The 226,095-nt window shown below is 63.8% G+C and carries 207 protein-coding genes, 1 tRNA gene and 1 riboswitch (2 of these 209 running past the window's edge); of the genes, 84 read left to right on the top strand and 124 right to left on the bottom strand.

Annotated elements, in window-relative coordinates; all coding sequences use genetic code 11:
- The 8 genes from AC1Q6Z_RS07300 to AC1Q6Z_RS07265 form a co-directional block, all read right to left on the bottom strand.
- Positions 1-1,309 carry the 5' portion of a M20 family metallopeptidase gene (locus AC1Q6Z_RS07300; RefSeq protein ID WP_492647211.1) on the bottom strand. The gene continues 134 nt to the left of window position 1, outside the view, so 1,309 of the gene's 1,443 nt are visible here — the first part of the coding sequence; it begins with the start codon at positions 1,307-1,309; the stop codon falls past the left edge of the window.
- A gap of 132 nt (positions 1,310-1,441) precedes the next feature.
- Positions 1,442-2,986 carry an ABC transporter substrate-binding protein gene (locus AC1Q6Z_RS07295; protein WP_492647210.1) on the bottom strand — a complete coding sequence of 515 codons (1,545 nt, stop codon included), beginning with the start codon at positions 2,984-2,986 and terminating at the stop codon, positions 1,442-1,444.
- 26 nt (positions 2,987-3,012) lie between these two features.
- On the bottom strand, positions 3,013-3,867 hold the full coding sequence (locus tag AC1Q6Z_RS07290; protein WP_492647209.1) for a serine hydrolase: 855 nt from the start codon (positions 3,865-3,867) through the stop codon (positions 3,013-3,015).
- Between the two features lie 13 nt (positions 3,868-3,880).
- On the bottom strand, positions 3,881-5,509 hold the full coding sequence (locus AC1Q6Z_RS07285) for an ABC transporter ATP-binding protein (RefSeq protein WP_439616749.1): 1,629 nt from the start codon (positions 5,507-5,509) through the stop codon (positions 3,881-3,883).
- Positions 5,506-6,324 carry an ABC transporter permease gene (locus AC1Q6Z_RS07280; protein WP_256115943.1) on the bottom strand — a complete coding sequence of 273 codons (819 nt, stop codon included), beginning with the start codon at positions 6,322-6,324 and terminating at the stop codon, positions 5,506-5,508. Before AC1Q6Z_RS07280 ends, AC1Q6Z_RS07285 begins: the two co-directional genes overlap by 4 nt.
- Positions 6,321-7,265 carry an ABC transporter permease gene (locus AC1Q6Z_RS07275; RefSeq protein ID WP_439628405.1) on the bottom strand — a complete coding sequence of 315 codons (945 nt, stop codon included), beginning with the start codon at positions 7,263-7,265 and terminating at the stop codon, positions 6,321-6,323. The genes AC1Q6Z_RS07280 and AC1Q6Z_RS07275 overlap by 4 nt, the downstream gene beginning before the upstream one ends.
- A gap of 177 nt (positions 7,266-7,442) precedes the next feature.
- On the bottom strand, positions 7,443-8,348 hold the full coding sequence (locus AC1Q6Z_RS07270) for a LysR family transcriptional regulator (RefSeq protein WP_256115945.1): 906 nt from the start codon (positions 8,346-8,348) through the stop codon (positions 7,443-7,445).
- 28 nt (positions 8,349-8,376) lie between these two features.
- The gene (locus tag AC1Q6Z_RS07265; protein ID WP_492647208.1) at positions 8,377-9,285 is read right to left on the bottom strand and encodes a LysR family transcriptional regulator; all 909 of its coding nucleotides are present in this window, start codon (positions 9,283-9,285) and stop codon (positions 8,377-8,379) included.
- Positions 9,286-9,394: 109 nt separating this feature from the next.
- Between AC1Q6Z_RS07265 and AC1Q6Z_RS07260 the strand changes: the two genes are divergently transcribed.
- The 3 genes from AC1Q6Z_RS07260 (at position 9,395) to AC1Q6Z_RS07250 (ending at position 14,369) form a co-directional block, all read left to right on the top strand.
- The gene (locus AC1Q6Z_RS07260; protein WP_492647207.1) at positions 9,395-10,738 is read left to right on the top strand and encodes an MmgE/PrpD family protein; all 1,344 of its coding nucleotides are present in this window, start codon (positions 9,395-9,397) and stop codon (positions 10,736-10,738) included.
- An 87-nt stretch (positions 10,739-10,825) separates the two neighbouring features.
- Positions 10,826-12,286, top strand: a complete 1,461-nt coding sequence (locus AC1Q6Z_RS07255) for an ATPase domain-containing protein (RefSeq protein WP_492647206.1) — start codon at positions 10,826-10,828, stop codon at positions 12,284-12,286.
- 79 nt (positions 12,287-12,365) lie between these two features.
- Positions 12,366-14,369, top strand: coding sequence for an ATP-binding protein (locus AC1Q6Z_RS07250; protein WP_492647205.1), 2,004 nt, complete (start codon positions 12,366-12,368; stop codon positions 14,367-14,369).
- A gap of 85 nt (positions 14,370-14,454) precedes the next feature.
- Here the strand turns inward: AC1Q6Z_RS07250 and AC1Q6Z_RS07245 are convergent, their stop codons facing one another.
- Together AC1Q6Z_RS07245 and AC1Q6Z_RS07240 are read right to left on the bottom strand one after the other, a co-directional pair.
- Positions 14,455-15,999: a SulP family inorganic anion transporter gene (locus AC1Q6Z_RS07245; protein WP_492647204.1), complete on the bottom strand. Its 1,545-nt coding sequence runs from the start codon at positions 15,997-15,999 to the stop codon at positions 14,455-14,457.
- Positions 16,000-16,134: 135 nt separating this feature from the next.
- Positions 16,135-17,169, bottom strand: coding sequence for an ornithine cyclodeaminase family protein (locus AC1Q6Z_RS07240; RefSeq protein WP_492647203.1), 1,035 nt, complete (start codon positions 17,167-17,169; stop codon positions 16,135-16,137).
- Between the two features lie 382 nt (positions 17,170-17,551).
- On the opposite strand from AC1Q6Z_RS07240, the gene AC1Q6Z_RS07235 reads away from it, so the two are divergent.
- Positions 17,552-18,976 carry an amidohydrolase gene (locus tag AC1Q6Z_RS07235; RefSeq protein ID WP_492647202.1) on the top strand — a complete coding sequence of 475 codons (1,425 nt, stop codon included), beginning with the start codon at positions 17,552-17,554 and terminating at the stop codon, positions 18,974-18,976.
- A 44-nt stretch (positions 18,977-19,020) separates the two neighbouring features.
- Here the strand turns inward: AC1Q6Z_RS07235 and AC1Q6Z_RS07230 are convergent, their stop codons facing one another.
- From AC1Q6Z_RS07230 to AC1Q6Z_RS07210, 5 genes are all read right to left on the bottom strand, one after another.
- A complete protein-coding gene (locus tag AC1Q6Z_RS07230) occupies positions 19,021-19,899 on the bottom strand; it encodes a Rossmann-like domain-containing protein (RefSeq protein ID WP_492647201.1) in 879 nt (292 codons plus the stop codon).
- A 99-nt stretch (positions 19,900-19,998) separates the two neighbouring features.
- The gene (locus tag AC1Q6Z_RS07225) at positions 19,999-20,970 is read right to left on the bottom strand and encodes an ABC transporter permease (protein ID WP_439628444.1); all 972 of its coding nucleotides are present in this window, start codon (positions 20,968-20,970) and stop codon (positions 19,999-20,001) included.
- 11 nt (positions 20,971-20,981) lie between these two features.
- Complete coding sequence (locus tag AC1Q6Z_RS07220) at positions 20,982-21,962, bottom strand: ABC transporter permease (RefSeq protein WP_492647200.1); 981 nt, start codon at positions 21,960-21,962, stop codon at positions 20,982-20,984.
- On the bottom strand, positions 21,959-23,500 hold the full coding sequence (locus tag AC1Q6Z_RS07215) for a sugar ABC transporter ATP-binding protein (RefSeq protein WP_492647199.1): 1,542 nt from the start codon (positions 23,498-23,500) through the stop codon (positions 21,959-21,961). Before AC1Q6Z_RS07215 ends, AC1Q6Z_RS07220 begins: the two co-directional genes overlap by 4 nt.
- A 70-nt stretch (positions 23,501-23,570) precedes the next feature.
- Entirely contained in the window at positions 23,571-24,695 is a 1,125-nt protein-coding gene (locus AC1Q6Z_RS07210) for a sugar ABC transporter substrate-binding protein (protein ID WP_256115957.1), read from the bottom strand.
- Positions 24,696-25,013: 318 nt separating this feature from the next.
- Between AC1Q6Z_RS07210 and AC1Q6Z_RS07205 the strand changes: the two genes are divergently transcribed.
- From AC1Q6Z_RS07205 to gntR, 3 genes are all read left to right on the top strand, one after another.
- Positions 25,014-25,925, top strand: a complete 912-nt coding sequence (locus tag AC1Q6Z_RS07205) for an SMP-30/gluconolactonase/LRE family protein (protein WP_492647198.1) — start codon at positions 25,014-25,016, stop codon at positions 25,923-25,925.
- A 15-nt stretch (positions 25,926-25,940) separates the two neighbouring features.
- Positions 25,941-26,150, top strand: a complete 210-nt coding sequence (locus AC1Q6Z_RS07200) for a tautomerase family protein (RefSeq protein ID WP_439616735.1) — start codon at positions 25,941-25,943, stop codon at positions 26,148-26,150.
- Between the two features lie 104 nt (positions 26,151-26,254).
- Positions 26,255-27,310: an HTH-type transcriptional regulator GntR gene (gene gntR, locus AC1Q6Z_RS07195; protein ID WP_492647197.1), complete on the top strand. Its 1,056-nt coding sequence runs from the start codon at positions 26,255-26,257 to the stop codon at positions 27,308-27,310.
- Between the two features lie 16 nt (positions 27,311-27,326).
- On the opposite strand, the gene AC1Q6Z_RS07190 is transcribed toward gntR, so the two are convergent.
- Entirely contained in the window at positions 27,327-27,890 is a 564-nt protein-coding gene (locus AC1Q6Z_RS07190; protein WP_435267186.1) for a hypothetical protein, read from the bottom strand.
- Positions 27,891-28,009: 119 nt separating this feature from the next.
- The gene (locus AC1Q6Z_RS07185) at positions 28,010-29,032 is read right to left on the bottom strand and encodes a helix-turn-helix domain-containing protein (protein WP_492647196.1); all 1,023 of its coding nucleotides are present in this window, start codon (positions 29,030-29,032) and stop codon (positions 28,010-28,012) included.
- 140 nt (positions 29,033-29,172) lie between these two features.
- Between AC1Q6Z_RS07185 and AC1Q6Z_RS07180 the strand changes: the two genes are divergently transcribed.
- Both AC1Q6Z_RS07180 and AC1Q6Z_RS07175 read left to right on the top strand, forming a co-directional pair.
- Positions 29,173-31,959, top strand: a complete 2,787-nt coding sequence (locus AC1Q6Z_RS07180; protein ID WP_492647195.1) for a S8 family serine peptidase — start codon at positions 29,173-29,175, stop codon at positions 31,957-31,959.
- 243 nt (positions 31,960-32,202) lie between these two features.
- Positions 32,203-32,787, top strand: coding sequence for an NAD(P)H-dependent oxidoreductase (locus tag AC1Q6Z_RS07175; RefSeq protein WP_492647194.1), 585 nt, complete (start codon positions 32,203-32,205; stop codon positions 32,785-32,787).
- Between the two features lie 12 nt (positions 32,788-32,799).
- Here the strand turns inward: AC1Q6Z_RS07175 and AC1Q6Z_RS07170 are convergent, their stop codons facing one another.
- From AC1Q6Z_RS07170 to AC1Q6Z_RS07150, 5 genes are all read right to left on the bottom strand, one after another.
- A complete protein-coding gene (locus AC1Q6Z_RS07170) occupies positions 32,800-33,507 on the bottom strand; it encodes a DUF502 domain-containing protein (protein ID WP_256115965.1) in 708 nt (235 codons plus the stop codon).
- Positions 33,508-33,542: 35 nt separating this feature from the next.
- On the bottom strand, positions 33,543-34,037 hold the full coding sequence (locus AC1Q6Z_RS07165; RefSeq protein WP_492647193.1) for a GNAT family N-acetyltransferase: 495 nt from the start codon (positions 34,035-34,037) through the stop codon (positions 33,543-33,545).
- Positions 34,034-35,860 (bottom strand): glutamine--fructose-6-phosphate transaminase (isomerizing), encoded by a 1,827-nt coding sequence (gene glmS / locus AC1Q6Z_RS07160; RefSeq protein ID WP_492647192.1) that lies wholly within the window; start codon positions 35,858-35,860, stop codon positions 34,034-34,036. Before glmS ends, AC1Q6Z_RS07165 begins: the two co-directional genes overlap by 4 nt.
- Positions 35,861-35,974: 114 nt before the next feature.
- Complete coding sequence (glmU, locus tag AC1Q6Z_RS07155; RefSeq protein ID WP_492647191.1) at positions 35,975-37,354, bottom strand: bifunctional UDP-N-acetylglucosamine diphosphorylase/glucosamine-1-phosphate N-acetyltransferase GlmU; 1,380 nt, start codon at positions 37,352-37,354, stop codon at positions 35,975-35,977.
- Between the two features lie 182 nt (positions 37,355-37,536).
- A complete protein-coding gene (locus AC1Q6Z_RS07150) occupies positions 37,537-39,183 on the bottom strand; it encodes a Na/Pi cotransporter family protein (RefSeq protein WP_439616728.1) in 1,647 nt (548 codons plus the stop codon).
- 284 nt (positions 39,184-39,467) lie between these two features.
- Between AC1Q6Z_RS07150 and AC1Q6Z_RS07145 the strand changes: the two genes are divergently transcribed.
- The 6 genes from AC1Q6Z_RS07145 to lexA all read left to right on the top strand — a co-directional run bounded on the left by AC1Q6Z_RS07145 (position 39,468) and on the right by lexA (position 45,767).
- A complete protein-coding gene (locus AC1Q6Z_RS07145) occupies positions 39,468-41,357 on the top strand; it encodes a peptidylprolyl isomerase (RefSeq protein ID WP_492647190.1) in 1,890 nt (629 codons plus the stop codon).
- A gap of 17 nt (positions 41,358-41,374) precedes the next feature.
- The gene (trpD, locus tag AC1Q6Z_RS07140) at positions 41,375-42,397 is read left to right on the top strand and encodes an anthranilate phosphoribosyltransferase (protein ID WP_492647189.1); all 1,023 of its coding nucleotides are present in this window, start codon (positions 41,375-41,377) and stop codon (positions 42,395-42,397) included.
- An 8-nt stretch (positions 42,398-42,405) separates the two neighbouring features.
- Positions 42,406-43,221, top strand: coding sequence for an indole-3-glycerol phosphate synthase TrpC (gene trpC / locus AC1Q6Z_RS07135; RefSeq protein ID WP_492647188.1), 816 nt, complete (start codon positions 42,406-42,408; stop codon positions 43,219-43,221).
- The gene (gene moaC / locus AC1Q6Z_RS07130) at positions 43,221-43,715 is read left to right on the top strand and encodes a cyclic pyranopterin monophosphate synthase MoaC (protein WP_492647266.1); all 495 of its coding nucleotides are present in this window, start codon (positions 43,221-43,223) and stop codon (positions 43,713-43,715) included. Before trpC ends, moaC begins: the two co-directional genes overlap by 1 nt.
- Complete coding sequence (locus AC1Q6Z_RS07125) at positions 43,715-44,938, top strand: molybdopterin molybdotransferase MoeA (RefSeq protein ID WP_492647187.1); 1,224 nt, start codon at positions 43,715-43,717, stop codon at positions 44,936-44,938. The genes moaC and AC1Q6Z_RS07125 overlap by 1 nt, the downstream gene beginning before the upstream one ends.
- Before the next feature lie 109 nt (positions 44,939-45,047).
- Positions 45,048-45,767 carry a transcriptional repressor LexA gene (gene lexA / locus AC1Q6Z_RS07120; RefSeq protein ID WP_439616723.1) on the top strand — a complete coding sequence of 240 codons (720 nt, stop codon included), beginning with the start codon at positions 45,048-45,050 and terminating at the stop codon, positions 45,765-45,767.
- On the opposite strand, the gene AC1Q6Z_RS07115 is transcribed toward lexA, so the two are convergent.
- A complete protein-coding gene (locus AC1Q6Z_RS07115) occupies positions 45,748-48,216 on the bottom strand; it encodes a ComEC/Rec2 family competence protein (RefSeq protein ID WP_492647186.1) in 2,469 nt (822 codons plus the stop codon). The genes lexA and AC1Q6Z_RS07115 overlap by 20 nt on opposite strands.
- 308 nt (positions 48,217-48,524) lie before the next feature.
- On the opposite strand from AC1Q6Z_RS07115, the gene gltA reads away from it, so the two are divergent.
- A complete protein-coding gene (gene gltA, locus AC1Q6Z_RS07110) occupies positions 48,525-49,814 on the top strand; it encodes a citrate synthase (protein WP_256115978.1) in 1,290 nt (429 codons plus the stop codon).
- A gap of 31 nt (positions 49,815-49,845) precedes the next feature.
- Here gltA and lpxB read toward each other — a convergent pair whose 3' ends face one another.
- The 14 genes from lpxB to AC1Q6Z_RS07040 all read right to left on the bottom strand — a co-directional run bounded on the left by lpxB (position 49,846) and on the right by AC1Q6Z_RS07040 (position 64,133).
- Positions 49,846-51,018: a lipid-A-disaccharide synthase gene (lpxB, locus tag AC1Q6Z_RS07105; RefSeq protein WP_492647185.1), complete on the bottom strand. Its 1,173-nt coding sequence runs from the start codon at positions 51,016-51,018 to the stop codon at positions 49,846-49,848.
- Positions 51,015-51,893 carry an LpxI family protein gene (locus AC1Q6Z_RS07100; protein WP_492647184.1) on the bottom strand — a complete coding sequence of 293 codons (879 nt, stop codon included), beginning with the start codon at positions 51,891-51,893 and terminating at the stop codon, positions 51,015-51,017. Before AC1Q6Z_RS07100 ends, lpxB begins: the two co-directional genes overlap by 4 nt.
- 5 nt (positions 51,894-51,898) lie before the next feature.
- Positions 51,899-52,714: an acyl-ACP--UDP-N-acetylglucosamine O-acyltransferase gene (lpxA, locus tag AC1Q6Z_RS07095; RefSeq protein ID WP_492647265.1), complete on the bottom strand. Its 816-nt coding sequence runs from the start codon at positions 52,712-52,714 to the stop codon at positions 51,899-51,901.
- Positions 52,711-53,178: a 3-hydroxyacyl-ACP dehydratase FabZ gene (gene fabZ / locus AC1Q6Z_RS07090; protein ID WP_256115982.1), complete on the bottom strand. Its 468-nt coding sequence runs from the start codon at positions 53,176-53,178 to the stop codon at positions 52,711-52,713. Before fabZ ends, lpxA begins: the two co-directional genes overlap by 4 nt.
- Entirely contained in the window at positions 53,171-54,235 is a 1,065-nt protein-coding gene (gene lpxD, locus AC1Q6Z_RS07085; RefSeq protein ID WP_492647183.1) for a UDP-3-O-(3-hydroxymyristoyl)glucosamine N-acyltransferase, read from the bottom strand. The genes fabZ and lpxD overlap by 8 nt, the downstream gene beginning before the upstream one ends.
- Positions 54,236-54,284: 49 nt before the next feature.
- Complete coding sequence (bamA, locus tag AC1Q6Z_RS07080) at positions 54,285-56,615, bottom strand: outer membrane protein assembly factor BamA (RefSeq protein WP_435267169.1); 2,331 nt, start codon at positions 56,613-56,615, stop codon at positions 54,285-54,287.
- A 262-nt stretch (positions 56,616-56,877) separates the two neighbouring features.
- Complete coding sequence (gene rseP, locus AC1Q6Z_RS07075) at positions 56,878-58,011, bottom strand: RIP metalloprotease RseP (protein WP_492647182.1); 1,134 nt, start codon at positions 58,009-58,011, stop codon at positions 56,878-56,880.
- Positions 58,012-58,034: 23 nt separating this feature from the next.
- On the bottom strand, positions 58,035-58,868 hold the full coding sequence (locus tag AC1Q6Z_RS07070; RefSeq protein WP_256115986.1) for a phosphatidate cytidylyltransferase: 834 nt from the start codon (positions 58,866-58,868) through the stop codon (positions 58,035-58,037).
- The gene (locus AC1Q6Z_RS07065) at positions 58,868-59,614 is read right to left on the bottom strand and encodes an isoprenyl transferase (RefSeq protein WP_256115987.1); all 747 of its coding nucleotides are present in this window, start codon (positions 59,612-59,614) and stop codon (positions 58,868-58,870) included. The genes AC1Q6Z_RS07070 and AC1Q6Z_RS07065 overlap by 1 nt, the downstream gene beginning before the upstream one ends.
- Before the next feature lie 39 nt (positions 59,615-59,653).
- Positions 59,654-60,214 carry a ribosome recycling factor gene (gene frr, locus AC1Q6Z_RS07060; RefSeq protein WP_256115988.1) on the bottom strand — a complete coding sequence of 187 codons (561 nt, stop codon included), beginning with the start codon at positions 60,212-60,214 and terminating at the stop codon, positions 59,654-59,656.
- Between the two features lie 60 nt (positions 60,215-60,274).
- The gene (gene pyrH, locus AC1Q6Z_RS07055) at positions 60,275-60,997 is read right to left on the bottom strand and encodes a UMP kinase (protein WP_256115989.1); all 723 of its coding nucleotides are present in this window, start codon (positions 60,995-60,997) and stop codon (positions 60,275-60,277) included.
- A gap of 187 nt (positions 60,998-61,184) precedes the next feature.
- On the bottom strand, positions 61,185-62,111 hold the full coding sequence (gene tsf / locus AC1Q6Z_RS07050) for a translation elongation factor Ts (protein WP_256115990.1): 927 nt from the start codon (positions 62,109-62,111) through the stop codon (positions 61,185-61,187).
- A gap of 244 nt (positions 62,112-62,355) precedes the next feature.
- A complete protein-coding gene (gene rpsB, locus AC1Q6Z_RS07045) occupies positions 62,356-63,117 on the bottom strand; it encodes a 30S ribosomal protein S2 (protein ID WP_256115991.1) in 762 nt (253 codons plus the stop codon).
- Between the two features lie 188 nt (positions 63,118-63,305).
- On the bottom strand, positions 63,306-64,133 hold the full coding sequence (locus AC1Q6Z_RS07040) for a cell envelope integrity EipB family protein (RefSeq protein WP_256115992.1): 828 nt from the start codon (positions 64,131-64,133) through the stop codon (positions 63,306-63,308).
- 135 nt (positions 64,134-64,268) lie between these two features.
- Between AC1Q6Z_RS07040 and AC1Q6Z_RS07035 the strand changes: the two genes are divergently transcribed.
- The 4 genes from AC1Q6Z_RS07035 to AC1Q6Z_RS07020 all read left to right on the top strand — a co-directional run bounded on the left by AC1Q6Z_RS07035 (position 64,269) and on the right by AC1Q6Z_RS07020 (position 67,171).
- The gene (locus AC1Q6Z_RS07035) at positions 64,269-64,733 is read left to right on the top strand and encodes a RidA family protein (RefSeq protein ID WP_492647181.1); all 465 of its coding nucleotides are present in this window, start codon (positions 64,269-64,271) and stop codon (positions 64,731-64,733) included.
- Complete coding sequence (locus AC1Q6Z_RS07030; protein ID WP_492647180.1) at positions 64,733-65,458, top strand: glycerophosphodiester phosphodiesterase; 726 nt, start codon at positions 64,733-64,735, stop codon at positions 65,456-65,458. The genes AC1Q6Z_RS07035 and AC1Q6Z_RS07030 overlap by 1 nt, the downstream gene beginning before the upstream one ends.
- A 1-nt stretch (position 65,459) precedes the next feature.
- The gene (locus tag AC1Q6Z_RS07025) at positions 65,460-66,647 is read left to right on the top strand and encodes a GNAT family N-acetyltransferase (RefSeq protein ID WP_492647179.1); all 1,188 of its coding nucleotides are present in this window, start codon (positions 65,460-65,462) and stop codon (positions 66,645-66,647) included.
- Between the two features lie 95 nt (positions 66,648-66,742).
- Complete coding sequence (locus tag AC1Q6Z_RS07020; RefSeq protein ID WP_492647178.1) at positions 66,743-67,171, top strand: HIT family protein; 429 nt, start codon at positions 66,743-66,745, stop codon at positions 67,169-67,171.
- Here the strand turns inward: AC1Q6Z_RS07020 and AC1Q6Z_RS07015 are convergent, their stop codons facing one another.
- From AC1Q6Z_RS07015 to AC1Q6Z_RS06980, 8 genes are all read right to left on the bottom strand, one after another.
- Entirely contained in the window at positions 67,172-67,516 is a 345-nt protein-coding gene (locus AC1Q6Z_RS07015; RefSeq protein ID WP_256115998.1) for an AzlD domain-containing protein, read from the bottom strand.
- Complete coding sequence (locus AC1Q6Z_RS07010; protein ID WP_492647177.1) at positions 67,513-68,253, bottom strand: AzlC family ABC transporter permease; 741 nt, start codon at positions 68,251-68,253, stop codon at positions 67,513-67,515. Before AC1Q6Z_RS07010 ends, AC1Q6Z_RS07015 begins: the two co-directional genes overlap by 4 nt.
- A 70-nt stretch (positions 68,254-68,323) precedes the next feature.
- Entirely contained in the window at positions 68,324-70,840 is a 2,517-nt protein-coding gene (gene clpA / locus AC1Q6Z_RS07005) for an ATP-dependent Clp protease ATP-binding subunit ClpA (RefSeq protein ID WP_492647176.1), read from the bottom strand.
- Positions 70,841-70,849: 9 nt separating this feature from the next.
- Positions 70,850-71,179, bottom strand: a complete 330-nt coding sequence (clpS, locus tag AC1Q6Z_RS07000; RefSeq protein ID WP_492647175.1) for an ATP-dependent Clp protease adapter ClpS — start codon at positions 71,177-71,179, stop codon at positions 70,850-70,852.
- A 284-nt stretch (positions 71,180-71,463) separates the two neighbouring features.
- Positions 71,464-71,817, bottom strand: coding sequence for a phasin family protein (locus AC1Q6Z_RS06995; protein WP_435267161.1), 354 nt, complete (start codon positions 71,815-71,817; stop codon positions 71,464-71,466).
- Positions 71,818-72,034: 217 nt separating this feature from the next.
- The gene (locus AC1Q6Z_RS06990) at positions 72,035-72,238 is read right to left on the bottom strand and encodes a DUF3126 family protein (RefSeq protein ID WP_134649125.1); all 204 of its coding nucleotides are present in this window, start codon (positions 72,236-72,238) and stop codon (positions 72,035-72,037) included.
- A gap of 153 nt (positions 72,239-72,391) precedes the next feature.
- Positions 72,392-73,225, bottom strand: coding sequence for a serine O-acetyltransferase (gene cysE / locus AC1Q6Z_RS06985; protein WP_492647174.1), 834 nt, complete (start codon positions 73,223-73,225; stop codon positions 72,392-72,394).
- Positions 73,226-73,315: 90 nt separating this feature from the next.
- Entirely contained in the window at positions 73,316-74,101 is a 786-nt protein-coding gene (locus AC1Q6Z_RS06980) for an alpha/beta fold hydrolase (RefSeq protein ID WP_492647173.1), read from the bottom strand.
- Between the two features lie 167 nt (positions 74,102-74,268).
- Here AC1Q6Z_RS06980 and AC1Q6Z_RS06975 point away from each other — a divergent pair, with 167 nt between their 5' ends.
- Positions 74,269-74,517 carry a zinc-finger domain-containing protein gene (locus tag AC1Q6Z_RS06975; RefSeq protein ID WP_256116005.1) on the top strand — a complete coding sequence of 83 codons (249 nt, stop codon included), beginning with the start codon at positions 74,269-74,271 and terminating at the stop codon, positions 74,515-74,517.
- A 22-nt stretch (positions 74,518-74,539) separates the two neighbouring features.
- The gene (locus tag AC1Q6Z_RS06970; RefSeq protein ID WP_492647172.1) at positions 74,540-75,700 is read left to right on the top strand and encodes an FAD-dependent monooxygenase; all 1,161 of its coding nucleotides are present in this window, start codon (positions 74,540-74,542) and stop codon (positions 75,698-75,700) included.
- A 4-nt stretch (positions 75,701-75,704) separates the two neighbouring features.
- Here the strand turns inward: AC1Q6Z_RS06970 and AC1Q6Z_RS06965 are convergent, their stop codons facing one another.
- A complete protein-coding gene (locus tag AC1Q6Z_RS06965) occupies positions 75,705-76,895 on the bottom strand; it encodes a cystathionine beta-lyase (protein ID WP_492647171.1) in 1,191 nt (396 codons plus the stop codon).
- Between the two features lie 357 nt (positions 76,896-77,252).
- Between AC1Q6Z_RS06965 and AC1Q6Z_RS06960 the strand changes: the two genes are divergently transcribed.
- From AC1Q6Z_RS06960 to AC1Q6Z_RS06945, 4 genes are all read left to right on the top strand, one after another.
- A complete protein-coding gene (locus AC1Q6Z_RS06960) occupies positions 77,253-78,281 on the top strand; it encodes an amino acid ABC transporter substrate-binding protein (protein ID WP_492647170.1) in 1,029 nt (342 codons plus the stop codon).
- A 96-nt stretch (positions 78,282-78,377) separates the two neighbouring features.
- Complete coding sequence (locus tag AC1Q6Z_RS06955; RefSeq protein ID WP_492647169.1) at positions 78,378-79,586, top strand: amino acid ABC transporter permease; 1,209 nt, start codon at positions 78,378-78,380, stop codon at positions 79,584-79,586.
- Between the two features lies 1 nt (position 79,587).
- Positions 79,588-80,742 (top strand): amino acid ABC transporter permease, encoded by a 1,155-nt coding sequence (locus tag AC1Q6Z_RS06950; RefSeq protein ID WP_256116011.1) that lies wholly within the window; start codon positions 79,588-79,590, stop codon positions 80,740-80,742.
- A gap of 16 nt (positions 80,743-80,758) precedes the next feature.
- Positions 80,759-81,535, top strand: coding sequence for an amino acid ABC transporter ATP-binding protein (locus AC1Q6Z_RS06945; RefSeq protein ID WP_256116012.1), 777 nt, complete (start codon positions 80,759-80,761; stop codon positions 81,533-81,535).
- A 48-nt stretch (positions 81,536-81,583) separates the two neighbouring features.
- On the opposite strand, the gene AC1Q6Z_RS06940 is transcribed toward AC1Q6Z_RS06945, so the two are convergent.
- Positions 81,584-82,558: a GlxA family transcriptional regulator gene (locus tag AC1Q6Z_RS06940; RefSeq protein ID WP_492647168.1), complete on the bottom strand. Its 975-nt coding sequence runs from the start codon at positions 82,556-82,558 to the stop codon at positions 81,584-81,586.
- A gap of 275 nt (positions 82,559-82,833) precedes the next feature.
- Between AC1Q6Z_RS06940 and AC1Q6Z_RS06935 the strand changes: the two genes are divergently transcribed.
- On the top strand, positions 82,834-83,268 hold the full coding sequence (locus AC1Q6Z_RS06935) for a BA14K family protein (protein ID WP_492647264.1): 435 nt from the start codon (positions 82,834-82,836) through the stop codon (positions 83,266-83,268).
- 62 nt (positions 83,269-83,330) lie between these two features.
- On the opposite strand, the gene AC1Q6Z_RS06930 is transcribed toward AC1Q6Z_RS06935, so the two are convergent.
- The 7 genes from AC1Q6Z_RS06930 to AC1Q6Z_RS06900 form a co-directional block, all read right to left on the bottom strand.
- Positions 83,331-83,407: transfer RNA gene (locus tag AC1Q6Z_RS06930), tRNA-Arg, on the bottom strand.
- Between the two features lie 24 nt (positions 83,408-83,431).
- Positions 83,432-83,737 carry an ETC complex I subunit gene (locus AC1Q6Z_RS06925; protein ID WP_439618454.1) on the bottom strand — a complete coding sequence of 102 codons (306 nt, stop codon included), beginning with the start codon at positions 83,735-83,737 and terminating at the stop codon, positions 83,432-83,434.
- 285 nt (positions 83,738-84,022) lie between these two features.
- Positions 84,023-84,781, bottom strand: coding sequence for an amino acid ABC transporter ATP-binding protein (locus tag AC1Q6Z_RS06920; RefSeq protein ID WP_492647167.1), 759 nt, complete (start codon positions 84,779-84,781; stop codon positions 84,023-84,025).
- Between the two features lie 29 nt (positions 84,782-84,810).
- Positions 84,811-85,932 (bottom strand): amino acid ABC transporter permease, encoded by a 1,122-nt coding sequence (locus AC1Q6Z_RS06915; protein ID WP_492647166.1) that lies wholly within the window; start codon positions 85,930-85,932, stop codon positions 84,811-84,813.
- On the bottom strand, positions 85,929-87,140 hold the full coding sequence (locus tag AC1Q6Z_RS06910) for an ABC transporter permease subunit (RefSeq protein WP_492647165.1): 1,212 nt from the start codon (positions 87,138-87,140) through the stop codon (positions 85,929-85,931). Before AC1Q6Z_RS06910 ends, AC1Q6Z_RS06915 begins: the two co-directional genes overlap by 4 nt.
- A gap of 70 nt (positions 87,141-87,210) precedes the next feature.
- Entirely contained in the window at positions 87,211-88,242 is a 1,032-nt protein-coding gene (locus AC1Q6Z_RS06905) for a transporter substrate-binding domain-containing protein (RefSeq protein ID WP_492647164.1), read from the bottom strand.
- Between the two features lie 267 nt (positions 88,243-88,509).
- Positions 88,510-89,457, bottom strand: coding sequence for a LysR family transcriptional regulator (locus tag AC1Q6Z_RS06900; RefSeq protein WP_492647163.1), 948 nt, complete (start codon positions 89,455-89,457; stop codon positions 88,510-88,512).
- A 134-nt stretch (positions 89,458-89,591) separates the two neighbouring features.
- Between AC1Q6Z_RS06900 and AC1Q6Z_RS06895 the strand changes: the two genes are divergently transcribed.
- The 4 genes from AC1Q6Z_RS06895 to dsdA are packed head-to-tail and all read left to right on the top strand — an operon-like array spanning position 89,592 to position 94,054.
- On the top strand, positions 89,592-90,869 hold the full coding sequence (locus tag AC1Q6Z_RS06895) for a 2-methylserine hydroxymethyltransferase (RefSeq protein WP_492647162.1): 1,278 nt from the start codon (positions 89,592-89,594) through the stop codon (positions 90,867-90,869).
- 16 nt (positions 90,870-90,885) lie between these two features.
- Positions 90,886-91,779: a bifunctional methylenetetrahydrofolate dehydrogenase/methenyltetrahydrofolate cyclohydrolase FolD gene (gene folD / locus AC1Q6Z_RS06890; RefSeq protein WP_492647161.1), complete on the top strand. Its 894-nt coding sequence runs from the start codon at positions 90,886-90,888 to the stop codon at positions 91,777-91,779.
- A 26-nt stretch (positions 91,780-91,805) separates the two neighbouring features.
- Positions 91,806-92,696 (top strand): formyltetrahydrofolate deformylase, encoded by an 891-nt coding sequence (gene purU, locus AC1Q6Z_RS06885; protein WP_492647160.1) that lies wholly within the window; start codon positions 91,806-91,808, stop codon positions 92,694-92,696.
- A gap of 38 nt (positions 92,697-92,734) precedes the next feature.
- The gene (gene dsdA, locus AC1Q6Z_RS06880) at positions 92,735-94,054 is read left to right on the top strand and encodes a D-serine ammonia-lyase (protein WP_492647159.1); all 1,320 of its coding nucleotides are present in this window, start codon (positions 92,735-92,737) and stop codon (positions 94,052-94,054) included.
- On the opposite strand, the gene AC1Q6Z_RS06875 is transcribed toward dsdA, so the two are convergent.
- The 3 genes from AC1Q6Z_RS06875 to AC1Q6Z_RS06865 are packed head-to-tail and all read right to left on the bottom strand — an operon-like array spanning position 94,055 to position 97,667.
- On the bottom strand, positions 94,055-95,215 hold the full coding sequence (locus tag AC1Q6Z_RS06875) for a M20 aminoacylase family protein (RefSeq protein ID WP_492647158.1): 1,161 nt from the start codon (positions 95,213-95,215) through the stop codon (positions 94,055-94,057).
- A complete protein-coding gene (locus AC1Q6Z_RS06870; protein WP_492647157.1) occupies positions 95,212-96,459 on the bottom strand; it encodes a Zn-dependent hydrolase in 1,248 nt (415 codons plus the stop codon). The genes AC1Q6Z_RS06875 and AC1Q6Z_RS06870 overlap by 4 nt, the downstream gene beginning before the upstream one ends.
- Entirely contained in the window at positions 96,456-97,667 is a 1,212-nt protein-coding gene (locus AC1Q6Z_RS06865) for a diaminopropionate ammonia-lyase (protein WP_492647156.1), read from the bottom strand. Before AC1Q6Z_RS06865 ends, AC1Q6Z_RS06870 begins: the two co-directional genes overlap by 4 nt.
- Before the next feature lie 107 nt (positions 97,668-97,774).
- Here AC1Q6Z_RS06865 and AC1Q6Z_RS06860 point away from each other — a divergent pair, with 107 nt between their 5' ends.
- Positions 97,775-98,239, top strand: a complete 465-nt coding sequence (locus AC1Q6Z_RS06860) for an Lrp/AsnC family transcriptional regulator (protein ID WP_492647155.1) — start codon at positions 97,775-97,777, stop codon at positions 98,237-98,239.
- 50 nt (positions 98,240-98,289) lie between these two features.
- Here AC1Q6Z_RS06860 and AC1Q6Z_RS06855 read toward each other — a convergent pair whose 3' ends face one another.
- The gene (locus AC1Q6Z_RS06855; RefSeq protein ID WP_492647154.1) at positions 98,290-99,198 is read right to left on the bottom strand and encodes a LysR family transcriptional regulator; all 909 of its coding nucleotides are present in this window, start codon (positions 99,196-99,198) and stop codon (positions 98,290-98,292) included.
- A gap of 129 nt (positions 99,199-99,327) precedes the next feature.
- On the opposite strand from AC1Q6Z_RS06855, the gene AC1Q6Z_RS06850 reads away from it, so the two are divergent.
- From AC1Q6Z_RS06850 to AC1Q6Z_RS06835, 4 genes are all read left to right on the top strand, one after another.
- Complete coding sequence (locus AC1Q6Z_RS06850) at positions 99,328-99,807, top strand: carboxymuconolactone decarboxylase family protein (RefSeq protein ID WP_492647153.1); 480 nt, start codon at positions 99,328-99,330, stop codon at positions 99,805-99,807.
- A 65-nt stretch (positions 99,808-99,872) separates the two neighbouring features.
- The gene (locus AC1Q6Z_RS06845; RefSeq protein WP_492647152.1) at positions 99,873-100,625 is read left to right on the top strand and encodes an SDR family oxidoreductase; all 753 of its coding nucleotides are present in this window, start codon (positions 99,873-99,875) and stop codon (positions 100,623-100,625) included.
- Between the two features lie 55 nt (positions 100,626-100,680).
- Complete coding sequence (locus AC1Q6Z_RS06840; RefSeq protein WP_492647151.1) at positions 100,681-101,091, top strand: cupin domain-containing protein; 411 nt, start codon at positions 100,681-100,683, stop codon at positions 101,089-101,091.
- Positions 101,092-101,499: 408 nt separating this feature from the next.
- Positions 101,500-102,183, top strand: a complete 684-nt coding sequence (locus tag AC1Q6Z_RS06835) for a hypothetical protein (protein ID WP_492647150.1) — start codon at positions 101,500-101,502, stop codon at positions 102,181-102,183.
- 10 nt (positions 102,184-102,193) lie between these two features.
- On the opposite strand, the gene cckA is transcribed toward AC1Q6Z_RS06835, so the two are convergent.
- Positions 102,194-104,788 carry a cell cycle histidine kinase CckA gene (gene cckA, locus AC1Q6Z_RS06830; RefSeq protein WP_492647263.1) on the bottom strand — a complete coding sequence of 865 codons (2,595 nt, stop codon included), beginning with the start codon at positions 104,786-104,788 and terminating at the stop codon, positions 102,194-102,196.
- A 305-nt stretch (positions 104,789-105,093) separates the two neighbouring features.
- Between cckA and AC1Q6Z_RS06825 the strand changes: the two genes are divergently transcribed.
- On the top strand, positions 105,094-106,101 hold the full coding sequence (locus tag AC1Q6Z_RS06825; RefSeq protein ID WP_492647149.1) for a flagellar biosynthetic protein FliO: 1,008 nt from the start codon (positions 105,094-105,096) through the stop codon (positions 106,099-106,101).
- Positions 106,102-106,268: 167 nt separating this feature from the next.
- On the opposite strand, the gene dksA is transcribed toward AC1Q6Z_RS06825, so the two are convergent.
- Positions 106,269-106,688, bottom strand: coding sequence for an RNA polymerase-binding protein DksA (gene dksA, locus AC1Q6Z_RS06820; protein ID WP_256115660.1), 420 nt, complete (start codon positions 106,686-106,688; stop codon positions 106,269-106,271).
- Positions 106,689-107,051: 363 nt separating this feature from the next.
- On the opposite strand from dksA, the gene AC1Q6Z_RS06815 reads away from it, so the two are divergent.
- The 5 genes from AC1Q6Z_RS06815 (at position 107,052) to AC1Q6Z_RS06795 (ending at position 112,922) form a co-directional block, all read left to right on the top strand.
- A complete protein-coding gene (locus AC1Q6Z_RS06815) occupies positions 107,052-109,022 on the top strand; it encodes a putative bifunctional diguanylate cyclase/phosphodiesterase (RefSeq protein ID WP_492647148.1) in 1,971 nt (656 codons plus the stop codon).
- Positions 109,023-109,095: 73 nt separating this feature from the next.
- Positions 109,096-109,620 (top strand): SixA phosphatase family protein, encoded by a 525-nt coding sequence (locus AC1Q6Z_RS06810; protein ID WP_439627366.1) that lies wholly within the window; start codon positions 109,096-109,098, stop codon positions 109,618-109,620.
- Between the two features lie 67 nt (positions 109,621-109,687).
- On the top strand, positions 109,688-111,163 hold the full coding sequence (locus tag AC1Q6Z_RS06805) for a YcjX family GTP-binding protein (RefSeq protein WP_492647147.1): 1,476 nt from the start codon (positions 109,688-109,690) through the stop codon (positions 111,161-111,163).
- The gene (locus AC1Q6Z_RS06800; RefSeq protein WP_492647146.1) at positions 111,160-112,218 is read left to right on the top strand and encodes a YcjF family protein; all 1,059 of its coding nucleotides are present in this window, start codon (positions 111,160-111,162) and stop codon (positions 112,216-112,218) included. Before AC1Q6Z_RS06805 ends, AC1Q6Z_RS06800 begins: the two co-directional genes overlap by 4 nt.
- Before the next feature lie 155 nt (positions 112,219-112,373).
- On the top strand, positions 112,374-112,922 hold the full coding sequence (locus AC1Q6Z_RS06795; protein WP_492647145.1) for a hypothetical protein: 549 nt from the start codon (positions 112,374-112,376) through the stop codon (positions 112,920-112,922).
- Here the strand turns inward: AC1Q6Z_RS06795 and folK are convergent.
- Genes folK through folP form a run of 3 tightly spaced genes read right to left on the bottom strand, consistent with a single transcriptional unit; the run spans position 112,915 to position 114,687 of the window.
- Positions 112,915-113,433 carry a 2-amino-4-hydroxy-6-hydroxymethyldihydropteridine diphosphokinase gene (gene folK, locus AC1Q6Z_RS06790; protein WP_492647144.1) on the bottom strand — a complete coding sequence of 173 codons (519 nt, stop codon included), beginning with the start codon at positions 113,431-113,433 and terminating at the stop codon, positions 112,915-112,917. The two genes, AC1Q6Z_RS06795 and folK, sit on opposite strands and share 8 nt — an antisense overlap.
- Entirely contained in the window at positions 113,423-113,791 is a 369-nt protein-coding gene (gene folB / locus AC1Q6Z_RS06785; RefSeq protein WP_023512200.1) for a dihydroneopterin aldolase, read from the bottom strand. Before folB ends, folK begins: the two co-directional genes overlap by 11 nt.
- Positions 113,788-114,687 (bottom strand): dihydropteroate synthase, encoded by a 900-nt coding sequence (gene folP, locus AC1Q6Z_RS06780; protein WP_492647143.1) that lies wholly within the window; start codon positions 114,685-114,687, stop codon positions 113,788-113,790. Before folP ends, folB begins: the two co-directional genes overlap by 4 nt.
- Positions 114,688-114,833: 146 nt before the next feature.
- Between folP and AC1Q6Z_RS06775 the strand changes: the two genes are divergently transcribed.
- Positions 114,834-115,445: a DUF922 domain-containing Zn-dependent protease gene (locus tag AC1Q6Z_RS06775; RefSeq protein ID WP_492647142.1), complete on the top strand. Its 612-nt coding sequence runs from the start codon at positions 114,834-114,836 to the stop codon at positions 115,443-115,445.
- 440 nt (positions 115,446-115,885) lie between these two features.
- Here AC1Q6Z_RS06775 and AC1Q6Z_RS06770 read toward each other — a convergent pair whose 3' ends face one another.
- The gene (locus AC1Q6Z_RS06770) at positions 115,886-116,206 is read right to left on the bottom strand and encodes a (2Fe-2S)-binding protein (protein WP_256115651.1); all 321 of its coding nucleotides are present in this window, start codon (positions 116,204-116,206) and stop codon (positions 115,886-115,888) included.
- 204 nt (positions 116,207-116,410) lie between these two features.
- The gene (locus AC1Q6Z_RS06765; protein WP_492647141.1) at positions 116,411-116,779 is read right to left on the bottom strand and encodes an Hpt domain-containing protein; all 369 of its coding nucleotides are present in this window, start codon (positions 116,777-116,779) and stop codon (positions 116,411-116,413) included.
- A gap of 526 nt (positions 116,780-117,305) precedes the next feature.
- Here AC1Q6Z_RS06765 and AC1Q6Z_RS06760 point away from each other — a divergent pair.
- Both AC1Q6Z_RS06760 and AC1Q6Z_RS06755 read left to right on the top strand, forming a co-directional pair.
- Positions 117,306-123,833 carry an apolipoprotein A-IV repeat region-like domain-containing protein gene (locus tag AC1Q6Z_RS06760; RefSeq protein WP_492647140.1) on the top strand — a complete coding sequence of 2,176 codons (6,528 nt, stop codon included), beginning with the start codon at positions 117,306-117,308 and terminating at the stop codon, positions 123,831-123,833.
- A 183-nt stretch (positions 123,834-124,016) separates the two neighbouring features.
- The gene (locus AC1Q6Z_RS06755; RefSeq protein ID WP_492647139.1) at positions 124,017-125,006 is read left to right on the top strand and encodes a Tim44 domain-containing protein; all 990 of its coding nucleotides are present in this window, start codon (positions 124,017-124,019) and stop codon (positions 125,004-125,006) included.
- Positions 125,007-125,069: 63 nt separating this feature from the next.
- Here the strand turns inward: AC1Q6Z_RS06755 and AC1Q6Z_RS06750 are convergent, their stop codons facing one another.
- From AC1Q6Z_RS06750 to AC1Q6Z_RS06735, 4 genes are all read right to left on the bottom strand, one after another.
- The gene (locus tag AC1Q6Z_RS06750; protein WP_439618482.1) at positions 125,070-125,687 is read right to left on the bottom strand and encodes an ABC-type transport auxiliary lipoprotein family protein; all 618 of its coding nucleotides are present in this window, start codon (positions 125,685-125,687) and stop codon (positions 125,070-125,072) included.
- A 135-nt stretch (positions 125,688-125,822) separates the two neighbouring features.
- Complete coding sequence (locus tag AC1Q6Z_RS06745; RefSeq protein WP_492647138.1) at positions 125,823-127,193, bottom strand: MlaD family protein; 1,371 nt, start codon at positions 127,191-127,193, stop codon at positions 125,823-125,825.
- A 61-nt stretch (positions 127,194-127,254) separates the two neighbouring features.
- Positions 127,255-128,040, bottom strand: a complete 786-nt coding sequence (locus AC1Q6Z_RS06740; protein ID WP_256115646.1) for an ABC transporter ATP-binding protein — start codon at positions 128,038-128,040, stop codon at positions 127,255-127,257.
- 8 nt (positions 128,041-128,048) lie between these two features.
- Positions 128,049-129,203 carry an ABC transporter permease gene (locus tag AC1Q6Z_RS06735; protein ID WP_492647137.1) on the bottom strand — a complete coding sequence of 385 codons (1,155 nt, stop codon included), beginning with the start codon at positions 129,201-129,203 and terminating at the stop codon, positions 128,049-128,051.
- Between the two features lie 135 nt (positions 129,204-129,338).
- Between AC1Q6Z_RS06735 and dgcA the strand changes: the two genes are divergently transcribed.
- Positions 129,339-130,322, top strand: a complete 984-nt coding sequence (dgcA, locus tag AC1Q6Z_RS06730; RefSeq protein ID WP_492647136.1) for an N-acetyl-D-Glu racemase DgcA — start codon at positions 129,339-129,341, stop codon at positions 130,320-130,322.
- Here the strand turns inward: dgcA and AC1Q6Z_RS06725 are convergent.
- Positions 130,292-131,509: an MFS transporter gene (locus tag AC1Q6Z_RS06725; RefSeq protein ID WP_492647135.1), complete on the bottom strand. Its 1,218-nt coding sequence runs from the start codon at positions 131,507-131,509 to the stop codon at positions 130,292-130,294. The genes dgcA and AC1Q6Z_RS06725 overlap by 31 nt on opposite strands.
- A 121-nt stretch (positions 131,510-131,630) precedes the next feature.
- Positions 131,631-132,467 (bottom strand): UDP-2,3-diacylglucosamine diphosphatase, encoded by an 837-nt coding sequence (locus tag AC1Q6Z_RS06720; protein ID WP_492647134.1) that lies wholly within the window; start codon positions 132,465-132,467, stop codon positions 131,631-131,633.
- Positions 132,468-132,702: 235 nt separating this feature from the next.
- Here AC1Q6Z_RS06720 and AC1Q6Z_RS06715 point away from each other — a divergent pair, with 235 nt between their 5' ends.
- Positions 132,703-135,015 carry an NADP-dependent malic enzyme gene (locus tag AC1Q6Z_RS06715; protein ID WP_492647133.1) on the top strand — a complete coding sequence of 771 codons (2,313 nt, stop codon included), beginning with the start codon at positions 132,703-132,705 and terminating at the stop codon, positions 135,013-135,015.
- A 17-nt stretch (positions 135,016-135,032) separates the two neighbouring features.
- On the opposite strand, the gene AC1Q6Z_RS06710 is transcribed toward AC1Q6Z_RS06715, so the two are convergent.
- A complete protein-coding gene (locus tag AC1Q6Z_RS06710) occupies positions 135,033-135,395 on the bottom strand; it encodes a winged helix-turn-helix transcriptional regulator (RefSeq protein ID WP_256115641.1) in 363 nt (120 codons plus the stop codon).
- 110 nt (positions 135,396-135,505) lie between these two features.
- Between AC1Q6Z_RS06710 and AC1Q6Z_RS06705 the strand changes: the two genes are divergently transcribed.
- Positions 135,506-136,213 carry a glutathione S-transferase family protein gene (locus AC1Q6Z_RS06705; RefSeq protein ID WP_492647132.1) on the top strand — a complete coding sequence of 236 codons (708 nt, stop codon included), beginning with the start codon at positions 135,506-135,508 and terminating at the stop codon, positions 136,211-136,213.
- A 118-nt stretch (positions 136,214-136,331) separates the two neighbouring features.
- On the opposite strand, the gene AC1Q6Z_RS06700 is transcribed toward AC1Q6Z_RS06705, so the two are convergent.
- Both AC1Q6Z_RS06700 and AC1Q6Z_RS06695 read right to left on the bottom strand, forming a co-directional pair.
- Positions 136,332-137,942, bottom strand: coding sequence for an ABC-F family ATP-binding cassette domain-containing protein (locus AC1Q6Z_RS06700; protein WP_492647131.1), 1,611 nt, complete (start codon positions 137,940-137,942; stop codon positions 136,332-136,334).
- A gap of 154 nt (positions 137,943-138,096) precedes the next feature.
- Positions 138,097-139,137, bottom strand: coding sequence for a phytanoyl-CoA dioxygenase family protein (locus tag AC1Q6Z_RS06695; protein WP_492647130.1), 1,041 nt, complete (start codon positions 139,135-139,137; stop codon positions 138,097-138,099).
- Between the two features lie 295 nt (positions 139,138-139,432).
- Here AC1Q6Z_RS06695 and AC1Q6Z_RS06690 point away from each other — a divergent pair, with 295 nt between their 5' ends.
- Positions 139,433-140,536 (top strand): DUF2865 domain-containing protein, encoded by a 1,104-nt coding sequence (locus AC1Q6Z_RS06690; RefSeq protein WP_492647129.1) that lies wholly within the window; start codon positions 139,433-139,435, stop codon positions 140,534-140,536.
- Here the strand turns inward: AC1Q6Z_RS06690 and bluB are convergent.
- The 5 genes from bluB to AC1Q6Z_RS06665 form a co-directional block, all read right to left on the bottom strand.
- Positions 140,529-141,221 (bottom strand): 5,6-dimethylbenzimidazole synthase, encoded by a 693-nt coding sequence (gene bluB / locus AC1Q6Z_RS06685; protein WP_492647128.1) that lies wholly within the window; start codon positions 141,219-141,221, stop codon positions 140,529-140,531. The two genes, AC1Q6Z_RS06690 and bluB, sit on opposite strands and share 8 nt — an antisense overlap.
- Positions 141,222-141,266: 45 nt before the next feature.
- A riboswitch (cobalamin riboswitch) is annotated at positions 141,267-141,488 on the bottom strand.
- A gap of 61 nt (positions 141,489-141,549) precedes the next feature.
- Positions 141,550-143,061, bottom strand: a complete 1,512-nt coding sequence (locus tag AC1Q6Z_RS06680) for a diguanylate cyclase domain-containing protein (RefSeq protein WP_492647127.1) — start codon at positions 143,059-143,061, stop codon at positions 141,550-141,552.
- Positions 143,062-143,191: 130 nt separating this feature from the next.
- Positions 143,192-144,019, bottom strand: coding sequence for a TolB family protein (locus AC1Q6Z_RS06675; RefSeq protein ID WP_492647126.1), 828 nt, complete (start codon positions 144,017-144,019; stop codon positions 143,192-143,194).
- A 15-nt stretch (positions 144,020-144,034) separates the two neighbouring features.
- Positions 144,035-144,361 carry a hypothetical protein gene (locus AC1Q6Z_RS06670; protein ID WP_492647125.1) on the bottom strand — a complete coding sequence of 109 codons (327 nt, stop codon included), beginning with the start codon at positions 144,359-144,361 and terminating at the stop codon, positions 144,035-144,037.
- A 2-nt stretch (positions 144,362-144,363) separates the two neighbouring features.
- A complete protein-coding gene (locus AC1Q6Z_RS06665; RefSeq protein ID WP_256115630.1) occupies positions 144,364-146,043 on the bottom strand; it encodes an NAD+ synthase in 1,680 nt (559 codons plus the stop codon).
- A gap of 302 nt (positions 146,044-146,345) precedes the next feature.
- Here AC1Q6Z_RS06665 and AC1Q6Z_RS06660 point away from each other — a divergent pair, with 302 nt between their 5' ends.
- The 4 genes from AC1Q6Z_RS06660 to AC1Q6Z_RS06645 all read left to right on the top strand — a co-directional run bounded on the left by AC1Q6Z_RS06660 (position 146,346) and on the right by AC1Q6Z_RS06645 (position 151,141).
- The gene (locus tag AC1Q6Z_RS06660) at positions 146,346-148,280 is read left to right on the top strand and encodes an LTA synthase family protein (protein ID WP_492647124.1); all 1,935 of its coding nucleotides are present in this window, start codon (positions 146,346-146,348) and stop codon (positions 148,278-148,280) included.
- Positions 148,281-148,326: 46 nt separating this feature from the next.
- Positions 148,327-148,857 (top strand): DUF1003 domain-containing protein, encoded by a 531-nt coding sequence (locus tag AC1Q6Z_RS06655; protein ID WP_492647123.1) that lies wholly within the window; start codon positions 148,327-148,329, stop codon positions 148,855-148,857.
- A gap of 136 nt (positions 148,858-148,993) precedes the next feature.
- Positions 148,994-149,416 carry a TadE/TadG family type IV pilus assembly protein gene (locus AC1Q6Z_RS06650; protein ID WP_256115628.1) on the top strand — a complete coding sequence of 141 codons (423 nt, stop codon included), beginning with the start codon at positions 148,994-148,996 and terminating at the stop codon, positions 149,414-149,416.
- 3 nt (positions 149,417-149,419) lie between these two features.
- On the top strand, positions 149,420-151,141 hold the full coding sequence (locus AC1Q6Z_RS06645) for a pilus assembly protein TadG-related protein (RefSeq protein ID WP_492647122.1): 1,722 nt from the start codon (positions 149,420-149,422) through the stop codon (positions 151,139-151,141).
- A 3-nt stretch (positions 151,142-151,144) separates the two neighbouring features.
- Here AC1Q6Z_RS06645 and AC1Q6Z_RS06640 read toward each other — a convergent pair whose 3' ends face one another.
- From AC1Q6Z_RS06640 to rpiA, 5 genes are all read right to left on the bottom strand, one after another.
- Positions 151,145-151,540 carry a GFA family protein gene (locus AC1Q6Z_RS06640; protein ID WP_492647121.1) on the bottom strand — a complete coding sequence of 132 codons (396 nt, stop codon included), beginning with the start codon at positions 151,538-151,540 and terminating at the stop codon, positions 151,145-151,147.
- Between the two features lie 122 nt (positions 151,541-151,662).
- Positions 151,663-153,036, bottom strand: a complete 1,374-nt coding sequence (locus tag AC1Q6Z_RS06635) for a class II 3-deoxy-7-phosphoheptulonate synthase (RefSeq protein ID WP_256115624.1) — start codon at positions 153,034-153,036, stop codon at positions 151,663-151,665.
- A 147-nt stretch (positions 153,037-153,183) separates the two neighbouring features.
- Positions 153,184-154,572 (bottom strand): glutathione-disulfide reductase, encoded by a 1,389-nt coding sequence (gor, locus tag AC1Q6Z_RS06630; RefSeq protein WP_492647120.1) that lies wholly within the window; start codon positions 154,570-154,572, stop codon positions 153,184-153,186.
- A gap of 135 nt (positions 154,573-154,707) precedes the next feature.
- Complete coding sequence (locus tag AC1Q6Z_RS06625; protein ID WP_256115622.1) at positions 154,708-155,268, bottom strand: DUF2059 domain-containing protein; 561 nt, start codon at positions 155,266-155,268, stop codon at positions 154,708-154,710.
- A gap of 18 nt (positions 155,269-155,286) precedes the next feature.
- Positions 155,287-155,985 carry a ribose-5-phosphate isomerase RpiA gene (gene rpiA / locus AC1Q6Z_RS06620; RefSeq protein WP_435267103.1) on the bottom strand — a complete coding sequence of 233 codons (699 nt, stop codon included), beginning with the start codon at positions 155,983-155,985 and terminating at the stop codon, positions 155,287-155,289.
- A gap of 192 nt (positions 155,986-156,177) precedes the next feature.
- On the opposite strand from rpiA, the gene AC1Q6Z_RS06615 reads away from it, so the two are divergent.
- The gene (locus AC1Q6Z_RS06615; protein WP_435267102.1) at positions 156,178-156,852 is read left to right on the top strand and encodes an HAD family hydrolase; all 675 of its coding nucleotides are present in this window, start codon (positions 156,178-156,180) and stop codon (positions 156,850-156,852) included.
- Positions 156,853-156,860: 8 nt separating this feature from the next.
- Complete coding sequence (locus tag AC1Q6Z_RS06610) at positions 156,861-157,661, top strand: APH(3'') family aminoglycoside O-phosphotransferase (protein WP_492647119.1); 801 nt, start codon at positions 156,861-156,863, stop codon at positions 157,659-157,661.
- A gap of 4 nt (positions 157,662-157,665) precedes the next feature.
- Here the strand turns inward: AC1Q6Z_RS06610 and AC1Q6Z_RS06605 are convergent, their stop codons facing one another.
- Positions 157,666-159,540 carry a L,D-transpeptidase family protein gene (locus AC1Q6Z_RS06605; protein ID WP_492647118.1) on the bottom strand — a complete coding sequence of 625 codons (1,875 nt, stop codon included), beginning with the start codon at positions 159,538-159,540 and terminating at the stop codon, positions 157,666-157,668.
- A gap of 477 nt (positions 159,541-160,017) precedes the next feature.
- On the opposite strand from AC1Q6Z_RS06605, the gene fumC reads away from it, so the two are divergent.
- From fumC to AC1Q6Z_RS06590, 3 genes are all read left to right on the top strand, one after another.
- A complete protein-coding gene (gene fumC, locus AC1Q6Z_RS06600) occupies positions 160,018-161,466 on the top strand; it encodes a class II fumarate hydratase (RefSeq protein ID WP_439618503.1) in 1,449 nt (482 codons plus the stop codon).
- Between the two features lie 170 nt (positions 161,467-161,636).
- Entirely contained in the window at positions 161,637-162,707 is a 1,071-nt protein-coding gene (locus AC1Q6Z_RS06595) for a GGDEF domain-containing protein (protein WP_256115615.1), read from the top strand.
- Positions 162,708-163,048: 341 nt separating this feature from the next.
- Entirely contained in the window at positions 163,049-163,696 is a 648-nt protein-coding gene (locus AC1Q6Z_RS06590; protein WP_256115614.1) for a L,D-transpeptidase, read from the top strand.
- A 164-nt stretch (positions 163,697-163,860) separates the two neighbouring features.
- Here the strand turns inward: AC1Q6Z_RS06590 and AC1Q6Z_RS06585 are convergent, their stop codons facing one another.
- The 4 genes from AC1Q6Z_RS06585 to AC1Q6Z_RS06570 all read right to left on the bottom strand — a co-directional run bounded on the left by AC1Q6Z_RS06585 (position 163,861) and on the right by AC1Q6Z_RS06570 (position 166,700).
- Entirely contained in the window at positions 163,861-164,616 is a 756-nt protein-coding gene (locus AC1Q6Z_RS06585; RefSeq protein WP_492647117.1) for a M15 family metallopeptidase, read from the bottom strand.
- 28 nt (positions 164,617-164,644) lie between these two features.
- Entirely contained in the window at positions 164,645-165,031 is a 387-nt protein-coding gene (locus AC1Q6Z_RS06580) for a hypothetical protein (protein ID WP_256115612.1), read from the bottom strand.
- 78 nt (positions 165,032-165,109) lie between these two features.
- On the bottom strand, positions 165,110-165,718 hold the full coding sequence (locus AC1Q6Z_RS06575; protein WP_492647116.1) for a pyridoxamine 5'-phosphate oxidase family protein: 609 nt from the start codon (positions 165,716-165,718) through the stop codon (positions 165,110-165,112).
- A gap of 73 nt (positions 165,719-165,791) precedes the next feature.
- Entirely contained in the window at positions 165,792-166,700 is a 909-nt protein-coding gene (locus AC1Q6Z_RS06570) for an alpha/beta hydrolase (RefSeq protein ID WP_492647115.1), read from the bottom strand.
- A gap of 47 nt (positions 166,701-166,747) precedes the next feature.
- On the opposite strand from AC1Q6Z_RS06570, the gene AC1Q6Z_RS06565 reads away from it, so the two are divergent.
- A complete protein-coding gene (locus AC1Q6Z_RS06565) occupies positions 166,748-167,227 on the top strand; it encodes a MarR family winged helix-turn-helix transcriptional regulator (protein WP_492647114.1) in 480 nt (159 codons plus the stop codon).
- Positions 167,228-167,329: 102 nt separating this feature from the next.
- Here the strand turns inward: AC1Q6Z_RS06565 and AC1Q6Z_RS06560 are convergent, their stop codons facing one another.
- The 6 genes from AC1Q6Z_RS06560 to AC1Q6Z_RS06535 form a co-directional block, all read right to left on the bottom strand.
- Positions 167,330-167,644, bottom strand: coding sequence for an antibiotic biosynthesis monooxygenase family protein (locus tag AC1Q6Z_RS06560; protein ID WP_492647113.1), 315 nt, complete (start codon positions 167,642-167,644; stop codon positions 167,330-167,332).
- A 27-nt stretch (positions 167,645-167,671) separates the two neighbouring features.
- On the bottom strand, positions 167,672-168,661 hold the full coding sequence (locus AC1Q6Z_RS06555; RefSeq protein WP_492647112.1) for a zinc-dependent alcohol dehydrogenase family protein: 990 nt from the start codon (positions 168,659-168,661) through the stop codon (positions 167,672-167,674).
- Positions 168,662-168,722: 61 nt separating this feature from the next.
- Positions 168,723-169,025, bottom strand: a complete 303-nt coding sequence (locus tag AC1Q6Z_RS06550) for an ArsR/SmtB family transcription factor (RefSeq protein WP_066658179.1) — start codon at positions 169,023-169,025, stop codon at positions 168,723-168,725.
- A gap of 227 nt (positions 169,026-169,252) precedes the next feature.
- On the bottom strand, positions 169,253-170,464 hold the full coding sequence (locus AC1Q6Z_RS06545) for a low temperature requirement protein A (RefSeq protein ID WP_492647111.1): 1,212 nt from the start codon (positions 170,462-170,464) through the stop codon (positions 169,253-169,255).
- Positions 170,465-170,555: 91 nt separating this feature from the next.
- A complete protein-coding gene (locus AC1Q6Z_RS06540) occupies positions 170,556-172,388 on the bottom strand; it encodes a monovalent cation:proton antiporter-2 (CPA2) family protein (RefSeq protein WP_492647110.1) in 1,833 nt (610 codons plus the stop codon).
- Positions 172,389-172,445: 57 nt separating this feature from the next.
- Positions 172,446-172,820 carry a gamma-butyrobetaine hydroxylase family protein gene (locus AC1Q6Z_RS06535; protein WP_256115603.1) on the bottom strand — a complete coding sequence of 125 codons (375 nt, stop codon included), beginning with the start codon at positions 172,818-172,820 and terminating at the stop codon, positions 172,446-172,448.
- A gap of 202 nt (positions 172,821-173,022) precedes the next feature.
- Here AC1Q6Z_RS06535 and moaA point away from each other — a divergent pair, with 202 nt between their 5' ends.
- Positions 173,023-174,009, top strand: a complete 987-nt coding sequence (moaA, locus tag AC1Q6Z_RS06530) for a GTP 3',8-cyclase MoaA (protein ID WP_492647262.1) — start codon at positions 173,023-173,025, stop codon at positions 174,007-174,009.
- A 24-nt stretch (positions 174,010-174,033) separates the two neighbouring features.
- The gene (locus AC1Q6Z_RS06525; RefSeq protein ID WP_492647109.1) at positions 174,034-174,675 is read left to right on the top strand and encodes a DUF1176 domain-containing protein; all 642 of its coding nucleotides are present in this window, start codon (positions 174,034-174,036) and stop codon (positions 174,673-174,675) included.
- Between the two features lie 204 nt (positions 174,676-174,879).
- Here the strand turns inward: AC1Q6Z_RS06525 and AC1Q6Z_RS06520 are convergent, their stop codons facing one another.
- Positions 174,880-177,420: a methyl-accepting chemotaxis protein gene (locus AC1Q6Z_RS06520; protein ID WP_435267087.1), complete on the bottom strand. Its 2,541-nt coding sequence runs from the start codon at positions 177,418-177,420 to the stop codon at positions 174,880-174,882.
- Between the two features lie 387 nt (positions 177,421-177,807).
- Here AC1Q6Z_RS06520 and AC1Q6Z_RS06515 point away from each other — a divergent pair, with 387 nt between their 5' ends.
- The 3 genes from AC1Q6Z_RS06515 (at position 177,808) to mobB (ending at position 179,935) form a co-directional block, all read left to right on the top strand.
- The gene (locus AC1Q6Z_RS06515) at positions 177,808-178,713 is read left to right on the top strand and encodes a DMT family transporter (RefSeq protein WP_492647108.1); all 906 of its coding nucleotides are present in this window, start codon (positions 177,808-177,810) and stop codon (positions 178,711-178,713) included.
- Positions 178,714-178,778: 65 nt separating this feature from the next.
- Positions 178,779-179,414 (top strand): molybdenum cofactor guanylyltransferase MobA, encoded by a 636-nt coding sequence (gene mobA, locus AC1Q6Z_RS06510; RefSeq protein ID WP_492647107.1) that lies wholly within the window; start codon positions 178,779-178,781, stop codon positions 179,412-179,414.
- On the top strand, positions 179,411-179,935 hold the full coding sequence (mobB, locus tag AC1Q6Z_RS06505) for a molybdopterin-guanine dinucleotide biosynthesis protein B (RefSeq protein WP_492647106.1): 525 nt from the start codon (positions 179,411-179,413) through the stop codon (positions 179,933-179,935). The genes mobA and mobB overlap by 4 nt, the downstream gene beginning before the upstream one ends.
- A gap of 12 nt (positions 179,936-179,947) precedes the next feature.
- Here the strand turns inward: mobB and AC1Q6Z_RS06500 are convergent, their stop codons facing one another.
- The 3 genes from AC1Q6Z_RS06500 to AC1Q6Z_RS06490 all read right to left on the bottom strand — a co-directional run bounded on the left by AC1Q6Z_RS06500 (position 179,948) and on the right by AC1Q6Z_RS06490 (position 185,113).
- Positions 179,948-180,580, bottom strand: a complete 633-nt coding sequence (locus tag AC1Q6Z_RS06500) for a glutathione S-transferase family protein (protein WP_492647105.1) — start codon at positions 180,578-180,580, stop codon at positions 179,948-179,950.
- Positions 180,581-180,729: 149 nt separating this feature from the next.
- Positions 180,730-182,799 carry an OmpA family protein gene (locus tag AC1Q6Z_RS06495; RefSeq protein WP_492647104.1) on the bottom strand — a complete coding sequence of 690 codons (2,070 nt, stop codon included), beginning with the start codon at positions 182,797-182,799 and terminating at the stop codon, positions 180,730-180,732.
- Positions 182,800-182,980: 181 nt separating this feature from the next.
- A complete protein-coding gene (locus AC1Q6Z_RS06490) occupies positions 182,981-185,113 on the bottom strand; it encodes an OmpA family protein (protein WP_492647103.1) in 2,133 nt (710 codons plus the stop codon).
- Positions 185,114-185,456: 343 nt separating this feature from the next.
- On the opposite strand from AC1Q6Z_RS06490, the gene AC1Q6Z_RS06485 reads away from it, so the two are divergent.
- The 8 genes from AC1Q6Z_RS06485 to AC1Q6Z_RS06450 all read left to right on the top strand — a co-directional run bounded on the left by AC1Q6Z_RS06485 (position 185,457) and on the right by AC1Q6Z_RS06450 (position 191,459).
- A complete protein-coding gene (locus AC1Q6Z_RS06485) occupies positions 185,457-186,239 on the top strand; it encodes an ABC transporter substrate-binding protein (RefSeq protein WP_492647102.1) in 783 nt (260 codons plus the stop codon).
- A 172-nt stretch (positions 186,240-186,411) separates the two neighbouring features.
- Positions 186,412-187,215, top strand: coding sequence for an ABC transporter permease (locus AC1Q6Z_RS06480; RefSeq protein ID WP_256115591.1), 804 nt, complete (start codon positions 186,412-186,414; stop codon positions 187,213-187,215).
- Positions 187,212-188,042 (top strand): ABC transporter permease, encoded by an 831-nt coding sequence (locus AC1Q6Z_RS06475; RefSeq protein WP_256115590.1) that lies wholly within the window; start codon positions 187,212-187,214, stop codon positions 188,040-188,042. Before AC1Q6Z_RS06480 ends, AC1Q6Z_RS06475 begins: the two co-directional genes overlap by 4 nt.
- A 144-nt stretch (positions 188,043-188,186) precedes the next feature.
- Positions 188,187-188,453, top strand: coding sequence for an usg protein (locus tag AC1Q6Z_RS06470; protein WP_256115589.1), 267 nt, complete (start codon positions 188,187-188,189; stop codon positions 188,451-188,453).
- Between the two features lie 126 nt (positions 188,454-188,579).
- Positions 188,580-189,245, top strand: coding sequence for a TIGR02117 family protein (locus AC1Q6Z_RS06465; protein WP_492647101.1), 666 nt, complete (start codon positions 188,580-188,582; stop codon positions 189,243-189,245).
- A gap of 83 nt (positions 189,246-189,328) precedes the next feature.
- A complete protein-coding gene (locus tag AC1Q6Z_RS06460; RefSeq protein WP_492647100.1) occupies positions 189,329-190,144 on the top strand; it encodes a class I SAM-dependent methyltransferase in 816 nt (271 codons plus the stop codon).
- Between the two features lie 48 nt (positions 190,145-190,192).
- A complete protein-coding gene (locus AC1Q6Z_RS06455; protein ID WP_492647261.1) occupies positions 190,193-191,083 on the top strand; it encodes an NAD(P)-dependent oxidoreductase in 891 nt (296 codons plus the stop codon).
- Between the two features lies 1 nt (position 191,084).
- Positions 191,085-191,459 carry a UCP034077 family protein gene (locus AC1Q6Z_RS06450; protein WP_492647099.1) on the top strand — a complete coding sequence of 125 codons (375 nt, stop codon included), beginning with the start codon at positions 191,085-191,087 and terminating at the stop codon, positions 191,457-191,459.
- Between the two features lie 5 nt (positions 191,460-191,464).
- On the opposite strand, the gene AC1Q6Z_RS06445 is transcribed toward AC1Q6Z_RS06450, so the two are convergent.
- The 3 genes from AC1Q6Z_RS06445 to AC1Q6Z_RS06435 form a co-directional block, all read right to left on the bottom strand.
- On the bottom strand, positions 191,465-191,953 hold the full coding sequence (locus AC1Q6Z_RS06445; RefSeq protein ID WP_256115585.1) for an Lrp/AsnC family transcriptional regulator: 489 nt from the start codon (positions 191,951-191,953) through the stop codon (positions 191,465-191,467).
- Positions 191,954-192,020: 67 nt separating this feature from the next.
- Positions 192,021-192,650 carry a uracil-DNA glycosylase family protein gene (locus AC1Q6Z_RS06440; RefSeq protein WP_492647098.1) on the bottom strand — a complete coding sequence of 210 codons (630 nt, stop codon included), beginning with the start codon at positions 192,648-192,650 and terminating at the stop codon, positions 192,021-192,023.
- Positions 192,651-192,662: 12 nt separating this feature from the next.
- A complete protein-coding gene (locus AC1Q6Z_RS06435; protein ID WP_492647097.1) occupies positions 192,663-193,229 on the bottom strand; it encodes a thermonuclease family protein in 567 nt (188 codons plus the stop codon).
- Between the two features lie 169 nt (positions 193,230-193,398).
- On the opposite strand from AC1Q6Z_RS06435, the gene AC1Q6Z_RS06430 reads away from it, so the two are divergent.
- Positions 193,399-194,934, top strand: a complete 1,536-nt coding sequence (locus tag AC1Q6Z_RS06430; protein WP_256115582.1) for a sensor histidine kinase — start codon at positions 193,399-193,401, stop codon at positions 194,932-194,934.
- A 2-nt stretch (positions 194,935-194,936) separates the two neighbouring features.
- Here the strand turns inward: AC1Q6Z_RS06430 and AC1Q6Z_RS06425 are convergent, their stop codons facing one another.
- A complete protein-coding gene (locus tag AC1Q6Z_RS06425; protein ID WP_256115580.1) occupies positions 194,937-195,314 on the bottom strand; it encodes a diacylglycerol kinase in 378 nt (125 codons plus the stop codon).
- A gap of 99 nt (positions 195,315-195,413) precedes the next feature.
- The gene (gene cobT, locus AC1Q6Z_RS06420) at positions 195,414-196,430 is read right to left on the bottom strand and encodes a nicotinate-nucleotide--dimethylbenzimidazole phosphoribosyltransferase (RefSeq protein WP_435267073.1); all 1,017 of its coding nucleotides are present in this window, start codon (positions 196,428-196,430) and stop codon (positions 195,414-195,416) included.
- Between the two features lie 193 nt (positions 196,431-196,623).
- On the opposite strand from cobT, the gene AC1Q6Z_RS06415 reads away from it, so the two are divergent.
- Genes AC1Q6Z_RS06415 through AC1Q6Z_RS06400 form a run of 4 tightly spaced genes read left to right on the top strand, consistent with a single transcriptional unit; the run spans position 196,624 to position 198,861 of the window.
- Positions 196,624-197,406: an adenosylcobinamide-GDP ribazoletransferase gene (locus tag AC1Q6Z_RS06415; RefSeq protein ID WP_492647096.1), complete on the top strand. Its 783-nt coding sequence runs from the start codon at positions 196,624-196,626 to the stop codon at positions 197,404-197,406.
- 37 nt (positions 197,407-197,443) lie between these two features.
- The gene (locus AC1Q6Z_RS06410; RefSeq protein WP_256115577.1) at positions 197,444-197,665 is read left to right on the top strand and encodes a DUF1289 domain-containing protein; all 222 of its coding nucleotides are present in this window, start codon (positions 197,444-197,446) and stop codon (positions 197,663-197,665) included.
- Positions 197,662-198,360: a retropepsin-like aspartic protease family protein gene (locus tag AC1Q6Z_RS06405; protein ID WP_492647095.1), complete on the top strand. Its 699-nt coding sequence runs from the start codon at positions 197,662-197,664 to the stop codon at positions 198,358-198,360. Before AC1Q6Z_RS06410 ends, AC1Q6Z_RS06405 begins: the two co-directional genes overlap by 4 nt.
- 21 nt (positions 198,361-198,381) lie before the next feature.
- On the top strand, positions 198,382-198,861 hold the full coding sequence (locus AC1Q6Z_RS06400; RefSeq protein WP_492647094.1) for an SRPBCC family protein: 480 nt from the start codon (positions 198,382-198,384) through the stop codon (positions 198,859-198,861).
- 32 nt (positions 198,862-198,893) lie between these two features.
- On the opposite strand, the gene AC1Q6Z_RS06395 is transcribed toward AC1Q6Z_RS06400, so the two are convergent.
- From AC1Q6Z_RS06395 to AC1Q6Z_RS06385, 3 genes are read right to left on the bottom strand one after another with little or no spacing between them, the layout of a single operon-like run.
- A complete protein-coding gene (locus AC1Q6Z_RS06395; protein ID WP_492647093.1) occupies positions 198,894-199,277 on the bottom strand; it encodes an ACT domain-containing protein in 384 nt (127 codons plus the stop codon).
- 16 nt (positions 199,278-199,293) lie between these two features.
- Positions 199,294-200,055, bottom strand: coding sequence for an ABC transporter permease (locus tag AC1Q6Z_RS06390; RefSeq protein WP_492647092.1), 762 nt, complete (start codon positions 200,053-200,055; stop codon positions 199,294-199,296).
- Positions 200,052-200,978, bottom strand: coding sequence for an ABC transporter ATP-binding protein (locus tag AC1Q6Z_RS06385; protein ID WP_439618531.1), 927 nt, complete (start codon positions 200,976-200,978; stop codon positions 200,052-200,054). Before AC1Q6Z_RS06385 ends, AC1Q6Z_RS06390 begins: the two co-directional genes overlap by 4 nt.
- A 611-nt stretch (positions 200,979-201,589) precedes the next feature.
- Here AC1Q6Z_RS06385 and AC1Q6Z_RS06380 point away from each other — a divergent pair.
- Positions 201,590-201,979: a VOC family protein gene (locus AC1Q6Z_RS06380; protein ID WP_492647091.1), complete on the top strand. Its 390-nt coding sequence runs from the start codon at positions 201,590-201,592 to the stop codon at positions 201,977-201,979.
- Here the strand turns inward: AC1Q6Z_RS06380 and AC1Q6Z_RS06375 are convergent.
- Positions 201,938-203,167 carry an extensin-like domain-containing protein gene (locus AC1Q6Z_RS06375; protein WP_492647090.1) on the bottom strand — a complete coding sequence of 410 codons (1,230 nt, stop codon included), beginning with the start codon at positions 203,165-203,167 and terminating at the stop codon, positions 201,938-201,940. The genes AC1Q6Z_RS06380 and AC1Q6Z_RS06375 overlap by 42 nt on opposite strands.
- 271 nt (positions 203,168-203,438) lie before the next feature.
- Complete coding sequence (locus tag AC1Q6Z_RS06370; protein WP_492647089.1) at positions 203,439-205,259, bottom strand: methyl-accepting chemotaxis protein; 1,821 nt, start codon at positions 205,257-205,259, stop codon at positions 203,439-203,441.
- 204 nt (positions 205,260-205,463) lie between these two features.
- On the opposite strand from AC1Q6Z_RS06370, the gene AC1Q6Z_RS06365 reads away from it, so the two are divergent.
- Together AC1Q6Z_RS06365 and AC1Q6Z_RS06360 are read left to right on the top strand one after the other, a co-directional pair.
- Positions 205,464-205,844, top strand: a complete 381-nt coding sequence (locus tag AC1Q6Z_RS06365) for an acyl-CoA thioesterase (RefSeq protein ID WP_256115568.1) — start codon at positions 205,464-205,466, stop codon at positions 205,842-205,844.
- Positions 205,845-205,864: 20 nt separating this feature from the next.
- Positions 205,865-206,455 carry a hypothetical protein gene (locus AC1Q6Z_RS06360; protein WP_492647088.1) on the top strand — a complete coding sequence of 197 codons (591 nt, stop codon included), beginning with the start codon at positions 205,865-205,867 and terminating at the stop codon, positions 206,453-206,455.
- 1 nt (position 206,456) lies between these two features.
- On the opposite strand, the gene AC1Q6Z_RS06355 is transcribed toward AC1Q6Z_RS06360, so the two are convergent.
- From AC1Q6Z_RS06355 to AC1Q6Z_RS06345, 3 genes are all read right to left on the bottom strand, one after another.
- Positions 206,457-207,629, bottom strand: a complete 1,173-nt coding sequence (locus tag AC1Q6Z_RS06355) for a DUF1501 domain-containing protein (protein WP_492647087.1) — start codon at positions 207,627-207,629, stop codon at positions 206,457-206,459.
- Between the two features lie 10 nt (positions 207,630-207,639).
- On the bottom strand, positions 207,640-209,112 hold the full coding sequence (locus AC1Q6Z_RS06350) for a DUF1800 domain-containing protein (protein ID WP_492647086.1): 1,473 nt from the start codon (positions 209,110-209,112) through the stop codon (positions 207,640-207,642).
- Positions 209,113-209,177: 65 nt separating this feature from the next.
- A complete protein-coding gene (locus AC1Q6Z_RS06345; protein WP_256115563.1) occupies positions 209,178-209,531 on the bottom strand; it encodes a DMT family protein in 354 nt (117 codons plus the stop codon).
- Between the two features lie 274 nt (positions 209,532-209,805).
- Here AC1Q6Z_RS06345 and AC1Q6Z_RS06340 point away from each other — a divergent pair, with 274 nt between their 5' ends.
- Entirely contained in the window at positions 209,806-211,803 is a 1,998-nt protein-coding gene (locus AC1Q6Z_RS06340) for a putative bifunctional diguanylate cyclase/phosphodiesterase (protein ID WP_492647085.1), read from the top strand.
- 4 nt (positions 211,804-211,807) lie between these two features.
- On the opposite strand, the gene AC1Q6Z_RS06335 is transcribed toward AC1Q6Z_RS06340, so the two are convergent.
- Positions 211,808-212,221, bottom strand: a complete 414-nt coding sequence (locus tag AC1Q6Z_RS06335) for a DUF6220 domain-containing protein (RefSeq protein WP_492647084.1) — start codon at positions 212,219-212,221, stop codon at positions 211,808-211,810.
- Positions 212,222-212,224: 3 nt separating this feature from the next.
- The gene (locus AC1Q6Z_RS06330; protein WP_492647083.1) at positions 212,225-212,812 is read right to left on the bottom strand and encodes an NAD(P)H-dependent oxidoreductase; all 588 of its coding nucleotides are present in this window, start codon (positions 212,810-212,812) and stop codon (positions 212,225-212,227) included.
- A gap of 88 nt (positions 212,813-212,900) precedes the next feature.
- Here AC1Q6Z_RS06330 and AC1Q6Z_RS06325 point away from each other — a divergent pair, with 88 nt between their 5' ends.
- A complete protein-coding gene (locus AC1Q6Z_RS06325; protein ID WP_492647082.1) occupies positions 212,901-213,806 on the top strand; it encodes a LysR family transcriptional regulator in 906 nt (301 codons plus the stop codon).
- Between the two features lie 9 nt (positions 213,807-213,815).
- Here AC1Q6Z_RS06325 and AC1Q6Z_RS06320 read toward each other — a convergent pair whose 3' ends face one another.
- Positions 213,816-214,592 (bottom strand): LytR/AlgR family response regulator transcription factor, encoded by a 777-nt coding sequence (locus AC1Q6Z_RS06320; RefSeq protein WP_256115557.1) that lies wholly within the window; start codon positions 214,590-214,592, stop codon positions 213,816-213,818.
- Positions 214,589-215,680 carry a sensor histidine kinase gene (locus tag AC1Q6Z_RS06315; RefSeq protein WP_256115556.1) on the bottom strand — a complete coding sequence of 364 codons (1,092 nt, stop codon included), beginning with the start codon at positions 215,678-215,680 and terminating at the stop codon, positions 214,589-214,591. The genes AC1Q6Z_RS06320 and AC1Q6Z_RS06315 overlap by 4 nt, the downstream gene beginning before the upstream one ends.
- A gap of 204 nt (positions 215,681-215,884) precedes the next feature.
- Between AC1Q6Z_RS06315 and AC1Q6Z_RS06310 the strand changes: the two genes are divergently transcribed.
- On the top strand, positions 215,885-216,517 hold the full coding sequence (locus AC1Q6Z_RS06310; RefSeq protein ID WP_435267054.1) for a calcium-binding protein: 633 nt from the start codon (positions 215,885-215,887) through the stop codon (positions 216,515-216,517).
- 52 nt (positions 216,518-216,569) lie between these two features.
- Here AC1Q6Z_RS06310 and AC1Q6Z_RS06305 read toward each other — a convergent pair whose 3' ends face one another.
- Positions 216,570-217,514 (bottom strand): DUF3137 domain-containing protein, encoded by a 945-nt coding sequence (locus tag AC1Q6Z_RS06305; protein ID WP_492647081.1) that lies wholly within the window; start codon positions 217,512-217,514, stop codon positions 216,570-216,572.
- Positions 217,515-217,626: 112 nt separating this feature from the next.
- On the opposite strand from AC1Q6Z_RS06305, the gene uvrB reads away from it, so the two are divergent.
- Positions 217,627-220,614 (top strand): excinuclease ABC subunit UvrB, encoded by a 2,988-nt coding sequence (gene uvrB, locus AC1Q6Z_RS06300; protein ID WP_492647080.1) that lies wholly within the window; start codon positions 217,627-217,629, stop codon positions 220,612-220,614.
- A gap of 91 nt (positions 220,615-220,705) precedes the next feature.
- Here the strand turns inward: uvrB and AC1Q6Z_RS06295 are convergent, their stop codons facing one another.
- The 7 genes from AC1Q6Z_RS06295 to dusA form a co-directional block, all read right to left on the bottom strand.
- Positions 220,706-222,658: an ATP-binding protein gene (locus tag AC1Q6Z_RS06295; RefSeq protein WP_492647079.1), complete on the bottom strand. Its 1,953-nt coding sequence runs from the start codon at positions 222,656-222,658 to the stop codon at positions 220,706-220,708.
- 261 nt (positions 222,659-222,919) lie between these two features.
- Entirely contained in the window at positions 222,920-223,123 is a 204-nt protein-coding gene (locus tag AC1Q6Z_RS06290; RefSeq protein ID WP_256115549.1) for a hypothetical protein, read from the bottom strand.
- 37 nt (positions 223,124-223,160) lie between these two features.
- On the bottom strand, positions 223,161-223,415 hold the full coding sequence (rpsU, locus tag AC1Q6Z_RS06285) for a 30S ribosomal protein S21 (RefSeq protein WP_256115548.1): 255 nt from the start codon (positions 223,413-223,415) through the stop codon (positions 223,161-223,163).
- Between the two features lie 45 nt (positions 223,416-223,460).
- Complete coding sequence (locus AC1Q6Z_RS06280) at positions 223,461-223,748, bottom strand: cold-shock protein (protein WP_256115547.1); 288 nt, start codon at positions 223,746-223,748, stop codon at positions 223,461-223,463.
- A gap of 131 nt (positions 223,749-223,879) precedes the next feature.
- Positions 223,880-224,089 (bottom strand): cold-shock protein, encoded by a 210-nt coding sequence (locus AC1Q6Z_RS06275; RefSeq protein ID WP_256115546.1) that lies wholly within the window; start codon positions 224,087-224,089, stop codon positions 223,880-223,882.
- A gap of 293 nt (positions 224,090-224,382) precedes the next feature.
- Positions 224,383-224,958, bottom strand: coding sequence for a J domain-containing protein (locus tag AC1Q6Z_RS06270; RefSeq protein WP_439618559.1), 576 nt, complete (start codon positions 224,956-224,958; stop codon positions 224,383-224,385).
- Positions 224,959-225,113: 155 nt separating this feature from the next.
- On the bottom strand, positions 225,114-226,095 hold the 3' portion of the coding sequence (gene dusA, locus AC1Q6Z_RS06265; protein ID WP_492647078.1) for a tRNA dihydrouridine(20/20a) synthase DusA. It continues 110 nt past the right edge of the window; the window shows 982 of its 1,092 coding nt (coding positions 111-1,092); the start codon falls outside the window, past its right edge; it ends in the stop codon at positions 225,114-225,116.

The raw sequence follows: 226,095 nt of genomic DNA, 5'->3' as shown, positions 1-226,095 counted from the left end.
CGAGCACCTTGGCGGCATGCGCCATCGCCTTGTGCGCTGCCGGGCTCTTGCCCTGCGCCACCACCTGCCAGGTATGCGGGTTGGTGCCGATCGCCCAGGCCGGCGTCCAGCACTGGGCCGTCGGCGTCACCCAGCTGACATCGCCGACATCGGTCGAGCCGGCGCGGAAATGCGACTGGCCTTCGAATTCCCGCAAGCCGAGATGCAGCGGCGTCGAGCCGTCGATCTTGGCATTGGAAAAGACGTCGCCCTTGATCTGGTAGAGGCGGAGGCTGCTCCGGATCGCTTCGTCCGTGAAAGTCTGCTGGATCGAGCGCGCGAAGGAAAGGTCGGCTTCATCGAACGCGATCGGGCCGAGCGCCACCATGTTCTCGTGCATGGCGGTTTCCAGCGTGATGTTGGGCAGGAGATTGGTGGACGCCGTATCAAAGACAGTCTCCACCTCGGTCTCCGTCATCATGGCAGCACCCTGCGCCACCTTCCCGACACGCGCCGCAAGGTCGAGGGCCTGGCGCATTTCCGGCGCGCGGATGAGATACAGCACCTCGGCCTGTGCCTGCACGACATTCGCCGCCCGCCCGCCGGTGTCGGTGATGGCATAGTGCACGCGGCAATCCTGCGGCATGTGTTCGCGCAGGAAATTGACGCCGACATTCATCAGCTCGACGGCATCCAGCGCGGAGCGGCCGAGATGCGCGGCGTTCGCAGCATGGGCGGCGATGCCCTTGAAACGATAGTAATATTCGAGCACGGCGAGATTGTTGGTCGAGCGCACCCCGTTGAAGGGTGCGGGATGCCAGGTCAACGCCGCATCGACATCCGCAAACAGCCCTGCCCGCACCATGAAAGTCTTGCCCGAACCGCCCTCCTCGCCGGGGCAGCCATAGTAGCGCACCGTGCCCGGCAGGCCGCTGTCCTTCAGGTGCCGCGCGAGCGCGATGGCCGCCATCAGCGAACCGACGCCGAGCAGATTGTGGCCGCAGCCATGGCCGGTGCCGCCCGAGGCAAGCGGCCGCGGCTCGGCAAGGCCCGCGGCCTGGCTCATACCGGCCAGCGCATCGAACTCGCCGAGAAACGCGATGACGGGCTTGCCGCTGCCGAACTCCCCGATGAACGCCGTGTCCATGCCCGCCACGCCGCGCCGCACGGCAAAGCCGTTGTCTTCGAGTGCCTTCGCCAGCAGAGCCGAAGAGCGTCGCTCCTCGAACTTCAGCTCAGCATGATCCCAGATACTGTCGCTCAACGCCGCGAAATCCGGCCTCATGCTGTCGATTGCCGCTGCGATCTTCGTCAAGGCGTCGCTGTCCATGGCATGTCCTCGTTTTATGCTTGCAGGCCCTCGAAGGGCGCAGAAATCCTGCCGGCGTCGTGCCGCCGGGGTCGATGTTGATCGATGATGGAAAAGCCGCGCCGGGGTCCGCTGCCGGCGCGGCGTCGGGGCTCAGTCCTCGACGGACACTTCCCAGAGGCGCGTGTTCGACTGCCAGACGGGCTGGCCCTTCAGCTTCTTCGTGGCGCCCCAGACGTCGACCATGTCATAGAGAAAGATGCCGGGCATTTCCTTGAGCATCAGTTCATGAAACTCGTCGAAGATCTTCTGGCGCTTGGCAGAATCGGCTTCGATATAGGCGGCCTTCATCAGCTCGACGGCCTTGGGATCGTCCCACATCAGCGAAGCGTTCTTGTCCTTGTCGCCGACATAGAAGGCGTACATCAGCGCCGGGTCGAGGCGCGGCGCGACCGACTGCGAGATCACCTGGTAATTGCCGGAACGGCGGCGGTCGACCTGCGTCGCATAGTCGAGCACCTCGATCTCCACGTTGAGGCCGATCTGCTGCATCATCGCCTGCGCCATGACGGCGACCGGGAAGCTCGGCACGTTGCCGCGCTTGTTGGCGATGATCGAGATCGGCTCGCCATTATAGCCCGCATCCGCCAGTTCCTTCTTGGCGGCTTCGAGATCGTAGGGCAGACGCTTCTTCTGGATCTCGTCGAAATAGACGGAGTCCTGCGAGACCATCGAACCATTCGCCTCGCCGGTGCCATTCGAGGCGGCCGCGACGAGCTCGTCGAGATCGAGCGCCATCGCCATGGCGCGGCGCACGCCGGGCTTGCTCAGCACCTTGTCGCGGGTCTGGATGTAGAACAGGTTCTTGCCGTTGTTGCGCGAGACGATGAGCTGCGTATTGTCGCTGGACTTGAATTCCGGAATGAGGTCCGGCGAAATTTCAGCCGTGTCGAGCACGCCCGATTGAAGGCCCGCCTTCACCGTCGAGGCGTCCGGAATGACCATGAACTTGATGCCATCGGCGAGCGGCCGCTTGGAGCCGACCATGCCATCCGGCTTTCCATCATTTTCCGGCGACACGTAGTCGGCGAACTTGGCGAGGTGGATGTACTCGCCCTTCTTCCACTCGTCCCACTGGAACGGACCGGTGCCGATCGGCTTGTCGAAGCTGCCGTCGGCGGCAAGCGAGTCAGGCGAGATCATGCCCGTATAGCCGCATTCCGGGCGCGACATCAGGCCGAGGAAAACGGCCGAGGGTTTGGCAAGCGTGATCGCGACTGTGGACGCATCCACCGCCTTGACGCCGGTGACGGCAGCGGCACCGCCTTCGGCGAAATCAGACAGGCAGGTCCATTTCGTTTCCGGGTTGAGGTAGCGCGTCCAATTCCACACGACGTCTTCCGCCGTCAACGGCTTCCCGTTGTGGAACTTCACGTCGGTGCGCAGCTTGAACGTATAGGTGAGACCGTCGGCCGAGGTCTCGAAACTCTTGGCGAGCAGCGGCTTGACCTCGCCGCTGTTGTTGTAGCCGACGAGGCCTTCGACGATATGCAGGATCACGCCGTCGGTGTTGCCGTCGCGGTTGACGCCGGGATTGTTGCTGCGCAGGTCGGAGCTCTGCGCGACGGTGATGTCGCGCGCGGCGGCGGCATGGGCCAAGGCAAGCAGGGCGGTGCCTGCCAGAAGAAGCGTTTTCATTGTTCTACCCTCTTTTCTCTTGTTGATCATTGGGGCTGGAACTCGTCCCAGCAGGCGCGCGAGAGCCTGCCGATGGTTTCCAGCGATAGCGTGTAGCCCGGCGTGCCGTCGGGCATGGCCTGCGGCACTTCGTCGGTGAAGGCGCAGAGGATGTAGAAGGGGTTTGCGTCGCGGTAGACGATGCCGCAGTTCATGCGCCCACGCTTTCCCGTGCCGCCCTTGTGCGCCACGACTGCGCCGAACGGCAGCCTGGAGGGGATCGCGTAGCGCAGGATCTGGTTCTTCAGGGTTTGCAGCGCGTAGGCGCAGAGCGCCTGCGAACATCCCAACAGACGGGCAGTCTCCTGCGACGTCTGCGCATCGAGAATCGCCTGCAGCAGGAATGCCTGGTCGCGCGCCGTCGTGGTGGTGACGGAGGTCAGCGCGTGATCCGGCGAGAGCGCGAGCGGCGGAATGAGGAAGCGGTGATGCGTGCCGGCCATGCCGATCGCCTTGCAATAGCCATCAACCTCTTCCAGCGTCAGCCGCTCGAACACCATCTTGGTGCAGACATTGTCGCTCAGCACCATCATGCCGGTGATGGCGTCGCGCAGCGAAATGACGATGCCGGGCGTCAGGTAGCGGAACATGCCGCTCGCCACTTCCTCGGCATAGCGCGCCTCGTAGGTAATCTTCTCGTCGAGATCGAGCCGGCCCTCCTCGGCCGCCTTCAGCGCCGCCATCATGATCGACGTCTTGCGGGTGCTGGCGGACGGTGTCTCCTCGTCGGCGCCGCGCTCATAGGTCTCGCCAGTCAGGAGGTTGCGCGCGAGGAAGCGCGTCACGAAGGGCTGGGCGTCGCAAATGGCGGTGAGCCGGTCGGCCGCGCCTCCAGAATTCATCAGCCTGTCCACGTCAGTTCTCCAGGCGCCATTTGAGGGACACGCCGCCCCGCGCATTTTGGTCGAGGGCGGGAATGGCCGAGAGGAGACGGCGCGTATAGGCCTCCTTCGGGCTGTCGAAAATCGTGTCGCGGTCGCCCTCTTCGATGATGCGGCCGTCCTGCATCACGACGACGCGGTCGGCGACCTGCTCGACGACACCGAGATCGTGGCTGATGAACAGGCACGAGAAGCCGTAGCGTTTCTGCAGGTCGGAGAAGAGCGCGAGCACCTGCGCCCGCACCGTCACGTCGAGCGCGGAGACCGGCTCGTCGGCGATCAGGAAGCGCGGCCGGCGTGCGATGGCGCGGGCGATCGCTACGCGCTGGCGCTGGCCGCCGGAGAGTTCATGCGGGTAGCGGCTGGCATAATCGGCATTGAGGCCGACCTCCTCCAGCGTTTCCAGCGCACGTTTGCGTTTTGCAGCGGCATCGAGGCCCGGCACCAGTCGCAACGCCTCCTCGACCAGCGCGAGGATCGTCATGCGCGGATCGAGCGAGGAATAGGGATCCTGGAACACCATCTGGCAATTCAGCCGGTAATCCTGCCAGTCCTCGTCGCGCGAACGGCCCTGGAACTGGATCCGGCCGCCGCTTTCCTTCACCAGTCCGGCAATGGTGCGGCCAAGCGTGGTCTTGCCGGAGCCCGATCCGCCGACGAGCGCCACGACCTCGCCCTCATGGATATCGATGCTGACGCCATGCAGCGCCCGCTTGGCCGCGGCTTTCTTCAATAGCGACTTGCGGCCGGCATAATCGACAACGATGTCGCGGGCCGAGACCATCGGCGCCTTCGCCGTGTCGATAGACCGCGGTTCGCCCCGGAACGGCAGCGAGGAGAGAAGTTTTTTCGTATAGGGATGCTGCGGCGCCTCCAGCAGGTCTTCGGTACGCCCCTGCTCGACGATCGCGCCCTTTTCCATCACCACGATGCGGCTCGTGTAGCGCGCCACCATCGGCAGGTCGTGGCTGATCAGCAGGACGGCGGTGCCCTCGGCCCGCGTCAGTTCCACCATCAGTTCCATGACGTCGCGCTGGATGACCGCATCGAGCGCCGTGGTCGGCTCGTCCGCGATCAACAAAGCGGGCTTCAGCAGCATGACGGAGGCCAGCATGATGCGCTGGCGCATGCCGCCGGAAAACTCGTGCGGATAGGAGGCGAGCGCGCCTTCCGGATCGCGGATGCCGACCCGGCGCAGCATCTCCAGGATTCGCGCACGGCGTTCATCCGGCGACAGTTTCGTGTGGAGGATCAGGCCCTCTTCGAGCTGGCGGCCGATCGTCATGGACGGGTTGAGCGAGGTCATCGGCTCCTGGAAGACGACGCCGACCTCCGCACCGCGAAGGCGCCGCAGGTCCCTGTCCTTCATCGTCAGCACGTCGCGGCCCTTGTAGCGGACCGCGCCGCCGACGACCTTGATGGCCGGGGGCAGCAGCGAGATGATCGCGCGCGTCGCGAGCGTCTTGCCCGATCCGCTTTCGCCGACGATGCCGAAGATTTCGCCGGCGGCGATGTCGAACGAGATATCGTTGACCACCTTGTGGCCCGACCGGGCGACCTCCAGCGTGAGGCCGCGAACCGTCAGAAGCGTGTCCACCGTCATTTCAGACCTCTCATGCGCGGGTCGAGCCTGTCGCGAAGGGCATCGCCCAGAAGATTGATGCCGAGCAGCGTCAGTGCGATGCAGAGGCCGGGAAACAGGCCGAGCCAGACGGCTTGCTCGATGAACGGCCGGCCGGCGGCCAGCATGTTGCCCCAGGTGGGCGCCGGCGGCGGTACGCCGAGGCCGAGGAAGGAGAGCGCGCTTTCCGAGAGGATCGCCCAGCCGAACATCGAGGTCGCGAGCACCGTGATCGGCGCCAGGCAATTCGGCAGGATGTGGCGGAACATCGTGAAAAGCTCGCCATTGCCCATCACCCGCGAGGCCTCGACGAATTCGCGTTCGCGCAGCGACAGCACGGCGCCGCGCACCACGCGGGCCATGGAGGGCGTATAGGCGATGCCGAGCGCGAAAATGATGCCGTACTGGTTGGCGCCGAAGACGGCGAGCAGGCCGAGTGCCAGCAGGATGCCTGGAAAGGCCAGCAGCGCATTGTTGACCGCCATGATGACGCCATCCACCCAGCCGCGGGCATAACCGCTGACGAGGCCAATGAGCGTGCCGCAGATCGTCGCGAAACCGACGGTCAGCACCCCGATCCACACGCTGGCGCGGGCACCGATCATCAGGCGGCTGAGCACGTCGCGGCCGAATTCGTCGGTGCCGAGCAGGTGCGCGTCGCTCGGTGCGGCAAGCCTTGCCGTGAAGGACAGCTTCATCGGATCGAACGGCGTCCAGACGAGGCCAATGGCGGCGGTGATGAGCAGGATGGCGATCAGCGTGCCGCCGATGAGCCCGTTGAGAGAGACCTTTTTCATTCGGCAACAACCCGCGGATCAAAGAGGGGATACAGCAGGTCGACGACGAGGTTGACGAGCACGTAGGACAGCGACACGAACAGCAGGCAGCCCTGGATGACCGGGTAATCGCGGGCGAAGATGCTATCGACCATCAGCCGGCCGAGGCCCGGAATGGTGAACACCGTCTCGATGACGGCGATGCCGCCGAGGAGATTGCCAAGGATCAGGCCGATCATCGTCCAGGTCGGGCCGAAGGCGTTCTTGAACGCGTGCCGCCAGAGCACAGCACTTTCCGAAAGGCCCTTGGCACGGGCATGGGTAATGTAATCGAGGCGCAGCACTTCCAGCGTCGAGGCGCGCGCCATGCGGATCAGCACGCCCATTTCGTGAATGACGAGCGTCATCACCGGCAGCACGAGATAAAGCAGGCCGCCGACGACGTTGTCACCGATCGAGACATAACCGAGCACCGGCAGCCAGCCGAGTTTGAGGCCGAAGAACAGCAGCAGAAGAAGACCGAGCCAGAAGGTCGGGATCGACAGAAGCACGGTCGCGGTGCCTACCAGCGCCAGATCCGTCAAACTATTCTGGCGCCAGGCGGCGATCACGCCGGCCGGCACGGCGATGAGGCTCGCGAGCAGCACGGCGACCACAACGATCTCGGCACTGACGAGGAAACGCGAGACCACCAGCGGCAGCACCGCCTCGTCGTTGACGATCGACCGGCCGAAATCGCCATGCAGCACATTGCCGGCCCAGATCAGGAACTGCTGCGGCATCGACTTGTCGAGGCCGAGCTCGACGCGCATGGCCGCGATCTGGTCGGGCTGCGCCATATCGCCGAGCATGAGGGCGGCGGGATCACCGGGAATGAAGCGGATCAGCGCGAAGACCGTGATCGATACGAGCACGATCGTCGGAAGCGCCATCACGAGGCGATTGAGGATAAAACGTAACATGGGTTCCCCACGATTGGCGGCCGGACTTGCATCCGCCGCCATCGGTTTCGTTGCCTAAGACTATGAGGGAATGAGCAAAGACGCGCAATATTATGCGTTTTCGTCATATGTTTATGCAGACTTCGGAAGGAACGCCGACAGCGAAAACGCCGGCTCCTGACGGTCATGCGATTGATTTCACTCGCCTCTTTGGGAGAGCTGGATTTGTCTCTTCAAGGCATCGCTCAGCCCTTGCGCCGCGATGGACAGCGGCACGCCGTCCGCACGCGCCAGGCCGAATTCCTGCGTCGCCGTCGGTATGAAGGGGCGCTGCACGAGGTTCAGGTGCCGGTAGAGATTCGCATAGAAGCTGCTGATGATCGTGATGCCCAGCCCGTGCGCGACATAGGAGCAGGCCGAGCTGTTGGTATGGGTCTCGATCTTCACCATCTGCTTCACCCCTGCCCGCTTGAAGGCCTGGTCGAGCGCCATGCGGTTCGGCCTCTGCTTGCCGATCAGGATCAGCGGCACGTTCTTGAGGTGCTTGATGGTGATTTCATCAAGCTCGGCCAGCGGGTGGTCCTTCGGAAGGACGCAGACGCTCTGGCCGCTCGCCACCTTGTCGACCACGATGCCCGGCCCCGTCTCGCCCTCCATGCGCAGGAAACCGAGGTCGATGACCCGATCGCCGACCAGCTTGCTGATCAGCGTCGTCGTTTCGAAGAAGGTCTCGATGCGCACGCCCGGAAAATCGCGCACATAGTCGATCAGCATGGCGGGCGCAAAGTTCTCCCACATGCTGCTCGGCAGCGCGATGCGGACGATTTCCGGGCCGGACGCACCGCTGCGCAGGTCTTCGGCATGGCCGGACATGCGCTCGACGGCGAGCAGCACGTTTTCCGCATCACGCCCGAGCACCACCGCCTCCGGCGTCGGGATCAGCCGCCCCTTGTCGCGGGCAAAGAGTGTGATGGCGAGATCGCTTTCGAGCTGCTGCAGCATGCGGCTCACGCCCGACTGGCTGAGGCCCATGGCCTTGGCGGTCGCAATCGTCGAGCCGGTCGCAAGCAGCGTGCGCAGGACTTCGAGCAAGCGGATGTTCATGGCAACGGCACCTTCGGCTTATGCATGGTCAGGCCCCCCAGCCGGCAATGTTTTGCAGGAAAAGGCCGGCTGTCTTGGGCAGCGGGTATTTTTCGCCGCTGATCAGGCAATAGGTGACCGGCAGCTCCGGCTCAAGGTCGATGAAGCGCAGCGGCAGGTTGGCAAATTCCCGGGCGATCAGATCGCCGACCAGCGCGATGCCGAGCCCTTCCGCGGCCAGTGCGCAGGCGCTCGCCACCGAATGCGCTTCCAGAAGCGGCCGCTGCCGAAGGCCATGCTGGTAGAAAAGCGCCTCCAGCTGATGGCGGACGGGGCGTTCCCGGTTGAGCACGATCAGGTCCTGCCCCTTCAGATCCGCGATCGCCAGCGACGCGCGGCAGGCCAGCGGATGGTCGACATGGAGTGCGCAGACGACGCGTGACGGCAGGAGCCTTTCCTGCCGCAAGGCGGGGGTTGCAAACGGCAGGCGCGCGAACCCGATATCCGCTTCGCCATCGGCGACCATGCGCTCGATCGCCAGATAGCTTCCCGACGCGATCTCCACCCGCATCGGCCCATTGGCCGACAGGAAGGCGCGGATCATCTTCGGCACCGCTGTAAAGGACAGGCTGGCCGGAAAGGCGAGCCTCAGCAGCATGTCGCGCGAGCGGCCGCTTTCCAGCTCGATCGCCGCGGTCTTCAGCGCGCGCAGCCGGTCTGAAATGGCGCGGATCTCCGGCCCCAGCTGCAAGCCTTCGCGCGTCGGCGACAGGCGGTTCTTGTCGCGGTCGAACAGGCGCACGCCGAGATAGTCTTCGAGCTGCTGGAGCAGGCGGCTGGCATTGGACTGCGAAATGCCGATCTCGGCGGCAGCCGCAATCGTCGAGCCGGTCGCGGCAATGGCGTCATAGGCTTCGATATGCTTCAGGCCGATCGCCGCGTTCTCCGCTTTCGCCATGAACACCCCATTCCTCGATAGACCTACCGCAAAACCGCATAAGATTGTGGCTTGCCGAAAAGTCGAACACTTTCGCCCGCGAACCAAGCCTAGCGAGAGACATTCGTCAATGACCAGCATACTTCCCGAAATCGCGCGCCGCCTTTCCCTGCGAACCACATTTTCCGAGACCGCGATGGAGCGTGCCCGCGATGCCGTCATCGACACGCTCGGCTGCATGATTGCCGGCGCCCACGATCCGGCCGTGCAGGCCGTCGTCGATGCTTTTCGTGACAAACTGTCCAGCGGCGGCGATTGCTGGCTGGTCACCGGCGGCGCGGCGCCCTCCTCGCTTGCCGCCCTGGTGAATGGAACGGCGGCGCATGCGCTGGACTTCGACGACAACTTCCACCCCGCCCGGGCGCATGCCTCCGCCGTCCTCGTCCCGGCCCTTCTTGCCGTAGCCAGCGCGGGCCGCACCAGCGGTCGGCACTTTCTGGAAGCCTACCTGACCGGTCTGGAAGCGCAGGCGGCCGTCGGCTTCGGCGTCAACCCCTCGCATTACAACAGAGGTTGGCATGGCACATCGACCGTCGGCACGATCGGCGCCGCGGCAGGTGTCGCCCGCCTGCTGGGCGCCGGCATCGAGCAGACGGCCCAGGCGATGAGCCTTGCGACCTCGATGGCCTGCGGCCCCAAGGGCCAATTCGGCACCCCGGCAAAACCGCTTCACGCCGGCATCGCCGCGCGCAACGCCGTCGAGGCCGCCCGCCTTGCGTTTGCCGGCAGCGCCGGCCGGCTCGATATTCTGGAGAGGCCGCAAGGTTTTCTCGATCTCTTCGGCGGCGACGAACCGCGAGGCTGGGCAGATTGGCATCCGGAGGACGCGCATGTCATCGAAACACGCGGCCTCGTCACCAAACGCCACCCTTGCTGCGCCTCGACCCATCGGGCAATCGACGCCCTTCTCGACCTCAAGCGCGAGTACAATCTGACAGCGGCGGACATCGCGCGCATCGAAACGAAGGTTGGACTCTCCGCCGTACGCAACCTTGTTTATCGCGAACCGGAGAACGGCATGCAGGCCCGGTTCTCGATGCACTATTGTCTGGCGACGGCCTTGGTGCATGACGGGCTCAGCCTGAAGGATTTCGAACCGTCCGCCCTGCATCGCCCGCAGATCCAGGTGCTCATGGACCGGATCGAAATGATTTCCTATACGGCGGAAGAAGAGCGCGGTCACGAACGCCTGCCCCACCTTGTCGCCGTGACCTTGAAAAATGGAACCGTCCTGCGCCACGTGCGCCTGCATGCCAAGGGCTCGCGCGAGGATGCGCTGGACGCGGATCAAAGGCGGCGAAAGTTTGCCGACTGCCTGCAATGGGGCGGGCATCGTACGGACGACGGCCTTTATGATCGGCTTCTTGCGCTTCCAAGCCTGTCGTCGATAAACGAGGCACTCCCAGCAATGTAACCAAAATTGGACATTCGCCCCGCCTCGCCGCTGTTGCCATGTGACGGGCCGGCTCTATGTATCGCCCGACGCGATAGAGGAAGATGCATGGGCGAAACCACACAGACAAAGGCACTTACGGGCGTTGAAGGTCTTGATGATATCCTGGCCGGCGGTCTGACGCGCCGTCACGTTTTTCTTCTCGAAGGGTCGCCCGGCACGGGCAAGACGACGATTGCGCTGCAATTTCTGCAGGAGGGTGCCGCGCGTGGAGAGACGTGTCTCTACATCACGCTGTCCGAGACTGAAGAGGAACTGCGCGACAGCGCGGCGTCGCACGGCATGGTCATCGCGGATGCGATCAAGATTTTCGAGCTCGTGCCACCGGAAAGCCTGCTGGACGAAGACCAGCGCCAAAGCCTGCTCTACTCCTCGGATCTGGAGCTTGGCGAAACGACAAAGATGATTTTCGAGGCTTTCGAGACCCTGCAACCGAACCGGGTGGTGCTCGACAGCCTCTCCGAAATCAGGCTTCTGGCACAAAGTTCGCTGCGCTATCGCCGGCAGATCCTGGCCCTGAAACACTTCTTCTCGAAGACTGGTGCCACCGTCCTGCTGCTCGACGACATGACCGCGGATAACCTCGACAAGACTGTCCATAGCATCGTGCATGGCGTAATCCATCTGGAGCAGCTCGCACCCAACTACGGCTCTGAAAGACGTCGCTTGCGGGTGACGAAATACCGTGGGCAGGCCTTTCGCGGCGGATACCATGATTTCGTCATCAAGACTGGCGGCGTGGCCGTTTTCCCGCGGCTGCGCGCGGTAGAACATCGGGCGAGCTTCGAGCGCGATACGCTGAAAAGCGGCATTGTTCAGTTCGACCAGTTGCTTGGCGGCGGCATTCAGCGCGGATCGAGCACGCTCCTCATCGGCCCGGCAGGCACGGGCAAGAGCCTCTTTACACTGCAATTCGTCAAGGCTGCCGTGCAACGGGGAGAAAAGGCGGCAATCTTCATCTTCGACGAAGAGCTGGGACTGCTGTTCTCCCGCACGAAGGCCATGAACCTTGATCTGGAACAATACCAGCGGGATGGGCTGATCCATATCGAGCAGCTCGATGCCGCAGAGCTGTCGCCCGGGGAATTCACCCAACGCGTCCGCGACCGCGTCGCGAGTTTTGACGCGAAGACGGTCGTCATCGACAGCGTCAACGGCTACCAGGCATCAATGCCGGAAGAAAATGCGCTCATTCTCCACATGCACGAGCTGCTGCAATACCTCAATCGCCAGGGCACCAACACGTTCGTCACGGTCGCCCAACACGGCCTCGTCGGGGACATGAAATCGCCGGTGGATGTGACCTATCTTGCCGACACCGTTATTCTTTTGCGCTATTTCGAAGCGCTTGGAAAAGTCAGGCGCGCGGTCTCGGTTATCAAGAAGCGCACCGGCTGGCACGAAGATACCATCCGTGAATTCCGCATCGGCAATACCGGACTGGTGTTGGGCGAACCGCTTTCCGGCTTCCAGGGGGTTTTGCGCGGCGTGCCGACCTTCGTCGGCTAAAGACAGCCGTTGCTGACATCCGCAAAAGAGGGCCAGGACGATTCCCAGTAGACACGCCTTCGCCCTTATCCACGCCCCGATGGGACGCGATGCCCAGATCGCCGCCTCGCTCCTGGTCGAAGCCGGAATCCCGTCGAAGACGGCTGGCGATCTCCAAACCTTCATCGACGCGCTCAATGAAGACACCGCCTTCGTGATTATCACCGAAGAGGCGCTTCGCTCATCCGACCTTCGGCAGATTTCAAGCTGGATAGAGACGCAGCCAAGCTGGTCTGACCTCCCCTTCATCATCCTCACGCATCGCGGCGGGGGGCCGGAGCGCAACCCTGCCGCCGCAAGGGTTTTGGAGACGTTGGGCAATGTGAGTTTCATCGAACGGCCGTTCCACGCCACGACATTCGTGAGCGTCGCGCGCTCGGCGCTGCGCGGTCGCCGGCGGCAATATGAGGCCCGGCTGCGCATCGAAGCCCTGGACGAAGGGGAAAGACGGCTTCAGACGGCCCTGGAAGCGGGCCGGCTGGGTGCCTGGGAGCTCGACCTCGCCACCTCCGCCTTGACGACGTCGCCGACCTGCCGCGCCGTCTTCGGGCGCGATCCGGAGGAGACGTTCAGCTATGCGCAACTCCTCGCCGGCATTCACCCGGACGACCTGGAGCGAATGAAAGCCGCGGTAAAGGCGACCATCGAGACGGGAGCGGATTACGCGATCGAATATCGCACGATCTGGCCGGATGGCTCCGCGCATTGGGCGGAAATCAGGGCGCAGCTCTACCGGGATCGAAGCGGCAAAGCCGTAAAAATGGTCGGCGTGTCCTCTGATATCACCGCCCGGATGCGATCGGAGGAACACCAGCGCCAGCTTAACGAAGTGCTCGAGGAGCGGGTGGCGGAGCGCACGGCCGAGCTGCACGAAGCCCATGCGGTCGTGATGGCCGAAGTGGCACAGCGCGAACATGCCGAAGAACAGCTCCGGCAGGCCCAGAAGATGGAGGCGATCGGCCAGCTGACAGGCGGCGTCGCGCACGACTTCAACAATCTGCTTATGGCCGTGCTGGCCAATCTGGAATTGCTGCGAAAACACGCCGGCGACAATCCGAATGCCATCAGGCTGATCGACGGCGCTCTCCAGGGCGCCAGGCGTGGCGCATCCTTGACACAGCGGCTTCTCGCCTTCGCCCGGCGCCAGGACCTCCACATCGGTTCGGTCGATCTTGCCGGACTGGTGCGGGAAATGGCCGACCTGATGAAGCGCTCCGTGGGCACCAGCGTCGTCATCGAAACCGCCATCCCCGACGACCTGGATCCGGTGCTCGCCGATTCCAACCAGTTGGAATTGGCGCTGCTCAACCTCGTCGTCAATGCGCGCGATGCCATGCCGGACGGCGGCACCATCCGCATCGGCCTGACCGAGCAAGAGCTGGCGCTCCGGGAAGACGAGCTTGCACCCGGGCGCTACGGGGTTCTTTCGGTGACCGATCAGGGCCATGGCATGGATGAGGAAACCTTGCAGAAGGCAATCGAGCCCTTCTTCTCGACGAAGGAACTCGGCAAGGGCACGGGGCTGGGATTGTCGATGATACACGGCTTGGCGCTACAGCTGAAAGGCCGGTTGCGGCTCATCAGTGCGCCAGGAAAAGGCACGACCGCCGAACTCTGGGTTCCCGTCTCGAAACAGGCGCCCGCCCAGCCCAGCGAACCGGCACCCTCCCCGCAAGGCCGCAACTCCGGCCCCAAGCGCATCCTGCTGGTTGACGACGACTTCCTGATCGCGATGAGTTCGGTCGACATGCTGGCCGACCTCGGCCATGAGGTCGTGGAAGCGCATTCGGGCAGGGACGCGCTCGAACGTCTCAAGCAGGACGGCCCTATCGACCTCCTGATAACGGACTATTCCATGCCGGAAATGAACGGCGGCGAACTCGCAAAGGCCGCCCGCGCCCTGTTCCCGGACCTGCCCATCCTGATCGCGTCGGGATATTCCGAGCTGCCAGCCGAACTCGGCTTCGAAGTCGCCCGCCTTGGAAAACCCTACACGCAGCAGCAGCTCGCGCTGGAAATCTCCAAGGTCCTCGATACCGCATAGGACAATGCCGAAGCGGCGCGAGCGTGCCCGGATGGGGCAGGCTCGCGCCGCTCGCAGGCGTGTTCGGGGCGCCGGTTATGTCAGGTCATTCGCCGGCAGGCTTGGCCACCGTTGCCACGCTCTCGTCGCGCTGGTTGAGATATTGCTTGAGCGCGAAGATGCCGGCGATCATGCAGTAGCCGTAGACCAGCGGCATGGCCTGGGCCTGCGCGATGCCGACCGTCGGGGCATGGATCACGCCCAGGAAGGTCAGCACGGCGCCGACCAGGGCCGCAAGCACGCCGGCCATCGGGCGGTCGGTGATGGCGAAGATCGCGATGCAGCCCCAGGTCATGCTGCTGAGCGGCGCGCCATTGCCGAGGTTCGAAAGCCCCTGATAATAGACGCCTTTGTGCGCAAGCGCCTCAACGCCGACCGTCTTGGCATTGCTGCCGGCCGCCGACAGCGTGTTGTTCAGAAGTGTCAACGCCCAGTTCGCGATCCACGGGAACATGGTGATGAAGATCACCGGCACTTCGTTCTTGGGCGATTCGCGAACCACCTGGTTGCAGGTCACCACGCCGATATAGACGAGGATCGGCAGCACCGCGACCATCGGGATGACCGCCAGCAGGAAGGCGCCAAGCCCGAACAGCGTGATCAGGAACATGCTGATGCCGGTGAACAGCGTATAACCGGTGCTGGCGCCGATGGATTTCCAGCCGGCATGGCCGATATAGACCGTCACCGGGAACGGATTGCCGAACATGGCGCCGATCGTCGAGGACAGGCCGTTCGCCAGCATGACCTGGCGGGTCGGATAAGGATCGCCGGCGGCATGCGCGCTCTCGATGTTCTCAAGGTCGAACACATAGTTGGCGAGGCCCAGCGGCACGGCCGAGGCAAGATAGGGCAGCGCATGTGGCAGGCCCTGGAGGAAGCTGCCGACATGCAGCGTCGGCGGGTTGAAGCCGAAGGTGCCGAGCGATTCCGCCACCGCCGCCGGGTTTTGCAGCCCGAAGGCCCAGGCCAGCACCGTGCCGGTTGCAAGCAGCAGGAAGCCGGTCGGCACCTTCGGCAGGAGCGGCTTCTTGCCGAACCAGTTGAGGAAGATCAGCACGAGGACGACGAAAGCGATGGTCGGCGTCTCGAAGGATTGCAGCATCGGGTTCATCGCCAGCAACAGCAGGCCCAGCCCCGCAAGGCACGACAGCAGCACGGTGCGGGGAATGATCTGCCGGATCTTTTCGCCGAAGAAGGACCCGCCGGCGAGGATCATCGCCTCGACGACGCACCAGACCAGGGCAATCTGCAGGGCGAATTCAGCGTCCTTGGTCTGCAGGTAGACCGGCAGGATGACGAGGAACGTCACCGTGAAGATCGACGGCGAACTCGGCCCCGAAGGCAGCGCCGTGACATCCGTGCGTCCGGTCGACTTCACCAGCCGATAGGCGAAATAGGTGTACCAGAGGCTGGCGGCGAGAATTGCCAGGCCGAAGGCCGGCGCGATCCTTCCGTAGACCATGTCCTTGGGAAAACCGACGACGAAGACCAGAAGCGCGATCATTGTCAGAAGATTGGTCAGGTTGTTGGCAAGAAGGCCGAAGTAGCCGCCCCAGTCTCCCTTGCGCCAAATGAAGTTTCTATCCATTTCTCTCCTCCCCATATGCGCAGGAATCCGGCAGCCATGCGGACATGGCCACGCAAACCCGTTCGCGCGGTGAATACGGCCGGTGCTCCCCCCAGAGCGCAGGCCAATGCCGATTTTTAGTGTCGCCTCCGGGCCTCAGCCGGCGAGGTCTATTTCCATGCCGACGCCTTTTTCGCGCGCCCTTGCGATAAGAAGCGCGCCGATCGCCAGGTCCTGGACGGCGAGGCCGACAGAGTTGAACAGGGTGATCTCCTCAGCCGAGGTTCGGCCCGAAGCAGCGCCTGTGATGACGTCACCGATCTCGGTGGACGCCTGTTCCTTGGTGATCGCGCCCTCGGCGATCGCCATCAGCAGGTCGCCCGAATCGTGCATCGCCATGGGCAGGCTGTCGAGGAAGACCCGCGCCCGCGCCATGCCGGCGGAATCGATCTCGCGATGGTCCGGCCGCGGCGGCGCGCCGACCGCGTTGATGTGCTGGCCCGGCTTGAACCAGGCCCCCTCCACATGGGCCTCGCGCGATGGTGTCAGCGTGCAGACAATATCGGACTGCGCAAACACCTCCTGCGGCGACGCGGCGGCCTCCAGCACGAGATTGGGGAAATCCTTGCCGACCCGTTCGATGAAACCGGCAACGGTGGCCGCCGATCGCGACCACACCACCACGCGCTCGATGGCGCGGACCTGACAGATGGCGCGCACATGCTCGACAGCAAGGGCGCCTGCACCGATCAGGCCGAGCACGCGGCTATCGCGGCGCGACAGATGCCGCGTGGCGACGGCACTCGCCGCCGCCGTCCGGATACGGGTCGGGATCTGGCCGTGAAAGATCGCCACCGGTGCGCCTGTCTCCTGCGACACCAGCAGCGCCACGGAACGCTGCATCGGCAGGCTGCGCGCCGTATTGTCGGGAATATCGGCCAGCAGCTTGACGACGGCGAGACCCTGCCGGTCGGCAAGCGCGGGCATGGCCAGGAAGGCGCCCGTGCCGGAAGGAAGCTTCATCGCGGTCGCCGCGGGCTGCGCGGCCGTGCCGTTGGACATATCGGCATGCGCGGCTTCCACCACTTCGATCACCTCGGCCATGGTCACCAATCCTTCGATTTCGGACCGGGATAACACGAGGGTCGTGCGTGGAGTGAGGTGACGGTCGGCTCTGATATCGACATCCATCGGCGTTCTCGCTGGCTTCTAGTTATGTTGGGAATTCGGCTCGTCCAGAAGGATTTTCCATCCTCCGGGAATTTCAGGCTACGACGTTTGTATGCAATGTCAAGAAATTTTGCTTACAAAAATTTATCACAAAGCACGCTGCCATCATGGAAGGCGTTGATGCCTTACGGCTTGCGTTGCGACTGTAATCGCTGCTTCGCCAAACAACGCGATGCAAGCGCTTTCGACGTCGAATGGGCGATGACTTTCTTGGAAGAAACGCTTGAGTTTGCCAGAATCAGCTTTTTTATAACGCACAAAAACGCTTGACGTTTTCAAAAATTGAATACGATATGTTGATATTATTGCGTACAATATGGCGCATCTCATGGAGGGGGATAAAATGGATCGTTCACAATTCGGACTGTCGCGACGCGGCTTCATGGGAGGCGTTGGTGCGGGAAGTCTGGCGCTGGGGGTTGGTCTGGCGGGAAGCGCCGGTGCCGCGGAAACGGTGTCGGCGATTGATGTCAGCGTCGTTACGACCCCGGTCATCGACGTGGCGACGCTGCCGGACGCCTATTATCTGCTCAACGTGCGTCTTGAGACCGGCTTCGTTGAAGAAAGGAAGCCGTGGCTCGATGCGGCGGTCATCACGCATACCAGCACTGAGCTGAAGACGCTGCACATCACCGGCGGCAAGATTGCCGGGATTCTCGACGCGAAGGCGGCGGTTCCGCCGGGTGCCGCGGCTTATGACGCGCAGGGCCAGCTGATGCTGCCGACCTTCCGCGACATGCACACCCATATCGACAAAACCTTTTACGGTGGCCCATGGGAGGCGACGATCCCGACGCAGAACTTTCGGGTGGATCGTGTCGCGCAGGAGCGTGAGCTACTGCTAAAACTCCTGCCGACGGCCGAGGAGCGCACGGCCGCGATCATCCGCCTGATGCATTCGCGCGGCACCACGATATGCCGCACCCATTGCAACGTCGATCCGGTCAGCAAGCTGGCGAACCTTGAGCATCTCAAGACCTCGCTTGCGCGGTTCAAGGATACGCTCGCCTCGGAGATCGCTATCTTCCCGCAGCATGGCCTCCTGGTTTCCGACAGCGTCGGCCTGATGCGCGAGGCGCTGCAATCGGGTGGCGTCAGCTATGTCGGCGGCGTCGATCCCGCCTCCTTCGACAACGACATGGAAAAGTCGGTCGACACGACGGTTCAGCTCGCGATCGATTTCAACGTCGGCATCGACATCCATGTGCACGATCCGCGCGACACCGCCATTCCCACGTTCAACCGCATCATGGATCACATGGAGGAGAACAAGCAGTTGCAGGGCAACGTGACGTTCAGCCATGCCTATTCGCTGGCCGAGTTCTCCAAGCCGGAACTAAAGGATTTCGCCGCCCGCATGAAGGCCCTGGGTGTCACCTTCGCCACCGCGGTTCCGCTCGGCCGCTACGCCATGCCGATCCGCGACCTGCACGAGGCCGGCGTCGACGTCATCTGCGGCACCGACAGCGTGATCGACTGGTGGGATTCCTTCGGCAATTGCGACATGTTGCAGAAGGCGAACGAAATCGCCCGGATCGATTATTCCAGCATCGAATATGAGATCAACCGCACGCTGGGCTATGCGACCGGCTTCGTCACGCCGCTCAACGACAAGGGCGAGCAGGTGTGGCCGCAGACCGGCGACGACGCGAGCTTCAACCTCGTGCCCGCCAGCTGCTCGGCCGAGGCGGTCGCGCGCCTGCCCAACCGGAATGCCGTCTTCCACAAGGGCAAGCTCGCCTACGGCGCCATCCCCAAAGCCGGCTAACCTTGGCTCGGGCCGGTCTTGCGCCGGCTGTTGGAATCGGCCCTTCAAATCGGTTCGGTTTGAAGGGCCCCTCCGGGCATTTGATCGAGGCGATGGGTCGGCCTGCGCAGCGTGATCTTGACCGCCGATTTGCCGAAGAAATGATAACCCGAGCCGCCCTCTGCGATGACGGCGAGAAAGGCGTCGGGATCGGTGACCTTGATGCCGCCGAGAATGTGGCAGCCGCGCTCGAAGAAGGCGTCGGGGATCATCGTGACGGTCGGGCCGACGACGACGATGCGGGCCGATGGCTTCGCCAAGGCTATCAGTGAACCCAGCGTGTCGTTCGCCAGCGTCGTGCCGGTGATGATCAGCACGTCCGCCTCGGGAACCACTTCCGGCGCCCGTTCAGCCTCCTTGAAATAGGGCATTTCGTGTGGCTTGAGGGTGGAAGGGTCTTTCTCCAGCACCCAGTGCCGGGCGCCGATCTTCCGCAGCTCGCGCAGGAACGGCACGAAGGCGCCGACCACGACAACGGCTTCGTCCGCTGCTACTTCCGCGCCCGCAAAAGCGTCCAGTCCCTCAACGATCTCAAAACCCTGCGGCGTGCGGTTCTCATTGACGATCTGCGCCAGCGCATTGAGCGTGGCGATGCCGACGCTGCGCCTTATACCGACCTGTTCGACGGCCTCGTCGAGGAGGTCTGCGGCGCGACGGCCGCGCAGCTTGCCGGGAAACGGCATCGCCATCGCGGAACTGGGGCAACAGACGGCCTCCGGCATGTCCTTGACCGGCGTGGCACAGGCCCCCGCATGCCCCGTCGACAGCTTCACGCCGGTGAAGAACAGCCCGATGGCGACACGGTCGATGGTAATGTCGTCGAGCGCGGGACCGAGGCTGGCACGCACGATCTCGACCGTTCTCCTGAGGATGGCATTCGCCATGCTGGCCTCCTGCATCGGACGGCCGCAAGTGAAGTCTGCCGTCGTCGTTATATCTCTGTATAACCAACGCAGTCGGATAGGAACAGGGTGCAAAGCAGCTCAGCGGCTCGCCGGCGCACGGCCGTAGAGCAGCAGCATCAGGACGATCACCAGGCCGTAGATGATCTGGCGCCCCGCCTCCGGCATCTGCATGACGGAGAGGATCGATTGCAGCAGCGTGATGAGGATGACGCCGGCGACGGTGCCGAGATAGGTGCCTCGGCCGCCGAGGATCGAGGTTCCGCCCAAGACAACCGCGGCAATGGCCGGCAGCAGATAGGCGTCGCCCATGGATTGCGCGGCTTTGGAGGCATAGCCGGCGAGCAGCACGCCGCCGAAGGCCGAAAGGCCGCCCGAAACGGCGAAGGCGATCATGACGATGCGCCGGGTGTTGATGCCGGAGAGATAGGCCGCGCGCTCGCGGTTGCCGATGCCGTAGACGGCGCGGCCAAAACCGGTGCGGCCGAGCACGAAGACCATGGCCCCGCCGATCAGCGCCCAGATGAAGACGACGTTCGGGATGCCGGGGACGAGCCCGCCGGTGGCGAGATAGCGCATGGCCGCCGTGGCGGAATCCTGCGGCGAGAAGCCGCCGGTATAGACCACCATCACGCCCTGCGCGACGGCATTGGTGGCGAGCGTCACGATCATCGACGGGATGCGCAGATAGGCGACCCCGATGCCGTTGACGACGCCGATGGCGACGCCGCAGAGAATGCCGAACGGGATGGCGAGCGCCACGCCGAAGGGACCGTAGGCGGCAGCCGCGCAGGCCATCATCGCGCCCGTCGCCACGGCCCAGGGCACGGAAAGGTCGATCTGCCCGAGCAGGATGACGAGCATCATGCCCGTGGCGATGACGCCGAGGAAGGACGCCACCTTCAACTGCTGCAGGAGATAATCCGGCGACAGGAAGTTGCGGGAATAGAGGCTGCCCAGCACAAGAAGCAGGATGATGCAGCCAAAGGCCGTCAGGACCGCCGGATCGAAGCGGTGGATGAAGCCCGGCTTGCGCCCCGTTGCACGCGTCATTGCCGTCTCGCTCACAGGAACCACTCCAACCGATTGCGCACCCTAAACAGCGCGAAAGCCCCGAGGCTGACGGCCGCAAGCAGGATGAGGCCCTGGAACAGCGGCTGCCAGAGTGGATCGAGATCGAACACGAACAGCAGGTCGCCGATCGTGCGGAACGCCAGCGCGCCGAAGACCGCGCCGATCGCGCTGCCCTTGCCGCCGAACAGCGACACGCCGCCCAGCACCACGGCCGCAATCGAAAACAGCGTATAGGCGTTGCCGCTCGCATAGGCCGCGTCGCCGGTATAGGTGAAGAAGGTGAGGAACAGCCCGCCGATGGCGGCCACGAAGCCCGCAAGCGTATAGGCGAGGAACTTGCCGCGCCGGATCGGCATGCCGGACATGTAGGCCGCGGTTTCGGAAGAGCCGGCGGCATAGGCGGCGCGGCCATAGATCGACCGGCTGAACGGCACCCACACCAGCATGACCACCGCCGCAAGCGCGACGAGGCTTGCCGGAACGCTGCCGAAAATCCGCCCCGTCAGGGCGTCTGCGAGGTCTTCGTTGACGGACCCGCCGGGGAACGGCCGCAGCAGCAGCGCAATGCCGAAATAGACGGCGCCCGTCGCGATCGTCGCCACGATGGGCTGGAGCCGGCCGTAGATGACGATGGCGCCGTTGATCGCCCCGCAAAGCGCGCCGACGGCCAGCACGACGACCACGCCGAAGGCCGTCTCCAGCGGCGTGCCGACCACCAGCCAGGATGCCAGGCAATTGGTGAGCAGGAAGATCATGCCGATCGACAGGTCGATGCCGGCGGTGATGACCACCAGCGTCTGCGCCATGGCGATGAAGGCGAGAAGCACGCCCTTGTTGGCCGCGGTCTGGACGACATTGGCCGTAAAACCCGCCGGGTGGTTCGCCGTATAGATCACGAACATCACCACGAAAATCGTGAGCGCCGTCAGCGCGCCGCGTTGCTCGGCGAGCCGGTATTGCCAGTCCTTCATGAAGCGGCTCCCTCGTGCATGCTCTCGACGGAGCGGATGTTGAGCGCGCTGGCGATCAGGGCATGTTCGGTTATTTCCGTCCCCACCAGCTCCCGTTTCACCGCCCCGTCATAGAGGACGAGGACCCGGTCGCAGCAGCCGATGAGTTCGGCATAGTCGGTCGAATAGAACAGGATCGCCGCGCCCTCGTCCGCCAGCCGGCGCAGGAGCTGGTAGATCTCCTGCTTGGTCCCCACATCGATGCCGCGCGTCGGATCGTTGAGCAGGATGATGCGCGGCTGGCGCATCAGCCATTTCGCGATGACGACCTTCTGCTGGTTGCCGCCGGAAAGCGCGCCGACCGGCGCATCGATGCTGCCGGCCTTGATGGCGAGCAGCGTCATCATGCGATCGATGAAATCCTGCTCCTTCGCGCTGTCGATGATGCCGCCGCGGGTCAAACGGTCGAGGGAGGCGAAGGAGAGGTTGTCGCGCACCGTCATCGGCAGCATCAGCCCCTCGGTCTTGCGGTCCTCGGGGATAAGCGCCATGCCGATGCCCTGTGCGCGGGCCTGCGCCGGGCTGCCGATGCCGACGGGCTCGCCGTCCACATGCACCGTGCCGCGCAGCCCGCGCAGCACGCCGAACAGCGCCAGCAGCAGGTCGCGCTGCCCCTGCCCGTCCAGCCCGCCGAGGCCGAGGATTTCGCCGGCGTGCAGGGAAAAGGAAATGTCCTGGAGACGGTCCGTCCAGGAAAGATTGCGCGCTTCCAGAACCGGCACCGCCTGCGTGGGACGCTCCGGCTTTGGTGGATAGACGCTGTGATATTCGCGGCCGATCATCATCTCGATGACCTCCTCGTCGCTCTTGGAGCCTGCCGGATAGCTCGCGACCTTGCTGCCGTTGCGAAACACCGTGCAGTCGTCGGCCAGTTCGGCGATCTCGTTCATGCGGTGCGAGATATAGAGCAGCGCCAGCCCTTCCGCGCGCAGGCGCTTCAGCACCGCGAAGACCTTCGACACGTCGGCCGCCGTCAGCGCCGAGGTCGCCTCGTCTAGGATGAGGATGCGCGGCTTGCGCGCCAGCGCCTTGGCGATCTCCACCATCTGCCGGCGCGACAGCGGCAGGTCCTTGACCAGCGCGAGCGGATGGATGTCGGCAGCACCCGCGCGCGCCAGCGCTTCTTCCGCCAGGCGTCGCTGCGCCTTGCGGTCGATCATGCCGAACCGCGTCGGCGGATTGGAGATGATGATATTGTCGGCGACGCTGAGTTCGGGGATCAGCGACAGCTCCTGGAAGACGCAGACGATGCCGGCATCATTCGCGGCTGCCGGCGAGGCGAAATCCACCGCCCGGCCGTCAAGCATCATCTGCCCCTCGTCCGGCGCCACCACGCCCGCCATGATCTTGATCAGCGTCGATTTTCCCGCGCCGTTCTCGCCCAGGATGGCATGGATCGCCCCTGCCCTTACCGACAGGTCGGCCTTTTCAAGCGCTCGGACGCCGCCATAGCGTTTCGATATGCCTTCCATGCGAAAGAGCGGTGCGGCACTTTCCATTACTCTCCCCGAAAACCGTTTTGCCGAAGGGGGCATCGCGCGATTGCGCGATGCCCGATCTTGCCAAGGCCTACTGGTTTTCCTTGCTCTGCCCCATGATCTCCTGCGCGGTGAAATTGATGCCGCAGCTGGGGAAGGCATTGCCGACGAAGAAGTTGTCGGATTCCGCCGGGAAATAGTCCTGGCCGTCCTTGAAGTCCGGGTCGGATGTGATGGCCAGCGGCAGCTTGACCTCCTGCGGCACGACCTGGCCTTCAAGTGCGGCGATCGCGGTCTTGATCGCAACCGCGACCTGGGCCGGACCGGAGCCCGCAGAAGTGCATTTCAGCCCTTCGGCAGCAAACTTGGCGCAGAACTTGCGGAAACCATTCTCCGTTTCGCCGCCAAAAGGCACGAAGGGATGTTTGGCATCGATCATCGCCTGCACGATGCCGGTATCGCCGCCCTGGCCGGTAATGCCATCGAACGGGCCGCTGGTCGCAATGGCATCCGCCGTCACCTTCTGGGCCACGCCGTCGTCCCACTTGCCCATGACCTCGGTGACGTCGAAGGTCTTGCCCGATGCCTTGAGCTTTTCATGGATGCCCTCGTGCCGGTCGGTATCGACCGACGTGCCGGCGACGCCGCGCACCTCCAGCACCTTGCCGCCTTCCGGAAGATGCTTGACCAGCCAGTCACCCCAGAGTTCGCCGAGACCCTTCTGGTCGACATTGACGTTGATGGCGTCCTCGGTGTCCAGGATATTGTCGAAGGCGACCAGCACGACGCCCGCTTCCTTCGCCCGCTTGATGACAGGCGCGAAGGCGGTCGGGTTCTGGGCGTTGACGACGATGGCGTCATAGCCGGAATCGATGAAGTTGTTGATCGCCGAGATCTGGGCGGGCACATCCTCACCCGTAGAGACGACCTTGAACTCCTTCAGCTTGGCCGCGACATCGGATTGCGCGGCATAGGCCTTGGCGGTCTGCACCATCTGGATGCGCCAGGTGTTGGCGATGTAGCCGTTCGCCAAGGCTATGCGATAAGGCCCATCCTTCTTCGGAAATTTGAGAAATTTGGTCTCCGCGGACCAGGGTGCAAAACACTCCGGCTCGGCGGACGGTCCCGTAACGATCTCGGGCTCGGCATAGGCCGCAGATCCGAGCATCAGGAATGCAGTAGCGGCAACGATGCCGCCAGCGAGTGACTTCACCATCGACATTTCCTCCCTTTTGGCGCGCGCCTTTTTCGGCCGTCGGTCCGAAGGCGGAAACAGCACGAATAGCACCGGCATCGGCACGCTGGATGCCCGGCTCAACCCTTGACGAAGCGTCCTGGTTCTCCTCCCGAAAACGCCGCTGTCCTTCATTTGGTTAGCGCTACCATGATAAATTGTAAAGGAATTTTTGTGGGTCGAAAAGCGTGACGTATCGGCCATTATCAGTGAATATTCGCATTCAAATAGCGTACACGCAAAAAAGCTATTCACTTCCCATATGATAGCGCTATCATAAATTCATGAGGGGGAAATACCATGTCTGACGATTTCGAAATTCTGGACCGGCGCTTCGCCCGTCTGGTCAATCACAGCGCCCGGGTGGAGCAGCTGCACACCGGATGCCGCTGGGCCGAAGGCCCGGCCTACTTCGCCGCCGGGCGCTACGTCGTCTGGTCGGACATCCCCAACGACCGCATGCTGCGCTATGACGAGACCGACGGCCATGTCAGCGTCTTCCGCCAGCCGTCGAACTTCTCCAATGGCAACACCACGGACCGGCAGGGTCGGCTTTTGACCTGCGAGCACGGCGGGCGGCGGGTGAGCCGCACGGAGCACGATGGCAGCGTCACCACGATCGCCGAACGCTGGAACGGCAAGCGGCTGAACTCGCCCAACGACGTGGTCGTGCGCTCGGACGGCTCCATCTGGTTCACCGATCCCGCCTACGGCATCGAGACCGACTATGAAGGACACAAGGCCGAGAGCGAGATCGGCGCCTGCCATGTCTACCGCGTCGATCCGGCGACCGGCGAGATCGCCGCGGTCATCACCGACATGGTGCGGCCGAACGGCCTCGCCTTCTCGCTCGACGAAAAACAGCTCTATGTCGTCGATACCGGCCGTACGCACGGCCCGGAAAACCCCGCGCATATGCGCGTCTTCGATGTCGATGCCGCAGGTAAAATTTCGGGCGGGCGCGTCTTTGCCGATTGCACCGTCGGCCTGTTCGACGGCTTCCGGCTGGATGACGAAGGCCGGATCTGGACCAGCGCCCGTGACGGCATCCATTGCTATGATCCCGACGGTACGCTGATCGGCAAGGTGCGGGTTCCCGAGATCACGGCCAACTGCGTCTTCGGCGGACCCAAGCGCAACATCCTCTACATCTGCGCGACCAGTTCGCTCTATGCGGTGCGGCTTATGGTCAACGGTGCAAAACTCTATTGAGGCGGGAGGCTCGCAATGCCATTTGTGCGCATCACCATCGTGCGCGAGACCCTCGCGGATGATCCTTCAGGCAAGAAAGCTGCGATCAGCAGCAAGGTCGCGGCAGCGATTGCCGAGGCAACCGGGCTTCCCGAGCGCGAGATCTCCATCGTCTTCGATGAGGTCGATGCCAGGAACTGGTATGTCGGCAGCACGGATGTCGAGACCTTGCGTTTCCGAAGTTAGAGCCGTCAATGCGCAGTGTATTTTTGTTCAGAATGGCGCAGAAACAAAGAGATAGAGCACTCTGCTAATCCTGTTTCACCGGGAGTGCTCTGGCAGGAGCCGACGTGGCAGACGACATCATCTCCAAGGACCGGGGCCGCAGGGCAAGCCGGCGCGGCAGTGGCCGGCCGACCATCGCCGACGTCGCCAAGCTCGCCGGCGTCGCCGCGATCACGGTGTCGCGCGCGCTGCGCGATCCCTCGCTCGTCTCTGCCGAACTGCGCGCCCAGATCGACACGGCGGTCGTCCAGCTCGGCTATGCGCCCGATCCCAATGCCCGCGCGCTCGCCTCCTCGCGCGCCGACGTGATCGGCGTCCTCGTGCCGTCGCTGACGAATATCGTCTTCGCAGACACGGTGCGCGGCATCTATGACGAGCTCGGCGAAAGCCCCCTGCAGATCCAGATGGGCAACACCCACTATTCCCCCCGGGAAGAGGAACGCCTAGTGCGCATGTTCCTCAGCCAACGGCCATCGGCGCTGATCGTGTCGGGCATCGACCAGACGCAGACCACGCGAAAACTGCTCGAAACCGCCGGCTGCCCGGTCGTGCAGATCATGGAACATGGCGAGGATCCGGTCGACATGCTGATCGGCTTTTCCCACTTCGAGGGCGGCAAGATGGCGACCAACCATCTGCTGGAAGCGGGCTATCGCCGCATCGGCTTCATCGGCGCCCGCATGGACCCGCGCTCGCAGCGCCGCCTCGCCGGCTATCGCTGGGCGCTGGAGGAGGCACAGCTCTTCGACCCCAGGCTGGTCACCACGACGCTGACCCCGTCGAGCGTATCCCTGGGCGGGCAGTTGCTGGCGGATGCGCTGGCGAACGCCCATGACCTCGACGCCGTCTTCTGCAACAATGACGACCTGGCGATGGGCGTGCTGTTCGAATGCCAGCGGGCGGCGATCGCCGTGCCGCACCGCATGGGCATCTGCGGCTTCAACGACCTCGACATGATGCGCGTCGCCTATCCGCCGCTGACCAGCGTGCGCACGCCCCGCTACGAGATCGGCCGGCGCTCCGTGCAGATGGTGCTCGACCGCCTGGCGAACCGCCCGGTTTCCCCGTCGATCATCGACCTCGGCTTCGAACTCCAGGTGCGTGAAAGCACGATGCGGTAGAACAGTTGGTCGGCAATCAAGCGAAGATGGCTGTTGCGCCGATGACGAACAGGATGGCGGACGCAACGACGATGATCACGACCTTCTTGCTCTTCGCCAGTGCGGCGGTGCAGAGCAGCCCATAATAGATCAGGTTCATGCTGGCCCAGATCGCGGTGTCCGATAGGGGCCACGGCGTGGTGAATGCGGAAATCGCATTCGGGATCTGAGTTATCAGGTTGCTGGCCAGCACGCAGAAGACAACGACATGCCGGTGCTCCATGATGTGGTTGTCGAGCGTGTCCTTCTCCGTCGCCTTCGGAAAAACCTGGGTGGCGGCGAAATAGTAGAGCAACGCGACCAATGCGACGACATATGCCAACATATAGTTGACCTCGGCCAGCTCACGATAGGCCCAGGCATTCATCCAGAACGTGATCAAGTCTAGAAGAAGAAGGATGCCGAACAGGGGCGCGACGATGCCCATTCCTCGGGTTTGACGTTCGTCATAGGCGCGTGAGAAGCCGGACGCGACCTCGGCAACGGCAAGGCCGAGCAGCAGGCCGTAAAAGCCGAACATGAAGGCGAATGCTTCGCTCACCAAATACTCCCTCGCAGGTCACAAGGCTTATAGCCGATCGATCGCGTCGACCTTTACAGGCGGGGAAATGCGTTGGAAAGTCCGTTTGAAGCCACCAGGAAAGAGAGGGCGAACCCCCTTCAGGATAGGTTTCTGATCCACGGCCGCAGATCGAAGCTCGATCCGCTGTCGAAACTCGACGGCGCGGTTCGTCCCTGTTTGCGGAATTCGGCAGGCGTCATTCCAAACCGGCGGCGGAAGACGCGGCTGAAATGGGATGGGTCAGTAAACCCGCAGGCGGCGGCGATGATGCCGATATGCCGTGTATCCTCGGCGTCTCCCAAAGCCTTTCGGGCATAGGCCAGACGGCGATCGAGGATGAAGCTGGTGATGCCCTGATAGGGTTCAAAAAGGCGATACAAAGTCGCGCGCGACAGCGCCATGTCGGAGGCGAGCGTTTCGGCTCCCAGCTTTGTATCGCCGAGGCGATTTTCGATGATGCGGCGCGCGCGCTGGAACTGCGCGTCTTTGAAGGGCACCGGCGCCAGATCCCCCATTTCGTCCATAGGCTCAAGGGCTGCGTGGTAGAGCGCCAGCGTCGCGTTGGCCACCGCGGCACCGATGGAGCGATGCATATTCGGCAACCTGTCGCGCAGGGAAACAAGATGATCGGCCATCAGTCCGCCGAGAATGGCGCCACGTGGGCCTTGTGACATGTGCCCATGGGGTATGTCTCTCACCTTGAGCAGGTCGCGCGGGATCATGACCGTGATATTGTCCGACGCGACCGAAGACGTGCGGGTTTCGCGCGCCATGTCGAGCGTCACGAGATCCCCACGCCTCACCGTAATGGGACGATCGTCGAGCAGGCCGGTGTAGCCGCCCGCCGTGTAGACCTGAACCAGGGCATGATCGACGCCATCAGTCAGCGCCTTCTGGCGATCCCGCGTGAACAGGGTCGCATCGAAACTGCCAATGCCGATGAGAATGTCGCCAAGGTGATAGGTGTCGTACTTCGCCGCGAACTTGGCCGCCGGGTTCACAGGTGCGACATCGAACACAGGAGCGACCACCTGTTGCCATCCGGGAAAGGATTGCTGCGGATCCACTTCAGATGAATCGAAATGCTGGCGGAGCAGCAACGGTTCGTCCGTTTCAGTCATCTTGCAGTCCCGTATCCCCTACCCTAAAGCCTAGATGAGACAGCTATACCAGAGATGAGATCGTACGCTCATCACGAATGCGTCGGGCTGGGCTAAATACAGAGAATTCATTGACGATCTGGGATTCGGGAAAGCACATAATGAAAACCTATGCGTTCTGGCGAACGGCGGTCAGTGTCTTGCCGTTCAGCCTGCTGGGCTTCATCACGAACGGCGCCTTTGCACAGAGCGCCTGGGAAACACAGGAATACAAGAACGGCTGGCAGCTGGACGCCGTCAATGCCGCTGATGCCTATGCACTCGGCTATACCGGACGTGGCGTCAATGTCGGCGTGCTCGATAGCGGCCTGGACACGCGGCATAAGGAATTCGACGGCCGCGTGCTGGACGGCTACGACTTTACCAACAACCAGAAAATCACCGGCAAGGCGAATTTCGATACCGACACCCATGGCACGCATGTCACCGGCATCATCGCCGCCGACAGGGACGGCGTCGGCATGCATGGCGTGGCGTTCGATGCGAAGATCACACCCGCAATCGTAGACCAGAACACCAGGAACCAGGACGCCGTCTATGCCGGTTCGTGGCGCTTCCTGGCGGACCAGGGCGTATCGATCATCAACAACAGTCTCGGCATCAACGATTGCGCCGCGGTGAACACGCCGCCTTGCAATGTCACGGACTACAAGCCCGGCGAACTCGAAAGAAATTACGCAGACACCATCGCGGCCATGAAATACACCGCCGAAAAGGACATCCTGATGGTCTTCGCGACCGGCAACGAAGGACAGTCCTCACCGGACGCGCTGGGCGGGATGCCATACTGGATTCCAGAACTGCGCGATAACTGGCTCGTCGTCGGCGCCGTCAATTCCGATGGCGAGCTTGCGGATTTCAGCAACCGATGCGGCGTCGCTGCCGAATGGTGCCTTGTCGCTCCCGGTGTGGATGTTTACTCGACTATGCCCCTCGGCACCGGCTGGGAACTGGATCCCGACTATGCGCTGGAAGATGGCACGTCGATGGCGACACCCGTCGTTTCCGGCATCGCCGCCCTGGTCAAGGAGGCCTTTCCGTTCTTCAGCGCGAAGGATCTGCAGCAGACGCTGCTGACGACCGCGACCTATATGGGCGACCCGGAACTCTTCGGCTGGGGCGTGGTCAACGCAGGAAAAGCGGTCAAGGGCTATGGCAGGTTCGTGTCCGACGTTGTCATCGATACGAAGGGATATGACGGCACGTTCGCAAACGATATCGACGGCGCGGGATCGCTTACCAAAACCGGTGACGGAATTCTTGCCCTGACCGGCAAGAACACCTACCTCGGCGGCACGCTCGTTCATGGCGGCACTTTGTCGGTCAACGGCACGTTGAGTTCGCTGGTTGTCGTGGGTGTCGATGGAACGCTGCGCGGCACGGGCACGATCGATGCGCCGCTGAGCGTTGCCGGCCTGCTGGCACCCGGCGATTCGCCAGGTACGCTGACGGTGAACGGTCCCGTGGCGCTGCAGGAAACAGCCGTGTCCCGGTTCGACATCGACGGAACGGGCGCCGGCAACTATTCCCGCCTCGTCACCACGGGCGACGCCGGCGTGATCGGCCTTGCAGGCAGGCTCGACCCGGTCCTGCGCGGAATTTCGGGCGATGCGACGAACACCTACGTGGCATCACTGGGCGCACGCTTCAACATCATCCATTCGAGCGTCGGGATCATCGGCAGCTTCGACGCCTTCACGCAGCCCGGCACGGACGAACTGGCAAAGGGAACCCGCCTCGATATTCTCTACCAGACCACGGACGTGTCGCTCGCCGTGACGCCGCAGGCCTATGGAGATCTGGCATCGCACGGCCTCAGCACCACGCGCAACGTGGATGCCGTCGGCAAGGCGCTGGACGAAATCCGCCCCGACCCCGGCCCGCGTACAAACGCACTTTTCACAGGCCTTTACGGGACGGATGCAGACCGGCTCGCCAATGCGCTCGGCCAGCTCTCGGGCGAGGCGCACGCATCGGCCAATACATTGCATGTCACCCACGCCAACGCGACGCAGGACGCGATCGCACAACGTATTCGCGTCGCCTTTGCAGCGGACGGCCTCGATGATCGCGCAACGTTCTGGTCATCAGCCAATGGCGGCTGGGGCGCGGCAGATGGCGGGGGCGCCGAAACATTCGACTGGGGGATGGCAAACATGCTGTACGGCCTGGATGCAGGCATTGGCAATTTCGGCCGTTTTGGCCTTGCCGCCGGCTTGGGTCACAGCGACGGCGATGTGGGAAGCCAGAATGCCTCCGTCAAAGCCACCCATTACGACATCGTTACCTATGGTTCGACCGCGTTCGGGTCCTTCGACGCCAGCATCGGCGCGTCCTACACCTGGTCTGACATGACGACCCGGCGCACGCCGGCATTCGGAGATTTTGCCGAGACGCTGACCGCCTCCTACGACACCAAGACCGCGCAGGTTTTTGGCGAAATCGGTTACAGGGCAACGGTCGGAGAGTTTGATCTCAATCCCTTCGTTTCAGGTGCTTATCTGAGTGTAAAGGGGAGCAGCTTCAAGGAAAGCGGTGGCTCCACAGCGCTCTCCGGCACAACCTCGCCGAGCGATATCGGCGTAACCGTCATCGGTACGCGCATCTCCACCGATTTCGAGGTCGACGCCGCCACGTTCTCGGCAAGCGCCCTGCTCGGCTGGCAACATCTTTACGGCGACGTGCAAGGCACGGCCGATGTTCGGTTCCCGGGTGGTACGCCCTTCAAGGTCGTCGGTGCAGCCCTAGCGCGCGATGCTGCACGCTTGGACCTGAATGTAGACTACATTCTAGACCCGAAAACGAAAGTAGGCCTCGGATATCGCGGCGTGTTCGCGGACACGTCGCATTTCTCGTCGATCAAGGGTTATCTCAGCGTGGCCTTTTAGGCTCGCGTTGTGCCCGGTCAACGCACGTCCTACCACGCGTCGTATTGGGTTTCAGAATCGACATAGAGTGCGAGCAGCACCGTCTATAAGGCGCCGCCTGCGACGTCGTGAACCATTTCCTCGAGATCTTGCAAAGTCAGCAAAGCTCACTATATACCTTTAGTAACTTACCAAAGGTATATAGTGAGCAATTTTACCTGCTGCCCGCGGTAACGCTGACGATATCGATATTCAGAGGATTCCATGCACGCGCTCATCGTCGTTTCACACCCCAAACCGGGCTCCTTCACCCATTCCGTCGCAAACCAAGTCGCGGAGGGAATTGCCGCCTCCGGCGCCCATTCCTTCGAGATCGCGGACCTTGCCATGGAGGGATTTGATCCCCGTTTCTCCGCGCAGGATCACGCCTTTTTTGTCGGTGAAGGCAAGCTGCCTGCCGACGTAGCAGCCGAACAGGCGCGGCTTGACCGGAGCGACGCGCTGGTGCTGGTCTATCCGGTCTATTGGTGGTCCTTTCCCGGATTGCTCAAGGGCTGGATCGACCGGGTTTTCACGAACGGCTGGGCCTATGTGGAAGAACCGGATGGCAAGATCGTGCGAAAACTCGGCCGGCTTCCGGTCCATCTGATCGCGGTCGCCGGGGCCAACATGCGGACCTATGCGCGGCATGGTTACTTCGGCGCGATGAAGACGCAGATCGATCATGGCATCTTCGACTATTGCGGCGCACCGGTCGCGAGGTCGGAACTGCTGGTGCCGGATGAGAGGTCCCACGAAGCCCACCTCGATACGATGCGCACTATCGGCCGGACCCTTTTCGCGGGTTGAAGCCGGGCTTTCTCAGCTCTTCTTCTTGCTCTTCGCCTTGGCCTTGCGCTGCTCCTCGCTCTCGATGAGTTGCAGCGTCTTTTCCGGTGGCGTGACGAGACCGACGGAGATGATGAGCTTGGCGGCGTCCTCGGCACTCATGTCGAGCGGCACCAGCTTTTCGCGCGGCACATAGACGAGGAAACCGGCCGTCGGGAACGGCGTCGGCGGCAGGAAGCAGGCGACCATGTCCTTGCCCATCGACTTGAATTTCGCGGCGATCTCGCCGCGCGCATCCGTCGCCACGAAGACGATCGCCCAGAGGCCGGGGCTGGGATATTCGATCATCGCCGCCTTGTTGAACGACGTGCCCTTGTCCTTCAGCACCGTCTCGAAGATCTGCTTCAGGCTCTTGTGCACCGTGCGCACCAGCGGCGTGCGGTTGAACAGGGAATCGCCGAACTCGACGATCGTGCGGCCGATGAGGTTCTTGCCGAGGAAGCCGACCAGCGTGATCAGGATCAGCGCGGTCAGGAGACCGAAGCCGGGAATGGCGAACTGGAGGTAGTTTTCCGGATTGTACTGCGCCGGAATATAGGGTTTCACCCAGCTGTCCGCCCAGCGGATGAAGGTCCAGGTCAGCCATATGGTGATGGCGATCGGCGCGCAGATCACGAGGCCGGTCAGGAAATTGTTGCGCAGCCGCGTGGCAAGCGACTGTCTCGGGACGAGTTCGGTCATCTGGTATCCAGGGTCTGGCAAGCGTGGGAGGGCGCTCAGCCGTAGAAACCCGGATGATAGGAAACGGTTCCGCCGCCGTAAACCGGTGAAAACGCCACACGCATGAAATACTCCGGGGGCACCCCGTCCAGCGTCAGTTTGGGATCCGGCGCAAAGCCGAAACGGCCGTAATAGGCGGGATTGCCCAAAAGCACGCAGCCGCTCGCCCCGAGCGCCTGCAATTGCGCGAGCCCTTCGCGCACCAGCTTGCTGCCGATGCCCTCGCCCTGGCGGGTGGGATCGACGGAAATCGGGCCGAGGCCGTACCAGTCCGTGCTGCCATCGGAGACCGTGACCGGCGAGAAGGCGACATGGCCGACGACCACGCCATCCGCCCCCGCGACGAGCGAAAGCGTCAAGGCGCCAGCAGCGCGCAGGCGGTCGATGATGATGTGCTCCGTGCCGTCGGCGTGCGGCGGCGTCTTGAACGCGGTCTCCGTCAGCGTGCGAATCGCATCGATATCGTGTGCCTGTTCCGGCCGGATGATCATTCCACCGTCACGGATTTTGCGAGGTTGCGCGGCTGGTCGACGTCCGTGCCCATGAAGACCGCGGTGTGGTAGGCGAGAAGCTGGATCGGCAGCGAGTAGATCATCGGCGTGATGATCTCGTCGACATTCGGCAGCACGATCGTCGCCATGGTTTCGAGCTTCGAGGCGGAAGCACCCTTCTCGTCGGTGATGAAGATGATCCGGCCGCCGCGCGCCGCCACTTCTTGCATGTTCGAGACGGTCTTGTCGAAAAAGCGGTCGTGCGGCGCAATCACGATGACCGGCATGTTCTCGTCGATCAGCGCGATTGGCCCGTGCTTCAGCTCACCGGCGGCATAACCTTCCGCGTGGATATAGGAGATTTCCTTGAGCTTCAGCGCGCCTTCCATCGCCAGCGGATAGCTCGTGCCGCGGCCGAGATAGAGCACGTCCTTGCACTTCGAGAGTTCACGCGAAAGCTGCTCGATCGACGGCTGGATGGTGTTGAGCACGCCCGCCATGATGCGCGGCATTTCGGCGAGGTTGCGCACCAGCGCCTTCTCCTCGGCCTCGCTGATCGTGCCGCGTGCCCGGCCCGCCCCGACGGCGAGGGCTGCAAGCACGGCGAGCTGGCAGGTGAATGCCTTGGTGGAGGCGACGCCGATTTCCGGACCCGCGAGGATGGGGAAGACGGCGTCCGATTCGCGGGCGATCGACGATTCGCGCGTATTGACCACGGCGCCGATCTTCAGGCCGTTTTCCTTGCAGTAGCGCAGCGACGCCAACGTATCGGCGGTTTCGCCGGACTGCGAGATGAAGAGCGCGGCCGAGGCCGGGTTCAGCGGGATCTCGCGGTAGCGGAATTCGGACGCTACGTCGATCTCGACCGGCAGGCGGGCATAGCGCTCGAACCAGTATTTGCCGACCAGGCCGGCGAGATAGGCGGTGCCGCAGGCGGAAATGGCAAGGCTCGGCACCTTGGCGAAATCGATCGCCGAGGCGATGGGGCGCACCGTATGCGCGAGGAAATCGACATAATGGCTGAGCGCGTGCGAAATCGCCTCCGGCTGTTCATGGATTTCCTTTTCCATGAAGTGCCGGTGGTTGCCCTTGTCGATGAGATAGGCGGCAGCGGAGGAAACCTGTCGCGGACGCTCGACGCGGTTGCCGTCGAGGCCGAAGATGTGCGCGCCGTCGCGGCCGATCACCGCCCAGTCGCCATCGACGAGATAGGTGATTTCGTTGGTGAAGGGCGCAAGCGCGATCGCGTCGGAGCCGAGGAACATTTCGCCCCGGCCATAGCCGATGGCGAGCGGCGGGCCGCTGCGGGCGGCCATGATGGTCGACGGGTCGTCCTCGAAGATCACGGCGAGCGCATAGGCGCCGGTGACGCGGCGCAGCATGGCATGCATCGCCTCTCGGCGACCGAGACCATCGCGGCGGTATTTCGCCACGAGCTGGGCGACGACCTCGGTATCGGTCTGCGTGGCGAAGGTGGCGCCCTCGGCGATCAGCTCGTCCTTCAGCTCGGAAAAGTTCTCGATGATGCCGTTGTGCACGACGGCGACGCCATCGACGAAATGCGGGTGGGCATTGGCTTCCGTCGGCGCACCGTGCGTCGCCCAGCGCGTGTGGGCGATGCCGAGCGTGCCGGCAAGCGGCTCCTCGGAAAGGCGCTTTTCCAGGTTGAAGAGTTTGCCTTCGGCGCGGCGACGCTCAAGCTTGCCATTGACGATGGTGGCGACGCCGGCGGAATCGTAGCCGCGGTATTCAAGGCGCTTCAGCGCATCGACAAGCCGGCCGGCGACAGGCTGGTTTCCGACGATACCGACAATTCCGCACATGGCCCGCTCCGCGCTTTCGAAAAGTTTCTACTGCGTTCTTTTCGTAGTGGTTTTTTGCTGCGGCGCAACTCGCCGGCACTCACTTTCGATTGCAAGCGTTAATGCTGGCTGGGCCTATTCCGCGGCCTTCTTCTTGGCATCCTTGATCGCCTGGTTGCGCTCGCGGATGAGGACCGCCCGGCCCTCCTTGTTCTCCTGTCGGGCACGGGCGAAGGCGACGGCGTCGTCCGGCACGTCCATGGTGATGACGCTGCCGGACGCGATATAGGCACCGTTGCCGATCGAAACCGGGGCAACGAGCGACGAGTTGGAGCCGATGAACGCATGGGCGCCGATCTGCGTCAGGTGCTTGTTGATCCCGTCATAGTTACACGTGATGGTGCCGGCGCCGATATTCGTCTTTTCGCCGATGATGGCATCACCGATATAGGTAAGGTGGTTAACCTTGGCGCCCCGGCCGATCTCCGCCTTCTTCACCTCGCAGAAATTGCCGACCTTCGAGCCTTCGCCGAGATTGGCGCCCGGACGCAGCCGCGCATAGGGGCCGACTTCGGCATCCGCCGCGATATGCGCGCCCTCGATATGCGAGAAGGAATGGATGAGCGCGCCGCTTTCGATCGTCACGCCCGGACCGAAGAAGACGTTCGGCTCGATCGTCACGTCGCGCTCGATCTTCGTGTCATAGGCGAGGAAGACGGTCTCTGGCGCGATCATCGACACGCCGTCCAGCATCATCTCCAGCCGGCGGCGCTGCTGCCAGAGGCGCTCGATGACGGCGAGCTCGGCGCGGGTGTTGCATCCGGTCAGCTCCTCCTCGGGCGCCTCGACGGCAATGGCATGGCCGCCGGAGGCGCGCACCACCTCGACGATGTCGGTGAGATAATATTCGCCCTTGGCATTGTCGTTGCCGATGCGGTCGATGAGGTCGAGCGCCTTGCGACCGTCGATCGCCATCAGGCCGCCGTTGCAATAGGTGATCGCGCGTTCGGCCTCGCTCGCGTCCTTCTGCTCGCGGATCGCGACCAGCTCGCCGTCTTCCACGATCAGGCGTCCGTAACCCGTGGGATCGGCCGTTTCGAAACCGACGACGACGACGTCGATGCCCTTGGCAAGGCCGTCGCGCGCGGCCTTCAGCGGCGTCTCGGTGATGAGCGGCGTATCGCCGAAGACGACGAGCACGTCGTCGTACCCTTTCGCGATCGCATCGCGGGCCGCGAGCACGGCATGGGCGGTGCCGAGACGTTCGGTCTGGATGTGCACGGAGTTCTTCACGGCGGCGTTCTTCGCCGCCGCCTCGACCTTGTCGGCATCCCGGCCGAGCACCAGCGCGATATCGGAAATGCCGGCCTTCGCCAGCGCATCCACCACATGGGCGATCATCGGCCGGCCGGCGACGGGGTGCAGCACCTTCGACCGCGAGGACTTCATCCGCGTGCTTTCCCCGGCGGCCAGGATCACGGCCAGGCAGTTGCGCTTCGTCCGGTCTGCAGTCATGGGAATCCCTCGTTCACGCCAAATCGTCGCCGATCCTTAGCAAAAAGCCTTGGGGGCAGACAAAGGGATTTCTCAAACCCCTCCTTCGTCATGGTCGGGCCTGACCCGACCATCCACGCTCCGTGCAAGCCGGTGGATCCTCGGCTCAAGGCCGAGGATGACATCGCGGGTGAAGGGGTCTCTCAATTGGCGCTGCGCAGGCGGCTTTCCGTCAGCAGCCCGCTTTCGTCGAGGATCGGATAGGCGACGGAGACGAGATGCGCGTTGACACGCTTCAGGTCGCGCAGCATGTCGAGATGCAGCGAGCTGGTCTGAAGGCTGTCGAGTCGTCCGTCGCGCAGCCGCTCCAGGTGCCGCTCGGAGGACTGTTTCTCCATGCGCCGCACGTCGACCTTCACCTCGACGAGCTGGCGCGCCAGCCCCTCGTCCCGCGTGACGAAGATCGTCTGGGCGATGCGCAGGTTCTCGATCGTCAGGTTGAACAGGTTGGAGAGCTCCTTGTAGCCGTCGTCGGAGAATTTCAGCCCGTTGACGATCTTCTTGCGCACCTGCTCCTGCAAGCCCTTCTCGATGATGTCGCCGACATGTTCGAGGTTGATCGCATAGTCGATGATAACGATCGAGCGCGCGGCACTTTCGCCGGTGATGCCCTGCCGGCCGAGCCGGGAGAGGTAGATTTTCACCTCCTGCTGCAAGGCATCGACCTGCCGCTCCAGTTCGACGATCTCGCCGAGCGGCGCGAGATTGTTGTCGTTAAAGGCGCGCATCGAGCGGATCAGCATGGATTCGATGAGATCGCCGACGCGTAGCACCTCGCGCGTCGCGCCGGACAGCGCGATGAGCGGGGTCGAAAGCGCCGAATCGTCGAGATATTTCGGTCCCGTCTCCGGCTGCTTTTCCTCCGGAACGAGCCTTTCCATCAGCCGCGACACCAGCCCGGACAGCGGCCAGAGCACGAGCGCCACCACCAGGTTGAAGGCGAGATGCACGTCCACCGGCAGTTTGGAGGCCGGGATGGGCAGCAGCGCGAGCAGATCGGCGACCTGCCCCGCGAAGGGCAGCACGGCGAGGCATCCAACGCCCCGAACGAGCAGATTGCCGAGCGTCACGCGCCGGGCGGAGGCCGCCGCCTTCAGCGTCGCGATGACCGGCGGCACGGCGCCGCCGAGATTGGCGCCGAGCACGAGGATGACCGTCAGCGCCGGCGACAGGATGCCCATCGCCGTCAGCGACAGGATGAGCACGACCACCGCAAGGCTCGACGAAGCGATGATGGCCAGCACGGTCGAGAAGGCGAGCGCGACCGGCCAGGCACCGTCGAGCAGCGTCAGGAAGGCGGCGAGTGCCGGCGACTGGCGCATCGGCTCGGTCGCAAGGCTCAGCAGGTGCAGCGACAGCAGCATCAGCCCGATGCCGACCAGCGCGGAGCCGAGGCCCTGGCGCGCCGTCGAGCCGCTCGACTTGTAGAGCACGACGCCGACGAGGATGACCAGCGGCGAGACCGATTCGATACCCGTCGCCACCAGCCAGGCGGTGACGGCCGTGCCGACATTGGCACCGAGCAGCACGATCTGCGCCATGCGGGCCTGCACGAGCTTGCGCTCGACGAAGGAGGCAGTCATCAGCGCCGTCGCTGTGGAACTCTGGAGGGCGATCGTCGCGACGAAACCGGCGAAGAAGGAGCGGAACGGCCCGCGCGTGCCGAGCGCCAGCCCGGAGCGCAACCGCACGCCAAAAGCCCGCGTCATGCCGTCCTTCACCTGTGCGAGACCGAACAGGAGCAGCGCGACAGCGCCGAAAAGGTTGATCATGACTACAGTGGATTCCACGTCGGTGCACCTCCATAATACCGGTAAAACACCGGACTCACCGGCTTAATCCCGCATCCGATCACGAAGTCTCGCATCGTGATAGGGCAAAACAGCGAAATTCCGCCAATAATTTCAGAAAACTTTCGTTTGCCGGCAAAGGAAATCGGCAGCCGCTGACACATTTGCGTCAGAGGCCGTTTTCCCATGCATTGCGAAGCGCCAGCATACTTCAATTCCCGCGAACTTTCCGATAAGAGACGGTTTCCGGCCGCATGGCCGCCGATATTGAGGAAATTTAGACGATGCTCGAAGCCCTGAGACGCTCCTCCCAGACCTGGGTGGCAAAAGCCCTGCTGATCCTGCTGGTCGGCTCCTTCGCTGTCTGGGGCGTTTCGAGCTCTCTCGTCACCGGCACGGCGAATTCCGTCGTGACCGTTGGCGACGTCAGCGTTTCGCCGACGGATTTCCGCCTCGCCTATGAGCGTCAGGTCGCCACCATGTCGCAGCGCTTCGGCATGCGGCTGAACGCCGAGCAGGCGCGCGCCTTCGGCATCGAGAACCAGGTCTTCGCCGAACTCGTCGCCGGTGCCGCCCTAGACCAACTTTCGCGCGACATGAACCTCGGCTTGTCGGAAGGCCGCCTCGCCCAGTTGATCGCCGACGATCCGGCCTTCCGCGGCGTCAACGGCCAGTTCGATCGCCTCGCCTTCTCCTCGGTGCTGCGCAATGCGGGCCTGCGCGAGAACGACTATATCAACAACCGCAGCCAGGTGGCGATCCGCACCCAGGTCGTCGAGGCCGTTTCGGACGGCTACAAGGCGCCGGACGTGCTGACGGAGGCGCTGCGCCAGTACCGCAACGAAGCGCGCACCATCGATTACCTCATCCTCAGCAACGCCAATATCGACCCGGTCAAGGCGCCGGGCGACGACGTGCTCGCCCCCTGGTTCGAACAGAACAAGGCGAGATACCGCGCGCCGGAATACCGCAAGGTCGTCTATGTCGCGCTGGAGCCGAAGGACATCATGGACGCGGCCGCGATCACCGACGAAGCGCTCCAGGCCGACTATGAGAAGACCAAGGAAAAGTACCGCACGCCGGCAACGCGCACGATCGAGCAGCTGACCTTCCCCGATCGCGCCGCGGCCGACGCCGCCGCCGCCAAGCTCGCCTCCGGCACGACCTTCGACGCGCTGGTCGCCGAACAGAGCAAGACGGCGACCGACGTGCTGCTGGGCGACTTCACGCAGGCGAACGTGCCGGACCAGAAGTTCGCCGAACCCGCCTTCGCCGTTGCCACGGACGGCGGCACGACGCCGGTCATCGACGGCACCTTCGGCCCGATCATCTTGCGCGTGACCAACATCCGCCCGGAAAACCTCAAGACCTTCGACGAGGTGAAGGAAGAGCTGCGCAGCGAACTGGCGCTGAGCGAAGCTGCCGACGGCATTCTCGCGGTGCATGACCGCATGGAGGACAGCCGCGCCGAGGGCCTTGGCCTTGCGGAAGCGGCCGCCAAGAACAACCTGAAGGCCGTGACGATCGACGGCATCGATGCCCAGGGCAACGACCAGAAGGGCGAAGAGGTCAACGGCCTGCCGGAGAAGGCCGCCCTTATCGGCGAAATCTTCAAGACGGATGTCGGCACGGAAACCCAGCCGATCAATGTCGGCCGCGAAGGCTATGCCTGGTTCGAAGTGCTCGACGTGATCCCGGATCGCGACCGCACGCTCGACGAGGTGCGTGACCGCGTGGTGGCCGACTGGACGGCCGAGCAGCAGCGCCAGACGCTCGCCAAGAAGGCGGAAGAGCTGGCCGAGCGCGTGCGCAAGGGCGGCGACCTCGGCGCGATTGCCGGCGAACTCGGCATGGCGGTCGAAAACAAGGCGGGCCTGCACCGCAGCGCGCAGGACCCGGTGCTGAGCCCGGCCGCCGTTGCCGCCGCCTTCGCCGGCCCGGTCGGCCATGTCGCTAACACGCCGGGTGTGGATGGCGAGGGCCAGATCCTCCTGAAGGTGGCTGATGTCGCCACCGATTCGGCGACCGACGCGCTCTCCAACGAGGACCAGCAGATCGCTGCCGTCGCGCGCGCCAGCGGCGACGACATCCTCGACCAGATGGTGAGCTCGCTGCAGACCGCCTATGGCGTCTCGATCAACCGCACGCTCGCCGAACAGAGCATCGCTCGATAGAGGAAGACGGGAACCGCATGTCCGACCTGAAATCCTATATCGCCAAGGTCGCCGCCGGAAACGCGCTCGACCGCGAGGACGCCCGCGGCGCCTTCGAGATCATCATGTCGGGCGCCGCCACGCCCTCGCAGATCGGCGGCTTCCTGATGGCGCTGCGCGTGCGCGGCGAAACCGTCGACGAGATCTACGGCGCCGTCGGTTCGATGCGCGCCCGCATGCTGCCGGTCACGGTGCCGGCGGATGCCATCGACATCGTCGGCACGGGCGGCGACGGCACGGGCACCTACAATATCTCGACGCTCGCCGCGATCATCACCGCCGGCGCCGGCGTGCCCGTCGCAAAACACGGCAACCGGGCGCTGAGCTCCAAGGCGGGCACGGCGGATGCGCTGTCTTGCCTCGGCGTGAAGCTCGACATCGGCCCCGCCGAAATCGCCCGCTGTGTGCACGATGCCGGCCTCGGCTTCATGTTCGCGCAGCTGCACCATCCGGCGATGAAACATGTCGGCCCGTCGCGCGTCGAACTCGGCACGCGCACGATCTTCAACCTGCTCGGGCCGCTTTCCAACCCCGGCGGCGTCAAGCGCCAGCTCCTCGGCGTCTTCGCGCCGCAATGGCTGGTGCCGCTCGCCGAAGTGCTGCGCGATCTCGGCTCCGAGAGCATCTGGGTCGTGCACGGTTCCGGCCTCGATGAAATCACCACGACGGGCACCACACAGGTCGCAGCCCTCGAAGACGGCAAGATCCGCACCTTCGAGCTGACGCCCGCCGATTTCGACCTGCCCCAGGTTACGCTCGACGACATCCGCGGCGGTGACGGCGCACACAACGCCGCCGCCCTCCTTTCGGTGCTCGGCGGCGCGCACATGCCCTATCGCGACGTGTCGCTCGCCAATGCCGCGGCCGCCCTTCTCATTGCCGGCAAGGCGGAAACGCTGAAGGACGGCATGGCGAAGGCAACCGAAGCCCTGGAAAGCGGTCGCGCCCGCACGGTGCTCGAACGCCTCGTTTCGGTTTCCAACGAAGGCCATGCGGAGTAGGATTGGCCATGACCGATATCCTGAAAACGATCGAAGCCTACAAACTGCAAGAAATCGCCGCCGCCAAGGCGCGCGTGGCCCCCGCCGAGCTTCGCGCCCAGATCCGCGACCAGGAGCCGCCGCGCGGCTTCTTCGCGAGCCTCAAGGCCAGAAAAGCCGCCGGCAGTTTCGGCCTGATCGCCGAAATCAAGAAGGCCAGCCCCTCCAAGGGCCTCATCCGCCCGGATTTCGATCCGCCGGCGCTCGCCAAGGCCTATGAGGCCGGCGGCGCCGCTTGCCTCTCGGTGCTGACGGACACGCCGAGCTTCCAGGGCGCGCCCGAATTCCTCACCGCCGCCCGCCAGGCCTGCGCGCTGCCGGCGCTGCGCAAAGACTTCATGTTCGACAGCTACCAGGTGCTGGAAGCCCGCGCCTGGGGCGCCGACTGCATCCTCATCATCATGGCGTCCCTCAGCGACGACGATGCGAAGATGCTGGAGGACGCCGCCTTTTCGCTCGGTATGGACGTGCTGATCGAAGTGCACGACGAACCGGAGATGGAACGGGCGCTCAGGCTGAAATCCAAGCTCGTCGGCATCAACAACCGCAACCTGCGGACCTTCGAGGTCGATCTCGCGGTGTCGGAAAAGCTCGCCGGCATGGTGCCCGACGACCGCCTGCTCGTCGGCGAAAGCGGCATCTTCACCCATGCGGATTGTGAACGCCTCGGCAAGGTCGGCATCTCCACCTTCCTCGTCGGCGAAAGCCTGATGCGCAAGGAGGACGTGGCCGCCGCGACCCGCGAACTGCTGACCGGCTCCGCCGGCATGCTGGCGGCCGAATGATGGCCGAAAAGGCCGCCACGCTGACCCATATCGATGCCTCCGGTGAAGCCAACATGGTGGATGTCGGCGACAAGGCCGAAACGGTGCGCATCGCGGTTGCCGAAGGCTTCATCCGGATGGCGCCCGCGACCCTCGATCTCATCCTCAAGGGCGATGCCAAGAAGGGCGACGTGATCGGCACGGCCCGCCTTGCCGGCATCATGGCCGCCAAGCAGACGTCGAGCCTTATCCCGCTCTGCCACCCGCTGATGCTCACCAAGGTCGCCGTCGAAATCCGCGAGGACCGTACCCTGCCCGGCCTGCGCGTCGAGGCCATGGCGAAGCTCACCGGCCGCACCGGCGTCGAAATGGAGGCGCTCACCGCCGTCAGCGTCGCCTGCCTCACCATCTACGACATGGCGAAAGCCGCCGACCGCGAGATGGAGATCGGCGGCATCCGGCTCGTCGAAAAATCCGGCGGCCGCTCCGGCGACTACAAGCGGGCAAACGCCTGATGTCGCTCCTCCCCGTCGCCGACGCCCTCGACCGCCTGCTTTCCCGGCCCAAGCCGACACAGCGGACAGAGACGGTTTCGCTGCATGACGCGCAAGGCCGCGTCCTCGCCGAAGACATCGCCGCGCGCCTGACCCAGCCGCCTTTCGACAATTCCGCCATGGACGGCTACGCCGTCCGCCACGCGGATATCGCTACACTCGGCGCCATCCTCAAGGTCGTCGGCCTCTCCTCCGCCGGTCACGCCTTCGAAGGCTCTGCCGGCCCGGGCGAGGCCGTGCGCATTTTCACCGGCGCGCCCTTGCCCTCCTTCGCCGATACCGTGCTTTTGCAGGAAGACGCGGAAAAGCTGGAAGACGGCCGCATCCGCACGACCTTCCTCACTCCAAAAGGCCGCCATGTGCGCCCACGCGGACAGGATTTTTCCGAAGGCGAGACCGTGCTGAAGGCCGGCGCCGTGCTCGATGCCGGCCGCCTGACCGTCGCCGCTGCGATGAACCATCCGGCGCTAACAGTCTACGCCCGCCCCCGCGTCGCGGTGCTTGCGACAGGCGACGAGCTCGTCCCGCCCGGAACGCCGCCCGGCGCCAGCCAGATCATCGCGTCCAACACCTATGGCGTTTCGGCGCTCGCGCGGGCGGCCGGCGCGGAGGTGATCGACCTCGGGATCGTCGGCGACGACAAGCAGGCGATTCTGGAAGCCGTGCGAAACGCCCTGGCGCTCGATATCGACGTGCTCGTGACGCTCGGCGGCGCCTCCGTCGGCGATTTCGACCTCGTGCAGCCGGTGCTCGGCGAGGCCGGCATGGAGCTCGATTTCTGGCGAATCGCCATGCGGCCGGGAAAGCCGCTGATGGTCGGCCGGCTGGGGGATATCCAGGTGCTGGGCCTGCCCGGCAACCCGGTCTCAAGCCTCGTCTGCTCGCTGCTCTTCCTGGAGCCGCTGGTGCGCCGCCTCGCCCGCCTGCCCGCAAAAAACCGCCGGCACCCGGCCATCGCCGCCGTGCCGCTCAAGGAAAACGACCAGCGGCAGGATTATGTCCGCGCCCGCATCGTCCGGGGACCGGCCGGCGACCTGCGCGTCACCCCCTTCGGCAAGCAGGATTCCTCGATGATGAAGGTCTTCGCCGAATCGGAAGGCTTGCTGATCCGACCGCCAAACGCCCCGGCCGTTCCCCAAGGCGATCTCTGCGAAGTACTTCTCCTGCGCGAACCCTCCGTCTGAACAATATTATTATTTCCAAGGCCTTGCGGAACACATATGGAACAGATAGTGTCTGTTCTGGATTTGTTTCACGATTCTGGATTGTTTCAAGATTCTCGGTGGAGGGGCCATGCTCACGCGGAAACAACAGGAACTTCTCCTGTTCATTCATGAACGGATGAAGGAGTCCGGTATTCCTCCCTCGTTTGACGAGATGAAGGATGCGCTCGATCTCGCATCCAAGTCCGGCATCCATCGCCTCATCACGGCACTGGAGGAGCGCGGCTTCATCCGCCGCCTGCCCAACCGGGCGCGGGCACTGGAAGTGATCAAGCTTCCCGAAGCCTATTCGCCAAGCCTCCAGCCGCGCCGCGGCTTTTCGCCGGCCGTCATCGAAGGCAGCCGCGGCAAGCAGCCCGTGCCGGCCGCCCCCGTACAGCGCACGCCGCAAGCGGACATGTCGTTGTCGGTCTCCGTGCCGGTCATGGGACGCATCGCCGCCGGTGTTCCGATCTCCGCCATCCAGAACAACACCCACGAGATCATGGTGCCGGCCGAGATGGTCGGCAACGGCGATCATTATGCGCTGGAGGTCAAGGGCGACTCGATGATCGAGGCCGGCATCCTCGACGGCGACACCGTGATCATCCGCAACGCCACCACCGCCAATCCGGGCGAGATCATCGTGGCGCTCGTCGACGACGAGGAAGCGACGCTTAAGCGTTTCCGCCGCAAGGGCGCCTCCATTGCGCTCGAAGCCGCAAACCCGGCCTACGAGACCCGCATTTTCGGGCCGGACCGCGTCAAGATCCAGGGCAAGCTCGTCGGCCTCATTCGCCGCTATCATTGAGCGCCGTCTCGGCCTCGAAGGTGCCGCTACGCCAATCATAGGTGCGGTGGCGAGACCAGGGCCGGTCGAGGGTTTCGATGGCGGGGGTGATCTCGGCGTCGGAAAGTGTTGAAGCGGCCTTTTCGGCGTCGGGCTGGATTTCCAGTGCGCCCGTGCGCCGCAAATGGCGGGCCGTCATCAGCCGGGCTCCGGAGCGGCATTCCTCCAGCCGCAGGGCTTGGGACACGACGACGAGGTCGGCAGCATCGCAGGCGGTTCCGAGGAAGGCGAGGTCTTCCAGCGTGACGATCCGCCAACCGCTCGGCGAAACAGCGGCGCAGAATGCCTTTGTTTCGCAGATGAAGCCCCTGCCCTTTCCTGCGGCCTCCAGGGCGGATGCCATGGCGGCCTTCGCCCTCTGCCGATCCGCCTTGTGGCGCGGCTTCCTCTGCTTTTCAGTCCCTTCAGCGGTTTCACCGACCTCCTCTACCGTCAGCCCTTCGCTCTTGCGCATCTCCGGCTTGATGAGATCGCCGAGCCGCAGCGCGCGGCGCCATTGCGCATAGATGAAATCCGGCGGCCTTGCGCGGTTCGTTGCAACGGTGTCGCCGCGCCGGATCGCCACGAGACGGCCGTCTTCCGAGACCAGCACTTCCGGCGCGCGGCGTTCGTCCGGCCAGCAGGCGATGACGATCCCGAGCATGACGAGCAGCGTGCCGGCATGGCGCAGCCGGGTGCGCAGGATGCAGGCCAGGCCGCCGCCGAGGCCGATTAGCAGGAAAGCGGACTGCGGAATTTGACCGGTGACGATTTCGCCTTTCCAGCTTGCGACCCACATCGAAAGCGCGATCATCCATTCGATGCCCTTGCCCATGATCGCGAAGGGGATGGCATCGAGGCCGAACGGCATCAGCAGCACTGCGATGAGGCCAAAGGGCATGACGATCGTGCTGATCACCGGCATCGCCAGAAGATTGCCGGCGAGGCCATAGGCGGGGATGCGGTGAAAATGGCCGATGGAATAGATCAGCGTGGAAAAACCGCCGATCAACGAGGAGAGCATGAGCCCGCCGAAGAAACGGCCGAGCGAGCCGCCGAACAGTTGCAACGGCCCTCCCCGGCTTTCCCGCCGCATCGGCCGCTCGCGCCAGGCCGCGTAGCCCGCGACAAGCCCGAGCGTCGCCGCATAGGACATCTGGAAACCTGGATTGGTGACGGCAGATGGCGTCACCAGCAGGATGAGGATCGCCGAAAGCGCGACATTGCGCAGGCTGATGGCCGATCGCCCGAAGAGCACGGCGACAAGCATGACGCAGATCATGATCCACGATCGCACGGCCGACAGCGCGCCGCCCGAGACGAGGATATAGAGCGTCACCATGATGAGCGCGCCGGCCGCGGCGATCTTCTTGGCCGGATATCGCTCGGAAAACCCCGGGATCAGCGCCATCAGCATGCGCGCGCCGACGAGGAAGGTGCCGGCGGCGAGCACCATGTTGAGCCCTGAAATGGCCAATACATGGGCAAGCCCCGCCTGCCGCAGCGCTTCGACCGTGTCCGCGCCGATCGCCCGCTGTTCCGCCGTCACCAGTGCCGCGGCGATCGCCCCGGCATCGCCGCCGATGCGGCCCCGAATATGCTCGGTCAGGTTGTTGCGCCAGCGCGCGATCTCCTGCCGGACCCGGCCTTCCAGCCCCGCCTCACCGGTCGCAACACCTTTGGGCGCACTGTAAAAATAGCCGACGGCGCCGGTGCCAGCGAAATAGGCATCGAAGGCGAAATCGTTGAGGCCGGCCAAGGCCGGGCCGGACGGGGGCCCGAGGCGCGCACGCCCCGTTATGCCTGCGCCGATCGCGATCGGTTCATGACGACTGCGGGCAAGCAGCGTGACGACGCCGGGTGGCCGCTTCAGCACCGGATCGCGCGTCGCCTCAAGCGCGATACGGTAGCGGATCGCCCCGCGCTCGTCGCTTTCGCGGGACAGCACCCGGCCGCTGATCTGCGTGGTGACCGGCGTATCGAGGATGACGGTGTCAAGCCGGCTGCTTTCCACGGCCGCAAGCAGCATGCCCACGGGAACGAGAAAAGCGGCACCCGCGGCGAGCGCCACCCAGTCCTCCCGATACCGCAGCTGCCAGGCAGGCCAGAACGTAACGCTGGCAAGAAGCAGCAGGGCATAAATTGGCGGATCGGTGGCGGCGGCAAACCACAGGGCGGCTCCGATGCCGAGAAAGACCGGCACGAACAGGAAGAAGTGGCCGTGCGCCCGCTCCTCGGCAAAGGCGGCATCGATTCTCTGGCCGGCAAGGCTTTCCCGAACCCGACCGGCGTAGCGCGCATAGGCGACAAGTGCGGCCTTGCGACGAGGCACTGGCAGAGCCGGTATCGGCAGCGAATCGCCAGCCGGCGCGACGCCCCAGGCCTCTGCCTCGCGCGCCGCCTGCTTCTCCGCGATGTCGATCCTGGCCATGCACTCGGCCCCGCCGGTTCCCCAGGCGATTATGCAACCCGCCGCAAGAATATTCAATCAAAAGTAGGGTGAATTAATAATAAGCCAAACAGAAAGCATGCGCCCTCCGCAACACGAAAACCACCCTCAGAAGTTGCTTGCAACTTGCCGGAAAGGGTAGATATTGCGTTGCCGGAAAGCCCGTTATCGCAATGCACAATTTGCCTTTGGTATCGCTTGGCAGCGCATCGTAAATGGGCTAGCAAAACGAGCATGTTCATGGTTGCGGCACGAAACTGTGCCACCATTTGAAACAACGGAGGATCGTTATGACAGGAACAATCGCGGATGTATCGTTCGGTGGCAAGTCGGTCGAGCTGCCGACGCGATCCGGCACGATCGGTCCCGATGTGATCGACATCGGCACGCTGTACAAGAATACCGGCGCCTTCACCTACGATCCCGGCTTCACCTCCACCGCCTCGTGCGAATCGAAGATCACCTATATCGACGGCGACGAAGGCGTGCTTCTGCACCGCGGCTACCCGATCGAGCAGCTTGCCGAACACGGCGACTTCCTCGAAGTCTGCTACCTTCTGTTGTACGGCGAACTGCCGACCAAGACCCAGAAGGACGACTTCGACTACCGCGTCACGCACCACACCATGGTGCACGAGCAGATGAGCCGCTTCTTCACCGGCTTCCGCCGCGATGCGCATCCGATGGCCGTCATGTGCGGCTGTGTCGGCGCGCTGTCGGCCTTCTACCACGACTCGACCGACATCACCGATCCGCACCAGCGCATGGTCGCCTCGCTGCGCATGATCGCCAAGATGCCGACGATCGCCGCCATGGCCTACAAGTACCATATCGGCCAGCCCTTCGTTTACCCGAAGAACGACCTCGACTACGCCTCGAACTTCCTGCGCATGTGTTTTGCCGTACCCTGCGAGGACTATGTGGTGAACCCGGTTCTGGCCCGCGCCATGGACCGCATCTTCATCCTGCATGCCGACCATGAGCAGAATGCCTCGACGTCGACTGTTCGCCTCGCCGGCTCTTCGGGCGCCAACCCGTTCGCCTGCATCGCGGCCGGCATCGCCTGCCTCTGGGGCCCGGCGCATGGCGGCGCCAACGAAGCGGCGCTGAACATGCTGGCCGAAATCGGCTCGGTCGAGCGCATTCCGGAATATGTCGCCAAGGCCAAGGACAAGAACGACCCGTTCCGCCTGATGGGCTTCGGCCACCGCGTCTACAAGAACTACGACCCGCGCGCACGCATCATGCAGAAGACGACGCACGAGGTTCTCGGCGAGCTCGGCATCAAGGACGATCCGATGCTGGAAGTCGCGATGGAACTCGAGCGCATCGCGCTGACGGACGAGTATTTCATCGAGAAGAAGCTCTATCCGAACATCGACTTCTACTCCGGCATCACGCTGAAGGCGCTGGGCTTCCCCACCACCATGTTCACCGTGCTCTTCGCGCTCGCCCGCACGGTCGGCTGGATCGCCCAGTGGAACGAGATGATCGAAGACCCGGAACAGCGCATCGGCCGCCCGCGCCAGCTCTATATCGGCGAACCGAAGCGCGATTACCTGCCGGTTTCCAAGCGCTGATTTTTCGGCAGAACCACATGAAAAAGCCCGGTCAGTTTCGACCGGGCTTTTTTGTTGCGAGGAGATCGAGGATGACGGCCGCGCCGGTCTCGCCGGGCGGGCGCTCGGTCTGCATGCGCTCGTAGACGAGGTCATATCCCTCCAGCATGGCGCGGCGCTCGATCGTGTCGGCGGAAAGCCGCTCGAACCAGCGCGTGAGCGCACCGGGACGCACCATGTCGTTCAGGTATTCCGGCACGACGGCATAGTCGGCGATGATGTTCGGGATCGCCGCGGTCCAGACCCGAATCCGCCCGAGATAGAGGTTCGCCAGCCAGTCGAGCCGGTAGGTGGAGATGACCGGGACGCGGGCGAGCGCAAGCTCCAGGATGACCGTGCCGGATGCCGCGATCGCGGCATCGGCCTCGGCAAAGGCCTGCCATTTTTCAGCGGTGGAGAGGGTGATTTGCGGCTTCACCGGCCAGTCGGCCGTCAGCTTGCGCACAAGCGCCTCCTGCCGCGGCAGGGTCGGCAGCAGGAAACGCGTGCCGGGCGTGCGGGCGGTCAACTCCCGGGCGGCCTCGCCGAAGGCCGGCAGCAGGCGGCTGATTTCAGTGCTGCGTGAGCCGGGAAGCAGCAGGCAGACGAGTTCGCTGCGCGCCGGCTGGGCGAGCCTTGCGGCGCGCACGCGCTGGATATCGGGATCGCCGATCAGCCGATGGCCGACATAGGTGGTCGCGGGGCCGCCGAGGCGCGCCATCACGGCGGGCTCGAAGGGCAGCAACGCGAGCACATGGTCGACATAGGCGCGCATGCGCGGCGCACGCTCTTCCTTCCAGGCCCACACACTCGGGCAGACATAGTTGACGACCGGCAGGTCCGGCAGCGCCTTGCTCACGCGGCGCGCGACGCGGTGGGTGAAATCCGGGCTATCGATGATGACGAGCATGTCCGGGCGCGCGGCGATGATGGCTTCCGCTGTCTGGCGGATGCGGCGCAGCAGCGACGGCAGGCGCTTCAACACTTGCGAAATGCCCATGATGGAGAGTTCAGAGAAGTCGAACAGCGATTGAAGCCCCTGCGCCTGCAGCGCCTCGCCGCCGACGCCGATAAGGTCGATTTCGCCGGCATGGGCCTTGCGCAGGGCCGCGATCAGGTCGCCGCCGAGGAGATCGCCGGACACTTCGCCGGCGATGATGCCGATTTTCAAGGGTCTTTCCGTCATCGCCGCACCTCCGTCCGTTCCGGCACGATGCCTATGACGAAGAGGCCGTGCGCATCCGCCTCGGCCACCAGCGCCGCACGCTCCAGCACCAGCGAGCGCCCGGCCTCCACCGCAATGCCGGCAAGCCCGGCGGCATGGGCGCGGCGCAGGGTTTCGACGCCAATGGACGGCAGGTCGGCGCGCAGGTCCTGTTCCGGCTTGCAGAGCTTTACCAGCACGCCCTTGCGGCGGACGGAGATGCGGCCGGCGGCGCGCAGGCCCGCCACGCGCTCCAGCATCGCATCCGTGCCCTCCGCACCCTCCAGCGCCACGACACGGCCGCCAAGCGCGACGGCGCCCTGCCCCACGTCAAGCCGGCCGAGCGCAAGCGCCGCGGCAGCGGCGGCGGCAATGTCGGCTCTGGCGGCCTCATCCGGCGCGACGGCGCCGAGCGGGCCTTCGCTGCCGAGAAGGTCGGGCACGATGTCCTGCGCGCCGACGACACGCACGCCCTCGGCCTCGATCAGGCGGATGACCATCTTCAGCACGGTATCGTCGCCGCCCTTCAGCAGCGTACGCACGACGGACGGTAGCGCCGTCAGCGCCTTCAGCGGTGCGCGAATATCGCGCCATTCCGGGCGGCGGCGCACGGAGCCGGACAACACGGCGCGGCCGATGCCCTCAGCGCGAAAGGCCGCGCCGATGCCAGCATAGTTGCCGATCGAGATTACCTGATGGTCGAAGCCGGACCAGTCCTGCATGGACTCGTCGGTGAGGGCCAGAATGTAGGGGTTTTCGCCGCGCGCGCGCGCCGCGTCCGCGACGTAGCGCGGCAGCAGGCCGCCGCCGGCGATGATGGCCAGCCGGTCGCGCGCGAGGGGCCGGCCGTCCGCCATGCCGCTCAGCCCTTGCCGCGGTTCGGCGAGGAGAGCGCGCGGTCGCTGTCGGCAGCGATGAAATCAAGGATGTGCATGACCGGCACGCAATCGGCATATTCATCGCGGATCGCGGCGGCATTGACGCGGATGGAACCCTCGCCGTCAAAGATCTGCTTGAAGGCGCGGCGGACCTGGTGGATCGTCGCCTTCTCCATGCCGGCGCGGCTCATGCCGACGACGTTGAGGCCGCCGAGCACGCCGGGATTGCCGTTCAGCATGCCGTAGGGAATGACGTCGTAGGAGACCGCCGAAAGGCCGCCGATGAAGGCCTGGCGGCCAATGCGGGTGAACTGGTGCACGGCCGAACCGCCGCCGAGGATGACGCGATCCTCGACCGTCACATGGCCGGCGAGCATGACATTGTTCGACAGGATGATGTGGTTGCCGAGCTGGCAATCATGCGCGACGTGCGAATTGGCGAGGAACAGGTTGTTGTCGCCGACGACCGTCCTGCCGCCGCCTTCAGTGGTGCCGGCATTCATCGTCACGCCTTCGCGGATGACGCAGTTCGTACCCACGGTCAGCGTCGTCTCGGCGCCGTCATGGTGTATGCTCTGCGGATCGCCGCCGACGACGGCATTTGCGAAGATGCGGGTGCCGCGGCCGATATCCGTGCGGCCGGTAACGACCACATGCGTCAGAAGCTCCACGTCATCGCCGAGAACGACCTTGGCCCCGACATGGCAGAAGGGGCCGACGACGACGTTCTCACCGACGACCGCCCCGTCCTCGATGACGGAGAGCGGATGGATCTTCGCGCTGGCGGCAATCATTTTCAGGCGTCTTCCTTCTTCACGATCATCGCGCCGATATCAGCTTCGGCGACAAGTTGCCCATCAACTTTTGCATCGCAATGAAACTTCCAGATATTGCCGCGCTGCTTCTGCTTCACGACATGGAACTCGACGCGGTCGCCGGGCACGACGGGCTTGCGGAAGCGGGCATTGTCGATGGTCATGAAGTAGACGAGGTTGGAGCCGGAGCGCGATTTGCGCGCGCAGATGGCGCCTGCGGTCTGCGCCATGCCTTCGATGAGCAGCACGCCAGGCATGATCGGATGATCGGGGAAGTGGCCCATGAAATGGGGCTCGTTCACCGTCACGTTCTTGATGCCGATCGCCCGTTCGTCGCCGTCGATCTCGATGATCTTGTCGACGAGGAGGAAGGGGTAGCGGTGAGGAAGTAGCGTCAGGATTTCACGCAGGTCAGCCACGCCAAGCGTTGCCTTGGTCTCTTCACTCATCATTGCCCCCCTTCTTCTGGACTCGAGTGCTGGAACGCATGGCGATCTCCGCCATGTCGCGTAGGAAGTCGCGCATCGGACGAGCCGGAACGCCACCGTATTTCTCGCCTGCCGGGATATCGGCAACGACGCCGCTCATCGCGGCGATCTGTGCGCCGTCGCCGATGGTGATGTGGCCGTTGATGCCGGCCGCCCCCCCGATCATCACGCCATCGCCGATGCGCGCGCTGCCGGCAATGCCGACGCCGCTGACGATGCCGCAATGGCGGCCGATGCGCACGTTGTGGCCGACTTGGACCTGGTTGTCGATCTTGGTGCCCTCGCCGATCACCGTGTCGTCCATCGTGCCGCGGTCGATCGTGGTGTTCGCGCCAATCTCCACATTGTCCTGGATGATGACGCGGCCGATCTGCACGATCTTGATCATGCCCGGCTTCAGGCCCGGCGCATAGCCGAAACCATCCTGGCCGACGCGCACGCCGGGATGCAGGATGACATTGTTGCCGACCAGCGCGCATTGCACCGTGGTGCCGGCGGCAATCGAGCAATTGCGCCCGATGCGCACGCCAACGCCGATGATCGCGCCGGGGCCGATATGCGTGCCCTCGCCGATCTCCGCACCCTTGCCGATCACCGCCATCGGTTCGATGGAGACGCCGGGCTCGATGCGCGCTTCAGGATCGACATAGGCACCGGGCGCAATGCCCACCGCGGATGTCATCGGTTCCGGCCGCATGGCAGAGCCGTGCAGCAACTCGCCGGCGAGCGCGAAAGCAGTGTGCGGGCGCGTGGAAAGCAGGACGGCGACATGCGACGGAACGAGCGCCGCAAGCGATCTGTCGCAGAGAATGGCCGAGGCCGCACAGGTCGCGAGCTCGCCGCGGAATTTACGGGAGAGGATGTAACAGAGGTCGCCCTCTTTCGCCCGGTTGACGGGCGAAACGCTGCGCACGACGCGGTCGGCATGCGCAGCATCGGCAAGTTCCGCCCCAAGCGTCGCCGCAAGATCACCCAGACGAATACCGTCATGGGGCGGAAAAAACCAATTATGCTCCATCGGCATGACTCCAGAACGTCCGTTTTCTCGCAGTTCTGGACTGCCTATATCAGAACTGCGTCGCGATGCCGAACTTGAAGCGCTGCACCTCGTCGAAGTTTTCCTTCTTGACCGGAACCGCGTAGTCGAGACGCAGCGGACCGAACGGCGAAGCCCAGATCACGCTGGCGCCGACAGAGGCGCGGATGCTCATGCTTTCGCCACGCACACGGTCGGCTGCGACCGTCTTGACGTCGTTGCCGTAAAGCGTGCCGGCATCGGCAAAGAAGGCGCCGCGCAGGCCCGAATCCCGCGAGATGAACGGCAGCGGGAAGGATGCTTCGGCAGACGCCGTAAAGTAGGTCTTGCCGCCGAGGGCATCGTCCGTCGACGTCGCGCGCGGGCCGATGCCGCCCGATTCGAAGCCGCGGATATCGCTGGCCGAAAGCGTGAACTGGTCGAACACCTTCGTGTCGCCGCGGCCCCACATGTGACCACCGCTGACCGAGAGCGAGCCGATGACGTCGGCATCTTCGAGCAGCATGTGGAAGTAACGTGCCTTGCCCGAAATCTTGTAGTAGTCCGAATCGCCACCGAGGCCGGCAAATTCCTGGGTGATCTGGGCAAACATACCTTCACGCGGCAGCGTGCGGTCATCGATCGTGTCATAGGTCACGCTGTGCGAAACCGAGGAGCGAACCCAAGGACCTTCGGTAACGACGTAACGATAGGGCGAAGACAGTTCGTCGAGATCGCCGGAATTGTAGTCGAGCTTCGTGTAGCTGTAGCGCAGCGACGTCGACAGGTCTTCCGTGATCGGCGCCGTCACGCGCAGCGTGAAGCCTTCCGTGTTGACGCTGTAATAATCTTCGCTCTCGTCTTCGTTCTTGAAGACATCGAAGCCGGCAGCCAGGCGGTAGCCGAGGAAATAGGGCTCCGTGAACGACAAGCTGTAGTCGCGAGAGTTCTCGCCACCACCGGCAGCGACGCGGATATACTGGCCGCGACCGAGGAAGTTCTTTTCTTCCACCGACGCTTCAAGCTTGATGCCGCCGTTCTTGCCCGTTTCGTAACCGGCGCCGATACCGAACGAACCGGTCGACTGATCCTGAACATCGACCACCAGGACGACGCGGTCAGACTGGCTGCCCGGCGCGGTCGTGATGTTGACCGTGGAGAAGTAACCGAGGGCCTCGAGGCGGCGCTTGGCGCGCGTGATGACTTCCTGGTTGAAGGCGTCGCCTTCACCGATGTCGAACTCGCGGCGGATGACGTAGTCACGCGTGCGGGTGTTGCCGCGGATTTCGATGCGCTCGACATAGGCGCGCTCGCCCTGGTCGACGAGGTAGTCGACGGCGATGGTGCCGTTGCCGAGGTCGCGGTTGCCGCGCGGCGTCACGCGGGCAAACGGATAACCGTTAGCCGCAACGCGCTTGGAGATTTCCGACATCGTGTCCTGCACGTCGCGGGCACGATACGTGCTGCCCGGGCGCGATTCGACGAGGCCCTGAAGCTCCGCACCATCGATGCCTTCGACCGTCGATTCGACGTTCACCTGGCCGAAGTCGTAACGCTGGCCTTCCTCGACCGTGAAGGTCACGACATATTCGTTGGAGGACTCGTCAAGCACGGCTTCCGACGAAATCACGCGGAAGTCGGCATAGCCGTTGTTGAAGTAGAACTGGCGCAGCGACTCCTCGTCAGCGCGCAACTTGTCTTCGCTATAAACGTCCTTGCGGGTCAGGAAGGACAGGAAGTTCGACTTCTTGGTGACGATAACGGCGCGCAGACGGCTGTTGCTGTAGGCTTCGTTGCCGACGAAATTGATCTGCGAGATCTTCGTGCGGTCACCTTCATCGACGATATAGGCGAGGTTCACGCGGCCATTGCCGAGCGGATAGACCTGCGTCGTGACGGTGGCGTCGCTGCGGCCGATCGCGGCATAGGCGTCGCGGATCGCCTGCTTGTCGGCTTCAACGGCGGTTTCGCTGTACGGACCGAGCGACTGCGAGCGCAGAACGCCCTGCAGCTTGTCGTCCTTGATCTTGCGGTTGCCGTTGATGACGACCTGGTTGATGAGCTGGTTTTCATCGACCACCACGACAAGCGTGCTGCCGGAAACCGAGATCTTCACATCGGAGAAGTAGCCGGTGGCAAACAGGCGGCGCACGGAGGCGTCGATATCGGCGTTGGAAAAGGCCTTGCCGGGCACAATGGTGACATTGGCCTTGACCGTATCGGCGCTGACGCGGTCAGCGCCATTCACCTGGATGCTGCGGATGACGGCGGCCTCTGCGGCCGTGGCGGAGACAAGCGTGGCAAAAGAGCCGCCCGTGACAACCATCGTGGCCGACAATGCAACGGCCGACACGGCGTTCAAAAATTTTGAACCAGCTTTCATCTTAACTACTTACCTTCGTTTCAACGTCCCGGCAGGCGCGTACGCCCGATTCCGGTCACGTTTGCCGTTTTAACCGCTTTTGCCATCTAAGCAAGGTCACGCGTTAATTTCTGTTTACTTCAATTCCAACCGTGGCCCGAAGGTCACTACATCCGTTTCATTACGGTAAACAGAGCGTTAGCACGACTGCGTCGGCGAGAGCGGCACCCCTTTTGATTCCCTGCCGGCACGCCGGCATTCACTGCCGGTAGCCCGGCAAACCTCAGCCGAGAAGCATGGATATGTCGTTCCAGGTCGCAAAGACCATCAGCATGAGCACCAGCGCCATGCCGATGCGAAATGCGATCTCCTGCGCCCCGGGCCCGACAGGCCTGCCCCGGATAGCCTCCACCGCATAGAACATCAGATGGCCGCCATCAAGTACCGGAACCGGCATCAGGTTCAAAAGTCCAATGGAAACAGAGAGAACGGCAGCGAGCTGCAGCACAGCGGCAACACCCAGCGTCGCCATCTGGCCGGAAGCCTGCGCCACGCGGATGGGCCCGCCGAGCTGATCGGCCTTCATCCGGCCCGTGACGAGGTTCGCGAGGTAGTCGAACGTGCCCGTCACGATGTGCCAGCTTTGCAGCACGCCCTGCCCCACGGCCTCCACCGGGCCATATTCCACGACGCGGAAATTGCCGGTTTCCTGGTTGGTGACGATGCCGATCAGGCCAAGCTCGATCTTGTTGCCGAACTGGTCGGTGATCTCGGTGCGCTTGGGCACCATCGGCAGGACGAGATCCTGGCCGTCGCGGCGCACCGTGACGTTGATCGTCAGTTCCGGGCGCACGCTGACATAGCGGCGCACGTCGTCGAAGGTGGTGACCGGATTGCCGTCAAGCGCCACGAGCAGGTCGCCGGGGAGCACGCCCGCCTCCGAGGCGGCGCTATCCGGGCGGACTTCGGCGACGATCGGATCGGCGATCTGGCGGCCGTAGATGGTGAACATCACGGCGAAGATGGCGATGGCGAGCACGAAATTGGCGATCGGACCGGCAGCGACCGTCACCGCCCTTTTCCACAGGGCAGCACCGAGGAACGTGCGCTTGCGCACCGCTTCCGGAAGTGCTGCGACCGCGTCATAGTCCGGAATCGAGGCCGGGTCGTCGTCGCCGAGGAACTTGACATAGCCGCCGAGCGGAATGGCGGAAAGCTTCCAGCGCGTACCGTGCCGGTCGTTGAACCCGAAAAGTTCCGGGCCGAAGCCGACGGAAAAGGCGGTGATGCCGATGCCGGACCAGCGGCCCGCCAGGTAGTGGCCCATCTCGTGCACGAAGACGATGAGCGTCAGCACGACCAGGAAGGGAATGATATAGCCCGTCACGAACCCAACGGAGCCAGCCAGCATTTCCATGAGCAATCCCCAATGTGTCGCGATTACGGGCCGAAAAGGAACACGCCGGCCGGCGTGTTCGCGGTGCCCGACACGATCGCATCGCCAAGTGCAATGAGGAACGCGGCGAAGCAGGCAAAAACAAGGCCGTCAACCCGGTCCATGACGCCGCCATGTCCCGGAATGAGACGGCTTGAGTCCTTCACGCCGAAACGGCGCTTGATGAAGGACTCGAAAAGATCACCAACCTGGCTGAAAACCGAGAGCACAAGCGCCATGACAGGCACCCAGAGACCGTTCAGCGAAAAGAAGGCCATGTGCACCAGCGTGCCGGCGATGACGGCGGAAATCGCCCCGCCGATCGCCCCCGACCAGGTCTTTCCCGGCGAGATCGGCGGCGCGAGTTTTGGCCCGCCGATAGCGCGTCCGACGAAATAGGCGAGAATATCCGTCGCCCAGACGACGGCGAAGATGAAGAGCATGGCGGCAAAGCCATGCGCGGTATCGCCGCGGATGGCGGCGAGCGAAATCGCCGTCAGGCCGGCATAGACGATACCGCCGGCAAGCCAGCCGCTGCCCTGGAGGGCGAAGGCATAGACGATGCCGATCAGCGTCGCGCCGATCAGCGCCGGCATGGCGAATTCGTCGATGCCGAAGACCACCAGAAGCGCGATGACGCCGACCGACAGCCAGCCGAAGGCATTGGCGCGGAAATCCGTCTCCGGCAGGCGCGTGATCGTCGACCATTCATAATAGATGAGGAGCGCTATGGCCGAGGCGAGCACGCGGAAGGCGAAACCGCCGAGCCAGGTCGCGACGAGCACGACGATGGCCAGCACGATGCCGGAGAGGATGCGCAGACGCAGTTCACTCTGCATCAGGAGCCCACCGCAAGCGTCTTTGCGGCCTGCAAGCCGCCGAACCGGCGCTCGCGCATGGAATAGCGCGACAGCGCGGCAAGAAAGGTCTCGCGCGAAAAGTCGGGCCAGAAATCGGGAACGAACATCAGTTCGGCATAGGCCGCCTGCCAGAGCAGGAAATTCGACAGCCGCTCCTCCCCGCTGGTGCGGATGATGAGGTCGGGGTCGGGAATGCCGGCGGTATCGAGCGAGGCGCCGATGCGCTCCGAGGTGATCTCGGCCGGATCGAGGCGGCCGGCAGCGACCTCGGCGGCAAGCGTGCGCACCGCCCGGGCGATCTCGTCGCGCGAACCGTAATTGAAGGCGATGACCAGCGTGATGCCGCTGTTCGCCCGTGTCGTATCCTCCGCTTCCAGAAGCAGCGGCAGGATGTCGCTCGACAGGTTCGATTTGTCGCCGATGACGCGGATGCGCACGTTCTCCCGGTGCAGAACCGCAAGGTCGCGCCGGATGAAGGTCTTCAGGAGGCCCATGAGATCGGTGATCTCGCTCTCCGGGCGGCTCCAGTTTTCCGAGGAGAAGGCGAAGAGCGTGAGGTAGCGCACGCCGCTTTCAGCGGCGGTGCGCACAGCCTCACGCACGGATTCGACACCCTTGCGGTGTCCCATGGCACGCGGCAGGCCGCGCGCACTCGCCCAGCGTCCATTGCCATCCATGATGATGGCGACGTGTGCCGGTACGGTGCTGGGCGAGAGTTGGTTCATGAGCGATCCGGAATGGAGAAAAGATGCGAGGCGGGCGCCTTAAACCTGCATGATTTCCTTTTCCTTCTCGGCAAGCAAGCGATCGACGTCCAAAATCGTCTCGTCGGTCATCTTCTGCACCCTTTCGGATTGGCTGCGGCTCAGATCCTGGCCGATATCGCCATCCTTTTCGGCTTTCTTGAGGTCGTCCATGCCGTCGCGGCGCACGTGGCGGATCGCCACCTTGGCCTTTTCGGCATAGTCATGCGCGACCTTGACGAGCGACTTGCGGCGCTCTTCGTTGAGCTCCGGCAGCGGGATGCGCAGGTTCTGGCCGTCGATGATCGGGTTCAGGCCGAGATTCGATTCGCGGATGCCGCGCTCGACGGCGCCGACCATGCTCTTGTCCCACACGGAAACCGACAGCATGCGGGGTTCCGGAACGGAGATGTTGGCGACCTGGTTCAGCGGCACGCGCGAACCGTAGGCTTCGACCTGCACCGGATCGAGCACGTTGGCCGAGGCGCGGCCGGTGCGCAGCGACGCAATGTCGTTCTTGTAAGCGGAAATCGCGCCGTCCATGCGGCGTTTCAGTTCCTTCAGGTCAATACCTTCACTCATCGGAATACTCCCATTTTCACGGAACGGCTGCACGCATCGGGCGTGCTCGCCTCTTGAGAATCAGTTGTCGGTTACGATGGTACCGCGTCCGCCACCCGTCAATATTTCGGCGAAACCGCCCTTTTCATGGATGGAGAACACGATGATCGGGATGTGGTTTTCGCGCGCCAGCGCCACGGCGGCGACGTCCATGACAGCAAGGCCCCGTTCCAGCACTTCGCTGTGGGTCAGGCGGTCAAAGCGGGTGGCGTGCGGGTCCTTCTTCGGATCGGCGGAATAGATGCCGTCGACCTGCGTGCCCTTGAAGATCGCCTCGGCGCCCATTTCGGCAGCGCGGAGCGCCGCGGCAGAATCGGTCGTGAAGAACGGGTTGCCGGTGCCGCCGGCGAAGATCACCACGCGGCCGAGCGACAGGTGATAGAGTGTGGCGCGCTGCGAAAAACTCTCGCAGATTTCCGGCATGGCGATTGCCGAGAGAACGACGGTGTCGATGTCGAGCTTGCGCAGCGAGGTCGCGAGCGCAAGCGCGTTGATGACGGTCGCCAGCATGCCCATATGATCGCCGGTCACCCGGTCGCCGCCCTTGGAGGCCACCGCCACACCGCGGAAGATATTGCCGCCCCCGACGACGACGCCCACTTCCACGCCGAGCGCGCGGGCCTCGGCGATGTCGGAGGCGATGCGATCGGCGACCGCGACATCGATGCCGAAGCCTTGCGAGCCCATCAGGGCCTCGCCGGAGGCTTTCAGCAGAACACGTTTATAGATTGGGTTGGCCGTCATGGTCGCTCCTGAACTCGTGAACCTGCTCACCCGATCGGGCAGCCGGCCAGAACCGGGAGCGGTTCGGCACAGGGCAACCCTCGCCGCAGAAGAAAATTCGGGGCAGGCATTTCGGCAAGCCGGATACACGAAGGGCGCCGCGTTGTCACGCGGCGCCCTGTTCTTTTCCCGAATGGGATTAAGAAAATCAGCCCTTGGCCACAGCCGCCACTTCGGCAGCGAAGTCCGTCTCTTCCTTCTCGACGCCTTCGCCGAGCAGGAGACGGGCCATGCCGACGACTTCGATCGGCGCGCCGACGGTCTTTTCCGCTTCCTTGACGGCAGCGCCGACGGTGATGTCGGGGTTCATGACGAAGGCCTGCGACAGCAGGGCGACTTCTTCGAAGAACTTGCGCATGCGGCCTTCAACCATCTTCTCGATGATGTTGTCCGGCTTGCCGGAAGCGCGCGACTGCTCGATGAAGACGTTGCGTTCGCGTTCGGCAACGGCAGCATCGACTTCTTCGGCGCGGATGGCGAGCGGAGCCGTTGCAGCAACGTGCATGGCGACCTGGCGGCCGATGGCGTTGAGGGCTTCCTTGTCGCCGGTCGACTTCAGCGCCACGAGAACGCCGAGCTTGCCGAGACGGTCGGCGGCAGCGTTGTGGATGTAGGTCGCGACGACACCGTCTTCGACCGACAGCAGGACCGAGCGGCGCAGGTTCATGTTCTCGCCGATGGTGGCGATCGCATCCTTGATCGTGTCGGTGACCGACTTGCCGGTTGCCGGGTAGGTGGCGGCGCCAACGGCTTCAACGGTGCCGTCGGTGGTCAGCGCCACGTCGGCAACGCCGCGGACGATCGTCTGGAAGGCATCGTTGCGGGCAACGAAGTCGGTTTCCGAGTTGACTTCGACGACAACGGCCTTGGTGCCGGAGGTGGCGACGCCGATGAGGCCTTCAGCGGCGGTGCGGCCCGACTTCTTGTCGGCCTTGGCGATGCCCTTGGCGCGCAGCCAGTCGATTGCTGCTTCGATGTCGCCGTCGTTTTCAGCCAGCGCCTTCTTGCAGTCCATCATGCCTGCGCCGGACTTTTCGCGCAGTTCCTTCACCAGTGCAGCGGTGATTTCAGCCATTGTGAGCCTCTTGTCGGTTCTTGTTGCGTGCCGCCGAGAAACCCCGGCGAACTCAAGGTTTTGGGAACGAATGTACCCGGAAATATGACAGGGTGATGAAGATCACCTTCGACCTGTCGCCTTAACCACGACCCCGGGGATCGTCGGCAGACAGGGTCTTCAAACAAGCCGAGGCCAGGGATCGTCTCTCTGGCCTCGGTTATCTCAGAAAAGCGGGAGCGAATGTTTCGCTCCGACCTCGGCCTTACGCTTCGGCTTCGAGTTCCGGCTCGACCGGAGCCTCGGCAGAGGCGCCAAGGTCACGGCCCGATGCACCCTGCTGGCGCGCGATGCCGTCGATGGCGGCGCGGGCGATCAGGTCGCAGTAAAGCGCGATGGCGCGCGAGGCGTCGTCGTTGCCGGGGATCGGGAAGTCGATCGGGTCCGGATCGCAGTTGGAGTCGATGACGGCGACGACCGGGATGCCGAGACGCTTGGCTTCCTGGATCGCGATCGATTCCTTGTTGGTGTCGATGATGAACATCAGGTCCGGCGTGCCGCCCATGTCGCGGATACCGCCGAGGGCCTTTTCAAGCTTCTCGCGTTCGCGCTCGAGGGTCAGGCGCTCCTTCTTGGAATAGCCGGAGCCTTCCGAGTTCAGGATCTCGTCGAGCTTGCGCAGGCGCTGGATCGAGTTGGAGATCGTCTTCCAGTTCGTCAGCATGCCGCCGAGCCAGCGGGCGTTGACGTAGTACTGGGCCGAACGCTTGGCAGCATCGGCGATGATGTCGGACGCCTGGCGCTTGGTGCCGACGAACAGAACGCGGCCGCCGCCGGCAACCGTGTCGGACACGACCTGAAGGGCGCGCGACAGAAGCGGAACGGTCTGTGCCAGGTCGATGATGTGAACGTTGTTACGATCGCCGAAGATGTATGGCTTCATCTTCGGGTTCCAGCGGTGCGTCTGGTGGCCGAAGTGAATACCAGCTTCAAGAAGCTGGCGCATAGAGAAATCGGGCAATGCCATGCCTTGTTATCCTTTTCCGGTTGAACCTCCGCAAGGCGAACAGCATCCCCTTGGGGAATGCCACCGGGCGGAACGGTCCGGATTTCTCCCGGACAATCCCATGCCTTACGTGTGGAATGGCTGCCCCATACCCTCAGTTTCCGGGCAAATCAAGGGCAGCGGGTTAAAAAGTGCGATCGGCGGGGTACTTACTTGCACTCCTGCTGCTTGAACATCTCAAGCTTGGCGAGCTTTCCGGTCAGCGAGAACTCGCCATAATCCATGGTGAGGTCGCGGGTGATGCCGTTCTCGTAGAGCTTGAAGGACATGCGGTAGACCGGCAGCGCGTCGCCTTCGCTGGTGTCGTTGTAATAGGCGATCGACACCGGCCAGAAGGCATCCTTGGAAAAATCGCCGGCTTTGGCGGCGTCGAGGTCGCCGGCCTTCGGCGTTTCCTTCTTGCCGACCACGGCGGTGGTCAGCAACGTCTTGTCGCCGGCATCCGAGCCGTCATAGATGCGCGACTCGAAGAAGCGGTCGCCCTTCTTGGCGTGATCGATGACTTCCAGCATGTGTTCGGTCGGAAAGCGGCTGGCGGCGAGCTCCACCTGGCGGTTATCCGGCGCCGTCAGGTCGACGCTGACGCCCTGCTTCTCCTCACGGGCGGAGCCGCGCACTTCCTTGTCCAGCTTCTCGTCTGTGAAGGAGCGCGTCAGGAAGCGGAAGCTGCCGTTCTTCAGGTCCTCGTAGGTGGTCGTCTGCTGGTCGGTGAGGCGCGTCTCCTCGCCGGTATTGACCTGCGTGACGAAGCGGAAGCTCACGGTATAGCCATCGCAGGGGCTGCCGTTGAACTCGTAGACCATGCGGCCATACATGCCGGCGATGCCGGAGCGCTCGGTCGCATCCTTGAGCTGGAGGTCGTAGACGGCACGGTGCGGCGCAAGCCCGGTCGCCGGCGTGGCAAAGGCGCTCGAGACGCCGCTGCCGGCGAAGCATGCCCCGGCCATGGCGGCCGCGACAAAGGCTGAACGAAACATCCGTTTCCTCCTGTTGAAGTCGGTCGCGATGTTATAAGAACTCTTCCGGCAAAAGCGAGGCAATATCCGCGCGCTGCCCTATTCATTTCGATATCGCGACGGCAGGCCCGAACGCGAGCAACGACGGAGACCGCAATGTCCGCTGAAATCGAGAATCGCGTCAAGGAACTGGGCTACGAAATCCCCGTGGCAGCGGCCCCCGCGGCCAATTACGTACCTTTCGTCATCAGCGGCAACGTCCTCCACATTTCCGGCCAGCTGCCGATGCTCGACGGCAAGCTCGCCGTAACCGGCCATCTCGGCAAGAACGTCGACGTTGCCGGCGGCCAGAAAGCGGCGGAATTGTGCGCACTCGGCCTGCTTGCCCAGGCGAAGGCAGCCCTCGGCGACCTGTCGCGCATCAAGCGCATCATCAAGATCAACGGCTTCGTCGCCTCCGCCCCGGACTTCGTCGAGCAGCACCTCGTCATCAACGGCGCCTCCAACTTCCTCGTCGGCGCGCTGGGTGACGCTGGCAAACATGCCCGCGCCGCCGTCGGCATGGCCGCGCTGCCGCTCAACGCCGCCGTCGAGATCGACGCCATCATGGAAATCGCCTGATGCATAAATTCAACTGGCTGACCGAGAGGCCGATCGCCCATCGCGGCTATCACGACCTCAACCGGGCCGTCTGGGAAAACACGCTTTCCGCCTTCGCACGCGCGGCCGATGCCGGTTTCGCCATCGAATGCGACCTGCAATATACCGCCGATGCCATTCCCGTGGTCTTCCATGACGACGACCTGAAGCGCCTGTGCGGCATCGGGGGCGATGTGCGGGCGCGCACCGCCGGCGAACTCGGCCTGCTGCCGATCGGCGGCACGGCGGACCGCATTCCGACGCTCAACCAGTTGCTCCACCTCGTCAAGGGCCGCGTGCCGCTGGTGCTGGAACTCAAGGGCCGCAAGGGTGACGACGAAGGTTTCGCCATGGCGGTGCTCGACGCGCTCGAGGACTATGAAGGCCCCGTCGCGCTGATGAGCTTCGATCACTGGCTTTTGAAGGACCTCAAGGCTCTCGGCACCACCCGCCCCGTCGGCCTGACGGCAGAAGGCGCGCGGCCGGAGAATTTTGCGGTGCACGAGGAGGCGATGCAGCTCGGTCTCGATTTCATCTCCTACCATTACGGCCACCTGCCGAACGCCTTCATCAGCAAGGAGCGCGACCTCGGCAAGCAGATCATCACCTGGACCGTGCGCGACGACGAAGCGCGCACGATCACGGCGCTCAACGCGGACCAGATGACCTTCGAAGGTTTCGATCCGCGCGAGGCATTGACGGCCTGACATGATCGAGCCCGTGCGCATCCGCGTCGAAACGAGCTTCGCCGACATTGCGGCGGACCAATGGGGGCGCCTTGCCGGCGCCTCCAGGGGCGACGCGCACATGCCCTACAACCCCTTCGTCAGCCACGCCTTTCTCTCTTCGCTCGAAGAATCCGGCTGCGCCACCGCCGAGACCGGCTGGCTCGGCCAGCATCTCCTGCTGGAGGGTGACGACGGCGCGATCCTCGGCGCCCTGCCCGCCTATCTCAAGAGCCACAGCCAGGGCGAATATGTCTTCGACCACGGCTGGGCCGATGCTTTCGAGCGCGCCGGCGGGCGCTACTATCCGAAGCTGCAGGCCTCAATCCCCTTCACGCCGGCAACCGGCCCGCGGCTCCTCCACCGCCCCGACCAGCCGCTGATCGAGACGCAATCCGGGCTTGCCGAAGGCCTGAAGGAACTCGCCCGGCGGCACGGGGCGTCTTCCGCCCATGTCACCTTCGTGCCGGAAGGGGAAATGCCGATCTTCGAGGCGGCGGGTTACCTGCACCGCACGGACCAGCAGTTCCACTTCCTCAATGCCGGCTACGGCTCGCACGACGATTTTCTGGAAACGCTCGCCTCACGCAAGCGCAAGGCGCTGAAGAAGGAGCGCCGGGCGGCGCTGGAGCATGGGATTTCGATCGACTGGCTGACGGGTGCGGCCCTGACGGAAGAAATCTGGGACCAGTTCTTCACCTTCTATATGGACACCGGCAGCCGCAAATGGGGCCGGCCCTACCTCAACCGCGAATTCTACAGCCTGATCGGCGAGCGCATGGCCGACGACATCCTGCTCGTCATGGCGAAGCGCAACGGCCGCTACGTTGCCGGTGCGATCAATTTCATCGGCGGCGATGCACTCTATGGCCGGCACTGGGGCTGCATCGAGGACCATCCCTTCCTGCATTTCGAGGTCTGCTACCACCAGGCGATCGACTTCGCGATCGAGAAGCGGCTGGCGCGGGTCGAGGCCGGCGCGCAGGGCGAACACAAGCTCGCGCGCGGCTACCTACCGGCCATCACCCATTCGGCCCATTTCATCACCCATCCGGGCCTGCGCCGCGCCGTCGCCGACTATCTGGAGCGCGAGCGCCGCGACGTCGAGACGATGGGCGAGTATCTTGCCGAACACGGCCCCTTCCGCCGCGGCGAAAACGAAAGCGAATAGAGCAGTTCCAGCAAAGTGCGTGAAAACAAAGAGATAGAGCGTTTTCGCGATTCGAAGTAAAGCGAAAATGCTCCAAGCATCATCGGGAGACGAGCATGAGCGCCTACGACACCAACAACATCTTCGCCAAGATCCTGCGCGACGAAATCCCCTCGCACCGCGTCTACGAGGACGAGCATACGGTCGCCTTCATGGATGTGATGCCGCAGGCGAACGGGCATACGCTCGTCATCCCCAAGGCGCCGTCGCGCAACATCCTCGATGCCGATCCTGAGACGCTTTCGCGGCTTTTCCCGGTCGTGCAGAAGGTTGCCGTCGCGGCCAAGGAGGCTTTCGAGGCCGACGGCGTGACGGTCATCCAGTTCAACGAGCCGGCCGCCGGCCAGACCGTCTACCACCTGCATGTGCATATAATCCCGCGCGTCGAGGGCGTGGCCCTGAAGCCGCATTCGGGAACGATGGAGGATCAGGGCGTGCTGGCGGCAAATGCCGAGAAGCTGCGCAAGGCGCTGGCGAAGGGCTGATCAGACCCCGAGAATGGCAAGACCCGCGGCCAGGAAACCGATGGCCGCGGCGATGCCGGCGATCTGGCGGAAGCGCCCGCCGACGAAGAAGCAGAGGCCACCAAACACCACCGAACCCAGCCGCAGCCAGAGCGGCGAGGCCTCCAGCGTGCCGGTCGGGAAGAAGATCAGCTTGGCGATGACCGCGGCAACCAGCGCGGTTGCCACGGCCTTCACCCAGTTCAGCACCTCCGATTTCTCGTCGATGCGATTGCCGGCGAGCACGCCCGCCCACCGCCAGAGATCGGTCGCGAGCCATCCGGCGACGGCGATGAAGATATAGGGCCAGAGGCCATCGAAGCTCATGAACGCGCCTCCCGCTGGCGCAGCATCCGCTCACCCCACCAGGCGAGCGTGCCGCCGATGACGCCGGCAAGCAGAATATCGTATTCCGGCGCGACGATGGCGAAGAACCAGCCGAGCGCCAGCCCGATGCCGAGCGCCCAGTAGATCACCCGGTGGCGTGCGGAAATCCAGATCGAGGTCAGGAAGTAGACCGGCGTCAGGAAGAACAGGCAGCCCGAAACGATGGGCGGAAATTCCGAGACCGCGCCATAGACGAGCCCGACCAGCAGGATGTTGAGCAGCGTCAGCGTGATGCCGAAGCCAGCGAAAAACGCGACGCGGCCGTCGCGCGGCACGCCGTTCACCCGCTCGATGGCGAAGACCCAGGCGGTGATGGCGACGAAATGCGAGAGGAACAGCAGAAGCCAGGTCGGCGTGCGGTTGGTGCGGATTTCCGGGATCAGCGCCGCTACCATCGGCATCATGCGCACGGAAGAGAGCGTCACGGCGATGAAAGCGGTGAGGATGTGGGCACCCGACAGCATGGAGCCGACGAGGATGACCTTGGCCGGCAGTGCCCAGACCATGCCGGTCATGAACATCACCTGCTCGACCGGAATTTTCGCCTCTGCCGTAAACGCCGCAAAGCCGACGAAGGACAGCATGAGGATGATCGCCGGCAGGCTGAAGATGCCGCGCATGCCGAGCAGGAACCAGTGGGTCTGGGATTGGGGGTATGGCGCAGTCTCGGCCGTCATTAACGTCTCGGGTCTTCTACAAAAGAAAGCCGGGCAGTTACCTGCCCGGCTCATGGGATTTGTAAAGCCGTTATTTCTTGCGCGGCACCTTGGGCACGGCGCTGGACGCCTTGCGCGGCGGCTCGTCCTTCGGCTGCTCGGCCTTGGGCTCAGCCGCCTTCCTGGACGACTTGGCCTTGGCCGGCGCAGCCTCGGCGGCAACCGTTTCCTTCGCCTTGCGCGGCTTCGCCTTCTTGGCCGCCGCTTCCTCGATTTCGGCCTTCGGCTTGATCGGCGCAGTTTCCGGCACGGCATCGAGGATCAGGCCGTTCGAGCCATCTTCCTTGGTGCCGACGGAGACGCGCACGACGCCGCCCTTCTTGAGCTTGCCGAAGAGGATTTCGTCGGCGAGCTTCTTCTTGATGTTTTCCTGGATGACGCGCGCCAGCGGCCGCGCACCCATCTTCTCGTCGTAGCCCTTCTCCGCCAGCCAGGCGATTGCTTCCTGCTTGAGGTCGAAGGTGACGTTGCGTTCGGCAAGCTGGGTTTCCAGCTGCATGACGAACTTCTGCACGACCTGATGGATGACCGGCGTCGGCAACGAGCCGAACGGGATGATCGCATCGAGACGGTTGCGGAATTCCGGCGTGAACAGGCGGTTGATCGCCTCCATGTCCTCGCCTTCGCGCTTCGACGAGCCGAAGCCGATGGCGGCCTTGGCCATGTCGGATGCGCCCGCATTGGTCGTCATGATCAGGATGACGTTGCGGAAGTCGATCTTCTTGCCGTTATGGTCGGTCAGCGAGCCGTGATCCATGACCTGCAACAGGATGTTGTAGAGGTCCGGATGCGCCTTCTCGATTTCGTCGAGCAGCAGCACGCAATGCGGATGCTGGTCGACGCCATCGGTCAGGAGGCCGCCCTGGTCGAAGCCGACATAGCCGGGAGGTGCACCGAGCAGACGGGAAACCGTATGCCGCTCCATATATTCCGACATGTCGAAGCGCAGCAGTTCCACGCCGAGCGAACCGGCGAGCTGCTTTGCGACTTCGGTCTTGCCGACGCCGGTCGGACCGGAGAACAGGTAGCAGCCGATCGGCTTGTTCGGTTCGCGCAGGCCCGCACGGGCGAGCTTGATCGCCGACGCCAGAGCCTCGATCGCCAGATCCTGGCCGTAGACCACGGAACGCAGTTCCCGCTCCAGGTTGGCGAGCACCTGCTCGTCGTCCTTCGACACCGTCTTGGGCGGAATGCGGGCCATCGTCGCAACGGTCGCCTCGATTTCCTTCTCGGTGATCAGCTTGCGGCGCTTGCTAACGGGCAGCAGCATCTGGGCCGCACCAGTCTCGTCGATCACATCGATCGCCTTGTCCGGCAGCTTGCGGTCGTTGATGTAGCGTGCCGAAAGCTCGACGGCCGACTTGATCGCCTCGTTGGAATAGCGAAGCTTGTGGTACTCCTCGAAATAGGGCTTGAGGCCCTTCATGATCTCGATCGTGTCGTCGATGGTCGGCTCGTTGACGTCGATCTTCTGGAAGCGGCGCACGAGCGCCCGGTCCTTCTCGAAGAACTGGCGATATTCCTTGTAGGTCGTCGAGCCGATGCAACGGATCGCGCCGGAGGAGAGCGCCGGCTTCAGGAGGTTCGATGCATCCATCGCGCCGCCGGAGGTGGCGCCGGCGCCGATCACCGTATGGATCTCGTCGATGAATAGCACGGCGCCGGGATAGTCTTCCAGCTCCTTGACGACCTGCTTCAGACGCTCTTCGAAATCACCGCGATAGCGCGTGCCGGCAAGCAGCGTGCCCATGTCGAGCGAGAAGATCGTCGCGTCGGCGAGCGCTTCCGGCACCTTGCCTTCGACGATGCGCTTGGCGAGGCCTTCGGCGATGGCCGTCTTGCCCACGCCCGGATCACCCACATAGAGCGGGTTGTTCTTCGAGCGGCGGCAGAGAACCTGGATCGTACGGTTGACCTCGGCATGGCGGCCGATCAGCGGATCGATCTTGCCGTTCTTGGCCTTCTCGTTGAGGTTTACGCAGTAGGCGGTGAGCGCGTCCTGCTTCTTGGCAGCCTCTTCCTGTTCGCCGCCGCCATTGCCGCGCTGCTGCTTCGGCTCGCTCTCGGCGTCATCCGAGCCGCGCACCGGGCGCTGCTCGGTGGAGCCGGGGCGCTTGCCGATGCCGTGCGAGATGAAGTTGACGGCGTCGTAGCGCGTCATCTCCTGCTCCTGCAGGAAATAGGCGGCGTGGCTCTCGCGCTCCGCGAAGATCGCGACGAGCACGTTGGCGCCGGTCACTTCTTCGCGACCGGACGACTGGACATGGATAACCGCGCGCTGGATGACGCGCTGGAAGCCGGAGGTCGGCTTGGAATCTTCTTCGTAACCCGTCACCAGGTTGGCAAGGTCGTGGTCGACATAGTCGGTGACGGTCTTGCGCAGCACGTCGAGGTTGACATTGCAGGCACCCATCACGGCAGCCGCGTCGGCGTCGTCGATGAGGGCGAGCAGCAGGTGCTCGAGCGTCGCATATTCGTGATGGCGCTCGTTCGCGTAGGTCAGTGCCTGGTGGAGCGCCTTTTCAAGGCTTGCAGAAAATGTTGGCACGTTCGTTCCTCATTTCTTTTCCATGACACATTGCAGGGGATGCTGGTGCTGGCGGGAGAAATCCATCACCTGTGTCACTTTGGTTTCGGCAACCTCGTAGGTGAACACGCCACACTCGCCTACGCCATGATTGTGCACATGGAGCATGACCCGCGTGGCGGCTTCCCGGTCCTTCTGAAAGAAACGTTCCAGAATGTGGATTACAAACTCCATCGGCGTGTAATCATCATTGAGAAGCAGGACGCGATACAGGCTCGGCTTCTTGGTCTTTGGCTTCGTGCGGGTAATGACGGAGGTGCTGCGACCGGGAGTGCCGCTGCCGCCTTCGTCGTCCTGCATTCGAGCCCGTCTCACATCCATTGTTCATTTCCTTGATTTCGGTCGCTTCCTTTGAGCAAACCGTTCAGCCGAGGCTGCCTTCTGGACCTGTTATCTAATGTCTCGTCACACGATTGTAAGAGCCTCGCTTCGCACTGCAATCATAATCGCCGGTCATCCGAAGGAAATAGCGAAATTTGCGCCCGCTCCATCAGCCTCGCGCAATCCCCGCAACGCGCAAAGGCCGGCTGCGGTTGCCCGCAGCCGGCCTCTAAACGCTATACGCGTACGCAGTACTGAAAAAATCAGGCGGCGACAGCAGCCTTGGCAGCAGCCGTGGTCTTGGCGACCGGCGCTTCGTAGGACTTGTAGGCGCCCTTGGCGAGATCGGCGTACATTTCGGTGAGCTTCGTGGCTTCGGCGACGAAACCTTCATAGGCGGACTTCACGAAGGCCGTCTGCAGTTCGAGAGCGGCTTCGACGCTCTTGACGCCCGAGAGCTTTTCGAAATGGGCGACGTTGTTTTCGAAGGACTTCTTCGAGTAGTCGGCCGTTTCGGTGGCGATCGCCTGGAAACCCTGCGCAACGGTCGTGTAGCTCTTTACGAACGTGTCCACGGCTTCCTTGCTCTTCTTGTTTGCGTCGTCGAGATTGAACATCGAAGTCTCCTTTGGATCCCGGTTTAGGTCCGAAATCTATATGCGCCGCACAAAAAAGTCAATAATCATGCTGCAATGCAATATTTCACAAACAAAGCAAGACCTTGCGCAATAGGTATGATCATTGGGACAGAAAAAGACGAATTTGTCGCAAAACGATAATAAAAAAGCCCGGCGCAGAGGCGGCCGGGCTTTTTTCTGGAAATAATACCGACGATCAGAGATCGATGTCGAGGATCGCCATGGAGAAGTTGTAGGAGAGCTCCCCATCTTCGTCATCGCGGAAGATGACGCCCAGGAATTCGTCCGCGAGATAGACTTCCGCCGATTCATCCTTGCGCGGACGGGCCTTCACGACAATCTCCTTGTTGATATTGCGCTTGAAGTAGGCCTCGAGCTTCCTGATTTCTTCCGGCTTCACGATATGTCTCCGTCGTCGATTGATTTGCCGCGCTTCTCGCACCTGCTCCGGGGCGTGTAAACCCTCGATTTCCACGAGAAAGCGACTTTCCCCGCGTTGGAGTCTTTCCCGCAACGCCGCACGCAAACCGCCTCGCGCTTTTGCCGGCGCCGCTTACAGATCGTAGTCGAAGGCCGCGAGAAGCTGGTCCATGGCGCGCGAGGGCTCGTTGCAACCGGCTTCGCCGATCACCTTGGCCGGCACGCCGGCGACCGTCGATTTCGGCGGTACGGGCTTCAGCACGACCGAGCCGGCGGCGATGCGCGAGCAATGGCCGATATGGATGTTGCCGAGGATTTTTGCGCCGGCGCCGATCATCACGCCGTCGGCGATCTTCGGATGGCGGTCGCCGCCCTCCTTGCCGGTGCCGCCGAGCGTGACGTTGTGGAGGATCGAGACATTGTCGCCGATCGTCGCCGTCTCGCCGACGACGAAGCCGGTGGCGTGGTCGAGGAAGATGCCCTTGCCGATGCGCGCGGCCGGGTTGATGTCCGTCTGGAACACGCTGGAGGAGCGGCTTTGCAGGTAGAGCGCAAGGTCGCGCCGGCCCTTGTTGTAGAGCCAGTGAGCGACGCGATGGGTCTGGATGGCGTGGAAACCCTTGAAATAGAGCACGGCATCCAGGAACCTCAGGCATGCGGGGTCGCGGTCGTAGACGGCCTGGATGTCGACGCGCAGGATGCCGCCCCATTCCGGCCAGTCTTCCAGCATCTCGTCAAAGATCTGGTGCAGGAGGTTGGCCTGCAGGTCCGGATGGTCGAGGCGCTCGCAGACGCGGTGGATCACGCTTTCTTCCAGCGAGCGGTGGTTCAGCACCGTCGAATAGAGGAAGGCCGCCAGCAGCGGCTCGGCCTGGGCGGCAACACGCGCTTCCTCGCGCAGGCTGTCCCAGATCGGATCCATGGCCTTGAGATTCTCGCCGGCCCGCAGTTCGTTCGTCGCGACCATCGCCGCACTCCTTATGGTCATTCCCGTCCATATATAAAGCAAAGGGCGCCGGAGCGAAATGGCCCGGCGGCCGTTGTCGTAAACGCCGCGTCAGCGGCCGTCGATCTCCGCATAGAACTCCAGAACGGCGCGTTTGAAAACCTTGTCGCCGACGGCCAGCATGTGGTCGCGGCCGGGGATATCGAGCGCGCGGGCATTCGGCATCAGGTCGGCGAGCGGCTGCGGCGCACCTGCAATGTCATCCTTCGTGCCGACGCCGATCAGCGCGGGCACATCGATGCGGCCCATGTCCTGCGGCGTCAAAAGGTCACGCGATGTCATGATACAGGCGGCAAGCGCCTGGCGGTCGGATTTCGTCTGGTCGGCGAAGGCGCGGAACATGCGGCCGCGCTCGTGGGTCACCACATCGAGCGACGGCGCGAGCAGCGCGTCGGCGATCGGATCCCAGTCGCCGACCCCCGTCACCATGCCGATACCCAGCCCGCCGAAGACCACGGAGCGCACGCGATGCGGATGCGCCAGCGCCATGAAGGCGGTGATGCGCGCGCCCATGGAATAACCGAAGACATGCGCCTCGGGAATCGCCAGGTGATCGAGCAGTGCGGCGGCGTCGCCCGCCATCAGCGGCGGCGTGTAGACTGCGGGATCGTGCGGCTTGCTGCTCGCGCCATGGCCGCGGTTGTCGAGCGCGATGACGCGGTAACCGGCGTCCCCCAGCGTCTTCAGCCAGCCGGGAAACACCCAGTTGACGTTGGCGTTGGAGGCAAAGCCGTGGATCAGCAGCACCGGATCGCCCGACGGGTCGCCCTCGTCGAAGAAGGCAAGCTCGAGGCCGTCATGCGCGAAACTGGAAAAGGACGGAGCATCGAGGTTCATCGCGGGCCTTCTTTCGTTTTCATGCCCTGCTCTTAATGCCGTTTGATCGTCGAGAAAACGGTGGCCACGCGGATTTCTCGCCGGGCGCGACGGTTTTGCATCTACACATTCGCCCGGAAGGCGATTATGGTCCGGCGCAGAAAACAGGCATTCCCACGGAGCATGACATGGCTGGACACGGCATTCCTCATTTCCAGAACGACGGCGGCCATCGCACGATCGAGATCGGCGTGAAGGAATTCATGTGCGTCGGCGCCTCCGTGCCCTACGACCATCCGCACGTCTTCCTCGACATGGGCGACGACAACGAGAAGGTCTGCCCGTACTGCTCGACGCTCTACCGCTACAACCCGACCTTCAAGGCCACCCAGACCGACCCGGTCGGCTGCACCTTCACCAACCAGGTCGCGGCGTAACGGCCGAAAGGCCGGCACCAGCATGTCATCTCCAAAATCCGCAACCATCGTCGGTGCCGGCATTGCCGGCCTGACGGCGGCCCTGGCGCTCGCCCAGAAGGGCATCGTCTCGCACATCCTGGAGCAGGCCCCCGCCCTCGAAGAGGTCGGCGCCGGCCTGCAAATTTCCCCGAACGCCTCCCGCATTCTTTCGGATCTCGGCCTGCTGGACGCGCTCAGCGCCCGCTGGAGCGAGCCCGACCACATCCTGCTGTCCTCTGGAAGCTCGCTTTCCCCCCTCGCCTCGGTTCCCGCCGGCAAGGCGGCGCGCACCCGCTGGCGCGCGCCCTACGGCGTGCTGCACCGCGCCTCGCTGCACGCCGTGCTGCTGGAGGCCGTGCGCCGCGAGCCGCTCTGCACGCTCACGACGGGCCAGCGGATAGAGACCGCGCAGGATGCCCTCGCCATCGCACCGGCAGATGTGCTGATCGGCGCGGACGGCGTGTGGTCGCGCCTGCGGCAGGCGGTGCCCGGCGCCCTGCCCGCACACTATTCCGGCAATGTCGCCTGGCGCTTTCTCGTGCCCTATGCTATCGCCCCGCCCTTCCTCAATCCGCGCACGGTGACCGCCTTCCTTGGCTCGCAGGCCCACCTCGTCGCCTATCCGCTTGCGCAAACCCGGACATTCAACATCGTCGCCATTCACCAATCGGCCGAAGCGCCGCCGGAAGGCTGGTCACGGACCGGCGATGCCGCCGCGCGAGCGCGCCTGCTCGGCGCCTTTTCCGGCTGGCACAAGGATATAAGACGCCTGCTGGACGACGCGCGCGAGCCATTGATGTGGCCGCTCTTCGAATGCCCGGATGGCGCCTGGACGGATGGACGGAAAACCGTGCTGATCGGCGACGCCGCGCACGCCATGACGCCCTTTGCGGCCCAGGGTGCGGCAATGGCCATCGAGGACGCCGCGCTGCTGGCAAACCGGCTCGCCGGCGCGATCGACGTCGGGCAGGCGCTGCGGCAATTCGAGACGACCCGCCGCGAACGCGTCGCCCGCGTGCGCAGCCGCGGCGCCTTCAACCGCTTTGCCTACCATGCGCGCGGGCCGATCGCCCTCGCCCGCAATCTCGTGCTTTCGCTGCGCCGGCCGGAAAGCCTCGCCGCAGATCTCGACTGGCTCTACGGCTACCGCACGCCGGATTGAACCGTTAAACCGCCCGCGCCGCGGCAAGCCCGCGCTCGATATCGGCCCTGATGTCCTTGACGTCCTCAAGGCCGATCTGGAGGCGCAGCACCGGGCCGTCCTCCGGGGCCTTGGCGACGCGGCGGTCGTTGAGATTGACGTGCACCGCGAGGCATTCAAAACCGCCCCAGGAATAGCCGAGGCCGAAGATCCCCAGTGCATCGAGGAAAGCGTGCGCCTTGGCCTTGTAACGATCCGGCGAACCGCCGTTGAGGACGATCGAGAAAATGCCGCTGGATCCCTTGAAATCGCGCTTCCAGAGGTCGTGGCCGGGAAAGCTCGGCAGCGCGGGATGCAGCACGCGCGACACATCATCGACGCCTTCCAGCCAGCGCGCCAGTTCCAAGGCGCTTTCCTGGTGGCGCTCCAGCCGCACGCCCATGGTGCGCAGGCCGCGCAGCACCTGATACGCATCGTCCGGCGAGGCACAGGTGCCGAGCGCGATCTGCGTGTCGTGCAGTTGCTCCCAATGGGCGGCATTGGCCGAAACGGTGCCGAACAGCACGTCCGAATGCCCGGCCGGATATTTCGTCGCCGCATGGATGGAGACGTCGACGCCGAAATCCAGCGGGCGGAAATAGAGCGGCGTCGCCCAGGTATTGTCCATGGTCACGACCGCGCCGTGCTTGTGGGCAACGGCGGCAATAGCCGGAATATCCTGCATTTCAAACGTGTTGGAGCCCGGCGCCTCGGTGTGCACCAGCCTGGTGTTCGGCCTGATCAGCGTCTCGATGCCGGCGCCGATCATCGGATCGTAATATTCGACGGTGACGCCGAGGCGTTTCAGCATCGTGTCGCAGAAATGGCGGGTCGGGTGATAGACCGAATCGACGATCAGCGCATGATCGCCGGACGACAGATAGGCCAGGAACGGCACGGTCACGGCGGCAAGACCAGAGGGCAAGAGGATCGTGCCGGCCGAACCTTCCAGCTCGTCGATCGCGGCACAGAGCGCGTCCGTCGTCGGCGTGCCCCGCGTGCCATAAGTGTATTTCCGCGCGCGGCTTTCCATCGTCGCGGCATCGGGGAAGAGCACGGTCGAGGCATGCACGACGGGCGGATTGACGAAACCATAGTAGTCGGCCGGGTCGTTTCCGGCATGGGCAAGGCGCGTGTTCACGCCGGCGCCAGCGAGGATTTCGTCTCTGTTTTTCATGGATCTGTCCGAAGCAATGCGAGGGGTTTTGTGGGGCCGACTTTTCGCCAGCGGAACCGGCAGGTCAACCCCCATACGAAAGGATGAGCAAGCGTCCAAAGCGCTTCAAGTCCTCATTGCGCGGAAATTTTGTGCGATTTACTGCACAAGTCCACGGTTTTTTGCCCAAAAACCCATCAACTGCCGACAAATTTAGGTTACCGAACGGAAAATGGTTCGGATCACTTGACCCTGCGAAATTTTGAGCATGAGATAAGCAACCTCGCGCCGGGAGGGTGGCGAGTTTTCGTGGGCGCGCCCGTCAGGGGTGCGGGGCCTGCGGACAAAACAAAGACAACAGAAAAAGGTTGTAAAAAAATGGCAAAAAAAATCATGGCTGCGCTCGTCGGCGCTGCCGTACTGGGGCTTGGCGCACATGCAGCACAGGCGGACACGCTGACTGACGTGAAGGCAAAGGGCTTCGTGCAGTGCGGCGTGAACGGCTCGAACCTCGCCGGTTTCGGCGCACAGGATTCGGCCGGCAACTGGTCCGGTCTCGACATCGACCTGTGCAAGGCCGTGGCCGCTGCCGTCTTTGGCGACGCCACCAAGGTGAAATACACGCCGCTCTCGGCCAAGGACCGCTTCCCGGCCCTGCAGTCCGGCGAAATCGACATTCTCGCCCGCAACACCACCTGGAGCATCAGCCGCGATTCGCAGCTCGGCTTCGATTTCCGCGCCGTCAACTATTATGACGGCCAGGGCTTCATGGTGAAGAAGGAGCTCGGCGTGAAGTCGGCGCTCGAACTGTCCGGCGCCTCCGTCTGCGTGCAGTCCGGCACGACGACCGAACTCAACCTCGCCGACTTCTTCCGCTCGAACAACATGGACTTCAAGCCGGTCGTCTTCGAAGCGCAGGATGAAGCCGACGCCGCCTACAATGCCGGCCGTTGCGACGTCTACACGACGGACGCCTCGGGCCTCTACTCGATCCGCCTGAAGATGGCCAACCCGGACGACCATATGGTTCTGCCGGAAATCATCTCCAAGGAGCCGCTCGGCCCGGCCGTTCGCCAGAACGACTCCAAGTGGTTCGACATCGTGACCTGGTCGCACTACGCGATGGTTGCCGCCGAAGAATTCGGCATCACCCAGGCGAATGTCGAAGAGATGAAGAAGTCAGCCAACCCGGACATTAAGCGCTTCCTCGGCGAAGAAGCTGACAGCACCATCGGCGCCGACCTCGGCGTGCCGAAGGACTGGGCCGTGCAGATCATCAAGGCGGTCGGCAACTACGGCGAATCCTTCGAGCGCAATGTCGGCGAAGGTTCCCCGCTCAAGATCGCCCGCGGCCTGAACGGCCTGTGGACGAAGGGCGGCCTGCAGTACGCACCGCCGGTTCGCTAAGCGATCATCCGCACCACTCCGGGAGGGCAAGCGATTGCCCTCCCTTTCAAACAAAACGCCCGGAAAACAGGGCGACAACAATGTCAGGGGAAATGCATGGCTCTTGCGGATGCCCGAACAGGGTCCGGCGAACCGCCGAAGGTATCTCTTCTCTACAATCCGGCGCTGAGAAGCACTGTCTACCAGGTCGTGACGATCATCGTGATCGTCTCCGCCGTCTGGTATGCGTGGAACAACGTCGTCCAGAACCTTGCCCGCGCCAACATGTCGGCGGGCTTCGGCTTTCTGAACAGCCGCGCCGGCTTCGACGTCGCGCAGTCGTTGATCGCCTATAGCAGCGACTCGACCTATTTCCGCGCCCTTCAGGTCGGTCTCATCAACACGCTCGTGGTCGCAGCCGCCGGTATCGTCACTGCGACGATCGTCGGCCTGCTTGTCGGCATCGGGCGCCTGTCGCACAATTGGCTGATCGCCCGGCTGTGCACGATCTATGTGGAGATCTTCCGCAATATTCCGCCGCTGCTCGTCATCTTCTTCTGGTATCTCGGCGTTCTCGCCCTGCTGCCGTCGATCCGCACCATCTTCCAGCATGTGAAGGACAATCCGGACGCGATCTTCTTCATCTCGAACCGCGGCATCTACATGCCGGCGCCGGTCTTCGGCGAGGGTTTTGGCGTGGTTCTGGTCGCCTTCCTGATCGGGGTCGTCGCGGCGATCGCCTTCACGGTCTGGGCCAATGCCCGCCAGCGCGCCACGGGCATCCGCCCTCCAGTGCTCTGGATCAATCTCGGCCTGATCGTGCTGTTCCCGCTCCTCGTCTTCATCGTGATGGGCAGCCCGCTTTCGCTCGACTACGCGGTGCCGGGCTCGTTCAACATGAACGGCGGCATGGTGATCGGACCGGAATTCCTGGCGCTCTACCTCGCATTGTCGCTCTACACGGCCTCGTTCATTGCCGAGATCGTGCGCGCCGGCATCCGCGGCGTCTCGAAGGGCCAGTCGGAAGCCTCCTATGCGCTGGGGCTGCGCCCCGGCCAGGCGACGCGCCTCGTCGTGCTGCCGCAGGCGCTGCGCATCATCATTCCACCGCTCACCTCGCAGTACCTCAACCTCATCAAGAACTCCTCGCTCGCGGTGGCCGTCGGTTATGCCGATCTCGTCGCGGTCGGCGGCACCATCCTCAACCAGTCGGGCAAGTCGATCGAGATCATCTCGATCTGGATGCTGATCTACGTTTCGATCAGCCTCATCACCTCGCTGTTCATGAACTGGTTCAACGCCAAGATGGCATTGGTGGAGCGCTGATATGGCTGAAAGCATTACCTACGTCCGCAGCCAGTTCCTTGAGCCGGAGAAGGCGCCGATGTCGGATTCCTCCGCCATCGGCTGGGTCCGCAAGAACCTCTTCGCCTCGTGGAAGGACAGCATCCTGTCCCTCGTCGCGCTGGCGGCGATCCTCTACTTCATACCGGGCCTCCTCAACTGGCTGTTCGTGTCGGCCGTGTGGACCGGCGCAGACCGCACGGCCTGCCTGACCGTCGATCAGGGCGGCCAGCTTCCGGCCGGCTGGAACGGCGCCTGCTGGGCCTATGTCGGCGACCGCTTCGTCCAGTTCATGTTCGGTTCCTATCCGCGCGACGAACTCTGGCGGCCGCTCTTGGTGGTCGTCATGTTCGTCGGCCTGCTCATCCCCTTCCTGATCCCGAAGGTGCCGCGCAAGGGCCTGAACGCTCTCCTGCTGCTGATCGTGCTGCCGGTCGTCGCCTTCTTCCTGCTGCTCGGCGGCGTGTTCGGCCTGCGGCACGTCGAGACCTCGCTCTGGGGCGGGCTGATGGTGACGCTCATCATCTCCTTCGTCGGCATCGTCGTCTCGCTGCCGGCCGGTATCCTGCTGGCACTCGGCCGCCGTTCGACCATGCCGGTGCTGAAGACCGCCTGCGTCGTCTTCATCGAGTTGATCCGCGGCGTCCCGCTGATCACGGTCCTTTTCATGGCGAGCGTTCTGCTGCCGCTGTTCCTCGAACCCGGCAACAACATCGACAAGTTCCTGCGCGCGCTGATCGGCGTTTCGATCTTCGCGTCCGCCTATATGGCGGAGGTTATTCGCGGCGGTCTCCAAGCCATTCCAAAAGGGCAATATGAAGCGGCCGACGCTCTTGGTCTAAACTACTTCCACAAAATGACCTTCGTCGTGCTTCCGCAGGCCATCAAGCTCGTGATCCCCGGCATCGTGAACACCTTCATCGGCATGTTCAAGGATACCTCCCTCGTCACGATCATTTCGATGTACGATCTGCTCGGCATCGTGAAGGCAAGTTTTGGGGATTCGGCCTGGATCACGCCGGTCACGCCGCTGACGGGCCTGATCTTCGCCGGTTTCGTGTTCTGGATTTTCTGCTTCGGCATGTCGCGCTATTCGGCCTTCGTGGAACGCCGGCTCGACAAGGGCCACAAACGATAAAAGAGAGGAAACAAGAATGGCCAACCAAGCCCAGGCGCAAAAGCTGGCGGTCTCCACGACGGATGTCGCCGTCGAGATCACCAACATGAACAAGTGGTACGGCGATTTCCACGTGCTGCGCGACGTCAATCTCAAGGTCATGAAGGGCGAGCGCATCGTCATCGCCGGCCCCTCGGGCTCCGGCAAGTCGACGATGATCCGCTGCATCAATCGCCTTGAAGAGCACCAGAAGGGCCAGATCGTCGTCGATGGCATCGAGCTCACCAACGACCTCAAGAAGATCGACGAAGTGCGCCGCGAAGTCGGCATGGTGTTCCAGCACTTCAACCTCTTCCCGCACCTGACGATCCTGGAAAACTGCACGCTGGCGCCGATCTGGGTGCGCAAGATGCCGAAGAAGGACGCCGAGGAAGTGGCGATGCACTACCTCAAGCGCGTCAAGATCCCCGAACAGGCCCACAAATATCCGGGCCAGCTCTCCGGCGGCCAGCAGCAGCGCGTGGCGATCGCCCGCTCGCTCTGCATGAAGCCGAAGATCATGCTGTTCGACGAGCCGACCTCGGCGCTCGACCCGGAAATGGTCAAGGAAGTGCTCGACACCATGGTGTCTCTCGCCGAAGAAGGCATGACCATGCTGTGCGTGACGCACGAAATGGGTTTTGCCCGCCAGGTCGCCAACCGCGTCATCTTCATGGACCAGGGCCAGATCGTCGAGCAGAACTCGCCGGCAGAGTTCTTCGACAACCCGCAGCACGAGCGCACGAAACTCTTCCTCAGCCAGATCCTGCACTAGGCGGATCCGGGCGGCACAGCGAAAAGGCGGGCCAAAAGCCCGCCTTTTTCATTTGACGCGCAGCTCTGCCCGGAGCTTCAGCGGGCTTGCACCAAAATGGTTTCGAAAGGCGCGCGAAAAGGCGGAGAGACTGTCGAAGCCGCTGCGCAGCGCTACGTCCTGGATCGACAGCGGCGTATCGCGCACCATCCGCTGCGCCGCCGTCAGGCGCAGGCGCAGGTAATATTTTCCCGGCCCGATGCCGAGGCCGGTCGCAAACAACGTCTCCAGCTTGCGCGTCGAAAAACCGAGCCGCCGGGCAAGGGCTGCAATCGTCAGCGGCCGGTCGATCGTGCGCTCCATCAGGCGGATGGCGGCCGCCAATTCCGGCTGGTGCTCCCCGAGCCGTCCGAGCGAGACGAGCGGCTGGGCATCCGTCGCCGCATGGGTCTCGTCATAGACGAAGACGCTCGCCACATCGAGCGCCACCGCCGAGCCGAAACGCTCGCGCACCAGATGCAGCATCATGTCGAAGGTCGGCGAGGCGCCGCCGGACGTCCAGAGCGGCCCGTCGGTGACAAAGCGGTCGGCGCGCACATTGAGCGCCGGAAAGGCCGCCGCGAAATCCTCCAGTTCCTCCCAATGCGCCGTCGCATCGCGCCCGTCGAGCAGGCCCGACCGCGCCAGCAGCCAGCAGCCCGATTCGATGCCCGCGACCACCCCGAAGCGGCGCGCCACTTTCTTTAGCCGAGCAACGAAATTACGGTCGGCATGGCGATCCTGGTTGAAGCCGGCAATCAGCAGCAGTGCATCGCCGCTGGTGACATCGGCAAAATCCCCATCCACCCGGATCTCCACGCCGCAGGTCAACAGGACCGGCCTGCCCTGCGGCGACAGGATCGTCCAGCGGAACACCTGCTCCGGCACAACGCGGTTTGCCGCGCGCATCGGGTCGAGCACCGAGGCGAGCGACATGATCGACGACTCGGGCAGAAGGACGATCGTCACCTCGAGCGGCCCCTGCCGCAGCTCTTTTTTACGCATGTGGAAATTGTCAAAAAAGATGCGGGTTATGTCAATCGAGAAAAGCGCATTCGGGCATGATCCGCCTTACAGGAGATCTGGAGATGCAGCCGGATTGTGGTGAGAGCCCCTGTAACCCCGAACACCCTGATCCGCGTTTTACCGGAACGGGTTGGCGAGCCGAACAGGCGGACCAACCCGTTTTTTTTGCCTCTGAGACACGCCCTTTCGAGATCGCGGGGAACAACCACGGCAGTGCCGCGTTCTTCTGCCGATCAAGCACGAAAGGTTTTATCATGTTGAAGCTCAAGACCGGTTTTGCCGCGGGCGCATTGTCCATCGCCATTGCGCTGACCTCCATCGTCCCGGCCCAGGCCGTGACATTCGCGAGGGTTCCGGTTCCGGAAGCCTCGAATGTCGAACAGGTTCAGTATCGCTATGAGCGCCGCCGCGACCGCTATGAACGCCGTGCGGAACGCCGCTGGCACGGCCACCGTGGCTATCGTGAACGCCGCGCAGGCTATCGTCGTCATTCCGACGGCTGGTGGTATCCGCTTGCGGCCTTCGGTGCCGGTGCCATCATCGGTGGTGCGATTTCCAACCAGCCGCAGGCCGGCAGCGGATCGCACACGAGCTGGTGCGCCAACCGCTACCGCTCTTACCGCTCTTACGACAACACGTTTCAGCCCTACGGCGGCCCTCGCCAGCAGTGCGTTTCGCCCTATTCGTAATAGGTTGTTGTTCCCAAACAAAAGGGCAGCTCTCGAGCTGCCCTTTTTCATGTGAAAAAGCTTGGCGACCCCTGCAGGGCTCGAACCTGCGACATTCTGCTTAGAAGGCAGATGCTCTATCCAGCTGAGCTAAGGGGCCGGGACTGGTGGCGCCAGTAGAACCTCAGTGGGTCCAGGGCTGCATGCGGTTGAAGCGGAAGTTATCCGGATAGGCGACGCGCTTGCGGGTCGCTTCCTTCGGCTCGATCATGCGGTATTCGATGCCGTTGCGTTCCGCGTAAGCAATCGCCTCTTCGCTCGTCTCGAAGGTGAGCTTGACCTGCTGGTACATGTCGCCCGAGCTCGTATAGCCCATGATCGGGTCGATCGTCCGCGGCTTTTCCGCATCAAATTCCAAAACCCAGAGATGGGTCTTGGCCTTGCCGGATTGCATGGCGGTCTTGGCAGGACGATAGATCTTCGCGGTCATCGAAGCGGCTCCAGAATTCTCGCAGACAAGCACGCCGTTCCGCCGGCGCGCGTTCGAGCATGCATAACCCAGATTCCGTAAAGGGGGAATGACCGGTGGCGCATTTGCAATCGAAACGCCCGCCGAAGATGGCCGAAGTGGAAAGATCCGAAATCACACATACCGTTGAACTCTAACGGTAATTTCCACTCTTTACAACTTTGGCAAGCTTGCCTTTTATCGCTAATTTTCTTTGCCCGTATAGCTGCGAAGAGAGCGGCTTGCAATATGCCGTGTCATAGCGCCTCAATGCTTCAGCACGCGTGCGAGGAACGAGCGGGCGCGGTCGTTCTTTGGGTTGTCGAAGAAGTCGTCCGGCTTGCCGATTTCGAGGATCGCGCCCTGGTCGATATAGACGATGCGGTCGGCGACCTCGCGGGCGAAACCCATTTCGTGGGTGACGATCATCATCGTCATGCCATCAGCGGCGAGTTCGCGCATGACGTCGAGCACTTCGCCGATCATTTCGGGGTCGAGCGCGGAGGTCGGTTCGTCGAAGAGCATGAGGTGCGGCTCCATGGCGAGCGAGCGAGCGATGGCGACGCGCTGCTGCTGGCCGCCGGAAAGCTGACCCGGATATTTGTAGGCATGCGCCTTGAGACCGACGCGCTCCAGGAGCTTGAGCGCCGTCACCTCGGCTTCGTCCCTCGATTTTTTTCGCACGCGCATCGGCGCGATGGTGATGTTTTCCACCACCGTCTTGTGCGGGAACAGGTTGAATTGCTGGAAAACCATGCCGACGCCCTTACGGATGGCGACAAGCTCCTTCTCGCCGCCCAACAACCGGTCCTCCTCGACCGGCATCTGGTAGCCGTCGACCAGCAGGCTGCCGTTCTGGTACATTTCCAGCCCGTTGACGCAGCGGATCAGCGTAGATTTGCCAGACCCACTCGCGCCGATCACCACCACCACCTCGCCGCGCGACACCGAAAGGTCGACGTTCTTCAGAACGTGATGGCTGCCGTAGAATTTGTTGAGGCTTTTCATGTCGACGATGGTGTTCATCGGAGCGGCTCCTGAAGGATTGGCGTCGGTCATCGGCTGCCCCGGGCGAGATGGGCCTCAAGCTTGCGGGCGACGAAGGTGATGAGCGAACCGACGAGGAAATAGGTGAAGAACAGGAATGAATAGACTTCGTAGGTGCGGTCGCCATATTGCGGATTGGCGAGGATCATCTGACCGGCGCGCAGGAAATCCGTGAGCCCGATGATGAAGACCAGCGGCGCGGCGTTGAAGATATCGAGCACATTGCCGACGAGTGGCGGCACTACGACGCGCAGCGCCTGCGGCAGGACGATCGACCGGCTGATGTCGAATTCGCTCATGCCGAGCGAACGGGCGGCTTCGGTCTGGCCGCGCGGCACGGCCTGTAAGCCGCTGCGCACATATTCGGCCACGTAGGCGGAATAGAACAGCGTGAAGCCGACCATGCCGCGCACGACATCCGCCAGGTTGAGCTCGGGCGTCAGCACCGGCATCAGAATCCAGATCCAGTAGACGACCAGGATCAGCGGGACCGAGCGCATCACCTCGATATAGGCCGTAGAGATCATGCGAAGGCTGGAGAAGCGGCTGCGCCGTCCGAAGGCGAGCAGGATGCCGATGGGCAGGGACAGGACTGCGGTCACCAGGGTGAGCAGGACGCTGAGCAGCAGGCCGCCCCAGAGGCCGGCACCGGGCGGCGACATGACCGCGAAGATGGCGATCAGCCCGGTAAAACTCGCCGGTATCAGCACCTTGCGCGACATCGGCGCATGAGAGGTCAGGCTCCACGCACCGGCGAAGATAGCCAGAAGCACGGCGAGCGTGACAAGGTTGCTGAAGCCCGTCATCGACACCAGAAAGGCGAGAACCAGCGCCAGGAACCCGGCGTGGCGAGTCCTGAAGGCGAAGACGCATCCGAGAGCCGCCCCCAGAAGCGCTGCGATGATGGCGACTGCCACCCAGGAACGCCAGGCCTGGTCCGCCGGGAAAATCCCGATCATCAGGACACGAAGGCTCTGCGGAATGATGTCCCATCGTGCTGTCGCCAGTGCCCAGGCGAAGGCCTGGTAGATCAGCCAGAGAGTGCCAGGAATGACCGTGAGGGACAGCAGGACATCGAAAGGCTTGCCGAAAAGGTTGTGGCGGGACCATGTCAGGGATCGTGCGATCATCGCATTGCTCCGGGATTGCTCAGGCGGCGGTCGGCCCAGCTGACGGCCGCGCTGATGATCCAGCTTAGGATCAGGTAGGACACCATGACGATGACGATGCCTTCGAGACTGTGGCCCGTCTGGTTGGCGATGGTGCCGTAGATGTTGAACAGTTCCGGATAGCCGATCGCGATGCCGAGCGCCGTGTTCTTCGTGAGGCTGATATACTGGTTGCCGAAGGACGGCAGCACGACCCGGAAGACCTGCGGGAGGATGATGTCGTTGACGGTATCGCGCCGGCCAAGGCCGAGAGAGGCCGCCGCCTCCCATTGGCCTTTCGGCAGGGCATCGATGGAGCCGCGCACGATCTCGGCGATATAGGACGCGCTGTTGAAAACGATCGCCAGAAGCAGCGCCGCCATTTCCGGGCTGATGCTCGTGCCGCCGCTCGCCTGGAATTTCGAGGCGACGGGGAAGTCCAGCGCCAGGATGCCGGTGGCGAGCATCAGGGACGGCAGTGCGACGAGCGCGCCGAGACAAATCCAGCGGGTCGTCCTGTGCCTGTCGAAAATCAGCCCGAGCACGGCGACCCAGCAGGCGCTTGCGAGCGCCATCGCCATCGCAGAGCCCTCGCCCTGCCATGTGAGCGCCGGGACATAGAGGCCCTGCTGGCTGATGATGACGCCGTAGAATTTCGCGGCGGCGGCGATCGGCGGGAAATGCAGGACGACGGCGAAATACCAGAAGACGAGCTGGATGAGGAGCGGCGTGTTGCGAACGAACTCGACGCACCAGAAGGAGAGGTTGCGAACCACCCAATTGGTCGAAAGACGGCCGACGCCGAGCAGGGTTCCGAGCACCGTGCTGAGCACGATCGCAAGCACCGCGTCCTTGATCGTGTTCACGATGCCCGCGACGAAGGCCTGGGCGATCGAGCGGTCCGATGTGAAATCGCTGAAACCAAGCCAGAACCCGCTATCGAAGACGAAGGTCTTGCCCTCGCTGATGTCGAAGCCAGCCGCATCCCAGAGGAACGAGAAACTGAATTTGATGCCATGCCGCGCCAGCCCCTCCTTGACCGCGACGGCGAAGAGCACGACCAGGGCCAGTGCCGCAGCAACCACGGCAAGCTGTATGGCGTGATACCGGATCCGGTTGCGCCGCCGGCGCGCGGCCGTGAGGTCACGCTCGACCGTCAGGCCGGTCGCGTTCGTGTGTTCCAAGGTCATATCGCAGTTCCAGACGCTCGAAAGTAAGCCGAGGCAGAGAGGCTCCGCCTCGGCTCACGCGGCAGAGGGATCAGTTCCAGAGGGGCGAATAGATGGCGCCGCCCTCGGTCCAGAGCGCGTTCGGCGTGCCCTTGCGGTCGAGGAACATCTTGGTGTCCGGGCCGAGATTGCGCGCGTAGATGTCGCCGTAGTTTCCGACGGCCTTGATCGCCTGCGCCACGAAGTCGTCGTGTAGGCCGAAATCCTTGCCGTAACCGCCGCCCACTCCGAGGAATTTCTGGACGAAGGGGTCCTCGCTCTTCAGCTTCTCATCGAGATTGGCCTGCGAAATCCCGGATTCTTCCGCCTGGAACAGGCCGTAGGACGTCCAGCGCAGCGCATTGCGCCACTTGGAATCATTCGCCACGACGAACCCGCCGAAGGGCGACTTGTCGAGCGTATCGGGCAGGATCAGGTAATCGGCGGGCTTGGGCGAGTTGCCGGCCCAGGCGGCGAGCGCCGACTTGTCGGTGCTCATGGCGTTGCAGCGGCCGGAATTCAGCGCCGCGAAAAGCTTTTCGAGGTTCTCGTAGGTCAGCACCTTGGAGGCCGTCCAGCCGCGCGCCTTGAAGGCGCTGGTCAGCACCGTCTCGGTCACCGAGCCCTGCGTCGTGCAGAAGGTGGCGCCGTCGAGGTCATCGAACTTAGCAACGCCCGACTCCGTCTTCACCATGACGCCGGTGCCGTCGTAGAAATTGATCGGCAGGAAATCGATGGCGATCGAGGATTCGCGGGCGGGTTTGATGGTCGTGTGGGCGAAGACGACATCGACCTGGTTGGTGAGGACTGCGTCGAAGCGGCTCTTGTCCGTCACGGTGACGAACTTGACCTTGGACGCGTCGCCGAGAACGGCGGCGGCGATCGCCTTGCAGAAATCGACGTCGAGCCCTTCCATCTGGCCCGTCGTGGTGTTGAGGTAGCCGAAGCCGGGCGCCGTGTTGTCGGTGCCGCAATTCAGCGTCCCGCGCTGCTTGACGGTATCGAGCACAGAGGCCAAGGCGTGGCTCGCCATGAGGGCTGCGCCGGCAAAGGTGCAGGCCATCAGTATGTGTTTGAAATTCATTGTATTCCCCTGTTCTATCGCGAGTTGGCCTGCGTGAACGCGCAGGACAGCCGGTGTTGCCGAGACGTGCTTGGGCGATAGGGCAACAGCGGCTCTTGCCGTTCTGAAGCTGATGTTCCGTCGTTGGGCTAAGGTCGCTGCGGCTATCCGATGCGCGGCCCATATCAATCGACAGGGGAACGATAGGAGGGGTGTTTATACAGGTCTACTTAATTCTACTTTACATACCACTTAGAAAAACTGTTGATTTGTTCACGCTTGGCGCCGTCAACCGCCCTCTCCTTTCGACGCCTCTCCCGGGTTGGAAGTCGACCGGCGGCGCCCGCCGACCCGCTGGTTGACCTCGGCGATGAAGGCCTGCACGGCCGGACTTTTCTTCTCGCCCTTCCGGAAGGCGAGAGAGATCTTGCGCCGGATTTCCGGCACCACCTTGCAGACCCAGACGTCCTCCAGGTCGTAGCTTGCCCGCAGACCGGGCAGGATCGAGATGCCGTATCCCTCGCGAATGAGCGCGATCGTCACCTCAAAACCCTTGCAGCGCGCCACGATGTTCGGCGTGAAACCCGCCTCCTGGCAGGCATCGGAAATCATCCGGTTGTAGGTCGACGACGCCGTGTCGAGTGCCCAGCGCTCGTCCCGCAATTGATGCAGCATGACGGTCGGCTGGTTGGCGAGCGGGTGCGTCTGGGAGACCATGACGTTGAAGACGTCCTCCATCAGCGGGATCGTTTCGATGTTGGGGTCCAGCGCGCCGGGGGGCACGTTGAGATCGTCGATGAAAGCGAGATCGGTCTGCCAGCTGCGAAGCGCGGCCAAGCTTTCCGCGGGCTCCATTTCATCGAACTGCACGGTCAGGCGGGGATGGAGACGGTGCAGGTCCTGTATCGCGCCCGCCACCAGCGCCGCTGCGATGGAGGGAAAGGCGGCAACCCGCAACTCGCCGGCAATAACCTTCTTCAGCTCCGCAATATCGGCACGCGCCGATTCCAGCTCGATCAGGATACGCTCGGCCCGCTCGACAAGCTGCTTGCCGGCGGGCGTCAGCTCGACACCGCGCCCGCGGCGCTCGATCAGGTCGATGCCGACCTCCTGTTCGAGCAGCGCAATCTGCTGCGACACGGCCGAGGGCGAGACATAGAGCGCTTCGGCGACGGCGGCCATCGTCTTGCGGATCGACAATTCTCTGAGTGCGCGCAACCGGGCAAGGTCCATCATTCGTCTCCCTGACGTGAGATTGAATGATTAGCAAATCAGAACGTATGTGCAAATATTATTAACTTTTTCTGGAATGAGCGCCCGACTAGCTTTCCGGCGAACCCAAGACAGCGGTATTCGCCCGGAGACAGGTCATGACCGAACAGACACAAGCCTATTTCAACGCCTCGGTTCACGAGCGCGATCCCCTCGTGGCCGAGGCGCTCGACAACGAGCGAAAGCGCCAGCAGGACCAGATCGAACTCATCGCGTCGGAAAACATCGTCAGCCGCGCCGTGCTCGACGCGCTGGCGCATGAAATGACCAACAAGACGCTGGAAGGCTATCCGGGCAACCGCTTCCACGGCGGCGGCCAGTTCGTCGATGTCGTCGAGCAGGCGGCGATCGACCGCGCGAAGGAACTGTTCGGCTGCGCTTACGCCAATGTGCAGCCCCACTCCGGCACGCAGGCAAACCTCGCCGTCTTCTTCCTGCTGCTGAAGCCGGGCGACAAGGTTCTCTCGCTCGATCTCGCTGCCGGCGGCCACCTGTCGCACGGCATGAAGGGCAACCTCTCCGGCCGCTGGTTCGAATCGCACAATTACAATGTCGACCCGCAGACCGAAGTCATCGACTACGACGCGCTGGAGCGCATTGCCCAGGAAGTCCGCCCCACCCTTCTCATCACCGGCGGCTCGGCCTATCCGCGTGAACTGGATTTCGAGCGCATGGGCCGGATCGCCAGGAAGGTTGGCGCCTGGTTCCTCGTCGATATGGCGCATATCGCCGGCCTCGTCGCCGGCGGCGCGCATCCCTCGCCGTTCCCCCATGCCGACATCGTCACCTGCACGACGACCAAGACCTTGCGCGGCCCGCGCGGCGGCCTGATCCTCACCAACAACCCGGACTGGTTCAAGAAGCTGCAGGCCGCGGTGTTTCCCGGTGTCCAGGGCTCGCTGCACAGCAATGTGCTCGCTGCCAAGGCGATCTGCCTCGGTGAAGCGCTGCGCGACGATTTCAAAGTCTATGCCCATCAGGTGAAGGCCAATGCGCGCGCGCTTGCCGAAACCCTGATCGAGCGCGGCATCCGCATTGTCTCCGGCGGAACCGACACGCATATCGTCCTGGTCGACCTGTCGAGCAAGGGGCTCAACGGGAAGCAGGCGGAGGATCTGCTCGCGCGCGCCAACATCACAGCGAACAAGAACCCGATCCCGAACGACAGCCCGCGCCCGCCCGAATGGGTCGGCATGCGCCTCGGCGTCTCCGCCGCCACCACGCGCGGCATGAAGGAAGACGAGCTGCGCACGCTCGGCACCATCATCGCCGACCTCATCGAGGCGGAAGCGGCCGGCAACGCCGACGACATCGTGCCCGGAGCCAGGGCGAAGGTCGCAGACCTGACCCGGGCCTTCCCGGTCTACGCCCACTGATCATCGGGGAACAACGATGGGAATGGACAGGATCGCCGGCAGCGCCGTCATCGATGGCAAACGGTTCGCTGCCGGCCTGCTCGAAGACATCAAGCTCAGAGTGGAAAGCGCCAAGCAGAAGACCGGCAAGGTTCCGGGGCTCGCCGTCGTGCTCGTCGGCACCGATCCTGCGAGCGCCGTCTATGTCGGCGCGAAGCACCGCCAGACGGTGGCCGCGGGCATGCATTCGTTCAAATACGAGCTTGCCACCGACACCGGACAGGCCGAGCTGATGGCGTTGATTGGCAGGCTCAATGTCGATCCGGACGTGCACGGCATCCTGGTCCAACTGCCGCTGCCGGCCCATCTCGATGCGGCCGCGGTCATCCAGGAAATCAACCCCGACAAGGACGTTGACGGCTTCCACATTTCAAATGCCGGCCGTCTCTCGACCGGTCAGCCGGCGCTGGTGCCCTGCACCCCGCTCGGCTGCCTGATGCTGCTGAAGGATCGGCTCGGCCAAAGCCTATCCGGCCTGCACGCCGTGGTCATCGGCAAGTCCAACATCGTCGGCAAGCCCATGGCGCAGCTTCTGCTTGCGGAAAACTGCACCGTGACGATCGCCCATTCGCGCACAAAAAACACGCCGGAGCTCTGCCGTGCGGCCGATATCCTGGTCGTCGCGGTGGGGCGCCCCGGATTGGTTCGCGGCGACTGGATCAAGCCCGGTGCCGTGGTCATCGATGTCGGCATCAACCGCATCGAGGTGGACGGCAAATCGCGCATCGTCGGCGACGTCGCCTTCGAGGAGGCCGGCCACGCGGCCGCGATCACGCCCGTGCCCGGCGGCGTCGGCCCCATGACGATCGCCTGCCTGCTCTCCAACACCCTGACGGCCTTCTGCCGCCTGAACGCTATCAGCGCCGATTGATCGGTGCAGACAGAGGAATTGTCGCCATGTCCACACACCGATATGCGCTTCGCGTCGCCTGCCCTTCGATCCGGGGCGTGACGGCAGCGATCGCCAATTACCTTTCCACGAGCGGCTGCAACATCTCCGACAGCGCCCAGTTCGACGACAAGAGCACCGGTCGGTATTTCATGCGCGTCAGCTTCCATTCAGAAGAGGGCCGCACCCTCTCGCAACTGCGCGAGGGTTTCGCGGAGATCATCGAAAGATATGAGGCCGAAGCCGAATTCTTCGACGAGACGGCCAAGCGCAAAGTCGTGCTGATGGTTTCGCGCTTCGGCCATTGCCTGAACGACCTGCTCTATCGCTGGCGCATCGGCGCACTGCCGATCGACATCGTCGGCGTCATCTCCAACCATACGGACTATCAGAAGCTCGTGGTGAACCACGACATTCCATTCCACTGCATCAAGGTGACGAAGGACGACAAGCCTGCGGCCGAAGCCGAACAGATGCGGATCGTCGAAGAATCCGGCGCCGAGCTCATCGTGCTCGCGCGCTACATGCAGGTCCTGTCCGACGAGATGTGCCGCAGGATGTCCGGCCGCATCATCAATATCCACCACTCCTTTCTGCCCTCGTTCAAGGGCGCCAATCCCTACAAGCAGGCCTTCGAGCGCGGCGTCAAACTCATCGGCGCGACATCCCACTACGTGACCGCCGATCTCGACGAAGGCCCGATCATCGAGCAGGACACCGTTCGCGTCACCCATGCGCAGAGCGCCGACGACTATGTCAGCCTCGGCCGCGACGTGGAGAGCCAGGTCTTGGCGCGCGCCATTCATGCCCATATCCACGGCCGGGTTTTCGTGAACGGCAACAAGACGATCGTCTTCCCGCCATCGCCGGGTTCCTATGTCTCCGAACGCATGGGCTGAGCCGCTACGACTAAGCCGCAACCAGATTGGAAGCCGCGATGACATTTCAACTCCCGAACGATCCCGCCCGCGATGACGTGCTTGCCGCCCGCCCGACGCTATGGATCAACTCGCTCTATCGCGACAACGCGATCGGCGACGGTTCCCTGCAGCTCACCCCGGACCAGGTCGATGAGGCGCAGGCGAACTGGACGCGGCTGGCACCCCTACTCGAAAGCTGCTTTCCCGAATTGAAGGCGACGGCGGGAGCAATCCGCTCGAACCTGATCGAGCTGGAGACGCTTCGGGATACCCTCGGCTATGGCGGCTCCGAATTCGGCCGGGTGTTCGTGAAGGCGGACAGCGCGCTGCCGGTTGCCGGGTCGATCAAGGCGCGCGGCGGCGTCTACGAGGTCTTCGTTTTCGCCGAGGCGCTCGCCAGGCGCGAAGGCCTCCTAAAGGACGGTCAGGATATCCGCGACCTGGCCGGCGCCGCGGCGAAAGCTCTGTTCTCCCACCACACGATCGCCGTCGGCAGCACGGGAAACCTCGGGCTTAGCGTCGGCGTCGCCGCCCGCGCCCTCGGCTTCAGGGCCACCGTCCATATGTCGTCCGACGCCAAGGCCTGGAAGGTGGAGCGGCTGCGGAGGCTCGGCGTGGAGGTCGTGCAGCACGAGGCGGACTACACCACCGCCGTCGAGAATGCCCGCATTATCGCGGAAAGCGACCCATCCATCTATTTCGTCGACGACGAACAATCCCGGCAGCTGTTCCTCGGCTACAGCGTCGCGGCGCTGGAACTCGCAGAACAGCTCAATGTGCTGAGGATCGTCGTCGATGCTGAGCATCCGCTGTTTCTCTACCTGCCATGCGGCATCGGCGGCGCACCCGGCGGCGTCACCTACGGCGCCAAGAAAGTTTTTGGCGACTTTGTCCATTGTTTCTTCGTCGAGCCCGTCCAGTCGCCCTGCGCGCTCGTCCATATGATGAGCGGCTCGGACGACCTCGTCTCGGTATACGACGTAGGCCTCAGCAACAGGACCGAAGCCGACGGCATGGCGGTCGCGCGCATGTCGGCCTTCGTGGCACGCGTCATGCGCAACATGCTTGCCGGCGTCTTCACGGTCGACGACATATCGCTCTTTCGTTGGCTGCTTATCGCCCATTCGACCCAGGGCTTGCGCCTAGAACCATCAGCAGCCGCAGGCTTCGCCGGGCCCGAATTCGTCGTGAATCATCCGCAGGGACGTGCATTCTGCGAGCGGTTGAACATTGCCGATCGCCTGTCGCAGGCGACCCACATCGTCTGGACGACCGGGGGATCCTTCGTGCCGCAGGAGCAGTTCGAGGCCTTCCTGGAAACCGCCAGAAAGCTCTGATCACCCGACCGCGCATCTGCGCCGGATCATTCCGGCGTGGAAATCCGCGCCGTGCAGGAGCCCTTCATCGTTGAAATCGTAGGTGGGATTGTGCAGCGGCGCCGACTCCCGGCCGTTGCCGAGGAAGACGAAGCAGCCGGGTACGTGGGCGAGGAAATGCGCAAAATCCTCCGACCCCGTCATCGGCTCGGCCGCGAGCCTGACGTCATCCGGTCGCAGGATACTGCGTGCGACGGCGAAGGCTTCTTCGACGAGCGCCGCATCGTTCAAGAGCGGCACGAACTCCCTCGTATAGGCAACCGTCGCGGTGACGTTGTGCGCCAGCGCCGTGCCCTCCGCGATGATGCGCATCTGCTTTTCGATGGAAGCGCTTACTTCCGGCCGGAAGCTGCGGGCATCGCCCAGCACGCGCGCCAGCCCCGGAAGCGCGTTGCGCGTGCCGTCGGTGATGAGTTCCGTGACCGAAACGACGCCCACATCCGTCGGGCTCAGACGGCGCGAGACGATGGTCTGGAGACTGGTGACCAGCGCGCAGGCCGCGACGAGCACCTCGTTGCCCCAGTGCGGCCGCGCCGCATGGCCGCCCACACCTTGAAGCACGATCTCGAAATTGTCCTCCGCGGACATGAAAGGGCCGGGCCGCGTCTCGAAATGCCCGACCGGCAGGCCCGGCATATTGTGGATACCGTAAATCTCATCGAAGGTAAAACGCTGCATGAGGCCATCGTCGAGCATGGCGAGCGCGCCCTTGCCCCATTCCTCTGCCGGCTGGAAGATGAAGCGGACCGTGCCGTCAAAACCGCCCTCTTCGGCCAGCATCTTCGCGGCGCCGAGCAGCATCGCCGTGTGTCCGTCATGTCCGCAGGCATGCATGACGCCCGGATTTTGCGAACGATAGGCGCTTTCGCCCTGCTCGGGGATCCTCAGCGCATCCATATCCGCCCTGAGCGCGACGGCGCGATTGCCCGCTCCGCGCTTCAGCGTCCCGACGACACCCGTGCCGCCGACGCCTTCCACGACCTCGTCGAGGCCGAACTCGCGAAGCTTCGCCGCCACGAAGGCCGCGGTCCGCTTCTCCTCGAAGCCGAATTCGGGATGGGCGTGCAGGTCTCGCCGCCATGCGGTCATTTCGGCGTGAAGCGCCTTCCTGTCGATGGTCATGCCGTTTCTCCTTCAGCGGCCAGGCGGCGAACGACATCGAGCAGGATGTTGAGCCCGGCAACAAGGTCGTCGTCCGCGGTATATTCCTTTGGATTGTGGCTAATGCCACCGGCGCTCGGCACGAAGATCATCGCGGCGGGCGCGATTCGGGCGATCATCTGCGCATCGTGGCCGGCGCCGGATGTCATGCGTTTGCAGGAAAGACCGCGCTCTCCGGCCGCTGCCTCGATGTGCTCGACAATCCCCCGGTCGAACGTTACCGGTTCGAACCGGGCCAGCCGCTCGACGGAAACCGACACCCGCTCTTCCATCGCCAAAACGTCGAGGAATGCGGCAAGGGCCGCCTCCTCCTGCGTCAAGCGCCCCTCGTCCGGATCGCGCAGGTCGACCGTGAAGGTGGCGCGCGATGGGATCACGTTGATGGCGTTGGGCTCAAAGCGCATGCAGCCGACCGTGGCGACGGTCGGCGTGTTGGCGGCCACCGCGCGCTCCCGCAGGAAGGTGACGACGCGTGCGGCCGCATGGCCGGCATCGCGGCGCATCGACATGGGCGTGGTGCCGGCATGGTTGGCGTCGCCGTCGATCGTCACCCGCTGCCAGGAAATCCCCTGCAGGTTCTCCACTGCGCCTATGGAGACGCCTTCACGCTCCAGCACCGGGCCTTGTTCTATGTGCAGTTCGACATAGGCCTGCGGCTTCAGGAAACCGGGCTCATAGCCGCCGGCGTAGCCGATGCGGGCGAGTTCGTCGCCGAGCACCGTTCCATCCGTCCCGACCGATGCGAGCGCCGCATCGACATCGAGCCCGCCCGCATAGACCAGCGAGCCCATCATGTCGGGCGCGTAACGCACGCCTTCCTCGTTGGTGAAGGCGGCGACGACCACGGGGCGCGATGGCCGAAAACCATCGGCTTTCAAGGTCTCGATCACCTCCAGCCCTGCAAGAACGCCGTAACATCCGTCATAGATGCCGGCGTCGATGACCGTGTCGATATGGGAGCCGAGCATCAGCGGTGCCGTATCGTCCAGGCCTTCCGGCCGCCAGATGCCAAAAATGTTGCCGATGCGATCCACGGCGACATCGAAGCCGGCTCCCTCCAGCCAGGCCACGAACTGGTCGCGCCCCAGCTTTTCCGTATCGGAGGCGGCAAGGCGCACAAGCCGGCCTTCGCCATCACGCCCGATTGAACCGAGGGTCCGGATACGCCCGAGAAGTCGCTCCGCATTGATCGATGGATGGCTCATGCACCAGCGCCCTTGTTGTTACGCGCCGCAACGACCGCAGGCGAAAACCCGACGATTTCCGCGTATTTTCCGGGGTCCGTGGCACCCTCCGTGTTCACCAGGAAGATGCGCGACCGGGCGTCGAGGCCCAGTGCAGCCTTGGCCGCCGGATCGGCCATCGCACACGTCAGACCCGCAAGACCGACCCCGCCGCTTTCCCCCGCAACGATGGCGGGATCGCCAGCCACCGGATTGGCGAGTTGCCGCATCACCGCAACCGCATCCTCTTCATCGACGGTCATGAACGCATCCGCGACGCGGGACAGGATACGCCACGCGATGAGCGACGGCTCGTAACATTCGAGCATGGCCATGACGGTCGGCGCGCCATGCGCGATCGTCACAGGATGGCCAGCCCGCGCCGTCTCGAAGAGGCAGGCGGCGCGGGCCGGATCGACGACGGTGAAGACAGGGCGGGCTTCGCCGAATTCGAGCGCGAGGTGGCCGGCAACGGCAGCGGCTATGCCGCCCACGCCTGACTGGATGAAGACATGGGTCGGAGGCTCCGGCAGTTTCCGCAGCGCCTCGCGCACGAGCGCGGTATAGCCCTGCATCACCAGACCGGGAATGCGCTCATAGCCGGGCCAGGACGTGTCGGAGACGATCGTCCAGCCCCTTTCGGCTGCCACGCGCGCAGCCTCGCGGACAGAATCGTCATAGGTGCCCTCGACGCGGACCATCTCCGCACCGAAGCGGGCAATGGCGGCCACCCGTTCATCGCTGACGCCGGAATGCACGAAGATCGCCGCGCGTGCGCCCACGAGCTCAGCGCCCTGCGCGACGGACCGGCCGTGATTGCCATCCGTGGCGCAAGCGACCGTCATGCTGCGCGCGACGGCCTGCACCTCCGGCGCATGAAGCTCGGACATGTCGATGACCCGGTCGAGCCGCCTGCCGGCCTCGTCCAACACGAGCCGGATCACCGCATAGGCCCCGCCGAGCGCCTTGAAACTGCCGAGCCCGAGACGGTGCCCCTCATCCTTGATGTGAACCGCACCGACGCCGAGTTTTTCCGCCAGCCCCGGCAGCGCGACAAGCGGCGTCTCCACATGGTTGTCACGGAAGGACAGATGGCGTTCGACCTCTGCGGCGGCGGCGGCGCCAAGGGTCCCGGCATCGCGCGGATCGAGCGGAGCGCGATAATCGGCATGGGAATTCTTGAGAAACATGGGCGGCCTCCTTCGATGTGGTTGTTGAAAGATATTGCAACCCCATCGAAATGAGCGCTGATATTCGACCTCCGTTTTGCAAGTTTGTTTCGTTTGGGGACCCATTCGTGCGCCTTGATGCCTTCGACCGAAAAATCCTCGCGATCCTGCAGCAGGACAACACGACGCCGCAGCGCACCATAGGCGAGGCCGTCAATCTCTCTGCACCCGCCGTCCAGCGCCGGATCAAGCGCATGACCGAAGAGGGCGTTATCCGGGCGAATGTCGCCGTCGTCGATCCGATCGCCCTGGGGCAATCCATCACCATCTTCGTGGAGGTGGAGGTGATCAGCGAGACGGCGGCGCAGATCGAGGCGGCCAAGCGGGAGTTCGCCGCCGCCCCGGAAATCCAGCAGTGCTACTATGTCACCGGCGAAGCCGACTTCATCCTCGTCGTCGTCGTTCCGGCGATGGCCGACTACGAAGCCCTGACCCGCCGCTTGTTCTTCGGCAACAACAATGTCAAACGCTTCCGCACCTTCGTTGCGATGGATCGCGTGAAGTTGGGCCTGGGCGTCCCGGTCGAGGGCTAGGCGCCCGGCCGCATCTCATTGCTTTCATCACGCCGCACTTGCCGCCAGGCCTAGACATCAGATGCGCGCATCAGGGGATCGTCGTGAACCGCCTCGGCCAGGAATTCCAGCACCACCTTCGTGCGCAGCGGCATGTTGCGCCGTGAGGGATAGACCACGCTGATCGGCAGTCGCGTGGGCCGGAAATCCGGCATGACCTCGACAAGCCTGCCGCTTTGCATGTCCGGCAGGGCGAGAATGTGCGAGAGCACCGAGAGGCCTGCGCCCGCGACCGTTGCGCGATGAACCGCGACGGCATTGTGCGCGATCAGCCGCGGCGTGATGCGAACCGCGACATCACACGCCCCATCGGAAAAGGACCAGGCGCGATTGTCGCCCGCCCGCCGGTAGCAGATGCAGGCGTGGTCGGTGAGGTCTTCGAGCACGGTCGGGGGACAGCACGTCGCCAGATAGGCCGGAGAGGCGACGAGAAACGCCGTCGTCCATCCGATCCGCCGACAGATCAGGCCATTGTCCGACACCGGGCCGATCCGCACCTCAAGATCGATCCCGTCCTGCACCAGATCGGAGGCGTCCTCCTTGAAGATCAGCTCGACCGAAAGCCCGGGATGGCGCGCGAGCAGGCTTTCCACCCGGTCGGCGAGAAAGAGCCCGAGCGGCGCCGGGACGCTGAGTTTCACATTCCCCATCGCCGTTGTGGCATCCTCACCGAAGCTGTCGCCAAGCTCGTCCACGGCTTCCAGCACGCGCAGCGCCATCGGGATGATGCGCTCCCCCTCTGCCGTCAGGGCCAGCGCGCTGGTCGTGCGGTGGAGAAGGCGGACGTTGAGACGCGCCTCCAGGGCGGAAATCTGCCGCGATACCGCCGGCTGCGTCAGGTGGAGATCCTGCGCAGCGGCCGAGAAGGAAGAGGTCTCCGCCACACGCAGGAACGTGCGCAACGCCGATACGATATCCATCGCCCGCCTCATACTCTTCGACATAAGACTTATGCGCGGAGCTCATGCCGTTTCGGCTTTACAGTCCAGCAATTAAGGATATCTTGTATCCATAAGGATATTAAACATCCTTAATTAAGGAGAGCGAATATGACCCAACGCCTGAACTACGCCCAGCACTCCCCCGAACTGTTCAAGAAGATTTCCGATCTGAGCATGGCGCTCGCGGGCAGCGTCATCGAACAGAAGATCCGCGACCTGGTGAACATCCGGGCCTCGCAGATGAATGGCTGCGCCTTCTGCCTCGACATGCATGTGAAGGAAGCCAAGATTCACGGCGAAAGCGAACTGCGCGTCCATCACGTCGCCATCTGGCGCGAATCGACCCTTTTCATCCCGCGTGAGCGCGCGGCGCTTGCCTGGACCGAAGCCCTGACGAAGCTGCCCGAGGGTGGCATTCCGGACGAGCTTTACGAGCGCGTGCGCGGTCAGCTTTCCGAGAAGGAAATTTCCGACCTCACCTTCGCGATCATGGCGATCAACGCCTGGAACCGCGCCAGCATCGCCTTCAAGTCCGTGCCGGGCTCGGCCGACAAGGTCTACGGCCTCGACAAGGCCGGCCTCAGCTAATCCGCAGCGATCATCACGAACACTGGAACCGTGGCGCTACCCAGCGCCGCGAAGGGAGACCTATCATGAAAATCGTCATCATCGGCGGCACCGGCCTCATCGGCTCGAAGACCGTGGACCGCCTGCGCAAAAATGGCCACGAGGTCATCGCCGCCTCGCCCAACACCGGCGTCAACACGATCACCGGCGAAGGCCTGGCCGAAGCGCTTGCCGGCGCTGACGTCGTGCTCGACCTCGCGAACTCCCCCTCCTTCGCCGACGCGGATGTGATGGCGTTCTTCGAGACCTCCGGGCGCAACCTCCTTGCCGCCGAAAAGGTGGCGGGCGTGAAGCATCATATCGCGCTCTCCGTCGTCGGCACGGAGCGCTTGCAGGAAAGCGGCTATTTCCGCGCCAAGCTCGCGCAGGAAAAGCTGATCAAGGCGTCCGGCATTCCCTATACGATTGTGCATTCGACGCAGTTCATGGAGTTCGTCAGCGGCATCGCGCAGTCGGGAACGGTCGGCGATACCGTCCATCTCTCCGCCGCTTACGTTCAGCCGATCGCCTCGGACGACGTGGCGGATGCGATGGCCGACGTGGCGCAGGCCGCGCCGATCAACGGCACAATCGAAATCGCCGGCCCGGAGCGCTTTCGGCTTCACGAACTGGTCGCGCTCTACCTCCAGGCCATGAGCGATCCTCGCAAGGTCGCCGCCGACCCCGAAGCCCGGTATTTCGGCGCCAGGCTTGAAGACGGCTCGCTCGTCTCGGACGACAGCCCGCGCCTTGGCAAAAGCACCTTCAAGCAGTGGTTCGCCACCTCGCCGCGCCGGTAACCGCGTGCCGCCATGGTGCGGCACGCCCTTCCTTCCAACCATCAGGAGCACTCAGATGACCAGAATATCCCTCCTCTTCGCAGCACTTGCCGCCGCGATCGCCATCGCCAGCCCTTCGCTCGCCAGCGAGGCCGCGAAGGTAACGCTCGTCTACGAACACGAGCTGCCGAACGTGCCGGGCAAGAGCATCCGCGGCGTGCTGGTCGAATACGGGCCGGGCGGCTTTTCCGAAGGCCACACCCACCCAACCTCGGCTTTCATCTATGCGACCGTGCTCGAAGGCGCGATCCGCAGCCAGGTCAATGACGGCCCCGTCAAGGTCTACAAGGCGGGCGAGAACTTTTCCGAACTGCCCGGCGACCGCCACGGCGTCAGCGCCAATGACAGCACGACGAACCCCGCCAAGCTGCTCGCGGTCTTTGTGGTCGATACGGCGGAGAAGGAACTCGTCTATCCGATGAAATGAGGCTTTCCGGGCGGCGGGCTCCACAATTGAGGCCGCCATCGGCCGCGCACTCGACAATGCGGAGCACGCCGAAATCGTCTGCAATGAGCGAATCAACCGGATTCAACTGATTCGCGGCGATGAGAGAACGAATTATGAACCCCGGCAGGGTACCGGGGTATTTTTTGAGTTGAAACTAAAAGCAGTAAAATATTTTGCTCGGCAATCTTACAATTACTCAATCAAAGGTTGCTAAAATTATCTCGGAGCAATCCTAAGAAAATCCTCAAGAAATGCCAAAAAACTACAATCTTTCGCACATTTTTGCAACTTGGCGATCCACTAACTCGCCTTAGGTTGTATTTTTGATTTACGGACAACCCCAAAATAGTACCTACCCTTGCGAGCATGTCTCAAAGGGAGGAAATCATGAGGCGTGGGGGCAAACGGACAATCGGCGACAGGTGGAAAATTCATAAAGCGGAAACGGGTTGGCACTGGGAACATAGAGCGGCAAATGGGCACCTGATCGGGGCCTCGATCAAAGTCTATGCCAGCCGTCGCTCCTGCATTCAAAATGCGATCAGCAATGGGCTGCAAATGCACCACAGCATTGAAGGGTTTGTGGAGGAAAGACATCACGTCCCGCTAAAGAGGCGATGCCGATCTGGTACGCGCCGAAAGCAGGGGAATCGGCTGAAAGACATGCGGACGAATTGCGATCGGGTACCCCCGGTTTATTGGCCCAAACCGAAACGGGAACGTCACACTACAGGCTTTCGGGAACCGTGCTATGCGCCTGGCTTCCATTCCAAACCTGCGCGACGGATCTGCGTCTATATTTTGGAATCGAGCCGCAACGGAGCGCTCTACGTTCGTGTCGCGCACGATCTGACGAGCCACGCTCTAGGGTGGCCCGATAGTCGTATTTCCGATGTCATGTCGGTCGACGGCGCGACAAGGATCGTATGGTTCGAGTTTCACAACACCATAGAAGAAGCCGTCGCGCGCCAGGAATCGATCAGGAACTTGCCGCGTCAGTGCAAGATAAATCTCATCGAGGCGGCGAATCCGAACTGGATGGATCTCTCGGGGCATTTGCGCAGAAAGTGATGCGCAAGCATCACGCGTCCAGCATCTCCCGCACCGCTTCCGCAAGCTGCTTCAACGAGAACGGTTTTGGCAGGAAGCCGAATTTGGCGTCGGCGGGGAGGTTGCGGGCGAAGGCGTCTTCGGCGTAGCCGGAGACGAAGATGAACTTCATGTCGGGATAGCCTTTGCGCAATTCGCGCAGCAGCGTCGGGCCGTCCATTTCGGGCATCACGACGTCGGAGACGACGATGTCGACGGCGCCGTTCAGCTCTTCCATGATGTCGAGCGCTTCGACGCCGGAGCCGGCCTCGTGCACGGTATAGCCGCGGGTTTCTAGCATGCGTTTTCCGCCGCGGCGCACCGCCTCCTCGTCCTCGACGAGCAACACGACCGCCGAGCCGCCGGTAAGGTCGCGCGGTTCCTTCTCCACGGCAGGCACGGCTGCGACCGGCTGCTTTTCGCCGGCCTGCAGGGCGGTCGCATCAACCGGCAGTTCTTCCTCGGTGTGGCGCGGCATGAGGATGCGGAAGGTCGTGCCCTTGCCGACTTCGGAATCGAGATAGATGTAGCCGCCGGACTGCTTGACGATGCCGTAGACCATGGAGAGGCCGAGACCCGTGCCCTTGCCGACTTCCTTGGTGGTGAAGAAGGGCTCGAAAATCTTGTCGATGATTTCCGGCGGAATGCCGGTGCCCTGATCGGCGACCTCGACTTCCACATAGTCGCCCTCCGGCAGGTCGCGCAGATTGCGGGCGGCAGCCTCCTCGGCCTCCACGTTGCGAGTGCGGAAGGTGATCGTGCCGCCCTCCGGCATCGCGTCGCGCGCATTGACGGCAAGATTGATCAGCACCTGCTCGAACTGGCCGAGATCGGTCTTCACCGCCCAGAGGTCGCGGCCATATTCGACCTCGATCTTGACATTCGTGCCGGTCATGCGGTCGACGAGCATGCGCAGGTCGCCGATGACGTCGGTGAGGTTGAGCACGGTCGGGCGCATCGTCTGCTTTCGCGAGAATGCGAGTAGCTGGCGCACCAGCACGGCGGCGCGGTTGGCGTTGCGCTTGATCTCCATGAGATCGGCGAAGCTCGCATCCGACGGGCGGGCGGAGAGCAGCAGGTGGTCGGAGGACAGCAGGATCGCCGTCAGCACATTGTTGAAATCGTGCGCGATGCCGCCGGCGAGCGTGCCGACCGCATTCATCTTCTGCGTCTGCGCCATCTGGGTTTCGAGCGCCTTCTGCTCGGTGCTCTCGACGGCATAGACGATGGCCGCCTCTTCCGGCGCCTCGTCGCTCTGGTCGATGACGGCGTTCACATAGAAGCGGAAATGCCGTGTGTCGTCGGCCGGGTGCAGCGAATCGAGCGGCGCGATGTCGCCCTGCCGGTCCTTCGCCGCATCGAGCGCCGATTGCAGCCGCAGCCGGTCCGTCTCGTGCACGATGGTTTCGAGCTTGGCGCCGCGGTCGATATCGTCGCGCGAGACGACGGTGGAAAAGAGTTTCAGGAACGGCGCGTTGGTGCGCAGGATCCGGCCGTTGCCATCGACGGAGGCGATCGCCATCGGCGTGTTGTTGAAGAAGCGCGTGAAGCGCATCGAGGCGATCGAGGCGGACTGGTCGCCTTCGCCGCCTTCTTCGCGGGCGAGCACGATGGTGCGGCTTTCGCCCGGCGCGCCGTCACGCATCGAGGTGACGCGGTGCACGATGCGCACGGGAAGGCTCTGGCCATTCGTCTTGCGCAGGTCGAGATCGAGCATCTCGGTGCGCTTCAGGCCGGGCTCGGCCTGCACGGACTGGATGAGCGCCAGCCCCTCGCCCGCCACGACATCGGCGATGGAGAGCGCGCCCGGATGGAATTTTGCGAGATCGATGCCGAGCCATTCGGCAAGCGTGGCGTTCAGGTAGACGATCTCGCCCTTGCGGCCAGCGGAGAAGAAGCCGGCGGGCGCATGGTCGAGATAGTCGATCGCGTTCTGCAATTCCTTGAAGAAGCGCTCCTGGTCGTCGCGCTCGGAGGTGATGTTGGAGACCTGCCAGATATAGAGCGGCTGCTTGGCCTTTTCGCGGTTCGGCAGCACGCGGGCCTTGAGGCGATACCACTGCGCGCCGGAACCGTTGGCGGCAGACGGGTTGAGCGGCTTCTGGACGCGGAATTCCTCCGCCCCCTCCTTGCCCTCGTGCAGGCCGTTCGTCAGGCGGTAGACGGCCTCGGTGGCGTCGCGGTTGCGCGACAGCAGCGTTTCGAGCGTCTGCACCTCCGCCTCGCCGTTTGCCCCCGTCAGCGCGCCATAGGCGGCATTGGCATAGACGATGCGGCCCTTGCGGTCGGTGATGACGGTGCCGTCCGGGTGCGAATCGAGGAAGGCGCGGGCGAGATCGTCGGAGCGCGTCGCCTGCGGCATGATCTCGATGAAGCCGATCAGCGCCGAGACGACGAAGAAGATGCCGGCCATGGCGAGCACGCCGAGAACGCCGAGCACGAGCTCGTTGTCGAGCTGGTTCTTGAACACGATGAACGCGCCGGCCGAGGCCGCGAGCACGATCGCCAGCAGCACGACGCGAAGCGCCACCGCCGGCCGCACACCGCGGTCCACGATCGGCAGATTGTCCTCGCCCGGCCGCTTCATCGTCGTCATCAATCCCTCGTCTGCATCCGTCCGGCCTTGCGCTTGGCCGGGACCCGATGCGAGAATCATGTTTATCCGCACGAGGGAAGCGCAAAAAGCCATCGAGGGGAAGCAAGGCCGCGAATTCACAGGGAATATTCCCGGCTCAAACATCGCAATTTTCGTAACCTGCCATACTTACGCGACGATGACGACGGCATTCGGTGCTGGACAAGCGCGGCGAAGCGCTTGTAGGACCCCGTAAAAAGCCGTCAAATACAGCAATCTGCCCAAAAAGGGCAAATGCCCGAAGGAGTGACCGCGCCATGTTCCAGGAGATTCTCGCAGAGAACGGCACGAAGTTCGTCATCGCCGCCGTGGTGGTGCTGCTCGGCCTGCTCTGCCTTGCACTGGTGCTGTGGATCATCCGGGGCCGTCCCTCCTCGCCCTTCATTCGCGGCGGGCGCAACCGCACGCCGCGGCTTGCCGTGCTCGATGCCGCGGCGATCGACACGCGCCGCCGCCTCGTGCTGGTGCGCCGCGACGACGTGGAACATCTCCTGATGATCGGCGGCCCGACCGACATCGTCATCGAAACCCGCATCGCGACCGCCTCGACCGAAACCGCCCAGCCCGCCGACAAGGCTACCCTGCCCGTCGAAAAGGCGGTGCAGACCATCGAACGCGCCGAACCCGTGACCGCCCTGCGCGAGACGCCGGTCAAGCTCGTCGAGACCGCTGCCGCCGCACGCTCGGCAGCCGCGTCCTCCAGCGCAGCCACCACGACGACGGGCGCCGTCGAACGCCGCGCGGTTGCAACGCCGGAAGGCGTCTCCGCCATGGCCAAGGTGCTCTATGCCGGCGACGACGAGGGTGCCGCACGCGCCGTGCCGGTGCGCACCGTCACCCAGCCGGTGACGACGAACCAGCAGGCGCAGGCGAATGCCGAGCAGCGCTCGTCGGAACGCCGCATCGAGGATGTGCTGGAACAGAGCCGCCAGCGCGTGCTGAGCCCGCAATCCGTAGCGACGACGAACGCCCAGGCCACCACCGGCCTGGGGATGCAGCGCCCGGTGACGACCCCCGTGCTCGCCAAGCCGACGACCAACATCGCCGACAATCCGGCGCTCGTCAGCGAATTCGAAAAGATCCTCGAGGCCGAAATGGCCAGCAACGCCGCAGCGAGCAGCGCCGCCCGCACGACCGCCCAGCCCACCTCGAACCCCACGCAGACCGCAGCGATGAGCGGACAGGCGAGCGCCAAGAGCCGCGAGGAGACCGAAGCCGAAATGGCCCGCCTGCTCGGCGAAATCGCCGCCAACCGCAAGGCCTGAGTCAACTTACGTTGCGTGAGGACAGAAAAAAGCCGTTGGAAGGGATGCTTCCAACGGCTTCAATTTTTGGCCCTCTCGATGCCGCGCAGTAAAAAAGCTGCCGGCACCGGAGATCTCCGGTGTTCGATCGTCGTCAACGCCGCCTGCGGAAATCCCGCAGAAAACGCTCACTCGTCGCGATACACCTTTTCCCGACGCTCGTGGCGCTCCTGCGCCTCGATCGAAAGCGTGGCGATCGGTCGGGCGTCGAGACGCTTGAGGCCGATCGGCTCGCCCGTTTCCTCGCAATAGCCGTAGGTGCCTTCGTCGAGACGTTGCAGCGCCGCATCGATCTTGGAGATCAGCTTGCGCTGGCGGTCGCGTGCCCGAAGTTCAATGGCACGATCGGTTTCCGAAGAAGCCCGATCCGCGAGGTCCGGATGATTTGCGCTTTCTTCTGCCAGGTGGTCGAGGGTTTCGCGCGCTTCGCGCAGGATGTCGTTTTTCCAGGCGTTCAGCTTCGCTCGGAAGTAAGCCCGCTGGTTGGCACTCATGAATTCATCGTCCTCATTGAGGACGAGATTGCTAAGATCGATCTTCTCACTCAACGCGATTCTCCTGAAGAACATCTCAAGGCGCGCTGTATATCCCCACGGGTTGCGTGATTCAAGCCTGCCGGGACTTACCCACGGATTTTCGCGCCTGCCTTTGTTTTGAACCTTGCCAGACTAATATTTCATCAAGATTACAACGAGATGGCAAAACCGGCCGGTAAAGGCCCGCAAACCATTCCGCACTCGGGGGCTTCAATGGCCCGCCCGCCATGCCATCCTGCCGCAAATATAGGCACAAGCATTCGGTATACGAGGAAGAGTAGGACAATTTTCTTTCGCGAAACTGTCTCGCCTGTGGATTCAGACTTATTTTAGCAACTCGTGCTTTTCTTCCCGTAAGGGCAGGAGCACGCATTGATGTTCAGCAGGGCAAAGGCCGTTCTCACGATCGAATCCGGCAATCCGGAACTCGTACAGGCGCAGCTTGCCGCTTTTACGAAGCAGGTGCCGCTGCTTTACTTCATGCTGGTCACCAATACCGTTGCCCTCACGGTCACGCATTTCCAGGCAGCACCCGCCCTTCTCACCCTTTATATTCCGTCCATGCTCTACGCCGTCAGCGTGTTCCGCCTGGTGCACTGGTGGTTCAGTCGCAACCGGACCTATACGCATGAGGAAGCGACCGGACGGCTGCGCTCGACCTATCGGTTGACCGCGCTGCTCGGCGCCGGCTTCTGCGCCTGGTCGCTCAGCCTGTTTTCCTACGGCGATGCCTACCAGCAGTCCCATGTCGCCTTCTACATCGCCAACACGGTGATCGGCTGCATCTTCTGCCTGATGCATCTGCGCGCCGCGGCGCTCGCGCTGACGGCGATCGTGCTCGGGCCGTTCACGATATTCTTCGGCACCTCGGGCAACCCGGTCTTCACGGCACTGGCGCTCAACGTCGCGCTCGTCACCGTCGCCATGGTGTTCATCCTGCTCACCTATTACCGGGATTTCGGCGCGCTCATCCAGTCGCAGAAGGATCTGACCGAGCGTCAGGCGGAAACCCAGCGGCTCAGCGACGAAAACCATCGCCTTGCCAATCTCGACAGCCTGACCAACCTGCCGAACCGCCGCCAGTTCCGCGCCGAGCTGGAAAAGCGGATCACCGAGGCGGAGAAGAACGGCGCCGGCCTCGCCCTCGGCCTCATCGACCTCGACGGCTTCAAGCCGGTCAACGACGCGTTCGGCCATGGCATTGGCGACAAGCTGCTGATCGAAGTGGGCGAGCGACTTTCCGGCTTTTCCGGCGACGGCGTGTTTCCCGCCCGGCTCGGCGGCGATGAATTTGGCATCGTCTTCGAGGGCAGCCCCTGCCCCGACCGGCTGCACGGACTGGGCGAAGAGATCTGCGCGGCACTCCAGGAACCCTATGTCTTCAACGGCCAGACGGCGCGGGTTTCCGGATCGCTCGGCATCTCGATCCTCGGCGACGCCGGCACGACGGCCGATCGGCTGTTCGACCGCGCCGATTTCGCCCTCTACCTCGCCAAGCAGAATTTTCGCGGCACGGCGGTGGTCTTCTCCGCGGAGCATGAGGCAGAGATCAACGAGCAGGGCCGCATCCAGCAGGCGCTGCGCGCCGCAGACTTCGAAAGCGAAATGTACCTCGTCTTCCAGCCGATGGTCGACGCGGACAATAACGGCATCTCCGCCTATGAGGCACTCGCCCGCTGGGAGAGCCCCACGCTCGGCCCCGTCGCGCCAGCCGTCTTCATCCGCGCTGCCGAACGCGCCGGCATCATCGGCCGCCTGACCGAGGCGTTGATGCGCAAGGCGCTTGTGGCGGCGAAAAGCTGGCCGGACCACATCCGCCTCTCCGTCAACCTGTCGACCCGCGACGTCGTGTCCAACAAGACCGTCGACAACCTGCTCGACATCATCGCCGAAAGCGGCGTCGATCCCGCCCGCCTTGACATCGAGGTGACGGAAACCGCCGTCATGCGCAATTTCGCACTGGCCGCCGAAAACATCCGCCGCCTTGCCGAGCGCGGCATCGGCATCGCGCTCGACGATTTCGGCACGGGCCACTCCAGCCTCAGCTACGTGCACAAGCTGCCGCTCACCAAGATAAAGATCGACCGCGGCTTCATCGTCGACATCGCGACGAACGAACTCAGCCGCAGCATCGTCAAGACCATCGTCGACCTGTCGCGCAATATCGGCTGCGTCTGCGTCGTCGAGGGCATGGAAACCCACGAGCAGATGGTGGCGCTCCGGGCGCTCGGCTGCCGCATGATGCAGGGTTATTACTTCGCAAGGCCGCAGCGGCTGGAAGACACGCTCGCCTACCGGGCGGTTTCCGACACGATCGTGAATGATCCCATTCGCAAAACCGGTTGATCTTTCCGGCGAGGAAAGACATGAAGTCGCAAGCGGCGCGGATCATCGGCCGCGAGGCGGATGGAGGACAGACTTGGCATCTCTCGGTACGCCGGCATTCCGGCTCTATCTGCTTCGCCACGCCCGCGCCGCCTGGGCCGAGCCCGGCCAGTCGGATTTCGACCGCTCGCTCGACGATGACGGCTTTGCCGAAGCCGAGGTGATCGCCGAGGAAGCCGCCGACCAGGGCTACAAGCCGGCCCTCATCTTTTCCTCGACCGCGGCGCGCTGCCGGCAGACCGCCGAACCGTTCCACCGCTCGGTCAGCCAGGATTTGACGATCGAGCATGTCGACCAACTCTATTCCGGCACGATCGACGCCTATGCCGAACTCGCCTTCGCCAGCCGCCAGGAAAACTCGGTGATGATCGTCGGCCACAATCCGATGATCGAGGAATTCTTCCACCGCCTCGTCGGCAAGGAGATCGCGGAGGCCGCCGCCCCGTTCGGCTACCCGACTGCGGGCCTCGCCATCCTCGATTTCGACGAGCGGCCGAGCGAGGATGCCTATGCCGGAGCCTGCCTTGCCGGCTTCATGACGCCGCGGCCGGCGCGCTGATCATAGGGCAACCTCTTTTCCCGCCGGATTTCGTTTCCTATATCGCCTTCGATGCTGGAAAGAGACCTTGCCCCCTAGCCTGACCACCCTTACCGACGAAGCCCTGCTCGCGCTCGACGCCTTGACCGGCCGCGCCACCAATCTCGTCAACCCGTCGATCCGCCTCGGCGTGACGGGTCTGTCGCGCGCCGGCAAGACGGTGTTCATCTCCTCGCTCGTGCACAATCTGCTGAACGGCGGCCGCCTGCCGCTGTTCGAGGCCGGCCGTTCGGGCCGCGTGTCGAAAATCCGGCTGGAGCCGCAGCCGGACGACGCGGTGCCGCGCTTCCAGTACGAGGACCATATCCGCGCGCTGGTCGCCGATCGTGTCTGGCCGGATTCGACGCGCGCCATCTCGCAGCTGCGCATCACGCTGGACTACGAGAGCGCCTCCGGCTGGGGCCGGCTGTTCTCGCCCGGCAAGCTGTCGATCGACATTGTCGATTATCCCGGCGAATGGCTGCTCGACCTGCCGCTGCTGGCGCAGGATTTTCGCACCTTCAGCGAAAACACCGTGGCGCTCGCCGGCTCGGGCATCCGCGCGGAGCTGGCGCGCGACTGGCTGGCGCTGTCGGCCACGGTCGATCCTGCCGCGAGCGGAGAGGAGGCAACCGCCCGCTCGCTCGCCGACGCCTTCACCGCCTATCTCAAGGCCTGCAAATCCGACGAACGCTCGCTCTCGACGCTGCCGCCCGGCCGCTTCCTGATGCCCGGCGATCTCGAAGGTTCGCCCGCGCTCACCTTCGCGCCGCTGGCGAACCTTCCCAAGGGCAGCCCCGCCAAGGGCTCGCTGCATGCGATGATGGAACGGCGCTACGAGGCCTACAAGACGCATGTGGTGCGCCCGTTCTTCCGCGAGCATTTCGCCCGGCTCGACCGGCAGATCGTGCTGATCGACGCGCTGCAAGCGATCAACCGCGGTGCGGAGGCTGTGCACGACCTGGAGCGCGCGCTCGGCGACGTGCTCGACTGTTTTCGCGCCGGCTCCAACAACTTTCTTTCGTCTTTCGTGACGCGCCGCATCGACCGTATCGTGATTGCCGCCACCAAGGCCGATCACCTGCACCATGAGAGCCATGCGCGGCTGGAAGCGGTCACCCGGCGGCTCGTCGAACGGGCAATCGAGCGCATCGGCATGAGCGGCGCCGGCATCGAGGTGATGGCGCTCGCCTCCGTGCGCGCCACCCGCGAGGCAACCGTTCCGCATGACGGACAGGTGCTGCCGGTCATCGTCGGCACGCCGATGGCGGGCGAGCGGATCAATGGCGAGGTCTTCGACGGTGAACACAAAACAGCGATATTTCCCGGGGACTTACCGGAGAATCCTGATTCACTTTTCAAAGCGCTTGATGCCGCTCCCGAAGGCGAGCCGCCGCATCTCCTCAACTTCGTGCGCTTCCGCCCGCCGCATATCGAGGAGACCGGCGGCAGCCTGAAATTGTCCGTGCCGCACATCCGGCTCGACCGGGCGCTGCAATATCTGATCGGAGACCGGCTCGCATGAACGACCGTCCGCGCAAGCCCGCCGCCTTCTCGCTGCCCGCCGATGCCAAGCCGGAACGTGCCAAACCCCGCGCGCCCGCCGCCTTTGACGAGGCCGTCCGGCTGACGCCGGATGCCGAAGATCCCTTCATCGCGACGACGGCCGACGTGCCGGAGTTGATCCCGCCGGTCGCCACCCCGCGCCGGCGCCGCCTGACGCTCGGCCGTGTCGCCTTCGGCGCGCTCGGCCTGCTCATCTCGCTCGCGATCGGTCTCTGGGTCGATTCGCTGATCCGCGATCTGTTCAGTCGCAACGACTGGCTCGGTTATCTCGCGATCGGTGCCGCGACCGTCGCCGTCCTCGCGGTGCTTGGCCTCGTGCTGCGCGAACTGATCGGCCTGCGACGGCTTGCGGCCGTGCAGGATTTGAAGCGCGACGTGGTCGACGCCACCCTGTCGCCGACTCCTTCGGTCGGCCGCGCCATCGTTGCCCGGCTGGTGCATCTGCTCTCCGCCCGCCCCCAGACGGCGCGCGGCCGGGCACGGCTTGCCGAGACGGAGGGCGACATCATCGACGCCGCCCATCTGGTCGACCTCGCCGAGCGCGAACTGATGGCACCGCTCGACCGCGAGGCGCGCGCGCTGATTCTCGGCGCCGCAAAGCGCGTCTCCATCGTCACGGCGGTGAGCCCCCGCGCGCTGGTCGATCTCGGCTACGTCATCTACGAAAGCAGCCGGCTGGTGCGCGGCATGGCCGAACTCTACGGCGGAAGGCCCGGAAAGATCGGCATGCTGCGCCTGATGCGCGACGTCATCGCCCACCTCGCCGTCACCGGTTCCATCGCCATGGGCGACAGCCTGGTGCAGCAGGTGCTGGGCCATGGGCTCGCCTCGAAACTCTCAGCCCGGCTCGGTGAAGGCGTCATCAACGGGCTGATGACCGCGCGGATCGGCATCGCCGCGATGGACCTCTGCCGCCCGATGCCCTTCCGCGCGCTGAAACGGCCCGGCATCGGCGATTTCATCGGCGATCTGACGCCGGGCACCGGGAGCAGCCGGCGCGACGAGCCGCTGTAGAATTGTGGAGTAGCGGCAACACCCCGGTTTTCCGGGGGTGCGATCCGATCAAATGACGAAGGGCAAGGCGGTCGGAAACCGTCCATTAACCATTTTCGCGCAAATCTCATCGCACAACAGCAGGCCAGATGGCCGTCGCCCATCAAGGATCGTTCATGTTTTCGCGCACCTCTTTGATCGCCCGCGCCTCCGTAGCGGCCTTCCTCGCAGCCACCACCTTCGCTCTGCCGGCATCCGCCGGATCGCGCGACAAGGCCTTCTTTGAACAGGTCACCGGCAACTGGCAGGGCAAGGGCGAAATCGTCGCCGGCAAGTACAAGGGCACAAAATTCTCCTGCGACCTGACGGGCGACACGGCACCCGCCAAGGGCGCCGGCATCCAGCTCGACGGCTTCTGCCGCGTCGGCGTCTTCAAGCAGCCGATGTCGGCGCTGATCAGCAAGGCGGGCAGCACCTACAAGGGCAAGTTCCTCGACGGCGCGGCGGGCAAGGGCCTCGACATCACCTCGGGCCAGGTCAACGGCAACAAGGTCGTCATGGGCATCAACCGCCAGAAGCTGAACGGCGCGATGATCGCGCGCCTCGAAAGCGACAACAAGCTGAACATCACCATCTCGGTGAAGGTCGAAAACAAGATGATCCCGGTCATCGGCGTCTCGCTCGACCGCAACCTCGACGACATCGCCGTCGGTTCGATCAAGTAATCTTCCACCATTCGGCGCCGGCGCTCGCCGGCTCGATGCCCGCGACATCCGCATCCTTCAGCCAGGATTCGACCGTGCGCCCCTGCACCTCCAGCTTGGGTGCCACGTCGGCGAGCGGCATCAGCACGAAACCGCGGCCCGTCATGCGCGGATGCGGCAGTTCCAGCCGCCCGCCGGATTGCGCGACCCCCTCGAACGTCAGAACGTCGATATCGATGGTGCGCGGACCCCAGCGCTCCTTGCGCTCACGCTTCATGTCACGCTCGATGCCAAGGCAGGTATCGAGCAGCGGCTCGGGCGCCAGCAGCGTCTCGACCAGCGCGCAGGCGTTGAAGAACCAGTCCTGGTCCGTCTTGCCCCAGGGCGGCGTGCGGTAGAGCCTGGATACGGCCGTGACACGGCAATCGGGCCGCGCATCGAGCGCCTGGAGCGCCTGCGCCATCGCCCGCACCGGATCACCGATATTGCCGCCGAGGCCGAGCGAGGCCTGGCGGAAGGGTTCAGACGGCATGGTCGACCGTGACCTGCACATAGTCGAGCACGCCCGGCACCGGCGCATTCGGCTTGCGCACCGTGATGCGGGCGCGCGAAATCTGCGGGAAGCGGGCACAGAGCACGGTGGCGATCTCCTGCGCCAGGGCCTCGATCAGGTAGCGGCGCTGGCCGGTGACGATCTTCTCGATCTCCTGGAAGGCCACGCCATAGTCGACGGTCGATTCGATCGCGTCGTCGGAAAGCGGGCGCAGCGGCCGCACCTCCAGCTCCGCATCGACGAAGAATCGCTGGCCTAAAAATTCTTCCGCATCGTGCAGGCCGTGGCGGGCGAAGAAGGCGCAGTTCTTGAGCGTGATCGTGTAGGTGGTGGTCATGATCTTTCCTGTCTGGCCGGTTCTGCGGCGCGCGCCTCGCGCGCCTTCACCGTGCGCCCTGCGGCAAGCATAGCATCGGCAATGGCGAGCGCATCCCTGTTGATTGCGACATCGTGCACCCTGAAGACCGCAGCCCCCGCGACCCGCAACAGCGCCGTCGTCGCGGCGGTGCCGACATCCCTGTCGGCCGCATCGCGCCCCGTGACCGCGCCGACGAAGCGTTTTCGCGAGGTGCCGGCGAGCATAGGCAGCGCAAAACCGTAAAGCTCGCCGAAACGCGCCATCAGTTCGAGATTTTCGTCGGTATCCTTGGCAAAGCCGAAGCCCGGATCGAGCACCATTGCCTCGCGCGCCACGCCGGCCTCGCGGGCGATCTCCAGCGAGCGGCCGAGGAAGAGATACTGGTCCTCCACCACATCCGGCCGTTTTTCGCGGTTGCGGCCCGTATGCATGATGCAGAGGCCGGCGCCGGTTTCCGCGGCTACCCGGGCAATGTCGTGCTCGCGTTGCAGGCCGTGCACGTCGTTGACGATATGCGCGCCGGCGGCGACCGCAAGCCGCGCGGTTTCGGCGCGAAAGGTGTCGACAGACAGGATGGCGTCGGTGGTGGCGGCCAGCGCCTCGATGACCGGGAGGATGCGATCCTGCTCCTCGGCCGCCGTCACGGGGGCAGCACCCGGCCTCGTCGATTCGCCGCCGATATCGACGATTTCGGCGCCCTGTTCCAGACAGAGGATCGCCTGCGCCACCGCGGCGTCCGCGCTGTCGAATTTTCCGCCGTCGGAAAAGGAATCGGGCGTCACGTTGACGATCGCCATCAGGATGCCGCGCGGGCCGAGTTCCAGAAACCGGTCATGGGCGAGCGCCCAACGGAAGGGATCGAACGGCGAGAACATGGCAGTTTCCTTCCGCAATTAACCAGCGCCGGGGAAAGAGTGTTGCGCTTGCCGAGCCTATGCCCCAAGCTTAAGGGAAGTTCAACCGGCGCCGTCCGCCGGCACTGCATCGGGCACACCCGATGGCGAAAGGAATACGGAACCGAATGAAGACCATCGCTCGCCTGATGGCCGTTGCCGCCCTCACCTGCCTCGCTCTTCAGCCGGCCGCCGCCCAGACGATCACGTCGAAGACCTTCGCCTATTTCTCCGTCGGCGGCCACACCGCGGCGGAGCTCGATGCGGAACTGTCGAAGCGCGGCCCGATGATGAAACACAGCGGCGCGCGCCATCCCGGCGCCACCAAGATCAAGTGGGGCGGCTCGGTCACCTATGTGCGCCGCGGCAGCCGGTGCGCTGTCGGCGAGGCGAAGGTGACGCTGTCCACCCAGATCATCCTGCCGCGCTGGAAGAACCGCAACCGCACGACCGCCTCGCTCGCCCTCATCTGGGATACGCTGGCAGGCGACATCCGCCGCCACGAGGAGCGCCATGCCGAGATCGCCCGCCAGCATGCCCGCGGCCTGGAGCGCGATCTGAAAAAGCTGCGCCCCGAAGCCGATTGCGAGCGCATGCAGGCGCGCGTCGACCGGGTGACGGCCGACGCCGTGACGAAACACGATGCCGACCAGGCACGGTTCGACCGCGTCGAATCGAAGAACTTCAACGACCGCATGATGCGGCTCCTGGTGCACCGGCTGAAGAACCGCGGCGAGTAAAAGCCGGCGGCGCATGTATTTCTTGAAAGAGTTTTAATGGATTCGGACCGGGCCAAGGCCCAGGTGCCTGCGCATGCATGAAATTAATGGTTAGTTTTAGCGATAGCGCAAATCCGCAAATCACCGTATCTTCATTTCAACAGTGAACGGGAAGACGATTTTCCTTCCCGAAGTTGCGTGAAACGGTTTGTAACAGGTTCTCCTGGCGCGTCCTTATCTTAGCAGCAGGTGTCTCCTCCCTCTCCTGTCTGCGATGCGCCCTCCTGGCCTCGCTCGTCCTTATCGACCGGCGAGGCTCTTTTTTTGTCCCTCTATTCTTGTCCGCCGGCAGAACAACCGATTCTCTTCTTCACGCGTCGAGAAGACACCGTATAGCCGTGCGCCGTCCGTCTGCCGGAAAGGCAGATGCGCAAAAAGAACTCCAGCGAAAATGGGAGATGTCAGGCCTGGCGTTCCGGCACGTGAACCACGAGCCCGTCAAACGCATCCGACATCTTGATCTGACAGGAGAGCCGCGAGGTCGGGCGGACGTCGTAGGCGAAGTCCAGCATGTCCTCTTCCATCGCTTCCGGCGGGCCGACCGTGCCGCTCCAGGCATCGTCGACATAGACATGACAGGTCGCGCAGGCGCAGGCGCCGCCGCATTCGGCCTCGATGCCGGGCACGGAGTTGCGCACGGCATTCTCCATGACCGTGGAGCCATTGGCGACATCCAGTTCGTGGCGCGTGCCGTCGAAGGCGACGATGGTGAGTTTGCTCATGATGGGTCCGGATCCTGTAAGCTGCCCGAGAAGGCGAAAGACTGGCCGGCGAAGGGACGGTGCCGAACCGCCGGTTTTCCGGCGGTTGTTTCCAACAAAACCCCTTCCCAGTCAACATCGCGCGCCCGGCAGCGCCGTGGCTGGTCCGGACGCGCCATCGGCTTTGCCCACCGCGCCAAGTTAAGGGCGGCGAGCCTGCGACGATCAGCGGCAGAGTTTGAGGATGAAATTTTCCGCTTCGACGACGGCGGCGGCGACGGCGGCAAGCGCGATCGCATCGCCCGGGTTTGCCTCCAGCGCCTCGGCAGCCTTGCTGACGACGGTGGCGCCGACCGACTGGGCGGACCCCTTCAGGCGATGCGCAACGGCAGCGCGGGCCTCGCCTTCGAAGGCGGCCAGCTCCTTCATGCTCTCGCGGGCGGCCCGCGCGAACATCTGCAGCACTTCCAGTTCCAGTGCCTTGTCGCCCATGGTCTGGCGCGCAAGGTGTATCAGATCGATCGGCCGTCCCCCGGAATGGGACATGCCGCCTGCATTGTCGGGCGCCTCGAATGCGATGTTGAGCGCTGCCATTTGCCAATATCCTTATATACGCTACGTACGCTTGTTTCGTTGTGATGCACGCAGATGTCGAAGCGGTCCGGGCGCCTGGCCTGCAACCGGCTGGGACATGGACAGCCATTCTGCGTGGCCGGCGCGCCTATCCGATTAAAAGGCGGCGCAAAAGGGGCATGAATCGCAAACTATGGTTAACGGCTGAAAAATTGCCTTTTTCATAACTATTCCATCGCGATACAAATCTGTGGAATGTTAACTTCCTGTTAAGTTTCGACCTAAGGGAGATGGCAATGAATTGTGTGATACAGGCTAATGTGTCACTACGATACGACCGGATAGTGCCGGTGGATAAGCCGTGGGCGGAGATACACCGCTTCGCCTTTTCGGTCTATCGAGCGAATTGGAATGAACGGCGGTCCGGACGCTGCTTGCCATGAGGGTAAGCAGCAAGACCGGCCACCAACCGGACGGTTCGAATGCGCCTGAGCAGCGGCAGCGCGTATGAAGCCCGATCCCGGACATGGTAACGAGGCGTAACCGCATGGCGACGAACAAGTCCACCGAGTCGATCGACGACAAGGCCTTTCAGGCCCTCGAAGAGGCACTTAAAATCGACTTTGACGATCTAGCGCCGGAGACGCCCTCGAAGAAGGACGCTTCGGAGGCCCATGTGTCTGAACCAGCAAGTCGCATTCCGAACAAGACGCAGGAAAAGCCCGCCACGCGCCCGGCCTCCGGCGAGACGGCGCGCAGCCTCACGCCTGATCCCGCACCGAAGACACCGACCTTCCAGCCGGCCAATGACGGCTCGCGCAAGACGCCCGCCGCGATTCTCAAGTCGCTCGACGTGCGCTCCGGTCGCACCTCGATCCGCATGGCGATCCTGATGTCCGTTCTCTGGGTCATCGGCGGCCTAGGCGTCGCGAACCTGCTTTATGCACCGCAGATCTGGCAGATACGCTCGGTTGCCGACCTCGTGGCGCTGCCCGGCGCCATCGGCATGCTGGTCGCCATTGTCATGCCGATCATGCTGTTCTTCGCCTTCGCCATCATGATTTCGCGCGCCCATGAGCTGCGCAGCGCCGCCCGTTCTATGGCGGAAGTCGCCCTTCGCCTGTCCGAGCCGGAAACCGTCGCCACCGACCGCATCATGACCGTCGGTCAGGCCGTGCGCCGCGAAGTCTCGGCGATGAACGAAGGCATCGAGCGCACCATAGCGCGCGCCACCGAACTCGAAACCCTCGTGCATTCCGAAGTGAACGCGCTGGAACGCAGCTACGCCGACAATGAAATGCGCGTGCGCACGCTCGTGCAGGAGCTCGGCTCCGAGCGCGAGGCGATCGTCAGCCATGCAGAACGCGTCCGTTCGTCGATTTCTGGCGCGCATGAGCAGTTGAAGGACGAGCTGGCAAGCGCCGGCGAGAGCATCACGAACCGCCTTGCGACGTCGGGCGAGGCCTTCGCCTCCATGCTCGACACCCGCGCCGCCATGCTGATGGAAAAGTCCGACAGCGCGACGCAGACGATCGGCGCCATGCTTTCGGCCCGCACCGACAGCCTGCTGTCCACCCTCTCCTCCTCCGGCCTGGCGCTCGCCCAGGAGTTCGACACCCGCCTCGACCACCTGACCAAGAGCCTCGATTCGCGCGGCCGGGACCTGCTGAACCAGTTCGAGACCCGCGCCACCTCGCTCGACACCAACACGGAAAAGCTGAACGCGGCGCTGAACGAGCGCGCCAAGCAGCTCAACGAGACGCTGATCGCCCGCACCCGCGAGATCAGCGAAAGCCTGTCGATCGGCCAGCAGGCCGTTACCGGCGGCCTCGACCATGTTCTCGAATCGATGAACGCGGCCCTCGACGAAAAGGGCGCGCAGTTCCGCCAGAGCCTGAAGAACGCCGCCGACGACACGGTCATGGACCTCGACCTGCGCTCCGGCTTCTTCGATGAGCGCATGCAGGCGACCGTGGGCCAGATCGCCAGCGCCTTCGACCAGCGCGTCGAGGAATTCGCCACCGCCTTCGACCAGCGCGCCGGCTCGCTCGATTCCAAGCTGATGGAAAGCCTCGCCCGCATCAACGAAACGGTCGCCAGCGGCCATGAGGCGATCGACGGCATCCTCACCTCCAGCATCGACCGCCTCGGCAACACGCTGACCGACCAGTCCTTCGCGCTGGCGACGACACTTGGCACGGGCCAGGAAGTCTTCGAAAGCGCCGTGACCGGCCACGCCGACGCCATTACCCATGCCGTCACCGGCGCGCATGAGCGCATGAACTCGGTGCTCTCTGAAAAGTCTGCAGCTCTGCTCGGCGGCCTCGCCGACGTGCAGAACCGCATCGAAACCGGTTTTGGCGCTCGCGCCGAGGCGCTTGCCGAAAGCGTCTCGGGCAGCGAACGCCGCCTGACCGAAGCCCTCGACAGCCGCGGCACGGCCATTGCCACCGATATCGAAGCCGCCCAGGCCCGCATGGAAAACGCCCTTGGTGCCCGTGCCGAAGCGCTGGTCGAGAGCATTTCCAGCAGCGAGCGACGCCTGACGCAGGCGCTGGACAGCCGCGGCACGGCCATCGCCACCGACATCGAAGCCGCCCAGGCCCGCATGGAAGACGCGCTCGGTGCGCGCGCCGACCAGATCACCTCCACCATCGCCGCCAGCCACGGCCGCATCGACAACGCGCTTTCCGAGCGCACCGCCGCCCTCTCCTCCATGCTGAACGAGACCGGCAGCCAGCTCGAACAGTCGGTCGGCTCGGCCGCCAGCCGCGTCGAGAACGCGCTGACCGGCGCCGCCCGCCAGATCGACGAGGTCATCACCGGCCGCACGGCCAACCTCGCCTCGGTGCTCTCCAACAGCGCCGGCTCCATGCAGTCGTCGATCGACGCCGCAGCGAACCGTGTCGAGACTGTTCTGTCCGAAGGCACGCAGCAGCTCGGCGGTGTGTTGCACGGCCAGGCGGCCGAATTCGCCGAGGCCTTCTCCGGCCGCGCCGCCAACATCGCGGAAGCCTTGTCCGGCCGCGCCTCGGAGCTTGCCGGCTCGCTCGTCTCCACCCAGGAGCAGATCCGCGCGACGCTCGACGACCGCATCAACGCCATCAACCTCGCGATCACCGAGGGCCGCAACCAGCTGACCGAGACGCTGAACGACCAGGTCACCTCGATCGGCACCTCCATTGCCACCAGCGCCGGCATGCTGGAAATGTCGATGGAGCAGCTCTCCGGCCGCGCCTCGGAGCTCACAGGTTCGCTCGTCTCCACCCACGACCAGATCCGTGCGACGCTCGACGACCGCATCGACGCGATCAACGCCGCGATCACCGACGGCCGCAACCACCTCAACGAAACGCTGAACGACCAGGTCACCTCGATCGGCACCTCCATTGCCACCAGCGCCGGCATGCTGGAAATGTCGATGGAACAGCTTTCCGGCCGCGCCTCCGAGCTTGCCGGTTCGCTGACCTCCACCCATGAGGAGATCCGCGCGACGCTGGACGACCGCATCAACGCGATCAACCTGGCGATCACCGAGGGCCGCAACCACCTCACCGAAACGCTGAACGACCAGGTCACCACCATCGGCACCTCGATCGCCACCAGCGCCGGCATGCTGGAACTGACCATGGAGCAGCACGAGGAAGCGCTGCGCCGCACGATTGACGGCAGCGCCGCCGTGCTCGACCAGCGCGTGCGCGAAAGTGCGGGTGTCGTCGCCGAACGGCTCATCGAAAGCTCTTCGAAGATTGCCGAGGCCGCTGTCACCTTCGGCAACCGCATGGAACAGACCGTCGACAGCGTCGCCACCCGCTTCGACACGACGGGCAGCCGGCTGGAGGAAAACCTCGGCAAGCTCGAAGCCCGCATCGAACACAGCGTCGACAACGTCTCCGGCATCGTCGATACGGCGGCGCTGCGCATCTCCGACACGCTGTCGGAGCGCCTTTCCGATCTCGACCGCGTGGGCAGCGACGTGTCGCTGCGCGTCTCCGACGCCCTCTCCCGCCCGATGGCCGAGGTCGACCGCATCGGCGACGAGACGACGGCGCGCATCGCCGCGACGCTCGCCGGCCGCGTTACCGACATCGAGCGCGTCAGCACCGATGCCGCGCTGCGCATCGAAGGCGCACTGTCGGGTCGCATCACGGATATTGAACGGGTGACCGGCGAAGCCGCCGACCGCATCGACGGCACGCTTGCCAGCCGCGCGGAGCAGCTCACCCGTGTTGCCGGCCAGGCAGCAGACCGCCTCGAGGAGACCCTCAATGGCCGTGCAGACCAGATCGAGCGCAGCGTCAACGAAGCTGCCGAACGCATCGATGGCGCCCTCGTCACCCGCGCCGGCGAAATCCAGCGCGCTGTCGGCGAGGCCACCTCGCTGATCGACGGCACGCTTGCCGCGCGCGGCAGCGAGATCGCCCGCCTCGCCGGCGAAGCCGCCGAACGCATCGATGGAACGCTCGCCGAACGCACCAGCCAGATCGAGCGCGTCACCGACGAAGCCGCCACGCGCATCGGCGTGACCATCGACGAGAAGACCGGCCGCATCGAGGAACGCCTCGGCACGATGGACCGGGCGCTCACCATCGGTCTCGACAGCGTCAACCGCACGATCGACGGCAAGGCCGCGGGTCTTGCCCACACGCTGCGCGAAGCCGTCTCGCAGGCCGCGCAGGACATGGACGCCGAAGCGATCCGCTCGGCCCAGTCGCTCGCCAAGACCGGCGAGGAATTCGCCAGCCTCAGCTCATCGCTGCGCGGCGCGGTTTCCCGCGCGGCTCAGGACATGGGTGCGGAAGCCCAGCGCGCCGCGGAAACCATCGCCCGCACGGGTGAAGAATTCGCCGGCAACCTTTCGGCCCGTAACGAAGCCTTCACCCGCGCCGTGGACGAAACCACCACGGCCGCCGTCGCCCGCTTCGCCGAGACCGAAAACCGCCTTGCCGGCCAGGCACAGTCGCTGCGCACCGGCCTCGGCGAGGCCGAGAAGGCGCTGGAAGCCCGCGGCGCGTCGATCCGCTCGACGCTCGACGAGCGCACGCGCGAACTCAACTCCATGCTGGCCAGCCGCACGGAAGAACTGTCGCGCCTGATCAACGAGGAAGCCCGCCCGGTCATCGACGACTATGCCGCCGTCGGCCGCGAGGCTGCGGAAAGCATCACCGGTGTCGCCCGCGAGGCCGCCGAGCGCTTGAGCGGCGTCGCCCAGGAGAGTGCCGAACGTCTGAGCGGTGTCACCCGCGAGGGTGCAGAGCGCCTCAGCGGCGTCGCGCGTGAAAGCGCCGACCGCATGCGCAACGAGAACGCCGCGCTCATCAACGCGATCTCCGCTCGCACCGCCGATACGCTCGCCGCCATCTCCAGCCGCACGGAAGAAGCCGCCGGCCAGATGCGCGAGATCGAAAGCGGCCTGCAGGCGAATGTCCTGAGCCTGATCGCCCGGCTTTCGGAAAGCAATGGCGCGATCGCCGGCCTCGTCGATACCGCAAGCCAGACGCTCGGCGCCGTCGACCAGCAGCTGACCACGACCACCGAGCGCTTCTCCGCCTCCGCCGACCGCGCGGCCGACATGGTCTCCACCACGTCGCGCCTGCTCGAAGGCAAGGTCGATCGCCTCTCCGACATCTCCTCCGGCACGCTGTCGCAGATCGGCGGCATCGTCGGGCGCTTCGAGGATCACTCGAAGATCCTGTCGCAGGCCTCCGACCTGCTCGCCGCCGCCCAGTCGAACCTCGTCTCGACGCTCGAGGAACGCCAGGACGCGCTGCGCTCGCTCTCCGTCGGCCTCGTGCAGCGCTCGGAAGAGATCGAGAAGACCATGCAGTCGCTCGAAGGCATGGTCGAGGGCGTGTTCAGCCGCGCCGAGGAACGCTCCGGCCTCATCGCCAGCAACCTGCGCGGCGGCATCCAGAGCTCGTTTGCCGATGTCGGCCGCATTCTCGGCGAAACCGAGAAACGCGCTGAGGCCACGGCCGCAGCCCTGCGTGATTCGATGGTGAAGGCCGGCGAGGAAGCCAGCCAGTCCGTCGAGGGCGCCTTCAACCGCGCCGAGGAACGCACCAAGGAAGTGGCGAACCGCCTGCGCGGCAGCGTCGGCGCCTCGCTCTCCGATGTCGACCGCCTTCTCACCGAATCCGGCAAGAAATCCGACGCCGCGACGACCGTCATGCGCGAAACGCTGCGCCAGGCCGTCGAGGAAGCCGTCGGCAAGTTCTCCGGCGCCACCGAGGAAATCCGCCGCGCCGCCACCGATATCCGCAAGGAACTCGACCAGACGCGCGGCGAACTGAAGCGCGGCGCCTTCGACCTACCGGAAGAAGCCAAGGAAAACGCTGCGCAGATGCGCCGCGCCGTCAGCGAGCAGATCAAGGCGCTGCAGGACCTTTCCGACATCATCGGCAAGTCCTCCTCGGCGCTGGAAGTCTCGCGCCCCGCCGTGGTCCAGGCCAAGGCCGTGCAGCAGCCGGTGCAGGAAACCCGCGCAGAGCCGCGCCGCGAGGAGAGCGTGCCGCTGCGCGGCAGCCTCGGCCTCGAGCGTGCGGCGACCGCCACGGTGCCGCAGCGTGCGCAGCCCCTGCCCGCCGCCGAGGCGGAAAACAAGACCGCCGGCGAAGGCGGCTGGATGCGCGACCTGCTGCGCGGCGCCGTCTCCCGCGAGGAAGCCCAGTTCGCCCAGCCGCGCGGCGACGCCCAGGCGGCCCGCCCGGCCGACACCCGCAACCCGCGCCACGTCGTCGAATCGCTGAACTCGCTCTCGGTCGATATCGCCCGCGCCATCGACCACGATGCCTCGGTCGACCTGTGGCGGCGCTACCAGCGCGGTGAGCGCGACGTCTTTACGCGCCGCCTCTACACGCTGAAGGGCCAGCAGACCTTCGACGAGATCAAGCGCAAATACGAGCGCGAGCCGGAATTCCGCACCGCGGTCGACCGCTACATCTCGGACTTCGAAAAACTGCTCGCCGACGTCGCCCGCAACGACCGCGACAAGGTGATGACGCAGACCTATCTCACCTCCGACACCGGCAAGGTCTACACCATGCTGGCACACGCGGCAGGCCGCTTCAGCTAAGCATTTCCTGCCGAAGCGCATCGCTTCGGCGAAAAATCGAACACAGACGGCCGCCTCCGGGCGGCCGTCTCGTTTTTGTGAACGATCACGGCGTCTTTTCGCGGCCAAAACCCTTAAATTCCGCGCTCTTACCCTCTATATGCGTTTCGACGCGCCGGTCGGCGCATGGGAAGAGAGACGGAAATGATCTTGATACAGGGCTTTGCACGGTTTCTGGCGACGATCGCGGTGGCGGTCATGGTGATGATGACGATGGTCGACTTTGCGGAAGCGCGCCGCGCCGGCGGCGGTTTCGGCAGCCGCGGCACCCGGACCTTCCAGACCCCCTCGACGACGCGCACCGCACCGCTGGATGCCCAGCCGATCGACCGCACCATGACGCGCCAGCAGTCGGCCCAGCCCTCGGCAAACCGCACCACGACGGCCAATGGCCAGCGCCCGGGCCTGTTCGGCGGCTTCGGCGGCTCGCTCATCGGCGGCCTGATGCTCGGTGGCCTCGTTGGCATGCTGCTCGGCCAGGGCCTTGGCGGCGGCATCGGCGTCCTCGGCCTCATCCTGCAAGTGCTGCTGATCGCCGGCGTCTTCCTGTTCCTGCGCCGCATGTTCGCGCAGAAGAACGCGCCCGCCTATGCCGGCCCCGGCAATGCGCAAGCCCGCAACGCCTATCAGACTGGCGGCTCGGACTTCGAAATCCCGCGCATCGGCGGCGGCAATCGCCAGGCGGCAGCAGCGGCGGTTCAGCCGAAAACCGGCGGCGACGAGATCGGCGTCAAGCCGGAAGACCTCGAACAGTTTGAAGGCCTGCTGAAGGAATTGCAGGCGGCCTATGCCGCGGAAGATTTCCGCACGCTGCGCCAGATCACCACGCCGGAGGCGATGTCCTATCTCGCCGAAGAACTCAGCGACAATGCCACGCAGGGTCTGAAGAACGAGGTGCGTGACATCCATCTCGTGCAGGGCGACGTTGCGGAAGCCTGGAGCGAAGGCACGGACGACTATGCGACGGTCGCCATGCGCTATGAGAGCATCGACGTGATGCGCGACCGCGCGACCGGCAAGCTCATCTCCGGTGACCCGGACAACCTGACGGAAGCCGTCGAGATCTGGACCTTCGTGCGCCGCAACGGCGCCGAGTGGAAGGTCTCGGCCATCCAGGGCGTGCAGGGCGCCTGATATGACAAGGCCGTGCGCTGCAATCCGCAGCGCACGGCCTTTTTGATTCTCACGAATGCATGATCAGATCGCGGCGAGCGTCCAGCCGACGATGTCGGCGGTGACCGTGGCGAAGGCTGCGTCAAGCGCCTTCACGAAGGCCGTATTTCCCGTACCGCCCACAGGCACTGCCGCGCGAAAAACCTTTTGCGCCCGGACCGTGCCGTTGCGGTCATTGAGCAGCTTTGCGGAAATTTCCACCACCGCGGTATCCGCGCCGGCGGTCTCCACCTCGAAGGTGCGGATGTCGGTCGCGACCTGGTAGTCGATCGCCAGGCCCTCGCCCGGCTTGCCGACACCGCCGACAAGGCCGGTATTTTCAAACGCCTGCACGAGCTTCGCCTGCACCATCTTGGTCAGGCTGTCGCTCCATTGCGCGCCGGCGAGATACTGGATTTCCGAGGCGGACGGGCGGATGACGATCTGCCCGCTGTCGAGCGCCTTCAGCGCGGACGGCTGCGGCACGAGGATCTGCCTGTTCTTGGCCGACGGGCCTTCCACCGAAGCGGTGGAAGAGAGCGCGTAGGTGTCGTTCTTGGCCTGTGTGCTGCCGCAGGCGGCAAGCGTGGCAGCCAGAACGGCGATCAGCGCGGCGCGCGCCGCAGTCCCGTTCCGCAACAAACCCATACCCGATACCGTCATGTCGTCCTCAAACCCTTACGCCACGAATCTGTATCAGGGGCATGGCACGCTGTCACGGTTGCGGAGGCGGACAAAATCGCGTCCGGCATCCGGCTGTTAACCATTGTGGAGATAGGGCCACACTTGCGGGCGAAATCAACGCCTTGTGCGGCCGTCATACTGCTTGACCGTCTCGCCGCCGAAGAGCAGGCGCTGCGGATCGCGCTCGAAACCGGAGATCGCGCTGTCGAGATTCTGGATCGTGCGCCGCGTATCGAGCACCAGCGCCTCGACGTCACGCAGGCCGGAGCCGGAGAAGCGTTGCAGCCCGTCGGCGATCGGGCCGATCCGGCCGTTCAGCGTGTCCGCCGCCTGCTTGATCGATTGCAGCGTCGCCTTGGCTTCCGCGAAGAGCGATTCGGAATCGCCCTCGCCCAAGAAGCCGTCGAGCTTGGCGAGCACGCCGTCGACGCGCGTGGAGGCGGCGTTCAGCTTGTTCGACATCTGTTGCACGTCGGTGATGATCTGGTCGATATCCTCTTTGCGCGCGCCGATGCGGTCGGCGACACCGGTCACCGAGGCGATGGCCTTGCGCGCATCTGCGGTCGCGACGGAGATATTGTCGATCGCACCGCCGACCTTCTGCGGGTCGACCGCAGCAACCAGGCCGTCGACCTTGTCGAGCGTCGTCGTCGCCCGCTTGCCGAAGGCGTCGAAGGTCTCGGCCGTCTTGCGGAAGCCTTCGACGGTCGTCTTGATGTCGCCGGAGGCGTCCGCGATGTCCTTGCTGATCTTGTCGACATTGCCGACGAAGTCTTCGACCTTCTTCGGGTCGACCGCCTTGATCAGGTCGTCGACGGAGGCGAGCGTCGTATCGAGCCGGGTCGAGAGATTGCGGAAGGTTTCCGACAGGCCGCCGACGCTTTGCAGGAATTCGTCGATCTTCTCGCCGTTGCGGGCAAGCGAGCCGGAAAACTGCTCGGCATTGCGGATCGTCGTGGTGAGCGGCCCGCGCGCATCGGCGACAAAACCCTGGATGTCGGTGATCGCCGTGTCGGCGCGTTTCAGGATCTTGTCGGCGGTCGACAGGATGTTCGTCACGCTCGACTGCTCGGCCTGCAAAACGGCAGCCGTCTCGGTGTCGAAGGCCTGGCGAAGGATGTTCTCGTCGCCGCCATTGCCGCCCGAAAGCTCGATGTAAGCCGCACCGGTCAGCCCCTGTACTTCCAGAACCGCCGTCGTGGACTTCTTGACCGGCGCGCTGGTCGAGACTTCCGTCATGGCGACGGAGAAACGCGGGTCTTCGGCATCGATCGCGAGGCTGCGCACCGAGCCGACGGGGATACCGTTGAAGCGCACCGGGGAGCCGATGCTGAGGCCGTTCGCGGAGCCCGGAATGCGGATCGCGAGCTGCGCCATCTCGCCGCCGCGGCCATATTGCGACATCCAATAGACGAAGGCGAAGGCGGCGGCCATGACGAGCACGGTGAAGAAACCGACAAGGGCGTAGTTGGCTTTCGTTTCCATGCGTTCCGGTTATCCTGCTCGCAAATCCATCCACCGGGGCAAAAAAGCCCCGGACACTCCTTCACGCATTGCGGACGATCGACCGCGCGCGTTTGCCCTGGAAATAGGACTGCACCCACGCATCGTCAAAGGCCAGCATGTCCTCGATCGTGCCTTCGACCATGACTTTCTTGTTCCCGAGAACAGCGATGCGGTCGCAGACCGAAAACAGGCTGTCGAGATCGTGAGTCACCATATACACGGTGAGGCCCAGAGTGTCGCGCAGTTTGGCGATCAGCTCATCGAATTCGGCCGCACCGATCGGGTCGAGGCCGGAGGTCGGTTCGTCGAGGAAAACGAGGGCCGGGTCCAGCGCCAGCGCGCGCGCCAGTGCCGCACGCTTGATCATGCCGCCGGAAAGTTCGGACGGATATTTGTCCGCCGCTTCCGGCGCGAGGCCCACCAGCTCGATTTTCAACCGCGCCAGCTCGTCCATCATCGCCTGCGGCAGGTCGAGATATTCGCGCATCGGCACCTGGATATTCTCCTTGACCGTCAGCGCGGAAAACAGCGCGCCGTGCTGGAAAAGCACGCCGAGCTTCATGTCGAGCCTCAGACGCTCCTCTTCCGTCGCCTTGTCGAAATCCACGCCGAAGATGCGGATGGCTCCGGAGCGGCGCGGCAGCAGGCGCAGGACCGTGCGCATCAGCACCGATTTGCCGGTGCCGGACGCACCGACGAAACCGAGGATCTCGCCGCGATAGATATCGAGGTTGAGCTCGTCGAGCACGACATTGCTGCCGAAGCCGACGGTCAGGTCCTTGACCGAGAGCACGACGTCGTCCTGTTTTGCCGAAACCTGATCCATCAGCGTCCTCAGAAGTCGATTGCGGCGTAGAACATGGCGAAGAGGCCGTCGACGAGAATGACCACGAAAATGGACTTCACCACGGCGGCCGTGACGTGGCGGCCGAGCGATTCGGCGCTGCCGCCGACCTTCAGGCCTTCCACGGAGGCGACGATGCCGATGATTAGCGCCATGAACGGCGCCTTGATCATGCCGGAAACGATCGTCGAAAGGTCGATCGCCTCGCGCAGCCGCGACAGGAACGTATCGAAGGTGATGCCGGAATAGGACCAGGAGACGAAGGCAGCCCCCAGCAGCGCGGCGAAATTGGCGATGATGGTGAGGAGCGGCAGCGCAATCGTCAGCGCCACGAGCCGCGGGAAGACCAGCACGCCGATCGGGCTGAGGCCCATGACCTTCAGCGCGTCGATCTCCTCGCGCATCTTCATCGAGCCGATTTCGGCGGTGATCGCGCTGCCGGAGCGGCCGGCGATCATGATGGCGGTGAGCAGCACGCCGATTTCGCGCAACTGAAGAATGCCGACGAGGTCGACGACGAAGACTTCCGCGCCGAAGTAACGAAGCTGGAAGGCGCCCTGCTGCGCGATGATCGCGCCGATCAGGAAGGACATCAGCAGGATGATCGGCACGGCGCGAACACCCATGCGGTCGATCTGGTGAACGATCGCCGCCGGCGACAGGCCGCTTTGCCGACCGAGCTTGAGCTGGGCGCCGCGCACCGCCGAACCGAGGATGAACATGGCGGCGACCGTGTCGTCCCACACCTCCACCATCACGCGGCCGACGGGTTCGAAAACGCGCTCGAACACCGTCTTGCGCTCGCCGTCCCCGTCGCCGGGCTCGGCGAGCTTTTCCGGCAGGGCGGAGATCAGGTCGGCATAGTTGGCGCCCTCGCGGTCGGTGAGGCTCACATCGGCGCCGCCGGCCTGCCGCTCGGTGATCGCGCGGCGCAGCAGCCAGGCACCGGCGGTATCCATGGCCGCGACACCGCTGAGGTCGATCTCCAACGCGCCGCCCTGCCCGCGGCCAAGCTCCGCGAGCCGCTTGCTGGCGGCAACTGCGGACGCGTTCACCCATTCGCCGGTGAGACGCCAGATCTCCCCGCCATTGCCGGGCAGGCTTTCGGTCGCGATGTCGAGTGAGGTACGGGCAGCGGCGGTCAAGTCTCTTGCATCTTCCCGTGTGCTGGGGACAACATGCGCCTGTCTTATCGGCTCGCCGCCCCTCTGTCACCGAACGAACCGGCAAAAGCCGCGCCACGCCTCGATTTTTTCGGGGACCATGCCAGGATCGACACAATGCACCGCACCTTGCTCGCCACGCCGGAAACCTTCCCGATTGCCGGAACCTTCACCATTTCGCGTGGCGCGAAGACGATGGCCGAGGTGGTGACCTGCACGATCGGCGCTTCCGGTCTCATCGGCCGGGGCGAATGCGTGCCCTATGCGCGCTACGGCGAATCGGTCGCCGGCGTGCTCGCGGCCATCGAAGAGATGCGCGGCGCGGTCGAGGACGGCATCGGCCGCGAGGAGCTTGCCCGGGTCATGCCGGCCGGTGCGGCGCGCAACGCGCTGGACTGCGCGCTCTGGGACCTCGAAGCCAAAATCTCCGGCGTGCCGACCTGGCAGGTGATCAACACGAGCGCCCCGCAAAAGCTCGTCACCGCCTATACGCTCTCGCTTGGCGAGCCCGAAGCCATGCAGCGGCAGGCGGCGGAACAGTCCTGGCGGGCGCTGCTGAAGGTCAAGGTCGGGACAGTGGACGATGCCGCGCGCATCCGCGCCGTGCGCGTCGGTGCGCCCGAAAGCGCCATCATCCTCGATGCCAACGAGGGCTGGACGGCGGAAAACCTCGCCCATCATTTTTCGATCTGCGCCGAGGCGCGCATCGCCCTCGTGGAGCAGCCGCTTCCGGCCGGTGATGATTCGGCCCTGCGCGGCCTCGCCCGCCCCATCCCCGTCTGCGCCGACGAGAGCGTGCACCGCACCGAGGACGTGGCGAGCCTCGTCGACCGCTATGACGCGATCAACATCAAGCTCGACAAGGCGGGCGGGTTGACGGAGGCGCTGGCGTTGCGCGAGGCGGCAAAGCGGCATGGTCTCAAGATCATGGTCGGCTGCATGGTCGGCACGTCACTCGGCATGGCGCCGGCCGTTCTCCTGGCGCAGGGCGCCGATTTCGTCGATCTCGACGGCCCCTTGCTGCTCGCGCGCGACCGGGAGCCGGGCCTGCACTACGAAGGCTCGTCCGTCTATCCGCCGGAAGCAACACTCTGGGGCTGAGCGCGCGGCGCGACGAGCCGGCCGGCAATGACCGAGACGAGGCCGGCCGCTGCGACGAGCGACATGAGGTAAAAACCCTGCACGCCATACCAGCTGAAGGCATAGCCCGACAGGAAGGTGGCGAGCGCCGTGAAAATGCCGGTGTAGAAGAAATAGAGCCCCTGCGCCGCCGCTTCCTGCTCCTCCGCCACGCGCTCCACCAGCCGGCTCTGCACGCTCATGTGGATGATCGCGTAAGTGAAGGCATGCAGACATTGCAGCATGAAGTAGCCGGCGAAGGACATTTCCATCGGAAAGAGGATCCAGCGGGCGACGGCGACCGTGCTGCCGAAGATCATCATGGACCACAGGTTGAAGCGCCGCCGAAGCTGGACGGCAAAGAGGAAGAAAACCACCTCCGCCAGCACGCCGGCGCTCCACAGGATGCCGACGTCCACGCCGCTGAAACCCATCTTCTGCCAGTAGATCGCCGAAAAGGCGAAGAGCATGGCGTGGCTGGCATTGACGAGGGAGACGCCAATCAGCATGAGCTGCACATCCCTTTGGCGCAGCGTGCTCGTTCGCGGCACTTCGGCAATCGCAGTGATGGGCGAAGGCCGGCGTGGCTTGCCGATCCTGGGGGCGATCACTGCGCCGAGCACCGTCAGCACGAAGGCGGCCGCCATCGCCGGCAGCACCATGGCGCCGCCATAGAGCCCGGCAAGCCAGCCGCCGATCATCGTCGCGACGATGAACGCGAGCGAGCCCCAGAGCCGCATCTTGCCATAATCGAAATTCCAGCGCCGTACGCCGGACAGCATGATCGCCTCGGTGATCGGCACATAGGGTGAATAGACAGCACCTTGCAGCGTGTAGAGCAGCAGCACCGGCCAGAAGGAGCCGGTTGCAAAGAGCGCGATCGCGGTTGCAAGCGAAAGCAGCGCCGACCAGATCAGCACGATCGAGCGCTCGCCGATGCGGTCCGCGATGATGCCGGCCACCGGCGCAGTAAAGACGCGCACGAACAGCGGCACGGCAAGCACGATGCCGATCTGGAAATCGCTCATCGACAGGGTTTCGAGCCAGACCGGAAAGAACGGCAGCGCAATGCCGTTGACCATCATCGGCGCACAGAAAACGAGGGCGATGCGCGCGGCGAAGAACGGCGGCGCGCCTGAGGTCACGGTAAACCCGGAAGGGGCAGTCATTGGCGGGAAACCTGCGTTGGGAGACGCTCCGGGCTCTAGCACGCCGATGTACGTACGCCAATCCGCTATTTCTACCGGACGCCATTGCCGCCGAAATCGGCGGCAATACGGGAAGGCTGCGTCAGGCGGCTTCCGCCCCGGCAGGCTCGATGGCGCCGATGTCGCGCGAGGCGAGCGCGACCGGCACGGTCGAGGTTGAAATCTTCTGCCAGGTGATCAGTTCCATCTCGCCGTCATGGTGCTCGGCGATCGCCGTGCAGCTTTCCACCCAATCGCCGCTGTTGATGTAGCGGATGCCGTCGATCTCGGTGATGACGGCATGGTGGATGTGGCCGCAGATCACGCCATCGGCATTGTTGCGCCGTGCTTCTTCGGCCACCACCTTCTGGAACTCGCCGATGAAGTTGACGGCGGATTTCACCTGCTGCTTGGCCCAGGAGGAGAACGACCAGTAGGGCAGCCCGAGCCTGCGGCGCACCGCGGCAAAGACGACGTTGATGGCGATGGCGGCGTCATAGGCCCAGTCGCCGAGATAGGCGACAACGCGGGCGTGGCGCACCACGACGTCGAACTCGTCGCCATGCAGCACGAGGTAGCGCTTGCCATCCGCACCTTCATGGATGATGCGCTGCGCCACCTCGACGCCGCCGAAATGCGTGCCGGGGAATTCGCGCAGGAATTCGTCGTGGTTGCCGGGGATGTAGATGATGCGCGTGCCCTTGCGCGCCTTGCGCAGGAACTTCTGCGTGACGTCGTTGAAGGCCTGCGGCCAGTACCAGTTGCGCTTGAGGCGCCAGCCGTCGACGATGTCGCCGACGAGCACGATCGTCTCCGCTTCATGGTGACGCAGGAAATCGATCAGGAAATCCGCCTTGGCCGCTTTCGATCCCAGATGCACATCCGAGATGAACAGCGTGCGGAAATGACGGACATTCGGGTCGGCGAGGGTCGCAGTCATGCCTTGGTCTCCGGGTGGCCGGCCGCCGCAAACATCTTCATAACGGGCGGCTTTGGCTCCGTTGAAAACCAGACTCCTGTTTCAAATTGATGACACACCTATGCATTTCCGGTCCGTAAATAGGCATTGCACAGGTCGCTGATTGCGGCTTTATGGAATGTTCCGGAAACTTCACGTAGCGGCGGTTTCATGGCAGAAAGAGCCGCAACGAAAACAGCATATGACAGGGAGCACCATGAGCACGGGCGATAAATCGAGGACGCAGGACGGACCCGCAAGCGGCGATATCGATCAGCAGGCTCTCTTCTTCCACCGCCATCCCCGCCCCGGCAAGCTCGAGATCACCCCCACCAAGCCGCTCGGCAACCAGCGCGATCTGGCGCTCGCCTATTCGCCGGGCGTCGCCGCCCCCTGTCTCGCCATCCGCGACGACCCGAGCACGGCCGCCGATTACACCGCCCGCGCCAACCTCGTTGCCGTCGTCTCGAACGGCACCGCCGTGCTCGGCCTCGGCAATATCGGCCCGCTCGCCTCCAAGCCCGTGATGGAAGGCAAGGCGGTGCTCTTCAAGAAATTCGCCGGCATCGACGTCTTCGACATCGAGATCGACGCGCCGACCGTCGACGAGATGGTCAATGTCGTTTCCGCCCTGGAGCCGACCTTCGGCGGCATCAACCTGGAAGACATCAAGGCGCCGGAATGTTTCGAGGTCGAGCGCCAGTTGCGCGAGAAGATGGACATTCCCGTTTTCCACGACGACCAGCACGGCACGGCGATCATCGTCGCGGCCGCGGTGCTGAACGGCCTGGAGCTTGCCGGCAAGTCGCTGCATGAGGCGAAGATCGTCGCCTCCGGCGCAGGTGCGGCAGCGCTCGCCTGCCTCAACCAGCTCGTCGTGCTCGGCGCGAAGGTGGAAAACATCTGGGTGCACGACATCGAGGGCCTCGTCTACAAGGGCCGCGAAGCGCTGATGGACCAGTGGAAGTCCGTCTATGCGCAGGAGACGGACAAGCGCCAGCTCTCCGAATCGATCGACGGTGCCGACGTCTTCCTCGGCCTCTCCGCCGCTGGCGTGCTGAAGCCCGAACTGCTGGCCCGCATGGCCGAGCGCCCGCTCATCATGGCGCTCGCCAACCCGACGCCGGAAATCATGCCGGAAGAGGCGCGCGCCGCGCGTCCTGACGCGATGATCTGCACCGGCCGTTCGGATTTCCCCAACCAGGTCAACAACGTCCTCTGCTTCCCGTACATCTTCCGCGGCGCGCTCGATTGCGGCGCGCGCACGATCAACGAGGAGATGAAGATGGCGGCGGTGCGCGCCATCGCGGCACTCGCCCGCGAAGAGGTTTCGGACGTCGCAGCGCGCGCCTATTCCGGCGACACGCCGAGCTTCGGCCCGAACTACCTGATCCCCTCGCCCTTCGACCAGCGCCTCATCCTGCGCATCGCGCCGGCCGTGGCGCGCGCGGCGGCGGAAACCGGCGTGGCGACGCGCCCGATCACCGATTTCGACGCCTATCTCGACCAGCTCAACCGCTTCGTCTGGCGCTCCGGCTTCATCATGAAGCCGATCTTCGCCGCAGCGAAGAACGCCGCCAAGAAGCGCGTGATCTTCGCCGAAGGCGAGGACGAGCGCGTGCTGCGCGCCGCCCAGGTGCTGCTGGAGGAGGAGATCGCCAAGCCGATCCTCATCGGCCGCCCGCACATCATCGAGACGCGCCTGAAGCGTTACGGCCTGCGCGTGCGCCCGCATGTGGATTTCGAGGTGGTGAACCCGGAAGACGATCCGCGCTTCCGAGACTATGTCGACGACTATTTCCGCATCGTCGGCCGCAAGGGCGTGATCCCGGAAGCCGCCCGCACCATCGTGCGCACGAACCAGACGGTCATCGGCGCGCTCGCCGTCAAGCGCGGCGAGGCCGATGCGCTGATCTGTGGCGTCGAAGGCCGCTATGCCCGCCACATGCGCGATGTCAGCCAGATCATCGGCAAGAAGGGCGGCGTGCTGAATTTCTCCGCGCTGAGCTTGCTGATCTCGCAGCGGGGCGCGAGCTTCTTCACGGACACCTACGTCACCTGCGAGCCGACCGCCGCGGAAGTGGCGCAGATGACGGTGATGGCCGCGCAGGAAATCCGCCGCTTCGGCATCACGCCGCGCGCCGCCCTCGTTTCGCATTCGAATTTCGGTTCACGCGATTCGGAAAGCGCCTTCAAGATGCGCAAAGCCATGGCGCTCGTGCGCGACATGGACCCGACGCTGGAAGCGGACGGCGAAATGCACGGCGATGCCGCGATCTCCGAGGCGCTGCGCCAGCGCGTCATGCCGGATTCGACGCTGACGGGCGAAGCCAACCTGCTCGTCTTCCCGAACCTCGACGCCGCCAACATTGCGCTCGGCGTGGTCAAGACGATGACGGACTCGCTGCATGTCGGCCCGATCCTGCTCGGCGCCGCGCTTCCCGCCCATATCCTGTCGCCGTCCGCCACCTCGCGCGGCGTCGTCAACATGGCGGCGCTTGCCGTGGTGGAAGCCTCCTACCCGGTCTGATCGAAAACCCTTGCGCCTTACGAAACGGCCGCCGCCTCGGCGGCCGTTTTCGTTTGCGCGGCCGGGCGCGCCGCGTCGTGCGCCTCCCACCAGTCGCCAAGCGCATCGACCAGCGGCATCAGCGTGTGGCCGGCCGGCGTGAGATCGTATTCGACGCGCAGCGGATAGCCGTCGAAGACGGTGCGCTCGACGATGCCGGCCTGTTCCAGCTTGCGCAATTCGAGGGTCAGGATGCGGTGCGAGACCGTGGGATTGTCGCGGCGCAGGTCGCTGAACCGCTTCGTGCCGTCCTTCAGATAGTAGATCAAGAGCGTCGGCCAGCGGCCGCCGAGCACCTGCATGACCTCCTCGATCGGGCAACGGGAAACGAGATCCTTCATGGCGGGCTCCGGCGTGGTGACAAAAATGTGCGTAATTTACATGGGGGCGCGGACGCCTTAGGTCCAGTGTCGCTGCGCAGCGTGGTCAACAGAAATCACGGAGAACACCATTGGAACCGATCCTCATCTACGGCTTCCCCGCCGGAAGCTCCATGGGCCTCGTCTCGGCCCTCGAATGGCTCGGCAAGCCCTACAGGCTCTGCCGCGTCGACATGCTGGGCGAAATGCGCGACCCGTCCTATGCCCGCCTCAACGCCCGGCACGAGACGCCGGCGCTCGTCACCGACGACGGCCGCGTCATCACCGAAACCATGGCGATAGCCCACTGGTTCGCCGCCCGCGATACGGAACGTCGCATCAGCTTCGATCCCAGGTCCCCCGAGGCCGACCGCATGCACCAGCTGATGGCCTATCTCAACACCGGCTTCACCGGCGCCTTCAGCCCACTCTGGTCGGCGCTCGAAATGGAAACGCCGGACCCGGTGTTGCAGCAATCGCTGCGCACATGGGGCCGCAAGGCCGTCATCGAGCGGCACGATAAGCTGGAAGCCATGCTCGGCGACACGCCCTACCTCGTCGGCGACCGCCCCACCCTCGCAGACGGCGTCCTGATCGGCGTCGCCCGCTGGCTGGACTACCACCAAGTGGCGCCCGCCAGCCGCTGGCCGCGCATCGAGGCCATCCGCCGCCGGCTGGAAGCGGACCCCGCGGTGCGCTTTGCAACGGCGCTGGAGGATGGCGAAACGCCTGCCGGCTCCGGCGCGTTCAAGGGCCATGTGCCGCTCGCCGAGGTCATCGAACGCTTCGGCCGCGCTTGACGGTGGTGGACCGGGTCGTGCACTCGGTTCAAATCGCCACCCAGCCTCGCCCACTCGCCAAGTCATCCTCGGGCTCGACCCGAGGATCCATGCGGCGCCCGCTGCGTGGATGGTCGGGTCAAGCCCGACCATGACGGATGAGGGGTACCACCAAAAGCTCCATCCGCCGGGTGATGCCGATCGCCTCCAGGAACGGTTCGTCATGGCTGACGACCAGCAGCGCGCCGTCATAGGTGCGCAGGCCCGCCTCCACCGCCTCGATCGAGTCGATGTCCAGATGGTTCGTCGGCTCGTCGAGGATGAGGAGCGGCGGCGGTGTGGCACCGCCCAGCACGCAGGCGAGGCCGGCGCGCAGCAATTGCCCGCCGCTGAGGCTGCCAACCATCTGCAAGGCAGCGTCGGCGCGGAACATGAAGCGTGCCAGCGCCGCCCGGCAGGCGTTTTCATCGGCATCCGGGTTGATCCGGCGAAAGTTGTCGCGGATCGACAGGGCCGGATCGAGCAGGCTCACGCGCTGGTCAAGCATGGCGAAGTCGGTGAAGCGGCGCACGCTTCCCTGCCAGGGCTGGAGGTCATCGGTGACGAGCGCCAGGAAGGTCGTCTTGCCGGAACCGTTCGGCCCTGTCACGGCAACCCGCTCCGGGCCGGTCATGGCGAAGGAGAGGCCGCGGATAACGGGTCGCTCCGGCAGATAGCCGGCCGTGACGCCCTCCATCTTTAGCACCGACTTGCCTGCGGCGAGATGGGTCGGCGGCACGCTGACGGTGAGCGGCTGGAGGATTTCGATGCGCTCGCGCGCAGCCATCACGGCGTCCGCCGCCTGCCCCTGCCGGCTTTCGGCTAGCCGGGCGTTCGCGCCGCTGGTCAGCTCGCTGCGCTCCTTCATCGCGCCCAGCATGATGCGCGGTATGTCGCCCCTCGCCTTCTTCCGGCGTCCGGCAATGTCCTTGCGCGCCTTGCGCTCGGCGATGGTCTGCATGGTGCGCCCCACCTCCGCGGCCTGCTTTTCCGCATCCGCAAGGTCACGATGCGCGGCGGCGAGTTCCTGCGCCTTGCGGGCACGATAGGCGCTCCAGTTGCCGCCATAGCGGGTGGCGCCAAGCGTGGTGAGTTCGACGATGGCATCCATGGTTTCGAGCAGCTCGCGGTCGTGGCTGACGACGATCGCGCCGGCCCGCCAGCCGGCCAGCATGTCGATCACTGCCCGGCGCCCATCGCGGTCGAGATTGTTCGTCGGTTCGTCGAGCAGCAGGAAATCCGGCTCCGCGAAGATAAGCGCGGCAAGTGCCGCCCGTGTGCGCTGCCCGCCGGAAAGCGATGCGAGCGGCGTGTCCGGCGCCGCCTCCAGCCCAACACGCGCCAGCGCCGCGCTGAGCCGCGCCTCCAGCGTCCAGTCGGCGTCGGCGAGTTCATGCGCCTCAGCCTCGCCACACTCGGCACGGGCGAGCAGGACGAGCGCATCGACCACGCCGAACAGGCTGGCGATGGTCTCGTCGGCAAAGACCTGCACGCTCTGGCGCAACAGGCCGAGCGTGCCATCGACGGTGACGGTGCCGGCCTGTGGCACCAGATCGCCGGTGACGAGTTTCAGCAGCGTCGTCTTGCCGACGCCGTTTCGGCCGATGAGGCCGGCGCGCTCGGCGCCGAAGGTCAGGTCGAGATCGGAAAGGAGGGTGTGGCCGTCAGGCGTGGACCAGGTGATTTTGGAAAGCGTGATGGAATGCGGCATGGATGGAAAATTCCCCGAGGACAAAACGACGTCGATTTGTGGTCGGGTTGAAATCCATGGTGCACCATCCGGTCGGCATTGACGATGCCGGACATTTAGGGCCGGACCGGCCGCCTTGCAAGGGCAGCACGGCCGATCCGGCAATTCGTGAGGGTCAGGCCGAAGGCTGCTTCAGCCGCTTCGACCATTCGTCGGCCTTGCCCTTGCCGGCATCCTTCCAGGGCGAGCCCTTGAGGCCGAGCTTGGCGCGAAAACCCATCGCATTGATGATCAGCCGGTTCATGCCGGACGCGATGAAGGGCAGCGAGGCGATGTGCAGGCCGGTGAACGGCAGGAACGGATTGCGGCGCAACGACCCGTAGATCTCGATGCGGGTCGTCGTCTTGTAGCTCGGGCTGCGGGCATGGAAACCATGCGTATCGGCGACGATCAGCGTGTTCGCCTTGACCGTCATCTTGACCGGCTGGACGTAACCCAGCGCCGAAAGCTCGTCCGGCATGATGCGCAACGAGCCGCGGGCAGAATATTTGTTCTCGATCGAATCGGCGTTCTCGCTGATGCGGCGCTCCCAGGCGAGGCGCTGCGGCGTCATCTCGTGCGAGCCCGGAACGTAGGAGAACGGGCCGTCCTCCTCGCCGACATCGCGCAGGAACAGCCAGGCCTTGGCGGTCGGTTGGAACGTGTCGCTGTGCAGCGCGGTCTGCGGGTCCGTCGAGCCCTGCGTGATGACCGACGGCAGCGCCATCACGATCTGCACGACGAGCAAAGGCTGGCCGTCATGCGAGGAGACATAGCGCAGCAGATTGGTGACGCGCGGATCGTTGCGCGCGGCCTTGAAGCCCGGCAGGCTTTCCAAATCGCTGTCGTCGATGATGGCGCGGCGGGTGACGGTCTCGCCCTGCAGCATGTCGTAGCGCTCAAAATCACGCTCCGCGATCTCGCGCGTCACCGCGGCAAAAACCTCGGGCGACAGAAAGTCTTCGATCTTCACGAAGCCGTTTTCGGCATATTGCCGGCGATATTCCGGGGCGACGAGCTTTTCCAGCTTGGTGCGGCGCCAGGCGGCCATGCGCATGGCGAGCGAGACGCGCTTCTCGTGCAATCCCTTGCGGTTCAGCCACTTGCTGCCGATGACGGGATTGTCGGCGAAGGATTTTGCGCCGGATGCGAGCTGGAGCGCGTAGAAAGGGCTCAACAAAACTGACGAAATCCGCATGTTCACCTGCCTGTGAAGGGCCGGTCTTCCGCCGAACGGCGGCTGCGCGGCGACGGGCGCATAACCGGCTGTTGTATGTGCGCAGAGTGCTACACCAAGCCCCGGACGAGATCAATTGCGGGCAGCCGGCAAAAAGATGAATACGCAACTCATATTTTCCGCCGCGCATTAATCACAAATGCGGGAGCACGTTGCGCTTCCCTTCATGCAGCCTATGATAGGATATGCTTATGCGGCCGGATCGCGGCCCCGACAGTTTCACAGGATCGAAGATTTGAAAGGTTTGACCCGCCTTCTGTTTGCCGTTGCGACCGGCTTGCCGCTCCTGCTTTCGGGCGGCTCGGCGGCAGCGGCGGTGTGCGAGCAGATCCAGGCGGAGCTTGCGAACCTGCCCAAGGTGGTCGTCGATACGGCGAGCGCGCGCAAATATGCCGGTGCCATCGCCCGCCAGAACATCCAGCTGCGCAAGGCCAAGAGCGACCAGCGCCGGCTCGGCTGCTCGGGCGGCAGCATCATCGTCGTCGGCGGCGCCAATGCGGCGGCCTGCGACACGCTCTCGACGGTCATCGGCAAGATGGAGCGCAATCTCGACATCCTCGACAAGAAACGCCGCGAATTCGCCGGCGGCACCTCGTCGCAGGGCAAGCGCACCCGCCTGACCGCGCTGCTCGCAAGCAACGGCTGCAATGACGAGGCGAAGATGGTGCCGATCGCGGCGACCGAAACGCTGCGCACGCTCGATGAAAAACGCACGCTCCCTCTCGGCACCACGCCGGAGGGCAGCGAGCGTCTGCAATTGCGCTCGCTCGGCGGTGGTTCCGGCCATGGCAACCTGCGCACCGTCTGCGTGCGCACCTGCGACGGCGGCTTCTTCCCGATCTCGTCGGGCGCAACCCCGCTCGATTTCCGCCGCGACCAGCAGGTCTGCGCGATGATGTGCCCCGAGACGCAGACCGAACTGTTCTACCAGTCGATGACGAGCGGCCAGGAGACGGACCAGATGACCTCTACGGTCACCGGCCGGCCCTATTACGAAATGCCGAACGCCTTCTCCTACCGCACGCGCGACCTCTCCAAGCCCGGCGCCTGCGGCTGCAATCTCTCGGCCTATTACCAGGAGATGATCAAGCGCGAGAAGGCGCTGAAGGGCAGCGAGACTGCGAGCACCGGCAGGGATAGCGACGAGCAAGGCGGCTCGATCACCACCATCCACACGCTGCCGAAGAAGGACGAGACGCCGGCCAAGCTGCCGGTGAAGGTCGAGGAACGCGACTACGACCCGGCGAAGAGCAAGGTGCGCACGGTCGGCCCGGTCTTCCTGCCGGCCAACGAATCCGCCATCGATCTCGGCCGCCCGGCCGATGCCGGCGTCAACTAACGCCCGCGTCCGGCCAGCGCTCCTCGAACACCAGGTCCTCCAGCGGCAGACGCTGCCGCCAGCCCTTTACCGCAAGCTCCGGCTCGGCATAGAGGCGGTCGACCAGGCCGACGCAGAGCCAGGCGACGATCTCGACATGGTCCGGAATGCCGAGGATGTTTCGGATGTCGGCGTCATGGAAGATGCTGACCCAGCCCACGCCCACCCCTTCCGCCCGCGCCGCAAGCCAGAGGTTCTGCACGGCGCAGACCGTGGAATAGACATCCATGCGTGGATTGTGCGTGCGCCCCAGAACCACGGTGCCGCCGCGCGTCGGATCGCAGGTGACGCAGATCGACAGTGGCGCCTTGAGGATGCCTTCGAGTTTCAGCGCGCGATATTGCGTCTGGCGGTCGCCGTCGAACATCGCAGCCGCCTCGGCATTGGCCTTCAGGAAGGCGGCATGCACCGCGCGCCGGGTCGCCTCGCTGCGCACCAGCAGAAAATTCCACGGCTGCATGAAGCCGACCGAGGGCGCGCTGTGGGCGGCGTGCAGCAGGCGGCCTACAAGATCGTCCGGCAAGGGATCGGACAGGAACTGGTCGCGCACGTCGCGGCGCGTTTCGATGGCATGGTAGACGGCGGCCTTGTCCTCGCTGGAAAAGGCGCCCGCCCCGACCAGAGGATCGCACGGTTCGGCTCGCATCGTCATCTCCCCAACAATGCGCAAAACCTTCCGCCGTCCGCGCGGTTCGGTCTATCTTGCCAGGCCGGTCTTCTGACTTCGGGTCACACGGCCCGCACCTGCCTTCCCGGTTGAACAACCAGTGGCAAAAGCCTGAATCGATTCAAGCTTTTACGGCGCGAACCATCCCCGTCACAGCGCTGGGCACGTTCCGGACTTGAGGCTCTCACCCGCACCGGATTCCCGATTCTCCTGCAAAACGCAGGCACCTGACGGGAACGATATGCGCATGGCTTGGCGGCGCGATCAAGCCTGCCCGCGCCGCGCACCGGCCTGTCAGCGCCCTATATCAGGCCGCGCGCGCCTCGCCGGCCTCGATGATTATCTCCTGGCCGACATGATCCGCATGGACGGCGCGGTTTCGGCCGGCGTTCTTGGCGGCGTAGAGCGCGGCATCCGCCATCACCATCACGTCATGCACGGAGCCGCCGTGCTGCGGGAACTGCGCGATGCCGGCGCTGCCGCCGATGACGAGCAACTGGCCGTCATAAGCAATCGGCACCTGCGTATCGCGCACGAGGCTACCGGCAAGCTCCAGCAGCGCCTCATGGCTCCGCTCGCCGGTGAGGAGCACGGAGAATTCATCGCCGCCGAGACGGGCGACGCAGCCCTGCTTGCCGATGCGATCGGAAAAACGCCGGGCGACGGCCTGCAGCACCGCGTCACCAGCCGCGTGGCCATGCCGGTCGTTAACCGCTTTGAACTTGTCGAGGTCGAGCGCGAGGATTGCGAAGGGCTTGGTCTCGCCCTTGCGGATGGCGCGGCGCACCTCCTCGTCGAAGCCGCTGCGGTTCTTCAGCCCCGTCAGCGTGTCATGCCGCGCGAGGAAGGCGTTTTTCGCCTCGCTGCGCTGGAGCGCCTTGATGAGGGCGGAAAAGCGCAGCGTGACGAAGAGCATGACGCCGGCGAAGACCAGCACGAACATCGCGATCTGCGGCAGCGCCGAGCGCCAGACGAAGGAGCCCGGCATATTCGGCCGCCAGGAGGCGACCATGGGATTGTAGGCATCGGCGCCGACCGGCGTCATTACCAGCCCCGGCTCCTGCGTCACGATGGGGGTAAAGCCGAGATCGTGCACGCCGAGTCGTCGCTCGGTGTTCGCCAGCATCTTTTTCGAGACCGGCTTGACGGTGATGAGCAGTGTCGGCTCCAGCCGGTGGGCCGGGATATAGAGCGACTTCGGAACGACGGCCTGCACGACGACGATGCTCATGACGCGGTCGATGAGGCGCATGCCGGTGACATGGATTTCCGGCAGCGCCGGCGTCAGAAGGTCGGGATCCTCCTTGGCGCGCGCCACCTGCCAGCCGCCGCGATCCGGCGAGAGCGCCTCGCGATATTTGCGCTCGGCCTTGTGGGTGAGATCGCTCACCCAATGCAGCTTTTCGCGCGCCTTGCTCTCGGAAACCTTTTCCCCGCGATAAACGCCGAGCACCTTTTCGCCGTCCGGCGAAGCGAAGATCATCCAGGAGAAACCGAAGTCGGACCACATCCAGTCACGCAGCTGGTCCCGCACGAAGGCGTCGCCCGGCATGCCGTCTGCAAGCTCGTTGAAGCTCTTGTCCCAAAAGGAAAGCTGGCTCTGGTACTGTACGACCTGGTCGATCTGGTGGCCGAACTCGTTGCGCACCAGCGTGCGCTCGGTCTCGGCGACAAAACTGTCGGCCCGCTCGATCGCGTAGTCGAGCACGAGGTAATTGGCGGCGCCGAACAGCAGCACGATCATCACGGCCGCCGTCCGGATCACCAAACCAACACCGCGTCGCCGTGTCGCGCGGCTTTCTTCCGCTTTGCTCGTCATCTCTGCCCCTGCCTGTCCCCCGCCCGGTTTTCCGGACATTGTTGAACAAAGGCTACAGGCAAGACGGCAAAAATCGCTTAAGCGGGCTGGTGAGCAAAAACTTAACTTGCGCTCACCGGATATCGGGAGATCAGGCGGCCGGCGCGTAGCGCACGAAGGCGAATTTTTCGCCGTCCGGCGCCCAGTTCGGCACGTTCATCGTGCCCTGCCCGCCGAAAAGCTCGAAAAGGACGCGCGCATTGCCGCCATCCATGTCCATCAGGCGCAGGCGCACGCTAAGATCGCGCGGATGGTCGAAGACATCGCCATCATAGGAAAGCACCAGCAAGTGCCGGCCATCGGGCGAAGGATGCGGGAACCAGTCGCCATAGGGGCTGTCGGTGATGCGCGTCGGCTCGCTGCCATCCGGCCGCACCCGCCAGATCTGCATCCGGCCGGTGCGGCTGGAGTTGAAATAGATCCAGTCACCATCCGCCGAATAATCCGGCCCGTCATTGCGCCCCTCGCCAAATGTCAGCCGACGCTCCTCGCCGCCGGCGACCGGGATCGTGTAGATATCGAAGAGATCGCCGCGAATGCCGCAATAGGCGAATGTCGCCCCATCCGGCGACCAGCCATGCCAGTAAGACGGCAGGTTCGGCGTCACCAGCCGCGGCGTACCGCCTTCCGCTGGCAGCACATAGATCGCCGACTTGCCGAACTCCACCTTGTCGCTGATCGCCAGCAACGTACCGTCGGGCGAAAGCCCGTGGTCATTGTTGCAGAGCGTCGCAAAGCCGGTGTCGATCTGCACCGGTTCGCCGCCATCCAGCGAAAGGCGATAGAGCAACCCGTCGCCATTGATCACCAGTAAACGCCCATCCCGCGAAAAATTCGGCGCCTCGACAAGCCGCTCCGTCTGCCAGACGATTCGTGTCTCGCCGGTGACGATATCGTGGATCTCGACGGAACTGCGCATGGGCTTCCCTTGTCGTTATTGTCGCTCATCCAACGCCGGCAAAAGCTTGCGGCAGATCGATTGCATCAGCACGACATTGCTCTGGTCCCGCCAGGTCGAAACGAAACCCCAGACCAACAACAAAAGGATGCAGGTGAAGGCCACACCGACGATGACGAGGCTGCCGGTCGCAAGGCCGTAGATTCCGAACACCGCCGGTGTTGCGAAATAGGCGACCTGCGCCGAAACCTGCCGGCCGGCCGACATGTCGCTCAGCGACCACAACCGGATGAGCCTGATCTCTTCGGTCGTGAAATCCGGGCGGCTTTCGTCGCCGCCCGGCTCGCTGGAGCGCGCCTCCATGCTCAGCCCCGATCCCGAAACCGGTTGGTGATCGGGTAGCGGCGGTCGCGGCCGAAGTTCTTCTTGGTGATCTTCACGCCGGGCGCCGACTGGCGGCGCTTGTATTCGGCGATGTAGAGCAGGTGCTCGATGCGATGCACCGTCGCCACGTCGTGGCCGCGCGAAACGATCTCCTCAGTGCTCATCTCCTTTTCGACGAGGCATTCGAGGATGTCGTCGAGCACGGGATAGGGCGGCAGCGAATCCTGGTCGGTCTGGTTGGGGCGCAGTTCGGCGGACGGCGCCTTGTCGATGATGTTCTTCGGGATCACCTCGCCCGTCGGGCCGAGCGCACCCGGCGGCGTATGTTCGTTGCGCCAGCGCGACAGCGCGTAGACCTGCATCTTGTAAAGGTCCTTGATGGGATTGAAGCCACCGTTCATGTCACCGTAGAGCGTGGCGTAACCGACCGACATTTCCGACTTGTTGCCGGTGGTGACGACCATCGAGCCGAACTTGTTGGAGACGGCCATGAGGATCGTGCCGCGCGTGCGGCTCTGCAGGTTTTCTTCGGTGATGCCCTCTTCCGTGCCTTCGAAGAGTTCCGAAAGCGAAGAGAGGAAGCCGGAAACCGGCGCCTCGATCGGCACGATGTCATAGCGGCAGCCGAGCAGCTTGGCGCAATCGGCCGCGTCCTTCAGCGAATCCTTCGAGGTATAGCGGTAGGGCAGCATGATGCAGCGCACCCGCTCCTCGCCCAACGCATCCACGGCGATGGCCGCGCAGATCGCCGAGTCGATGCCGCCGGACAGGCCGAGCACGACGTTCTTGAAGCCGTTCTTGTTGACGTAATCGCGGAAGCCGAGCAGGCAGGCACGGTAATCCGCCTCCTCGTGCTCGGGAATGCGCGACATCGGCCCGCCGTCGCAGACCCAGCCGTCGCCGCGCTTCTTCCAGGTGGTAAGCGCGATCGTCTCCTCGAACTGGCTCATCTGGAAGGCGAGCGATTTGTCCGTGTTGAAGGCGAAGCTCGCGCCATCGAACACCAGTTCGTCCTGGCCGCCGAGCTGGTTGGCGTAGATCAGCGGCAGCCCGGTCTCGATCACCTGCTTCAGCACCACCTGGTGGCGCACGTCGACCTTGGCGCGATAATAGGGCGAACCGTTCGGCGACAGCAGGATTTCGGCGCCGCTTTCGGCCAGCGTCTCGCAGACGCCGAGCTCGCCCCAGATGTCCTCGCAGATCGGGATGCCGAGGCGCACGCCGCGGAAGTTGACCGGGCCGGGCATGGCGCCCTGGTCGAAGACGCGCTTCTCGTCGAACTCGCCGTAGTTCGGCAGGTCGACCTTGTCGCGCACCGCGATCACCTTGCCGCCATCGAGCACGGCGACGGCGTTGTAACGCCCCGTCTCGTCCTGCCGCGGGAAGCCGATGATGACGCCGGGGCCGCCGTCGGCGGTGTCGTTGGCAAGGTCGTCCACCGCGCGGCGGCAGGCCTTCAGGAAGGCGGGTTTCAGCACGAGGTCTTCCGGCGGATAGCCGGAAATGAAGAGCTCCGTCAGAAGCAGCAGGTCTGCGCCCTGGCGGGCGGCGTCCTCGCGCGCGGCGCGCGCCTTGGCGAGATTGCCGGCAACGTCGCCGACGGTCGGGTTCAATTGCGCAATAGCGATGCGCAGCGTCGCCTTTTCAGTCTCGGAAGTCATGTCTGCGGACCCGTTTCCTCATGGTGTCCGATCCTGCGGCCGCGCCTCGCTTCCGCACTCTCGAACGGTCGACAAGCTCTTTAGAGCATGACGGGCGCTTTGGGAATGAAGGCCGGCGAGGTTTGCCTGCGGTTTGCGCGCGCTTTCGGCGCGAACCCCGGTTTTTCAGCGGATCGCGCCGAACATTGCCGCAGTGCAACAGGGGGAACCAAAGCACTGGATGAACGTTGCAGAAACCGTTCATCTCCTGTTCAAGATGACATCCATATGACAATGGTACGAAAGTTTTATGAAGTTTGGAGATGGCCTTGGCCCTGTTCACTCCCACCGCCGTGGCTATCGAAGCCGCCGAAGGCCTTGCCGTTGAAGCAGGCTTTTTCGCGCGTCATATCAAGGCGCTGGCGGTCCTGCGTTCGCTCGCCGTCTCCCTGCTTCTCGCCCTCCTGACCGTCGTTGCCGTCGAGCTTATCACACGCGGCTCCGTCGACCAGACCTGGCTCTACTTCACCAACCCCGAACAGCCCGCCTGGACCACCACGGGCGTGTTCTTCCTGCTCTACCTAGCCATCGATGCGCTTATCGGCCGGCAGCACAAGGCCGTGCTGCTCGTCTCGCCGCTCGTCGTGCTGATGGGTGTCATTTCTCAGCAGAAACAGGTCTTTCTGACCGATCCGCTCTATCCGACCGACCTGCTCTTCGGCCGCCAGATCATGGAGCTGATGCCGGTGCTGGTGCAGGACCGGCCGTGGACGGCCGCCGCGCTTGCACTGGCCGTCGTCGCGTCCGTCGTCGCCCTCATCAGTCTCTGGGTCTTCGCCTGGCGCCGCTTCCGGCCGCTGACGAAGAAGGAGCGCCTGACGCGGCTTGCCGTCGCGCTGCCGCTCATCGCCGGCTTCGTCTCCATCATGGACTACAACGAGTTCTCCTGGGTCCGCGATCGGCTCAAGGTCTTCCCGATCATGTGGGACCAGGCGGAGAACTATCGCCACAACGGCTTCGTCATGGCCTTTGCCATCAACCTGCCGATGGCCAACGTGCAGGCACCCTCCGGCTACATGGTCGATGCGATCGACAAGATCCCGTCGAAGCCGCTGCCGGCTGGCACCACGCACCGCTCCAAGCCCGATGTCATTGTGGTGATGAGTGAATCGCTGTGGGATCCGACTCGCATCCAGAGCGTAAAGCTCTCGGCCGATCCGATGCCGGTCATCCGCGAAAGCCAGAGCGGCAGCGTCTTTTCGCCGGAATTCGGCGGGCTCACCGCCAATGTCGAGTTCGAGGCGCTGACCGGCTTCTCCAACGCCTTCCTGCCGACCGGCAGCATCCCCTACCAGCAATATGTGCGCAAGCCGATCCCCTCGCTTGCCACCTTCTTCCGGGCGGAAGGTTATACGGCGCGCGCCATCCATCCGTTCTCCGGCTGGTTCTGGAACCGCTCCAGCGTCTACAAGGCCTTCGGCTTCCAGACCTTCAAGGACGTCGACAAGATGCCGCCGCTTGCAAAACGCGGCAACTTCACCTCGGACGAGGCGCTGACCAAGGAAATCATCCGCCAGGCGGATGCGCAGGAAGACCCGTTCTTCTTCTTCACCGTCACACTCCAAGGGCACGGCCCCTATGACGACGGGCGCTATGCGAAGACCGACATCGCCGTGGACGGCAAGCTCGACGCGCGCGACAACCGCATGCTCGCCAGCTACGCACAGGGCGTGAAGGAAGCGGACCAGAGCCTGAAGATGCTGATGGACTGGGCGAAGACGCGCGACCGCGAGACGATCATCGTCGTCTTCGGCGATCACCTGCCGCCGCTCAACACGGTCTACCAGAACTCCGGCTACATGAAGGGCATCACCGCCTCGCGCAAGGGCTCGCCCGAGCAGATGCAGAAGGAGCACGAAACGCCGCTCGTCATCTGGTCGAACAAGACCGGCACGGAAAAGGAGATCGGCACGATCAGCCCGGCCTTCCTGTCCTACTACATCCTCAAGGAAGCCGGCTTCGAGCATCCCTACTACACCGGCTTCCTCGGCGCGGTGCATGACAAGCTGCGCGTCATCGACCGCTACATGCTGATCGACGCCAAGGGCAACGGCACGGCGGGCTGGGCGCGCAAGAAGACGATCGACCCGCTGGTGCGCGACTTCCGCTTCCTGCAGCACGACATCATGTTCGGCAAGCAATACGGTCTCGAACGCTTCTTCAATTCCCATGCGGAACTGATGGCGGCGGGCTTCTAAACAGGTCTAGGCTAGGGCTCCGATTCCCCTTTCCGGAGCCTGGCCCATGAGACCCTTCGACGACGCCGCCCAGATCCTTTTCGGCAAAGCCGCCAGCGAACTCGACGAGACCGAGCGGGAAGTGCTGCTGCACTCCCGCGAAGGCCGCATCCTGTCGGAAGACAGGAACGTCGCCTATGAGGCCAAACAATCGTTCGGCGAACGCATAGCCGACGACATCGCCCGCATCGGCGGCTCGTGGGGCTTTATCATCGGCTTTTTCATGTTCCTGGTCGTCTGGACGGTTTCCAATACGATCCTGCTCACGCGCGACGCCTTCGACCCCTACCCCTTCATCTTCCTGAACCTCGTTCTGTCCATGCTCGCGGCCATCCAGGCGCCGATCATCATGATGTCGCAGAACCGGCAGGCCGCCCGCGACCGCTTCGAGGCCTCCAAGGACTATGAGGTCAACCTCAAGGCGGAGATCGAGTTGATCGCTCTACACCACAAGATTGATACGCACTTCATCGACGAGATCGCAGGGCTCAAGCGCGAAGTTCTGCGCTTGCACAACATATTAGAAGGGCGAAACTAAATAGCGCACAATCAAAAAGTGCTTCAGAATAAAACAGCGCAATCTAAAGGGGAACTTAAGATTCAGGGTGCACCATGACCTCAGCATCCATTGGTGGATGCGGACAGCCTCGTCACAATCCTAAGGAGGAGATGTCATGTATGCTCTGTCCCGCCTTTGCAAGGATCGCGCTGGCACGTCGGCAATCGAGTTTGCGATCATCGCGCCACTCTTCTTTCTCGTGCTCTTCACGATCATTGCCTACGGCATCTACCTGAGCGTCGCGAGTTCCGTGCAACAGATCGCCGCCGATGCAGCCCGTACGGCGGTCGCGGGTATTAATTCGACGGAACGGGTCACGCTGGTAAACCGCTATCTCGAAGCGTCACGGTTTGATTACTCCTTTATAAATCGCTCGAAGATGCAGGTGGTGATTGGGGACGATCCTGGTAATTCGGATCAATTCACGGTCGTCATCTCCTACGATTCAAGCGATTTGCCCATCTGGGGCCTCTTCACCTTCGTGCTCCCCGGGAAAAAGATCGAGCGCTATGCCACTGTTCGCGTAGGAGGGCTTTGACGCATGAAGGTGCCCAAAACACTCCTCAAGGATCGCGCAGGCAACATCGGCACCCTCGCAGCCCTGAGCCTGCCCCTCCTGATTTTTTCGATCGCGCTCGGCGTTGACTATAGCTACCTCACGCTGCAACAGCGCCAATTGCAGACGGAAGCGGATCTTGCCGCCATCGCCGCCGCTGCAAGCGTCGGCGATGCCGAACAATCGGCCGCCACCTACTTTGCACTCAACAACCTGCCGATCTCCGTGACCGGTAAGGACGGCAAGGTCATCCCCGCGGTGATCACGCCCAGCAACGCCAAGTTGACGCAGGGAACAGCGCTTGTCGAGCGCGGGCGCTATACTGCAGACCCCGCTATTGCACCGGAAGCGCGCTTCAAGACTGCCACCACGGATGCGGACGCCGCCCTCGTCATGCTTTCAAGGAAAGCCGACCTCTTTGTCTCCTCGCTCTTCATGCAGAACTCGCTGACGCTTTCGGCCACGGGCTCCGCCGCCCGCTCCAAGACAGCCTCCTTCTCCATCGGCACGCGTCTTGCCAGCCTCAATGGCGGCATCCTGAATGCGCTGCTCGGGAAACTCCTCGGCACGAACCTCTCGCTCAACGTCATGGACTACCGGGCGCTGGTCGATACCGACATTTCGGTCCAGCCGTTCCTGAAGGCGATTGCGACGAACCTCAACCTGACGGCCGGCACCTATGAGGATGTGCTGAACGCCGGCGTGACCATGCCGCAACTTCTCACCTCGATGGCCGCCGTCGAGGGGCTTTCCGGCCCCGTACGGTCAGCCCTGCGGCTGCTGGAGCAGGCAACGGCCGGCAGCAAGGTGAAACTGCCGCTGTCGCGCATCCTTAACCTCGATCCGAAGAAAGGCCTAACGATTGGAACCGGCGGCGACTGGAAGATGTCGATCAACGCCTTGCAGATGATCTCTTCCGCGGCCGCGCTGGCGAATGGAACGAACCAGGTCGCCCTCGACCTCGGCGCGGTTGTGCCCGGCCTTGGCGCCGTTACCGTGGACCTCGCAATCGGCGAACCGCCGGTGGAGACACCGTCGAACAGGCTTGGCGCGCCGGGCACCGCGGTGCGCAGCGCCCAGACGCGGCTTGCGGTCGAGGTGAACATTGATGGCCTCGCAGTGCTTGCTGGCCTGCGTGTCAAGCTGCCGCTTTATATCGAGGTCGCCGCGTCGGAGGCAAAGCTTGCCGATATCCGCTGTCTTGGCGGTTCGGCCAGCAATGCCAGTGTGGCCATCGACGCAGTGGCGGGCGTTGCGGAAATCGCGCTTGGCAAGGTCAACCCCTCGGTGCTGTCGCATTTCTCCGATGAGCCCCGCGTGGAAAAGGCCCGCATTGTCGATTCGGCGCTTTTAAGCGTCGATGCGCGAGCACCCGGCGAGGCGATGAATCTGACAAAAACTCACCTCACCTATACATCGGCAGAAGTCGCCGCCGGAACGACGAAATCCATATCGACCCGCGACACGCTCTCCTCCACCATTCAGACCATGCTGGGAGACATGGAGCTGGAGATCAACGTCAAGCTGCTCGGCCTGCCGATCAACGCGTCGATCCTGACGTCCGCGCTCGCCACCACGCTCGGCGCCGTGACGCCGGCGCTCGACCAGCTGCTCTACAACCTGCTGCTGGTTGCCGGCGTCAGGATTGGCGAGGCCGACATCCGCGTCACGGGCGTCTCCTGCAAACGCCCTGCCCTCGTCCAGTAGCCCTCAGTGGCCCTGGGCGAAGCGCGGTGCGTCGTCGTTGATCTCGTAATAATCGCCCTTGTCGGCGCAGAAGATATGCACGCCGATCCTGAGCCCCGTCGGCTGGTCGAAGGCGCCGGCCATGATCGAGGTATAGTCGAAACCGTCGCCCTTCCAGAACAGGGCGGAGCCGCAGACGCGGCAGAAGCCACGGCTTGCCGTGTCGCTCGCCCTGTACCAGGTGACGTTCTCGCCGCCCTCCACGGCAAGCGCATCGTCGCGCACATTGGTCGCGGCATAAAAATGCCCGGTCTGCCGGCGGCACTGGCTGCAATGGCAGGCAACCACCTCGCGCAACTGGCCCTGGGTGCGAAAGCGCACCGCGCCGCACAGGCAATGCCCAGAATGTTCTTCGCTCATAAGTCCTCCCAAACGAAACCGGGCCAGCTTTGCGAGCCGGCCCGGTTCCTGTCAAATTCACGTTTCTGAATGCATGCATCAGCCCCGCTAATTTACGGAGACGAAGCACGAACGAAAGGCGATCAGCCGTTCACGACCATGCGCTTTTCGTCCCGGCCGCCCTTCATGCGCTCGGCAAGAAGGAAGGCGAGTTCGAGCGCCTGGTCGGCATTGAGGCGCGGATCGCAATGGGTGTGGTAGCGGTCGGCGAGGTCGTCGCCCGACAGCGCCCGCGCGCCACCCGTGCATTCCGTCACGTCGTTGCCGGTCATCTCGATATGGATGCCGCCCGGATGCGTGCCTTCCGCGCGGTGGATCTGGAAGAAGCTTTCGACTTCCGACAGGATCCGCTCGAACGGACGGGTCTTGTAGTTGTTGAGCGTGATCGTGTTGCCGTGCATCGGATCGCAGGACCAGACGACCTTCTTGCCTTCCCGCTCGACGGCGCGGATGAGGCGCGGCAGGTTGTCGGCGACCTTGTCGTGGCCGAAACGGCAGATCAGCGTCAGGCGGCCGGCCTCGTTTGCCGGGTTCAGGAGGTCGATCAGCTCCAGCAGGCCGTCGCTGGTCAGCGTCGGGCCGCACTTGAGGCCGAGCGGGTTCTTGATGCCGCGGCAGTATTCGACATGCGCATGGTCTGCCTGGCGCGTGCGGTCGCCGATCCAGATCATATGGCCGGACGTCGCGTACCAGTCGCCCGACGTCGAATCGACACGCGTCAGCGCCTGCTCGTAACCGAGCAGCAGCGCCTCGTGGCTGGTGAAGAAATCGGTCTCGCGCAGGTTCGGATGGTTTTCCGAGGTGATGCCGATCGCCTTCATGAAATCCATCGTCTCGGAAATCCGGTCGGCGAGCTTGCGGTAGCGCTCGGCCTGCGGGCTATCCTTGACGAAGCCGAGCATCCACTGGTTGACGTTTTCGAGATTGGCATAACCGCCCATCGCGAAGGCGCGCAGCAGGTTCAGCGTGGCCGCTGACTGGCGGTAGGCCATGAGCTGGCGTTCCGGGTTCGGAACGCGCTCTTCCTCGGTGAACTCGATGCCGTTGATGATGTCGCCGCGGTAGGACGGCAGCGACACGTCACCCTGCTTCTCGATGCCCGAGGAGCGCGGCTTGGCGAACTGGCCGGCAATACGACCGACCTTCACGACGGGCTGCTGGGCGCCAAAAGTCAGCACCACGGCCATCTGGAGGAAGGCGCGGAAGAAGTCGCGGATCGTATCGGCGCCGTGTTCGGCGAAGCTTTCGGCACAGTCGCCGCCCTGGAGCAGGAAGCCCTTGCCCTCGGAAACGTTGGCCAGCGCCGACTTCAGGCGGCGTGCTTCGCCGGCGAAGACGAGCGGCGGAAACTTCGCGAGGCGCTCTTCAGTCGCCGCCAATGCGGCGAGATCCGGATAATCCGGAACCTGCTGGATGGGCTTCTGCCGCCAGCTGGTCGGGGTCCAATTCTGTGCCATGATACTCACCTGTCCTGAAGCGCCCGCGAAAGCCTGCGAACGCCCCTCCGTTTTGAAGATGCGGGCTTATAAACCGTTAGATGGTTCTTGCATAGCCGAAGTTCCAGCCGAGGCTGGCCGATTTGCGTCACCGCGACGAGCGGGCTTTCAGACCCGCTGGCCGCCGCGTACGCGATAGCTCGGCTGGTACATGGTGACGAGCTCTTCGGATGCCGTCGGGTGCACCGCCATCGTGCGGTCGAAGTCGTCCTTGGTGACGCCGGCCTTCAGCGAAATGCCGAGAAGCTGCGCCATCTCGCCGGCATCGTGGCCGAGGATATGGGCGCCCAGCACCTTGCGGTCGGCCGCATTGACGACGAGCTTCATGATTGTCTTTTCCTGCCGGCCGGACAGCGTCGCCTTCATCGGGCGGAATTCGGCACGGTAGATTTCGAGATCGTCGAAGGCCTTTGCCGCCTCCTCCTCGCTCATGCCGACGGTGCCGATCTCAGGCTGCGAGAACACCGCGGTGGCGATCATGTCATGGTCCGGCGAGACCGGATTGCCGCGGAACTCCGTCTCGATGAAGCACATGGCCTCATGGATCGCGACGGGGGTAAGCTGCACGCGGTCCGTCACATCGCCGAGCGCGAAAATGCTCTCGACATTGGTGCGCGAAAAATCGTCGACGATGATCGCGCCCTTCTCGTTCGTCGCCACGCCCGCCGTTTCCAATCCGAGGCTGCCGGTGTTCGGCACGCGGCCCAGCGCCAGCATGACCTGGTCGACGGTAAGCGTCTCACCCGTTTTGGTGGTGACGGAACGGCGGCCGTCGTCGGTCTCGGACACGTCAGTGATGATATCCTCGCAGATCACGCGGATGCCCTTGGCGATCATCGCGGATTGCAGGCCGTGGCGCATGTCCTGGTCGAAGCGCGACAGGATCTGCTTGCCGCGATAGATCAGCGTCGTCTCGACGCCGAGGCCATGGAAGATGTTGGCGAATTCGACCGCGATATAACCGCCGCCGGCAATCAGGATGGCTTTCGGCAACGCCGGCAGGTCGAATGCCTCGTTCGAGGAGATGCAGAGCTCGAAGCCGGGAAGACCGGGATGCGGCGTCGGATGGCCGCCGACGGCGATCAGGATGCGCTCCGCCGTCACCAGCTCGTCGGTGGCGGTCAGGCGGATGGTGTTCGGCCCGACCAGCACGGCCCGCGTCGCAAGGATCGTGGCGCCGGCATTGTCGAGTCCCTTGCGGTAGAGCCCTTCGAGGCGGGTGATTTCCTTCTCCTTGGCGGCGACGAGCGCCTGCCAGTCGAAGCGCGTCTCGCCCACCTGCCAGCCGAAGCCGGCCGCATCCTCGAAATGCTCATGGAACTGCGAGGCATAGACATAGAGCTTCTTCGGCACGCAGCCGCGGATGACACAGGTGCCGCCGAAGCGGAATTCTTCCGCAATCGCCACCTTCTTGCCCATGCTGGCCGCCAGCCGCGCGCTGCGCACGCCGCCGGAACCTCCGCCGATGACGAAGAGGTCGTAGTCGAATGTCGCCATGGGTAGATCTCCTGCGGGCAAGCGTGGCCGTCTGACCGGACCGGCAGCGCGAATCCGTCACCGGGCCGAAGAACATATAGGAGCAGGTGGTGCAAAAGAAAAAGGCGGCTGACGCCGCCTTTTCCGGAAAATCGATTACTGCTGCGGCTGCTGCGCTTCGCCACCCTCGGTGGCCGCACCATCGGTGGCCGGCACGCTGCCGAGAATCGGGTTGAGCTTCTTGGCGCTTTCAGCCCGCAGGTCGCGGTCGACGCCGACAGCCCAGATCTCGGCGGCCTTCATGACTTCGCGCGTGGCGATCGGGCCATCCGAAAGCAGCTTCTTGCCGACGGGCGAGGTGTAGAAATCGGCGATCGCCTTCAGCTCATCCTGGGTGAAGGTCTTGGCGTAGATCGACGCGGCCTCGCGTTCCAGATCGGCGCGGCGCGGCGCAAGAGCGAGCGCCTGCTCGTCGACGGTCGCATTGATTTCCGATTCGTGGTTCGGCGAGGCCTGAACCAGCGTGCTCTTGATGCGTACGGCAAGGCCCGGCAGGATGTTGTCGAAACCGTTCGTCGCGCCGATGGCGTCGATGGCAGAGCGGGCGGTCTTGATCTGTTCGTCCGTGACGTCCTGCGCCGTGGCAGCGCCTGCAAGGCTTGCCGAAACGATAAGGGTCACCGCGAGGGTCCGGCCGAAACCAGCAAATTTGATCATATCGGTCTGTGCTCCTGTCTATTCTTTTGCCGTCAGCGTGCGCGCACCAGCGGGTCCCGCGATGATGGCCAGCGACGCCATATTGATGAAGAGTCCGTGTTCGACGACACCGGGTATGTCATTGAGGCTGCTTGCGAGCGCATCTGCATCAGGAATGCGGCCAAAAGATGCGTCGAGAATGTAGTGTCCACCGTCGGTCATGAAGGTGCCGTCGCCCGACGCACGCAACACGATGGCGCCCGAAAGGCCAAGCCGGGCGGCGGCCTTCTCGATGGCGATGCGCGTGGCGGCAAGCCCGAACGGGTTGACCTCGATTGGCAGCTTGAAGGCGCCGAGCGTCTCGACCACCTTGCTCTCGTCGGCAATGACGATCATGCGCGTCGAGGCGCTGGCGACGATCTTTTCGCGCAACAGCGCACCGCCGCCGCCCTTGATGAGGCTCAGCCGGCCGTCGACTTCGTCGGCGCCGTCGATGGTGAGGTCGAGTTCCGGCAGCTCGTCGAGCGACTTCAGCGGCACGCCGAGTTCGACGCAGAGCCGCGCCGTGCGCTCGGATGTGGGCACGCCCTCGACCTTCAGGCCGCCTGCGACCCTTTCCGCCAGAAGCCGTACGAACTCTTCCGCAGTCGAGCCGGTGCCGATGCCGAGGCGCATGCCGTCTTCCACATGGGAGAGTGCAGCCTCGGCGGCCTTGATCTTCATTTCCCGGGCGTCCATGCCCCAAAACTCCCTGAATACGCGTCAGCCGGCGCCCGAAGCGGCCGGAATTCCGGTGAGACACTTACACGCCCTGAATGGCAAACGAAAGCCAAAATCGCCGCATCCCCCCGGGCGAGAAGCCGATTGCAAATGCCGGCGCCATCGCATACCGGAGAGGCCTGCCCTCGCTCTCCTCACAAGGTTTCCCGCATGTCCGCATCTCTCGTTGTCTTCGATCTCGACGGTACGCTCATCGATACCGCGCACGACCTCGTGGCAAGCCTCAACCACACGATCGGGCTCGAAGGTCTGGACCCCATCACCTATGACGACCTCACCTATCTCGTCGGCCATGGCGGGACGGTGATGATCAAGCGCGCCTTCTCGCTGCGCGGCCGCGAGATCAGCGAGGAGGAGCTGGCCCGCATGCTCGGCGTCTTCGTCGACCATTATGCGGAGGCGATGCCGGGCGTCTCGGTGCCCTATCCGGGCCTCGTCGATGCGATGGACCGCCTTTCCGGCGCCGGCTACCGCCTCGCCGTCTGCACCAACAAGATGGAAGGCCTCGCCCGCCGTCTCGTCGACGGCCTCGGGCTGACCGCGCGTTTCGCGGCCATCACCGGCGGCGACACGTTCGCGGTCCGCAAGCCGGATGCCGAACACCTGCTCGGCACGGTCCGCCTCGCCGAAGCCGACCCGCTTCGCACCGTCATGATCGGCGACAGCCTCAACGACATGCTCGTCGCGCGCAATGCCGGCGTCCCGTCGATCGGCGTGCCCTTCGGCTATTCGGACGTGCCGGTCGCCGAGCTGGAGCCGACCCATGTCATCACCCATTTCGACGAACTGACGCCCGACCTCGTCGAGCGCCTGCTCGCCCGCTGAGCGGCCCCATGGACTGGGCCGGGACGCTTCTGGATATCAACGCCGGCTGGGTGCCGGCGCATCAAGGCGAATCCGGCGACCGGGTTTTTCGCAGCCCGGATGGGCGCAGCTATGCGAAACTCGCGGCCGGACCGCGCGCTTTAGAGCTTGCCGGCGAACGCGACCGGCTCGCCTGGCTGGCGGGCAAGGGCATCGCCTGCCCTGCACTTCTGGATTGGCGCGAGAACGAACAGGGCGCCTGCCTCATCATGAGCGCCGTGGCGGGCGTGCCGGCGGTGACGCTTTCGGGCGCCGATCTCCTCAACGCCTGGCCGTCCGTGGTGGAACAACTCGCCGCGTTCCACGCCCTTCCGGTCGAAAACTGCCCGTTCGAGAAAAACCTCGCCGGCATGTTCGCGCGCGCCGCCGATGTCGTGGCGCGCGACGCCGTCAATCCGGATTTTTTGCCTGATGAGGACAAGGAGCGGCCGGCAGGCGAGCTGCTCGCCCGCGTCGAGGCAGAGCTTCCGCTGCGGCTGGCACAGGAACGGCAGGAGCGCGTCGTCTGCCACGGCGATCCCTGCATGCCGAATTTCATGGTGGATCCGCAGACGCAGCGCTGCACGGGCCTGATCGATCTCGGCCGCCTCGGCACGGCGGATCGTTATGCCGATCTCACGCTCATGCTCGCCAATGCCGGGGAAAACTGGACGACGGAAGCGGAGGCCGTAAAAGCATTCGACATTCTCTTCGGCGTCCTAGGAATCGAGGCGCCCGATCGGGAGCGCCTCGCCTTTTATCTGCGGCTAGACCCGCTGACCTGGGGCTGAACGGTCAGCCCTGGACCTGCCGCGCCTTCTGCGTCGCGGCGAAAGCCTTGCGCATATAGTCGTCACGGCCATAGACGTCGTCGAAAAATTCGACCACGCCGTCCTTGTTCGGCCAAGCGGTGAAATAGGCGATGTAGATCGGGATATCCGCCTTCACCGGCAGCGCCTTGTTGTGACCGGCGGCGATCTCCTTGCCGACGTCTTCCTCGCTCACGCCGAGCACGGCGGCGGCCATCTTGCGCGGCTCCGCAAGGCGCACGCAGCCGTGGCTGAGCGCCCGCATGTCCTTCTTGAAGAAGCTCTTCGAAGGCGTGTCGTGCATGTAGATGGCGTGGCTGTTCGGGAACAGGATCTTCAATTCGCCCAGCGCATTGTCGCCGCTCGGCGGCTGGCGCACGGAAACGCCCGAGGTCGAGCCGTACCAGTTGACCGACGACGACGGCACGGCGCGGCCGCCGACGGCGACCTCGTAGCCCATGCGGTCGAGATAGGACGGATCGCTGCGAAGCTTCGGCAGCATCTCGTTGATGATGATCGACTGCGGCACACCCCAATACGGATTGACTTCGACGGTCTGCACCTTGTCCTCGAAGAAATAGGTCTGGTTCGACTTCGAGCCGACGACCGTGCGCATCGAGAACTTTTCCGCGCCGTCCTCGTAATAATAGACCTGGAAGGCCGGCTGGTTGATGAAGACGTGGCGGGCGCCGAGATCGACCGGCAGCCAGCGCGCCTGTTCCAGCGCCACCTCGACCTTGGCGACCTTGTCGGCAACGCTGTCGCCGCCCGTCATCTTGCGGATCGAGGCCTTGCCGACGACGCCGTCCGGCTTCAGGCCGTTTTCCTTCTGGAAGGCCTCGACGAGGGCGACCAGTTCCGGCGTGTATTCGGGCGTGCCGGTGTAGGTGGCGATCGTCACCGAATGATCGGTCTTCAGCGCATCGGAGCCGTGCTTGACGATGCCCTTGACGACATTGGCGAGTTCCGGATTGCTCTGGCCGGGCTTCAGGAGCGTGCCTTCGGCGATGACCACGCGGTCTTCGCCCGCAGTCTCAGCCTTCAGCTTGGCAAGCTCCGCCTTCAGCGCCTGGAAATCGGCGCTCGAAGGCGAGCGGCTTTCCAGATAGCCCTTGACGTTGCTGCTCATCGCCACGTTCTTCAACGCCGCGACGAGATTGACGTCTTTGCGCTTGAAATCGTGATAGCCGGAGATCTTGTTCGGATCGATACGGCCGCGCACGGCGTCCTGAACATAGGTGGCGACGGCGGCCGAGAGTGCAACCTCGAAGGTTGCAAGCTCGCCGTAGCGCTTGTTCATGTCGACGCTGTCGAAGCTGTCCGACGGGATCTTGACCGCATAGTCCCACGGATCGAGGCCGACGGAAGCGGCGTCGGCCAGCACCGCGATGGCGCTCTTCGCCTTCTCATTGATGCCCGTGCCGTCGATCCAGACGAATTTCTTCTGCTGGCCGTAAAAACTCTCGACCGCCTTGGCAGGCCCCTCGGTCGTGCGCACGTCAACGGTGGCGAAGGCGGCGCGGATGCCCGCATCGCCGGCCGGCTGGACGGCGGCGGAAATCGAGCTGGTGATGACAGGATCGGCCAGCTTGTCGACGGCGACGCGCTTCAGCGCATCGGCCTTGTAGGTGTAGTAGCGCGGACCGGTGACGCGAGGCAGCGGCTTGGCTGCCTGCTTTACTTCGGCGCCCGGCTGGGTGAAGCCGGTGTCGACGCCTGGAAGCGGCTCGGCCTTCTGCTTTTTCTTGCCGTTCAGCCATTCCATGACGGTCAGGGCGTTTGCGGGCGTCGCGTTGAGCGAAACAGTGGCGCAGGAGAGAGCCAGCGCGGCGGCCAGCACGGCAGTCTTGGTAAGCTTCATGTATTCCATTCCCCGATTGACCCGCGCGTGTCGCGGTCTCTGGTGGCGCCCGAACCAGCAGGCCGGTAAGTTATAGGAAAGGATGGTGAATGAAAAGGAAACGCCCCTCCCCGCCAGCCTTGCCAAACCTCACGAAACCGTCATTTCAGACCTCGGCAAGCGAGACGGATGGGCAGGCGTAAAAATTTGAATTGGCGTGGAATTTTACCGCTGGAAACGAAAATTTCGCCTGGAACGTCAGCAAGGCGCGAAAAACAAGCCGACGATTGTGATGGAAAAGGCACAGCCCCGCGAGCGCTCCGCGCGCCCTCATCCCGCCCGTCCGCGGCCTAATCGATTTTAACCGAAAGTCTCGTCCCGCGCGGCCATTCCGCCCCTTGCAACCGGGTCGCAGATGGGCCAGAGATTTTCGCGATTTTTTCGCGCCAGCGCGGCCTTTTATGAAACGGCCCGCGCTCGCCCGGCCTGCCGCGCCCCATGCGGCGGCATCGCCGGCGGCAGGACGAAGCGCATGGGTTTTTAGCGGGAAGCACAATGACATCGACGCGCACGGAAACGGATACATTCGGCCCCATCGAAGTGGACAACAGCCGCTATTGGGGCGCGCAGGCCCAGCGCTCGCTCGGCAATTTCAAGATCGGCTGGGAAAAGCAGCCGCTTTCGGTCGTGCGTGCGCTCGGCATCGTCAAGCAGGCCGCCGCCCGCGCCAATGCCGAACTCGGCCGCCTCGACCCGGCGCTCGCCAAGGCCATCACGGACGCCGCGCAGGAAGTCATCGACGGCAAGCTCAACGACCATTTCCCGCTCGTCGTCTGGCAGACGGGCTCGGGCACCCAGTCGAACATGAACGCCAATGAGGTGATCTCCAACCGGGCGATCGAAATGCTCGGCGGCGTCATGGGCTCGAAGAAGCCGGTGCACCCGAACGACCACGTCAACATGAGCCAGTCGTCGAACGACACCTATCCGACGGCCATGCACATCGCCTGTGCCGAGCGCATCGTGCACGACCTGCTGCCGGCGCTGAAGCACCTGCACGCCGCCCTTGAGGCCAAGGTGAAGGCCTTCGATCACATCATCAAGATCGGCCGCACGCACACGCAGGACGCGACCCCACTGACGCTCGGCCAGGAATTTTCCGGCTACGCCGCGCAGGTCGCCTCCTCGATCAAGCGCATCGAACTGACGCTGCCGGGCCTGTGCGAACTCGCCCAGGGCGGCACCGCCGTCGGCACGGGCCTCAACGCGCCGGTCGGCTTTGCGGAGAAGGTCGCCGACCACATTGCGCAGATCACCGGCATCGCCTTCAAGACCGCGCCGAACAAGTTCGAAGCGCTCGCCGCCCACGACTCGATGGTCTTCTCGCACGGCGCAATCAATGCCGCCGCCGCAGCGCTCTTCAAGATCGCCAACGACATCCGCTTCCTCGGCTCCGGCCCGCGCTCCGGCCTCGGCGAACTGGCGCTGCCCGAAAACGAGCCCGGCTCGTCCATCATGCCGGGCAAGGTGAACCCGACCCAGTGCGAGGCCCTCACCCAGGTCTGCGCCCAGGTCTTCGGCAACCATGCCTCGCTCACCTTCGCCGGCAGCCAGGGCCATTTCGAGCTCAACGTCTTCAACCCGCTGATGGCCTACAACTTCCTGCAATCGGTCCAGCTTTTGTCGGACGCCGCAATCTCGTTTACCGACAATTGCGTCACCGGCATCGAGGCGCGCGAGGACAACATCAAGGCGGCCCTCGACCGCTCGCTGATGCTCGTCACAGCACTCGCCCCGAAGATCGGCTACGACAACGCCGCCAAAATCGCAAAAACCGCCCATAAAAACGGGACGACGCTTCGCGAAGAGGCCGTCGGCGGCGGTTACGTGACCAACGAAGAATTCGACGCGGTTGTACGTCCTGAAAAAATGATTATGCCGGGTTGAGATAGAATTTTTGAATATTCCGCCTTGAAAGGCCGCAGGTCATTGTATCTGCGGCCTTTTTTGCGTCCAGCCTTCCGTAACGAGAGTTGAGAAGCGTTAATCATTCCCAAAGTATTTCCGCCTTATTTTGCGGGTCGGGAGCCAACCAACGAAATTCAGGAGCAGCCGACATGAGCACGGCAGTTGCGCAGAAGGTCCAGGTGCCGGATATCGCGGCCCAGGTGACCTATGCCATGCGCATAATGGGCGTCGCGCCCATCCCGCGGAACTACGAGCTGTTCTACGAAGCCTATATCGGTTCCAATCCCAAGCTGACGCGCGAACTCGCCGCCCTCGGCAGCAAGGCCTCGCAGGAAGAGCTGGACGAGATCGGCGCGAAATATTTCGGCCATCACCATGGCGCGACCGCCATCGACGGCGCACACACCAAGATCGTCGGCGAGCTGGAAGGGCTGTTGCGCCTGCTGAAGCAGGAGCAGACCTCGCTCGAAAGCTACAATAAGCTGCTCGACGAGACGTTCGGGCGCATCACCGGCAAGAACGCAACAAGCGTCGAGATCATCAAGAGCGTCGTCGGCGTGCTGACGCAGGCGACGGGCGACACCATCAACCAGGGCAAGGAGATGGTGGAGAACGTCGCGCAGAAGTCGATCGAGATGGACAACGTGCGCAAGGAGCTCGACGAGTACAAGCGCATCGCCAACACGGATTCGCTGACGCAGCTCTCCAACCGCCGCGCCTTCGACGACAAACTCTCCGCCATCTACAATTCGACGATGTCGCGTGGTGTGACCGCGCTGATCCTCGCCGACATCGACCATTTCAAGAAGATCAACGACACCTATGGCCACCCGGTCGGCGACAAGATCCTCGCCTCTGTCGGCAGCCTGATTCGCGCCAATGTGCGCAAGGACATTCTCGTCGCCCGCACCGGCGGCGAAGAATTCGCGATGATCGTGGAAGGCAACACCGAGGAAGAGGCGATGGCGATCGCCGAGCGCATCCGCGTCGCGCTCGAACACACGCCGTTCAAGAATTCCAAGACCGGCGTCAATTACGGCCCGATCACCATCTCGCTCGGCTTCTGCATGGCGTCCTGGGCGGAAGGCCCGGGCGAGCTCTACTCCAAGGCCGACATCGCCCTCTATTGCGCCAAGAACGGCGGTCGCAACCGCACCATGCCGTTCGAGGACGGCATGAAAAAGGATTTCGCCAAGAGCTGGCTGATCTACCGCAAATAGGCGGCTTATTTCCCTCTTCGAAACGGCGCCTTCGGGCGCCGTTTTGCGTTTGGCTCGAAATTTTTCCTCCTCCGCCAAATCCGGCGGAACCGCGGCGGGAGTCGCGCGTTTTTGCGGCACGGGAGGAACGTGCCATGCAAACCGGATTTTTCGAACTGACGATGATCGCCGCCCTGATGCTGAGCAGCCTCGTCTGGATCCAGCCCTTTTAGGGGCTCGAAAAGCCCGGCGGGATGCCTGTTCCCGCCGGAACATCCTGGCGCGCGCCGCTGTCCTAGAAAGTCCCCATCAGAACAAAGCGCCGGGCATCAAGCCAACGGCCGCAAACAGGGACCAGGACAATGAAAAAGCTCGCTATCGCTCTTCTCGCAGGTCTTCTTTCCACCGCAGGCGCGGCCTTCGCCGCCGACAATGCCGTCGACCCGATCGAGGTCGCCTCACTCTCGTCCTCGGCCCAGAAGACGGGCTGGCTGCAGGTTCTGTCCGGCGGCAAGCCGGTCAAGTCGGAAAAGAAGATCGCCGCCGTTTCCCGCGCGCCGATCGCCCGCGAACTCGTCGCCTTCAACGAGAAGGTCGCACCCGGCACGATCATCGTCGACAATTCCGAACGCCGCCTCTACCACGTGCTCGGTTCGGGCCTTGCCATGAAATACGCCGTCAGCGTTGGCCGCGAAGGTTTCATCTGGACGGGCGCGGAAAAGGTCACCCGCAAGACCGAATGGCCGACCTGGACGCCGCCGGAAGACATGCGTGCCCGCGAAGCCAAGAAGGGCAAGATCCTGCCGGTCTCGATGAAGGGCGGCCTCGACAACCCGCTCGGCTCGCGCGCCATCTATCTCGGCTCGACCATCTACCGGATCCACGGCACCAACCAGCCGTCCTCGCTCGGCAAGGCGCAGTCTTCCGGCTGCATCCGCATGGCGAACGAAGACGTTGAACACCTCTATGCCCAGGTCACCGCGGGCGTGACGGTCATCGTTCGCGATTGATCAAAAAGCTGAAACCGATCAGCGGCAGGCGGAGAAGCGCCCTGCCGCCCCAACCACTCCGTCATCCTCGGGCTTGACCCGAGGATCCATTATTTTCAAAGGGTTATGGATCCTCGGGTCAAGCCCGAGGATGACGGAGGAGAGGTTTGGCGGACCATATCGTCTCAGCGGCAGGCGGAAGCGCCTGCCGCTTTTGCTATGGCAATGAGGTCGGGGCGATACTCGAAATGCATGGTGTCGTAGTGATACCAGCGCCCGCCCCAGACGTAGCCGTGCCGCTCGAAGATATCGACGATCTCCAGCGGGTACTTGTTGGCATATTTCGGCACCTTGCCGGGCTTGCCGCCGGACCAGATCCAGTAATCGGCAAACTTGGTGTTGAGATCGATCGCCGCGCCAAAACTGTGCACCGACATATTGGGCGCACCGGAAACCTTGCGCCAGTTGAAGGTGCCGGCTGACGGCGCCAGATAGCGCTTCAGCTCCGGTTTTGCCGCAAGCTCGTCCCGCACCTTTTCCAGCGCTGCCGCCGCGCCCTGCCGCTTGGTCACGCGAACCGTCGCGCCGAACCATTTGACCGGCACGAGATCGGCCTGCACGGCTTTGGCCGATTTTCCATAAAGCCGCATCATCAGCGCGTCGCTGCGAATGCGGCCGGGGTCGAAATTCACCACCGGTTTCGCGTCGCAGGCGCCGAGCGGATAGATCTGCTGGAGGCTGTCCTCGACGTCGCCGGTGGCGAGCGCGGCCTGGTGATCCTTCGTCTTGCCGTCGTCGATTTCGAGCGGCGGTCCACCGTCCTTGAAGACAAGGCTATTGCCCTCGATGCCGGCAAGGCTTTCGGGATAGGCTTCGACGAGCAGTTTGAGGCGGGCCGCAAGGTCTGGCTCCGCAGCGCCCGCCACTGAGGCGGCGAGCACGAAGAGAGCAGCACCCGCAAGCGCGTGCTTAGTCCACGGAAATGTTGATATAATCGCCTCCCCCACCGCGCCAGATTTCGACGTGGATCTGCACGTCGCCGTTCAGCAGGCGCCGTGCGGCGCTGCCGTCGATGCGGCCGCTGCGGATCATGCGCTCAGCGAGTTCGCGATTGCGCGCCGAGGCGAAGAAGTTGTCGAAATCGTCGCCGGGCTGGCTGACGCCGAAGCGGTGCACATTGGCGCGGTCCTGGCGGATGACCTGCCAGGGCTGCGTCAGGCGCTCGTTGCTGGAGTTGTAGAGATCGTCCTGGCCGATATAGGCGCCGTAGCTTTCGATCAGCTCATCCGCCTTGGCCGCTCCGGCCGAAGCCGCAAGCACTGCGGCGATCGCCGCCGCAAAAATTCCTATCCGCATTCCCAACTCCACCTATCGGCCATGGCCGCTTGCAATCGCTAACAAGACGGGTCGGGAGGGCAAGATATTCGCCGTCCCTCACCACATGGTCTTGGCGGCCCGGCCGGGCCATTCCCGATCATAGGCGGTGCCGTCGAAACCCTTCTTGGCCGAGGCGAGCATCTGGCCCACCGTCGGCAGGCAAGAGGTATCGCGGAACTTCTCCGGGTTCCAGAGGTCGGCACGCAGAACTGCGCGGGCGCATTGCGAATAGACCTCTTCAATCGTGATGACCACGACGGAGCGCGGGTATTTGCCGTTCATCACGAAGCGCTCGGTGAGCGCCTGGTCGATGCGCACCACGGCGCGGCCGTTGAGGCGCATGGTCGTGTTGGAGCCCGGAATGAGAAACATCAGCGCCACGCGCGGGTCACGCACGATGTTGGAGAGCGAATCGATGCGGTTGTTGCCGCGCCAGTCCGGCAGCATCAGCGTGCGATCGTCCTCGATATGGATGACGGCGCCCGCATCGCCGGGCGGCGAGCAATCGAGCCCCTCCGGCCCGACAGTGGCGAGCGCCATGAAGGGCGAGGCCTCGATCATCGCGCGGTATTCCGGCAGCAGGAAATCCGTCACCTTGACGAGCGAGGCTTCGCCCGGTTCGCCATAAAGCGCGTTCAACTGGTCGACCGAGGTGACGATGGTCATGCTTGCCTCCTGTGCTGCTTGCCGTTTCCGGCGCATCGCACCCTGGCATGACAGGTTCATGACGAAAAGGCCGTCAGGCGGCGATGCGTTGCCCGTCCTCGGCGAGGAAGCGCACGATGCGATCGATCACCGGCTCGGCCGAGACGATGCGGCGATGGCCAAAGCCGTTCGCCCATTCGAGCGTGACATTCGGCCCGGAGGCGGCATAACGCCGGGCATGCAGCGCCGGCACCTCCTTGTCGTCTTCCGCATGCAGCACGAGCATCGGCACCTTGAGCCGTCCGGCCCCGTTCGCGGCATCGAAGGCTGAAAGCGGCGCGCCGGCAATCTTTTCCACATGGCTTTCCAGCGCCAACTGGGCCTTGGCCCCGAGCTTCAGGAACCGGCCGAGATCCTTGAACAGCCAGGTCATTTCGCTGGGCGAGCCGATGGTGACCAGCCGGCGCGGGCGGTGCGCGGGAACCGACGGCACGAGGCCGCTTGCGGCGCAGGCAAGCGACGCCCCGCCAAAGGAATGGCCGCAGAAATAGTCGAAGCCGCCGAACCGCTGCCAGGCCGCGTCGATCGCCCGGACCGCCATCGGCAGTGTCAGCGTGCGCCCGCGCGAGGCGCCATGGCCCGGCAGGTCGAGCGCCACGACCTCGTGGCCAGCGGCGACCAGCGCCTCGGTCAAAGTCGAGAGATAGGCCGCGCGCGAGCCCCAGCCATGCACCACCAGCACCCGGCCGGAAAAGGCCTGGCAGGGCCGCGCGGCAAAGCGGTGCGCGACGGCGGTGCCGCCGGCAAAGGCGAGCGTCACGCGCTCGGCCTGCCGCATCCAGCCCTCGGAGCGGGCGAACAGTTCCTTCTCCTTCGCCGTGCGCGGCCGGCGGCTGGGCGTCGTCGCAAAGAGACGGAACGCCGCGCGGCCGGCGGCAGTGGGGGAGACGGCGGCGGCACCCTGGAGCGCCAGCCGGATGACCTTCAAGCCAAAGGATGCCATAGTGGGAATCCATAAAAATGTTCAATGCTGAACAATAAAGTACAACGATGAACAAAAATCAAGTCTTCCCCTGGGATCATCCGCGCTTTCGCAGCTGGATCGGCGTGGCGCGCGCCTGCCAGCTCATGCAGCAGGCGGTGACAAGGGCGATCGCCGATCTCGGCATCAAGCCGCCGCATCTCGATATCCTGGTCAACCTCTACCGCTTCGACGGCATCTCCCAGCAGGAGCTGGCGCGAAAACTGCTGGTCGGCCGCTCGAACATGAGCATGCTGCTGCCGCAACTCGAAAAGCGCGACCTCATCCTGCGCAAGGCCGACGCCAAGGACAAGCGCGTGCTGCGCCTGTCCTTGACACAGGCCGGCCACAGCCTCACCGAACAGGCAATGATCATCCAGACCGGCCTGATCGACCGCATCCTGTCGCAGACCCCGGAAGACCGTTGCCTGCAAGTGGCCGAATCGATGGAGGACATCATCCGCATCCTCCAGACGATGGATGCGGACGAGGTGGCCGAAGACGCCTAGGCCGGATCGACTTTTGAGCGATAAACTCTGATCGGCGAGGCTGGACAGGACTCTGCTGGCTTTTCGTTGCCACAGCTTCCGCTTCGTGTGCTGTGTAAGATTTTAAACAAGATATTCGCCTGTAGCAAAAGCTGCCCCCTCGATATGATAGACTTTCGGTTCTTCCGAAAAATACCGCTGCAAGCCCATCATGAACATCCGATGGTCTTCACTCGCTTCGAAGCCCGGCGTGTGATCCTCGAGTGACCGCCATCGCACGATTAGGTGGAACAGTTCGGGTGTTTCGATCCCTTGTGCGAGAACGTGACCGCAATAACCCTCTGCGCGGCGGAGCAAAGGAGCGACCTCGGCAAATGCGGCTCTGAACGTTTCGATTTGTTCTTTGTGAACCGGGAGTTGAGCGATTTCATAAATCATGGCGTTCCCCTAAAGTGAGTTCAACGGTTAAAAGCCCGCACTTGCGAGATGAGCCGAAGGCCCGACTGCTATCGCGATTTTTCCTCGAACACCGTTGTTGGGGGTCTCCAGCCGGGCATGGGCGAGCGGAATGTCAGCAAGCGAGTAGACGGCGCCGACGTGTGGCCGCAACTGACCGCGCTCTATCAATGCGCTCAATTCATCGAGCTTTCCGCGGTTTTGTCTGGTGAAAACGAAGTGATAACTCGCGTTCTTGCCCCAGGCCTGAACGACGTTTTGTGGCTGTGCAATGTCCACGATCGTGACAACACGGCCAAGCTGTGCGAGCGCGTCGGGGCTGCGCGACAATGTGTTACCGCCGATGGTGTCGAACACGACATCGACTCCGCGGCCACCCGTTTCCCGCATGACGGCGTCGACATAATCTTCCCTTTGGTAGTCGATGACCACATCGGCACCCAAACTATGTGCGAACTCAAAGTTTGCTTCGCGCACGGTCGTGAACACTCTTGCTCCGATGGCCTTTGCGATTTGGATCGCCACATGACCGACCCCTCCCGCGCCGCCATGTACCAGAATGCTTTCCCCCACTCTTAGCGCCGCACGCACGACCAGTGCTTCCCACACCGTACCGCCAACCAGGGTCAAGCTTGCGGCCTCAAGGTGGTTCAGCGAGGGAGGCTTCTTCCCCACAATGCCTTCGGCAGCAACGTGGTACTCGGCATAACTTCCTGGCCCGTCAAATATTTGCGGGGTGTACCAAACTTCGTCTCCTGGAGAGAACGCCGTCACACCCGGCCCGATCGCTTCGACAACGCCAGATACGTCATGTCCGGTAATAGCCGGCAGTGGCACCAAATCGCGATAATCGCCACGTCGGACTTGGTAATCCAACGGATTGATGGAGGTTGCATGTACCTGGACCAGCACCTGTCCGGCATGCGGCACGGGCTTGGGCACGTCGCAAAGCGCGAACGAATCCGGACCGCCAAATGATTTGAGTGTTATCGCTTTCATTGCACATCCTCGTTTCGGTAAAAAGGAATATAGAGAATTCTCGATATTCTGCGGCAGAAAATCACAGCTCCTTCCCGATGATCTCGGCAAGAGCACTGATGGTGGCTTCGTTCCGCTTGTAGTAGGTCCACTGGCCGATGCGCCTGACTTCCACCAAGCCTGCTCGTTGCAGGGTTGCAAGATAATCAGACACCGTCGACTGCGACAGTCCCACGCCTTCTTGAATGCTACTGACGCAGACCCCTACCGTTAGAACGTCCCCTTCATCCTGTGGAGGGAAGTTCTTCGCGGGGTCCTTCAAACCTTTCAAGATTTCAAGGCGCGTGCGGTTTGAGAGGGCTTTGAATATTTCGAGCAATTCCATAGCCTGATAATATCGAGATTTACCGATATGTCAATACGACGAACGGCGGCCCTGTTTGCAGCTTTTGTAACGGGATACCGCATGGCAGCGCAGCGACGGGCTGGTGTCGCTGTTGTCCTCTATGACCTCGCGCCCAGCTGCCATCGGCCAGAATCAACGAAAAGCTTATCAGCCTCTGCAGCGGTCGCGGGGACAGCGGCTTAGTTCACCCTAAATGTCGATCCTACCTAGACCTTCGCGACCGCATCCGCCCGCGTCGATTTCAGCGACTGGAACTCCCAGAGCGCCACGCCGAACAGCACCGCGGACGCCGCCATGAAGAGTTGGTAGGGTTCGACGAAGGGCACGGCTGCGGCGAGCGCGAGAAGCGCGCCGATGCCGGCCAGATGCGATAGCGGTGCCCGTCCGCGCACCGCCCGCTTGAACCAGGTATTGCCGGAGAGGAAGACGATCGGACCGCCGAGGATGGCGCTCGCGGTCTTGAAATCGACGTGCCCATGCGGATGGGCGAGCGCGAATTCCTCCGCCACGGCCGACAGGATGATGCCGCCGACGATCGGGATATGAGCATAGGTGAAGGCAAGCCGGGCGACGCGACCGGGCGTCGCCGAATGCTCGATCAGGTGCGCCGCCTCGCCATGGCCGAAGCGGAAGTAGATCCACCACATGGTGGCGGTCGAGAAAAAGGCGGTGGCGAGGAGGAGGATGGTGAAGCCGTCGAGCAGCTCCATGCCGGCGACCGTGCGACCGGTGACGAGGATCGTTTCGCCGAGGCAGATGATGACGAAGAGCGCGCAGCGTTCCGAAATATGCTCGCCGGAGACCTGCCAGTCGCTGACCGACGATCGCCCGATGCCGGGCGTGACGAAGCCGAGCGCCGGCGCGCTGTATTCGATGACGAGCGCCAGCAGCCAGAGCGCCAGCCGCGCCTCCTCCTCGACGAAGGCGCCGGCGATCCAGAACACGGCAGCAAAGGCGGACCAGGCGGTGATGCGGATGAAGTTGCGGCTGTTTTCCGGCCAGTCGCGCCGCATCACATAGGCGGTGAAGGCCGAGCGGCCGACCTGCATGGCGACATAGGTCAGCGCGAAGAGCAGGCCGCCGGTGCCGAAGGCGACCGGAATGGCGACCGACAGCATCAGGCCGAGGAACATCAGCACGAAGAGCAGGATGCGCACCGGCGCCTTGTCGGGATCGAGCCAGTTGGTCGCCCAGGTCGTGTAGATCCACACCCACCAGACCGCGAGCGTCAGCATCGCCGCCTCGACGAGGCCGAGCGCCGAATAATGCCCCGCCAGCGAATGGGAAAGCTGGATGATGGTCAGCACGAAGACGAGGTCGAAAAAGAGTTCGGCGAAGCCGACCTTGCCTTCCTGTGCTGTTCCCCGGGCACGCAGAAAGGCGGAGTGGGCGAAGCGTTCGTCGTTCGTCGCCGTCATGCGGGCGGGTCCTTCTCCAAGTGTAATCGAGCCGGGCGGCATCGATCCCATGGGAAACCACCCGGCGCGCGAAGGCAAGCCCGATCCGCGGTCAGCCGGCCTCTTCCTGCTGTTCCCTTTCACGGCGCTCGCGCTCCTCTTCGGCTGCCGCACGCTCGCGGGCGGTGCGCGCCGCGACGAGGTCGGCCGGCTGCGCATTGCCGCGCACGAGCTGGCGGCCGGCATAGATGCCGCCGACGGTTTCGAGCGCCAGGCGCTCGCGGTCGACATCGCGGAATTCCTCGACCACCTCGATTGCCAGATCCTCGTCCTCGCCGAGCACCTTGAGCGTCTCGCGGCTGAAGACCGTGGCGGATTCGAAGGTCTCGCGAATCTGGTAGTCGACGCCGGCATGGATGAGGTCGATGGCGTGGCCGCGGTCGTAGGCGCGCGCCAGGAGCGGCACCAGCGGAAACTCCTCGTGCACGATCTGCGCGATCTTCACCGCCGCTTCCTTGTCATCGACACAGATGAGGATCGCCTTGGCGGTCGCCGCCCCCGCGGCATGCAGGATGTCGATGCGCGAGCCGTCGCCGTAATAGACCTTGAAGCCGAACTCCGCGGCATCGCGCACGAATTCCGCGTCCTTGTCGATCAGCGAGAGTGTGTAGCCGCGGGCAAGCAGCGGCTGGCTGACGATCTGGCCGAAGCGGCCGAAGCCGATCATCAGCACCGTGCCCTCGACATTCTCCGGCAGCGTCAGCCCCTCGGTGGAAGGCTGCTGCTTCGGCACCAAACGGTCGTGCAGGATGACCATCAGCGGTGTCAGCACCATCGAGATGATGATGGTCGCCGTCAGGATGGCATTGTCCTCGCCGTCGAAAATGCCGGCGGACACGGCGGCCGCATAGAGCACGAAGGCGAATTCGCCGCCCTGCGCCATCAGCACGGCGCGTTCCAGGCTCTCGGCATGGCAGGTGCCGAGCACGCGGGCGACCAGATAGATGATCAGGATCTTGGCGATCATGTAGCCGACGACGCTCGCCACCACGAGCTGCCAGTTGGCGGCGATGACCGAGAGGTCAATCGCCATGCCGACGCCGAGGAAGAACAGGCCGAGCAGGATGCCGCGGAACGGCTCGATATCGGCTTCGAGCTGGTGGCGGAAGGACGATTCGGAGAGCAGCACGCCGGCGAGGAAGGCGCCCATCGCCATCGAAAGCCCGGAGACCTGCATGGCGAGCGCCGAGCCGAGCACCACGAGGAGGGCTGCGGCCGTCATCACCTCACGCGCACCGGACGCCGCCAGCACGCGAAACAGCGGATTGAGCAGGTAGCGCCCCGCCAGCACCAGCGCCACGATGGCGCCGATGGCGATGCCGACCGAAAGCCAGCGGTCGGAGGTATCCGTGGCCGCCCCGCCCGTGCCGAGCAGCACGACGATGGCGAGCAGCGGCACGATGGCGAGATCCTCGAAGAGCAGGATCGCGATGATGCGCTGGCCCTTCAGCGTCGACATGGTGCCGCGCTCCTGCAGCATCTGCATGACGATGGCGGTCGATGTCAGGACGAAGCCGGTGCCGGCGACGAAGGAGGGAATGAGCGGGAAGCCGAAGGAAAGCCCGATGCAGGTCAGCGCCGCCATGGCGCCCATAACCTGGATGGCGCCGAGCCCGAAAATGTCCTTGCGCATGCCCCAGAGCCGCGAGGGCTGCATTTCGAGGCCGATGATGAAGAGGAACATCACCACGCCGAGTTCGGCAACATGGATGATCGCCTGCGGATCGGCGAAGAAGCCGAGCCCGAAGGGACCGATCGCCAGCCCCGCCGCCAGGTAGCCGAGCACGGAGCCGAGGCCGATCTTCTTGAAGACCGGCACCGCCGCCACGCCCGCCGCCAAGAGGACCACGACCTGGGTGAGATCATTTGCATTCGCTTCTGCCAAAAGGGCATCTCCCGTTGGTTGTCGGTGGACGCTACCTTTGCGAGGCAGTCCGAAATGTTACCGCGGTTTCTCCGACATATCGCGGCTCATGCCTTTCTCCGCAAGGTCGCGTTCGTAGTCGGCGAAGAGCTCCGCGCCCTTTTCCCCGAGTTCGCGCAGATAGGACCACGTGAAGATACCAGTATCGTGAAGGTCGTCGAAGCCGATGCGCACGGCATAATTGCCGGTCGGGATCATGGAGATGATCGCCACGTTGCGCTTGCCCGGCACGGTCACCTTCTGGCCCGGTCCATGGCCCTGCACTTCGGCAGAGGGCGAAAGCACGCGCAACAATTCCGCCGAAAGGTCGAAACTCTGGTTGTCGTTGAACGTCACGACGAGGCGCTGGCGGTCCTTGGAGACCCGCAATTCCGTCGGCCACAGATCGCTCATGCCATTCCCTTTCCATCGCCTTTGCGCGAAGGACTATGCCGCAAGCCGGGGATGTGCAAGGCGGAAAATGCTGTCATAATCACCGCACCGGCTTGACGGTGCGCCCCGCGCGCACGACATATCGGGGAACGGAGGCTGTGTTTTGAATTCGTTTGCAGGACCATGGGATGGCGCGGGCCGCATCGCGCAGTCCGACGCACCGATGATCGACCCCTTCGGGCGGGCGATCACCTATCTGCGCGTCTCGGTGACAGATCGCTGCGATTTCCGCTGTACCTATTGCATGGCGGAAAACATGACCTTCCTGCCGAAGAAGGACCTGCTGACGCTGGAAGAGCTTACCCGGCTCTGTTCCGCCTTCATCGCCAAGGGCGTGCGCAAGCTGCGGCTGACCGGCGGCGAGCCGCTGGTGCGCAAGAACATCATGCATCTCGTACGCGAACTCGGCCACCAGGTGCAGGACGGCCGCCTCGACGAACTGACGCTCACAACCAACGGTTCACAGCTCGCCAAACACGCGGCCGAGCTTGCCGATTGCGGCGTGCGCCGCATCAACGTGTCGCTCGATACGCTCGATCCGCAGAAATTCAAGACGATCACCCGCTGGGGCGAGCTTACCAAGGTCATGGAAGGCATCGATGCGGCGCAGGCCGCCGGCCTAAAGATCAAGATCAACGCGGTCGCGCTGAAGGATTTCAACGACCGCGAGATCCCCGAGCTGATGCGCTGGGCGCATGGCCGCGGCATGGACCTCACCCTCATCGAAACCATGCCGATGGGCGAGATCGAGGAAGACCGCACCGACCGCTACCTGCCGCTCTCCGAAATGCGCGAACGGCTCGCGGAAGAATTCACGCTCACCGAAAACGCGTTCCGCACCGGCGGGCCGGCGCGTTACGTCACGGTCGCGGAAACCGGCGGCCGCCTCGGCTTCATCACGCCGATGACGCATAATTTCTGCGAAAGCTGCAATCGCGTGCGCCTCACCTGCACGGGCACCCTCTATATGTGCCTCGGCCAGAACGACGCGGCGGACCTCCGTTTACCGTTGCGCGCCTCAGAGGACGACGCCCTGCTCTCGCAGGCGATCGACGAGGCGATCGGCCGCAAACCGAAGGGCCACGATTTCATCATCGACCGCCGCAACCGCCCGGCCATCGCCCGCCACATGAGCGTCACCGGCGGCTGAGCGCTGCCCAACAGCGAGGTTTCGGTGAAAACCCTTCTGACCGCCCTCCTCTGCGCCGCCCTGCCCTCCATCACCTTAGCAGCCGACCGCCCGGAGGGCCTTGCCGCTGCGGAAGCCGTCGCCAAGGCCGCCTTCGGCACGGATTGCGACATGAACGGCATGACGGAAGTGCCGATGGCCGAGCCGGACGGCGAAGGCTTCGGCCATTCGGTCTATCGCTTCTCCTATCGCGCGAGCTACCAATCGGTGGCGGATCCGGAAATCGAGGCAGAACTCTACCAGCTATTCTGCGGCTCCGGCGCCTACAATGTCCGCCACGCCTTCGTGCTGAAGGTGAGCGACACGGAATCCCCGAAACTCGTCGCCTTCGCCACGCCCGATCTCGACTATGCCTATACCGACGACGAGATGGGCAGGCTCAAGGCCGAGCCGAAAGTGCGCGGCTTCCGCGCCACGGGCCTGCTGGTGAACGCGACCTACGACGCGGAAAAACGCACCATCACCAGCCACACCGCCTGGCGCGGCATCGGCGATGCCTGGGACAGCGGCACCTGGACGTTCATCAACGGCGACTTCGTGCTGACCCGTTTCGAAGTCGACCCGACCTATGGCGAACAGGACCCGGCAGCGCCGGAGAGCTACGTCGTCTACGAGACCGGCAAGTAGGCGACCCGCTTGCCGTCGAATAACAGACAAAATGCCGTGCCCTCCTCCGTCATGGTCGGGCCTGACCCGACCATCCATGCTCCGAGCACGCCGGTGGATCCTCGGCTCAAGGCCGAGGATGACGCTGTGGGGTGAGGTCGCGTTGTCAACAAACGAAAAAGGCCGGGCTTTCGCCCGACCTCTTCATTTCCAAAGAGCCTATGCTCAGGCCGCGTAGTGCTGCCGCCCGAAACCGTCCCGGGTGTCGAGATCGCGTGTCTTGAAGTGGTCGATCTTCTCGTTGAGGTTTTCGACGCGGCGGCGCAGGCCGTGGATTTCCGCTGTGTTCTCCTCCACCATCGCCGCGTTCTGCTGCGTGATGAGCTCGACCTGATGCACCGCCTGGTTCACCTCGTTGATGCCCTCATACTGCGCGGCGGCGGCGGCCTCGATCTTGCCGACCAGCGTGTGGATCGACGAGATGTGCTCATTGATGACCGTCAGCGCCTCGCCGGTCTCGGTGACGAGCGATACGCCGTTGCGGACCTGCGCCGAGCTGTCGGAGATCAGGCCCTTGATCTCGCGGGCCGCACCGGCGCAGCGCTGGGCAAGCTCGCGCACTTCCTGGGCGACGACCGCGAAGCCGCGGCCGGCTTCACCGGCACGCGCCGCTTCCACCCCGGCATTCAGCGCCAGGAGGTTGGTCTGGAAGGCGATCTCGTCGATGACGCCGATGATCGTGCTGATCTTCTCCGAGGATTTCTTGATCTGGTCCATGGCGTCGACCGCCTTGGATACGACCTCGCCGGAGCGCTTGGCATAGCTATGCGTCTCGTCGACGGAGACCGCCGTCTTCTGGGCGCTTTCGGCGGTGGAGCGGACGATCTCGGTCAGCTGGCGCAGTGCCCGCGAGCTTTCCTCCAGCGCTGCCGCTTGCTGTTCGGTGCGGCGCGCGAGATCGTCGGCGGAGGTGGCAAGGTTGCTGGTGCCACCGTTGATCTCGACCGTCGTGGCACGAACGTCCGACAGCGTGACGCGCAGCGCCTCGACAGCATTGTTGTAGGTACGGGCCATCGCGACATATTCGGCGGCCAGCGCCTCCGTCATGCTCTCTTCGAGATTGCCGGCGGCAAGCTGGCCGAGCACGTCGGACAGGGCGGTGAGCGCCTCGGTCTGATCGGCTTCGATGCGGGCCTGCTCGCTGGCGCGACGTGCCTGCTCCTCGGCCGTCAGCTGGCGCTGCGTTTCCGCTTCCTGTTCGAGGCGCACGTTTTCGCGCGCGGCATCGCGGAAGACGGCGACCGAGCGCACCATGTCGCCGATCTCGTCGCCGCGGTTGCGTCCGTCGATGCTGATGTCGAGATCGCCGCTCGCCAGCCGCGACATGGCTTCGTTGACGCGCCGCAGCGGTCCGCGCAGCGTCTCGACGAGCATCAGGCCGCCGATGATGGCGAGCAGCGTGCCGGCGACCATGGCGATGATCGAGACATTGGCGGAGCGCTGGCTGTCCTTCTTGCCGGCTTCCTGGGCGCTCGACACGAACTGTTCGAGCGTCTGGCTGGCATCCGCCACGGAAGCGGAGGCGGCGACGCGCGCGGCCTGCCATTTTTCGCCGACGGAGATCAGGTCCTGCGTGCCCTTCTCGATCTTGACGAGCGAGGGCGCGAGCTTGTCGGAGAGATCACGCAACGCCGCATTCTTCGTGCCGAGCTTTGCGAGTTCGGCGGCGCTAGCGGCCACGGCCTTGACGTCCGCAAGCACGGCGTCGCGGCTCGGCTGGTCGAGCTTGCGGTGCAGCTCGCTGATATGCAGGCGGGTTTCGTCGATGCCCTTGAAGGTGTCGCCCATCAGCGTGATCAGCGTCTTGAGCAGCACGATCTCCGCATCCATACCGACAAAACGCTTGGCGGCGGTGTCGGAGTTCTTGCCGGCTTCCTTCAGGAAATCGGCATCGAACTTCGCGAGCTTGGACAGCACCGGCACGAATTTCGCCTTCTTGGCCTCCGCGTCGTCGGTGCCTGCAAGGATGGCCTGTACCGCGGCGACTTCCACCTCAAAGACCTTGATCTGTTCCAGCGCCTTGGGCGAGGCGATCGCCTTCGATTCGGCAAGCTGCTTGAGAAGCTGCGGCAGGTAGGTCTCGGCCGCCTTCACCTTGTCCTCCGGCTTCATGGCCAGCGCGACGGGCTTGCGGAACTTGCCGATGCGTTCGGCAAGTCCCTGATAGGCGGCGGCATCGAACAGAAGAGCCTTGGCGAAGGCTTCCTTCTCGCCGGATTCGCTACGAATGACACCGATCTGCTTTTCGGCAAAGGCGCCGTCCTTGGCCATCGCCGCAAGCGAGCCTTCGAGCTCCGCGGTCACGGCGTTGCGCTCCTGGTCGATCGCCCAGAGCGTCTCGGTCTGGGCGCGCATGGTGCCGGCCAGCGCCACGACGGAGGCGATCTTGGCCTTTTCGCCCGCATCGGGCAGCAGCGCGTCGAGATCGTGGATGCCGGCATCTTGCTCGTCGATCCGCGCAGAGAGCGCGTCGCGCGTCTCCTGCGCGGGCTTGTCGACGAAATCCTGCAATCCGCTGCGCAGGTTCTGGAAATGCGACAGGCTGTTGATCGTCTCGCGGGTGACCGTCATGTGGCCGTTCAGCGTGCTCGCGGTGAAATAACCGACAAGGCCGATACCGGCGATCAGCGCGACGAGAGGAATGACGAACAGCAGCACCTTTGTAACGATGCGGCGCTGCTGGAGCAGGCGGTCAATGAAGGACATGGGTTCCCCGACGTTTTTATGACGACCAAGATCCCGTCGGGTGTCTGTCAAAGCCGAAGGGGCCGCTCGGCTCACCATCGGGAGCGCGGCCGGCACTTCATGTCGGGGCATTCGGCCGATCTTCCACCAGGCGGCCTGCCCTCACCCGTCGCATCATGCGATCGTTCATTGGGATGACGCAACGATAGGTGGGGAAGCTTAATGAAATGCTTCGCCAAAGCAGCAGAAATTCAAGCTGTTGCGCCGAAATCGTCATCGTTTCGTGCCCAAAACGCGCTCATTCGCCGCTTCCTTCGGCAACCATCCCGTTTGTTCCAGTCGATCTAGTGATGGCACCCGGCCGACAATGTGCCTATGAGGGAAGGACAATCGCCCGGAATCACCCGCATGAACTCCACCGCAAATGCCAAAGGCGCCCTCTTCATGGTGGTCGCCATGGCCGGCTTCACCTGTAACGATGCGCTGGTCAAATCCGTCACCGATGCCATGAATGTCGGCCAGATCATGTTCGTGCGCGGGCTGATGACGACCGTGCTCGTCGTCGCCATCGCCTGGTGGATGGGCGCGCTCGGCTCCTGGCGTGTCATGCTGCAGCCGGCGCTCCTGCTGCGGCTCGTCGCCGAAATCCTCGCCTCGCTCGCCTATATTTCCGCGCTCGGCGCCATGCCGCTCGCCAACACTGCCTCGATCCTCCAGGCGCTGCCGCTCGCCGTCACGCTCGGCGCCGCCCTCTTCCTCGGCGAACAGGTCGGCTGGCGGCGCTGGCTCGCCATCATCGCCGGTTTTGCCGGCGTGCTCATCGTCATCCGCCCCGGCCCGGAAGGCTTTTCGATGGCGGCGGTCTATGTCATCGCCTCGGTCGTGGGTGCTGCGGCGCGCGATCTTGCGACCCGCCGCATCGACCCGAACGTCTCCACCCTTTTCATCAGCGTCATCACCGCAACCTCGATCACGGTCGTCGGCGGGGCGCTGATCGTGCCGATGGGCGGCTGGCAGCCGATGTCGGGCGATGTGCTTAGCCGGCTAGCGATTGCCAGCGTGCTGCTGCTCGTCGGCTACCAGGCGATCATCCTCGCCATGCGCACCGGCGAAATCTCCTTCATCGCCCCCTTCCGCTATACGAGCCTCATCTGGGCGATCGCTATCGGCTTTCTGTTCTTCGGCGAGATACCGGATATCTGGATGACCGTGGGCGTTCTGATCATCGTCGCCTCCGGCCTCTACACCTTCTATCGCGAGAACCGCCGCCGGGTGCCGGCCGTCGCACAAGAGTCGAAGCCGGAATCGCCCTGACAGGGTTGCGAGCCAGAGCCGCACCGACTAGATCGGATGGGAACCAACCTGCCGATGGGAGCGAGATGGCACCGGCACAAGCGATATTGGGCGTGATCCTCGCCGGCGGGCTTTCCTCCCGCATGGGGCAGGACAAGGCGCGCATCCGTCTCGGCGGCGCCGCCCTCATCGATCGCGCCGCCCGGCGGCTGCGCCCGCAGGTCTCCGCCGTCGCCGTCAATGCCAACGGTCCCGTGCTGTTCGAGCGCGGCGAGGAACTGCCAGTCTTCGCCGATCTCGACGCCGCCCGCGCCGGCCCGCTCGGCGGCGTATTGGCCGCCCTCGACTACGCGAAACGCCACCACCCGCAGGCAAGCCACGTCGCCACGGTGCCGACGGACAGTCCGTTCTTCCCGACCGATCTCGTCGCCCGCCTCGCCCGCGTCGTCGACACGCCGGAGCGCATGGCCGTCGCCCGCTCGGTCAGCGGCCTGCATCCCGTCTTCGCGCTGTGGCCGGTCACGCTCGCGACCGACCTCTCGGAATGGCTTGCCGGCGGCGGGGCGTTGCGCGTGCGCAGCTACCTCGAACGCCACCAGGCGCGCGACATCACCTTCCCGCTGATCGACACGCCGCGCGGCGAGTTCGACCCGTTCTTCAACATCAACACGCCGGACGATCTCGACGAGGCGGAAAACTGGCTCTGGGTGCTGGAGCGATGACGCGGCCAAAAATCTTCGGCATTGCCGGCTGGAAGAATTCCGGCAAGACCGGGCTCGCCGTGCGGCTGGTGACGGAACTCGTCGCCCGCGGCTACCTGGTCTCGACCATCAAACATGCCCACCACGATTTCGACATCGACAAGGTCGGCGCCGACAGCTACCGCCACCGCCAGGCCGGCGCACATGAGGTGACCATCGTCTCCGGCACGCGCTACGCCATCATGCATGAGCTGCGCGGCGCGCCGGAACCGACTTTCGAAGAAATCCTCGCCCGCCTCGCCCCGTGCGACCTCGTGCTGATCGAAGGCTACAAGCGCGAGCCGATCCCGAAGATCGAGGCCCGCCGGCTGGAGGCCGCAAACCGCGTCCCGCTTGCGCCGGAAGACCCGCATATCGCAGCCATCGCCGCCGATCACCCGGTCACCGACACCACGCTGCCCGTCTTCGATCTCGACGACACCAAAGCCATCGCCGATTTCGTCGTGGCAGTAACCGGCCTCGCAAAACCCTCAACTGCTTGACGCCACCAGCCGTCAGGCGGCGGACTGAACGTCCGCGAAGGCTTTGGCGATGCGCTGCGGCGCCTCGGGACGCGCATACATCCGCTCAAGATAGGCCTGGAGACCGGGACAGCCGTCCAGAAGCTCGCATTCATTGGCCCAGTCGAGCACATAGGCGGTGACGCAATCGGCGACGCTCATCCGGTCGCCGACGATGAACGTGCGTCCCTCCATGTGGCGCTCCAGCACCTTTGCCATGGCCGTGAACTCCTCGCGGGCGAGCGCGATATCGCCGGGCAGGCGCTTGTCCTCGTCGTATAACATCGTGTGCTTGGTGATGCGCCACACCGGCTGTTCCAGCTCGGTGACGGCGAACAGAGCCCAGCGATAGGCCTGCGCCCGCTCCTTCAGGTCGGCCGGCATCAGGCCCTTGGCGCCGTACTTCTCCGCCAGATAGAAGACGATCGCCGCGGATTCCGTCAGGACGAGATCGCCATCCACCAGGACCGGGATTTTCCCGGCCGGATTGAGGCGCAGGAAATCGGGCTGGTAGTTTTCGCCGGCCATGACGTTGACGGGCACGAATTCGAATTCCGCATCGAGCGTCTGCAGCGCCCACAGCGCGCGAAGCGAGCGCGTCGGGCCAAATCCATAGAGTTTCATCATCGCGGTTCTCCTCCAGCTTCTCACGATTTCCAAAGGACGCCGGAAGAATGCCCGAGCCGACAGCCGGCGCGAGAAAAACTTTCACGCACCAAATAAGAAGGCCGCGGAATTTCTCCCGCGGCCCTCGTCATCTCATCGTCTAACGCCGATTATTCGGCCATCGCCACAGGCTTCACCAGCGGCGTGACGCGGCGGATGGTGACGCGGCGGTTGAGCTGTTCCGAAGCATCGGTATCGATCTTCAGGAAGCGCTCGCCGTAGCCCTGCGTCGCCAGGTTTTCCGGCGCGATGTCGTAGACGTCGGTCAGGATGTTGGCGACGGCCTCGGCGCGTTCGTCCGAAAGCACGAGGTTCGATTCGTCTGAACCGACGGCATCCGTATGGCCCTCGATCAGGAAGGTCTCGCCCGGATCCTTGTCGAGGATCTCGTTCATCGCATCCGCGACCCGCTTCAGCGTCGAGGCCTGGTTCATGGAAATATCCGCCGACCCGGTCGCAAAGGTGATCGTATCGAGGTCGATACGGCGCACCTTGTCGCGGATACGGGCGGAATATTTTACCTCGTCGAGCGTGTAGACACGCTCGACCGGCTCCACCGGAGGCCGCTCGAGAAAGTCGCGATAGTCGGCCTCGTCTTCCGCCGACGTGTCGATGATATATTCATCGACCGGAATCGTCAGGCGCATCGGCGGCAGGCGTTCGCCAGGATCGACGAAGGTCGGCCGGCTGTCGCGGTCGATTTCCGGGGCGTAGTACATGACATATTCGCGGCCGCCGCCATCGATGCGCGAGCGCTGGATGATGTCGCCGTAGCGGTTGCGGATGGTGACGACGCGGTCGCCATTTGGCCGCACGATGACCTCACGGACGCGGCCGTTCGGCAGATCCTCGTAATAGGTCTCCGTGGCGCGACGCGACAGGCGCCGCCCGTCGTCTGAGCGCACAATGATGCCACCGTCGAAATTGATCACGGTGCGGTCATCGATCTCGCGCTCGACGCGCCAGCCGTCCCGCTCGTCGTAGCGGGGCCGGCGGTCACGGCGCTCGCCGCGCTCGCGGTCACCCGATTCGTAGCGAACCCGGTCGCGACCCTCCCAGCCGACCTGCGCATCCCGGTCGGACTCGGGAATGCGCACGACCTCACGCCGCTTTTCTCTGCGCTCCCGGCGCAGTTCCTCGCGCGAGCGGTCGCGGCGGTTGTCCCAGTCCTTGTCGCTGTCGAGCACGGCGGCACCGTCGGTGAACGGCAGCTCGATCGTGTCCGTCGTGCCGGACGGGTCGCGCGCGATGCGCTCGCGGTCCTTGTCGCGCTCGCGGCGCGGTCGGCCGGCCGTCTCGTCCGGACGCTTGCCTTCCCGCTCGGCCTCGCGCTGCTTTTCGCGGCGTTCCTGGCGCGCCTTCTGGTCGTCCTGCTTCTGGTTGGCTTCCGCCTCACGCTGTTTCTTGCGGCGTTCCTCGCGGGCACGCTGCTGGTCCGCATCCTGACGCTGCTGATCCGCCTCGGCATCACGCTGTTTCTGGCGCCGTTCTTCACGGGTCTTCTGCGTGTTTTCCTGCTTTTGGCGGTCCGCTTCGCGCTCACGCTGATCCTTGCGGTCCTCAGCGCGCCAGGTTCCCTGGTTTTGCTCCTGCTGCTGATCCGCTTCGGCTTCACGCTGCTTCTTGCGACGTTCCTGGCGGTTCTCCTGCTGCTGCTGGTCGGCTTCCGCTTCGCGCTGCTTCTTGCGGCGCTCCTGGCGGTTTTCCTGCTGCTGCTGGTCCGCCTCGGCTTCGCGCTGCTTCTTGCGGCGTTCCTGGCGATTGTCTTGCTGCTGCTGGTCCGCTTCCGCCTCACGCTGCTTCTTGCGGCGCTCCTGGCGATTGTCCTGCTGTTGCTGCTGGTCCGCCTCCGCCTCGCGCTGCTTCTTGCGGCGTTCCTGGCGGTTCTCCTGCTGCTGCTGGTCGCCTTCAGCTTCGCGCTGCTTCTTGCGGCGCTCCTGGCGATTATCCTGCTGCTGCTCGGCCTCGCGGTTGCGTTCGCGCGTGTTCTGGCCGCCGCCCTGCTCCTCGCGATTGCGCTTCTTGCGAATGATTTCTTCTTCTTCGCTCTGCACCGTCGTCACGTCGGATTTTTCGACTTGCGGCAGCACCGGCCGCACCATGGCCGCTTCGACCGGCTGCCAGACCAGCGAGAAGATGGGCAGGGCCACCGTCGCCAGAAGTGTTGTTCTCTTAGCCATTGGCGTTTCCTCGTTTGCCAGCGTTTGACGCACTTGCTTCAGGGTTTGGGGCGATTTTGTGTTTCAATGCAAGCCGCCACTGTTCAAAAAGACGCTAAATCATCGCAGATGAATCCACGCTGAATGCGACATGGCCGCCGGTAAAATACCAGCGGCCATATTAGAACGCTTGAAAGCGCGATCAGTTCGCCCGTGCCATCGGGCGCACCAGCGTCGTCACCCGGCGGATGGTGACGCGGCGGTTCTGCTGCTCGGCAATGCTGGTCTTCACCTTCAGGAACCGCTCGCCATAACCCTGCGTCTGGAGGTTTTCCGGCGGAATGCCATAGACGTCCGTCAGCAGGCTCGCGACCGATTCGGCGCGCTCGTCGGAAAGCACGAGGTTCGACTTGTCCGAACCCACCGCATCGGTGTGGCCCTCGATGAGGAAGGTCTCGCCCGGATCCTTGTCGAGCACCTTCTGCATGGCGTCGGCGACGCTGCGCAGCGTGCGGGCCTGGGACATCGGAACTTCCGCGCTCGCCGTGGCGAAGGTGATCGTGTCGAGGTCGATGCGGCGCACCTTGTCGCGCAGGCGGGCCGAATGCTTCACCTCGTCGATCGTGTAGACGCGCTCGACGCGCTCGACCGGCGGCTCGGACAGGAACTCGTAATAGTCACGGTCCGGGTTGCTCGACGTGTCGATGATGTAGTCGCTGACCGGAATGCGCAGGCGCATCGGCGGCAGCTCGTAGCCGACATCGACGAGGCCCGGACGCGGCGAATCGTCCTCAAGCTCCGGCGCATAGACGAGGATATATTCCCGCCCGTCCCGGCCGACGCGCGAGCGCTGGATGATATCGCCGTAACGATTGTAGATCGTCACGATCTGCACGCCGCCGGGGCGCACGATCGTTTCGCGCACGCGGCCACGGGCGAGGTTGTCGTAATAGACCTCTTCCGAATCGCGGCGCAGGCGCGGCCGGTCGTCGCCGCGCACGATCAGCTGGTCGCCGACCTCCAGCACCGTGCGGTTCTCGACGCGCTCGATGACGTTGACCTGCGTGACGCTGTTGTCGATCGTCGTGTTGTTGTTGATGACCGTATTGTTGATCACGGTGTTGTTGATGATGTTGGTCGTCTCCGGCACCTCGAAGTCCGGCGCGCGCTTGACGCGCCTGCCCTCTTCCCTGTTGCCGGCCTCGATCTTGCCCGAGACGGCCTCGCGCACCTCTTCGGAAATCGCCGTCTGCGCGGAATCGTCCGAATCGGGAACCGGAACCTCTTCTTCCTGGGCGCGCAGCTCTTCGCGCTGCTTGCGGCGCTGGTCGCGGCTCTTCTGGCCACCGGAATTATCGGCGTCCTTGTCGCTGTCGAGCACGGCCGCACCATTCTCGACGGGCAGCACGACGGTCTCGTCGGTCTGGCCCGGGTCCTTGGCGATTTCCTGCTTCTGCTCCTCGGTCTGAGTGTCGACCACCTCCGGCACAGGCTCGGTGGCGGGCGTTTCGCCAGTCTCGGCCGTTGCCGGCTGCTCCGTGCCGGTCTCGGCCGGGGTTTCCTCGCCGGCAACCGCGGGCTGTTCGCCCTCGCCGGTCATCGGCTGCTGCTCGCTTTCGCCGGTCGTGGTCGCCGGCTGCTCTTCGCCCGTCGTCGTTTCGGCAGCGCTGCCATCCGGCTGTTCCACCGGCTGCTCGGCCTGCTGGTCTTCAGCCGGCTTCTGCTCTTCCGCGGCCTTCTGTTCTTCCGCCTGGCGCTGCTCCTCAGCCGCACGCTGGGCCTCGTCCTCGGCAGCCTTCTGTTCGGAAGCGGCCTTCTCTGCGTCCTCGGCGGCTTTCTGCTCGTCGGCCTGGCGTTGCTGCTCTTCTGCGGCGGCACGCTGGGCTTCGTCTTCCGCAGCCTTCTGCTCGGAAGCCGCCTTCTCGGCCTCTTCGGCGGCCTGCTGTTGTTCCGCGGCCGCCCGCTGCGCTTCTTCTTCGGCAGCCTTCTGTTCGGCAGCGGCGCGCTCCGCCTCCTCGGCGGCCTTCTGCTCGTCCGCGGCGGCGCGCTGGGCTTCCTCTTCGGCAGCCTTCTGCTCGGCGGCGGCGCGCTCGGCCTCTTCGGCGGCCTTCTGTTCCTCGGCCTGGCCCTGCTGTTCTTCTTCCGCCGCGGGCTGGGTATCCTGCTGTTGCTGCAGCAGTTCTTCCTCGCTCGGCTGGCCCTGGCCCTGGTCGGTACTCTCCTGCGCAACCTCGAACGGCTTCATCAGCGCATCGGCGAGCGTCGGCGTGGCGATCAGCGCGCTCGACAGCACCGGCAGTGCCACGGTTGCGAATAGTCTGGAGCGGAAACTCATTTTTTCTGTCCTCACGGTGTCCCGTCTGTTGCATCGAGAGGGGCGCATCCGGCTCTTTCGGCCGGTGGGTGAACCCGTCATGGTCTTCCAAAGGCCTAGCCATCGGCGCCTTAACCCTGCCTGAACGGCTCCGGTTGACGCAGGAGATAGGTCGCGCCGCCGGCCCGGCCAGTGGAGGGGCCGTGAAATTGTCGGGGAAACCGGGCGGAAAGACGGCTGAAAACCAGTTGATTTTTTGGCGAAAATTGGTCGATTATCCGACCCAAGCGGGCAGCCCTGCCCGCTTCACATCAAGGCCCGGACAACAAGAAGAACCCGAGAGCCTATAATAGAGAGGATCAAAATGCGTATTTCCAAACGTTTCACGCTTGCAGCTTCGGCTGCGGTCATCGCCCTCTTCTCCTCCTCCGCGATGGCTGAAGGCGAGAAGATCGTGATCGGAACGGAAGGCGCCTACCCGCCCTTCAACAACCTCGAATCCGACGGCACGCTGACCGGCTTCGACATCGATATCGCCAAGGCGATGTGCGAGGAAATGAAGGCCGAATGCACCTTCGTGACGCAGGACTGGGACGGCATCATTCCGGCACTCATCGCCAAGAAGTTCGACGCGATCATCGCCTCCATGTCGATCACCGAAGAGCGCAAGCAGCAGGTCGACTTCTCCAAGAAGTACTACAACACGCCGCCGGCCATCGTCGTGCCGAAGGATAGCGAGATCACGGAAGCCACCCCGGAAGCGCTCGCCGGCAAACTGCTCGGCGCCCAGGGCTCGACGACCCATTCCAACTATGCCGAAGCGCATATGAAGGATTCCGAGGTCAAGCTCTACCCGACGGCCGACGAGTACAAGCTCGACATCGCCAACGGCCGCATCGACGCCGTGATCGACGACGTGGTGGTGCTCTCCGAATGGCTGAAGTCCGAGGATGGCGCCTGCTGCAAGCTGCTCGGTACCCTGCCGATCGACCCGGTCATCAACGGGGAAGGCGCAGGCGTGGCCGTCCGCAAGGGCGATACCGCGCTTGCCGACAAGTTCACGGCTGCGGTTGCGGCGATCCGCGCCAACGGCAAGTACCAGGAAATCAACGCCAAGTACTTCCCCTTCGACGTCTACGGCGACTGATCGCGGCACGTACTGCTTCATGCGGGTTTTTTCTGACCCCATCAGCAGAATGCACGGGCGGGAGGGCTTGCTCTCCCGCCCCTTTTGTTTGAAAAGTTACAGATAAATAAAAGACGGGCGCATAAGGCGCCTTAACAAGAAGCGCGAAGCGCGCATCGGGGGTTCTTCTGGCATGAGCGGGTTTTTCGCCGCCATCGTCGAGGCGGTATCCGCATTTCTCGGGATCATCGATCCCCTCTGCGGACCGATCGGCATCTTCAATCTATTCGCGGGCAACACGCTCTTGGCATGCGGCGACGCCGGCTGGGGCGACGAGATCGCGCTGGGCTTCCTGGTCACGGCCAGCCTCGCCATCGCGACCCTGCCCGTCGGCCTGTTCTTCGGCTTCTTCATCGCGCTGGCCAAACAGTCGGAAGAACGCTCGCTGCGGCTGTCGGCCAACATCTACACCACGCTCTTCCGCGGCCTGCCGGAGCTTCTGACGCTCTTCATCGTCTATTACGGCCTGCAGATCCTCGTGCAGAACCTCATGGCCGCGGTTGGCTATGACGGTGCCGTGGAAATCAACGCCTTCTTTGCCGGCATGATCGCGCTCGGCGTGGTCTTCTCCGCCTATTGTTCGGAAGTGCTGCTGTCGGCCTTCAAGGCGATCCCGCGCGGCCAGTACGAGGCGGGTTATGCGCTCGGCTTGCACAAGGGCCGCACGATGCGCCTCATCGTCCTGCCGCAGTTGATCCGCGTGGCCCTTCCCGGCCTCGGCAATCTCTGGATGGCGCTCCTGAAGGACACTGCGCTGGTCTCCGTCATCGGCCTGCCGGACATCCTGCGCCAGACGAGTGTGGCCGCACGCGTCACCAAGGAAGCCTTCGAGTTCTACGCCATCGCCTGCCTGCTTTTCCTGGTGCTCGCCTTCCTCTCCTCGCTGGTCTTCTCCTCGATCGAAAGCTGGGCCAAACGGTCGGAGGCCGCACGATGAGCTACGTCACCACCCTCATCCCCCCGCAGGCCCCACCGCCGGCGCCGCCGAAAACCTTCACCGCCGGCCGCTTCTTCGGCAACATCTTCATGGGCGTCTGGCTGGCGCTGACTGTCGGCATCTTCCTGATGATCGTCGGCGGCTGGGACCCGGAAAAATTCACCAAATACGGCCCGAGCTACCTCTCCGGCCTCGGCGTCACGCTGCTGCTCGTGGCGCTTTCGGTGGTGCTCGGCGGCCTCATCTCGCTGCCGCTCGCCTTCGCGCGCATGTCGAAGAACCCGGTCTTCTCGTGGATCGCCTACGGCTACGTCTATTTCTTCCGCGGCACGCCGCTGCTCACCCAGCTCTTCCTCGTCTATTACGGCCTCGGCAGTTTTTCCGCCGAGTTGAAATCGCTCGGCCTCTGGTGGTTCTTCCGCGATGCCTGGAACTGCGCCCTGCTCACCTTCACGCTCAACACCGCCGCCTACCAGGCCGAAATCCTGCGCGGCGCCATCGAGAGCGTGGCGCGTGGGCAGCATGAGGGCGCCGCCGCCCTCGGCCTGCCCAAGAAGGTCGCCTTCTTCAAGGTGATCCTGCCGCAGGCGCTGATCGTCGCGCTACGTCCCTATGGCAACGAGATCATCCTGATGATCAAGGGCTCGGCCATCGTCGCCATCGTCACGGTCTTCGACCTGATGGGCGAGACACGCCGCGCCTTCTCGCGCACCTTCGATTACCAGGCCTATCTCTGGGCAGCACTTATGTATCTCCTGATCGTGGAGCTGCTGCGCAATCTCTGGGCCTGGCTGGAACTGCGCCTGACGCGCCACCTGAAACGGTGAGACCCTTGGCAGCACTCGCAGGCGAGAGCTGCCAAGACCCTGTTTTCAAAGAAAAATTCTCACTATCCATCAAAAATCAATATTTCATTAACCCTGTAAGCGCTCAATCATAGGGACCATCATTCACCATGCAATGAGGTCCCTATGACGAACGACATGGCAATGCAGCTCAAGGGCTATGGCATGACCACGGCCCAGATCCTCTACCGCATGCCGGATCACCAGCAGTTCCTGCAGACCTATATATGGCAGCACTACGATCTCGCCCCGGATTTCCCGGAGATGAAGCGTTTTCTGAAATTCTGGCAGGAGAAGCTGGACGGCCCGCTGCATTCGGTGCGCTACGTCCACCGCCGGCTGATCTCGGCGTCCGAATGGCGCGCGCTGAAGGGTGAGTTCATCATTCACTGACGAAACGGTGAAAATCCCGGCGGGCTGTCGACAGACCGTGTATGAGTGCCGGATCGCCGCTGACGATTGTGGCCCGAATGGCCACTGCCGCCAGCATTGAATATCCCGGCAGGCACCTTCGAGACAATGCGAAAGACCGCACGGTACACCCTGTTCGTCGTCCTGGTGATCGCCGTCGCGGTTACGATCGGCACGCTGTTTCCACGACCGATCTGGCATGACGGCGAAACCGCAAGGACGCGCGATATTCTCGTCCTGTCCAATCCCATCCACACGGATATCGCCATACCGCTCGATGACAACACGCGCGCCACTTTCGCCTTCCTTGCAGAATCCGGAATGCCGCTCGCACATCCCGACGCACGATGGATCATCTTCGGTTGGGGTGGTCGCGCCTTTTATCTCGAAACACCGACCTGGTCGGATCTGAAACCGATCCCTGTGTTGAAGGCATTCACCGTCGACAGCGCGGTCATGCATGTGGACGTCGCCGGAGACATCACACCCAACGGCTCTTCCATCACCCGTTTCCAGATTGGAGATGACGGCTTCAAACGGCTGGTCGGCTTCGCGTCGGACAGCTTCGCGACCGACCCCAATGGTGATCGGCGGCATATCCAGAATGCAGGATACGGAACAAACGACCGCTTCTTCGAGGCCAAGGGCTATTTCAACGCGCTGGTCGGCTGCAACACCTGGACGGCACAGGCGCTCCGCGCAGCGGGATTGCGAACGGGTCTATGGAACCCGGTTCCAAGGACGCTGCTACTGTCTCTCGACCTCTATAACTGAAAGCTGATGCCTTCTCTAACGGGAGATCTACCCACGGCAGCGGCATTGCCAAAGTCCCGCCCGGCCCTTATGAGAGACCCGCCATGACCAAGATCGACGAAGACGCGCTCGCGGACGCCTACAACCGCGCCCTTTCGCTGGAAAAATCCGGCGATTTCGATGCTGCCGCCAAGGCCTATGCCGAAGTGCTGGCGCTCGACCCCGAGGACCATGGCGGCGCCGCCGTGCGGCTTGCCTCGATGGGCCTCGGCGAGACGCCGGAAAAGGCGCCCGACGCCTATGTCACCACCCTCTTCGACCAGCATGCCGAAGTGTTCGACAATGTGCTGGTCGAGCAGCTCGGCTATTGCGTGCCGCTGCTCGTGCGCCAGCGGTTCCAGGCGCTCGGCCTCGGCCCGTTCAAGCGCGTGCTCGACCTCGGCTGCGGCACCGGCTTGACCGGCGGGGCGCTGCGCGACATGGCGGAAGACATCACCGGCGTCGACCTTTCGGAGAACATGGTGGAGATCGCGCATGACAAGGAGCTCTACGAAACGCTCTACGTCGCCGAAGCGATCGATTTTCTCGAAGACAACGACGACGAGCCCTTCGATCTCATCACCGCGACCGACGTGCTGCCCTATCTCGGCGCGCTCGAACCGCTGTTCTTCGGCGTCGGCGAAAATCTCGTTGCCGGCGGCCATTTCATCTTCTCCTCCGAGACGCTGCCGGAAGAGACATTTGCCGGCCGCCCCTTCATGGTCGGCCCGCACCAGCGGTTTGCCCATGGCGCCGGCTATGTCCGCCAGCGCCTCGACGAAACCGGCTTCGACCTCGTCGAGATGACTGACATCACCGTGCGCATGGAGGAAGGCGAGCCCATCCCCGGCCATCTGGTGCTTGCAAAGTATCGCGGCTGACGAAACACTTTCGCTGAAATCAATGATCCGCTACACCTCCTGCCAAAGATTGCAGGAGGTTACGGCATGGCAAAGGTTGCATTCATCGGTCTCGGCGTCATGGGCTATCCCATGGCGGGCCACCTGAAGGTCAAGGGTGGGCATGAGGTGGCGGTCTACAACCGCACCTTTGCCAAGGCGGAAAAATGGGCAGCCGAGTTCAGCGGCAAGGCCTTCGCGACGCCGGCCGAGGCTGCAAAGGATGCCGATTTCGTCTTCACCTGCGTCGGCAATGACGACGACCTGCGTTCCGTCACGACGGCCAAGGACGGTGTGCTCGACGGCATGAAACCCGGCGCCATCCTCATCGACAACACCACCGCCTCGGCCGAGGTCGCCCGTGAACTCGACGCCGCCACCCGGGCCAAGGGTTTTGGCTTCATCGATGCCCCCGTTTCCGGCGGCCAGGCCGGCGCGGAAAACGGCGTGCTCACCGTCATGTGCGGCGGCGAGGAAGCAACCTTCGAAAAGGCGAAACCGGTCATCGACGCCTATGCCCGCATGGTCGGCCTGATGGGCCCGGCCGGCGCCGGCCAGCTTGCCAAGATGGTCAACCAGATCTGCGTTGCCGGCGTCGTACAGGGCCTTGCCGAAGGCATCCATTTCGGCAAGCAGGCCGGGCTCGACATGGAGAAGGTCATCAAGGTCATCTCCAAGGGTGCTGCCGGCTCCTGGCAGATGGACAACCGCCACAAGACGATGATCGCCGGCAAATATGATTTCGGCTTCGCCATCGACTGGATGCGCAAGGACCTCGGCATCGTCCTGTCCGAAGCCCGCCTCAACGGCGCCAAGCTCCCCGTCAGCGCCCTCATCGACCAGTTCTACGGCGACGTGCAGGACATGGGCGGCAACCGCTGGGACACGTCCTCCCTGCTCGCCCGACTGGAGAAGAAATAACATGGTGCGCCATCGCGCCATGATCGCCGTCGCGGCCCTGGCGGGCCTCGCAGCACCAGCACGGGCGGACGACAGCGCCGCGCTGGCGCTCGCCACCGCGCTGCACCAGAAGATCGCGCAATGCTGGAACGTCCCGGCGGACCTGCCCGCCCATGTCGAAGCGGTCCGGGTGGCTTTTACACTGACGGAAGCCGGCGAGCTCGACGGCTCGCCCAAGGTCGACGGCCCCGTCGCCGGCGACCCAGCGACGAAGACCTTCGTGGCGAGCGCCGTCCGCGCGGTCGTGCGCTGCGCGCCTTTCACGGGCCTCGAAAAGCTCGCGCCCTACGACACCTGGAAATCGGTGTCGGTGACCTTCAGGCGGCCGGAGATGTAGGCGCCTTACTCTTCGCCGCTCTTCTGGTTGTCCACCATCATATAGTCGAGCGGCAGTTCGGTCGTGTACTTGATCTGCTCCATCGCGAAGGCGGAGGAGACGTCGCGAATCTCGATGCGGGCGATCATGCGCTTGTAGAAGGCGTCGTAGGCGCCGATATCCGGCACGACGACGCGCAGCAGGTAATCCACCTCGCCGCTCATGCGATAAAACTCGACGACCTCGGGGAACTCGACGATCACCTCGGAAAAGCGCTTCAGCCATTCCGTCGAGTGCGAGTTGGTGCGGATCGAGACGAAGACCGTGACCTTGGTGTTGATCTTGATCGGATCGAGCAGCGCGACGCGCTTGCGGATCACGCCGTCCTCTTCCATCTTCTGGATGCGCCGCCAGCACGGCGTGGTCGACAGACCCACCTTCTTGGCGAGGTCCGCCACTGCCAGCGTGGAATCTTCCTGCAAAAGGCGCAGGATCTTGCGGTCCAGACGATCCATCGATTTCCCCTAACGAAATTTAATTCCCTCCTATACCGTGATAGCGGCAAAATGAAAGAAATGCATTTCATTCCGTAAGAGTTTTCACCCGCTTTCGCAACTCCGGAAGAACCTCTTGCTCAAACCACGGATTGCGCTTCAGCCAGCCGGTGTTGCGCCAGCTCGGATGCGGCAGCGGCAGCACCGCCGGTCCCTCGTTGCGCCCGAGATGCCGCCGCCAATCGCGCACCGTCTCGGTCATGCTCGCGGCCTTCGCCGCCCCCAGGTGCCAGGCTTGCGCATATTGGCCGATCGCCAGCACCAGCTCGACCTGCGGCATGGCGCCGATCACCCGGGCGCGCCAGAGCGGCGCGCATTCGCGCCGCGGCGGCAGGTCGCTGCCATGCGCGTCGTAGCCGGGAAAACAGAAGCCCATCGGCACGATGGCGAATTTTGCCGGATCATAGAATTCCTCGCGCGTCACGCCGAACCAGGTGCGCAGCCGGTCGCCCGAGGCATCGTTGAACGGCAGGCCGCTGCCATGCACCCGCAGCCCCGGCGCCTGGCCGGCGATCAGGATGCGCGCGGTGCTGGAGATGACCGCGACCGGCCGCGGCTCGTGCGGCAAGCGATGGGCCGGCCCCTTCGCCGGCGCGTCGCGACAGAGCCGACAGGCCGCAATCGCGGCGCGAAGTTCTGCCAATCCCGCATCATCCATCGCGTCGTCCGTTCAAAGCAGTCCCAATGCGCCCAGAATGCTGCCGAGCACGCCGGGTTCCGCAGCGTGCACGTCTTCCTGCGGCCGCCCGTTCGTGCGGCGCCATTGCTGCGGCATGTCGAACTCAGAGCCCCAGAGCCCCTTGCGCTCGGCCTTGGCGAACTGCTCCTCGTCCTCGTAGCCGCCATAGGCGACCGCCAGACCTTCCCGCACCATGCGCTCGCCGAGATCGCCCTCCAGCGTCTCGCAGCGCGCGAGCCAGCGGTTGTACTTGTCGGTCCCCTCGGTGCGGCAGGTAATGGCACCGCCGCGCAACAGCTCGGCAAGCCGCGAGCGCGCGGCAACGCCGCAGCGCCAGTCGGCGCCGTCGCGCTTGCAGACCTGCGTCAGCTCCGGCGTATCGATGCCGACGAGACGGATGCGGTGGCCATCGAGCGTCAGCGTGTCGCCGTCCGCCGCCCGCGCGGCCCCGGTGATCGTCTCCCCGGTTTCGCCGCTCACGCGCGCCACCACGAGCACCGTCAGCGCCAGGATCGCCATCGCCACGCCGACATCACGCGCGCGCCTCGTAAGTCCCATGCAACCCCGTTCCTGTCCTAGAGTCCTGACGTTTCGTCATATGGCGGCGCGAGGCCCAATTCACGTTACGGAAAATGCCGGAATGGTTCGCAAATGGTTTATGCGCGGCAGCATCTTCTTAAGGATTCGACCCTAGAATTCAACGCTGTCCGTAACAGTTGCAAGTGTGATGAGTACCGGCGTCAGTACCTCGACCGACAAGATCATCGTCGACAAGTCGCGCAGCCACCGAAACAAGGCTGTCTCGCGGGCTGTCCGCACGACTCGCGAGCGGTTGCAGACGGCGACGGGGCTGGCGCCCGGCTTCGAGCGCGAGATGCTGCAACTCCACATCGCCTCCGCCGCACAGAGCGCGCTCGCCGTGCCTGTCGTCGTGGTGCTGATCGCGGCCGGCGGCATCTATCTTACGCAGGAAATCGGCCTGATCGCGTGGGCGATCCTGGCGCTCAGCGTGCATGCGCTCGGCATGATCGTGGCGCGCCGCGCCCGCAAGCAGGAAATCACCGCCGACAATACGCGCCGCTGGCAGCAGATCTTCCTCATCGCGCAGGTCTTCATGGGCCTCACCTGGGCGGCCTTCGCATTGCAGACCTGCGGCCAGTGCTCCGGCGTCACCTTCGATTTCTACAAGGGCTCCTCCCTGCTCGTGGCGCTCGCCGTCACCGCCATCAGCACGCTGATGCTGCGCCACGCCGTACTCTACGCCTTCCTGCCGACGGTCGGCGCGCTTTCGATTTCCGCTTTGCTGCGCCCGGATCCCGCAACGGTCGGGATGGCCGCGATCATCGCGGCCGCCATGATGTTCCTCGTCTTCATGACGCATCGCCTGCGCCACACGAGCGCGCAGCTCCTCTCCTCGCAATCGGAAAAGGACGACCTGATCGCCGAGCTGGAAGTGGCGAAATCCATGTCCGACGAGGCCCGCCGCCGGGCGGAGGAAGCCAACCTCGCGAAGTCCCGCTTCCTCGCCTCCATGTCGCACGAGCTGCGCACGCCGCTCAACGCCATCCTCGGCTTCTCCGAGGTCATGTCGACGGAGGTGCTCGGGCCGCTCAACAACCCGGTCTACAAGGAATACACGTCCGACATCCACCGCTCCGGCCAGCATCTCCTCAACCTCATCAACGAGATCCTCGACCTGTCGCGCATCGAGGCCGGGAAATACGACCTGTCGGAGGATTCGGTGCACCTCGTCGACATCGCCGAGGATTGCATCGGCATGGTCCAGCTCCGTGCCCGTGCCAAGAACATCACCATTGCCGAGCAGGTCGAGGGCGACATGCCGGCGGTCTGGGCGGACGAAAAGGCGCTGCGCCAGGTCATCCTGAACCTTCTCTCCAATGCGGTGAAATTCACCCCCCAGGGCGGCGAGATCCTCGTCAAGGCCGGCTGGACGGCCGGCGGCGGGCAGTACGTCTCGATCAAGGACAACGGCCCCGGCATTCCGGAAGAGGAAATCCCGGTCGTACTCTCGGCCTTCGGCCAGGGCTCCATCGCCATCAAGAGCGCCGAACAGGGCACCGGTCTCGGCCTGCCGATCGTCCAGGCCATCCTTGCCAAGCACAATGGCGAGTTCATCCTGAAATCAAAGCTGCGCGAGGGCACCGAGGCGATCGCCATCCTGCCGGCAAAGCGCGTGCTCCAGAGCCTGCCCGCCGTCACCGAGACGCAGGCCGTCGCCCCGCGCAAGAAGAGCTTTGCCTGAGTTCAGATGAACTTGGAGGCGACGACGTAGCCGGCGTAAACCGCATTCGAGATGATCAGGCAGAAGACGGCGAAGGAGCCGAGGTCCTTCGAATGTTTGCCCATCTCGGAAATTTCCGGCGAGACCCGGTCAACGATCTCCTCGATGGCCGTGTTGAGCGCCTCGAAGGCGACCATCAGCAGGAAAAGGATCGCCATGGCGACATATTGGAAGAACGAGGCGCCGACCACGGTGAAGAGCACCATGGCGACGCCGAAGGCGATCAGCTCGTGCCGGAAGGCGGATTCGCTGAGCAGGCGCCGCGCACCGTCGGCGGAATAGGTCGCCGCCGCGATGAGATGGCTGAAGCCCGTCTTTTTCTTGATTGGTGCCTGACCCATTCCAACATCCTGATTCTGCCGCGCCCATAAAGCATGCCCGTATGACGGGAATGCCCTGGGTCTCATTCATACCATTTGGGGCTTTTTGCCGACCGCGCTCTAGGTGCGGTTGCTGACACCCGCCTGAACGAAGGTCGCCATGCCGGAATGGCAGGCGGCTGCCGCCTTGACGATGCCGGCGGCAAGCGCCGCGCCGGTGCCCTCGCCCAGCCGCATGCCGAGCGCCAGGAGCGGCGTCTTGCCGAGCTTCTCGATAGACTTCAGGTGGCCGGGCTCGGCCGAGACATGGCCGATCAGGCAATGGTCGAGCGCCGAAGGATTGGCGGCACGCAGGATGGCGCCGGCGGCGGTCGCGACATAGCCATCGAGGATGACCGGGATCTTCTGCATGCGGGCGGCCAGGATGGCGCCAGCCATCGCGGCGATCTCGCGCCCGCCGAGGCGGCGCAGCACTTCGAGCGGATCGGACAGATGCGCACGATGCAGGTCGACGGCCTTCTTCACGGCCGCAACCTTGCGCTTCAGCACCTCGCCTTCCGAGCCCGTGCCGGGGCCAACCCATTCTTCCGCCGTGCCGCCGTAGAGCGCGAGGTTGATCGCGGCTGCGATCGTGGTGTTGCCGATGCCCATCTCGCCGATGCAGATCAGGTCCGTGCCGCCGGCAACCGCTTCCATGCCGAAGGCCATGGTAGCCGCGCAGTCGCGCTCGGAAAGCGCCGCCTCTTCCGTGATGTCGGCGGTCGGGTAATCCAGCGCGAGGTCGAAAACCTTCAGGCCGAGGTCGTAGGCGACGCAGATCTGGTTGATCGCCGCACCGCCGGCCGCAAAGTTCTCCACCATCTGCGCCGTCACCGAGGACGGATAAGGCGTGATGCCCTGCTTTGTGACGCCGTGATTGCCGGCGAAGATCGCGACGAGCGGGCGCGTCACGGCCGGCGGACGGCCGGTCCAGGCGGCGAGCCAGAAGGCGATTTCCTCCATGCGGCCGAGCGCGCCCGGCGGCTTGGTGAGCTGCTTGTCGCGTTCGCGCGCAGCCACGAGCGCTGCCGAATCGGGACCGGGCAGATTGCGCAGCAAATCACGAAAATCATCGAACGGCAGGCCGCTGGCACTCATCTTGGGGAATTCCTTGCTTTGGGCTTTCGAAGGCGGGGTTGTTGGCGTCTGGAGCAATCAATTTTACGCAGTTCCGGCGCGCAAAACCGCTGCGCACTTTTGCTGGAACTGCTCTAATAGAGGCAGGGCGCGAATCCGACAACCGCATTTGCAGCGGCTTGCCTCGCCCTTTTGCCGGGAGGGGCTCTTCGACGTGGATATCCGGGATTTCATTGACGACACGGCTCGCTCGGTCGCCTTCCTGTCGCGCGTGCCAGTGCCGCAGCGCCATTTTGCCGGCCATGACGGGCGGCTGTCGCGCGCGGTGCGTGCCTTCCCCCTCGCCGGCCTGCTGGTCGTGCTGCCCTCCGCTGCACTCGCAGCCGTTCTGTCGGCAATCGACGCCCCGCCCCTCCTCCTCGCCTTCGCCACGCTGGCGCTCCAGGTGCTCGTCACCGGCGCGCTGCACGAGGACGGGCTTTCCGACAGCGCCGACGGCATCGGCGGCGGGCGGGATCGGGAAAGCGCGCTTGCCATCATGAAGGACAGCCGCGTCGGCTCCTACGGCGCCGTCGCCCTCGTGCTCTCCTTCGGGCTGCGCGCCGCGGCGATCGCGGCCCTTGCCGCCGTGCTCACGCCCTCCGGCCTCGGCATGGTGCTGCTTGCCGTGGCCGCCGCCAGCCGCACCGCCATGGTCTGGCACTGGTCGCTCCTGCCGCCCGCCCGGCGCGACGGCGTCGCCGCGTCGGTCGGCGAGCCGGACAAGGGTGCGACGACGATGGCGCTCGTCAGCGGCATCCTGCTCGCCGCCCTGCTGCTCCTGCCGCATGGCACCGTGCTCTCGCTCGCCCTCACCCTCGCCGCCGCCGCGGCGGCCGTTCTCGTCTTCAACCGCATCGCGATGCGCAAGATCGGCGGGCATACGGGCGACACGATCGGCGCAACCGAGCAGCTCGCGGAAATGTCAGTGCTCTTCGCTCTTGCCCTCACGCTCTGACCCACCGATATAGGAGGGGCAAACACCCGGAGACGCGATGGAATCGCCCTGCATTCTCGTCTGTTCGATCGATATGGTGACCGGCTACTGTTTCGGCTGCGGCCGCACGCGTGACGAGATCGGCGCCTGGACGCTCTATAGCGCGGAGGAGAGGCGCGCCATCATGGCGGCGCTGCCGGCGCGGCTTGCCACCGTCGAACGCAAACCCCGGCGCGAGACGCGCCGCACCCGCATGGCCAGGGAGCGCGGCGACGCATGAGGTTCTATTTTCTTCTCGCCATCCTCGCCGTCGGCCTTGCCTTCCTGATTCTCAACCATGACAGCGGCCGCACGATGGGCATGGACAACAACGATTTCGGCCGCCTCGTGACACTGTCGGCCATCGCTACGATGATGGCGGCGGGCATCCTGGCCGGCCGGCGGCAGATCGGCGAAAGCGTGCGCCAGGCTGGCATCTGGCTGCTGATCATCCTCATGCTCGTTGCCGGCTATCTTTACCGCTTCGACCTGCAGGACTTCGGCAACCGCCTGACCGCCGGCCTCATCCCCGGCCGCGCCATTTTGACGACGAGCGCCAGCGGCGAACAGATCATGGTGATCCACAAGGGCGTCTCCGGCCATTTCGAGGCCGACGTGTCGATCGATGGTACGCCGCTGCGCATGATGGTCGATACAGGCGCAAGCTCGGTCGTGCTGTCCTACGAGGACGCCATGCGCCTCGGCATCAATCCGGACAACCTGGTCTTCTCGATCGACGTCTCCACCGCCAACGGCCGCGCGCTTGCCGCCCCCGTGACGCTGCGCGAAGTCGCGATCGGCCCGATCCTGCGCGGCACCATCCGCGGCATGGTCACCGAACAGGGCCGCCTCGACCAGAGCCTGCTCGGCATGAGCTTCCTGGAAACGCTCGGCTCGATCGAGATCGCGCGCGACGAATTGCGGCTGAAGGACTAAACGGCAAGAAAAGGAGACGGCATGAGCCCCAAGCCAACCGGCCACGTTCGTGGCAATGACCTGATCCTCACGCGCACGTTCCGCGCGCCCGTCGATGACGTCTGGAGGAGCGTGACGAAGTCCGAGAGCACCGCACTCTGGTTCGGCAGTTGGGAAGGAGATGCCGGCCCGGGCAAGATCGTGCGGCTGCAACTTCTCCATGAGAAGGGCCAGCCTTGGACGAACCTGATGATCGAAGAATGCGACGCGCCCAACCGGCTGGTCGTCACGATGAAGGATGAGTTCGGCGATTGGCGCATCGAGCTGACATTGACGCAGACGGACGACATGACCGAGCTGCATTTTGTACAACGCCTCAGCGACAGGAAACTCGCGGGCGACGTAGGGCCGGGCTGGGAATACTATCTCGACATGCTGGTGGCCTCGCGCGAAGGCAAGGCACTGCCGTCATTCGACGATTATTACCCGTCGCAGAAGGCATATTACCTGGAAGGCATGTGACAATCGGCACGAGCGTTTGATCACAACGGCCCTTAAAGCAGCGTGTGGCCGGCCGCCGTCAGCAGGTCGCGCGCCTTGGCGAGATCGGCAGACTTCACCAGGAGATGATCCCCGTCGAAGGTGGAGACCAGGAAAATCCCGATCTCGTTCTTGGAAAGCGGCGCGATCACGGAGAGCACGATCCCGGTCTCATCGAAGGCGAACGGTCCCACGAGTTTGAAGCAGGACCAGTCGCCGTCCTGGCGCACATCATGCGGCACGCGCTCCTCGCGGCAGACGATGGAAAGCTCGTCATCCGTCCGGCTGATGCTGACGAAGCCGGGGCCATCCGCCCAGCCCGGAATGGCATCGGACGCGCCAAGCCGTGCCACGCAATAGGCGCCGTCCAGGCCCTTGAGTTTTACGCGTGCAGCCATGGCAGCAGGACCCTTCTCAGTTCTTCAGCTTGTAGCCCGTCTTGAAGATCCAAGCCGTGATCCCCAGGCAGCCGACCAGGAAGCCCAGCACCGTGACGAGGCTGACGACCGGGTTGACGTCGGCGATCTCGTAAAAGCTCCATCGGAAGCCGGAGACGAGGTAGAGGACCGGGTTGAAGTGGCTGACCGTCTGCCAGAAGGGCGGCAGCATGTCGATCGAGTAGAAGCTGCCGCCGAGGAAGACGAGCGGCGGCACGATCAGCATCGGGAACAGGTTCAACTGCTCGAAATCCTTCGCCCAGATACCGATCATGAAGCCGAACAGGCTGAAGCTGACGGCGGTGAGCACGAAGAACAGGATCATCATCAAGGGGTGCTTGATGGAAATGTCGACAAAGAGCGAGGCGGTGATGAGGATGATCGTACCGACGATCAGCCCCTTGGTCGCCGCCGCCCCGACATAGCCGATGACGATCTCGATCATCGAGACGGGTGCGGAGAGGATTTCGTAGATCGTGCCGGTGAATTTCGGGAAATAGATGCCGAAGGAGCCGTTACCGATACACTGGTTCAAGAGCGTCAGCATGATGAGGCCGGGCGCGATGAAGGCGCCGTAGGGCACGCCCTCCACCGCCTGCATGCGCGAGCCGATCGCAGCACCGAAGACGATGAAATAGAGCGAGGTGGTGATGACGGGCGAAACGACGCTTTGCAGCAGCGTGCGGCGCGTGCGCGCCATCTCGAAGGCATAGATGGATTTGATCGCCTCGAAGTTCATTTTCCCTCTCCAACCAGTTCCACGAAAATGTCTTCCAGCGAACTCTGCTCGGTGGAGATGTCCTTGACCCGAAGGCCGGCCTGCGACAGCGCGGAGAGCAGCGAGGAAATGCCCGTGCGCTCGCCGGATGTGTTGAATTCATAGGTAAGGCGCGTGCCCGCCTCGCCGAGCGTCAGCCCGAAGGGCGAAAGCGTATCGGGAATGGCACCGACAGGCTCGCCGAGCTCCACGGTCAACTGCTTGCGCCCGAGCTTTGCCATCAGCGCCTTCTTGTCCTCGACCAGCAGGATTTCCCCATGGTTGATGACGCCGATGCGGTCGGCGATCTCTTCGGCCTCCTCGATATAGTGCGTCGTGAGAATGATCGTGACGCCGGCCGCGCGCAGCTTTTCCACGAGCAGCCACATGTCCTTGCGGAGATTCACGTCGACGCCCGCCGTCGGCTCGTCGAGGAACAGCACTTTCGGCTCGTAAGACAGCGCCTTGGCGATCAGCACGCGCCGCCGCATGCCGCCTGAGAGGTGGCGCAGCATCGTGTCCTTCTTGTCGAACAGCGAGAGGTCGCGCAGGATGCGCTCGATCAGCGCCGGGTCCGGCGCGCAGCCATGCAGGCCGCGCGAGAAGGCGACGGTGTTCCACACCGTCTCGAAGGCGTCGAGCGTCAGCTCCTGCGGCACCAGGCCGATGATCGAGCGGGTCTGGCGGTAGTCGCGCAGGATATCGTGGCCGGCGACGGTGACGGTGCCGCCGCTCGGCGTGACGATGCCGCAGATGATCGAGATCATCGTCGTCTTGCCGGCGCCGTTCGGCCCGAGCAGCGCGAGGATCTCGCCCTCCTCGATATCGAGATCGACGCCTTTCAGCGCCTTGAAGCCCGATGCGTAGCTCTTGGTGAGATTGCGAATGGAAACGATGGGCGCCATGAGATGGTCCGGAATGGAGGAAATTCATGCGGAAGGACACCCTATATGGCGTGTCCCTTGCCAAGTTTCACCTGTGCAGCGCAAAAAATTCGCTCAGCCATCGATGCTGACGAGGAAGCGTGGCAGAGAGCGCCAACGCGAACAGGACAGGACCGGCAATGGGCGGCATGGCAGGCTCCGAGGGAGACCACCGTGGGGCGGCAGCAGGCGAAAATTTCGCTTGGGACGGGTGCCCGACTGTCATCAAACCGTGACCCATTTCAACCATCGTCTGCGCGAGGCCGACGGGGACGATCCTGCACCCCGCTCACCCCAACGTCCCCACTGCCCCTGGCAGCGGCCTTGCTCCCGGACCCTGAGGGAGCCCCATCGGCGGTCCCCATCCGCCCGCTTCCCCCGCGGAAGCCCCGCATGCATCCTCGCCGACGCACCGGCGCGGGTGTTGGAATGTGACGTTCCAGGCAGACGCCTCCAAGCGTGCTGCCGCCCCTTTTCGACCGGCGCCCCGCCGGTCTTTTTTTGTCCGCTCGTCATCACGAGGCGTTCTTCGGGAACTTGTCCGCGCCGCACCCATTTCGTCCCGCAAGACAACCACGTCGGGAGAAGAGACGATGACATTGCGCAAGGTCTATGCCCATCTGAGCTGTTCGGATCTCGACCAGAGCATCCGCTGGTTCTCCACCATCTTCAACCGCGGACCGGATGCGCGTCCGATGGAGGGGCTCGCCGAGTGGCACCATCAAGAGACGGCCGGTTTCCAGCTTTTCCAGAATGCCAAGGATGCCGGTCACGGCACCCTCACCCTGATCGTGGGCGAGCTGGAGGCAGAGCGGGATCGGCTGGACGGCGCCGGCCTATCACCGGGCGACGTGGAGGCCGCCAGCTACGTCAAGCTGATCCGCCTCAAGGACCCCGATGGAAATCTCGTCGTGCTTGCGCAGGAAACCGCACAACCAGAATCAGAGGCTGCAATGCCGGTAGCCGGATTTGCGGGCCCGTAGGTCGAAGTGGAAATGGTCCTTGTGGTAGCGGTCGCTGCCCGGGCCGAGCACGGTGGAGAAGTATTTGCAGCTATCGCTGCGCACCGATTTCAGCAGACCCTTTTCGCGGAAGGCGAAGAAGCCCTTCTTCTCGATGGCGATCGCCTTGCCGTTCTTCAGCACGATCTTGCCAACGTCGATCGCGTTGCCCTTGGAATGTTCCGACATGGCCGCACCGCGCTGCGAGTTCATCGTGCGGCAGGAATAGGAAGACATCTGGTGGATGGCCGCGACGCCCGAGAGGTAGCGCGTGCGCGACGACGGAACGAGCTCCTGCTTCACCCAGCGCGCAAAGGCCTCGGTGATCTGGCAATTGACGTTCGCCGCCGGCTTGATCTGGATACCGCCGGAAAGTCCCGACAGCTCGACCGGCCACGCGATGCCGCAGGAACGCCCCTTGGAAATCCGCGGCACGTCACGAAACTTCACGCCGAGTTTCTGCAGCCGCTGCCGGCAGGCCTTTTCCGAGGCCGGCATGCCGCCCATGGTTTCCGGTATCTGCATCGGATTGTTCAGCCGCGGCAGGAAGGCGACCTGCTGCTCCTCCTCGACCGCCGGCATGCGGCGCGTCGAGCCCTTGGCCGGAACGCGCACATAATCGCCGCTCTCGGCCGGCGTGCCGAGCTCCATGCCCGCCTCCGACATCGGTAGCGTCTCCGGCTCGCCGAGCTGCTGCGGCGTGTCCGTGCCGATGCCGTCGACGACCACCTGCGTGGCATTGCCCTCGGCGATCTCGTTGGCCTGCGCTTCCGCCAGCCCCTCGACGCGCTGGACGCCGAGCCCCTCGTCCATGTTGACGCCGCCTTCGGGAACCGTCAGCACGCCAGAGGAGGCCTGCACGGGCTCGTTGATGCCCATCGCCTCGTCGCTGTCGATCATCGGCAGGCGCTTCTTCTCGGCGACCGGTTCCGGCAAGGCCGTGTCGGCGGCGCCAAAATCGTCGGACGGATAGGAAGAGACGTCGTTGCCGGTATCGCCCATTTCCCGGGCCGGGCGGCGGTTGCCATTGTCCGCCGGCATGATCGCGCTGACGCCGGCACCGTCGATATCGTCGGGCGGGGTCAGGCCGCCCGAACAGGCGGCAAGCATGGCCGGGATGAGGAGCAGGCCAAGTGGTCTGCGAAGACGAGCTACAAACGCAATACCCATTGTCACTTCCGCCTGGCAGCCGCCTCGCCCTATCGCGAAGTCCCGGTTGCGCACACCTTTGTCCGGTTATGGTGCAGGCCGCTTTTGTCCGCATTCCGGACGACAGGGCCTCAAACCGGACGCGCAGGCCGATCCGCCTGCATTTCCAGGCAATTTTGTCGCAACAGGGTAAAGGAACCGTTGTCAGCCGACCCGCGACATTAACGGGTGCAACGAAAAACCCCGGCGCTTGTGGCGCCGGGGCAAGGTCGTCCGGAGATCGTCTTTTGCTTTATGCAGCGCGGCGCCTGTGGTCTGCCGCTCCGGCCGGGTTCAGCCGGAAGTTTCCGAGCAGCGTCTTCAGCTGCTCGCTTTCCTGGGTCAGCGTCTGGCCGGCGGCGTTGGTTTCCTCCACCATCGCGGCATTCTGCTGGGTCATCTGGTCCATCTGGTTGACTGCGGTATTAACCTCGGCAAGGCCGGTGGCCTGCTCGCGGGCGGCCGTCGCAATCGACGTCACCTGGTCGTTCACCTTGTTGACGAGCACCTCGATCTCGGTCAGCGCATCGCCCGTCGAGCGCACCAGCGCCACGCCGGTGCCGACCTCTGTGGCGGAGTTGCTGATGAGGCCCTTGATCTCCTTGGCCGCATTGGCCGAGCGCTGGGCAAGCTCGCGCACCTCCTGCGCCACGACCGCAAAACCGCGCCCCGCCTCGCCCGCACGCGCCGCTTCGACGCCGGCGTTCAGCGCCAAGAGGTTGGTCTGGAAGGCGATCTCGTCGATCACGCCGATGATCTGGCTGATGCGGCTGGAGGCGTCCTCGATGCGGCTCATCGCGGCGACGGCGTCGCGCACGATCGTGCCGGAACGGCCGGTCGACTGTTTGGTCTCGGCCACCATGCGGCTGGCTTCCGCCGCACGTTCGGAGGCGTTGCGCACGGTCGCGGTAATCTCGTCGAGCGCCGCCGCGGTTTCCTCCAACGAGGCCGCCTGCTGTTCCGTGCGGTGGGAGAGGTTATTGGCCGCCTCCGCAATGCCGCCGGCGCTGCCATGCACGATCTCGGTGGAATGCGCGATGGCATTGATGACGCTGGACAGCGCATCGACGGCGCGGTTGAAGTCGTCGCGCAGTTTTGCATATTCCGGCGCGATCGCGCCGATGGAGACCGTGAGATCGCCATTGGCAAGGCGCTCCAGCGCACCGCCGACGACATGCATGGCATCCGCCTGGCTCTGGCTCACCTGGCGCTGGCGGCGCTCGCCCTCGCTGCGCTCCTCGTCCAGGCGAACCTGCTGTTCGCCCTCGCGAACCCGAAGCTGCGCGCGTTCGGCAACCGACTGGCGCAGCACCGATACGACCTTCGCCATCTCGCCGATCTCGTCCTTACGGTCGGTTTCTGGCACCTCGCCCGACACGTCCTCATCGGCAATCGCCTGCATCGACGCCTGGAGACGGCGCACGGGGTTGGTCACGCTCTTCACGATGCCGTAGGCCGCGAGCATGATGACGAGGCCACCGATGCCGAGGATCATCGCCGTCTCGATCGCGTTGCGGCGGAACATGGCGGCAAGGTCGTCGGCATAGACGCCGGTGCCGACGATCCAGCCCCAGGGCGCGAAGCCTGCGACATGCGAATATTTCAGCACCGGCTCCTCGAAGCCCGGCTTCGGCCAGTAATAGTCGACGAAATCCTGGCCGGTCGGGCTCGACTTCACGGCCTTCACGAATTCGGTGAAGATGTGCTTGCCCGTCGGGTCGGCCATGGCGGTCTGGTCGGTGCCGTCGAGTGCCGGCTTGATCGGATGCATGATGATCACGGCGTTCATGTCGTTGATCCAGAAGTAGCCGCTGTCCTCGTAGCGAAGCGCGCGCACAGCGTCCTTCGCCCGGGTCTGCGCCTCTTCGCGCGTCAACGTGCCGGCCGTCTCAAGCTCGTGGTAGTGCTTGAACAGCGTCAGCATGCTCTGGTCCATCGCCGCAAGTTTCGACTTGCGCTCCACGACCATCGCATCCTGATAGTGATAAAGGCTGTAGACGAGCGCCGCCGCGAAGATGGTCAAGGCAAGACCGACAAGCAATGAAAGACGCGTGGATATTCTGAAATTCTTCACCGGGCTCTCCTCGACATTCCAGGGCGCAATGCTCCTCATACCGAAAGTCCGGGAAACCCTTTAAAATCATCTAAAATTGCAATCATCAATTCTTAGAGTCTGAGCATACTCGAAAATGCGCTTTGCACGCTCCGCCGGGACGCACGCTCCCTCTTTCTCCCTCGCGCGCATTCGGCTAGACCGGAGGAAAGTGGAGACGACGCGATGACCCTGACGCCGAACGGACAGCTCACCCTTCGCACGCTCGCCATGCCGGGCGATGCCAATGCCGCGGGCGATATTTTCGGCGGCTGGGTCATGGCGCAGATGGACTTGGCTTCCGGCATCCGCGCCGCCGAGCGCGCGCAGGGCCGCGTCGTCACCGCCGCCGTCAAGGAAATGGCCTTCGACCTGCCGGTGAAGATCGGCGACACGCTCAGCATCTACACGCATATCGCCCGCGTCGGCCGCACCTCCATCACGCTGTCTGTCGAGGCCTGGGCACAGCGCTACCTCACCACGACGCTGGAAAAGGTGACGGGCGCCACCTTCGTCATGGTTGCGCTTGACAAGGACGGCCATCCAACACCCGTTCCCGTCGAATAAGCACAGCCCGGAGGCTGAGCATGGAGCACACGACCCCGGATCCCGCCATCTTCAGCCATGTGCGCGTCGTCATCGGCATGGTGGTCAGCCTCAGCCTCGCCCGCGTGCTGACGGGCGTCGCCCTCTTCATCCAGCATCCCGGCAAGATGAAGGTCTACCCGGTTCACCTCGCCTGGGCCGGCTTCCTGCTGATCTTCCTCCTGCATTTCTGGTGGTGGGAATTCCGCCTGCAGGCGCTGACGACGATCGGCTTCGGCGTCTATCTCTTCCTGATCAGCTATTGCTGCCTGTTCTTCATGCTGGCCGTACTGCTCTTCCCGACGACGCTAGACGACTATGCCGGCTACGAGGACTATTTCTACTCCCGCCGCAAATGGTTCTTCGGCGTGCTGGCCCTGGTCTTCGCCGTCGACCTGCTCGACACCGCCTTGAAGGGCGAAGCCTATTTCGGCTCCTTCGGCTACGAATACCCGATCCGCAACATCACCTTCATCGCCCTCTGCCTCATCGCCGCCGGAACGCGCAACCGCACCTTCCACACGACCTTCGTAAGCCTCGGCATCATCTACCAGCTAAGCTGGATTTTCCGCGCTTTTGACGTGCTGGAATGAGCTATCCGCGCAGATAGGCCGCGGATTTGTCGAACGACAGGCCCGGAAAGACCGCGCTTTCCAGGTCGCGGGTGGACACGCCGAACTGCTGGCGCAGCATGGCGGCCGCAAGCTGGCGAAGATCCATGGTGGGCTTGAGGTCTCGGCCGTCCAGCAGGTCGCCATCGGAAAGCGACGGCCAGTTGCGATAAACCTTGCCGCCCGCAACTGCACCGCCGGCAAGAATGGCAACGCCGCCCGTGCCATGGTCCGTGCCTTCCGAGCCGTTTTCGCGCGCCGTCCGCCCGAATTCGGTGATCGCGAGGATCGCCGTCCGGCGCCAGATCGCCGGAGACAGGTTTGCCTTCAGCGTCGTGATTGCGGTTGCGAGATCCGTGACGGGCCGCTTGAAGGTCCGTGCCTGGCTCAGATGTGTGTCCCATCCGTTTATGGAGAAACTGGCAATGCGATGGTCGGCGGACAGCATGCCCGCGGTGAGCTTCGCAACCGACCGGATGCCCGCGCTTCGCTTCTTGTCCGTGCCGTGGATCGTGTCCGACAGCATGTCCGTCTCCGCCGCCTCCCGCATCGCGGCCGCGAAGGCCGGATCGTTGCGGTAGAGTCGCACGAAGAAGGCCTGCTCGTCCTCGGCCAGCGCCAGATCGGCGCATGTCGACCAGACATCGACGGGGTTCGTGCCCGAGAGGATGAGCTCGGCAGTCGTGGTGATGTCGATTGCCTTGCGGTCGGCAGCCCGCGGGATGCTTGCAATGGCGCGGTTGAGCCAGCCCGTGCGCTCATCCTTCACCGCGGCCCCGCCGCTTTCCAGCATGTCCTGCCCGTCGAAATGGCTGCGGCCGGCACGGTAGGGCGTCGAGGTCGCATGCACGAAACCGAGTTCACCGGCTTTCCACAGGGGCATCAAATCCCCCGCAAGCGGATGAAGGCCGAAGAAGCCATCGAGATCGATGAGGCCGTCCTCCGGTGTCAGCGCCAGCTTGGGCCGCAAAAGCGGCAGCGCCGGGTCGCCATAGGGCTGCACCAGCGCCAGCCCGTCCATCGCACCGCGCAATACGATGGTCACCAGCCGGTTTTCGCCCGGCATGGCGGCAAAACTGACGGGCGTCACGAGCGGCGATGCGGCGAGGCAGCAGGCGCCTGAGAGGAAAGCACGACGGTTGATGTCGCTCGTCATCGCGCTCCTCCTAACGCCGGTTGAATTCAGGAGAGGCCAGCACCATTGCCAACCCCACCGCGCGGTTCGGCGCGCGCGAAACGGTCTCGATCGTGTCCGCCCGCGCCGCATCCGCCATGGTCGCTTCCAGCAGCATACGCGGATCGTCGGTCCCGCCGAAACGCGCGACAAGCCGGCGCGCCCAGGCGATGCGCTCGGTGAGCTGGCTTCCGGTGATCCAGACCGAAAGGTTTTCCTCCCAGCCTGCCGGGCTCGGCGCCGACCAGATCGGCTGGCCGAGCCGGTCGATGATGCCGACGGAGAGCGGATTGGCCCCGAGCGCCGGCTTGCCCGCCGCAGTCATCATCGCCACATCCTGCAATGCCGTAACGTCGGTCGCAGGCCGCACCCCCGCCTTCTTCGCACCCTCGCCCGGACCGAGCGCCTCCGCCGGCACGTTCATTGCCCGAAGCGCCGCAACGACGAAATCGAACGGCTGCCGCGCCTTCCGACCCCCCTCTTCGAAGCTCAGCGGATGCTCCAGCATCGCCCGGTAGACGTCCACCAGCTGCCCGCCACTTCTGCCCCAGGCCTTTACCATCGCGTCCACCACCGACTGCGGCGGGTCGTCGGCGATGAAATGCACGACGAGCTTGCGACAGATATGCCGGCGGGTCTCCTTGCGGTCGGCGAGGTCGTCAAGCAGGGCGTAGACCTGCTCGATCTGCCGCGCCCGCCCGCCGTAACTTTTCCCAAGCACCCGATAGCTGCCGGGCTCGGCCGAGCGCGTGCGATAGACGGTCTCGTAGACCGGGTTGCGGAACCAGAGCCCCGTCAACACGAAGGCCGTCGAGCGCACGTCCTTCTGGCTGTAGCCGCTCCCCGCCCCCATCGTGTGCAGTTCGATGAGTTCGCGCGCCAGGTTCTCGTTGAGCCCGCGCCCCGACTTCAGGCCGACCGGCGAATTTGGCCCGATGGAGCGGGTCTGGTCGAGATAAGCAAGCATGGCCGGATGCAGCACCGCAGCCTTCAGCAGGTCCGAAAAGGATCCGCCGAGATTCGGTCGGATGGCCTCCGCCTCGTGCAGGCCTGCGAGAATGCGCATGGCACCGCCCTTGCGCGCATCGATCGCGAAATGATCGCCCCAAAAAGCGGCAAGCCGCTCGAAAAAACCGTTCGGCGAAAAGACCGCCTGGCGAACCTTCAGGTGCTGGTCGCGCCGGAAGGCGTTGGCCATGACGATGTTGTAGGGATTGACGCTTTGCTCGCCGACCATCACGAGCATGTTGGCATCGCGCGCCGCATTATAGGCCTGCTGAACCTCGCGAAAGGCAGAAAAGCGCGCCCGACGCCCGGCAATGCCTTCGAAGGGGAAAAGGCAGGTCTCGCGGGTTCCGCGCTCGACCTGCCGGATCAGCGCCTCGACGCTCTCCGGCGGCGTCTCGCCCGGCCGCCGGCCGTAACCGAAACGTATGGCGGCCATGGTAGAGAAAGATGTCGTCACGCGAACCTCATCTTATCCGTCGTCCATGCTTGCGCCCGATTGCGACCGTTTTGGGAACGTCTGCTCTATCCCTTGAACACGAAAGCCGCCCCCGCGGCGATCAGCACGAAGCCGATGGCGTGGTTCCAGGTGAGGCTTTCCTTCAGCCAGAACACCGAGAAGCCGGCGAAGACGATCAGCGTAATCACCTCCTGCATCGTCTTCAACTGTGCGGCGGAATAGACCGCGGAGCCGAAGCGGTTTGCCGGCACCGCGAGGCAATATTCGAAGAAGGCGATGCCCCAGCTTGCCAGGATCGCGATGAACAGCGGCGAGGACTTGAACTTCAGGTGGCCGTACCAGGCGAAAGTCATGAAGACATTGGAGAGGCAAAGCAGCACGATCGGCCAGACGGCCGCGGGGGTGAGGCTGAAGGGCATCGACGAATCCTGAAACCGAGAGCATTTCCAGCCGAAGCGACATTGCTTCGGCGTTGGACAATGCGGCCAAACAAAATCTAGAACATGTCCGGTGAATCAAAGTTCACCGGACATGTTTTAGGGAGATCTGCGACCGGCATAACCGAGCCGCCGCCGCCGTCAAGTCCGCGCCGTCATGGATTCTCGCGATCCCCTGTTAAGACAATCTTATGCCCACCACCACACCATCCGCCCCAGCCGCTCGGACGGCAAAGTTTTAAAACCGGGAACCCAAATGACGGATGCGACCCGGTTGATGCCGGTGGATGAACCGACAAGACGCCAGATCATGTCTGCACAGGCCCTGTCCGTGCTGGACAGCATCGTGCTGTCGCTCTCCGCCAACAGCTTTCTCGCCGCAACGACGGCGGCCGTGCTCTGGCTCGACGGGCCGAGCGTCGAAATCCTGCTGTGGCTCGCCGCCGTGCTGGCGATCAACCTGGCGCGTTACGTCGGCGTGCGCATCGTCAAGCGGCTGAACTGCGCGGTCGAACGGCCGCAGCGGGCGCTGAAGGTGCTGTCGCTCGGGGCGCTGGGCGGCGGCATCGCCTGGAGCCTGCCGCCCTTCATCGGCGCCGTGCATGGGGCGAATGGCCTCAACCCCTATCTCATCTTCATCATCGGCGGCATCTGCGCCGGATCGCTGATGCAGAGCACCGCCTATTCCCGCACAGCGCTGTTCTTCGCCGGCCCGCCGCTCGCCTCCGCTTTCATCTCGCTGTTGGTCTCCGGCACGACGGAGGCGCTCGTCATAGCCGCCGATGCGCTGCTGCTCGCCGTCATGATGGTGCGCGCCAGCCAGCTCAGCGAAGCGGGCTTCATCCGCAGCCAGATCGACCGGCTGAAGGCCGTCGCGCTCGCTTCGTCCCTCTCCGATGCCAATGCGGAAATCCGCCAGTCCTACCATCAGCTCGCCTCGCTCGCGAACCGCGACCCGCTGACCGGTCTCGGCAACCGCGCGCTCTTCAACCAGCGCCTGCGCGATCTGCTCGACAGCGGCGTGCCCTCTGGCACGCTCGCCCTGCTCGCCATCGACCTCGACCGCTTCAAGGCGATCAACGACACGATGGGCCACGGTGCGGGTGACGCCGTCCTCGTCGAAATCGCCGGGCGGCTGACCGGGCTCACCGGCCCGACCGACACCGTCGTGCGCCTCGGCGGCGACGAATTCGCCGTCATCATCGAGGGGGAAGAGGCGGAAATGCGCGGCCGGGAGATCGGCGAAGGCATCGTGCGGCTGGCCGGCGATCCGATCCATATCGACGACCGGCCCGTCACCGTCGGTGCCAGCGCGGGCCTTGCGCTCCATCCGCAGCATGGCGAAACGGCCGACCATCTTTTTGCCAGCGCCGATATCGCGCTTTACGCCGCCAAAGAAGGCGGGCGCCGCCGGCTCGGCCTGTTCAATCCGGAGCTGAAAGCCCGCATCGAGCGGCAGCGCCTGATCGAGGCGACGCTCACCGAGGCGATCGACACGCGGCAATTGATGGTCGTCTTCCAGCCGCAGGTGGAGCTTGCCACCGGCCGTGTCACCGGTTTTGAGGCGCTGCTGCGTTGGGCGCATCCGGAGCTCGGCCCCGTCAGCCCGCCGGATATCGTGCGCGCCGCCCATGCCCTGCATATTTCATCCGCGCTGACCGGTTATGTCGCGACGCGCGCCGCCGAGCTGCTCCGCACCCTGCCCCGCCTCGGCCTGCCGGAGGCGGCGGTCGCGGTGAACGTCTCGCCGCGCGAATTTTCCGGCGACACGCTGTCGCGCCTGCTGATCGCCATTGCCAGCGAGCACGAGGTCTCTCCCGCGCTGATGGAGATCGAGATCACCGAGGAAGCAACGCTGGACACGCAGGCGGCCGGCGCGGAGCTCGCCCGGCTGGAGGCCGCCGGCTTCCGCCTTGCGGTCGACGATTTCGGCATGGGCCATTCCTCGCTCGCCTATCTCGTCAGCCTGCATATCGACCGGCTGAAGATCGACCGCAGCTTCGTCAAGGGCATCGCAACCAGCCGGGAGAACCAGGCGTTGATCGCCGCCCTCATCGGCATCGGCCGCGCGCTTTCCATCGATATCGTGGTGGAAGGCGTGGAGGAGGAAGAGGAAGCCGAGGTGCTGCGCATGCTCGGCTGCCGCCATGCCCAAGGCTATCATTTCGCCCGCCCCATGCCGGCGGCGGAAATTCCGCGCTGGCTGGACCAGCATGCCGTGCGCTTCGGCCGCAGCACGGCCGGCGCGCCGTAAGGTTTCATCGCACCGCCCGCGCCCGGTTGCGCTCAACCTTCGCCACGAGGACGAGCGAGGCGACGAGCATCAGGCCACCATTGAACGGATGCAGCGCCTGCAACAGGCCGGAGCCAAAACTCTGGCCGCTGACGATCAGAACGACCTGGAGGACATAAAGCACCACCAGCAGCCCCGTCCACCAGCGCAAGGCCCGCGCCGGGCGTGCAAGCCATGCCGCCAAAGCCATCGCGGCAATCGGCAGGAAGATGGCAAGGCCGAGCCCGCCGTGCCACGCCCAGAACAGGCCGTCCTGGAAGAGCGCCAGCCCTGCCAGCAGGTATTGCGCGAGAATGCCGGCCGGCACGGCGCGTGCCGCCCGCAGGAACCAGAACGGCACGACGGGCCGCGGCGTCGGCGCTAATGCGATCGTCGTCATGGCTCACCCCCAGGCTTCCACGAGATAACGCCGGGGATCCTCCTGCGGCTCGCTCGCTTTGCGCCATTCTTCGAGCAGCGCCATGTATTGTAATCCCGCCCTGCGCAGCGACAGGTCGTCGAGCTTGTCCGCCCGGTAGGTGAGGTGCGGCGGCTGCCACGGCAGGCCGCAGCGATGGGCCGTCGCCTCCAGCGGACGCAGCAATTCGGCCATGGTGAACCTGTTGGCGCCAGCCGGGGCATAGGCTTCCGGCACATTACCTGCCGTCGCGACGACGAGCAGCGGCTTGCCTTCCATGAGGCGGCCTTCGGTATCGTAGGCCATGTAAAACATGCGGGTCAGCACGACATCCTGCCAGGCCTTCAGCAGCGGCGGCGTGGAATACCACTGGATCGGAAACTGGAAGACGATGCGGTCGGCCGAAAGCAGCCGGGCCACCTCCTGGTCGTCGTCGATCTCGCCATCCGGATAGAGCGAATAGAGGTCGATGACCTCGACTTCCGACAGGCGCAGGGCGGCGCCGGCAAGCGCGGCATTGACGCGCGAACGGCCGAGATCAGGGTGGAAGAGAAGGATCAATGTCTTGCTCATGGCGGCATCTCCTGTGTTGACGCCCAGAGAATGCCGCGAACAAAGAAATCACTCCAATGGATGATTTATATATGTTATTATTGACAGCATGAATTTACGATCGATCGACCTCAACCTTCTCGTCGTGCTCGACGCGCTGCTCGACGAGGCGCATGTTTCACGCGCCGCCGCCAAGCTGAACCTCTCGCAGCCGGCGACCTCCAGCGCGCTGGAACGCTGCCGCCACCTTTTCGGCGATCCCCTGCTGGAGCGCGGCAAGGGCGGCATGCGGCTGACGCCGAAGGCGGAGGCGTTGCGCGATCCGCTAAAAAACCTGCTCGTCGGCATCGCCGCCGTCGTCGATGCGCCGGAAGAGCCGCTGCACGAGATCCGGCAATGCGTGCGCGTCGTCACGGCGGATCATCCCGGCATCCTCATCACCGGCCCGCTGCATCGTGCACTCGCCCGCTCCGCCCCCGGCATCGACATCGTCATCCAGCCCTGGCACGGCGCACCGGCGGCGCTCGAATCGCTGGCGCGCGGCGCGAGCGACATCGCCGTCTCGGTCTTCCCGAGCCTCGACGAGACCGCCTTCCACTGCGAAACACTGCTCGACGAAGACTATGTCGTGGCCATGCGCAACGACCATCCCGCCGCCGCCGGCTTCTCGCTCGACCGCTGGCTCGACTATCCGCACATCATCGTGTCCGGCCGCGGCGAGACGCGCAGCGGGCTCGACGACCAGCTTGCAGCGCTGGGAAAATTCCGCCGCGTCGGCATCGTCGTCCCGAGCTTCCTGATGGTGCCGCCGCTGCTTGAGGAGAGCGACCTTATCGTGATGATGCCGCGCCATTGCCTGCCGCCGGATGCCGCAAGCCGCTTCCACATCGTGGAGCCGCCCATTCCCGTGCCCGGCTTTCCGCTGCACCTCGCCTGGCATCGCCGCCGTGACAAGGATCGCGCCGTGCAGCACGTCGCCGATCATCTACGCGATATTCTCACCAGCGCCGTCTGAACCGCGGCCTCATTCCTGGATCAGGCCGTCGCGCACCACGCGCAGATAGGTGCGACCGACCTTGACCTCGCTTTCGTCGCGCAGCACGACGTGCAGCACGCCGAGCGGCCCGCGCTTCACCCGCGTCACCTGGTCCCGCCGCACGATCGCGCTGCGGCTGACGCGCAAAAAGTCCTCGGCGGGCAGCCGGCGCTCCAGCCCGGCGAGGCTCTCGTTGTAGAGGAAGGTGCCCTGTTCCGCGTGGAGCTGCACATAGTCGCCATCCGCCTGGAACCGCGTCACCTTTTCCGCCGGAATGCGGATCGTCTCGCGCCGCGATTTCACCCAGAACTGCGTCGGCCGGGCGGATTGCTCGCGCAGCGCCTTGCGAAGCGCCGCCACTGTTTCGCGCAGCTCCTCCACCGTGTCCCGGTTCTCGCGCGCCGCGATCGCCGCCTGCGCGCGGCCGAGCGCCTGGCGCAGCCGCTCCGGCGTCACCGGCTTGGTCAGATAGTCCACCGCATTGCATTCGAAGGCGCGGATGGCGTGATGGTCGAAGGCGGTGACGAAGATCGGCAGCGGTGTCTGCGGCGCCATCTGCTCCAGCACGTCGAAACCGCTGCCGCCGGGCATCTGGATGTCGAGCAGCAGCACATCCGGCGAAAGCGCCGCGATCTGCGCGATCGCCTGCGGCACGTCGCCCGCCTCGCCGGCATGGATCACGCCGTCGATGGTTGCAAGCATGCGGGCCATGCGACGGCGCGCGATGGGTTCGTCATCGATGATAAGAACGGAAATTTCGGTCATGCGGTCCTGAAAGGCATTGTCAACGTGACGCGGAAGCGGCCGTCGTCAGTGCGGCCGTAATCCAGGCCGCTGACGCCCGGAAAGCGCCGCGACAGCCGCTCTCCGACATTCTTCAAGCCGATGCCGAAGCTCTCGCTGCCCGGCAGCGGATCGCCGCCCGCCATGTCGTTCTCGACGTCGAGCCGCAGCCGGCCCGCCTCCGCCCTGGCGCGGATGACGATCGCCACGCTGCCCGTCTTGCGGCCGGCGCCGTGCTTGACGGCATTTTCCACCAGCGGCTGGAGGATGAGGCTCGGCACCAGCACCTCGCGCAGCGCCTCCGGCACGTCGATTTCCACCCGCATGCGATCGGAAAAGCGCCGTCGCTCGATGGCGAGATAACCGGCCTGCAACGCGATCTCTTCCTCCAGCAGCAGGTCCTGCAGGGGATCAAGCGCCAGCGTCGTGCGCAGATAGGCCGACAGCGACAACACCATGTCGCGCGCGTCGTCGCGCTCCCCCTCCTCGATCAGCCCGGCCATGGAATTCAAAGTGTTGAACAGGAAATGCGGGTTGAGCTGATAGCGTAGCGCCCGCATCTGCGCCGCCATCGCCTCCTCCCGCATCTGCGCCAGCCGCCGCTCGCGGTCGCGCAGCTCGAAACTGTAGGAAAGCGCGAGAAACAGGCAGCTCCAGCCGAAAAACAGCGATGTCCCGTGGATCATCACATAGGCGGCGATCTGGTTGTCCCAGATGGCCGGCTCCGGATAGACGCAGACGATGTAGATGACATAGTCGATGAGACAGTAAAGCACGCCGCCGACGAGCGACAGCACGAAGCAGAGCGCCGATTTGACCGGCAAGGCGAGCGCCTGAAGCCGGATCAGCAGCGCCGTCAGCAGCGCCGCCAGCAGCGCGGCCGCCGCAAGCAGAAAAACCTTGCCGATTGCCGATTCGATCGGGTCCGTGCCCGCCAGCCCCCAGAGCAGGCTGGAACTCAGGAACACCGCAACCAGATAGAGCCCACCGAACCGCACGGTTGCCCGTTGCAGGTCCGAATCAGGGCGCTCGGTGCGGGGGATATAGGGGAGGCTCGGCGCGATGGTCATCCCATCGATAATCCGTTTTCCCTTTGAGGTTGTCGAGTGCCGTTCGGCGACGAAAACCGGCGGTTCGTCGAAAGAGCAGCAGTTTGCCGGCCCTTAAAGCCGCTTCATCGCGCCCGTGCTTCACAGATCATGGCGCGCGCGACCATTGATGCGAACCGGCTGGTCGCAGGACCACCGCTTATTTCATGATACCGGAGACATTCTATGGCTACCCTTAAAGGTGACAACAAGAACAACTTCCTGATGGCCGATCCGCTGAACGGCGATTCCGTCTACAAGTTTTATGGTTACGGTGGTAACGACCAGATTTTCGCGCACCAAAGCGCCCACAACATCATCGACGCCGGAAGTGGCAACGACGTCGTCTATGGTGGCGACTTCAGGAACACGGTCAACGGCGGCGCCGGCAATGATCGGATTTATGGCGGCAACGGCCGCGACGTCATCACCGGCGGCACCGGTGCAGATCACCTTTGGGGCCGCGACGGCGGCGACCGCTTCGTCTTCAAAAGCGTCGCTGAAATCGGCAAGTCCGAAGGCCGCCGCGACGTCATCGAAGATTTCAAATTCGGCAATTTCGATGGCCGGGACAAGATCGATCTCTCGGCGATCGATGCAAAGACCGGCACGGCAAAGAACGATGCCTTCACGTTTGTTGCCAAGGAAGGCGCAGCGTTTTCGGGCAAGAAGGGCGAACTGATCTGGGGCTTGGAAGAGATGAGCAACGGTCGTCACGCCACACTCATCAAAGGCGACGTAAACGGTGACGGAAAGGCGGATTTCGTCCTCCAGGTCGACACGTTGAGTGACCTCTACAAGGGCGATTTCATCCTCTAACCATCCTCCCAGGACTGACACGAAGCGCCGGCCCCTGCCGGCGTTTCCCGCCCTACCCGATCTTGCGCACCAGCTGCGCCGTCGCCAGCAACAGCACGAGATCGCGGATCATCGGCCGGATATGCCGGTCGAAGTCGATGGGCGTGTCCACGGACGGCAATTCAAAAAAGTCCTTCTTCGTCGGCACCAGCAGGTAACATTGCCTCTGGTTGAGGGCGATGCGCACCACATCGTCCCGCCACTCGCTGGCGAGATAGTCCAGCGCCTTGGCGAGCGTGCCCTGCACAAGGGGCGTGGCGGCCTCGGGCCGGTCGGTGCGGAATTCGTGCGAGGCGTCCACCTCCGGGTTGCCGCTCGTGACGAGCGCGAGCGCGGTGCCGCCGAACAGGTTTCGCATGAAGCGGTGCACCGCGTTCGGCTTGCGCGCCGCCAGCAGCAGGCCGGGAAACGCATCCTCGCGCTCGAAGTGGAAGATCACGCCCTTGAACGTCGTCTCGCGGCTTTTCCCGCTGCCGGTGCTCAGCTCCGTTTCCGAGAGCGTGAAGGCGAGCCCGTCATGTTTTCCCGCGATCATGTCGCCATGTTCGCTGCGGCTGCGCCTGACGAAATCCTTGTCCGGCATGCCGGAGAGGAAACGCGGCGTCGCACCGTGCACATATTGCACCTGGTCGACGAAGCCGAAGACGATCGGCAGCATGCGGTCGCGCAGGTTCTGCTGGAACTCCCGGGCCGGCGCGAGGGCGAAGCGCCAGACGAAGCCGCCCGCCACGAACAGCAGCCCGAGCACGATGCCGACGACATCCGACTCGATCTCCGTCACGGCCAGATAGCTGGCGAAGCCCGCGAACACCAGGAAGCCGCCGAAAATCAGCACCACGCGGATATACATGTGATGGGTCACCCCACCCCGCGAGGCGTTGTAGCTCGCCACCGCGGCGCGCAGATCCTCCAGCGCCGCTTCCTTCGGCATCAATGCCGCTTCGTCCACCCTGTCCATGATCGCCCCCCGCCAACCTTGGAAGATAACGCACGGGGACCGCCGCAAATTCGTTTCCCTTTTGTACTCATGCCCTCTTTTCTTTCCGGATGACTCTCTCCATATTCCCCGCATGGCCAGATCACCGAAGAAACCCTCGCCCTCGAACCCCGGTTTCGAGGAAGCCCCGCAATCGCCTTTTGAGGGAGAGCCCCTTTCGGGCAGCGTCTCCGATTGGGTGAAGCAGCTCGAAGCCGAGGCGGAAGCCGCGAGCATCGAGAGCCGGCGCGAGGTCGCCTCCAAGGCCGGCAAACACCGCAAGACGGTGGAGAACGCCGCACGCCGCCACACCGAAAACGTCACGGTCTCGAAAACCTCCCGCGGTGTGTCGATCGGCGGCTCGTCCGATCCGAAGACGCGCGCCGCCGCCGGCCTCAATCCGGTCTCGGGCATGGATACCTCGCTCGAGGACGCCGTCTCCTCCAATGCCGGCACGGCCGTGACCGCGACGGTGGAAGCGCTTTCGGCGCTCATCGAGAGCGGCAACCCGCTGTTCAAGGACGGCAAACTGTGGACGCCGCACCGTCCGGCCCGGCCGGAAAAGTCGGAGGGCGGCATCCCCATCCGCATGATCAGCGAATACCAGCCCGCTGGCGACCAGCCGACCGCGATCCGCGACCTCGTCGAAGGCCTCGATTCCGGCGAGCGCAGTCAGGTGCTGCTCGGCGTGACCGGTTCCGGCAAAACCTTCACCATGGCTAAGGTGATCGAGGCGACGCAGCGCCCCGCCGTCATCCTCGCGCCGAACAAGACGCTGGCCGCGCAGCTCTATTCCGAGTTCAAGAACTTCTTCCCGGAAAACGCGGTCGAATATTTCGTCTCCTACTACGATTATTACCAGCCGGAAGCCTATGTGCCGCGCTCGGATACGTTCATCGAGAAGGAATCCTCGATCAACGAGCAGATCGACCGCATGCGCCACTCGGCCACCCGCTCGCTGATCGAGCGCGACGACTGCATCATCGTCGCCTCCGTCTCCTGCATCTACGGTATCGGCTCGGTCGAGACCTATACGGCGATGACCTTCCAGATGCAGGTCGGCGACCGGCTCGACCAGCGCCAGCTCCTCGCCGACCTCGTCGCCCAGCAATACAAGCGCCGCGAGATGGATTTTCAGCGCGGCAGTTTTCGCGTGCGCGGCGACACGATCGAGATTTTTCCGGCCCACCTTGAAGATGCCGCCTGGCGCATCTCGATGTTCGGCGACGAGATCGACGCGATCACCGAGTTCGACCCGTTGACCGGCCAGAAGACCGGCGACCTGAAGTCTGTGAAGATCTACGCCAACTCGCACTACGTCACCCCCCGCCCGACGCTGAACGGCGCCATCAAGGCGATCAAGGAGGAGCTGAAGCACCGCCTCGTCGAGCTGGAAAAGGCCGGCCGCCTGCTGGAGGCGCAGCGCCTCGAACAGCGCACGCGCTACGATATCGAGATGCTGGAGGCCACCGGCTCCTGCGCCGGCATCGAGAACTATTCGCGCTACCTCACGGGCCGCAAGCCCGGCGAGCCGCCGCCGACGCTCTTCGAATATATCCCGGACAACGCGCTGATCTTCATCGACGAAAGCCACGTCACCATCCCGCAGATCGGCGGCATGTATCGCGGCGACTTTCGGCGCAAGGCGACGCTGGCCGAATACGGCTTCCGCCTGCCCTCCTGCATGGACAACCGCCCGCTGCGCTTCGAGGAATGGGACGCCATGCGCCCCGACACGATCGCCGTTTCCGCCACGCCGGGCGGCTGGGAAATGGACCAGTCCGGCGGCGTCTTCGCCGAACAGGTCATCCGCCCGACCGGCCTCATCGATCCGCCGGTCGAGGTGCGCCCGGCGAAAAGCCAGGTGGACGACGTGCTGGGCGAAATCCGCGAGACCAGCCAGGCCGGCTACCGAACGCTCGTCACCGTACTCACCAAGCGCATGGCGGAGGACCTGACCGAATACCTGCACGAACAGGGTGTCCGCGTGCGCTATATGCACAGTGATATCGACACGCTGGAGCGCATCGAGATCATCCGCGATCTTCGTCTGGGTGCTTTCGACGTGCTGGTCGGCATCAACCTGCTGCGCGAAGGCCTCGACATTCCGGAATGCGGCTTCGTCGCCATCCTCGACGCCGACAAGGAAGGCTTTTTGCGGTCCGAAACCTCCCTCGTCCAGACCATCGGCCGCGCGGCGCGTAACGTCGACGGCAAGGTCATCCTCTATGCCGACCAGATCACCGGCTCGATGCAGCGCGCCATGGAGGAGACGACCCGCCGCCGCGAAAAGCAGGTCGCCTACAACGAGGCGCATGGCATCACCCCGGAATCGGTGAAGGCAAAGATCTCCGACATCCTCGACTCGGTCTACGAGCGCGACCACGTCCGCGCCGACATTTCCGGCGTCTCCGGCAAGGGTTTTGCGGATGGCGGCAACCTCGTCGGCAACAACCTCCAGACCCATCTCAACGCGCTGGAAAAAGCCATGCGCGATGCCGCCGCCGATCTCGACTTCGAAAAGGCCGCGCGCCTGCGCGACGAGATCAAGCGCCTCAAGGCCGCCGAACTGGCCGTCATGGACGACCCAATGGCGCGCGAAGAGGCGAAGGCCCAGGAAAAAGGCGGAGCAAAAACCCCGTCATCCTCGGCCTCCACACGCGCATCCAAGACCAAGGACGCCGCCGCCGGCAGCCTCTTCCAGAAACCCTCGCTCGACGACATGGGCCCGGGCACCGACACCGAACGCCCGCTCTTCCGCAAGCCCGAGCTGAATGAAATGGGCCGCGACATCGCCGAACCCGCCGGCAAATCGCTATTCCGCAAGAACAGCCTCGACGAAATGACCGTCGGCCGCACCGAAAAACCCATCGCCGGCAGCACCCCCGCCCGCCCGGACGAAACCCTCGCGAGCAAGAAGCGCACCGGCCCCCTGCTGGAAGGCCAACCGGAACGCGTCAGCAGTGCGGAGGATGCAAAGCCGGTTCGTCGGGGGAAGATCGGCGCCGGGAGTTATGAGGATCCGGGTGAGGAGAAGCGCAAGGGGCGCACGAAAGGGAAGACAGGGCGGCCGGGGCGGTAAAAAAGGTCCTAGCAAAGGCGCGCTTAAAATTCTCGTTAGCGACTTTGCTGCGTGCCAGTTCTGATAAATCGGCTTAACGGCTAGAAGGGTCCTAATGACTGGGAACGAACTGTGGGTAAATCTCGTTTAGATAACTCACCGATTCCTCTTCTGTTATGGCCATATCCAGCTTTTCTCGAACAAATTCAAGCCTATGGATACAGTCGTGCAACAATTGCCCCCAAGTTTTAATCCAGATACGTCCGTTTCCTTCTTTGAATATATGGGCGCATCCTGATGGGCGGTCTTGAGAAGAAACAAGATCCTCCAGCTGAGGAGATATATCTACTCCAACCAGCCAAAAGCTCCATCGCACATTGGTCTTTCTGTAACGTGGATCTTTCATTATCGTACTAGCATAATTTACTATTTGCTCATACTCCTTAAGTCCCAGAATTTTGCTCGCCCGCTTCAATTCTACAACAAGATGGTGATCGTCATCCCGCCCATTCACCTTATTTGCTTGGCAGAGCATCAAATCAATTCTGGCATTCTTACCACCAGGTAATAGAATCGGCGAGAGAACTTGTTCATTTATCTTCAAGCGCTTTAGGTGTTCACGAAGCGCGTTGGCCAACGACGATTCAGAAACACCCAAGGAAAACTCCTCGCCAAACAGCCAAGGATTTCTCTCAACAATTTGGTGAATATGTTGGCGCTCTTTGACCGAACTTTTGGTCTTTTCATCGCAAACCAGCGCTCTTAGCCCCTTTGCTGACGCGATGCGGTGCCTGACTAGTGAAACCGTATCAATAATATCAGAAAGTCGACTGTTGTCTAAAAGTGTAGCAAATTGCTTTTGCTTCTCTTTTGAAAGATTTAGAACTTCATTGAGAATTTTTGAAACCTCGCTGGGCCGCTCTTCAATTGCCTCGCGGAGTAGCCTAAATGAAAGCGCTTTAGACATTTTATCTTGAGACGAAAATCCTTTCGCCTGTGCGTTTATCGTTACGGCACAAAGATTGAATATCCGCTTGGACTGATTTACGACTTCGCCTTGCTCGCTGTCCTTATATGGATAGATGTTTTCTGCCTTCCATTGATCGATAAGAGCTTGAGTTTTTTGGCGTTCGCGACCTTTAAAATACAAAGATAGCTTGTCACGCCCCTCGGATATTAGCTTTGATATACCTTCTTCAATATCAAGGTCGACCAACGATCCGCTATGCAGATCTGAAAAATGCTTACTCTTTAAATAAGCGCAGAAATTATATCCGGGCGCCCTGACCTCAGCGAGCCTTTCGGCGAGAGTAAATCCATTTTCATCACAAAGATAAAGTGCCCGATTATTAATACTAACCCACTCTATAACTTCAAGATTTGCTGAAACAATCGTTCCATTTGTTAGTCGAATTGGACCAACTTCAAAATTCTCTGAGCACGAAATCAATTCATCGACATCAACGATTTTCCCGTTGAGTCGAACTTTAACATCTCTATACTTGTTTATGTATGACGCGAAAGCGTATGCAAGATCGACGGGACCTACTTTTGCAAAGTAAGAATCCGACAATTCAAATAAATTCTCAATCTCTACCGTCGTTCCCGTTTTCCGTTGAGCAGACGAGCGGACGTCGGAAACATAGAAAGACCCAATAGAATTCGTATTTGCACTTATTTCGTATTCAAAAAATCCAATTTCAGTTTTATAAACAGTTTTCCATTTGACGATTTCTCCAAGAGCAAGCGCTCTAAAACGACCCTCTCCATTTCTTCCTTGAAGTATTCTCTTCTTTTTCCGAGAGCGTCCCGCTTTAGCTTTCCATGAATTGCCTAAATCAGAAAATATATGATTCTTTTCGTCGTATGGTATACCTTCGCCATCGTCGGTGAATGACACCTTAGTTACGACATCAAGGCCATTCTTTTGATACTTAATATCAATTTCATCAGCATCAGCGTCAAAAGAATTCCAAACAATCTCGGCCATAGCGCGCGATGGCTGGCTCCCTACGAATCTTTTCCAAAAATCCTGTTGCGCTTTTACTTCGATTGTTTGTGCCATTTTAATCCAAAGCGAGCCAGTGTGCCTTCGAACTGGGAAACTAACATCGCACCTTTGCAACTAAGGGGTTTATCTACGCGCGCTTCACTTCTAACAATGGGACAATGATCCTGGGAAGCCCTCGTCACACAAGTCCCGAAAATTTAAAACAGCTGTCGCTGCGAACCTTTCCAACCAAAAACGGCAAGAGCCCGGCTGTTAGGCCGGGCTGCTTGTCCGATGGGCGTCGTATAGGGCCGAAGCCCTGTTCGACGGGGGCTGTTACTTGCGCTTCTTGGTCGTCGGCAGGGGGGCGGGTTGGGCCGCCTCCTGGGCGATGCGCATCGCCCGCAACTTTTCCGTCTTCTTGTCGCGGGCGGCGGCTTCCTGCGCCACGATGGTCTTGGCGGCGGAATCGGTTTCCGCGGCCTTCGTCGCAGCGCTGACCTTCGTCGGCTTGAAAAACTGTTGTCGGGTCGCTGTCATCGCTTGCTCCTCTGCCGTCATCGTGACGTCGTGCCGATCAACCGGCTACGCGGCCCGGACCCGGGAGCGGCTTGCGCTTGGGGCCAGGGATGAGGCCTTCGCGCTGGGCCTTCTTGCGGGCGAGCTTGCGGGCACGCCGAACGGCTTCGGCCTTTTCGCGGGCGCGCTTTTCAGACGGCTTTTCATAGGCGCTGCGGGCCTTCATTTCGCGGAAGACGCCTTCGCGCTGCAGCTTCTTCTTCAGAACGCGGATGGCCTGCTCGATGTTGTTGTCGCGGACGAGTACCTGCAAAACATATCCTTTCCATCGCGGCCGTGCGGCCGCCGCTGATTGTGATTATTTGTTGACGCGAATGCTGGATGGCTTGAACCAGGGTTCGCTTCCCTTGGAGGAAGCGGACGCACTGCCGCCACTGCGTATTTCCACCGTATCCGTCGCTTCGATGTCGCTCGCGACGATCCGGCGTTCACACGTCTCGTTGCCGAGACGCACACGATATTGTGCCTCGCCGTGGTCGGACGGCAAGACCCCGACCACCCGGCAGACCCGTTCGCTGTCGGCCGATCGAAACAGATCGGCCTTGAGGGTGACCGTGTCGCCGATCGCAAATCGTTTCCGGCTCATGGACAACTCCCCGAACGTGATCAAAGGCGTGCATTCGAAACAAAAAGGCCGGGCTTTACCCCGACCTCTTCCTGTCGCTCGCCGTCTCGACTGCCGGTACATCCGTGGTCAGCCAAGAGGAACGACAATTCTTATGCGGCGCGCAGGTTGTCGGCCGAGCTCTTGCCCGACTTGCGGTCCTGAACGATGTCGTAGCTGACCTTCTGGCCTTCGGCGAGCGAGCGCAGGCCCGCACGTTCAACGGCCGAAATGTGAACGAACACGTCGTTGGCGCCATCATCAGGAGCGATAAAGCCAAAACCCTTGGTGCTGTTGAACCACTTCACAGTGCCTGAATTCATAACGATATCCTTTCAATCGTTGGAGAAAGCGACAAAAAAGTCGCATGTAAATCGACGATGAGAGGAGATCTGACCGTGCCAAGAGGCGAGAGACAAAGGTCACAAGCAAAGTTCGATATGTGGGATGTAGGCTTTTATTCTGCCTTTCGCAAGGGAATTTTATCCGTTTAACCCGGCAAAGCACGGAAAATATTTGATAATCCCTCGTTTAATCAGGGAGATAGGCATCGAAATCATGGGCACGGAGTGCGGGTAAAGTGTCGGCCGCAACCGCCGTTCCGGCCACGATCACGCTACTCGGCCGCCTCCCCCTTGAGCGCCTCCACGGCGGTCGCGAGTTCGTAGGAATAGCCTTCCAGCATGGCATAGGCCTGCTCGATCGCCGCGATCTGGCCCTCGGCATTGCGAATCGCCTCGGCGATCGACTGCGAGCGGGCGCGCAGCATCGAGCCGAGGAAATCCGTGCCGGCCTTGCGGCCAAGCCGGTCGATGTGCTGGCGCACGCGGTTGCGGTGGCGTTCCAGTTCCAGGATGTGGAAGCGGCTCTTGACGATATCGTCGGAAAGCTTGCGCCGCATCGCGGCCAGCGGATCGAAGCTGCCGGGCTCGCGCTCGTCGAGGATGACGTCGTTGACGAGCGGTTCCAAGAGCATCAGGCCCTTCAGGTCGCGCGGATCGGCGAGCTGGGGGTCGAAGCCGGTATCGTCGAAAACCTTACGGCGCACGGGATCGCGCAGCAGGTCGTAGCAGGCCTGGAGACGGGAGAACTGGTCGGCATCGCCGCCCGAATCCGGATGCACGCCCTTGGCGGCCCTGCGATAGGCGGTCTTGACCGCATTGTCGTCGGCATCGCGCTCTATACCGAGCATGGCGTAGGGATCGATCACGCGGCCACCTGTCCGTCTCTTAGCATTCGTCGTCTGTCCTAGTCCCGCATCCCTCGGCCATCAAGGGCGAAGCGGGGGAAGTTTCCGACCCCGAGGGGACGAAATTGTGGTCGCGCCGGGGCGATGCACAGAAAGCGCTATTCCGCCGCCGCGGCCGTCGTCGCGCGGGCCGCGAGAACCGCGGCAAAGGCGGCCGAAATCACCTCCGGCCCCGCGCCCGGCTTCGTCGCATCGGTGGAAAGGATCTGCCGGTAGCGCCGCACGCCCGGAAAGCCCTGGAACAGGCCGACCATGTGGCGCGTCACATGCGCCACCCGCCCGCCATCCGCCACGACCCGCGCCGCATAGGCCACCATCGCGTCGCGCACGGCTTCCCAATAATCCGCAGGAAGGCCCTGCGGGCTGGGCACGGTTTCCGAGGGCTGGTGGCCTGCCGGCGACAGCGGATGCGGGAAAAGCCCGTCCACGCCCGTCAGGACGCCGCTGTCCTGATAGGCGGCGCGGCCGAGCATGACGCCGTCGAGGCCCTGCATCTCCGCGACAGCCTGATTCAATGTGTGAAGCCCCCCGTTGAGCCCGATGAAAAGATGCGGATTTTCCGCTTTCAGCCGGTGCACAAGACCGTAGTCGAGCGGCGGAATATCGCGGTTCTCCTTCGGCGACAGGCCCTGCAACCAGGCTTTTCGCGCATGGACCCAGACGGCATCCGTGCCGGCGGCCTGGATGCGCGAGACGAGATCACGCAACGCCACCTCCGGGTCCTGGTCGTCGACGCCGATGCGGCACTTGACGGTGACGGGGATCGACACCGCCGCCTTCATCGCCGCCACGCAATCGGCGACGAGCTGCGGCTCGCGCATCAGGCAGGCGCCGAACGTGCCGGATTGCACCCGGTCGGAGGGGCAGCCGACATTGAGGTTGATCTCGGCATAACCGAAGCCCTCGCCGATCCGCGCCGCCTCGGCGAGCTTTTGCGGGTCGTTGCCGCCGAGCTGGAGGGCGACAGGATGTTCTTGCGCATCGAAGCCAAGCAGCCGCTCGCGATTGCCGCGCAGGATCGCATCGGCAACGATCATTTCGGTAAAGAGCAGCGCGTTTTTCGTCATCTGCCGTGCGAAG

The sequence above is a fragment of the Shinella sp. GW835-FHT14H05 genome (assembly GCF_058793575.1).
The sequence above is the reverse complement of the archived record's forward strand: the minus strand, read 5'-3'. Positions and strand labels throughout refer to the sequence as shown.

Bases quoted from the DNA above. Each gene is read 5' to 3' on its own strand.
- AC1Q6Z_RS06490 (WP_492647103.1), bottom strand. From the start codon at position 185,113: ATGAGTTTCCGCTCCAGACTATTCGCAACCGTGGCACTGCCGGTGCTG.
- AC1Q6Z_RS06995 (WP_435267161.1), bottom strand. From the start codon at position 71,817: ATGTTCAATCTCGACGACGCAAACAAGAAGAGCAAGGAAGCCGTGGAC.
- AC1Q6Z_RS06755 (WP_492647139.1), top strand. From the start codon at position 124,017: ATGATCTTGATACAGGGCTTTGCACGGTTTCTGGCGACGATCGCGGTG.
- glmU (WP_492647191.1), bottom strand. From the start codon at position 37,354: ATGACTGCAGACCGGACGAAGCGCAACTGCCTGGCCGTGATCCTGGCC.
- AC1Q6Z_RS06795 (WP_492647145.1), top strand. From the start codon at position 112,374: ATGTTTTCGCGCACCTCTTTGATCGCCCGCGCCTCCGTAGCGGCCTTC.
- AC1Q6Z_RS06675 (WP_492647126.1), bottom strand. From the start codon at position 144,019: ATGCGCAGTTCCGTCGAGATCCACGATATCGTCACCGGCGAGACACGA.
- AC1Q6Z_RS06425 (WP_256115580.1), bottom strand. From the start codon at position 195,314: ATGGGTCAGGCACCAATCAAGAAAAAGACGGGCTTCAGCCATCTCATC.
- AC1Q6Z_RS06450 (WP_492647099.1), top strand. From the start codon at position 191,085: ATGGTGCGCCATCGCGCCATGATCGCCGTCGCGGCCCTGGCGGGCCTC.
- moaC (WP_492647266.1), top strand. From the start codon at position 43,221: ATGGCCGAAAAGGCCGCCACGCTGACCCATATCGATGCCTCCGGTGAA.
- AC1Q6Z_RS07240 (WP_492647203.1), bottom strand. From the start codon at position 17,169: ATGGATGTCGATATCAGAGCCGACCGTCACCTCACTCCACGCACGACC.
- AC1Q6Z_RS06840 (WP_492647151.1), top strand. From the start codon at position 100,681: ATGACCAGAATATCCCTCCTCTTCGCAGCACTTGCCGCCGCGATCGCC.
- fumC (WP_439618503.1), top strand. From the start codon at position 160,018: ATGCGGCGGCATCGCCGGCGGCAGGACGAAGCGCATGGGTTTTTAGCG.
- AC1Q6Z_RS06725 (WP_492647135.1), bottom strand. From the start codon at position 131,509: ATGACTGCCCCTTCCGGGTTTACCGTGACCTCAGGCGCGCCGCCGTTC.
- AC1Q6Z_RS06335 (WP_492647084.1), bottom strand. From the start codon at position 212,221: ATGACGACGATCGCATTAGCGCCGACGCCGCGGCCCGTCGTGCCGTTC.
- AC1Q6Z_RS06835 (WP_492647150.1), top strand. From the start codon at position 101,500: ATGAGGCGTGGGGGCAAACGGACAATCGGCGACAGGTGGAAAATTCAT.
- AC1Q6Z_RS06895 (WP_492647162.1), top strand. From the start codon at position 89,592: ATGACCGAACAGACACAAGCCTATTTCAACGCCTCGGTTCACGAGCGC.
- AC1Q6Z_RS07115 (WP_492647186.1), bottom strand. From the start codon at position 48,216: ATGGCCAGGATCGACATCGCGGAGAAGCAGGCGGCGCGCGAGGCAGAG.
- lpxB (WP_492647185.1), bottom strand. From the start codon at position 51,018: ATGACGGAAAGACCCTTGAAAATCGGCATCATCGCCGGCGAAGTGTCC.
- AC1Q6Z_RS06550 (WP_066658179.1), bottom strand. From the start codon at position 169,025: ATGGAATTGCTCGAAATATTCAAAGCCCTCTCAAACCGCACGCGCCTT.
- mobA (WP_492647107.1), top strand. From the start codon at position 178,779: ATGGCACCGGCACAAGCGATATTGGGCGTGATCCTCGCCGGCGGGCTT.
- AC1Q6Z_RS06520 (WP_435267087.1), bottom strand. From the start codon at position 177,420: ATGTCCTTCATTGACCGCCTGCTCCAGCAGCGCCGCATCGTTACAAAG.
- AC1Q6Z_RS07040 (WP_256115992.1), bottom strand. From the start codon at position 64,133: ATGTTTCGTTCAGCCTTTGTCGCGGCCGCCATGGCCGGGGCATGCTTC.
- AC1Q6Z_RS07210 (WP_256115957.1), bottom strand. From the start codon at position 24,695: ATGGTGAAGTCACTCGCTGGCGGCATCGTTGCCGCTACTGCATTCCTG.
- AC1Q6Z_RS06645 (WP_492647122.1), top strand. From the start codon at position 149,420: ATGAAGGTGCCCAAAACACTCCTCAAGGATCGCGCAGGCAACATCGGC.
- AC1Q6Z_RS06700 (WP_492647131.1), bottom strand. From the start codon at position 137,942: ATGCCGCATTCCATCACGCTTTCCAAAATCACCTGGTCCACGCCTGAC.
- AC1Q6Z_RS06495 (WP_492647104.1), bottom strand. From the start codon at position 182,799: ATGGCTAAGAGAACAACACTTCTGGCGACGGTGGCCCTGCCCATCTTC.
- folK (WP_492647144.1), bottom strand. From the start codon at position 113,433: ATGCCGTCTGAACCCTTCCGCCAGGCCTCGCTCGGCCTCGGCGGCAAT.
- AC1Q6Z_RS06315 (WP_256115556.1), bottom strand. From the start codon at position 215,680: ATGACCATCGCGCCGAGCCTCCCCTATATCCCCCGCACCGAGCGCCCT.
- rseP (WP_492647182.1), bottom strand. From the start codon at position 58,011: ATGGAAATGCTGGCTGGCTCCGTTGGGTTCGTGACGGGCTATATCATT.
- AC1Q6Z_RS06610 (WP_492647119.1), top strand. From the start codon at position 156,861: ATGGACTGGGCCGGGACGCTTCTGGATATCAACGCCGGCTGGGTGCCG.
- AC1Q6Z_RS06535 (WP_256115603.1), bottom strand. From the start codon at position 172,820: ATGAGCGATCTGTGGCCGACGGAATTGCGGGTCTCCAAGGACCGCCAG.
- AC1Q6Z_RS07185 (WP_492647196.1), bottom strand. From the start codon at position 29,032: ATGACTGAAACGGACGAACCGTTGCTGCTCCGCCAGCATTTCGATTCA.
- dgcA (WP_492647136.1), top strand. From the start codon at position 129,339: ATGCACCGCACCTTGCTCGCCACGCCGGAAACCTTCCCGATTGCCGGA.
- AC1Q6Z_RS06395 (WP_492647093.1), bottom strand. From the start codon at position 199,277: ATGGCTGCACGCGTAAAACTCAAGGGCCTGGACGGCGCCTATTGCGTG.
- AC1Q6Z_RS06345 (WP_256115563.1), bottom strand. From the start codon at position 209,531: ATGCCCTTCAGCCTCACCCCCGCGGCCGTCTGGCCGATCGTGCTGCTT.
- AC1Q6Z_RS06955 (WP_492647169.1), top strand. From the start codon at position 78,378: ATGGCTCTTGCGGATGCCCGAACAGGGTCCGGCGAACCGCCGAAGGTA.
- purU (WP_492647160.1), top strand. From the start codon at position 91,806: ATGTCCACACACCGATATGCGCTTCGCGTCGCCTGCCCTTCGATCCGG.
- AC1Q6Z_RS07285 (WP_439616749.1), bottom strand. From the start codon at position 5,509: ATGACGGTGGACACGCTTCTGACGGTTCGCGGCCTCACGCTGGAGGTC.
- bluB (WP_492647128.1), bottom strand. From the start codon at position 141,221: ATGCGAGCCGAACCGTGCGATCCTCTGGTCGGGGCGGGCGCCTTTTCC.
- AC1Q6Z_RS06615 (WP_435267102.1), top strand. From the start codon at position 156,178: ATGTCCGCATCTCTCGTTGTCTTCGATCTCGACGGTACGCTCATCGAT.
- AC1Q6Z_RS06595 (WP_256115615.1), top strand. From the start codon at position 161,637: ATGAGCACGGCAGTTGCGCAGAAGGTCCAGGTGCCGGATATCGCGGCC.
- AC1Q6Z_RS06770 (WP_256115651.1), bottom strand. From the start codon at position 116,206: ATGAGCAAACTCACCATCGTCGCCTTCGACGGCACGCGCCACGAACTG.
- AC1Q6Z_RS06960 (WP_492647170.1), top strand. From the start codon at position 77,253: ATGGCAAAAAAAATCATGGCTGCGCTCGTCGGCGCTGCCGTACTGGGG.
- AC1Q6Z_RS07270 (WP_256115945.1), bottom strand. From the start codon at position 8,348: ATGAACATCCGCTTGCTCGAAGTCCTGCGCACGCTGCTTGCGACCGGC.
- AC1Q6Z_RS06855 (WP_492647154.1), bottom strand. From the start codon at position 99,198: ATGGATATCGTATCGGCGTTGCGCACGTTCCTGCGTGTGGCGGAGACC.
- AC1Q6Z_RS06655 (WP_492647123.1), top strand. From the start codon at position 148,327: ATGAGACCCTTCGACGACGCCGCCCAGATCCTTTTCGGCAAAGCCGCC.
- AC1Q6Z_RS06480 (WP_256115591.1), top strand. From the start codon at position 186,412: ATGAGCGGGTTTTTCGCCGCCATCGTCGAGGCGGTATCCGCATTTCTC.
- AC1Q6Z_RS06400 (WP_492647094.1), top strand. From the start codon at position 198,382: ATGAGCCCCAAGCCAACCGGCCACGTTCGTGGCAATGACCTGATCCTC.
- AC1Q6Z_RS06305 (WP_492647081.1), bottom strand. From the start codon at position 217,514: ATGGACAGGGTGGACGAAGCGGCATTGATGCCGAAGGAAGCGGCGCTG.
- rpiA (WP_435267103.1), bottom strand. From the start codon at position 155,985: ATGGACGCCCGGGAAATGAAGATCAAGGCCGCCGAGGCTGCACTCTCC.
- fabZ (WP_256115982.1), bottom strand. From the start codon at position 53,178: ATGAGTGAAGAGACCAAGGCAACGCTTGGCGTGGCTGACCTGCGTGAA.
- AC1Q6Z_RS06975 (WP_256116005.1), top strand. From the start codon at position 74,269: ATGGCTGGACACGGCATTCCTCATTTCCAGAACGACGGCGGCCATCGC.
- AC1Q6Z_RS06580 (WP_256115612.1), bottom strand. From the start codon at position 165,031: ATGCGGATAGGAATTTTTGCGGCGGCGATCGCCGCAGTGCTTGCGGCT.
- AC1Q6Z_RS06670 (WP_492647125.1), bottom strand. From the start codon at position 144,361: ATGGAGGCGCGCTCCAGCGAGCCGGGCGGCGACGAAAGCCGCCCGGAT.
- tsf (WP_256115990.1), bottom strand. From the start codon at position 62,111: ATGGCTGAAATCACCGCTGCACTGGTGAAGGAACTGCGCGAAAAGTCC.
- gor (WP_492647120.1), bottom strand. From the start codon at position 154,572: ATGGCGACATTCGACTACGACCTCTTCGTCATCGGCGGAGGTTCCGGC.
- AC1Q6Z_RS06360 (WP_492647088.1), top strand. From the start codon at position 205,865: ATGGAGCACACGACCCCGGATCCCGCCATCTTCAGCCATGTGCGCGTC.
- AC1Q6Z_RS06445 (WP_256115585.1), bottom strand. From the start codon at position 191,953: ATGGATCGTCTGGACCGCAAGATCCTGCGCCTTTTGCAGGAAGATTCC.
- AC1Q6Z_RS06270 (WP_439618559.1), bottom strand. From the start codon at position 224,958: ATGCTCGGTATAGAGCGCGATGCCGACGACAATGCGGTCAAGACCGCC.
- uvrB (WP_492647080.1), top strand. From the start codon at position 217,627: ATGGCCAGATCACCGAAGAAACCCTCGCCCTCGAACCCCGGTTTCGAG.
- AC1Q6Z_RS06460 (WP_492647100.1), top strand. From the start codon at position 189,329: ATGACCAAGATCGACGAAGACGCGCTCGCGGACGCCTACAACCGCGCC.
- AC1Q6Z_RS06680 (WP_492647127.1), bottom strand. From the start codon at position 143,061: ATGACGAGCAAAGCGGAAGAAAGCCGCGCGACACGGCGACGCGGTGTT.
- AC1Q6Z_RS06950 (WP_256116011.1), top strand. From the start codon at position 79,588: ATGGCTGAAAGCATTACCTACGTCCGCAGCCAGTTCCTTGAGCCGGAG.
- AC1Q6Z_RS06740 (WP_256115646.1), bottom strand. From the start codon at position 128,040: ATGGATCAGGTTTCGGCAAAACAGGACGACGTCGTGCTCTCGGTCAAG.
- AC1Q6Z_RS07010 (WP_492647177.1), bottom strand. From the start codon at position 68,253: ATGACGGCCGAGACTGCGCCATACCCCCAATCCCAGACCCACTGGTTC.
- AC1Q6Z_RS06800 (WP_492647146.1), top strand. From the start codon at position 111,160: ATGAACGACCGTCCGCGCAAGCCCGCCGCCTTCTCGCTGCCCGCCGAT.
- gltA (WP_256115978.1), top strand. From the start codon at position 48,525: ATGACAGGAACAATCGCGGATGTATCGTTCGGTGGCAAGTCGGTCGAG.
- AC1Q6Z_RS06775 (WP_492647142.1), top strand. From the start codon at position 114,834: ATGAAGACCATCGCTCGCCTGATGGCCGTTGCCGCCCTCACCTGCCTC.
- AC1Q6Z_RS07170 (WP_256115965.1), bottom strand. From the start codon at position 33,507: ATGACCGAACTCGTCCCGAGACAGTCGCTTGCCACGCGGCTGCGCAAC.
- AC1Q6Z_RS06760 (WP_492647140.1), top strand. From the start codon at position 117,306: ATGGCGACGAACAAGTCCACCGAGTCGATCGACGACAAGGCCTTTCAG.
- AC1Q6Z_RS06905 (WP_492647164.1), bottom strand. From the start codon at position 88,242: ATGAATTTCAAACACATACTGATGGCCTGCACCTTTGCCGGCGCAGCC.
- AC1Q6Z_RS06565 (WP_492647114.1), top strand. From the start codon at position 166,748: ATGAACAAAAATCAAGTCTTCCCCTGGGATCATCCGCGCTTTCGCAGC.
- trpC (WP_492647188.1), top strand. From the start codon at position 42,406: ATGACCGATATCCTGAAAACGATCGAAGCCTACAAACTGCAAGAAATC.
- AC1Q6Z_RS06720 (WP_492647134.1), bottom strand. From the start codon at position 132,467: ATGACTGCGACCCTCGCCGACCCGAATGTCCGTCATTTCCGCACGCTG.
- AC1Q6Z_RS07175 (WP_492647194.1), top strand. From the start codon at position 32,203: ATGCACGCGCTCATCGTCGTTTCACACCCCAAACCGGGCTCCTTCACC.
- AC1Q6Z_RS06920 (WP_492647167.1), bottom strand. From the start codon at position 84,781: ATGAACACCATCGTCGACATGAAAAGCCTCAACAAATTCTACGGCAGC.
- AC1Q6Z_RS06650 (WP_256115628.1), top strand. From the start codon at position 148,994: ATGTATGCTCTGTCCCGCCTTTGCAAGGATCGCGCTGGCACGTCGGCA.
- AC1Q6Z_RS07015 (WP_256115998.1), bottom strand. From the start codon at position 67,516: ATGAGCTTCGATGGCCTCTGGCCCTATATCTTCATCGCCGTCGCCGGA.
- AC1Q6Z_RS07235 (WP_492647202.1), top strand. From the start codon at position 17,552: ATGGATCGTTCACAATTCGGACTGTCGCGACGCGGCTTCATGGGAGGC.
- AC1Q6Z_RS06575 (WP_492647116.1), bottom strand. From the start codon at position 165,718: ATGACCATCGTCACCTCGGTCGACCAGTTGAACGCGCTTTATGGCGAA.
- AC1Q6Z_RS06850 (WP_492647153.1), top strand. From the start codon at position 99,328: ATGACCCAACGCCTGAACTACGCCCAGCACTCCCCCGAACTGTTCAAG.
- AC1Q6Z_RS06320 (WP_256115557.1), bottom strand. From the start codon at position 214,592: ATGACCGAAATTTCCGTTCTTATCATCGATGACGAACCCATCGCGCGC.
- AC1Q6Z_RS06925 (WP_439618454.1), bottom strand. From the start codon at position 83,737: ATGACCGCGAAGATCTATCGTCCTGCCAAGACCGCCATGCAATCCGGC.
- AC1Q6Z_RS06475 (WP_256115590.1), top strand. From the start codon at position 187,212: ATGAGCTACGTCACCACCCTCATCCCCCCGCAGGCCCCACCGCCGGCG.
- AC1Q6Z_RS07180 (WP_492647195.1), top strand. From the start codon at position 29,173: ATGAAAACCTATGCGTTCTGGCGAACGGCGGTCAGTGTCTTGCCGTTC.
- AC1Q6Z_RS06635 (WP_256115624.1), bottom strand. From the start codon at position 153,036: ATGGCACAGAATTGGACCCCGACCAGCTGGCGGCAGAAGCCCATCCAG.
- AC1Q6Z_RS06295 (WP_492647079.1), bottom strand. From the start codon at position 222,658: ATGGCACAAACAATCGAAGTAAAAGCGCAACAGGATTTTTGGAAAAGA.
- AC1Q6Z_RS06625 (WP_256115622.1), bottom strand. From the start codon at position 155,268: ATGATCAAATTTGCTGGTTTCGGCCGGACCCTCGCGGTGACCCTTATC.
- AC1Q6Z_RS06640 (WP_492647121.1), bottom strand. From the start codon at position 151,540: ATGAGCGAAGAACATTCTGGGCATTGCCTGTGCGGCGCGGTGCGCTTT.
- AC1Q6Z_RS07100 (WP_492647184.1), bottom strand. From the start codon at position 51,893: ATGGCGGACGGCCGGCCCCTCGCGCGCGACCGGCTGGCCATCATCGCC.
- AC1Q6Z_RS07230 (WP_492647201.1), bottom strand. From the start codon at position 19,899: ATGGCGAATGCCATCCTCAGGAGAACGGTCGAGATCGTGCGTGCCAGC.
- AC1Q6Z_RS06940 (WP_492647168.1), bottom strand. From the start codon at position 82,558: ATGCGTAAAAAAGAGCTGCGGCAGGGGCCGCTCGAGGTGACGATCGTC.
- AC1Q6Z_RS06710 (WP_256115641.1), bottom strand. From the start codon at position 135,395: ATGAAGGATCTCGTTTCCCGTTGCCCGATCGAGGAGGTCATGCAGGTG.
- lexA (WP_439616723.1), top strand. From the start codon at position 45,048: ATGCTCACGCGGAAACAACAGGAACTTCTCCTGTTCATTCATGAACGG.
- moaA (WP_492647262.1), top strand. From the start codon at position 173,023: ATGATCGACCCCTTCGGGCGGGCGATCACCTATCTGCGCGTCTCGGTG.
- glmS (WP_492647192.1), bottom strand. From the start codon at position 35,860: ATGTGCGGAATTGTCGGTATCGTCGGAAACCAGCCTGTCGCCGGCCGG.
- AC1Q6Z_RS06715 (WP_492647133.1), top strand. From the start codon at position 132,703: ATGAGCACGGGCGATAAATCGAGGACGCAGGACGGACCCGCAAGCGGC.
- AC1Q6Z_RS06405 (WP_492647095.1), top strand. From the start codon at position 197,662: ATGAGGTTCTATTTTCTTCTCGCCATCCTCGCCGTCGGCCTTGCCTTC.
- AC1Q6Z_RS06570 (WP_492647115.1), bottom strand. From the start codon at position 166,700: ATGGCATCCTTTGGCTTGAAGGTCATCCGGCTGGCGCTCCAGGGTGCC.
- cckA (WP_492647263.1), bottom strand. From the start codon at position 104,788: ATGAAGCGGCCGGGCGAGGACAATCTGCCGATCGTGGACCGCGGTGTG.
- AC1Q6Z_RS07280 (WP_256115943.1), bottom strand. From the start codon at position 6,324: ATGAAAAAGGTCTCTCTCAACGGGCTCATCGGCGGCACGCTGATCGCC.
- AC1Q6Z_RS06750 (WP_439618482.1), bottom strand. From the start codon at position 125,687: ATGACGGTATCGGGTATGGGTTTGTTGCGGAACGGGACTGCGGCGCGC.
- AC1Q6Z_RS07125 (WP_492647187.1), top strand. From the start codon at position 43,715: ATGTCGCTCCTCCCCGTCGCCGACGCCCTCGACCGCCTGCTTTCCCGG.
- AC1Q6Z_RS06560 (WP_492647113.1), bottom strand. From the start codon at position 167,644: ATGATTTATGAAATCGCTCAACTCCCGGTTCACAAAGAACAAATCGAA.
- AC1Q6Z_RS07070 (WP_256115986.1), bottom strand. From the start codon at position 58,868: ATGCAGAGTGAACTGCGTCTGCGCATCCTCTCCGGCATCGTGCTGGCC.
- AC1Q6Z_RS06555 (WP_492647112.1), bottom strand. From the start codon at position 168,661: ATGAAAGCGATAACACTCAAATCATTTGGCGGTCCGGATTCGTTCGCG.
- AC1Q6Z_RS06325 (WP_492647082.1), top strand. From the start codon at position 212,901: ATGAATTTACGATCGATCGACCTCAACCTTCTCGTCGTGCTCGACGCG.
- AC1Q6Z_RS06590 (WP_256115614.1), top strand. From the start codon at position 163,049: ATGAAAAAGCTCGCTATCGCTCTTCTCGCAGGTCTTCTTTCCACCGCA.
- AC1Q6Z_RS06935 (WP_492647264.1), top strand. From the start codon at position 82,834: ATGTTGAAGCTCAAGACCGGTTTTGCCGCGGGCGCATTGTCCATCGCC.
- AC1Q6Z_RS06660 (WP_492647124.1), top strand. From the start codon at position 146,346: ATGGCCTTGGCCCTGTTCACTCCCACCGCCGTGGCTATCGAAGCCGCC.
- AC1Q6Z_RS06875 (WP_492647158.1), bottom strand. From the start codon at position 95,215: ATGACCATCGACAGGAAGGCGCTTCACGCCGAAATGACCGCATGGCGG.
- AC1Q6Z_RS07290 (WP_492647209.1), bottom strand. From the start codon at position 3,867: ATGAATTCTGGAGGCGCGGCCGACCGGCTCACCGCCATTTGCGACGCC.
- lpxD (WP_492647183.1), bottom strand. From the start codon at position 54,235: ATGGAGCATAATTGGTTTTTTCCGCCCCATGACGGTATTCGTCTGGGT.
- AC1Q6Z_RS07220 (WP_492647200.1), bottom strand. From the start codon at position 21,962: ATGAAGGACTGGCAATACCGGCTCGCCGAGCAACGCGGCGCGCTGACG.
- AC1Q6Z_RS07200 (WP_439616735.1), top strand. From the start codon at position 25,941: ATGCCATTTGTGCGCATCACCATCGTGCGCGAGACCCTCGCGGATGAT.
- AC1Q6Z_RS06910 (WP_492647165.1), bottom strand. From the start codon at position 87,140: ATGACCTTGGAACACACGAACGCGACCGGCCTGACGGTCGAGCGTGAC.
- AC1Q6Z_RS06430 (WP_256115582.1), top strand. From the start codon at position 193,399: ATGAGTACCGGCGTCAGTACCTCGACCGACAAGATCATCGTCGACAAG.
- AC1Q6Z_RS06870 (WP_492647157.1), bottom strand. From the start codon at position 96,459: ATGAGCCATCCATCGATCAATGCGGAGCGACTTCTCGGGCGTATCCGG.
- AC1Q6Z_RS06865 (WP_492647156.1), bottom strand. From the start codon at position 97,667: ATGTTTCTCAAGAATTCCCATGCCGATTATCGCGCTCCGCTCGATCCG.
- AC1Q6Z_RS06385 (WP_439618531.1), bottom strand. From the start codon at position 200,978: ATGGCGCCCATCGTTTCCATTCGCAATCTCACCAAGAGCTACGCATCG.
- AC1Q6Z_RS07260 (WP_492647207.1), top strand. From the start codon at position 9,395: ATGACCAGCATACTTCCCGAAATCGCGCGCCGCCTTTCCCTGCGAACC.
- AC1Q6Z_RS06375 (WP_492647090.1), bottom strand. From the start codon at position 203,167: ATGGGTATTGCGTTTGTAGCTCGTCTTCGCAGACCACTTGGCCTGCTC.
- AC1Q6Z_RS06515 (WP_492647108.1), top strand. From the start codon at position 177,808: ATGAACTCCACCGCAAATGCCAAAGGCGCCCTCTTCATGGTGGTCGCC.
- AC1Q6Z_RS06355 (WP_492647087.1), bottom strand. From the start codon at position 207,629: ATGACGAGCGACATCAACCGTCGTGCTTTCCTCTCAGGCGCCTGCTGC.
- AC1Q6Z_RS07205 (WP_492647198.1), top strand. From the start codon at position 25,014: ATGTCTGACGATTTCGAAATTCTGGACCGGCGCTTCGCCCGTCTGGTC.
- AC1Q6Z_RS06485 (WP_492647102.1), top strand. From the start codon at position 185,457: ATGCGTATTTCCAAACGTTTCACGCTTGCAGCTTCGGCTGCGGTCATC.
- dsdA (WP_492647159.1), top strand. From the start codon at position 92,735: ATGACATTTCAACTCCCGAACGATCCCGCCCGCGATGACGTGCTTGCC.
- folD (WP_492647161.1), top strand. From the start codon at position 90,886: ATGGGAATGGACAGGATCGCCGGCAGCGCCGTCATCGATGGCAAACGG.
- AC1Q6Z_RS06845 (WP_492647152.1), top strand. From the start codon at position 99,873: ATGAAAATCGTCATCATCGGCGGCACCGGCCTCATCGGCTCGAAGACC.
- mobB (WP_492647106.1), top strand. From the start codon at position 179,411: ATGACGCGGCCAAAAATCTTCGGCATTGCCGGCTGGAAGAATTCCGGC.
- AC1Q6Z_RS07245 (WP_492647204.1), bottom strand. From the start codon at position 15,999: ATGGATAGAAACTTCATTTGGCGCAAGGGAGACTGGGGCGGCTACTTC.
- AC1Q6Z_RS07265 (WP_492647208.1), bottom strand. From the start codon at position 9,285: ATGGCGAAAGCGGAGAACGCGGCGATCGGCCTGAAGCATATCGAAGCC.
- AC1Q6Z_RS06340 (WP_492647085.1), top strand. From the start codon at position 209,806: ATGACGGATGCGACCCGGTTGATGCCGGTGGATGAACCGACAAGACGC.
- folB (WP_023512200.1), bottom strand. From the start codon at position 113,791: ATGACCACCACCTACACGATCACGCTCAAGAACTGCGCCTTCTTCGCC.
- AC1Q6Z_RS06545 (WP_492647111.1), bottom strand. From the start codon at position 170,464: ATGACGGCGACGAACGACGAACGCTTCGCCCACTCCGCCTTTCTGCGT.
- AC1Q6Z_RS06440 (WP_492647098.1), bottom strand. From the start codon at position 192,650: ATGGATGATGCGGGATTGGCAGAACTTCGCGCCGCGATTGCGGCCTGT.
- AC1Q6Z_RS06290 (WP_256115549.1), bottom strand. From the start codon at position 223,123: ATGACAGCGACCCGACAACAGTTTTTCAAGCCGACGAAGGTCAGCGCT.
- AC1Q6Z_RS06970 (WP_492647172.1), top strand. From the start codon at position 74,540: ATGTCATCTCCAAAATCCGCAACCATCGTCGGTGCCGGCATTGCCGGC.
- AC1Q6Z_RS07295 (WP_492647210.1), bottom strand. From the start codon at position 2,986: ATGAAAACGCTTCTTCTGGCAGGCACCGCCCTGCTTGCCTTGGCCCAT.
- AC1Q6Z_RS06465 (WP_492647101.1), top strand. From the start codon at position 188,580: ATGCGAAAGACCGCACGGTACACCCTGTTCGTCGTCCTGGTGATCGCC.
- cobT (WP_435267073.1), bottom strand. From the start codon at position 196,430: ATGAGTGCCAGCGGCCTGCCGTTCGATGATTTTCGTGATTTGCTGCGC.
- AC1Q6Z_RS06435 (WP_492647097.1), bottom strand. From the start codon at position 193,229: ATGGGACTTACGAGGCGCGCGCGTGATGTCGGCGTGGCGATGGCGATC.
- AC1Q6Z_RS06365 (WP_256115568.1), top strand. From the start codon at position 205,464: ATGACCCTGACGCCGAACGGACAGCTCACCCTTCGCACGCTCGCCATG.
- AC1Q6Z_RS06945 (WP_256116012.1), top strand. From the start codon at position 80,759: ATGGCCAACCAAGCCCAGGCGCAAAAGCTGGCGGTCTCCACGACGGAT.
- AC1Q6Z_RS06765 (WP_492647141.1), bottom strand. From the start codon at position 116,779: ATGGCAGCGCTCAACATCGCATTCGAGGCGCCCGACAATGCAGGCGGC.
- AC1Q6Z_RS06275 (WP_256115546.1), bottom strand. From the start codon at position 224,089: ATGAATTCAGGCACTGTGAAGTGGTTCAACAGCACCAAGGGTTTTGGC.
- AC1Q6Z_RS06330 (WP_492647083.1), bottom strand. From the start codon at position 212,812: ATGAGCAAGACATTGATCCTTCTCTTCCACCCTGATCTCGGCCGTTCG.
- AC1Q6Z_RS06980 (WP_492647173.1), bottom strand. From the start codon at position 74,101: ATGAACCTCGATGCTCCGTCCTTTTCCAGTTTCGCGCATGACGGCCTC.
- AC1Q6Z_RS07255 (WP_492647206.1), top strand. From the start codon at position 10,826: ATGGGCGAAACCACACAGACAAAGGCACTTACGGGCGTTGAAGGTCTT.
- AC1Q6Z_RS06280 (WP_256115547.1), bottom strand. From the start codon at position 223,748: ATGAGCCGGAAACGATTTGCGATCGGCGACACGGTCACCCTCAAGGCC.
- AC1Q6Z_RS06815 (WP_492647148.1), top strand. From the start codon at position 107,052: ATGTTCAGCAGGGCAAAGGCCGTTCTCACGATCGAATCCGGCAATCCG.
- frr (WP_256115988.1), bottom strand. From the start codon at position 60,214: ATGAGTGAAGGTATTGACCTGAAGGAACTGAAACGCCGCATGGACGGC.
- AC1Q6Z_RS06900 (WP_492647163.1), bottom strand. From the start codon at position 89,457: ATGATGGACCTTGCCCGGTTGCGCGCACTCAGAGAATTGTCGATCCGC.
- AC1Q6Z_RS06915 (WP_492647166.1), bottom strand. From the start codon at position 85,932: ATGATCGCACGATCCCTGACATGGTCCCGCCACAACCTTTTCGGCAAG.
- folP (WP_492647143.1), bottom strand. From the start codon at position 114,687: ATGTTCTCGCCGTTCGATCCCTTCCGTTGGGCGCTCGCCCATGACCGG.
- AC1Q6Z_RS06605 (WP_492647118.1), bottom strand. From the start codon at position 159,540: ATGAAGCTTACCAAGACTGCCGTGCTGGCCGCCGCGCTGGCTCTCTCC.
- AC1Q6Z_RS06310 (WP_435267054.1), top strand. From the start codon at position 215,885: ATGGCTACCCTTAAAGGTGACAACAAGAACAACTTCCTGATGGCCGAT.
- cysE (WP_492647174.1), bottom strand. From the start codon at position 73,225: ATGGTCGCGACGAACGAACTGCGGGCCGGCGAGAATCTCAAGGCCATG.
- AC1Q6Z_RS06380 (WP_492647091.1), top strand. From the start codon at position 201,590: ATGACATTGCGCAAGGTCTATGCCCATCTGAGCTGTTCGGATCTCGAC.
- AC1Q6Z_RS06745 (WP_492647138.1), bottom strand. From the start codon at position 127,193: ATGGAAACGAAAGCCAACTACGCCCTTGTCGGTTTCTTCACCGTGCTC.
- AC1Q6Z_RS06470 (WP_256115589.1), top strand. From the start codon at position 188,187: ATGACGAACGACATGGCAATGCAGCTCAAGGGCTATGGCATGACCACG.
- AC1Q6Z_RS06965 (WP_492647171.1), bottom strand. From the start codon at position 76,895: ATGAAAAACAGAGACGAAATCCTCGCTGGCGCCGGCGTGAACACGCGC.
- AC1Q6Z_RS07250 (WP_492647205.1), top strand. From the start codon at position 12,366: ATGGGACGCGATGCCCAGATCGCCGCCTCGCTCCTGGTCGAAGCCGGA.
- clpS (WP_492647175.1), bottom strand. From the start codon at position 71,179: ATGCAGGACGACGAAGGCGGCAGCGGCACTCCCGGTCGCAGCACCTCC.
- AC1Q6Z_RS07145 (WP_492647190.1), top strand. From the start codon at position 39,468: ATGCTCGAAGCCCTGAGACGCTCCTCCCAGACCTGGGTGGCAAAAGCC.
- AC1Q6Z_RS06410 (WP_256115577.1), top strand. From the start codon at position 197,444: ATGGAATCGCCCTGCATTCTCGTCTGTTCGATCGATATGGTGACCGGC.
- AC1Q6Z_RS07165 (WP_492647193.1), bottom strand. From the start codon at position 34,037: ATGATCATCCGGCCGGAACAGGCACACGATATCGATGCGATTCGCACG.
- AC1Q6Z_RS06390 (WP_492647092.1), bottom strand. From the start codon at position 200,055: ATGAACTTCGAGGCGATCAAATCCATCTATGCCTTCGAGATGGCGCGC.
- AC1Q6Z_RS07025 (WP_492647179.1), top strand. From the start codon at position 65,460: ATGATCGAGCCCGTGCGCATCCGCGTCGAAACGAGCTTCGCCGACATT.
- AC1Q6Z_RS07225 (WP_439628444.1), bottom strand. From the start codon at position 20,970: ATGACGCGTGCAACGGGGCGCAAGCCGGGCTTCATCCACCGCTTCGAT.
- AC1Q6Z_RS06825 (WP_492647149.1), top strand. From the start codon at position 105,094: ATGTTCCAGGAGATTCTCGCAGAGAACGGCACGAAGTTCGTCATCGCC.
- AC1Q6Z_RS06665 (WP_256115630.1), bottom strand. From the start codon at position 146,043: ATGACTTCCGAGACTGAAAAGGCGACGCTGCGCATCGCTATTGCGCAA.
- AC1Q6Z_RS07030 (WP_492647180.1), top strand. From the start codon at position 64,733: ATGCATAAATTCAACTGGCTGACCGAGAGGCCGATCGCCCATCGCGGC.
- AC1Q6Z_RS07215 (WP_492647199.1), bottom strand. From the start codon at position 23,500: ATGGAAAGTGCCGCACCGCTCTTTCGCATGGAAGGCATATCGAAACGC.
- pyrH (WP_256115989.1), bottom strand. From the start codon at position 60,997: ATGACGGCCAACCCAATCTATAAACGTGTTCTGCTGAAAGCCTCCGGC.
- AC1Q6Z_RS07065 (WP_256115987.1), bottom strand. From the start codon at position 59,614: ATGAACCAACTCTCGCCCAGCACCGTACCGGCACACGTCGCCATCATC.
- AC1Q6Z_RS07035 (WP_492647181.1), top strand. From the start codon at position 64,269: ATGTCCGCTGAAATCGAGAATCGCGTCAAGGAACTGGGCTACGAAATC.
- AC1Q6Z_RS07020 (WP_492647178.1), top strand. From the start codon at position 66,743: ATGAGCGCCTACGACACCAACAACATCTTCGCCAAGATCCTGCGCGAC.
- AC1Q6Z_RS06500 (WP_492647105.1), bottom strand. From the start codon at position 180,580: ATGATGAAACTCTATGGATTTGGCCCGACGCGCTCGCTTCGCGCGCTG.
- rpsB (WP_256115991.1), bottom strand. From the start codon at position 63,117: ATGGCATTGCCCGATTTCTCTATGCGCCAGCTTCTTGAAGCTGGTATT.
- bamA (WP_435267169.1), bottom strand. From the start codon at position 56,615: ATGAAAGCTGGTTCAAAATTTTTGAACGCCGTGTCGGCCGTTGCATTG.
- AC1Q6Z_RS07275 (WP_439628405.1), bottom strand. From the start codon at position 7,265: ATGTTACGTTTTATCCTCAATCGCCTCGTGATGGCGCTTCCGACGATC.
- trpD (WP_492647189.1), top strand. From the start codon at position 41,375: ATGTCCGACCTGAAATCCTATATCGCCAAGGTCGCCGCCGGAAACGCG.